178 protein-coding genes and 1 pseudogene are annotated in these 192,720 nt (G+C 62.9%); 126 read left to right on the top strand and 53 right to left on the bottom strand.

Going from position 1 to position 192,720, the window contains the following annotated elements:
* Positions 1–254, top strand: a 254-nt coding sequence (locus tag J4E58_RS12765) for a GIY-YIG nuclease family protein (protein ID WP_207255314.1), incomplete at its 5' end; no start/stop codon positions are given.
* A gap of 83 nt (positions 255–337) precedes the next feature.
* Positions 338–1,273 (top strand): glutathione S-transferase family protein, encoded by a 936-nt coding sequence (locus J4E58_RS12760; protein ID WP_087091325.1) that lies wholly within the window; start codon positions 338–340, stop codon positions 1,271–1,273.
* An 81-nt stretch (positions 1,274–1,354) separates the two neighbouring features.
* Here J4E58_RS12760 and J4E58_RS12755 read toward each other — a convergent pair whose 3' ends face one another.
* Together J4E58_RS12755 and yejK are read right to left on the bottom strand one after the other, a co-directional pair.
* Complete coding sequence (locus J4E58_RS12755) at positions 1,355–1,708, bottom strand: glutaredoxin family protein (RefSeq protein WP_007932134.1); 354 nt, start codon at positions 1,706–1,708, stop codon at positions 1,355–1,357.
* Entirely contained in the window at positions 1,708–2,712 is a 1,005-nt protein-coding gene (gene yejK, locus J4E58_RS12750) for a nucleoid-associated protein YejK (RefSeq protein WP_007932136.1), read from the bottom strand. The genes J4E58_RS12755 and yejK overlap by 1 nt, the downstream gene beginning before the upstream one ends.
* 395 nt (positions 2,713–3,107) lie before the next feature.
* Between yejK and J4E58_RS12745 the strand changes: the two genes are divergently transcribed.
* Positions 3,108–3,389, top strand: coding sequence for an HU family DNA-binding protein (locus J4E58_RS12745; RefSeq protein WP_007932138.1), 282 nt, complete (start codon positions 3,108–3,110; stop codon positions 3,387–3,389).
* Positions 3,390–3,491: 102 nt separating this feature from the next.
* Here J4E58_RS12745 and rlmF read toward each other — a convergent pair whose 3' ends face one another.
* The 5 genes from rlmF to J4E58_RS12720 form a co-directional block, all read right to left on the bottom strand.
* Positions 3,492–4,517, bottom strand: a complete 1,026-nt coding sequence (rlmF, locus tag J4E58_RS12740) for a 23S rRNA (adenine(1618)-N(6))-methyltransferase RlmF (RefSeq protein ID WP_087091326.1) — start codon at positions 4,515–4,517, stop codon at positions 3,492–3,494.
* A 230-nt stretch (positions 4,518–4,747) separates the two neighbouring features.
* Positions 4,748–7,594, bottom strand: coding sequence for a valine--tRNA ligase (locus tag J4E58_RS12735; protein ID WP_087091327.1), 2,847 nt, complete (start codon positions 7,592–7,594; stop codon positions 4,748–4,750).
* A gap of 124 nt (positions 7,595–7,718) precedes the next feature.
* Positions 7,719–8,189, bottom strand: coding sequence for a DNA polymerase III subunit chi (locus J4E58_RS12730; RefSeq protein ID WP_087091328.1), 471 nt, complete (start codon positions 8,187–8,189; stop codon positions 7,719–7,721).
* 7 nt (positions 8,190–8,196) lie between these two features.
* On the bottom strand, positions 8,197–8,625 hold the full coding sequence (locus tag J4E58_RS12725; RefSeq protein ID WP_087091329.1) for a DNA polymerase III subunit chi: 429 nt from the start codon (positions 8,623–8,625) through the stop codon (positions 8,197–8,199).
* Between the two features lie 57 nt (positions 8,626–8,682).
* The gene (locus J4E58_RS12720) at positions 8,683–10,173 is read right to left on the bottom strand and encodes a leucyl aminopeptidase (protein ID WP_053259736.1); all 1,491 of its coding nucleotides are present in this window, start codon (positions 10,171–10,173) and stop codon (positions 8,683–8,685) included.
* Positions 10,174–10,484: 311 nt separating this feature from the next.
* Here J4E58_RS12720 and lptF point away from each other — a divergent pair, with 311 nt between their 5' ends.
* From lptF to pdxJ, 8 genes are all read left to right on the top strand, one after another.
* Entirely contained in the window at positions 10,485–11,603 is a 1,119-nt protein-coding gene (gene lptF, locus J4E58_RS12715; RefSeq protein WP_007932149.1) for an LPS export ABC transporter permease LptF, read from the top strand.
* Positions 11,596–12,657: an LPS export ABC transporter permease LptG gene (gene lptG / locus J4E58_RS12710; RefSeq protein WP_087091330.1), complete on the top strand. Its 1,062-nt coding sequence runs from the start codon at positions 11,596–11,598 to the stop codon at positions 12,655–12,657. Before lptF ends, lptG begins: the two co-directional genes overlap by 8 nt.
* 168 nt (positions 12,658–12,825) lie before the next feature.
* On the top strand, positions 12,826–14,625 hold the full coding sequence (gene lepA / locus J4E58_RS12705) for a translation elongation factor 4 (RefSeq protein WP_007932152.1): 1,800 nt from the start codon (positions 12,826–12,828) through the stop codon (positions 14,623–14,625).
* A 5-nt stretch (positions 14,626–14,630) separates the two neighbouring features.
* On the top strand, positions 14,631–15,485 hold the full coding sequence (lepB, locus tag J4E58_RS12700) for a signal peptidase I (protein ID WP_007932153.1): 855 nt from the start codon (positions 14,631–14,633) through the stop codon (positions 15,483–15,485).
* Between the two features lie 213 nt (positions 15,486–15,698).
* Positions 15,699–16,388, top strand: coding sequence for a ribonuclease III (gene rnc / locus J4E58_RS12695; RefSeq protein WP_009042306.1), 690 nt, complete (start codon positions 15,699–15,701; stop codon positions 16,386–16,388).
* The gene (gene era / locus J4E58_RS12690) at positions 16,381–17,283 is read left to right on the top strand and encodes a GTPase Era (RefSeq protein WP_007932155.1); all 903 of its coding nucleotides are present in this window, start codon (positions 16,381–16,383) and stop codon (positions 17,281–17,283) included. The genes rnc and era overlap by 8 nt, the downstream gene beginning before the upstream one ends.
* A 123-nt stretch (positions 17,284–17,406) precedes the next feature.
* Positions 17,407–18,096 (top strand): DNA repair protein RecO, encoded by a 690-nt coding sequence (gene recO, locus J4E58_RS12685; RefSeq protein ID WP_007932161.1) that lies wholly within the window; start codon positions 17,407–17,409, stop codon positions 18,094–18,096.
* Positions 18,097–18,223: 127 nt separating this feature from the next.
* Positions 18,224–18,967, top strand: coding sequence for a pyridoxine 5'-phosphate synthase (gene pdxJ / locus J4E58_RS12680; RefSeq protein ID WP_007932164.1), 744 nt, complete (start codon positions 18,224–18,226; stop codon positions 18,965–18,967).
* A 121-nt stretch (positions 18,968–19,088) separates the two neighbouring features.
* Here the strand turns inward: pdxJ and mltF are convergent, their stop codons facing one another.
* Entirely contained in the window at positions 19,089–20,549 is a 1,461-nt protein-coding gene (mltF, locus tag J4E58_RS12675; protein ID WP_087091331.1) for a membrane-bound lytic murein transglycosylase MltF, read from the bottom strand.
* Between the two features lie 287 nt (positions 20,550–20,836).
* Here mltF and purL point away from each other — a divergent pair, with 287 nt between their 5' ends.
* Both purL and J4E58_RS12665 read left to right on the top strand, forming a co-directional pair.
* Positions 20,837–24,733: a phosphoribosylformylglycinamidine synthase gene (gene purL / locus J4E58_RS12670; RefSeq protein ID WP_009042309.1), complete on the top strand. Its 3,897-nt coding sequence runs from the start codon at positions 20,837–20,839 to the stop codon at positions 24,731–24,733.
* A 5-nt stretch (positions 24,734–24,738) separates the two neighbouring features.
* Entirely contained in the window at positions 24,739–25,050 is a 312-nt protein-coding gene (locus J4E58_RS12665) for a YqfO family protein (protein ID WP_087091332.1), read from the top strand.
* 78 nt (positions 25,051–25,128) lie between these two features.
* Here the strand turns inward: J4E58_RS12665 and nagE are convergent, their stop codons facing one another.
* The 7 genes from nagE to J4E58_RS12630 form a co-directional block, all read right to left on the bottom strand.
* Positions 25,129–26,847, bottom strand: coding sequence for an N-acetylglucosamine-specific PTS transporter subunit IIBC (nagE, locus tag J4E58_RS12660; RefSeq protein WP_087091333.1), 1,719 nt, complete (start codon positions 26,845–26,847; stop codon positions 25,129–25,131).
* 26 nt (positions 26,848–26,873) lie between these two features.
* Positions 26,874–29,396 (bottom strand): phosphoenolpyruvate--protein phosphotransferase, encoded by a 2,523-nt coding sequence (gene ptsP / locus J4E58_RS12655; RefSeq protein ID WP_087091334.1) that lies wholly within the window; start codon positions 29,394–29,396, stop codon positions 26,874–26,876.
* 30 nt (positions 29,397–29,426) lie between these two features.
* The gene (locus tag J4E58_RS12650) at positions 29,427–30,449 is read right to left on the bottom strand and encodes an SIS domain-containing protein (protein ID WP_087091335.1); all 1,023 of its coding nucleotides are present in this window, start codon (positions 30,447–30,449) and stop codon (positions 29,427–29,429) included.
* A complete protein-coding gene (nagA, locus tag J4E58_RS12645) occupies positions 30,430–31,536 on the bottom strand; it encodes an N-acetylglucosamine-6-phosphate deacetylase (RefSeq protein ID WP_087091336.1) in 1,107 nt (368 codons plus the stop codon). Before nagA ends, J4E58_RS12650 begins: the two co-directional genes overlap by 20 nt.
* A 44-nt stretch (positions 31,537–31,580) precedes the next feature.
* Complete coding sequence (locus tag J4E58_RS12640; RefSeq protein ID WP_087091337.1) at positions 31,581–32,312, bottom strand: GntR family transcriptional regulator; 732 nt, start codon at positions 32,310–32,312, stop codon at positions 31,581–31,583.
* Positions 32,313–32,607: 295 nt separating this feature from the next.
* Complete coding sequence (locus tag J4E58_RS12635) at positions 32,608–33,111, bottom strand: murein L,D-transpeptidase family protein (RefSeq protein ID WP_007927719.1); 504 nt, start codon at positions 33,109–33,111, stop codon at positions 32,608–32,610.
* Between the two features lie 47 nt (positions 33,112–33,158).
* On the bottom strand, positions 33,159–33,710 hold the full coding sequence (locus tag J4E58_RS12630; RefSeq protein WP_087091338.1) for an NUDIX hydrolase: 552 nt from the start codon (positions 33,708–33,710) through the stop codon (positions 33,159–33,161).
* A gap of 147 nt (positions 33,711–33,857) precedes the next feature.
* Between J4E58_RS12630 and J4E58_RS12625 the strand changes: the two genes are divergently transcribed.
* From J4E58_RS12625 to purT, 5 genes are all read left to right on the top strand, one after another.
* Positions 33,858–34,457 carry a CoA pyrophosphatase gene (locus tag J4E58_RS12625; protein WP_007927715.1) on the top strand — a complete coding sequence of 200 codons (600 nt, stop codon included), beginning with the start codon at positions 33,858–33,860 and terminating at the stop codon, positions 34,455–34,457.
* A 66-nt stretch (positions 34,458–34,523) separates the two neighbouring features.
* Positions 34,524–35,048: a gamma carbonic anhydrase family protein gene (locus J4E58_RS12620; RefSeq protein WP_007927713.1), complete on the top strand. Its 525-nt coding sequence runs from the start codon at positions 34,524–34,526 to the stop codon at positions 35,046–35,048.
* Positions 35,045–35,257 carry a DUF1289 domain-containing protein gene (locus J4E58_RS12615; RefSeq protein ID WP_007927703.1) on the top strand — a complete coding sequence of 71 codons (213 nt, stop codon included), beginning with the start codon at positions 35,045–35,047 and terminating at the stop codon, positions 35,255–35,257. Before J4E58_RS12620 ends, J4E58_RS12615 begins: the two co-directional genes overlap by 4 nt.
* Positions 35,258–35,343: 86 nt before the next feature.
* The gene (locus J4E58_RS12610) at positions 35,344–35,811 is read left to right on the top strand and encodes a VUT family protein (RefSeq protein WP_007927702.1); all 468 of its coding nucleotides are present in this window, start codon (positions 35,344–35,346) and stop codon (positions 35,809–35,811) included.
* Positions 35,812–35,914: 103 nt separating this feature from the next.
* Positions 35,915–37,096: a formate-dependent phosphoribosylglycinamide formyltransferase gene (gene purT, locus J4E58_RS12605; RefSeq protein ID WP_087091339.1), complete on the top strand. Its 1,182-nt coding sequence runs from the start codon at positions 35,915–35,917 to the stop codon at positions 37,094–37,096.
* 91 nt (positions 37,097–37,187) lie between these two features.
* On the opposite strand, the gene J4E58_RS12600 is transcribed toward purT, so the two are convergent.
* The 3 genes from J4E58_RS12600 to J4E58_RS12590 all read right to left on the bottom strand — a co-directional run bounded on the left by J4E58_RS12600 (position 37,188) and on the right by J4E58_RS12590 (position 40,962).
* Entirely contained in the window at positions 37,188–38,504 is a 1,317-nt protein-coding gene (locus J4E58_RS12600; protein WP_062823578.1) for an MFS transporter, read from the bottom strand.
* Between the two features lie 394 nt (positions 38,505–38,898).
* Positions 38,899–40,137, bottom strand: a complete 1,239-nt coding sequence (locus J4E58_RS12595; RefSeq protein ID WP_087091340.1) for a transporter associated domain-containing protein — start codon at positions 40,135–40,137, stop codon at positions 38,899–38,901.
* Positions 40,138–40,149: 12 nt separating this feature from the next.
* Complete coding sequence (locus J4E58_RS12590; RefSeq protein ID WP_007927682.1) at positions 40,150–40,962, bottom strand: inner membrane protein YpjD; 813 nt, start codon at positions 40,960–40,962, stop codon at positions 40,150–40,152.
* 198 nt (positions 40,963–41,160) lie between these two features.
* On the opposite strand from J4E58_RS12590, the gene ffh reads away from it, so the two are divergent.
* The 6 genes from ffh to J4E58_RS12560 all read left to right on the top strand — a co-directional run bounded on the left by ffh (position 41,161) and on the right by J4E58_RS12560 (position 45,235).
* Positions 41,161–42,537 carry a signal recognition particle protein gene (gene ffh / locus J4E58_RS12585; RefSeq protein WP_007927681.1) on the top strand — a complete coding sequence of 459 codons (1,377 nt, stop codon included), beginning with the start codon at positions 41,161–41,163 and terminating at the stop codon, positions 42,535–42,537.
* 248 nt (positions 42,538–42,785) lie between these two features.
* Positions 42,786–43,037, top strand: coding sequence for a 30S ribosomal protein S16 (rpsP, locus tag J4E58_RS12580; RefSeq protein ID WP_007927680.1), 252 nt, complete (start codon positions 42,786–42,788; stop codon positions 43,035–43,037).
* Positions 43,038–43,042: 5 nt separating this feature from the next.
* Positions 43,043–43,579 (top strand): ribosome maturation factor RimM, encoded by a 537-nt coding sequence (gene rimM, locus J4E58_RS12575; RefSeq protein ID WP_007927679.1) that lies wholly within the window; start codon positions 43,043–43,045, stop codon positions 43,577–43,579.
* Positions 43,580–43,581: 2 nt separating this feature from the next.
* The gene (trmD, locus tag J4E58_RS12570; RefSeq protein ID WP_007927678.1) at positions 43,582–44,334 is read left to right on the top strand and encodes a tRNA (guanosine(37)-N1)-methyltransferase TrmD; all 753 of its coding nucleotides are present in this window, start codon (positions 43,582–43,584) and stop codon (positions 44,332–44,334) included.
* A 45-nt stretch (positions 44,335–44,379) separates the two neighbouring features.
* Positions 44,380–44,730 carry a 50S ribosomal protein L19 gene (gene rplS, locus J4E58_RS12565; RefSeq protein WP_007927677.1) on the top strand — a complete coding sequence of 117 codons (351 nt, stop codon included), beginning with the start codon at positions 44,380–44,382 and terminating at the stop codon, positions 44,728–44,730.
* A gap of 91 nt (positions 44,731–44,821) precedes the next feature.
* Positions 44,822–45,235, top strand: a complete 414-nt coding sequence (locus J4E58_RS12560) for an acyl-CoA thioesterase (protein ID WP_007927676.1) — start codon at positions 44,822–44,824, stop codon at positions 45,233–45,235.
* Between the two features lie 59 nt (positions 45,236–45,294).
* Here the strand turns inward: J4E58_RS12560 and J4E58_RS12555 are convergent, their stop codons facing one another.
* Entirely contained in the window at positions 45,295–47,103 is a 1,809-nt protein-coding gene (locus J4E58_RS12555) for a sodium:proton antiporter (protein ID WP_087091341.1), read from the bottom strand.
* 107 nt (positions 47,104–47,210) lie between these two features.
* Between J4E58_RS12555 and xerD the strand changes: the two genes are divergently transcribed.
* The 6 genes from xerD to J4E58_RS12525 all read left to right on the top strand — a co-directional run bounded on the left by xerD (position 47,211) and on the right by J4E58_RS12525 (position 57,076).
* Entirely contained in the window at positions 47,211–48,107 is an 897-nt protein-coding gene (gene xerD, locus J4E58_RS12550) for a site-specific tyrosine recombinase XerD (protein ID WP_007927674.1), read from the top strand.
* Positions 48,108–48,314: 207 nt separating this feature from the next.
* Positions 48,315–49,046: a thioredoxin fold domain-containing protein gene (locus tag J4E58_RS12545; protein WP_007927673.1), complete on the top strand. Its 732-nt coding sequence runs from the start codon at positions 48,315–48,317 to the stop codon at positions 49,044–49,046.
* Between the two features lie 131 nt (positions 49,047–49,177).
* The gene (locus J4E58_RS12540) at positions 49,178–50,482 is read left to right on the top strand and encodes a homoserine dehydrogenase (protein WP_007927672.1); all 1,305 of its coding nucleotides are present in this window, start codon (positions 49,178–49,180) and stop codon (positions 50,480–50,482) included.
* Between the two features lie 104 nt (positions 50,483–50,586).
* The gene (thrC, locus tag J4E58_RS12535) at positions 50,587–51,996 is read left to right on the top strand and encodes a threonine synthase (protein WP_053259750.1); all 1,410 of its coding nucleotides are present in this window, start codon (positions 50,587–50,589) and stop codon (positions 51,994–51,996) included.
* Positions 51,997–52,165: 169 nt separating this feature from the next.
* Positions 52,166–55,741, top strand: coding sequence for an ATP-binding protein (locus J4E58_RS12530; protein ID WP_087091342.1), 3,576 nt, complete (start codon positions 52,166–52,168; stop codon positions 55,739–55,741).
* 90 nt (positions 55,742–55,831) lie between these two features.
* Positions 55,832–57,076, top strand: coding sequence for an EAL domain-containing protein (locus J4E58_RS12525; protein WP_087091343.1), 1,245 nt, complete (start codon positions 55,832–55,834; stop codon positions 57,074–57,076).
* A gap of 7 nt (positions 57,077–57,083) precedes the next feature.
* Here J4E58_RS12525 and J4E58_RS12520 read toward each other — a convergent pair whose 3' ends face one another.
* Positions 57,084–57,746, bottom strand: a complete 663-nt coding sequence (locus J4E58_RS12520; RefSeq protein ID WP_007923029.1) for a response regulator transcription factor — start codon at positions 57,744–57,746, stop codon at positions 57,084–57,086.
* Between the two features lie 475 nt (positions 57,747–58,221).
* Between J4E58_RS12520 and J4E58_RS12515 the strand changes: the two genes are divergently transcribed.
* Positions 58,222–58,506 carry a DUF3509 domain-containing protein gene (locus tag J4E58_RS12515; protein WP_053259753.1) on the top strand — a complete coding sequence of 95 codons (285 nt, stop codon included), beginning with the start codon at positions 58,222–58,224 and terminating at the stop codon, positions 58,504–58,506.
* A 166-nt stretch (positions 58,507–58,672) separates the two neighbouring features.
* Here the strand turns inward: J4E58_RS12515 and J4E58_RS12510 are convergent, their stop codons facing one another.
* Together J4E58_RS12510 and J4E58_RS12505 are read right to left on the bottom strand one after the other, a co-directional pair.
* Positions 58,673–59,542 carry a TIGR02285 family protein gene (locus J4E58_RS12510; protein ID WP_370686825.1) on the bottom strand — a complete coding sequence of 290 codons (870 nt, stop codon included), beginning with the start codon at positions 59,540–59,542 and terminating at the stop codon, positions 58,673–58,675.
* 66 nt (positions 59,543–59,608) lie between these two features.
* Complete coding sequence (locus J4E58_RS12505; RefSeq protein ID WP_087091344.1) at positions 59,609–60,808, bottom strand: CaiB/BaiF CoA-transferase family protein; 1,200 nt, start codon at positions 60,806–60,808, stop codon at positions 59,609–59,611.
* A gap of 149 nt (positions 60,809–60,957) precedes the next feature.
* Between J4E58_RS12505 and J4E58_RS12500 the strand changes: the two genes are divergently transcribed.
* From J4E58_RS12500 to J4E58_RS12490, 3 genes are all read left to right on the top strand, one after another.
* Positions 60,958–61,497 carry a YaeQ family protein gene (locus J4E58_RS12500; protein WP_007923023.1) on the top strand — a complete coding sequence of 180 codons (540 nt, stop codon included), beginning with the start codon at positions 60,958–60,960 and terminating at the stop codon, positions 61,495–61,497.
* Between the two features lie 61 nt (positions 61,498–61,558).
* Positions 61,559–63,268 carry a single-stranded-DNA-specific exonuclease RecJ gene (gene recJ / locus J4E58_RS12495; protein WP_087091345.1) on the top strand — a complete coding sequence of 570 codons (1,710 nt, stop codon included), beginning with the start codon at positions 61,559–61,561 and terminating at the stop codon, positions 63,266–63,268.
* 294 nt (positions 63,269–63,562) lie between these two features.
* Complete coding sequence (locus tag J4E58_RS12490; protein WP_087091346.1) at positions 63,563–64,669, top strand: NADH:flavin oxidoreductase/NADH oxidase; 1,107 nt, start codon at positions 63,563–63,565, stop codon at positions 64,667–64,669.
* Between the two features lie 216 nt (positions 64,670–64,885).
* On the opposite strand, the gene J4E58_RS12485 is transcribed toward J4E58_RS12490, so the two are convergent.
* Positions 64,886–66,505, bottom strand: a complete 1,620-nt coding sequence (locus J4E58_RS12485) for a glucan biosynthesis protein D (protein ID WP_087091347.1) — start codon at positions 66,503–66,505, stop codon at positions 64,886–64,888.
* A gap of 191 nt (positions 66,506–66,696) precedes the next feature.
* Between J4E58_RS12485 and J4E58_RS12480 the strand changes: the two genes are divergently transcribed.
* Complete coding sequence (locus tag J4E58_RS12480) at positions 66,697–67,230, top strand: GNAT family N-acetyltransferase (RefSeq protein ID WP_087091348.1); 534 nt, start codon at positions 66,697–66,699, stop codon at positions 67,228–67,230.
* A 62-nt stretch (positions 67,231–67,292) separates the two neighbouring features.
* On the opposite strand, the gene J4E58_RS12475 is transcribed toward J4E58_RS12480, so the two are convergent.
* Positions 67,293–67,589: a hypothetical protein gene (locus J4E58_RS12475; RefSeq protein WP_087091349.1), complete on the bottom strand. Its 297-nt coding sequence runs from the start codon at positions 67,587–67,589 to the stop codon at positions 67,293–67,295.
* 166 nt (positions 67,590–67,755) lie between these two features.
* Here J4E58_RS12475 and J4E58_RS12470 point away from each other — a divergent pair, with 166 nt between their 5' ends.
* Positions 67,756–68,184: a hypothetical protein gene (locus tag J4E58_RS12470; RefSeq protein ID WP_256583131.1), complete on the top strand. Its 429-nt coding sequence runs from the start codon at positions 67,756–67,758 to the stop codon at positions 68,182–68,184.
* Between the two features lie 128 nt (positions 68,185–68,312).
* Here J4E58_RS12470 and J4E58_RS12465 read toward each other — a convergent pair whose 3' ends face one another.
* The 7 genes from J4E58_RS12465 to J4E58_RS12435 form a co-directional block, all read right to left on the bottom strand.
* Complete coding sequence (locus J4E58_RS12465; protein ID WP_087091482.1) at positions 68,313–69,737, bottom strand: gamma-aminobutyraldehyde dehydrogenase; 1,425 nt, start codon at positions 69,735–69,737, stop codon at positions 68,313–68,315.
* Positions 69,738–69,897: 160 nt separating this feature from the next.
* Positions 69,898–70,725 (bottom strand): ABC transporter permease, encoded by an 828-nt coding sequence (locus J4E58_RS12460; RefSeq protein WP_087091351.1) that lies wholly within the window; start codon positions 70,723–70,725, stop codon positions 69,898–69,900.
* Complete coding sequence (locus J4E58_RS12455; RefSeq protein WP_009042342.1) at positions 70,715–71,662, bottom strand: ABC transporter permease; 948 nt, start codon at positions 71,660–71,662, stop codon at positions 70,715–70,717. Before J4E58_RS12455 ends, J4E58_RS12460 begins: the two co-directional genes overlap by 11 nt.
* A 1-nt stretch (position 71,663) precedes the next feature.
* On the bottom strand, positions 71,664–72,701 hold the full coding sequence (locus tag J4E58_RS12450; protein WP_087091352.1) for an ABC transporter ATP-binding protein: 1,038 nt from the start codon (positions 72,699–72,701) through the stop codon (positions 71,664–71,666).
* A 161-nt stretch (positions 72,702–72,862) separates the two neighbouring features.
* Positions 72,863–74,014 (bottom strand): putative ABC transporter substrate-binding protein YdcS, encoded by a 1,152-nt coding sequence (gene ydcS, locus J4E58_RS12445; protein ID WP_087091353.1) that lies wholly within the window; start codon positions 74,012–74,014, stop codon positions 72,863–72,865.
* 87 nt (positions 74,015–74,101) lie between these two features.
* Complete coding sequence (locus tag J4E58_RS12440; RefSeq protein ID WP_087091354.1) at positions 74,102–75,592, bottom strand: gamma-aminobutyraldehyde dehydrogenase; 1,491 nt, start codon at positions 75,590–75,592, stop codon at positions 74,102–74,104.
* A gap of 104 nt (positions 75,593–75,696) precedes the next feature.
* Positions 75,697–76,611, bottom strand: a complete 915-nt coding sequence (locus J4E58_RS12435; RefSeq protein WP_037035125.1) for a LysR family transcriptional regulator — start codon at positions 76,609–76,611, stop codon at positions 75,697–75,699.
* Positions 76,612–76,801: 190 nt separating this feature from the next.
* Between J4E58_RS12435 and J4E58_RS12430 the strand changes: the two genes are divergently transcribed.
* From J4E58_RS12430 to J4E58_RS12360, 15 genes are all read left to right on the top strand, one after another.
* On the top strand, positions 76,802–77,527 hold the full coding sequence (locus tag J4E58_RS12430) for a tellurite resistance TerB family protein (protein ID WP_087091355.1): 726 nt from the start codon (positions 76,802–76,804) through the stop codon (positions 77,525–77,527).
* A 232-nt stretch (positions 77,528–77,759) separates the two neighbouring features.
* The gene (locus J4E58_RS12425; protein ID WP_087091356.1) at positions 77,760–79,382 is read left to right on the top strand and encodes a methyl-accepting chemotaxis protein; all 1,623 of its coding nucleotides are present in this window, start codon (positions 77,760–77,762) and stop codon (positions 79,380–79,382) included.
* Complete coding sequence (locus J4E58_RS12420) at positions 79,382–79,918, top strand: chemotaxis protein CheW (RefSeq protein ID WP_007927986.1); 537 nt, start codon at positions 79,382–79,384, stop codon at positions 79,916–79,918. The genes J4E58_RS12425 and J4E58_RS12420 overlap by 1 nt, the downstream gene beginning before the upstream one ends.
* Positions 79,915–81,189, top strand: coding sequence for a protein-glutamate O-methyltransferase CheR (locus J4E58_RS12415; RefSeq protein WP_102673014.1), 1,275 nt, complete (start codon positions 79,915–79,917; stop codon positions 81,187–81,189). The genes J4E58_RS12420 and J4E58_RS12415 overlap by 4 nt, the downstream gene beginning before the upstream one ends.
* On the top strand, positions 81,186–81,866 hold the full coding sequence (locus J4E58_RS12410) for a chemotaxis protein CheW (protein ID WP_087091357.1): 681 nt from the start codon (positions 81,186–81,188) through the stop codon (positions 81,864–81,866). Before J4E58_RS12415 ends, J4E58_RS12410 begins: the two co-directional genes overlap by 4 nt.
* Positions 81,863–84,205 (top strand): hybrid sensor histidine kinase/response regulator, encoded by a 2,343-nt coding sequence (locus J4E58_RS12405; protein WP_087091358.1) that lies wholly within the window; start codon positions 81,863–81,865, stop codon positions 84,203–84,205. Before J4E58_RS12410 ends, J4E58_RS12405 begins: the two co-directional genes overlap by 4 nt.
* On the top strand, positions 84,202–85,215 hold the full coding sequence (locus J4E58_RS12400; RefSeq protein WP_087091359.1) for a chemotaxis response regulator protein-glutamate methylesterase: 1,014 nt from the start codon (positions 84,202–84,204) through the stop codon (positions 85,213–85,215). Before J4E58_RS12405 ends, J4E58_RS12400 begins: the two co-directional genes overlap by 4 nt.
* A 48-nt stretch (positions 85,216–85,263) precedes the next feature.
* Complete coding sequence (locus J4E58_RS12395) at positions 85,264–86,265, top strand: PleD family two-component system response regulator (protein WP_007927977.1); 1,002 nt, start codon at positions 85,264–85,266, stop codon at positions 86,263–86,265.
* A 108-nt stretch (positions 86,266–86,373) separates the two neighbouring features.
* Positions 86,374–87,469 (top strand): peptide chain release factor 2 gene (gene prfB / locus J4E58_RS12390; RefSeq protein WP_097136878.1). Its coding sequence is split into 2 segments (ribosomal slippage): positions 86,374–86,445 and positions 86,447–87,469, totalling 1,095 coding nucleotides; the frame shifts between segments, so codons are not numbered across the junction.
* A 110-nt stretch (positions 87,470–87,579) separates the two neighbouring features.
* Entirely contained in the window at positions 87,580–89,079 is a 1,500-nt protein-coding gene (gene lysS, locus J4E58_RS12385) for a lysine--tRNA ligase (protein ID WP_062823558.1), read from the top strand.
* 101 nt (positions 89,080–89,180) lie between these two features.
* Positions 89,181–89,897 (top strand): TetR/AcrR family transcriptional regulator, encoded by a 717-nt coding sequence (locus J4E58_RS12380; protein ID WP_007927974.1) that lies wholly within the window; start codon positions 89,181–89,183, stop codon positions 89,895–89,897.
* A 63-nt stretch (positions 89,898–89,960) separates the two neighbouring features.
* Complete coding sequence (locus J4E58_RS12375) at positions 89,961–90,506, top strand: hypothetical protein (RefSeq protein ID WP_087091360.1); 546 nt, start codon at positions 89,961–89,963, stop codon at positions 90,504–90,506.
* A gap of 33 nt (positions 90,507–90,539) precedes the next feature.
* Positions 90,540–91,817, top strand: a complete 1,278-nt coding sequence (locus J4E58_RS12370; RefSeq protein ID WP_087091361.1) for a flavohemoglobin expression-modulating QEGLA motif protein — start codon at positions 90,540–90,542, stop codon at positions 91,815–91,817.
* A gap of 117 nt (positions 91,818–91,934) precedes the next feature.
* Positions 91,935–92,852: an alpha/beta hydrolase gene (locus J4E58_RS12365; RefSeq protein ID WP_007927967.1), complete on the top strand. Its 918-nt coding sequence runs from the start codon at positions 91,935–91,937 to the stop codon at positions 92,850–92,852.
* Positions 92,849–93,175, top strand: a complete 327-nt coding sequence (locus tag J4E58_RS12360; RefSeq protein ID WP_009042358.1) for a hypothetical protein — start codon at positions 92,849–92,851, stop codon at positions 93,173–93,175. Before J4E58_RS12365 ends, J4E58_RS12360 begins: the two co-directional genes overlap by 4 nt.
* A 109-nt stretch (positions 93,176–93,284) precedes the next feature.
* On the opposite strand, the gene J4E58_RS12355 is transcribed toward J4E58_RS12360, so the two are convergent.
* From J4E58_RS12355 to J4E58_RS12345, 3 genes are all read right to left on the bottom strand, one after another.
* Positions 93,285–94,073: an OmpA family protein gene (locus tag J4E58_RS12355; RefSeq protein ID WP_087091362.1), complete on the bottom strand. Its 789-nt coding sequence runs from the start codon at positions 94,071–94,073 to the stop codon at positions 93,285–93,287.
* 53 nt (positions 94,074–94,126) lie between these two features.
* Positions 94,127–94,540, bottom strand: coding sequence for a DUF4398 domain-containing protein (locus tag J4E58_RS12350; RefSeq protein ID WP_007927961.1), 414 nt, complete (start codon positions 94,538–94,540; stop codon positions 94,127–94,129).
* A 285-nt stretch (positions 94,541–94,825) separates the two neighbouring features.
* Entirely contained in the window at positions 94,826–95,170 is a 345-nt protein-coding gene (locus tag J4E58_RS12345; protein ID WP_007927959.1) for a hypothetical protein, read from the bottom strand.
* A gap of 240 nt (positions 95,171–95,410) precedes the next feature.
* On the opposite strand from J4E58_RS12345, the gene ppc reads away from it, so the two are divergent.
* The 6 genes from ppc (at position 95,411) to J4E58_RS12315 (ending at position 101,959) form a co-directional block, all read left to right on the top strand.
* Complete coding sequence (gene ppc, locus J4E58_RS12340; RefSeq protein ID WP_087091363.1) at positions 95,411–98,041, top strand: phosphoenolpyruvate carboxylase; 2,631 nt, start codon at positions 95,411–95,413, stop codon at positions 98,039–98,041.
* Positions 98,042–98,330: 289 nt separating this feature from the next.
* Positions 98,331–98,978, top strand: a complete 648-nt coding sequence (gene adk, locus J4E58_RS12335) for an adenylate kinase (RefSeq protein ID WP_007927955.1) — start codon at positions 98,331–98,333, stop codon at positions 98,976–98,978.
* Positions 98,979–99,076: 98 nt separating this feature from the next.
* Positions 99,077–99,751 carry a tRNA (adenosine(37)-N6)-threonylcarbamoyltransferase complex dimerization subunit type 1 TsaB gene (tsaB, locus tag J4E58_RS12330; protein ID WP_087091364.1) on the top strand — a complete coding sequence of 225 codons (675 nt, stop codon included), beginning with the start codon at positions 99,077–99,079 and terminating at the stop codon, positions 99,749–99,751.
* A 185-nt stretch (positions 99,752–99,936) separates the two neighbouring features.
* Positions 99,937–100,239: a hypothetical protein gene (locus tag J4E58_RS12325; protein ID WP_009047187.1), complete on the top strand. Its 303-nt coding sequence runs from the start codon at positions 99,937–99,939 to the stop codon at positions 100,237–100,239.
* Complete coding sequence (locus J4E58_RS12320) at positions 100,239–101,099, top strand: DUF72 domain-containing protein (protein ID WP_009042363.1); 861 nt, start codon at positions 100,239–100,241, stop codon at positions 101,097–101,099. Before J4E58_RS12325 ends, J4E58_RS12320 begins: the two co-directional genes overlap by 1 nt.
* 32 nt (positions 101,100–101,131) lie before the next feature.
* Positions 101,132–101,959 carry an oxaloacetate decarboxylase gene (locus tag J4E58_RS12315; RefSeq protein WP_087091365.1) on the top strand — a complete coding sequence of 276 codons (828 nt, stop codon included), beginning with the start codon at positions 101,132–101,134 and terminating at the stop codon, positions 101,957–101,959.
* Between the two features lie 68 nt (positions 101,960–102,027).
* Here the strand turns inward: J4E58_RS12315 and J4E58_RS12310 are convergent, their stop codons facing one another.
* On the bottom strand, positions 102,028–102,648 hold the full coding sequence (locus J4E58_RS12310; protein WP_172963008.1) for an energy transducer TonB: 621 nt from the start codon (positions 102,646–102,648) through the stop codon (positions 102,028–102,030).
* A 94-nt stretch (positions 102,649–102,742) separates the two neighbouring features.
* Between J4E58_RS12310 and J4E58_RS12305 the strand changes: the two genes are divergently transcribed.
* Positions 102,743–103,525 (top strand): class I SAM-dependent methyltransferase, encoded by a 783-nt coding sequence (locus tag J4E58_RS12305; RefSeq protein ID WP_087091367.1) that lies wholly within the window; start codon positions 102,743–102,745, stop codon positions 103,523–103,525.
* Between the two features lie 81 nt (positions 103,526–103,606).
* Here J4E58_RS12305 and J4E58_RS12300 read toward each other — a convergent pair whose 3' ends face one another.
* A complete protein-coding gene (locus tag J4E58_RS12300; protein ID WP_087091368.1) occupies positions 103,607–104,242 on the bottom strand; it encodes a TetR/AcrR family transcriptional regulator in 636 nt (211 codons plus the stop codon).
* 93 nt (positions 104,243–104,335) lie between these two features.
* Between J4E58_RS12300 and J4E58_RS12295 the strand changes: the two genes are divergently transcribed.
* Together J4E58_RS12295 and J4E58_RS12290 are read left to right on the top strand one after the other, a co-directional pair.
* Positions 104,336–105,436, top strand: a complete 1,101-nt coding sequence (locus J4E58_RS12295) for an efflux RND transporter periplasmic adaptor subunit (protein WP_087091369.1) — start codon at positions 104,336–104,338, stop codon at positions 105,434–105,436.
* Between the two features lie 6 nt (positions 105,437–105,442).
* Positions 105,443–108,508 carry an efflux RND transporter permease subunit gene (locus J4E58_RS12290; RefSeq protein ID WP_087091370.1) on the top strand — a complete coding sequence of 1,022 codons (3,066 nt, stop codon included), beginning with the start codon at positions 105,443–105,445 and terminating at the stop codon, positions 108,506–108,508.
* A gap of 115 nt (positions 108,509–108,623) precedes the next feature.
* Here the strand turns inward: J4E58_RS12290 and J4E58_RS12285 are convergent, their stop codons facing one another.
* The 3 genes from J4E58_RS12285 to plsB are packed head-to-tail and all read right to left on the bottom strand — an operon-like array spanning position 108,624 to position 112,297.
* Positions 108,624–109,313 (bottom strand): DUF4197 domain-containing protein, encoded by a 690-nt coding sequence (locus J4E58_RS12285; protein WP_087091371.1) that lies wholly within the window; start codon positions 109,311–109,313, stop codon positions 108,624–108,626.
* 27 nt (positions 109,314–109,340) lie between these two features.
* On the bottom strand, positions 109,341–109,739 hold the full coding sequence (locus J4E58_RS12280) for a YbaY family lipoprotein (protein ID WP_087091372.1): 399 nt from the start codon (positions 109,737–109,739) through the stop codon (positions 109,341–109,343).
* 53 nt (positions 109,740–109,792) lie between these two features.
* The gene (plsB, locus tag J4E58_RS12275; protein ID WP_053259787.1) at positions 109,793–112,297 is read right to left on the bottom strand and encodes a glycerol-3-phosphate 1-O-acyltransferase PlsB; all 2,505 of its coding nucleotides are present in this window, start codon (positions 112,295–112,297) and stop codon (positions 109,793–109,795) included.
* A gap of 244 nt (positions 112,298–112,541) precedes the next feature.
* Here plsB and J4E58_RS12270 point away from each other — a divergent pair, with 244 nt between their 5' ends.
* On the top strand, positions 112,542–112,751 hold the full coding sequence (locus J4E58_RS12270) for a cold-shock protein (RefSeq protein ID WP_007927922.1): 210 nt from the start codon (positions 112,542–112,544) through the stop codon (positions 112,749–112,751).
* 108 nt (positions 112,752–112,859) lie between these two features.
* On the opposite strand, the gene J4E58_RS12265 is transcribed toward J4E58_RS12270, so the two are convergent.
* The 4 genes from J4E58_RS12265 to J4E58_RS12250 form a co-directional block, all read right to left on the bottom strand.
* Positions 112,860–113,237: a hypothetical protein gene (locus J4E58_RS12265; RefSeq protein ID WP_007927921.1), complete on the bottom strand. Its 378-nt coding sequence runs from the start codon at positions 113,235–113,237 to the stop codon at positions 112,860–112,862.
* 83 nt (positions 113,238–113,320) lie between these two features.
* A complete protein-coding gene (locus J4E58_RS12260) occupies positions 113,321–114,130 on the bottom strand; it encodes a putative RNA methyltransferase (RefSeq protein WP_087091373.1) in 810 nt (269 codons plus the stop codon).
* Positions 114,130–115,281, bottom strand: a complete 1,152-nt coding sequence (gene dapE, locus J4E58_RS12255) for a succinyl-diaminopimelate desuccinylase (RefSeq protein WP_087091374.1) — start codon at positions 115,279–115,281, stop codon at positions 114,130–114,132. Before dapE ends, J4E58_RS12260 begins: the two co-directional genes overlap by 1 nt.
* Before the next feature lie 199 nt (positions 115,282–115,480).
* Positions 115,481–118,075, bottom strand: coding sequence for a glycosyltransferase (locus J4E58_RS12250; RefSeq protein ID WP_087091375.1), 2,595 nt, complete (start codon positions 118,073–118,075; stop codon positions 115,481–115,483).
* Between the two features lie 263 nt (positions 118,076–118,338).
* Here J4E58_RS12250 and tcdA point away from each other — a divergent pair, with 263 nt between their 5' ends.
* On the top strand, positions 118,339–119,148 hold the full coding sequence (gene tcdA, locus J4E58_RS12245; RefSeq protein WP_009042375.1) for a tRNA cyclic N6-threonylcarbamoyladenosine(37) synthase TcdA: 810 nt from the start codon (positions 118,339–118,341) through the stop codon (positions 119,146–119,148).
* Between the two features lie 145 nt (positions 119,149–119,293).
* Here tcdA and J4E58_RS12240 read toward each other — a convergent pair whose 3' ends face one another.
* From J4E58_RS12240 to J4E58_RS12225, 4 genes are all read right to left on the bottom strand, one after another.
* Positions 119,294–119,704 (bottom strand): SufE family protein, encoded by a 411-nt coding sequence (locus J4E58_RS12240; protein ID WP_007924086.1) that lies wholly within the window; start codon positions 119,702–119,704, stop codon positions 119,294–119,296.
* A complete protein-coding gene (locus tag J4E58_RS12235; protein ID WP_087091376.1) occupies positions 119,701–120,906 on the bottom strand; it encodes an aminotransferase class V-fold PLP-dependent enzyme in 1,206 nt (401 codons plus the stop codon). The genes J4E58_RS12240 and J4E58_RS12235 overlap by 4 nt, the downstream gene beginning before the upstream one ends.
* Before the next feature lie 139 nt (positions 120,907–121,045).
* On the bottom strand, positions 121,046–122,080 hold the full coding sequence (gene dapD, locus J4E58_RS12230; RefSeq protein WP_007924084.1) for a 2,3,4,5-tetrahydropyridine-2,6-dicarboxylate N-succinyltransferase: 1,035 nt from the start codon (positions 122,078–122,080) through the stop codon (positions 121,046–121,048).
* Between the two features lie 34 nt (positions 122,081–122,114).
* Complete coding sequence (locus J4E58_RS12225) at positions 122,115–122,423, bottom strand: arsenate reductase (RefSeq protein WP_238437447.1); 309 nt, start codon at positions 122,421–122,423, stop codon at positions 122,115–122,117.
* Between the two features lie 280 nt (positions 122,424–122,703).
* Here J4E58_RS12225 and J4E58_RS12220 point away from each other — a divergent pair, with 280 nt between their 5' ends.
* Positions 122,704–124,350: a Na+/H+ antiporter gene (locus tag J4E58_RS12220; protein ID WP_087091377.1), complete on the top strand. Its 1,647-nt coding sequence runs from the start codon at positions 122,704–122,706 to the stop codon at positions 124,348–124,350.
* A 112-nt stretch (positions 124,351–124,462) separates the two neighbouring features.
* Here the strand turns inward: J4E58_RS12220 and dapC are convergent, their stop codons facing one another.
* The 3 genes from dapC to map are packed head-to-tail and all read right to left on the bottom strand — an operon-like array spanning position 124,463 to position 129,234.
* Positions 124,463–125,662: a succinyldiaminopimelate transaminase gene (gene dapC, locus J4E58_RS12215; RefSeq protein WP_087091378.1), complete on the bottom strand. Its 1,200-nt coding sequence runs from the start codon at positions 125,660–125,662 to the stop codon at positions 124,463–124,465.
* A gap of 39 nt (positions 125,663–125,701) precedes the next feature.
* Entirely contained in the window at positions 125,702–128,404 is a 2,703-nt protein-coding gene (locus J4E58_RS12210) for a [protein-PII] uridylyltransferase (RefSeq protein ID WP_087091379.1), read from the bottom strand.
* Positions 128,405–128,451: 47 nt separating this feature from the next.
* Entirely contained in the window at positions 128,452–129,234 is a 783-nt protein-coding gene (gene map / locus J4E58_RS12205; protein WP_009042382.1) for a type I methionyl aminopeptidase, read from the bottom strand.
* Positions 129,235–129,641: 407 nt separating this feature from the next.
* Between map and rpsB the strand changes: the two genes are divergently transcribed.
* The 23 genes from rpsB to ispD all read left to right on the top strand — a co-directional run bounded on the left by rpsB (position 129,642) and on the right by ispD (position 155,931).
* Positions 129,642–130,382 carry a 30S ribosomal protein S2 gene (gene rpsB, locus J4E58_RS12200; RefSeq protein WP_007924078.1) on the top strand — a complete coding sequence of 247 codons (741 nt, stop codon included), beginning with the start codon at positions 129,642–129,644 and terminating at the stop codon, positions 130,380–130,382.
* Between the two features lie 204 nt (positions 130,383–130,586).
* A complete protein-coding gene (tsf, locus tag J4E58_RS12195; protein ID WP_007924077.1) occupies positions 130,587–131,453 on the top strand; it encodes a translation elongation factor Ts in 867 nt (288 codons plus the stop codon).
* Positions 131,454–131,661: 208 nt separating this feature from the next.
* Entirely contained in the window at positions 131,662–132,405 is a 744-nt protein-coding gene (gene pyrH, locus J4E58_RS12190; protein WP_007924076.1) for a UMP kinase, read from the top strand.
* Positions 132,402–132,959 (top strand): ribosome recycling factor, encoded by a 558-nt coding sequence (gene frr / locus J4E58_RS12185; RefSeq protein WP_007924074.1) that lies wholly within the window; start codon positions 132,402–132,404, stop codon positions 132,957–132,959. The genes pyrH and frr overlap by 4 nt, the downstream gene beginning before the upstream one ends.
* Positions 132,960–132,973: 14 nt before the next feature.
* On the top strand, positions 132,974–133,729 hold the full coding sequence (gene uppS / locus J4E58_RS12180) for a polyprenyl diphosphate synthase (protein WP_007924072.1): 756 nt from the start codon (positions 132,974–132,976) through the stop codon (positions 133,727–133,729).
* Positions 133,729–134,535 (top strand): phosphatidate cytidylyltransferase, encoded by an 807-nt coding sequence (locus J4E58_RS12175; RefSeq protein ID WP_007924070.1) that lies wholly within the window; start codon positions 133,729–133,731, stop codon positions 134,533–134,535. The genes uppS and J4E58_RS12175 overlap by 1 nt, the downstream gene beginning before the upstream one ends.
* Positions 134,532–135,722 (top strand): 1-deoxy-D-xylulose-5-phosphate reductoisomerase, encoded by a 1,191-nt coding sequence (gene ispC / locus J4E58_RS12170; RefSeq protein ID WP_087091380.1) that lies wholly within the window; start codon positions 134,532–134,534, stop codon positions 135,720–135,722. The genes J4E58_RS12175 and ispC overlap by 4 nt, the downstream gene beginning before the upstream one ends.
* Before the next feature lie 54 nt (positions 135,723–135,776).
* On the top strand, positions 135,777–137,129 hold the full coding sequence (gene rseP / locus J4E58_RS12165) for a sigma E protease regulator RseP (protein WP_007924067.1): 1,353 nt from the start codon (positions 135,777–135,779) through the stop codon (positions 137,127–137,129).
* Between the two features lie 74 nt (positions 137,130–137,203).
* Positions 137,204–139,591: an outer membrane protein assembly factor BamA gene (gene bamA, locus J4E58_RS12160; protein WP_085529950.1), complete on the top strand. Its 2,388-nt coding sequence runs from the start codon at positions 137,204–137,206 to the stop codon at positions 139,589–139,591.
* A gap of 45 nt (positions 139,592–139,636) precedes the next feature.
* The gene (locus J4E58_RS12155) at positions 139,637–140,140 is read left to right on the top strand and encodes an OmpH family outer membrane protein (RefSeq protein WP_007924063.1); all 504 of its coding nucleotides are present in this window, start codon (positions 139,637–139,639) and stop codon (positions 140,138–140,140) included.
* Positions 140,141–140,143: 3 nt separating this feature from the next.
* Positions 140,144–141,199: a UDP-3-O-(3-hydroxymyristoyl)glucosamine N-acyltransferase gene (lpxD, locus tag J4E58_RS12150; RefSeq protein ID WP_087091381.1), complete on the top strand. Its 1,056-nt coding sequence runs from the start codon at positions 140,144–140,146 to the stop codon at positions 141,197–141,199.
* Positions 141,200–141,308: 109 nt separating this feature from the next.
* Positions 141,309–141,749: a 3-hydroxyacyl-ACP dehydratase FabZ gene (gene fabZ / locus J4E58_RS12145; RefSeq protein WP_007924058.1), complete on the top strand. Its 441-nt coding sequence runs from the start codon at positions 141,309–141,311 to the stop codon at positions 141,747–141,749.
* Positions 141,746–142,522, top strand: a complete 777-nt coding sequence (lpxA, locus tag J4E58_RS12140) for an acyl-ACP--UDP-N-acetylglucosamine O-acyltransferase (protein ID WP_007924057.1) — start codon at positions 141,746–141,748, stop codon at positions 142,520–142,522. The genes fabZ and lpxA overlap by 4 nt, the downstream gene beginning before the upstream one ends.
* Before the next feature lie 2 nt (positions 142,523–142,524).
* Entirely contained in the window at positions 142,525–143,655 is a 1,131-nt protein-coding gene (gene lpxB / locus J4E58_RS12135; protein ID WP_087091382.1) for a lipid-A-disaccharide synthase, read from the top strand.
* A gap of 11 nt (positions 143,656–143,666) precedes the next feature.
* A complete protein-coding gene (gene rnhB / locus J4E58_RS12130; RefSeq protein ID WP_007924054.1) occupies positions 143,667–144,299 on the top strand; it encodes a ribonuclease HII in 633 nt (210 codons plus the stop codon).
* 212 nt (positions 144,300–144,511) lie between these two features.
* Positions 144,512–148,036, top strand: coding sequence for a DNA polymerase III subunit alpha (gene dnaE / locus J4E58_RS12125; RefSeq protein WP_087091383.1), 3,525 nt, complete (start codon positions 144,512–144,514; stop codon positions 148,034–148,036).
* A 140-nt stretch (positions 148,037–148,176) separates the two neighbouring features.
* Positions 148,177–149,124 carry an acetyl-CoA carboxylase carboxyltransferase subunit alpha gene (locus J4E58_RS12120; protein WP_007924049.1) on the top strand — a complete coding sequence of 316 codons (948 nt, stop codon included), beginning with the start codon at positions 148,177–148,179 and terminating at the stop codon, positions 149,122–149,124.
* Between the two features lie 119 nt (positions 149,125–149,243).
* The gene (gene tilS, locus J4E58_RS12115; RefSeq protein WP_087091384.1) at positions 149,244–150,572 is read left to right on the top strand and encodes a tRNA lysidine(34) synthetase TilS; all 1,329 of its coding nucleotides are present in this window, start codon (positions 149,244–149,246) and stop codon (positions 150,570–150,572) included.
* Between the two features lie 274 nt (positions 150,573–150,846).
* On the top strand, positions 150,847–152,478 hold the full coding sequence (locus tag J4E58_RS12110; protein ID WP_087091385.1) for a CTP synthase: 1,632 nt from the start codon (positions 150,847–150,849) through the stop codon (positions 152,476–152,478).
* 5 nt (positions 152,479–152,483) lie between these two features.
* A complete protein-coding gene (gene kdsA / locus J4E58_RS12105; protein WP_087091386.1) occupies positions 152,484–153,329 on the top strand; it encodes a 3-deoxy-8-phosphooctulonate synthase in 846 nt (281 codons plus the stop codon).
* A gap of 157 nt (positions 153,330–153,486) precedes the next feature.
* On the top strand, positions 153,487–154,776 hold the full coding sequence (eno, locus tag J4E58_RS12100; protein ID WP_007924041.1) for a phosphopyruvate hydratase: 1,290 nt from the start codon (positions 153,487–153,489) through the stop codon (positions 154,774–154,776).
* Positions 154,777–154,948: 172 nt separating this feature from the next.
* Positions 154,949–155,227, top strand: coding sequence for a cell division protein FtsB (gene ftsB / locus J4E58_RS12095; RefSeq protein ID WP_007924039.1), 279 nt, complete (start codon positions 154,949–154,951; stop codon positions 155,225–155,227).
* Positions 155,224–155,931 (top strand): 2-C-methyl-D-erythritol 4-phosphate cytidylyltransferase, encoded by a 708-nt coding sequence (gene ispD, locus J4E58_RS12090; RefSeq protein ID WP_087091387.1) that lies wholly within the window; start codon positions 155,224–155,226, stop codon positions 155,929–155,931. The genes ftsB and ispD overlap by 4 nt, the downstream gene beginning before the upstream one ends.
* Positions 155,932–156,093: 162 nt before the next feature.
* Here ispD and J4E58_RS12085 read toward each other — a convergent pair whose 3' ends face one another.
* Positions 156,094–156,990, bottom strand: coding sequence for a LysR substrate-binding domain-containing protein (locus J4E58_RS12085; RefSeq protein WP_007924036.1), 897 nt, complete (start codon positions 156,988–156,990; stop codon positions 156,094–156,096).
* Between the two features lie 106 nt (positions 156,991–157,096).
* Between J4E58_RS12085 and J4E58_RS12080 the strand changes: the two genes are divergently transcribed.
* The 8 genes from J4E58_RS12080 (at position 157,097) to rpoS (ending at position 164,293) form a co-directional block, all read left to right on the top strand.
* Positions 157,097–158,209 carry an S-(hydroxymethyl)glutathione dehydrogenase/class III alcohol dehydrogenase gene (locus J4E58_RS12080; protein WP_007924035.1) on the top strand — a complete coding sequence of 371 codons (1,113 nt, stop codon included), beginning with the start codon at positions 157,097–157,099 and terminating at the stop codon, positions 158,207–158,209.
* An 83-nt stretch (positions 158,210–158,292) separates the two neighbouring features.
* Positions 158,293–159,144 carry an S-formylglutathione hydrolase gene (gene fghA, locus J4E58_RS12075; RefSeq protein ID WP_162094495.1) on the top strand — a complete coding sequence of 284 codons (852 nt, stop codon included), beginning with the start codon at positions 158,293–158,295 and terminating at the stop codon, positions 159,142–159,144.
* Between the two features lie 52 nt (positions 159,145–159,196).
* Entirely contained in the window at positions 159,197–159,670 is a 474-nt protein-coding gene (ispF, locus tag J4E58_RS12070; protein ID WP_087091388.1) for a 2-C-methyl-D-erythritol 2,4-cyclodiphosphate synthase, read from the top strand.
* Positions 159,667–160,725 (top strand): tRNA pseudouridine(13) synthase TruD, encoded by a 1,059-nt coding sequence (gene truD / locus J4E58_RS12065; RefSeq protein ID WP_087091389.1) that lies wholly within the window; start codon positions 159,667–159,669, stop codon positions 160,723–160,725. Before ispF ends, truD begins: the two co-directional genes overlap by 4 nt.
* Entirely contained in the window at positions 160,713–161,462 is a 750-nt protein-coding gene (surE, locus tag J4E58_RS12060) for a 5'/3'-nucleotidase SurE (RefSeq protein WP_007924030.1), read from the top strand. Before truD ends, surE begins: the two co-directional genes overlap by 13 nt.
* A 41-nt stretch (positions 161,463–161,503) precedes the next feature.
* On the top strand, positions 161,504–162,139 hold the full coding sequence (locus J4E58_RS12055; RefSeq protein ID WP_172963011.1) for a protein-L-isoaspartate(D-aspartate) O-methyltransferase: 636 nt from the start codon (positions 161,504–161,506) through the stop codon (positions 162,137–162,139).
* Positions 162,140–162,348: 209 nt separating this feature from the next.
* Positions 162,349–163,182 carry a peptidoglycan DD-metalloendopeptidase family protein gene (locus tag J4E58_RS12050; protein ID WP_007924027.1) on the top strand — a complete coding sequence of 278 codons (834 nt, stop codon included), beginning with the start codon at positions 162,349–162,351 and terminating at the stop codon, positions 163,180–163,182.
* A gap of 106 nt (positions 163,183–163,288) precedes the next feature.
* The gene (gene rpoS / locus J4E58_RS12045) at positions 163,289–164,293 is read left to right on the top strand and encodes an RNA polymerase sigma factor RpoS (protein WP_007924026.1); all 1,005 of its coding nucleotides are present in this window, start codon (positions 163,289–163,291) and stop codon (positions 164,291–164,293) included.
* A gap of 500 nt (positions 164,294–164,793) precedes the next feature.
* Here rpoS and fdxA read toward each other — a convergent pair whose 3' ends face one another.
* Both fdxA and mutS read right to left on the bottom strand, forming a co-directional pair.
* A complete protein-coding gene (gene fdxA / locus J4E58_RS12040) occupies positions 164,794–165,117 on the bottom strand; it encodes a ferredoxin FdxA (RefSeq protein ID WP_007924025.1) in 324 nt (107 codons plus the stop codon).
* A gap of 142 nt (positions 165,118–165,259) precedes the next feature.
* On the bottom strand, positions 165,260–167,839 hold the full coding sequence (gene mutS / locus J4E58_RS12035) for a DNA mismatch repair protein MutS (RefSeq protein WP_009042404.1): 2,580 nt from the start codon (positions 167,837–167,839) through the stop codon (positions 165,260–165,262).
* A gap of 187 nt (positions 167,840–168,026) precedes the next feature.
* Between mutS and J4E58_RS12030 the strand changes: the two genes are divergently transcribed.
* From J4E58_RS12030 to J4E58_RS11875, 32 genes and pseudogenes are all read left to right on the top strand, one after another.
* A complete protein-coding gene (locus tag J4E58_RS12030) occupies positions 168,027–168,761 on the top strand; it encodes an XRE family transcriptional regulator (protein WP_172963009.1) in 735 nt (244 codons plus the stop codon).
* Positions 168,762–169,312: 551 nt separating this feature from the next.
* Entirely contained in the window at positions 169,313–169,660 is a 348-nt protein-coding gene (locus tag J4E58_RS12025; RefSeq protein ID WP_087091390.1) for a phage holin family protein, read from the top strand.
* 167 nt (positions 169,661–169,827) lie between these two features.
* A complete protein-coding gene (locus J4E58_RS12020) occupies positions 169,828–170,592 on the top strand; it encodes an N-acetylmuramoyl-L-alanine amidase (RefSeq protein ID WP_087091391.1) in 765 nt (254 codons plus the stop codon).
* 214 nt (positions 170,593–170,806) lie between these two features.
* Entirely contained in the window at positions 170,807–171,331 is a 525-nt protein-coding gene (locus tag J4E58_RS12015; protein ID WP_087091392.1) for a hypothetical protein, read from the top strand.
* 3 nt (positions 171,332–171,334) lie between these two features.
* Positions 171,335–171,943, top strand: coding sequence for a phage baseplate assembly protein V (locus J4E58_RS12010; protein ID WP_007924013.1), 609 nt, complete (start codon positions 171,335–171,337; stop codon positions 171,941–171,943).
* Positions 171,944–171,957: 14 nt separating this feature from the next.
* A complete protein-coding gene (locus J4E58_RS12005) occupies positions 171,958–172,290 on the top strand; it encodes a phage baseplate protein (protein WP_007924012.1) in 333 nt (110 codons plus the stop codon).
* Positions 172,287–173,282: a baseplate J/gp47 family protein gene (locus J4E58_RS12000; protein ID WP_053259812.1), complete on the top strand. Its 996-nt coding sequence runs from the start codon at positions 172,287–172,289 to the stop codon at positions 173,280–173,282. The genes J4E58_RS12005 and J4E58_RS12000 overlap by 4 nt, the downstream gene beginning before the upstream one ends.
* Positions 173,279–174,013 carry a phage tail protein I gene (locus tag J4E58_RS11995; protein ID WP_087091393.1) on the top strand — a complete coding sequence of 245 codons (735 nt, stop codon included), beginning with the start codon at positions 173,279–173,281 and terminating at the stop codon, positions 174,011–174,013. Before J4E58_RS12000 ends, J4E58_RS11995 begins: the two co-directional genes overlap by 4 nt.
* Positions 174,010–174,540 (top strand): phage tail protein, encoded by a 531-nt coding sequence (locus J4E58_RS11990; protein WP_087091394.1) that lies wholly within the window; start codon positions 174,010–174,012, stop codon positions 174,538–174,540. Before J4E58_RS11995 ends, J4E58_RS11990 begins: the two co-directional genes overlap by 4 nt.
* 146 nt (positions 174,541–174,686) lie before the next feature.
* On the top strand, positions 174,687–175,304 hold the full coding sequence (locus J4E58_RS11985) for a hypothetical protein (protein WP_087091395.1): 618 nt from the start codon (positions 174,687–174,689) through the stop codon (positions 175,302–175,304).
* A complete protein-coding gene (locus tag J4E58_RS11980) occupies positions 175,305–175,562 on the top strand; it encodes a tail fiber assembly protein (RefSeq protein ID WP_087091396.1) in 258 nt (85 codons plus the stop codon).
* Positions 175,563–175,646: 84 nt separating this feature from the next.
* A complete protein-coding gene (locus J4E58_RS11975) occupies positions 175,647–175,868 on the top strand; it encodes a hypothetical protein (RefSeq protein ID WP_087091397.1) in 222 nt (73 codons plus the stop codon).
* A gap of 2 nt (positions 175,869–175,870) precedes the next feature.
* Complete coding sequence (locus J4E58_RS11970) at positions 175,871–177,037, top strand: phage tail protein (protein ID WP_087091398.1); 1,167 nt, start codon at positions 175,871–175,873, stop codon at positions 177,035–177,037.
* The gene (locus J4E58_RS11965; RefSeq protein WP_009042415.1) at positions 177,037–177,543 is read left to right on the top strand and encodes a phage major tail tube protein; all 507 of its coding nucleotides are present in this window, start codon (positions 177,037–177,039) and stop codon (positions 177,541–177,543) included. The genes J4E58_RS11970 and J4E58_RS11965 overlap by 1 nt, the downstream gene beginning before the upstream one ends.
* Before the next feature lie 149 nt (positions 177,544–177,692).
* The gene (locus tag J4E58_RS11960) at positions 177,693–178,304 is read left to right on the top strand and encodes a phage tail assembly protein (RefSeq protein ID WP_087091399.1); all 612 of its coding nucleotides are present in this window, start codon (positions 177,693–177,695) and stop codon (positions 178,302–178,304) included.
* Between the two features lie 128 nt (positions 178,305–178,432).
* Positions 178,433–180,622 (top strand): phage tail tape measure protein, encoded by a 2,190-nt coding sequence (locus J4E58_RS11955; RefSeq protein WP_087091400.1) that lies wholly within the window; start codon positions 178,433–178,435, stop codon positions 180,620–180,622.
* Complete coding sequence (locus J4E58_RS11950) at positions 180,622–181,005, top strand: phage tail protein (protein WP_016702001.1); 384 nt, start codon at positions 180,622–180,624, stop codon at positions 181,003–181,005. Before J4E58_RS11955 ends, J4E58_RS11950 begins: the two co-directional genes overlap by 1 nt.
* Positions 180,998–181,210: a tail protein X gene (locus tag J4E58_RS11945; protein WP_085529970.1), complete on the top strand. Its 213-nt coding sequence runs from the start codon at positions 180,998–181,000 to the stop codon at positions 181,208–181,210. The genes J4E58_RS11950 and J4E58_RS11945 overlap by 8 nt, the downstream gene beginning before the upstream one ends.
* Before the next feature lie 9 nt (positions 181,211–181,219).
* Positions 181,220–182,236 carry a phage tail protein gene (locus J4E58_RS11940; RefSeq protein WP_087091401.1) on the top strand — a complete coding sequence of 339 codons (1,017 nt, stop codon included), beginning with the start codon at positions 181,220–181,222 and terminating at the stop codon, positions 182,234–182,236.
* Between the two features lie 142 nt (positions 182,237–182,378).
* Positions 182,379–182,963 (top strand): hypothetical protein, encoded by a 585-nt coding sequence (locus tag J4E58_RS11935; RefSeq protein WP_062823513.1) that lies wholly within the window; start codon positions 182,379–182,381, stop codon positions 182,961–182,963.
* On the top strand, positions 182,960–183,142 hold the full coding sequence (locus J4E58_RS11930) for a DUF2635 domain-containing protein (RefSeq protein WP_087091402.1): 183 nt from the start codon (positions 182,960–182,962) through the stop codon (positions 183,140–183,142). The genes J4E58_RS11935 and J4E58_RS11930 overlap by 4 nt, the downstream gene beginning before the upstream one ends.
* Positions 183,142–184,638, top strand: a complete 1,497-nt coding sequence (locus tag J4E58_RS11925; RefSeq protein ID WP_087091403.1) for a phage tail sheath subtilisin-like domain-containing protein — start codon at positions 183,142–183,144, stop codon at positions 184,636–184,638. Before J4E58_RS11930 ends, J4E58_RS11925 begins: the two co-directional genes overlap by 1 nt.
* Before the next feature lie 66 nt (positions 184,639–184,704).
* Positions 184,705–185,052, top strand: a complete 348-nt coding sequence (locus J4E58_RS11920; protein ID WP_007923973.1) for a phage tail tube protein — start codon at positions 184,705–184,707, stop codon at positions 185,050–185,052.
* On the top strand, positions 185,049–185,345 hold the full coding sequence (locus J4E58_RS11915; RefSeq protein ID WP_007923972.1) for a phage tail assembly protein: 297 nt from the start codon (positions 185,049–185,051) through the stop codon (positions 185,343–185,345). The genes J4E58_RS11920 and J4E58_RS11915 overlap by 4 nt, the downstream gene beginning before the upstream one ends.
* Before the next feature lie 130 nt (positions 185,346–185,475).
* Complete coding sequence (locus J4E58_RS11910; protein ID WP_087091404.1) at positions 185,476–187,551, top strand: phage tail protein; 2,076 nt, start codon at positions 185,476–185,478, stop codon at positions 187,549–187,551.
* Complete coding sequence (locus J4E58_RS11905) at positions 187,538–188,776, top strand: DNA circularization protein (RefSeq protein ID WP_087091405.1); 1,239 nt, start codon at positions 187,538–187,540, stop codon at positions 188,774–188,776. The genes J4E58_RS11910 and J4E58_RS11905 overlap by 14 nt, the downstream gene beginning before the upstream one ends.
* A 3-nt stretch (positions 188,777–188,779) precedes the next feature.
* Entirely contained in the window at positions 188,780–189,820 is a 1,041-nt protein-coding gene (locus tag J4E58_RS11900) for a phage baseplate assembly protein (RefSeq protein WP_087091406.1), read from the top strand.
* A gap of 113 nt (positions 189,821–189,933) precedes the next feature.
* The gene (locus J4E58_RS11895; RefSeq protein ID WP_087091407.1) at positions 189,934–190,443 is read left to right on the top strand and encodes a phage baseplate assembly protein V; all 510 of its coding nucleotides are present in this window, start codon (positions 189,934–189,936) and stop codon (positions 190,441–190,443) included.
* Positions 190,443–190,841, top strand: coding sequence for a phage GP46 family protein (locus J4E58_RS11890; protein WP_009047315.1), 399 nt, complete (start codon positions 190,443–190,445; stop codon positions 190,839–190,841). The genes J4E58_RS11895 and J4E58_RS11890 overlap by 1 nt, the downstream gene beginning before the upstream one ends.
* Positions 190,831–191,871, top strand: coding sequence for a baseplate J/gp47 family protein (locus J4E58_RS11885; RefSeq protein ID WP_087091408.1), 1,041 nt, complete (start codon positions 190,831–190,833; stop codon positions 191,869–191,871). The genes J4E58_RS11890 and J4E58_RS11885 overlap by 11 nt, the downstream gene beginning before the upstream one ends.
* The gene (locus tag J4E58_RS11880) at positions 191,859–192,458 is read left to right on the top strand and encodes a YmfQ family protein (protein ID WP_087091409.1); all 600 of its coding nucleotides are present in this window, start codon (positions 191,859–191,861) and stop codon (positions 192,456–192,458) included. The genes J4E58_RS11885 and J4E58_RS11880 overlap by 13 nt, the downstream gene beginning before the upstream one ends.
* Positions 192,459–192,469: 11 nt before the next feature.
* A pseudogene (locus tag J4E58_RS11875) lies at positions 192,470–192,720 on the top strand (hypothetical protein); the annotation flags it as partial.

Here is a 192,720-nt window from a genome sequence, read left to right as displayed (position 1 = left end):
TCTACCTGGTGCGCGCCGCCAACGGCGCCCTGTATTGCGGCATCAGCGACGACCCGGTCAAGCGTTTCGCCAAGCACCAGAGCGGCAAGGGCGCACGCTTCTTCCTCTCCAGCCCGGCCGTCGCGCTGGTCTACACCGAAGCTTGTCGCGACAAGAGCGAAGCCCTGCGCCAGGAACGGCTGATCAAGAAACTTAGGAAAAGCGCCAAGGAGTGCCTGGTGGCCTCGGCCGTCGTGGCTTATCAAACTGACTGATACGTTGCCATCAGGCAGAGCGGTGGGCTGCCAGGCGTTTGCACGCTAAGCTGGTTCTTCCTACTTATCCGGTGGACCCCAGCATGTCAGAGTTGATTCTGCATCATTACCCGACCTCGCCTTTCGCGGAAAAAGCCCGCCTGTTGCTAGGCTTCAAGGGCTTGTCCTGGCGCTCGGTGAAGATCTCGCCGGTGATGCCCAAACCCGATCTCACCGCGCTGACGGGTGGTTATCGCAAGACCCCGGTGTTGCAGGTCGGTGCCGATATCTATTGCGACACGGCGCTGATCGCCCGGCGGCTGGAGCAGGAAAAGGCCTCGCCGGCACTGTTTCCCGAAGGCCGGGAAATGGTCAGCGCGACCTTCGCGGCCTGGGCCGATTCGGTGGTGTTCCAGCATACGGTGAGCCTGGTATTCCAGCCTGAGTCGGCGGCCGTGCGTTTCGGCCATTTGCCGCCGGAAGCGGTCAAGGCCTTCATGACCGACCGCGCCGGGCTGTTCAGCGGCGGCAGTTCTACCCGTGTGCCGCTGGAGTTGGCCAAGCATCAATGGCCGACGCTCATGGCGCGCCTGGAGCAGCAGTTGCAACGTGAGGAGGGCGACTTCCTGTTCGGTGAGCCGTCGATTGCCGACTTTGCCATGGCCCACCCCCTGTGGTTTCTCAAGGGCACGCCGGTGACTGCGCCGCTGGTGGACGCCTATCCGGCGGTGTCGGCGTGGCTGGCCCGGGTACTGGGGTTCGGTCATGGTGCTTCGAGTGCCATGACTTCCGAAGAGGCGCTGGAAGTGGCGCGCAGGGCTACACCGGCAGCCTTGCCGGATGAAGCCTTCATAGACCCGAACGGTTTCCAGGCTGGCCAGCAGGTGCGGATCGCGGCGACCGACTATGGCGTCGATCCGGTGGAAGGGGAGTTGCTGTTTGCCGGGCGCGAGGAGTTGATCCTGCGCCGCGAAGACCCACGCGGCGGATTGGTGCATGTGCACTTCCCGCGTTTCGGGTTCCGTATTGAGGCGCTGTAAGGCGGCAGGGCTATCGCGCGCAAGCTCGTTCCGACAGAGGGTGTTCGACCCCTTGTAGGAACGAGCTTGTTCGCGATGCGTTTAACGTTGCAACGCCGCCATGATCCCGTCGGGGTCATAGGTACGGATCAAGGTGCCATTGACATCCAGGATCGGAATTCCGGCGCCTCCCAGCTCGGTATAGGCCTTGCGTGCCTCGGCATCCTTCTCGATATCGAACTCGCGAAAGGCAATGCCCTTCTGATCGAGAAAGCGCCGGGTGGCCTTGCAGTAGCCGCACCAGTCGGTGGCGTAGAGCACCACCCGGGCATTGGCCCGGACCTGCTCCGAGGCGGCCTGCGAGGGGTTGAACAGGTGCTCGATCTTGCCCCAGTTCTGGTACGCCACGACCACCAGCAGGATCAGCAGGAATTTCTTCAGCACGCCCTGCAGCATCAGTTGCGGCGCTTGAGCTGATCGGTCAGTTGGGTCGGCAGGCCCTTGATGATCAGGGTCCCGGCTTCTTCGTCATACTCGATCTTCGAGCCCAGCAGGTGCGCCTCGAAGCTGATGGACAGGCCTTCGGCGCGGCCGGTGAAGCGGCGGAACTGGTTGAGGGTGCGTTTATCCGCCGGGATTTCCGGCGACAGGCCGTAGTCCTTGTTGCGGATGTGATCGTAGAACGCCTTGGGGCGGTCCTCGTCGATCAGCTCCGAGAGTTCTTCCAGGCCCACGGGTTCGCCGAGCTTGGCCTGGCTGCTGGCGTAGTCCACCAGGGCCTTGGTCTTTTCCCGGGCGGACTCTTCCGGCAGGTCTTCGCTTTCGACGAAGTCGCTGAACGCCTTGAGCAGGGTACGGGTCTCGCCCGGGCCGTCGACGCCTTCCTGGCAGCCGATGAAGTCGCGGAAGTACTCCGAGACTTTCTTGCCGTTCTTGCCCTTGATGAACGAGATGTACTGTTTCGACTGTTTGTTGTTCTGCCACTCGGAGACGTTGATCCGCGCGGCCAGGTGCAGTTGGCCCAGATCCAGGTGACGCGACGGGGTCACGTCCAGCTCGTCGGTCACCGCCACGCCTTCGCTGTGGTGCAGCAGGGCGATGGCCAGGTAGTCGGTCATGCCTTGCTGGTAGTGGGCGAACAGCACGTGGCCGCCGACCGACAGGTTGGATTCTTCCATCAGCTTTTGCAGGTGCTCGACCGCGACGCGGCTGAAGGCGGTGAAGTCCTGGCCGCCATCGAGGTATTCCTTCAGCCAGCCGCTGAAGGGAAACGCGCCGGACTCCGGGTGGAACAGACCCCAGGCTTTGCCCTGTTTGGCGTTATAGCTTTCGTTGAGATCGGCGAGCATGTTCTCGATGGCCGCGGATTCAGCCAGTTCGGAATCGCGGGCGTGCAGAACTGCGGGTGTGCCGTCGGGTTTTTTGTCGATCAGGTGGACGATGCAATGGCGGATCGGCATGGGCTTCTCGGCTGGTTGGCGGGAGAGGGCGTGACTCCCCGAAAAAGTGCCCAGTGTACCGCACCCGCTGGTTTTGGCGCTGTTTGAAGGGTGTGGAAGGCGGCCTGGGTCAAGCTTATGCATTTTTTTACGGATTTAGAGCAATAAAGCTGACCAAATGGCTAGGTAGAGGCGGATATTTCCCCGTCTCTGTGCTAGTTTTGCCCCGTCTTACGCGATGTCTCGGCGTTAAGCGTGCATTCAGCATTTGTCAGGTCGAACCAAACCCTGATTTCGGTATCTATAACCCCGATCTTTCGTGGTTGTGACCGGGGTGCCAGATCCACAAGATCTGGCTCGATGGCTGACACTGCACTCTGCAATCCAAATGAATTTGATAGGGAAGGAACACCACAATGGCTATTACTAAAGACCAACTGATCGCTGATATCGCTGAAGCTATCGACGCGCCGAAAACCACCGCGCGTAACGCTCTGGACCAACTGGCCCAGATCGTTGCTGATCAATTGGAAAATGGCGGCGAAATCACTCTGCCAGGTATCGGCAAACTGAAAGTGACCGAGCGTCCTGCCCGTACTGGCCGTAACCCATCGACTGGCGCTGCCATCGAAATCGCTGCCAAGAAAGTTATCAAGCTGGTTGTGGCTAAAGGCCTGACCGACTCGATCAACAAGTAAGACTGCAGTAAGACCGTGCCTCGGAACGCTTCCGGGCACGGTTTTCAGGCTCTAAGGCCGCAACGATTTACGCAAGGTAAATCGCCGTTTTGCCCCTCGTATCTATCCCTTTTGAACCCAACGCTCCTGGCGCCAGGCCTGTTGCTGTGCCTTGTCCTTGAAGGTCCAGGCGACGAAGCGGCTCTGTTTCTGTCCCTGTGACATTTCCACCACCTGGCTCTCCAGGGCTCCAGCTTTTTTCAGCGCGGCCTGAATCGCCGGCAGGTTCGAGGCTTTCGACACCAGGGTGCTGAACCACAGCACCTGTTGCGCCACCTGGGCGCTTTCGCCGATCAACTGGGTCACGAAGCGCGCTTCGCCACCTTCGCACCACAACTCCGCCGCCTGGCCGCCAAAGTTCAGTACCGGCAGCTTGCGCTTGGGATCGGCCTTGCCCAGTGCTCGCCATTTGCGCTGGCTACCGCGCGTGGCTTCTTCCAGGGAGGCATGGAAGGGCGGATTGCACAGGGTCAGGTCGAAGCGTTCGTCGTTCTCCAGCAGCCCCAGCAGGATCTGTTTGCGGTTGGTCTGCTGGCGCAGGCCGATGGCCTTGTTCAGGCCGTTGGCCTGGACGATCGCCTTGGCGGCGGCGAGGGCCGTGGTGTCGATGTCGGAACCGAGAAATTGCCAGCGGTAATCGCAGTGGCCGATCAGTGGGTAGATGCAGTTGGCGCCGACCCCGATGTCCAGCACCCGCACCGCTGCGCCGCGGGGAATTACGCCTTCGTTACGCTCGGCCAGCAGGTCGGCCAGGAAATGCACATAGTCGGCACGACCGGGGACCGGAGGGCAGAGGAAGTCGGTCGGAATATCCCAATGGGCGATGCCGTAGAACGCCTTGAGCAATGCCCGGTTGAACACCCGCACCGCCGCCGGGTTGGCGAAGTCGATGCTCTCCTTGCCATAAGGATTGATGATCACGAAAGCCCCCAGCTCCGGGGTGCTCTTGATCAACTGGGGAAAGTCATAGCGGCCTTGATGGCGATTGCGCGGGTGCAGGCTGGCCTTTTCCCGTGGCGCGACGGCCTTGGCCGGAGCTGCAGGTTGAGGCTTGGTGCGCGAAGCTTTGGGAGGGCGGGGGGCAGTCATGGGCGAAATCGGTTCGGGTATGGCTCAAGGTGGCGCGCATTGTCCCATATCTGCCCAAGCCGCGTGGCTTCTGTAGGAGCGAGGCTTGCCCGCGAAGCGTTATCCCAGGCACACCGCGTTTTCCTTTATCGCCAGCAAGCTGCGCTCCTACAGAAGTGCCAAGCCTGTCGGCCGGGCACAAAAAAGGGAGCCCCCTTGCAGAGCTCCCTTTTTTACCGCTCGGATCGCCGTTACAGGCTGGAAATCCGTGCGTGCTGCTCGGCCAGCTTGCCCAGGGCCTGTTCGGCCTCGGCCAGTTTGGCGCGTTCCTTGTCGATGACTTCGGCCGGGGCCTTGTCGACGAAGGCGGCGTTGGACAGCTTGCCGCCGACCCGCTGGACTTCGCCTTGCAGACGCTGGATTTCCTTGTCCAGGCGCGCCAGTTCGGCGCCCTTGTCGATCAGCCCGGCCATCGGCACCAGCACTTCCATCTCGCCGACCAGGGCGGTGGCGGACAGCGGTGCTTCGTCGCCGGCCTTCAGCACGGTGATCGATTCGAGTTTGGCCAACTTCTTCAGCAGGGTCTCGTTTTCGCTCAGGCGACGCTGGTCTTCGGCGTTGACGTTCTTCAGGAACAACGCCAGTGGCTTGCCCGGGCCGATGTTCATTTCGGCACGGATGTTACGGGTGCCGAGCATCAGGCCCTTGAGCCATTCGATGTCGTCTTCGGCGGCCTGGTCGATGCGTGCTTCATTGGCCACCGGCCAAGGCTGCAGCATGATGGTCTTGCCTTCGGCCCCGGCCAGCGGCGCCAGGCGCTGCCAGATTTCTTCGGTGATGAACGGCATGAACGGGTGGGCCAGGCGCAGCGCCACTTCCAGTACGCGCACCAGGGTGCGGCGGGTGCCGCGCTGGCGCTCGACCGGCGCGTTTTCGTCCCACAGTACCGGCTTGGACAATTCCAGGTACCAGTCGCAGTACTGGTTCCAGATGAACTCGTACAGCGCCTGGGCCGCCAGGTCGAAGCGGAACTGATCCAGTTGGCGGGTCACTTCGGCTTCGGTGCGCTGCAGTTGGGAGATGATCCAGCGATCGGCCAGCGACAGCTCGTAGGCTTCGCCGTTCTGACCGCAGTCTTCGCCCTTGTCCAGCACGTAGCGCGCGGCGTTCCAGATCTTGTTGCAGAAGTTGCGATAGCCTTCGACACGGCCCATGTCGAACTTGATGTCGCGGCCGGTGGACGCCAGCGAGCAGAAGGTGAAGCGCAGGGCGTCGGTGCCGTAGCTGGCGATGCCGTCGGCGAACTCCTGGCGGGTCTGCTTCTCGATCTTCTTCGCCAGTTGCGGCTGCATCATGCCGGTGGTGCGTTTCTGCACCAGGGCTTCGAGCTCGATGCCATCAATGATGTCCAGCGGGTCAAGGACGTTGCCCTTGGACTTGGACATCTTCTGGCCCTGGCCGTCGCGAACCAGGCCGTGGACGTACACGGTCTTGAACGGAACCTGCGGCGTGCCGTCTTCGTTCTTCACCAGGTGCATGGTGAGCATGATCATCCGGGCGACCCAGAAGAAAATGATGTCGAAACCGGTCACCAGCACGTCGGTCGGGTGGAAGGTCTTGAGGAATTCGGTCTGCTCCGGCCAGCCCAGGGTGGAGAAGGTCCACAGGCCCGAACTGAACCAGGTGTCGAGGACGTCGTTGTCCTGTTGCAGGGCGACATCAGGCCCGAGGCTGTGCTTGGCGCGCACCTCGGCTTCGTCGCGGCCTACATAGACCTTGCCCGACTCGTCGTACCAGGCCGGGATGCGGTGGCCCCACCACAACTGGCGGCTGATGCACCAGTCCTGGATATCGCGCATCCAGGAGAAGTACATGTTTTCGTACTGTTTTGGCACGAAGGCGATGCGGCCGTCTTCCACGGCGGCAATGGCCGGCTCGGCCAGCGGCTTGGTGGAGACGTACCACTGGTCGGTCAGCCACGGCTCGATGATGGTGCCGGAGCGGTCGCCTTTCGGCACTTTCAGGGCGTGGTCGTCGACGCTGACCAGCAGGCCGGCGGCGTCGAACGCAGCGACGATTTCCTTGCGCGCCTGGAAGCGGTTGAGACCGGCGAACTCGGCCGGGATCTTGCCGTCGATGCTTTCGTTCAGCGTGCCGTCCAGGTTGAACACCTGGGCGGCCGGCAGCACTTCGGCGTTCTTGTCGAAGATGTTCAGCAGCGGCAGGTTGTGGCGCTTGCCGACTTCATAGTCGTTGAAATCGTGGGCCGGGGTGATCTTCACGCAGCCGGTGCCGAATTCAGGGTCGCAGTAGTCGTCGCCGATGATCGGGATGCGACGACCCACCAGCGGCAGCTCGACGAATTTGCCGATCAGCGCCTTGTAGCGTTCATCGTTCGGGTTAACGGCCACGGCGGAGTCGCCGAGCATGGTTTCCGGACGGGTGGTGGCAACGATCAGGTAGTCCAGGCCTTCAGCGGTCTTGGCTCCGTCGGCCAGCGGGTAGCGCAGGTTCCACAGCGAGCCTTTCTCGTCGTGGTTTTCCACTTCGAGGTCGGAGATCGCGGTGTGCAGCTTGGTGTCCCAGTTGACCAGACGCTTGCCGCGGTAGATCAGGCCATCTTCGTGCAGGCGCACGAAGGCTTCTTTAACGGCTTCGGAAAGACCGTCGTCCATGGTGAAGCGCTCGCGGCTCCAGTCGACGGACGAGCCCAGGCGGCGGATCTGACGGCTGATGTTGCCGCCGGACTGATCCTTCCACTCCCAGACTTTCTCGAGGAATTTTTCCCGGCCCAGATCGTGGCGATTCTGGCCCTGGGCTTCGATCTGACGCTCCACCAGCATCTGGGTGGCGATACCGGCGTGGTCGGTACCCGGCTGCCACAGGGTGTTGCGGCCCTGCATGCGGCGGAAGCGGATCAAGGCATCCATGATCGCGTTGTTGAAGCCATGGCCCATGTGCAGGCTGCCAGTGACGTTCGGTGGCGGAATCATGATGGTGTACGAGTCGCCCGCGCCTTGCGGGGCGAAGTAATTCTCTGACTCCCAGGTCTGGTACCAGGAAGTTTCAATGGCGTGCGGCTGGTAGGTCTTATCCATGCGCGGCGGGACCCTATTGGCATTTATTCAGGAAAAGCCGGGAAGTATAGCGGAGGGGGGCAGTTGCAAGCTACAAGCCGCAAGCTGCAAGAGGTGGGCGTCCTTCCTGGCTTTTACTTGCCGCTTATAGCTTGCCGCTTGAAGCTGCGGCGAGCAGCCGTTCCAGCCGCGCATCGAGGCGGCGCTTGATCTCGGTTTCGATGTGCGGGGCGAAGTCGTCGATCACGTCTTGCATGATCAGTTGCGCGGCGGCGCGCAGTTCGCTGTCCAGGTGCAGCAGGGCGTCCTGGCTCTTGGGTGCTGGCGCGGGTTTCGGTGTCGGTGCCGGTGTATGGGCTGGCGCGGCAACTACGGGGGCAGGTTGCAGTTCGACCACCGGAGCGGAAGCCGGTTGTGGTTCTGCCGGCGCCTGTTCGTGGGTTTCGACGGCAGGCTTGCCGCCGACCATGTCGAACAGCAGCGGAATCTGCACTTCGCCGTCGACGGTCTCGGTCAGCAGCGGAGGTTGCAGGTCGTCATCGCCGAGCAGTTGGCGGATGGACTCGAGGTCATCCAACAGGTGCGCGGACTTTTGCAGCGGTTTGGGAGTGTCCATCGATGGCTCAGAGTCGCTGTAAACGGTGATCTTGCAGAGGATAGCCCTGTTCGCGGTAGAAACGGAAACTCTCGCGAGCGGCCTGGCGGATAGTCGGGTCTTCCACCACCACTTCGGCAATGCGGGCGAAACGCTGGGCAAATGCCGGGACTTTCAGGTCCAGGTTGACCAGCAGGTCATGGTGCTCGCCGGGGTCATCGCCCAGGCCGAGAATGATCAGGCCATCCGGTTCGCTTTCGGCGGGGCCGTGGGGCACGAAGGTTTCGCCCTTGAAGCGCCACAACCGGGCATCGAGCTCATCGCGCTGGGCCGCGTCGCTGCAATGCAGGTAGATGCGGTGCCCCATGCGCCAGGCCTTGTCGGTGAGCTTGCAGGCGAAATCCAAACGCGCCGAAGGATCCGCGCTGGGAAGGATATAGAAGTCGACTTTGGTCATTGCGGTTCCTGAACCCGGGAGTGCGCCGCGTGTGGGCGCACCCCGAGGTCATAGGTTTCAGGCTTTGGCGCGGTCCAGCAGGTACTGGGTCAGCAGAGGAACCGGACGGCCAGTGGCGCCCTTGTCCTTGCCGCCGCTGGTCCAGGCGGTACCGGCGATATCCAGGTGCGCCCAGTTGTACTGCTTGGTGAAGCGCGACAGGAAGCAGGCAGCGGTAATGGTCCCGGCTTTCGGTCCGCCGATGTTGGCGATGTCGGCGAACGGGCTGTCCAGCTGTTCCTGGTACTCGTCGAACAGCGGCAGTTGCCAGGCACGGTCGTCAGCCTGAACGCCAGCGCTCAGCAACTGGCCGATCAGTTCGTCGTTGTTGCCCAGGAGGCCCGAGGTGTGGGAACCGAGGGCGACCACGCAGGCGCCGGTCAGGGTGGCGATATCGATCACCGCCTGTGGCTTGAAGCGCTCGGCGTAGGTCAGGGCATCGCACAGCACCAGGCGGCCTTCGGCGTCGGTGTTGAGGATTTCCACGGTCTGGCCGCTCATGGTGGTGACGATGTCGCCCGGACGCGAAGCGGTGCCGCTCGGCATGTTCTCGGCGCAGGCCAGGATGCACACCAGGTTGATCGGCAGCTTGAGTTCCAGCACGGCGCGCAGGGTGCCGAACACGCTGGCGGCGCCACCCATGTCGTACTTCATTTCATCCATGCCGGCGCCAGGCTTGAGGCTGATGCCGCCGGTGTCGAAGGTGATGCCCTTGCCGACCAGGGTGTACGGCTTCTCGGACTTCTTGCCGCCGTTGTATTGCATGACGATCAGGCGCGGCGGCTGGGCGCTGCCCTGGCCCACGGCATAGAACGAACCCATGCCCAGTTCCTTGATCTTCTTCTCGTCGAGGACTTCGACTTTCAGGGCTTTGAATTCCTTGCCCAGGGCCTTGGCCTGTTCGCCGAGGAAGGTCGGGTGGCAGATGTTCGGCGGCAGGTTGCCCAGGTTGCGGGTGAATGCCATGCCGTTGGCGATGGCCTTGGCGTGGGCCACGGCGCGCTCGACTTCGGCCTGAGCGGCCTTGATGGTCAGCAGGGTGATTTTCTTCAGGGCGCGCGGTTCGGCTTTCTGGCTCTTGAACTGGTCGAAGCTGTATTCGCCGTCCACCAGGGTTTCCGCCAGCAGGCGGGTCTTGCCGTAGCTGTCGCGGCCCTTGACCACCACTTCGTCCAGCGCCAGTGCGGCATCGCTGCCACCCAGGCCCTTGAGGGTATTGAGGATGCCACTGACGATCTTGCGGAACGGGCGGTCGCCCAGTTCGGCGTCCTTGCCGGTGCCGACCAGCAGGACGCGTTCGGCCTTCAGGTTCGGCAGGGCGTGCAGCAGCAGGCTCTGGCCGACCTTGCCGTCCAGGTCGCCGCGCTTGAGTACCGCGCCGATGGCGCCGCCACTGAGCTCGTCGAGTTGTTTGGCAACGCTGCCGAGCTTGCGGCCTTCGCCGACGGCGACCACCAGGGTGGCGGTCTTCAACGTTTCCGGGCTAACGCTTTTTACAACCAGTTCCATGTCCGGGTCCCTGAATTAATGGTCAAAGAGCGCAGGGCCAATGCCGTGCGCCGGGCTTGTCATGTATGCAGCTTTTATAAGGAAGAGGCGTCGGCAGCGGCCAACGACAGGGCCGCCAGTTTGAACCCCGGCGGTCGAGGCTGACAACCCTCCCATGAGTGAACTTCGCCGCTTTAGAGGCCTGCGTGAGCATGCGCAGTGACAGGCGCATGCAATCACAGGATAATGCGCCATCTTTTTCGGCGGCTCGGCTTCACGGGCCGTGTTTGCTTGTTTGGCCGCCTTAGCCTGACAACCCTGGAGTGTCTGGTTTGATCGTCTTCCGTTATCTATCCCGCGAAGTGTTGCTGACCCTGAGCGCCGTGAGCGCTGTACTGCTGGTCATCATCATGAGCGGACGTTTCGTCAAATACCTCGCGCAAGCGGCCTCGGGCGCACTGGACCCGGGCTCGCTGTTCCTGATCATGGGGGTCCGCATGCCGGGCTTCCTGCAATTGATCCTGCCCCTGGGGCTGTTCCTCGGCATTCTGCTGGCCTATGGCCGGCTGTACCTCGAAAGCGAAATGACTGTGCTTTCGGCCACCGGCATGAGCCAGCAGCGCCTGCTGGGCATGACCATGATTCCGGCGACCCTGGTTGCCTTGATCGTGGCCTGGCTGAGCCTGAGCCTGGCGCCTCAGGGCGCCAACCAGTTCCAGCTGATCCTCAACAAGCAGGATGCGCTGACCGAGTTCGATACCCTGGTGCCAGGCCGTTTCCAGGCCCTCAACGACGGCACGCGGGTGACCTACACCGAGCAGTTGTCCGATGACCGGACCAACCTCGGTGGCGTGTTCATTTCGGAAAAACGCCTGAGCCAGGACAAGAAGGACCAGGGCATCTCGGTGCTGGTGGCGGAGAAGGGGCACCAGGACGTCCGTCCGGACGGCAACCGCTACCTGATTCTGGAAAACGGTTATCGCTACGACGGTAATCCGGGCCAGGCCGATTACCGGATCATCAAGTACGACACCTACGGCGTGTTGCTGGCCAAGCCGGATGTCAGTGAAGAAGTTACCGACCGTGACGCCATGCCGACCCGCGATCTGATCGGCAACCCGGACCTGCGCGCCCATGCCGAGCTGCAATGGCGTATTTCCCTGCCGCTTCTGGTGTTTGTCGTGACCCTGATGGCGGTGCCGCTGTCCCGGGTCAACCCGCGCCAGGGCCGTTTCCTCAAGCTGTTGCCGGCGATTCTTCTTTATATGGCTTACCTGACCATCCTGATCGCGGCCCGTGGCTCGCTGGAAAAAGGCAAGCTGCCGCAGGCGCTGGGCCTGTGGTGGGTACACGGACTGTTTCTATTGATTGGCCTCGGGTTGCTGTACTGGGAACCCTTGCGTCTGAAACTGGCGAGCCGCCGCAGCATGAAGGAGGTGGCTCGTGGTTAAGCTCGATCGCTACATCGGTAACAGTGTCCTGCTGGCCATCCTGGCGGTACTGGGGATCATTCTCGGCCTGGCGTCGCTGTTTGCCTTCATCGACGAGATGGGCAGCGTCAGCGATAGCTACACCGTGATGGATGTGCTGAGTTTTGTCGCGTTGACGGCGCCTCGCCGGCTTTATGAAATGCTGCCGATGGCGGCCCTGATCGGCTGCCTGATCGGCCTGGGCAGCCTGGCCAGCAATAGCGAACTGACCATCATGCGGGCCGCTGGCGTGTCCATCGGGCGGATCGTCTGGGCGGTGATGAAGCCGATGCTGTTCCTGATGGTGGCGGGTGTGCTGATCGGCGAGTACGTCGCTCCTGCCACGGAAAGCCAGGCGCAGGCCAGTCGCGCGCTGGCCCAGGGTTCGGGCGATGCGCAAAGTTCCAAGCATGGCCTGTGGCACCGCCAGGGTGAGGAGTTCATCCACATCAACGCTGTGCAGCCCAACGGCCTGCTGTATGGCGTGACCCGTTATCACTTCGATGATCAGCGGCACATGCTGTCCTCGAGCTTCGCTCGCCAGGCCCGCTTCGAAGAGAACTACTGGCAGCTGAGCGACGTCACCACCACCTATTTCCGCGAGGGCAGCACCGAAGTCATCAACGTCCCGCAGGAACGTTGGGACGTGGCCTTGAGCCCGCAATTGCTGAGTACTGTGGTGATGGCGCCGGAGTCGCTGTCGATCAGCGGTCTGTGGGGGTATATCCATTACCTGGCCGACCAGGGCCTGAACAACGGTCGCTACTGGCTGGCGTTCTGGGTCAAGGTGTTGCAACCGCTGGTCACCGCGGCCCTGGTATTGATGGCGATCTCGTTCATTTTCGGTCCGCTGCGTTCCGTGACGCTCGGCCAGCGGGTGTTCACCGGCGTGCTGGTGGGGTTCACCTTCCGCATCGCCCAGGACCTGCTGGGGCCGTCGAGCCTGGTATTCGGTTTCTCGCCGCTGTTCGCGGTGCTGGTTCCCGCCGGGATCTGTGCCCTGGCCGGGGTCTGGCTGTTGCGCCGGGCCGGCTGACCGGCGCCAATGACGCCACGCGCAAGAGAAACGCCCCTGTCGAAAGACCGGGGCGTTTTGCGTTTGCGCGCCCCTGACAGGCGAACGTGACGCTTGCGTCGTCTATCAGGTACAATTCCCGGCTATTTTTCGGCGGGCTATGCCTGCAGCCTTTTTGAGTGTTGATCCGTGAGTGATTTGAGTCATATCCGCAATTTCTCCATCATCGCCCACATTGACCATGGCAAGTCGACTCTGGCCGATCGCTTCATCCAGATGTGCGGCGGCCTGGCCGAGCGTGAAATGGAAGCCCAGGTCCTGGACTCCATGGACCTTGAGCGGGAACGCGGGATCACCATCAAGGCCCACAGCGTTACCCTCTATTACAAAGCCCGCGACGGCATCACCTACCAGCTGAACTTCATCGACACCCCTGGCCACGTGGACTTCACCTATGAAGTCAGCCGGTCGCTGGCCGCCTGTGAAGGCGCCTTGCTGGTGGTCGACGCCGGCCAGGGCGTGGAAGCGCAGTCGGTCGCCAACTGCTACACCGCCATCGAGCAGGGCCTGGAGGTCATGCCGGTGCTGAACAAGATCGACCTGCCACAGGCCGATCCGGACCGGGTCAAGGAAGAGATCGAGAAGATCATCGGTATCGATGCCACCGACGCCGTGACCTGCAGTGCCAAGACCGGCCTGGGTGTCGACGAGGTGCTGGAGCGCCTGGTCACCACCATTCCCGCGCCGACCGGCAACATCGAAGATCCGCTGCAAGCGTTGATCATCGACTCCTGGTTCGACAACTACCTGGGCGTCGTGTCCCTGGTTCGCGTGCGCCATGGCCGCGTGAAGAAGGGCGACAAGATCCTGGTGAAATCCACCGGCAAGATCCACCTGGTGGACAGCGTCGGTGTATTCAACCCGAAACACACCGCCACCACCGACCTGAAGGCCGGTGAAGTAGGCTTCATCATCGCCGGTATCAAGGACATTCACGGTGCGCCGGTAGGTGACACCCTGACCCTGAGCTCGACCCCCGACGTCGAAGTGCTGCCCGGCTTCAAGCGCATTCAGCCGCAGGTCTACGCCGGCCTGTTCCCGGTCAGCTCCGATGACTTCGAAGACTTCCGCGAAGCCCTGCAAAAGCTCACGCTGAACGACTCGTCGCTGCAATACACCCCGGAAAGCTCCGACGCACTGGGCTTCGGCTTCCGTTGTGGCTTCCTCGGCATGCTGCACATGGAAATCATCCAGGAGCGCCTGGAGCGCGAATACGACCTGGACCTGATCACCACGGCGCCGACGGTGATTTTCGAGCTGCAACTGAAGAATGGTGAGACGATCTACGTCGATAACCCATCGAAGTTGCCGGATCTGTCGTCCATCGAAGACATGCGCGAGCCGATTGTGCGGGCCAATATCCTGGTGCCGCAGGAGCACCTGGGTAACGTCATTACCCTGTGTATCGAGAAGCGCGGCATACAGCACGACATGCTGTTCCTCGGCAGCCAGGTCCAGGTGACCTACGACCTGCCGATGAACGAAGTGGTCCTGGACTTCTTCGACCGCCTCAAATCCACCAGTCGTGGCTATGCTTCGCTGGATTATCATTTCGATCGCTACCAATCGGCTAATCTGGTCAAGCTGGATGTGCTGATCAACGGTGAGAAGGTCGACGCCCTGGCATTGATCGTGCACCGTGACAACGCGCACTACAAAGGGCGTGCGTTGACCGAAAAGATGAAGGAACTGATTCCTCGGCAGATGTTCGACGTGGCAATCCAGGCCGCCATTGGTGGGCAGATTGTGGCGCGGACAACCGTCAAGGCGCTCAGAAAGAACGTACTGGCCAAATGCTACGGTGGTGACGTTAGCCGTAAGCGCAAGCTGTTGGAAAAGCAGAAGGCCGGTAAGAAACGCATGAAGCAAGTGGGTAACGTGGAGATTCCACAAGAAGCCTTCCTTGCTGTGCTCAGGTTGGATAGTTAGGTCCTATGTCGCTAAATTTCCCGCTGTTGCTGGTCATCGCCGTCGCCGTCTGCGGTCTGTTGGCGTTGCTCGATCTGGTCTTTCTGGCGCCGCGTCGGCGTGCCGCCATTACCAACTATCAGGGCAGCGTCAGCCAGCCGGATGGACTGGTCATCGAGAAACTGAACAAGGAGCCGATGCTGGTCGAGTACGGCAAATCGTTCTTTCCGGTGCTGTTCATCGTGCTGGTGCTGCGTTCGTTCCTTGTGGAACCGTTTCAGATTCCTTCGGGGTCGATGAAACCGACCCTGGATGTGGGCGACTTCATCCTGGTGAACAAGTTTTCTTACGGGATCCGCCTGCCGGTGATCGACAAGAAAATCATCGAGGTCGGTGATCCGCAGCGCGGCGATGTGATGGTGTTCCGCTACCCGAGCGATCCGAACGTCAACTACATCAAGCGTGTGGTCGGCCTGCCGGGCGACGAAGTGCGCTACACCAGCGACAAGCGCCTGCTGGTCAACGGCCAGTCGGTCGCCGAGCAGTTGGTCGGCTCCGAGCCGGGCACCCTGGGCAGCGCGGAGCTCTACAAGGAAAAACTCGGCGCCGCCGAGCACCTGATCCGCAAGGAAATGAGCCGCTACCGGGCCACCCCGGATCGTCAATGGACCGTGCCTGCCGGGCACTACTTCATGATGGGCGACAACCGCGACAACTCGAACGACAGCCGCTACTGGGATGACCCAAGCATTCCCAAGGACCTGCTGGGCATGGTTCCCGACAAGAATATCGTCGGCAAGGCCTTCGCAGTCTGGATGAGCTGGCCCGAACCGAAACTCAGCCACCTGCCGAATTTCTCGCGGGTTGGCCTGATCAAGTAATCAAACACGGCGCTGTTGAACACAGCGCCGAATGCTTTTCTGGATCTTGTAGAACACCGGCCCGCCAGGTTCGGCAGCCTCCCAGGCGTCACCAGAAGCAGCAGTCAACGATATTCAGGATGTGGATTTGAACACAGCGTTAATTGCCACAGGCACCTCGTGCCTTGTCTCCAAGGTGGTGAAATTCAACCACGAACTCAGCGTGGGTAAACCGTGAGCGTTTCTTTGAGCCGTCTCGAGCGTCAGCTCGGTTACACCTTCAAGGACCAGGAACTGATGGTCCTGGCCCTCACTCACCGCAGTTTTGCCGGGCGCAACAACGAGCGCCTGGAGTTCCTCGGTGATGCCATTCTCAACTTCGTCGCCGGCGAAGCGCTGTTCGAGCGTTTTCCCCAGGCTCGCGAAGGCCAGCTGTCGCGTCTGCGCGCGCGCCTGGTGAAGGGTGAAACCCTGGCCGTACTGGCCCGTGGTTTCGATCTGGGCGAATACCTGCGCCTGGGCTCCGGTGAGTTGAAAAGCGGCGGCTTCCGTCGTGAGTCGATCCTCGCCGATGCCCTGGAAGCGCTGATTGGTGCGATCTACCTGGATGCCGGCATGGAGGTCGCGCGCGAGCGCGTGCTGTCCTGGCTGACGTCCGAGTTCGACAGCCTGACGCTGGTCGACACCAACAAGGACCCCAAGACCCGCCTGCAGGAATTCCTGCAATCGCGTGCCTGTGAACTGCCCCGCTACGAAGTGGTGGATATCCAGGGTGAGCCCCATTGCCGGACGTTCTTCGTCGAATGTGAAATCACCCTACTGAACGAAAAAAGCCGAGGTCAGGGTGTGAGCCGTCGCATTGCCGAACAGGTAGCGGCCGCCGCAGCACTGATTGCCCTGGGCGTGGAGAATGGCCATGACTGATACAACCGCAACACGCTGTGGCTATGTCGCCATCGTCGGCCGTCCGAACGTGGGCAAGTCCACGCTGCTGAACCATATCCTGGGGCAGAAGCTGGCCATCACCTCGCGCAAGCCGCAGACCACTCGGCACAACATGCTCGGCATCAAGACCGAAGGCGCCATCCAGGCGATCTACGTCGACACCCCGGGCATGCACAAGAGCAACGAGAAGGCGCTGAACCGCTACATGAACAAGACCGCCTCGGCGGCCTTGAAAGACGTCGACGTGGTGATTTTCGTCGTTGACCGCACCAAGTGGACCGACGAAGACCAGCTGGTGCTGGAGCGTGTGCAGTACGTGCAGGGCCCGGTGATCCTGGCGATCAACAAGACCGACCGCATCGAGGACAAGGCCGAGCTGATGCCGCACCTGACCTGGTTGCAGGAGCAGTTGCCGAATGCCGAGATCGTCCCGGTATCGGCCCAGCAAGGCCACAACCTGGAAGCCCTGGAAGGCCTGATCGCCAAGCACCTGCCGGAAAACGATCACTTCTTCCCGGAAGACCAGATCACCGACCGCAGCAGCCGTTTCCTCGCCGCCGAACTGGTGCGCGAAAAGATCATGCGCCAGCTGGGTGCCGAGCTGCCGTACCAGATCACCGTGGAAATCGAAGAGTTCAAGCAGCAGGGCAAGACCCTGCACATTCATGCCTTGATTCTCGTCGAACGCGATGGCCAGAAGAAAATCATCATTGGCGACAAGGGTGAGCGCATCAAGCGCATCGGCATGGAAGCGCGCAAGGACATGGAGCTGCTGTTCGACTCCAAGGTCATGCTCAACCTGTGGGTCAAGGTCAAAGGCGGTTGGTCCGACGACGAGCGCGCCCTGCGTTCGCTGGGCTACGGCGACCTGTAATCCTGCCCCGTCGCCGGCGCCTCGTTCCTGTAACGTACAGGGGGCGAGCCGCTGGCGATAAAGGTTCAACGAACCTTCCCGTGGACCTGTCACTTTCTCAAGCCTTGAGATCCCCCGACACCTATGTCCAGTAACGCTCCCATCGGCCAGCCCGCTTATGTCCTGCACAGTCGCGCCTATCGCGAGAGCAGTGCATTGGTGGACTTCCTCACGCCCCAGGGGCGGCTGCGCGCGGTGTTGCGCGGCGCGCGGGGCAAGGCCGGGACCCTGGCGCGGCCGTTCGTGCCGCTGGAAGTCGAATTTCGTGGGCGCGGCGAGCTGAAAAACGTCGGGCGCATGGAAAGCGCGGGAACCTCCACCTGGCTCAACGGCGAGGCGCTGTTCAGCGGCCTCTACCTCAATGAGCTGCTGATCCGCCTGCTGCCCGCCGAAGACCCGCATCCGGCGATCTTCGAGCACTATGCGGCAACCTTGCTGGCTTTGGCCGAAGGCCGCGCCCTTGAGCCCTTGCTGCGCGCGTTCGAGTGGCGCCTGCTGGACGACCTGGGCTATGGCTTCGCCCTGGACATGGATATCCACGGCGCGCCGATTGAGGCGCAGGGCATGTACCGCCTGCAGGTGGATGCCGGCCTGGAGCAGGTTCACCTGTTGCAACCAGGCCTGTTCAACGGCACCGAGCTGCTGGCCATGGCGCAAGCCGACTGGAGCGCCCCCGGCGCGCTGGCGGCGGCCAAGCGCCTGATGCGCCAGGCACTGGCGGTGCACCTGGGCGGTCGGCCCTTGGTCAGTCGCGAATTGTTTCGCAAGCCCTAGTCGTCCCATTACGCCAATACGCTCGAATCCTGCCTGGCTTGCTCGTGCGACCGAAAGCCGGCAGTTATTTTCGCGAGCGGACACTATATGCTGTGCACCGAATCTCTAACTCCTCAGGAGCGCTTCCGTGACCACCAGCAATCGCATTCTTCTTGGCGTGAACATCGACCACGTAGCCACCCTGCGTCAGGCCCGGGGAACCCGTTACCCTGACCCGGTCAAGGCGGCGCTGGACGCGGAAGAGGCGGGGGCCGACGGCATCACCGTGCACCTGCGCGAGGACCGCCGGCATATCCAGGAGCGCGACGTGCTGCTGCTCAAGGACGTGCTGCAAACCCGCATGAACTTCGAGATGGGCGTCACCGAGGAAATGATGGCGTTCGCCGAGCGCATCCGTCCGGCGCACATCTGCCTGGTTCCGGAAACCCGCCAGGAGCTGACCACCGAAGGCGGTCTGGATGTCGCCGGGCAGGAAGCGCGGATCAAGGCGGCCGTAGAGCGGCTGTCGAAGATCGGCGCCGAAGTGTCGCTGTTCATCGACGCCGATGAGCGGCAGATCGCCGCCTCTCGCCGCGTGGGCGCGCCAGCCATCGAGCTGCACACCGGGCGTTATGCCGATGCCGAAACGCCGAGCGAGGTGGCCGAGGAACTGCGGCGCGTGGCCGACGGCGTGGCTTTCGGCCTGGGCCAGGGCCTGATCGTCAATGCCGGCCACGGCCTGCATTACCACAACGTCGAGGCGGTCGCGGCGATCAAGGGCATCAACGAGTTGAACATCGGCCATGCGCTGGTGGCCCATGCGCTGTTCGTCGGCTTCAAAGGCGCAGTGGCGGAGATGAAGGCGCTGATCCTGGCGGCGGCCAAGGCCTGACGGAGACTCTGTAGCCGCTGCCGCAGGCTGCGATCGACCGGAACGGTCGTGGCGATTTTATGGTTGTTCAGGTCCTGCGGACTTGTCGCAATCGTCGGCAGCGGCTTTCTACGCAGAGGGTTTAAAGCGGCGGGGTTTCCTGGGTCGGCTTGGTCTTGTCCACGCCCGGCACGTGCAGGTTGCCCTCGGCCACCTGGTCGCCTTCCAGCTGCGGCTGCGTAACCCAGGTCAGGATGTCGTAGTAGCGACGGATGTTGGCGACGAAATGCACCGGCTCGCCGCCCCGGGCGTAGCCATAGCGGGTCTTGCTGTACCACTGCTTCTGCGAGAGACGCGGCAGCATCTTCTTCACGTCCAGCCACTTGTTCGGGTTCAGCCCTTCCTTTTGCGCCAGCTTGCGGGCGTCGTCCAGGTGGCCGCTGCCGACGTTATAGGCGGCGAGGGCGAACCAGGTGCGGTCCGGCTCTTCGATCTTGTCGTCCAGCTGATCCTTCATGTACGCCAGGTACTTGGCGCCGCCCTGGATGCTTTGCTTGGCGTCCAGGCGGTTGGACACGCCCATGGCCTGGGCGGTGTTCTGGGTCAGCATCATCAGGCCGCGCACGCCGGTCTTGGAGGTGACGCTCGGTTGCCACAAGGATTCCTGGTAACCGATGGCCGCCAGCAGGCGCCAGTCGACCTTTTCTTCCTTGGCCGAGGCCTTGAAGTGCTTCTCGTATTTGGGCAGGCGCTGTTGCAGGTGCTGGGCAAAGGTGTAGGCGCCGACATAACCCAGGACGTCCACATGCCCGTAATAACGGTCCTTCAGGCGCTGCAGGGTGCCGTTCTTCTGCACCTTGTCGAGGAAGGCGTTGATTTCGTTGAGCAGGCTGTTGTCTTCGCCGGTGGCCACGGCCCAGCTCTGGTTGCTGGCATCGCCAAGGTCGAAGGCCACGCGGATATTGGCGAAATACACCTGGTTCATCGCCACTTCGTTGGAATCCACCAGGGTCAGGTCGATCTGCCCCTCGTCGACCATACGCAGCAGGTCGACCACTTCGACCTCGTCGGACTCTTCGTATTGAATGCCGGGATATTTCAGCTTGAGTGCGGCCAGTTGTTCGGCGTGGGTGCTGCCCTTGAGCACCATGATCTTCTTGCCGACCAGATCGCCCGCGTCAGTGGGGCGGGACTGGCCGTTGCGGTAGATGATCTGCGGGGTGACTTCCAGATAGGTGTGTGAAAACCGGACTTGCTGCTTGCGTTTCTCGCTGCTGACCAGACCGGCAGCAGCCAGCACCGGGCCGTTAGGTTTACCCAGCTGGTCGAAGAGGTCGTCGAGGTTGTCCGCGGTTTCGATCTTCAGCGTCACCCCCAGGTCGTCGGCGAAACGTTTCACCAGCTCGTATTCGAAGCCGGTTTCACCGTTGCGATCCTGAAAGTAGGTGGCCGGGCTGTTACGGGTGACCACCCGCAGCACGCCATCCTCCTTTACTCGCTCGAGCGTGCTGGGTTTCTCAACGCAGGCACTGAGCATCAGGAAGAGTCCGGTTGCGATGAGCCATCGGGCACAGCGCGGACGTAAAGCCATAGGGGAAAACATCTGCGCAGTATACGCAAAGGACAACAACCGCCATATCTCGACAGCGAAGGGCTTGTCTGCTAGAGGTTCCAGCCCCCGGCCAGAGCCCTCGGGAATGGGCCTTCGGGGCCTGTGGAGAGGGGTGAAATAACCCTGCTGAATGGTCCTGACGAGCCTTTGTCACAGGGTGCTGCGCGCGGGCCGACGTCTGGCCGCGCTCGGGCGTGCCGTTTCGGGTGCCGTCGCGGGCGGTTTACGCTAGAATGCACGGCCTCAAAGCACACCCCCTTCCCGAGGCTGTCCCGAAGATGTTGATCCTGCGCGGCGCTCCTGCCCTTTCTGCCTTTCGCCACAGCAAACTCCTTGAGCAACTGAGCCAGAAGGTTCCAGCTGTCAGTGGCCTGTATGCTGAATTCGCTCACTTCGCCGAAGTTACCGGCGTCCTGACCGGCGACGAACAGCAGGTGCTTGCGCGCCTTCTGAAGTACGGCCCAAGCGTACCGGTGCAAGAACCTACCGGTCGTCTGTTCCTGGTGCTGCCGCGTTTCGGCACCATCTCGCCATGGTCGAGCAAGGCCAGCGATATCGCCCGCAACTGTGGCCTGAGCAAGATCCAGCGCCTGGAGCGCGGCATTGCCTTCTATGTGGCCGGTGAATTCAGCGACGCGCAAGCGCAGTTGATCGCCGACACTCTGCACGACCGCATGACCCAGATTGTGCTGGGCAACCTGGAGCAGGCTGCCGGCCTGTTCAGCCATGCCACGCCGAAGCCGCTGACCGCCATCGATATCCTCGGTGGTGGCCGCGCCGCGCTGGAACAGGCCAACACCGAACTGGGCCTGGCCCTGGCCGAAGACGAAATCGATTACCTGGTCAACGCCTTCCAGGGCCTCAAGCGCAACCCGCATGACATCGAACTGATGATGTTCGCCCAGGCCAACTCCGAGCACTGCCGTCACAAGATCTTCAACGCCAGTTGGGACATCGACGGCCAGAGCCAGGAAAAAAGCCTGTTCGGCATGATCAAGAACACCTATCAGATGCACAACGAAGGTGTGCTGTCGGCTTACAAAGACAACGCCTCGGTGATCGTCGGCAATGTCGCCGGCCGTTTCTTCCCGAACCCTGAAACCCGCCAGTACGGCGCGGTGCAGGAGCCGGTGCACATCCTGATGAAGGTCGAGACTCACAACCACCCGACCGCCATCGCCCCGTTCCCGGGCGCATCCACCGGTTCCGGTGGCGAGATCCGCGATGAAGGTGCAACCGGGCGTGGCGCCAAGCCAAAGGCCGGCCTGACCGGTTTCACCGTATCCAACCTGCAGATCCCGGGCTTCGAACAGCCGTGGGAAGTGCCGTACGGCAAGCCTGAGCGCATTGTCACCGCGCTGGACATCATGATCGAAGGCCCGCTGGGCGGCGCCGCGTTCAACAACGAATTCGGTCGTCCGGCCCTGACCGGCTACTTCCGTACCTTCGAACAGTCGATCGCCACCCCGCACGGTGACGAGGTTCGTGGTTACCACAAGCCGATCATGCTGGCCGGCGGCATGGGCAACATTCGCGAAGAGCACGTCAAGAAAGGCGAGATCGTCGTCGGCTCCAAGCTGATCGTCCTCGGTGGCCCGGCGATGCTCATCGGCCTGGGTGGCGGCGCCGCTTCCTCCATGGCCACCGGCACCAGCTCGGCGGATCTGGACTTCGCTTCCGTTCAGCGTGAAAACCCGGAAATGGAGCGTCGTTGCCAGGAAGTCATCGACCGTTGCTGGCAACTGGGCGACAAGAACCCGATCAGCTTCATCCACGACGTTGGCGCGGGCGGTCTGTCCAACGCCTTCCCGGAACTGGTCAACGACGGCGACCGCGGTGGCCGTTTCGAACTGCGCAACATTCCAAACGACGAGCCGGGCATGGCCCCGCACGAAATCTGGAGCAACGAATCCCAGGAACGCTACGTTCTGGCCGTCGGCCCGGCCGACTTCGAGCGCTTCCAGGCCATCTGCGAACGTGAGCGTTGCCCGTTTGCCGTCGTCGGTGAAGCCACCGCCGAACCGCATCTGACTGTCACGGACAGCCACTTCGGCAACAGCCCGGTGGACATGCCACTGGAAGTGCTGCTGGGCAAGGCGCCGCGCATGCACCGTTCGGTGGTTCGCGAAGCCGAGCTGGGCGACGATTTCGACCCGTCGAACCTCGACATCGGCGAAAGCATCGAGCGCGTCCTGCATCACCCGGCCGTCGCGAGCAAAAGCTTCCTGATCACCATCGGCGACCGCACCATCACCGGCCTGGTGGCCCGTGACCAAATGGTCGGCCCATGGCAGGTTCCGGTGGCCGACGTGGCCGTCACCGCCACCAGTTTCGACGTCTACACCGGTGAAGCCATGGCCATGGGCGAGCGTACTCCGCTGGCGCTGCTGGACGCCCCGGCGTCGGGCCGCATGGCCATCGGCGAAACCCTGACCAACATTGCCGCGTCGCGCATCAACAAGATCTCCGACATCAAGCTGTCGGCGAACTGGATGTCCGCCGCCGGCCACCCGGGCGAAGACGCACGGCTGTACGACACCGTGAAAGCGGTCGGCATGGAGCTGTGCCCTGAGCTGGGCATCACCATTCCAGTGGGCAAGGACTCGATGTCCATGGCTACGCGCTGGAACGACAACGGCGAAGAAAAAACCGTGACCTCGCCGATGTCGCTGATCGTGACCGGTTTCGCGCCTGTGGCGGACATCCGCCAGACCCTGACCCCGCAACTGCGCATGGACAAGGGCACCACCGATCTGGTCCTGATCGACCTCGGTCGTGGCCAGAACCGCATGGGCGCCTCGATCCTCGCCCAGGTGCACGGCAAGCTCGGCAAGCAGGCCCCGGACGTCGATGACGCCGAAGACCTGAAAGCTTTCTTCGCGGTGATCCAGGGCCTCAACGCCGACGGTCACCTGCTGGCTTACCACGACCGTTCCGACGGTGGCCTGCTGACCAGCGTGGTGGAAATGGCCTTCGCCGGTCACTGCGGCCTGAACCTGAACCTCGACGCCCTGGCCGAGAGCTCGGCCGAGATCGCCGCCATCCTGTTCAACGAAGAACTGGGTGCGGTGATCCAGGTGCGCCAGGACGCAACCCCGGATGTGCTGGCGCAGTTCAGCGCCGCCGGCCTGGGCGACTGCGTGGCGGTGATCGGCCAGCCGGTCAACAACGGCCATATCAACATCACCTTCAACGGCGAGAATATCTTCGCCGGCGAGCGTCGCCTGTTGCAGCGCCAGTGGGCTGAAACCAGCTACCAGATCCAGCGCCTGCGGGACAACGCCGACTGCGCCGAGCAGGAGTTCGACGTCCTGCTGGAAGAGGACAACCCAGGCCTGAGCGTCAAGCTGAGCTTCGACGTCAACCAGGACATCGCCGCGCCTTACATCAAGAAAGGCGTGCGTCCCCAGGTTGCCGTGCTGCGCGAGCAGGGCGTCAACGGCCAGGTGGAAATGGCCGCGGCGTTCGACCGTGCCGGCTTCAACGCGATCGACGTGCACATGAGCGACATCCTCGCCGGTCGCGTCGACCTGAACGACTTCAAGGGCATGGTCGCCTGCGGCGGCTTCTCCTACGGCGACGTACTCGGCGCCGGCGAGGGCTGGGCCAAGTCGGCACTGTTCAACAGCCGTGCCCGCGACGCCTTCCAGGGCTTCTTCGAGCGCAACGACACCTTCACCCTCGGCGTGTGCAACGGTTGCCAGATGATGTCCAACCTGCACGAGCTGATCCCGGGCAGCGAGTTCTGGCCGCACTTCGTGCGCAACCGGTCCGAGCAGTTCGAGGCCCGTGTGGCGATGGTCCAGGTCCAGGAGTCGAACTCGATCTTCCTGCAGGGCATGGCCGGTTCGCGGATGCCGATCGCCATCGCCCACGGCGAAGGCCATGCGGAATTCGAAAGCGCAGAAGCGCTGCTTGAAGCCGACCTGTCCGGTTGCGTGGCCCTGCGTTTCGTCGACAACCACGGCAAGGTCACCGAAAGCTACCCGGCCAACCCGAACGGCTCGCCGCGCGGGATCACTGGCCTGACCAGCCGCGACGGCCGCGTCACCATCATGATGCCGCACCCTGAGCGGGTATTCCGCGCCGTGCAGAACTCCTGGCGTCCGGAAGAGTGGAACGAAGATGCGGCGTGGATGCGCATGTTCCGTAACGCTCGCGTGTGGGTGAACTAAGACCCGTGCACAAGCTCAGTTTTTTCGTCCCGCCCAGCCACGTGGATGTGGTCAAGAACGCCGTATTCGCCGCCGGTGGCGGACGGATCGGCGCTTACGACCAGTGTGCGTGGCAGGTGCTGGGCCAGGGCCAGTTTCGCCCGTTGGACGGCAGCCAGCCGTTTCTCGGGCAGACCGGCCTGGTCGAGCAGGTGCAGGAATGGAAAGTCGAGCTGGTGGTGGCCGACGAGTTGATCCGTAGCGTGGTGATGGCCCTCAAGCAGAGCCATCCCTACGAGACACCGGCTTATGAAGTCTGGCGTCTGGAAGACTTCTAAGGCCCCGCCCATGAAAAAGCCCGCTGAACCGGTAACGGTCAGCGGGCTTTTTTGTGCCTGCTCTCCGGCAGGAGAGGGTCAGACCTTGACGCTGACCTCGCTGCGGTTGATCAGGCTATCCAGGGCTTGGCTCAGGCTCGCAGCCTTTTCCCCGATCAGCAGGTGCCAGACGCCATCGTCGAGCTGGCTGGAACCCTGGCAGCCGAGGTTCTTCAGCTGGCATTCCGACAGCGCCTTGTTGTCGCCCAGTTGCACCCGCAGACGGGTCATGGCCACGCAGTCCAGTTGCAGCACATTGTCGCTGCCACCGAAGGCGTCCAGCCATTTCACGGCTTCCTGGGGCGCAATGCTCACCGCTGGCGGTGCTTCGAAGGCGGCGGCAGGGCCAGGCTGTTCCAGTGGCTTGCCGCCGCTGGGCATGGCCAGGCGGATTTCATCGGCGATGCTGTCGGCCAGCGGGCCGACCACCACCTGCAGGCTGCCGCCCTTGCCGGGACGCACCACGGCCATGGCGCCAAGGGCCTTGAGGTCGCTGTCCGATGCCTTGCTGCGGTCGGCCAGTTCCAGGCGCAGGCGGGTGGTGCAGGCACCGACGGTTATCAGGTTATCCGCGCCGCCCAGGGCCTGGATATAGGCACCGGCGCGCTGATTGTTGGTCATGGCGGTTTTTTCGGTGCCCGGGGTGTCTTCGCGGCCCGGGGTTTTCAGGTTGAAGCGTTTGATGCAGAAGTCGAACACCAAGTAGTAGATCACCGCGTACAGCAGGCCCACCGGGAATACCAGCCAGCCGTTGGTGGAGCGGCCCCAGCCGAGGGCCATGTCGATGGCGCCGCCGGAAAAGGTGAAGCCCAGGTGGATGTTCAGTAGGTTGGTCAGGGCCATGGACAGGCCGGTCAGCAGGGCATGCACCAGGTACAGCATGGGGGCGAGAAACATGAAGGCGAATTCGATCGGCTCGGTGACCCCAGTGAGGAACGAGGTCAGGGCCATCGACAGGAAAATCCCGCCCATCACCTTGCGCCGCTCCGGCAGTGCATTGCGGTACATGGCCAGGCACGCCGCCGGCAGGCCGAACAGCATCATCGGGAACATGCCGGTCATGAACTGGCCGCCCTTGGGGTCGCCGGCGAAGTAGCGGGTCAGGTCGCCGGTGACCACGGCACCGGTGGCCGGGTCGGTGAAGCTGCCGAAAATGAACCAGGCCATGTTGTTCAGGATGTGGTGCAGGCCGGTGATGATCAGCAGGCGGTTGAACACGCCGAAAACAAAGGCGCCGAGGCTGCCGCTTTCCATCAGCAACTGGCCGAAGCTGTTGATGCCGTGCTGGATCGGCGGCCAGATCAGGCCGAACACCACCCCCAGGCCGACGGCGCTGAAACCGGTGACGATCGGCACGAAGCGCCGCCCGCCAAAGAACGCCAGGTATTCCGGCAGCTTGATGTCCTTGAAGCGGTTGTACAGGGCACCGGCCAGCAGGCCGCTGATGATCCCGGCGAGCATGCCCATGTTGATGCTGGCATCGAGCACCTTGAGGGTCGCGACCATCACCAGGTAGCCGATGGCCCCGGCCAGGCCGGCGGTGCCGTTGTTGTCCTTGGCGAAGCCCACGGCGATGCCGATGGCGAAGATCAGCGCCAGGTTGGCGAAGATGGTCTGGCCGGCATCGTGGATGATCGCGATGTTCAGCAGGTCGGTGTCGCCCAGGCGCAGCAGCAGGCCGGCGATCGGCAGGATCGCGATCGGCAGCATCAGGGCGCGGCCCAGGCGCTGCAGGCCTTCGATGAATAATTGGTACATGGCGTGTCTCCCGGTGTTCTTGTTATTCAGCTCAGGGGCCAGTGTTGGTGGCAGGCATGACGCACCGCCGAGGCACTGCTCAGGTTCAGCAGCTCATGGCTGAGGCGTCGGCATTGCGCAGCGTCCAGTTGGCGGACCCGCTCCTTGATTTCGCCCACTTGCGGTGGGCTCACCGACAGCTCGCTGACCCCCAGGCCGATCAGCACCGGCGTCGCCAGCGGGTCGGAGGCCAGTGCGCCGCACACGCCGACCCAGCGCCCATGCCTGGCCGCGCCGGCGCAGGTCTGGGCGATCAGCCGCAACAACGCCGGGTGCAACGCATCGACCCGGGCGGCCAGGCCGGCATGGTCACGGTCCATGGCCAGGGTGTATTGCGACAGATCGTTGGTGCCGATGGAGAGGAAGTCGGCGTATTCGGCCAGTTGCTCGGCGAGCAGGGCGGCGGCCGGGACTTCGATCATCACCCCCAGCTCCGGGCGCTGGCTGATCCCCAGCTCGGCGCACAGGCAATCGATGCGTTCGCGGATATGCAGCAGTTCGTCGAGCTCGCTGACCATCGGCAGCAGGATGCGGCAGCGTTGCAGCGGGCTGACCTGCAGCAGGGCCCGCAGTTGCTGGTCGAGCAGTTCCGGGCGGGCCTGGGCCAGGCGAATGCCGCGCAGGCCCAGCACCGGGTTGGCTTCCACCGGCAGCGGCAGGTAGTCCAGTTGCTTGTCGCCGCCCACGTCTATGGTGCGGATGATCACCGACTTGTCGCCCATGGCGTCGAGCACGGCCTGATAAGCCAGGCGCTGCTCCTGTTCGTCGGGGGCGGTATGCCGGTCGACAAACAGAAACTCGGTACGCAGCAGGCCGACGCCATCGGCACCGTTGGCATGGGCGCCCTGGGCTTCCTGGCTGGAGGCGACATTGGCGGCGACCTCGATCGCCTGGCCGTCGAGGGTCCTGGCCGGCAGTTGGGCCTGTTGCTGTTGTTGCTCGCGGCGTTGCTGGCGGAGCAGATGGTTCTGCCGCACCTGTTCGATACGAGCGCTGTCCGGCGTCAGTTCCAGGCGCCCGTGGTCGGCATTCAGCACCACTTGCTGGCCTTGCGGCACATCGAGAAGCTCCGAGCCCAGGGCCACCAGGCAGGGCAGGCCCTTGCCGCGGGCCAGGATTGCCACGTGGGAGGTGGCGCCGCCGGCCGCCATGCACAGGCCGGCAGCGCCTTGCTCGCTCAGTTGCAGCAGGTCGGACGGGGTCAGTTCGTGGGCCGCGACTATGGCGCCGGCCGGCAACTGGTAATGCCAGGCCTCGCCGAGCAGGACGCGCAGGACCCGCTGTTGCAGGTCGCGCAGGTCGTTGGCGCGTTCGGCGAGCAGGGCATTGCCCAGTTGCAGCAGGACCTCGCACTGTTCGCCGATGGCGTCGCTCCAGGCGTGGGTGGCGGCGCGTCCCTGGCCGATGCTCTGGCGGGCGGCGTCCAGCAGCGCCGGGTCTTCGAGCAGGGCCAGATGGGCGGCGAAGATCGCTTCTTCCTGATTGTCCTTGCGTTGCCGGGCGTGCTCCAAGGTGCCGCGAATGTCGCTGCGAACCTTGTCCAGGGCCAGGTCCAGCGCCTGCAGTTGCTCCTGTGGCGGGTGACCGCCGCTGTCTTCCGGCAGGGTCATGGCGGTCAGGTGAAACAGTGGCCCGCAGACCAGCCCGGGGGCGGCGCAGACGCCCTGGATCACCCCGGCTTCGGCGGGGCGCTGGGGCGCGACGGCCTTCACCGCTGGCGCCGCGGCATGGGTGTCTTCGGCCAGCGGGGTGGCGAGGGCGTCCAGCAGCGCCAGCAGGGCGGCCTTGCAGTCCTTGCCCTGGCAACTGACCCGCACCTCGTCCTGCTCGCCGACCCCCAGCCCCATCAGGCTGACCAGGCTGTCGCAGGACGCCGACTTGCCGTTGAAATGCAGGTGCGCCTTGCTGCTGAAACCCTGGGCGGTCTGGCGGATCAGCGCGGCCGGCCGGGCATGCAGGCCGCCGCGATGATTGACCCGGGTCTGGCCTTCCACCTCGTCGGTCGAGGAGTCACCCGCTTCTGCCTGGGCCGTATTGGCCGCGCGTGGAACGATGTGCAGCAGCGGTTCGCCGACTTTCACCGATTTCAGGGTGATGGGCAGGGTCTGGAAGTGTTCGCCGTTGGTCAGGATCATCAGGCTGATCAGGCTTTTGCTATTGCGCGCGACCTGGTCGAGATCGAAGCGCAGCAGGGCCTGGCCGCTGCTGACCCGGGCGCCTTCCTGCACCAGCATGGAGAAACCCTCGCCTTGCAGCTGGACGGTGTCCAGGCCCAGGTGCAGCAGCAGTTCTGCGCCATTGTCGGCACGCAGGGTTACCGCGTGGCCGGTGCGGGCGGCATGCACCACCACGCCGGCGCAGGGGGCGTGCAGGGTGTTGTTCAGCGGGTCGATGGCGATCCCGTCGCCCATGGCGCCGCTGGAAAACACCAGGTCGGGCACCCTGGCGAGGGTGAGCACCGGGCCGCTCAAGGGAGCGCCGAGCGTCAGGTCTTTATTGTTGTTGTGCATGGCGCAGTACTCATCCGTTGAAGGAAAGGCTCAGTGGGTGCGGGTCACTTTGCTCAGGTGCCGTGGCTGGTCCGGGTCCATGCCCCGGGCCTCGGCAAGGCTTGCGGCCATGCCGTAGAAACTCTGGATCGCCAGGATCGGATCGAGGGCCGGGTGTTCGGCCCGGCCCAGGGTCAGGTCGCGTTCGACGATGTCGTCCGGCGCCGCCAGCAGCACCCGGGCGCCACGCTGGCGCATGTCGGCGGCGAGGCTGATCAGGCCGGCCTGCTCCGCTCCCCGTGGGGCGAACACCAGCAGCGGGTAGTTATCGCCGATCAGCGCCATCGGGCCGTGGCGAACCTCCGCGCTGCTGAAGGCTTCGGCCTGGATCGCCGAGGTTTCCTTGAGTTTCAGCGCCGCTTCCTGGGCGATGGCGAAACCGGCGCCACGGCCGATCACCATCAATCGTTGGCTATCGCGCAAGGCCTCGACGGCCGGGCTCCAGTCCTGGGTCGCGGCTTCGCGCAGGCCCTGGGGCAGGGCGAGGCCGGCTTCCAGCAACTGCGCGTCCTGTTTCCAGTGGGCGATCAGGCGGGCGCTGGCGCTGAGAGTGGCGATAAAGCTCTTGGTTGCCGCCACGCTGCGTTCGGCGCCGGCGTGCAGCGGCAGGCAGAACTCGCTGGCGGCTTCCAGCGGGGTGTCCTGGGCGTTGACCATGGCCACGCTCAAGGCCCCGCGTTTGCGCAGCAGGCGCATGCTGTTGACCAGGTCGGGGCTTTGCCCGGACTGGGAAAAGGCGAACGCCGCCTGGCCGCTGACCCGCAGCGGCGCCTGTTGCATGGTCACCACCGACATCGGCAGGGACGCGACCGGGAAACCCAGCTGCTGCATGGTCAGGTAGGCGAAATAGCTGGCGGCATGGTCAGAGCTGCCGCGGGCGACGGTCATCACCACTTGCGGCGGCTGGCGGTTCAGGCGCCCGGCGACTTCGATCAGTTGCGGGTCCAGGTGCTGCAACTGGCCTTCGACGGCCGCGGCGGCGGACAGCGCCTCTTCAAGCATTTTTGAAGTCAATGTCTTCTCCTTCGACCATCACGGCGGTCAGTGTGAGTGAGCGGTCCAGGCACACGCAGTCGGCCCAGCTGCCGACCTGCAAGCGCCCGCGTTCGGCCAGGCCGAGATAATCGGCGGGAAACTGTGACAAGCGTTGCGAAGCCTCGGCCAGGGGCAGGCCGATCTTCACCAGGTTGCGCAAGGCCTGGTCCATGGTCAGGGTGCTGCCGGCCAGGGTGCCGTCCGGCAGGCGCACGCCGCCCAGGCATTTGGTCACGGTGTGGCTGCCGAGCTTGTATTCGCCGTCCGGCATGCCGGCCGCCGCGGTGGAGTCGGTGACGCAGTACAGGCAGGGGATCGAGCGCAGGGCCACGCGCATGGCGCCGGGGTGCACGTGCAGCAGGTCGGGGATCAGTTCCGCGTACTGGGCGTGGGCCAGGGCGGCGCCGACTATGCCGGGCTCGCGGTGATGCAGCGGGCTCATGGCGTTGTACAGGTGGGTGAAGCTGGTGGCCCCGGCGTCGAGCGCGGCCACGCCTTCCTCATAGCTGCCCAGGGTGTGGCCGATCTGCATGCGGATGCCGCGGGCGCTGAGGGCACGGATCAGCGCGTCATGGCCGGCGATTTCCGGGGCGATGGTGATCACCCGGATCGGCGCCAGGCGCAGGTAGGCCTCGACTTCGGCCATCAGCGCGGTGTGGGCGAAATTGGGCTGGGCACCGAGCTTGCCCGGGTTGATGTACGGGCCCTCCAGGTGCACACCGAGTACCCGGGCGCTGCCGCTGGGGCGCTGTTCGCAGTATTCGCCCATGGCGCCCAGGACCCGGGTGATCTCCTCGGTCGGCGCGGTCATGGTGGTGGCCAGCAGCGAGGTGGTGCCAAAACGCACGTGGGTGCGGGTGATGGTCTCGAACGCCGGGGCGCCTTCCATGATGTCCTTGCCGCCGCCGCCGTGCACATGCAGGTCGATGAAGCCTGGCAGCAGGTAGGGCAGGTCGTTGTCCGCCGGGTCGCAGGGGCTGCCTTCGATGCCGGTGACCTTGCCGTCCCGGTGGTTCAGGCGGCCGCGAATCCAGCCTTGTGGGGTGAGGATGTTGTGTTCGGACATGGGCAGCTCTCTGGGACGGGTTCCTGGCGACTCGGCGGCCTGGCTCAGCGACGCAGCTCGGCGACGAAGTCGTAATAGTCGTTGCGGCAATAGGTGTCGGTGACTTCGATCGGGGTGTTGTCCTCGAGGTAGCCGACACGGGTCATCAGCAGCATCGCGGTGCCGGGGGTGATGCCCACCAGGGCGGCGAACTCGGCGCTGGCGTTGATCGCCTGGATGTGCTGCAGGGCACGGACCACCGGGCGGCCGATGCCATCGAGGTAGGCGTAGAGCGAGTCGCCCACGGCATCCGGCTGGGCAATGATCGTCGCCGGCAGGGTGCTCATTTCGATCGCCATCACCGTGTCGTCGGCTTTGCGCAGGCGCTTGAGGCGCGCCACCTTGTCGTTCGGCGACAGGCCGAGGCGGATCAGTTCTTCGTGGGTCGGCGTGGTGATTTCCCGCTCCAGCCATTGGGAACCGGGTACGAACCCCTTGAGGCGGAGCATTTCGCTGAAGCCCGACAGCCGCGACAGCGGTTGTTCCAGGCGCGGGGTAATGAAGGTGCCGGAGCCCTGGCTGCGGCGGATCAGGCCTTGTTCGAACAGCACTTCCAGGGCCTTGCGCGCGGTGACGCGGGAAATATTGAGCATCTCGCTCAGGTTGCGTTCCGAGGGCAGGGCCTGTTCGGCTTTCCACTGTCCGGCATGGATCGCGGCTTCAAGGTTGCGCGCCAGTTGCAGGTACAGCGGGGTCGGCTGGGTATCGTCAGGGCGCAGGGCCAGGATGTGGTTCATCTGTCGAGATTCCGATGCGTTATTGGTTTGTTGTCGCCCGGTAATGTGGCGAAAACTAATACCACTTAAATACCATGTTAACGCCAGTAGTGTGACGATGACGCACGAAAACAGGCGCTTTATGGGCGTTGGCGGGGATGGTTTGGGGAAGTGGTATTAGGGCGGTCTGGCCGTGAATGCGAAAATCGCAGGGGCGGCGGTTTTTCGAACGGGAATTGGTATTCACCTTTCGAAGCCGGCGCGGCCTGCGATTTTTTTTGTAACGGAGGTGTTTTAGCGGCGTTTCAGCGAGGAATCAGGGGCGGATTTCGATCATCGTGCCGTCCGGGACCAGGCCCCAGACTTCGCGCATGTCGACGTTGCGCATGGCGATGCAGCCGTCGGTCCAGTCCAGGGTATGGAAGTACTGCTCGGGGTAGTCTTCGCTGTCCGGAGTGCCGTGGATCATGATCATGCCGCCGGGCTCCACGCCCTCGCGGCGCGAGCGGGCGGAATCGCTGATGTTCGGGTAGGAGATATGCATGGCCAGGTTGAAGCGGTCGCTGGTCTTGCGCCAGTCCAGCCAGTAGAAGCCTTCCGGAGTGCGCTTGTCGCCTTCCATGAGCTTCGGCCCCTTGGGGCGTTTACCCAGGGAAATGCGGTAGGTCTTGATGGGTTTGCCGTCGTTGATCAGTTGCAACTGATGGGCCGACTTGAGGACCAGGACTTTTTCGATGACCTTGCCGTTCAGGGTATCCGTCGCGGAGGCGTGGGAGACCGCGATAACCGAGTAGCAGAAAAGAGCGAGCAACCAGCGCATGAAACGATATCCCTAAGAGTACACAGGTGCCGCGTACGTTTTGTTGTTTAAGTGAGGGCAGGCTGAGCCAGGGGCGGAATGGACTCGGAACGCACGGGGTAGTCCTCGTTCCGCCGGTCAGCGAAGAAACATTCTAAGGTACGCCCGACCGTGCGAAAAGCCAGCTCGGACCAGGGAATGTCGGCTTCTTCGAAAAGCCGGACTTCCAGGCTCTCTGAGCCAGCGGCGAAATCCAGGTCCGCCAGCTCGGCGCGGAAGAAGACATGCACCTGGCTGATGTGCGGGACGTCGATCAGGGTATAGATGCTCAGGTTGCGGACCCGGGCGCAGGCCTCCTCGAACGTCTCGCGAATCGCCGCCTGTTCGACGGTCTCGCCGTTCTCCATGAAACCGGCCGGCAGCGTCCAGTAGCCACGACGCGGCTCGATCGCGCGTCGGCACAGCAGCACCTGGGTACCCCAGGTAGGCAGGCAGCCGGCGACTATGTTCGGGTTCTGGTAATGGATGGTCTGGCAGTTGTCGCAGACAAAACGCAGGCGCGAATCGCCTTCGGGAATGCGCTGGGTGACCGGGTGACCGCACTGGCTGCAGAATTTCATGCTGGGTATCCGAAAAGGCTGCACCTATCTTGGCGTGCGCGGGGCTTTGTCGGCAAGTTGTCGTTACGCGACATGGCGTGGATCGGGGCTTGGGCGGTCGGTTTGTTTGGTGCATGATGCAAGGTAGTCGACAGATCGAGAAGACTCATGCTGGACGAGCTACTGCACCGGGTAAGCAACCATACGCCGCGACCGCTGGAGACGGATCGACGTTTCCCCGAGGCCGCCGTGCTGGTGCCCATTACCCGCAGTGACGAGCCTGAGCTGGTGCTGACCCTGCGTGCCAAAGGATTGTCCACCCACGGCGGCGAAGTGGCGTTCCCCGGCGGCCGCCGCGACCCGGAAGACCCCGACCTGGTTTTTACCGCCCTGCGCGAAGCCGAAGAGGAAATCGGCCTGCCCCCGGGGCTGGTGGAAGTGATCGGCCCCCTGAGCCCGCTGATTTCCCTGCACGGGATCAAGGTCACGCCCTATGTCGGGGTGATTCCCGATTACGTCGAATACCTGGCCAATGACGCCGAGATCGCCGCGGTGTTCAGCGTGCCGCTGGAGTTTTTCCGCCAGGACCCGCGCGAGCATACTCACCGCATCGATTATCAGGGCCGCAGCTGGTACGTGCCGAGCTACCGCTTCGGCGAGTACAAGATCTGGGGCCTGACGGCGATCATGATCGTCGAGCTGATCAACCTGCTGTATGACGCCCAGATCAGCCTGCACCAACCGCCCAAAAGCTTTATCAATATTTGAAGCCATCGCTCGTATGGCCTGACCCCCACTGTGTATATGAACCTGCCTGGCCTTGAGGACAACAATATGAAATACCGCCTGGGCGACGCCCGTGTCGAAACCCACCCGCAAAGCTGGGTCGCACCCAATGCCACGCTGGTGGGCAAGGTTAAGCTGGAGGAGGGGGCCAACGTCTGGTTCAACGCGGTGCTGCGTGGCGACAACGAGCTGATCCTGATCGGCAGGAACAGCAACGTGCAGGACGGCACGGTGATGCATACCGACATGGGCTTTCCGCTGACCATCGGCACCGGCGTGACCATTGGCCACAACGCCATGCTGCATGGCTGCACCGTCGGCGACTACAGCCTGATCGGCATCAATGCGGTGATTCTCAACGGCGCGAAGATCGGCAAGAACTGCATCATCGGCGCCAACTCGCTGATCGGCGAAGGCAAGGAGATCCCCGACGGTTCGCTGGTGATGGGCTCGCCGGGCAAGGTGGTCCGTGAACTGACCGAGCAGCAGAAGAAGATGCTCGAAGCCAGCGCCGCGCACTATGTGCATAATTCCCAGCGTTACGCCCGCGATCTGGCCGAGCAAGAACAATGACCGAACCCGAAAAACCCGTCCGTTCGCCCTGCGTGAGCATTTGCGCGCTGGACGATGACGATATCTGCACCGGTTGCCAGCGCACGGTGAGCGAGATCACCCGCTGGAGCCGCATGGACAACGCCGAGCGCCGTGAGGTGCTGGCGCTGTGTCATGAGCGCGCCAAGTCCAGCGGGGTGCTGTGGATGATCGGCACCCAGTCCGGCTAGACGGCTATCTCGGGCCAGCTCCCGTCTGGCCCATCCCATCCGCCTGAAGTACCCTGTGCGCCTTACTGACAGGTACTTTTCGCCCCATGCTCTTCCTGATCGCCTATATCGGCAGTGTCGTGCTGATCAACTACGCTTTTTCTACCGCTCCGCACCTGGACATCATCTGGTCGGCCTGGGGTGGGCTGGTGTTCGTCCTGCGGGACATGGTGCAAACCCGCTTCGGTCATGGCGCGCTCGTCGCCATGCTGGTGGCGCTGGTACTGTCCTACGTGACCTCCGAGCCGGCCATCGCCCTGGCCAGCGCCACGGCATTCGCGGTCTCCGAGTGCATCGACTGGCTGGTGTTCAGTATCACCAAGCGCCCACTGCACGACCGCCTGTGGATAAGTTCGGCGTTGAGCATTCCCCTGGACACCTTTATCTTTTTCGGCCTGATCGATGCGTTGACCCCGGGCGTGATCCTCACCGCGCTGGGGTCGAAGTTCGCCGGCGTGACCGTGGTCTGGCTGGCCATGGCCTGGCGTTTGCGCAAGGCGGCGTGCGCCAGCTGAGGCCAAAGCGCGCGGTTCATGTAAAATGCCGCGCTTTCTTCCCCATGGGCCGCCCGCCTGGTGCGCGACCCTCGATGATCCGCTCCTTTTTGAGGACCTTCAGATGACCCGTATCGGAACTCCATTGTCGCCAACCGCGACCCGCGTTTTGCTGTGTGGCTGTGGTGAGTTGGGCAAGGAAGTGGTGATCGAGCTGCAACGCCTGGGCGTTGAGGTGATTGCCGTGGATCGCTACGCCAATGCGCCGGCGATGCAGGTCGCCCATCGCAGCCATGTGATCAACATGCTCGACGGTGCCGCGCTGCGCGCAGTGATCGAGGCGGAGAAGCCGCACTTCATCGTGCCGGAGATCGAAGCCATCGCCACCTCCACCCTGGTGGAGCTGGAGTCCGAAGGGTTCACCGTGATCCCGACCGCCCGGGCCGCCCAGTTGACCATGAACCGTGAAGGCATCCGTCGCCTGGCCGCCGAAGAACTGGACCTGCCGACCTCGCCTTACCACTTCGCCGACACCTTCGAAGACTACCGCAAGGCGGTGGACGACCTGGGCTTCCCTTGCGTGGTCAAGCCGGTGATGAGTTCCTCGGGCAAGGGCCAGAGCCTGCTGCGCAGCGTCGACGACGTGCAGAAGGCCTGGGACTACGCCCAGGAAGGCGGGCGTGCCGGCAAGGGTCGGGTGATCATCGAAGGTTTCATCGATTTCGATTACGAAATCACTCTGCTGACCGTGCGCCACGTTGGCGGCACCACCTTCTGCGCGCCGGTCGGCCACCGTCAGGAGAAGGGCGATTATCAGGAGTCCTGGCAGCCCCAGGCCATGAGCCCGAAAGCCCTGGCCGAGTCCGAGCGCGTGGCCAAGGCCGTGACCGAGGCCCTGGGTGGCCGTGGCCTGTTCGGCGTCGAGCTGTTCATCAAGGGCGACCAGGTCTGGTTCAGCGAAGTGTCGCCGCGTCCCCATGACACCGGCCTGGTGACCCTGATTTCCCAGGACCTGTCGCAGTTCGCCCTGCATGCGCGGGCGATTCTCGGCCTGCCGATCCCGTTGATCCGTCAGTTCGGCCCGTCGGCTTCGGCGGTGATCCTGGTGGAAGGCCAGTCGACCCAGACCGCTTTCGCCAACCTGGGCGCGGCCCTGAGCGAGCCGGATACGGCCCTGCGCCTGTTCGGCAAACCTGAAGTCAACGGCCAGCGCCGCATGGGCGTGGCCCTGGCGCGCGACGAGTCGATCGAGGCCGCGCGGGCCAAGGCGACTCGCGCTTCCCAGGCGGTCGTTGTAGAGCTGTAAAAAACATCGCGGCAAGTCGGATCGCCGCCCGCTCGCTCCTACAAGGGTTGCGCTGAACCTGTAGGAGCGAGCTTGCTCGCGAAGCATTCTTTCAGGCGACCTGGTCCAGGTCGTTATTGCGCGTTTCCTTCAGGCACAGCACAGCGATCAGGCTGAGCACCGCTGCCGCCGACACATAGCCGCCAACCCAACTCAATCCCCCCATCGCCACCAGCTTCTGGGCGAAGAACGGTGCCGCCGAGGCGCCGACAATGCCGCCCAGGTTATAGGCCGCCGATGCGCCGGTATAACGCACGTGGGTCGGGAACAGCTCGGGCAGCAGGGCGCCCATCGGGGCGAAGGTCACGCCCATCAGGAACAGCTCGATGCACAGGAACAGCGCCACGCCCCAGGTCGAGCCCTGGGTCAGCAGCGGTTCCATGGTGAAGCCGGAGAGAATCGCCAGCAGGCCGCCGATGATCAGCACCGGCTTGCGTCCATAGCGGTCGCTGGCCCAGGCCGACAGCGGCGTGGCCGCGGCCATGAACAACACCGCGAAGCACAGCAGGCCGAGGAAGGTTTCGCGGCTGTAGCCGAGGGTCGCGACGCCGTAGCTCAGCGAGAACACCGTCGAGATGTAAAACAGCGCATAGCACACCACCATTGCCGCAGCGCCCAGCAGCACCGGCAGCCAGTACTGGCTGAACAGCTCGACCAGCGGCATCTTGACCCGCTCCTGGCGGGCGATGGCGTTGGCGAATACCGGGGTTTCATGCAGCTTCAGGCGCACATACAGGCCGACCAGCACTAGGGCGGCGCTGAGCAGGAACGGAATCCGCCAGCCCCAGGAGCGGAACTGTTCGTCGCTCAGGCTCATGGCCAGGGTCAGGAACAGGCCGTTGGCTGCCAGAAAGCCGATCGACGGTCCCAGCTGCGGGAACATGCCGAACCAGGCGCGTTTGCCTTTCGGCGCGTTTTCCGTGGCGAGCAGCGCGGCGCCGCCCCATTCGCCGCCCAGCCCCAGGCCCTGGCCGAAGCGCAGCAGGCACAGCAAGATCGGTGCCCAGGCGCCAATGCTGTCATAGCCGGGCAGCACGCCGATCAGCGTGGTGCACACGCCCATCAGCAGCAGCGATGCCACCAGGGTCGACTTACGGCCGATCCGGTCGCCGAAGTGGCCGAACAGCGCCGAGCCCAGGGGGCGGGCGAGAAAAGCGATGCCGAAGGTCAGGAAGGCCGAGAGCATCTGGGCGGTGCCAGACGTCTGCGGAAAGAATACCGGGCCGATCACCAGCGCGGCGGCAGTGGCGTACACGTAGAAGTCGTAGAACTCGATGGCGGTGCCGATAAAGCTGGCGGTGGCCACGCGGCTGGCGGAGTTGGTCGGCTGGGCAGGCACGGAGGCGCTGTAAGTGGTGCTGGTCGTCATGCGGTTATCCCTGACAGTCATGTGCTCCATGGGAGCGAATTATTATGGTCGAACACCCAGGGATGTGGGTTTGGCGCGGGCGCGGCTCGGGGTGGGAGCGAAGCCTGCCAGAAGCGGGCGGAGCAGGGCAGAAGCCGCTGGGTGCGGGTAGCACGCGGGTGCTGCGGGGCTTGGGTAAGCGGATCGATTATAGGAAGGCCCCTAACGATCAAACAAGCGCGACTTGCCGTAGCCCTGTAGCCGCTGGCGCAGCCTGCGTTCGACGGCGCAGCCGGCGCAAAGTCTGCCTGCGCGGTGTGTCAGGCAGAAGGTGGATGCAGGGTTTGCGACCGCTTCGCGGTCGATCGCAGCCTCGCGGGCTCGGCAGCGGCTACAGGGCTACAGGGCTACAGGGCTACAGGGTGGGCGCGGTGAGCGGCTTGGTGTGCCAGATCAGTACGCGACTGACCCGGTTGTCCTCGGTTTCGAGGATTTCCAGGCGGTAGCGGCCGATCTTCAGGCAAACGGCGCTGTCGGGAATGGTCTCCAGCGCTTCGGTGACCAGGCCGTTGAGGGTTTTCGGGCCGTCGCAGGGCAGGTGCCAGCCCAGGCTCTTGTTCAGTTCGCGAATCGAGGCCGCGCCTTCGATCACGAAACGTCCGTCGGCCTGGGGATGGATATGCGGGTTGTCGAGGCTGTGCTCGCTTTCGAATTCGCCGACGATTTCTTCGAGGATGTCTTCCAGGGTGACGATGCCCAGCACTTCGCCGTACTCGTCCACCACCATGCCCAAGCGGCGCTGCTGCTTGTGGAAGTTCAGCAGTTGCAACTGCAGCGGGGTGCTTTCCGGCACGAAGTAAGGCTCGTGGCAGGCCGCCAGCAGTGCTTCCTGGGTCAGGCTGGCATCCGGCAGCAGGTGACGGATCTGGCGGGTGTTGAGGACCGCCTCGACCTGGTTGATATCGCTGTGGAACACCGGCAGGCGGGTACGCTTGGACAGGCGCAGCTGTTCGATGATGTCGGCGATGGGGTCGTCGAGGTTGATCCCGTCGACCTCGCTGCGCGGCACCAGGATGTCATTGACGGTGATGTTGTCCAGGGCATGGATGCCCGACACCGGATGCGGCCGGCCGTTGGCATGTTCTTCGGCGTCGTCCGGGTCGACAGCCTGTTCGTCTTCGCTCTGCTTGACGGCGCCGGTCTTGCGGGTGAAGGGGCGCAGCAACAGCTGGCTGATGCTGTGGAGCAGCCAGGCCGCCGGGTAGATGATCTTCAGCGGCACGCCCAGCAGGGTATTGCCCAGGCTGAGGATCGCATCCGGATAACGGGTGGCCAGGGTGCGCGGGAGGTAGTCGGCGAGTACCAGCAGCACGCTGGTGGCGATCAGGCAGGCCAGCCAGGGGCCGTTTTCCGCCCACTGCAGGAGCGCCAGCAAGGTGCTGATGATGACCGCCAGCACCCGGCACAGGGTGTTGCAGAGAATCAGGCTGTCGCGCGGGAAGCTCAGGCGCGCCAGCGGTTTGTCGCCGGAGCGCGAAGCGGTGCGCAGGGTCAGCAGGTGTTGCTGGGCGGCTTCGATGGCGGTGAACAGCCCCGACCACAGTACCAGCAAGGCCAGGACCACGAGCATCGGCTCTATGGGCAGGTTGTCCATTATCGCCGCTCGTCAGATATGCAGGATGTATTCACGGACCAGCTTGCTGCCGAAGTACGCCAGCATCAGCAGGCAGAAGCCGGCCAGGGTCCAGCGAATCGCCTTGTGTCCGCGCCAGCCGAGGCGGTTGCGGCCCCACAGCAGCACGCTGAACACCACCCAGGCCAGGCAGGCCAGCAGGGTCTTGTGCACCAGGTGCTGGGCGAACAGGTTCTCGACGAACAGCCAGCCGGAGATCAGCGACAGCGAAAGCAGGGTCCAGCCGGCCCAGAGGAAGCCGAACAGCAGGCTTTCCATGGTCTGCAGCGGCGGAAAGTTCTTGATCAGCCCGGACGGGTGCTTGTGCTTGAGCTGGTGGTCCTGCACCAGCAGCAACAGGGCCTGGAACACGGCGATGGTGAACATGCCGTAGGCGAGGATCGACAGCAGGATATGGGCGAGGATGCCTGGCTCTTCGTCGATCACCGGCACCGTGCCGGTGGGCACGAACTGCGCCAGCAGCACGGTCAGCGCCCCCAGCGGAAACAGCAGGACCAGCAGGTTCTCCACCGGAATGCGCGAGCAGGCCAGCAGGGTCAGGGCAATCACCGCGGCGGCGATCAGGCTGGCGGCGCTGAAGAAGTCCAGGCCCAGGCCCACGGGCGTCATCAGGTGGGTCAGGAGGCTGGCGCTGTGGGCGAGCAGGGCAAGGATGCCGAGCGAGACCAGCAGGCGCTTGTTCGTCTTGGCGGCTTGAGCCAGACGAGTGCCTTGATAGAGGGTCGCAGCGGCATAGAGACAGGCGGCGGCGAGGGTGGTTAGCAAGCTGGGTGACAAGGGGAGCATAAATCCTGTTAGGCAAGCCCGAAAGTCGTTGAGTTTGGCATAGAACCGCCATCACACGAAAGACCGTGCAACCAGACGGCGGCTGTGCGTCGCACGCAGTCTTCGCTATAATCCGCGACCTGCCCACGGAGCACCTCTTTATATAGGGGCCCCGAGCCGCCATTACCTCGGTCTACTTAGGGCCTGAAAGGATCGCGCATGTTTGAAAACCTAACCGACCGTCTCTCGCAGACGCTGCGCCATGTCACCGGCAAGGCCAAGCTGACCGAGGACAACATTAAAGACACCCTGCGCGAAGTGCGCATGGCGTTGCTCGAAGCCGACGTCGCCCTGCCGGTGGTCAAGGACTTTGTCAACTCGGTGAAGGAACGTGCGGTCGGCACTGAAGTGTCGCGCAGCCTGACCCCGGGCCAGGCGTTCGTGAAGATCGTCCAGGCCGAACTCGAAAGCCTGATGGGCGCGGCCAACGAAGATTTGAACCTGAGCGCCGTGCCGCCTGCCGTCGTGCTGATGGCAGGTTTGCAGGGCGCCGGTAAGACCACCACCGCCGGCAAGCTCGCGCGCTTCCTTAAAGAGCGCAAGAAGAAGAGCGTGATGGTGGTATCCGCCGACGTTTACCGTCCGGCGGCGATCAAGCAGCTCGAGACCCTGGCCAACGACATTGGCGTGACCTTCTTCCCGTCCGACCTGAGCCAGAAGCCGGTCGCGATCGCCGAAGCGGCTATTAAAGAAGCCAAGCTCAAGTTCATCGACGTGGTCATCGTCGACACCGCCGGTCGTCTGCACATCGACGCCGACATGATGGATGAGATCCAGGCGTTGCACGCGGCGGTCAAGCCGGTGGAAACCCTGTTCGTGGTCGACGCCATGACCGGCCAGGACGCCGCCAACACGGCCAAGGCGTTTGGCGACGCACTGCCGCTGACCGGCGTGATCCTGACCAAGGTCGATGGCGATGCCCGTGGCGGTGCCGCACTGTCGGTGCGTGCGATCACCGGCAAGCCGATCAAGTTCATCGGTATGGGCGAGAAGAGCGAAGCGCTCGAGCCGTTCCACCCTGAGCGTATCGCTTCGCGCATCCTCGGCATGGGCGACGTGCTCAGCCTGATCGAGCAGGCCGAACAGACCCTCGACAAGGAAAAAGCCGACAAGCTGGCGAAAAAGCTGAAAAAAGGCAAAGGCTTCGACCTCGAAGACTTCCGCGACCAGCTGCAACAGATGAAGAACATGGGCGGCCTCGGTGGCCTGATGGACAAGCTGCCGAATATCGGTGGCGTGAACCTGGCGCAAATGGGCAATGCCCAGGGCGCGGCCGAGAAGCAATTCAAGCAGATGGAAGCCATCATCAACTCCATGACCCCGGCCGAGCGCCGCGACCCCGAGCTGATCAGCGGTTCGCGCAAGCGTCGGATCGCCATGGGTTCCGGCACCCAGGTGCAGGACATCGGTCGCTTGATCAAGCAGCACAAGCAGATGCAGAAGATGATGAAGAAATTCTCCGCCAAGGGCGGGATGGCGAAAATGATGCGCGGCATGGGTGGAATGTTGCCCGGCGGCGGCATGCCGAAGATCTGAAGAATCCACGCCGGCAGCCATGCCGGCGTTTCCCGCGGGGACGCGGGACCTCCAGCAAACCCGCGCTTGGCGGGAGCTGACTCGCCGTTGTTGCCAACGGCCCTATAGCAAATCTGGATGGCAGCCGGTAGGCGCCGGAAAAAGTCATTTGCAAAAGTCCGGATATTCCTTAGAATATGCGGCCTTTCGGGCACCCATGCCCGCTGTGCATTTAGATTTGCAGCACCGACTACAGGAACGATGTTCACATGCTAACAATCCGTCTTGCCCTTGGCGGCTCCAAAAAGCGCCCGTTTTACCACTTGACCGTGACCGACAGCCGTAACCCACGCGACGGTTCGCACAAAGAACAAGTTGGCTTCTTCAACCCGATCGCTCGTGGTCAAGAAGTCCGCCTGTCCGTGAACCAAGAGCGCGTAGCCTACTGGCTGAGCGTTGGTGCACAACCGTCTGAGCGCGTTGCTCAGCTGTTGAAGGAATCGGCTAAGGCTGCAGCCTGAACCCTATGAACGCGACGCCTGCTCCTGCTGATGATTTGATCGTTATCGGCAAAATCTACTCTGTTCACGGCGTTCGCGGCGAAGTGAAGGTTTATTCCTTTACTGATCCGATTAAAAACCTGTTGGATTACAAAACCTGGACGCTCAAGCGCGAAGGTAGCGTGAAACAGGTTGAGCTGGTCAGCGGACGCGGGAATGAAAAATTCCTGGTCGCAAAGCTCAAGGGTCTCGATGATCGTGAAGAAGCGCGTCTTCTGGCCGGTTATGAGATCTGCGTGCCGCGCAACCTGTTCCCTGAACTGACCGACGGCGAGTACTACTGGTATCAGCTGCAAGGTCTCAAGGTCATCGACACTCACGGACAACTGTTCGGGAAGATCGATCACCTGCTGGAGACCGGCTCGAACGATGTAATGGTGGTCAAGCCTTGCGCTGGCAGCCTGGATGATCGCGAACGCCTGTTGCCCTATACCGAGCAATGCGTGTTGGCCGTCGACCTGGCAGCGGGCGAGATGAAGGTGGATTGGGACGCGGACTTCTGAACGTGGCTAGCCTGCGCGTAGAAGTGATCAGTTTGTTTCCCGAGATGTTTTCCGCCATCAGCGACTACGGCATAACCAGCCGCGCGGTGAAACAGGGGCTCTTGCAGTTGACCTGTTGGAATCCGCGAGACTACACCACGGATCGACATCACACTGTGGACGATCGCCCATTTGGCGGTGGCCCGGGCATGGTGATGAAGATCAAGCCCCTGGAAGATGCTCTGGTTCAGGCCAGGCAGGCAGCCGGGGAGGGCGCGAAGGTGATTTACCTGTCGCCCCAAGGCCGCAAACTGACTCAGTCGGCGGTACGCGAGTTGGCGAATGAGGATGCATTGATCCTGATTGCCGGTCGTTATGAAGGCATTGACGAGCGTTTTATTGAAGCTCATGTCGATGAAGAGTGGTCGATTGGCGACTATGTACTCTCCGGTGGCGAGCTGCCGGCGATGGTCCTGATTGATGCGGTTACGCGACTGCTGCCCGGAGCTTTAGGGCATGCGGATTCCGCGGAGGAGGATTCCTTCACGGATGGTCTGCTGGATTGCCCGCACTACACCCGACCGGAGGTGTATGCGGATCAGCGTGTTCCCGACGTGTTGCTGAGTGGCAATCACGCACACATCCGGCGTTGGCGTTTACAGCAGTCCCTTGGTCGGACCTATGAACGACGCGCCGATCTTCTGGAAAGCCGCTCGCTTTCTGGAGAAGAGAAGAAGCTGCTCGAGGAATACATCCGCGAGCGGGACGATAGTTAACAACGTATCGATGGTAGATCCGACGATTTACCTTAGGAGCACAGCATGACCAACAAAATCATTCTTGCACTCGAAGCAGAGCAGATGACCAAAGAGATCCCAGCCTTTGCCCCGGGCGACACCATTGTCGTTCAGGTGAAAGTGAAGGAAGGCGATCGTTCCCGTCTGCAAGCGTTCGAAGGCGTTGTAATCGCCAAGCGTAACCGCGGCGTGAACAGTGCATTCACCGTTCGTAAAATCTCCAACGGTGTTGGCGTAGAGCGTACTTTCCAGACCTACAGCCCGCAAATCGACAGCATGGCTGTCAAGCGTCGCGGTGACGTACGTAAAGCCAAGCTGTACTACCTGCGCGACCTGTCGGGTAAAGCAGCTCGCATCAAGGAAAAACTGGTTTAAGTCCAGCTTCCGATGCAGAAAAAAGCAGCCTACGGGCTGCTTTTTTGTTGCCCGTCATTTATCCCCGAATTGTGTTTCAGGCAGTAGAACCATGAGCCCCCGCGAGCAAGAGATCCAACGCCGGACCGAGTTGTCGGTGACCCGCGTGACCAAGGCGGTATTCCCGTCGACCACCAACCACCACAACACCCTGTTCGGCGGCACGGCGCTGGCCTGGATGGACGAAGTGTCGTTCATCGCCGCGACCCGTTTCTGCCGGTTGCCGCTGGTCACCGTGTCCACCGACCGTATCGACTTCAATCACCCGATTGCCGCCGGCTCTATCGTCGAGTTGGTGGGACGGGTGGTGAAGGTCGGCAATACCAGCCTCAAGGTCGAGGTTGAGGTGTTCGTCGAGAGCATGAGCTGCGATGGGCGAGAGAAGGCCATCCATGGCCTGTTCAGCTTTGTCGCCATCGATGATGACAAGCGCCCGGTACCGGTGCTGCCGGGGTTTGTCGACTGATAGTGGATTGATCAAAAGCAAGCTCGCGGTTACGGGCGCGAGCTTGCCGGCGATGTGTTTCAGCCCGCCGTCGTATCCTTCTGAATCAACGCCACCAGGGTCCATCCCGCGGAGGGCTTGAGGGCGCTGCCTGGCGTCACCACATGCACCCAGCCGCTGTTGTCGCGAGCGAACAGCAGGGTCGCCCGCTCACCATGCAGCGCCTGGTAATCCTCCCAGCCAAAACCTTCGGTCAGGTTGGTGCTGTACAGCTCCGCACCCTGTCCCAGCAGGCTGGCCAGTTTGCTGTAGGACAGCGTCTCGTTACCCAGTAGGTGCCCGCGATGTTCATGGCTGGCCCGGTGCTTGTCGGTGCGCCGGCTTTCCTGGCTGTTGGCCAGGCCGAACAGGCGCTGATGGCCGAAGTCGTGGCGAAAACGCATGGAGGCCAGGGTGTTCAATTCGCCGGAGGGCGACAGCGCCAGCAGATGGCCAAGCCCCACCAGGTCCAGATGGGCATCGGCGTGTTGCGATGCCGGGTTGCCGAAGTAGGTCGGCAGGCCGTCCATGCGCGCGGCCCGGATGTTCTCCCAGCTCGAATCGGTCAGCAGCACGCGGCTGCCCAATTGTTGCAGGGCCTTGCCGATGGTCCGTGCCGGAGCGTTCGCCCCGACGATCAGGAAACCGCTCGGCGCTGGTTCCGCGACCTTCAATAGGCGGGCCAGCGGCCGCGCGGTGGCGCTCTGCAGCACCACGGTGCCGATGATCACGGCAAAGGTCAGCGGCACCAGCAGCAGCGCCCCTTCGTGACCGGCCTGGTCCAGGCGAATGGCGAAGATCGCCGAGACCGCCGCGGCAACGATGCCTCGGGGCGCGATCCAGGCCAGCAAGGCCCGTTCGCGCCAGTTCAGATTGGAGCCGGCGGTGGACAGCAGCACGTTCAAGGGCCGGGCGATGAACTGGATCACCAGCAGCAGAATCAACACCAGCGGCCCCAGGGCGATCAGGGCGTTGAGGTCCAGGCGCGCCGCCAGCAGGATGAACAGCCCGGAAATCAGCAGCACGCTGAGGTTTTCCTTGAAGTGCAGGATGTGCCGGACGTCGACGTCCTTCATGTTGGCCATCCACATGCCCATCAGGGTCACGGCCAGCAGGCCGGACTCATGCATCACCTGGTTGGCGCCGATGAAGATGCCCAGCACCGCCGCCAGCGTGGCCAGGTTGTGCAGGTATTCCGGCAGCCACTGGCGGCGCATGATGGTGCCCAGCACCCAGCCGCCGACGATGCCGAACAGGCTGCCGCAGAGGATTACCCCGCCGAAGGTCATCAGGCTGTGCTGCAGGCCCTGGCCCTCGGCGCTGGCGATGATGAAGCTGTAGACCACCACCGCCAGCAGGGCACCGATCGGGTCGATGACGATGCCTTCCCAGCGCAGGATGTTGGCGATCGACGCCTTGGGCCGCACCACCCGCAGCATGGGCACGATCACGGTGGGCCCGGTGACCAGGGTCAGGGTGCCGAACAGCAGCGCCAGCAGCCAGTCGAAGCCCAGCAGCCAGTGGGTGGCCAGGGTGATCACCGCCCAGGTCGAAAGGGCGCCGATGGTCACCAGCCGGTGCACCACCTTGCCGATCTCGCGCCACTCCGACAGGTGCAGGGTCAGGCTGCCTTCAAACAGGATCAAGGCCACCGCCAGCGACACCAGTGGCATCAGCAGCGGTCCGAACAGTTCCTGCGGGTCGAGCCAGCCCAGGACCGGGCCGGCGAGAATGCCGCTCAACAGCAGGAACAGAATGGCCGGCAGTTTCAGGCGCCAGGCCAGCCATTGGCAGCCCACTGCCGCCACGCCTATGCCGCCAAAGGCCAACAGAATCTGTTGTTCGTTCATTGAAGCTCCCTGTTCCTTGAAATAGCGGGCTATGAAAGACTAGCGACCCTCTGCACAGTTCACTATTTATTTGCGCCCGGCCTCAAGGCCGCGCCTTTCGAGTATTTATGCCTGCCATCGACCATCCCCTGATAGACCGTTTCCTCGATGCGCTATGGCTGGAAAAGGGTCTTTCGGACAACACCCGCGAGGCTTATCGCAGTGACCTGGCGTTGTTCAACGGCTGGCTACAGGAAAAGGGACTGGAGCTGGTAAATGCCGGTCGCGAGCTGATTCTCGACCACCTCGCCTGGCGGGTGGAGCAGGCCTACAAGCCACGCTCGACCGCGCGTTTTCTCTCCGGGGTGCGCGGCTTCTATCGTTACCTGCTGCGGGAAAAGCTGATTGCCGTGGATCCCACGCTGCAAGTTGACATGCCGCAGTTGGGGCGGCCGTTGCCCAAGTCTTTGTCGGAGGCCGATGTCGAGGCCCTGCTGGCCGCTCCCGACCTCAGCGAGGCCATCGGCCAGCGCGATCGCGCCATGCTTGAAGTCCTGTATGCCTGCGGCCTGCGGGTCACCGAGCTGATCAGCCTGACCCTGGAGCAGGTCAACCTGCGCCAGGGTGTGTTGCGGGTGATGGGCAAGGGCAGCAAGGAGCGCCTGGTGCCGATGGGCGAGGAAGCGATTGTCTGGGTCGAGCGCTACATGCGCGATGCCCGTGGCGAGCTGCTCGGCGGGCGGCCCAGCGATGTGCTGTTCCCCAGCCAGCGCGGCGAGCAGATGACCCGGCAGACCTTCTGGCACCGGATCAAGCATCAGGCCAAGGTCGCCGGGATCGGCAAGTCGCTGTCGCCGCACACCTTGCGACATGCCTTCGCCACCCATCTGCTCAACCACGGCGCCGACCTGCGGGTAGTGCAGATGCTGCTTGGCCACAGCGACCTGTCGACCACCCAGATCTACACCCATGTCGCCCGGGCCCGTTTGCAGGAGCTGCATGCCAAGCACCATCCTCGCGGTTGAGTGAGGTGTCGGTCGCCGCGAACACCGGCTGCGGCGACCCGGGAGCGGTTCTGCGCTGATCGGCAAATAACCGGCTTGGCTCAGCGGGAGCCCGCCAGGCGGGCCTTATGTGGTAGGCTTTGCCGGTTTACAAAGTGGGCCGTTATGACCCGGTGTTCCAGTACGGGCGTTCTGACCGTCCCATTTGTCCGCCTTCAGGAGTTCCCAATGCGCGTGACCCAGATAATCGCCGCCGCAGCCATTGCGTTGGCCAGTACCTTTGTTATGGCCGATGACGCCGCCGAAAAAGCGATTCGTAAAAGCCTCCAGGGCCTGCAACTCGAAGTCCCGGTAGAAAGCATCAGCGCCAGCCCGCTGCCCGGTGTCTATGAAGTCAAGCTCAAGGGCAGCCGCGTGCTGTACGCCAGCGCCGACGGCCAGTTCGTGATGCAGGGCTACCTGTTCCAGCTCAAGGACGGCAAGCCGGTCAACCTGACCGAAAAGACCGAGCGCCTGGGCGTGGCCAAGCTGATCAACGCCATTCCGGTCGCTGAAACCGTGGTCTACCCGGCCATCGGCGAAACCAAGACCCACATCACCGTCTTCACCGACACCACCTGCCCGTACTGCCACAAGCTGCACGCCGAAGTGCCTGAGCTGAACAAGATGGGCGTGGAAGTGCGTTATGTCGCCTTCCCGCGCCAGGGCCTGGGTTCGCCGGGCGACGAGCAGTTGCAGGCGGTCTGGTGCTCGGCCGACAAGAAAGCGGCCATGGACAAGATGGTCGATGGCAAGGAAATCAAGGCCGCCAAGTGCGCCAACCCGGTTTCCAAGCAATTCGCCCTGGGCCAGTCGATCGGGGTGAACGGCACGCCGGCCATCGTTTTGGCCGACGGCCAAGTGATTCCGGGCTACCAGCCTGCGCCACAAGTCGCCAAACTGGCGCTGGGCGCGAAATAATCCTGCGTCGTCGAGCCTTTGACGATCATGACGCGGCGGTTGTGGCCGACGCGTCATTAATAGAGAGCCGTGTGGTTTGCGGCTGTTTTCCACGGCCGACCTAGTGTCGGCCGTTTCATGGGGAGTTCAGAGTGAATCCGGTCAAAGTGGGCATCTGTGGGCTGGGTACCGTCGGTGGCGGTACCTTCAATGTACTTCAGCGTAACGCCGAGGAAATTGCTCGTCGTGCCGGGCGTGGAATCGAAGTGGCACAAATTGCCATGCGCACGCCAAAGCCTCAGTTCCAAACGACCGGTATTGCGATTACCAACGATGTGTTCGAAGTGGCCACGAACCCTGAGATCGACATCGTCATAGAGCTGATGGGCGGCTATACCGTTGCCCGCGAGCTGGTACTCAAGGCCATCGAGCATGGTAAACATGTGGTCACCGCCAACAAGGCGCTTATCGCCGTACACGGTAACGAAATTTTCGCCAAGGCCCGTGAGAAGGGTGTGATCGTGGCGTTCGAGGCCGCCGTGGCGGGTGGTATTCCAGTCATCAAGGCGATCCGCGAAGGCCTGTCGGCCAACCGTATCAACTGGGTGGCCGGGATCATCAACGGCACTGGCAACTTCATCCTCACCGAAATGCGCGAGAAGGGTCGCACCTTCGAAGACGTGCTGGTCGAGGCCCAGGCCCTGGGTTACGCCGAAGCCGACCCGACCTTCGACGTCGAAGGCATCGACGCCGCGCACAAGCTGACCATCCTGGCGTCCATCGCCTTTGGTATCCCGCTGCAGTTCGACAAGGCCTACACCGAAGGCATCACCAAGCTGACCACCGCCGACGTGAACTACGCCGAGGCCCTGGGCTATCGCATCAAGCACCTGGGCGTGGCCCGCCGCACCGATGCCGGTATCGAGCTGCGCGTGCACCCGACGCTGATCCCGGCCGATCGCCTGATCGCCAACGTCAATGGCGTGTTCAACGCGGTGATGGTCAACGGCGACGCCGTCGGCTCCACCCTGTACTACGGCGCCGGCGCCGGCATGGAGCCGACCGCTTCGTCGGTGATCGCCGACCTGGTGGACGTGGTTCGCGCCATGACCAGCGACCCGGAAAACCGCGTGCCGCACCTGGCCTTCCAGCCGGACTCGCTGTCGGCGCACCCGATCCTGCCGATCGAGGCCTGCGAAAGCGCCTACTATCTGCGGATCCAGGCCAAGGATCATCCGGGCGTACTGGCCCAGGTGGCGAGCATCCTGTCCGAGCGCGGCATCAATATCGAGTCGATCATGCAGAAAGAGGTCGAAGAACACGACGGCCTGGTGCCGATGATCCTGCTGACCCACCGTGTAGTGGAACAGCGCATCAACGATGCGATCACCGCGCTGGAAGCCCTGCAGGGCGTGGTCGGTCCGGTCGTGCGGATCCGCGTCGAACATCTGAATTAATTCAGCGGCAAGCGCCAAGCCGCAAGCTGCAAGTAAAAGCCGATTCGCTTTGACTTGTCGCCTGTCACTTGAAGCTTGCAGCTCCACACCAAAGGTTTGCTTATATGCGTTACATCAGCACCCGCGGCCAGGCACCGGCCCTGAATTTCGAAGACGTCCTGCTGGCCGGCCTGGCGAGCGACGGCGGTCTGTACGTACCGGAAAACCTGCCACGTTTCACCCAGGAGGAAATCGCTTCCTGGGCCGGCCTGCCGTATCACGAGCTGGCGTTCCGGGTGATGCGCCCGTTCGTCACCGGCAGCATTCCGGATGCCGACTTCAAGAAAATCCTTGAGGAAACCTACGGCGCTTTCTCCCACAACGCCATCGCCCCGCTGCGCCAGCTGAACGGCAACGAGTGGGTCCTGGAGCTGTTCCATGGCCCGACCCTGGCGTTCAAGGACTTCGCCCTGCAACTGCTGGGTCGCCTGCTGGACTACGTGCTGGAGAAGCGCGGCGAGCGCGTGGTGATCATCGGCGCCACTTCCGGTGATACCGGTTCGGCCGCCATCGAAGGCTGCAAGCGTTGCGACAACGTCGATATCTTCATCCTGCACCCGCACAACCGTGTGTCCGAAGTGCAGCGCCGGCAGATGACCACCATCTTCGGCGAGAACATCCACAACATCGCCATCGAAGGCAACTTCGACGACTGCCAGGAAATGGTCAAGGCCAGCTTCGCCGACCAGGGCTTCCTCAAGGGCACCCGCCTGGTGGCGGTGAACTCGATCAACTGGGCGCGGATCATGGCCCAGATCGTCTATTACTTCCACGCGGCCCTGCAGCTGGGCGGTCCGGCGCGTTCGGTGGCGTTCTCGGTGCCGACCGGCAACTTCGGCGATATCTTCGCCGGTTACCTGGCCCGCAACATGGGCCTGCCGATCAATCAGCTGATCGTCGCCACCAACCGCAACGACATCCTGCACCGCTTCATGAGTGGCAATCAGTACGTCAAGGAAACCCTGCACGCCACCCTGTCGCCGTCGATGGACATCATGGTCTCGTCGAACTTCGAGCGCCTGCTGTTCGACCTGCACGGTCGCAACGGTGCCGCGCTGGCCGGGCTGATGGACTCCTTCAAGCAGGGTGGCGGTTTCAGCGTCGAGCAGGAGCGCTGGACCGAAGCGCGCAAGCTGTTCGACTCCCTGGCCGTGGACGACGCCCAGACCTGCGAGACCATCGCCGAAGTCTTCGCCCAGACTGGAGAAGTGCTCGACCCGCACACCGCGATCGGCGTCAAGGCCGCCCGTGAGTGCCGTCGCAGCCTGGACATCCCGATGGTGGTGCTGGGCACCGCACATCCGGTGAAGTTCCCGGAAGCGGTGGAGCAGGCCGGGATCGGCAAGGCCCTGGAATTGCCGGCGCACCTGTCCGATCTGTTCGAGCGCGAAGAGCGTTGCACCGTCCTGGCCAACGACCTGAAGGCCGTCCAGGCCTTTGTCAGCCAGCACGGCAATCGCGGCAAACCGCTCTGATCGACTGACATCGATCGTCAACAAGGCCCGTCTCTGACGGGCTTTGTCTTTTTATACACAGGCTGTTTATCGCGGCGCGTCTTCCAAGGACAGAACTTAAGGCCAGAGCTCAAGGACAGAGCATCTAGAATAGGGCGGCGACGCGTCGAGGATCACCCACAGGATGCTTATGTTGCTGCGCCCGGTTTTGTGCACATTGATGGTTTTGGCGACGCTGGCCCTGGCCCCGTGCCTGATGGCGGCGCAGAACCTCCCCTTCAAGCTGGTGCCGGCCTTCGTCGAACTGGAGCCGCTCACCCTGGCCCCGGTCGAACGGCAATGGCTGGCGGGCCGTGGCACCTTGAAGGTGGGCATTTCGATCGATGACTACCAGCCGATCGACATCACGCGCGACCGCAATCGTTACCAGGGCATCAGCGCCGACTACCTGAGCCTGGTCGGCGAACGCCTGGGCATGCCCATGGAGGTGTTGGGGTTCTCCGAGCGCGAGCAAGCGGTCGAGGCGCTGCGCAATGGCACGATCGACATCCTCACCAGCGCCAACGGTTACGAGCGCGGGGTCACCGGGTTGCACTTTTCCAGCGACTACATGCCTGACCGGGCGGTGGTGGTCGTACGCCGGGACGAGGCCCAGATCCCCGAGGACCTGGCCGGCAAGAAAGTGGTGCTGCTAGAAGGGTATGCGGACGCGAAGGTCGCCCACGCGGCTTATCCCCACAGCCAGATCATTCTCTCGCCCAATCTGTACAGCGGCCTGGAAGCGCTGAATCAGGGGGATGTCGATGCCTTTATCGGCAATGAAGTGATCGTCCGTGCCTACAAGGCGCTGCGTCCTTACCTGGGGTTGCAGGTCCGCACCGGCAGCCGTCTGCCGCCGATCGGCTTTGCCTTCGCCACGCGCCAGAGCGACCCGCTGTTGAGCCGCCTGATCGAGCGAGCGCTGGAGAGCATCGACGATTCCACGGACCGGGAAATCCTGGCCCGCTGGACCACTGGGCTGGGCGCCAGCACCGGCGACGAGCGAATCAAGTTGAGCAAGGCGGAGCGCGCCTGGCTGCTCGAACATCAGCATGTGGTGGTGGCTTCCCAGCAGTACCCACCCTACGTGTTCAAGGACAAGGACGGCCAGTGGACCGGACTGAACATCGACCTGCTCAACCGCATCTCGAGAATGACCGGCCTGCAGTTCATCCAGGAGGAAAGCTTTTCCACGACCCATACCCTGGACCTGCTGCTCAAGGGCCGGGCCCAGATGAACACCACCTTGTCGGCCAATGACGAGCGCTGCGGCTTCCTCGACTTCACCCACCCCTTTGGCGGTTCGGCCTGGGTGTTCGTGGTCCGCGCCGAGGACATCCAGCTCAACACCTTCAGCCAGTTGGCGGGCCGGGTGCTGGCGCTGCCGGCCAAGCATGCGCTGGAGAGCTACGTCCGGCAAAACTACCCGAAGGTCCTCCTGCGTTCGGTCGCTACCTACCAGGAGGCGCGGGCCCTGGTGGCCAATGGCGAGGCCGACGCGACCATCCAGAATGAAGTCGAGGTGCAGGGGTATCCGGCGAACGGGCTGCGCATCGGCCGCAGTGTCGAAGGCAAGTGGTCGGCCGACGAGTTGTCGGTGCGCCGGGACCAGCCCGAGCTGCTGAGCATTCTGAACAAGGCCCTGGAAGCCTTCCCGGTGGCCGAGCTCAGCGCCATCCGCCTGAAATGGCTGGGGGTGACCCCGGTGCCGGTGCCCATGTGGCAGCGGGTGCCGGTGTGGATCTACTGGGTCACTTTCACCGCCATCCTGTTCGGCCTGCTGTCCCTGGCCTGGAACACCCGGCTCAAGGGGCAGATCCGCCAGCGCCTGCAAGCCGAGCAACGCCTCAACGACCAGGTGGCGTTCAAGCGCGCCTTGCTCGACGGTATCCCCAACCCGATCTTCGTCCGCGACCTGGCCGGGCGCCTGATCACCTGCAACAAAAGCTACGAAACCCAGACCGGCATGCGCCTGGAACAGATCAAGGGGCTGTGCCTGACCGAGCTGGATGTCTTGCCCGAGGCCACGGCCCGGCAGTTGCACCGCGAGTTCCTGGAGCAGCTGGAGTCCCAGGAGTCGGTGTTCGTCGACCGTCAGATCGAGTCCAGAAGGGGCCCGGTGCATGTCTATCAATGGACGGTGCCGTTCTACAGCGCCCAGGGTGAATTGCAGGGGTTGCTGGGGGGCTGGATCGATATCACCGAGCGCAAGCGCCTGGAGGAAGAGCTGCTGCAAGCGCGTCGCGCGGCGGATCAGGCGAACTACGCCAAGAGCGCCTTTCTCTCGACCATGAGCCACGAGATACGCACGCCGATGAACGCGATCATTGGTTTGCTGGAACTGGAAAAGGAACAGGCGCGCCTGCGCGGCATGCCGTTTTCCGATGCGCTGCGCGTGGCCTACCAATCGGCGCAGGAGCTGGTCGGCCTGATGGGCGATAACCTCGACCTGGCCAAGATCGAGGCCGGGCACATGCAGCTGGCGCCGCAGACCGTGGCCCTGCGAGGCTTCTTCGAAGACATACAGCAATTGTTCGAGGTCACCGCGCGCAACAAGGGGCTGCACCTGACGCTGGCCTTCGACAAGGCGGCGGACGGTTTCTACTGGCTCGACCCGCTGCGCCTGCGCCAGGTGCTGCACAACCTGCTGAGCAATGCCCTGAAGTTCACCCAGGCCGGTGAGGTGCGGGTGTCCGTGGAGCGCCAGGCCGATGAACATGGCGCCGACCGTTTGTGCATCAGCGTGGCCGACACCGGGTCGGGCATCAGCCCCGAGAAGCAGGCGAGCCTGTTCGATCCGTTCATCCAGGCCCATCTGCAGACGACGCCGGAGCAGGGCGGAACCGGCCTGGGCCTGAGTATCTGCAAGCAACTGGTGGAGCTGATGGGCGGGCGCATTCTGCTGCAAAGCCAACCTGGCGCGGGAACCACCGTGACCCTTGAGCTTTACCCGGAACAGGTGGTCGAGGATTTCAGCCAGTCGCCCCAGGTGACCCGCGAGCGCCCGCAGAGCCGTCGCATGTCGGTGCTGGTGGTCGACGACGTGCGCGCCAATCGCATGGTGCTCAGCCAGCAACTGATGTTCCTCGGGCACAAGGTGGTGGCGCTCGACAGCGCCGAGGCGGCTCTGGCGCGCTGGCAGGGCGAGGCGTTCGACCTGGTGATGACCGACTGCCACATGCCGGGCATGAGCGGTTATCAGCTGAGCGAAGCGATACGGCAGATCGAGGCCCGGGAAGGGCGTGACGCCTGCCCGCTGATCGGTTGCACGGCCAATGCCTTCGAGGATGAACAGCAGCGCTGCGAGCAGGCCGGCATGGATGAACTGCTGGTCAAGCCGGTGACCCTGGACCGGTTGGCGCAGATGCTTGCGCGCTTCTTGCCGCCGCCGTCCTTCGACATCCAGACCCTGCGCACCATGACCCAGGCGGACGAGCCGATCCTGCAACGCATGCTGCGCGAGCTGTGGAGCAACCTGGGGCAGGAGCAGGCGGCCCTGGAGTCGGCGGTGCTGGAGCAGGACTGGGCGCGTATCGGCGCGTCCACGCACCGCCTCAAAGGGGTGTGCTGCCTGATCGATGCGCTGCCGCTGGCCCAGGTCTGCATCGACCTGGAGGCCGTTGCCCGGGCCCGCTCGACGGCGGTGCTGGCGGAGCACTGGCTGCGCCTGAAGGAGGCCATCGGCTGCTTGCGCAGCGATATCGAGCCGCATCTGGGTAGCGATTAAGACTTGTCTTATGGGGCGGCCTGCCCGCTGCGATTAACGTACCGGCCCGCTGCGGATTCTCGCCGCTCTCGCCGTATCGGAGGTCGTTCCATGCACAGGTTGAAAGTGCTCGTTCTTGAAGACAATTCGTTCCAGTTGATGGCCCTGCACCAGATGCTCAACGCCAATGGCGTGTTCAACGTGTTGAATGCCGAAAGCGTTGCCGCCGCCCGGCAATCCCTGGACAGCAAGGGGCCGGTGGATATCGCCATCTGCGATCTGTACCTGGAGCAGGCCGATGGCCTGGAGCTGATTCGTTACCTGGCAGAGCAGCAACGGGCGAGGGCGCTGATCATTCTCAGCGACGCGCAAGCGGATGTCCGTGAAGGCGCCGCGGCCATGGCCCGGCAGCAGGGCCTGAATGTGCTGGGCTGTCTGCCCAAGCCGGCCTCGGTCACCCTGCTCAATGAACTGCTGGGCCTGTACCAGCAATGCTTCGAGCCTGGGCCGCAAGACTTGTCGCTGGCCCAGGTGCGCGAAACCCTGGCCCTGGATGTGTTCCAGCCGGAGGTGCCGACCGCCGAGGAAGGGCAGGCGGCGGTACAGCGCCATGGGGTCGCGCACTTCCAGCCGGTGGTCAGCCAGGACGGCGAGGTCCTGGGCGTCGAGGCGCTGGCGCGCTGGCAGCACCCGGAACACGGCTTGATGCTGCCTGCCGAGTTCCTGCCAGTGATCGAATTCGCCGGCCTGGAGGAAGCCTTCACCTGGCTCATGCTGGAGCAGGCCCTGCAATTGTCGGCCGGAGTGCGCCTGGTCATGGGCCGTTCGCTGGCGATCTCGGTGAATATCCCGGTGGGCATGCTGGAACTGCCGAACTTCGCGCGCCAGCTGGAAACCCTGCTACGGCGTTTTGAAGTGCCGGCACGCCTGCTGACCCTGGAAATCGTCGAGACCACCGAACTGGAAACCGATATCGCCCATGTGGAGGCCCTGCTGCGCCTGCGCATGATCGGCTGCAAGCTGTCGATTGGCGACTTCGGCACCGGCGGCACCAGCCTGCAGCGCCTGTTGGAATTGCCGTTCACCGAGCTGAAGATCCCGCCGGCCTTCGTCTGCGGGCTGGCTGACGATGAGCGCAAGGCGGCCGTGGTGGCCGGCGCTATGAGCATGGCCCGGCGCATGTCGCTGGGCGTGGTGCTGGCGGGTATCGAGAGCGCCGCCGACTATCAGGCGGCCAAGAAGCTGGGGCAGGCGCGCCTGCAAGGCTGTTTCATCGCCGAGCCCATGAGCGCCGTAGCCGTGCGCCAGTGGATCGCCCGGCGTTTGCATGACGACCTCGACGAGCAGGCCGGCTGAGCCGGGCTCAGGCGAGCCCGTGTTCCTGCACGTAGATGTACAGCGCCGCGGCGCTGGACAGGCCGAGCTTGCGCATGGCGCTGACCTTCTGGGTGCTGACGGTCTTTTTGCTGCGGCTGAGCTTCGCGGCGATTTCCCCGACCGTCAGCCCGGCCGCCAGCAGGCGGATGACTTCGAGCTCGCGGGGCGACAGCTGTTCCCCGGACAACAAGCGATCCGGCCCGACCTCGCCCGCCAGGCTGAGAAGTTGCTGGATGGCCTGGGCGACAAACACCTTGTCGCGGCGCACATGGCTGATCGCCGCCGGCAGCTCGTCGGCCAGGCTGGCCTTGCTCAGCAGCCCCGAGACGCCCAGGTCGAGAATCGAACGGAACAGCCCGGCATTGTTGAGCATGGTCACCACCACGATCGGCAGCTGGGGATGATGCCGGCGCAGTTGCTCGATCAGGCGCAGGCCATCGTTCTGCTGTTCGCCCGGCATCATGAAGTCGGTGACCAGTACGTCGCAGGGACAGCTTTGCAGCAGTTCGCCGAGGGCGGTCGGGGAGCTGGCTTCGCCGACGATCTCCAGGTTGTCGTCGCGCTCCAGGACGGCCCGCAGGCCGATGAGGAAAATCGGGTGATCGTCGGCCAGGACGATCCGCAGTTTTTTATTGGACGTTTGATTCAAGACTCGCTCCGGTGAGAAGGCAGCATTTCGGACAGGCCCTGCAACCGGGCAACCGTCATCGCTGCGCCGCCGGGCTTTGCCAACCGCTCGAGGAGAGGGCCCCCATGGCCACACCCCCACCTGCCAGAAAGACCTGCGCCAGGCCTGAAAATCCGCCTCGGGAGCAGGTCGCGATGCCGGTTCGGATCGACCCTCGGCGCTATTCCTGCCAGCAGGCGGTATTGCGCTACAAGAAGGTCGAGGCGCTGATCGATCAACCGGCACCGTCGCGTTCGTTTCTGGTTTGAGTGCCGATTCTAGTCTGATCCGGGCTGTTTTTTATCTGTCATGTTTTGCGGGCATGCTGGATCGACTCAGGTCGGCAACCGCCAGCGGTTGCGAACTTTCTTCTCTGGGCGATGGTCACTTGAATGCCAGAAAGCTACCGGCATTGGTGTATTCGAGCCTTAATTCCAGCTATTGAGTGGTGATCGAGATGGAAAGTATCAGCCTATTGTTGGGTGAAGCTTTGAGCCCGTATCAGGTAACTCTGACCCCACGCGCGCAGGGGGAATGCCTGGTGACCCTGAAGAATGCCTTGGGGGCCATCGTGGTCGAGCGCGAGTTCAGCCAGGCCCAGTTGACCGACAAGCGCCAGTTGACCGATGTCGTCGACGGTCTGCATCGCGACGTATTGATCGCCGAAGGCCGTCTGGAACCCTGTGTCATCGCGGCCTTGCGCAATGTGGCCCGGGAGAAGACGTTCGACAGCGCACGCTGACTGGAATTTTCGGGAACCTTCGCAGCAAGCCATCAGTCAGACCCTTGGCAACAGGATCGAGCATTGTGCTCCGGTGCTTGTCGCCTGTTGCGCGGGTCTGGTTTCAGGCCACGTTTAACCCCGAGTCGTCTCCCCACTGCTCGGGGTTTCTTTTTGCCCGGATTTTTTATCGCTGCGGCGTGTCGCGGAAAAACGCCAGGGCATCGCTGCGGTATTGCTCGCGCCGTGACGGTTCCAGCCACTGGGCATAAAGCTCCAGCAAGGTGTGCGGGCGCAGTTCGAGCAGCGCCCGGTTGATGCGCTCCACCGCCTGCCGGCCCTGCGCTGTGTTCGAGCAGCCGACGTTCACTGACTGGTACCTGGGCATGCCCTGGATCGGGTAGAACTCCAGCTCATCGGGATCGATCCCTTGCTGTTGCGCCTGGAAACGGATTTCTGTCTGGTAACCGATCAAGGCTTTCAGGCGCCCGTGGCGTTGCATCTGCAGCAGGTTACCGATGGCGCTGTTGCCGTAGTGGGCCATCAGCGCGCCGAGCGGAGCCTGTTTGAGCAGGCTGTCGATCGGTTCGCCATAACTGCGCTCGGCCACCACGCCCACATTGTGCAGGGGGCTGACCAGCAGTGCGCCCAGGTCGATCTGGCCGTCATGGATAAACGGCAGCAGGTCGGGACGGTCCTGGCGCCGTACCGCCAGGCCGTTGCTGAATATACGAAAAGTGGTGATGGAAAACGCCAGCCATTGTGCTCGCTGCGGGGTGAACAGCAGCGCCGGATCGCAGACGAAGGGCAGTTCCCGGAGCATCTGCATGGCCCGGGCGCGGTTGACGTGCACGAACTGATGGTCGTACTCCGGCAGGCTGGCCATCAGCACGGGCAGGGCCTGATCGATCACGCCCAGGCCTTTTTGCGGACCTTCGAAAATCGTCATCGGCGGCAGGTCGCGCAACACCCAGATCAGCGTGTCCCGGGCCTGGCTGGCCGGTGACCAGGCGCCGAGCGCCAGCAGCATCGACAACAGGCGTATGCCACGAATCATTCGCCTGCTACGGCATGGGGTCATCAGGCTGCTGATCCTTGTCGGTAAAAGGCATCGTTTTTCAAACTAGATCGCGCCGTTGTCACGCAGGCTTTTGATCTGCTGCTCGTCGTAGCCCAGGGCGCCCAGTACCTGGGCATTGTGTTCGCCGAGCGCGGGGCCGACCCATTCGGACGAGCCCGGGGTGTCCGAGAGTTTCGGCACGATGCCGGGCATCTTGAATGCCTTGCCGTCCGGCAGCTTGGCCTGGAGGAACATTTCCCGGGCGAGAAACTGCGGATCGCTGAACATGTCCTCGGCGCTGAAGATGCGGCTGGCAGGGACTTGTGCCTGGTTCAGCAATTCGAGCACATGCTCCAGCGGCAGCGAGTTGACCCAGCGATCGATGACTCCGTACAGCTCGTCGCGCCGGCTGTCGCGGCCGTCGTTGCTGGCCAGGGCCGGGTCGTTGGCCAGGTCGTCGCGGCCGATCAGCAGCATGAAGCGCTTGAAGATCGCATCGCCGTTGGCGCCGATCTGCACATGCTTGCCATCGGCGCTGGTGTGAATGGAGGAGGGCGTGATGCCGGGCATGATGTTGCCGGTGCGTTCGCGGATGAAGCCGAAGACATCGAACTCCGGGACCATGCTTTCCATCATGGCGAAGATCGCTTCGTACAACGCCACGTCCACCACCTGGCCCTGGCCGCCGTTGACCTCACGGTGCCGCAGGGCCATCAGAGCGCCGATCACGCCCCAGAGTGCGGCAATCGAGTCGCCGATGGAAATGCCGGTGCGCACCGGCGGACGGTCCTCGAAACCGGTGATGTAGCGCAGCCCGCCCATGGATTCGCCGACCGCGCCGAAACCGGGCTGGTCCTTCATCGGCCCGGTCTGGCCGAAGCCGGACAGGCGCACCATCACCAGCTTGGGATTGAGTGAGTGCAGGGTGTCCCAGCCCAGGCCGAGTTTTTCCAGGACCCCGGGGCGAAAGTTCTCGATCAGGATGTCGGCCTCGGCCAACAGCTTCTTCAGCACCTCCAGGCCGTCCGGGTGCTTGAGGTTCAGGGTCAGGGACTTTTTGTTGCGCGCCTGGACGAACCACCACAGGGATGTGCCTTCATACAGCTTGCGCCACTTGCGCAGCGGGTCGCCGCCGTCCGGCGATTCAACCTTGATCACCTCGGCGCCGAATTCGGCGCAGATGCGCGAGGCGAACGGGCCGGCGATCAGGGTGCCGAGTTCGACGACTTTCAGGCCGGCAAGGGGTTTGGCGGTAAGCGGCATGGAAGATCCTTGTAGGACAAAGATTGGACGGTAGAGCGTTTTAACATAGCCCGGCGCTCCCTCGCCAAAGGATGATGGTGCGCGATTCGTGGATTGGCGCGTGCATCGGTTAGACTTGCCGCCTTTCCTCGTATCAAGAAGCCCCGTCCATGGCCCAGCCGTCTACCACCTACAAGTTTGAATTGAACCTGACTGACCTCGATCGCGGGGTGTACGAAAGCGTCAAGCAAACCATCGCCCGCCATCCGTCGGAAACTGAAGAGCGTATGACCGTGCGTCTGCTGGCCTACGCCCTTTGGTACAACGAACACCTGTCGTTCGGTCGTGGCCTGTCGGAAGTGGATGAGCCGGCCCTGTGGGAAAAAAGCCTGGACGACCGCGTGCTGCACTGGATCGAAGTCGGCCAGCCGGACGCCGAGCGCCTGACCTGGTGTTCGCGCCGTACCGAGCGCACCAGCCTGCTGGCCTACGGCAGCCTGCGTGTGTGGCAGACCCGCGTAGTGGACGCGGTGAAGAACCTGAAGAACCTCAATATCGCCGGCGTGCCCCAGGACGTCCTGGAAGTCCTGGCCAAGGACATGCCGCGCGTTATCAAGTGGGACGTGATGATCAGCGAAGGCACGATCTTCGTCACCGACGATCGCGGCCAGCACGAAGTCCAGCTGGAATGGCTGCTGGGCGAACGCTGAGTTCGCCACGCCGCGTTGTTTCGCCGTATCCCCCGTATCGAAGAGAAGCTTCTGTCACCCCATGCGTATCGAACCTCGTGAGTTGCCCGCCACCCTGCCGTTTCTCGGTGATCTGCCGCCGTTGCTGACCCGCCTGTACGCCGCCCGTGGCGTGCAGTCCGAGGCCGAGCTGGACAAAAGCCTGGCGCGGCTGATCCCGTTCCAGCAGCTCAAGGGCATCGAGGCCGCGGTGGACCTGCTGGTGACGGCGCTGGAGCAGCGCGAACGCATCCTGATCGTCGGCGACTTCGACGCCGACGGTGCCACCGCCAGTACCGTGGGCATGCTCGGCCTGCGCCTGCTGGGCGCGGCCCATGTCGATTACCTGGTGCCGAACCGTTTCGAATATGGCTACGGCCTGACCCCGGAAATCGTCGCGGTGGCCCTGGAGCGCAAGCCCCAGCTGCTGATCACCGTGGACAACGGCATCTCCAGTGTCGAGGGCGTGGCGGCGGCCAAGGCGGCCGGGCTGAAAGTGCTGGTCACCGACCACCACTTGCCGGGCCACGAGTTGCCGGCGGCGGATGCCATCGTCAACCCGAACCAGCCTGGCTGCGAGTTCCCGAGCAAGGCGCTGGCCGGCGTCGGGGTGATCTTCTATGTGCTGATGGCGCTGCGCGCCCGCCTGCGCAGCCTTGGCTGGTACGAAGCCAAGCCGCAGCCGAATATCGGCGAGCTGCTGGACCTGGTGGCGTTGGGCAGTGTGGCCGACGTGGTGCCGCTGGACGCCAACAACCGCATCCTGGTGCACCAGGGGCTGGAGCGGATTCGCGCCGGGCGCGCGCGGCCGGGGATCAAGGCGATCCTCGAAGTGGCCAAGCGCGAGGCGTCGCGCATCACCTCCACCGACCTGGGCTTCATCCTCGGCCCACGGTTGAATGCCGCCGGTCGCCTGGACGATATGAGCCTGGGCATCGAATGCCTGCTCAGCCATGACATGGCCCTGGCGCGGGAAATGGCCAGCCAGCTGGACGAGTTGAACCAGGACCGCAAATCCATCGAACAGGGCATGCAGCGCGAAGCCCTGGCCCAGCTCAAGGACTTGCCGGTGGAGTCGATGCCGTTTGGTCTGTGCCTGTTCGAGCCCGACTGGCACCAGGGAGTGATCGGGATTCTCGCTTCGCGGCTGAAGGAGCGTTACCACCGGCCGACTATCGCCTTTGCCGACGCCGGCGAAGGCATGCTCAAGGGGTCGGCGCGTTCGGTGCCGGGCTTTCATATCCGCGATGCCCTGGACGCGGTGGCGGCCAAACATCCGGACCTGATCAGCAAGTTCGGCGGTCACGCCATGGCTGCCGGCCTGTCGCTGCCGGAGCAGAATTTCCCGGCCTTCGCCGAGGCCTTCGATGCCGAGGTGCGCCGCCAGCTGCGCGAGGAAGACCTGACCGGGCGCCTGTTGTCGGACGGCACCCTGGCGGTGGAAGAGTTCCACCTCGAACTGGCCCGCGCCCTGCGCCATGCCGGACCCTGGGGCCAGCACTTTCCCGAGCCGCTGTTCCATGGCATGTTCCAGCTGGTGGAGCAGCGCGTCGTCGGCGAGCGCCACCTCAAGGTGGTACTGCGCAGCGAATGCGGTTCGGTGAAACTCGACGGCATTGCCTTCGGCATCGACCGCGATATCTGGCCGAACCCGACCATCCGCTGGGTGGAGCTGGCCTACAAGCTGGACCTCAACGAGTTCCGCGGCCAGGAAACGGTGCAACTGATGATTGCCCATATCGAACCGCGCTGACCCGCGCGGACGCTTTCGCGGGCAAGCCTCGCTCCTACGAACGGTGGGCGCTGCTTCTGTAGGAGCCAGGCTTGCCGGCGAAGAGGACGCTGCGGTGTACCAGGCCGGGCACCGACAAAGTGCATCGGAACCCTGCTGGTCGCGCCGTTGTCGACTAGGCTCTAAACACTGCTTGATTGGCCTTGTGACGTTTTGTCCTTTTTCTCCCGCGGGGGCGGGCGCTGTTCCTTTCCAGTCACTCGTCGACTTTTCAAACAGAACCCTGGAGCCTGACCACTGATCGAGAGGTGCCCCATGAGTCTGCTGCTTGAGCCCTATACCCTTCGTCAACTGACCTTACTCAACCGCATCGCGGTATCGCCCATGTGCCAGTACTCCAGCGTAGATGGACTGGCCAATGACTGGCACCTGGTGCACCTCGGCAGTCGTGCCGTGGGCGGCGCCGGACTGATTTTCACCGAGGCCACGGCGGTCACCGCCGACGGGCGCATCACCGCCCAGGACCTCGGCCTGTGGAACGACGAACAGATCGCACTCTTGCAACGCATCACCCGGTTCATCACCGCCCAGGGCGCGGTCGCCGGCATCCAGCTGGCCCACGCCGGACGCAAGGCCAGCACCCATCGGCCATGGCTGGGCAAGCATGGCAGCGTCAAGCCCGAGGAGGGCGGCTGGGTCCCGGTTGGCCCTTCGCCGATTGCCTTCGACCCGCAACACACGCCGCCGACCCAGCTCGACGAAGGGCAGATCGCCGCGATCGTCCAGGCCTTCGTCGATTCGGCCAAACGCGCCCTGGTCGCCGGTTTCAAGGTGGTCGAAGTGCATGCCGCCCACGGCTACCTGCTGCATCAATTCCTCTCGCCCCTGAGCAATCAGCGCCGCGACCAGTACGGTGGCTCCTTCGATAACCGCATTCGCCTGGTCCTGCAGGTGTGTGAGGCGGTGCGGGCGGTCTGGCCGGAAGAGTTGCCGCTGTTCGTCCGGGTGTCGGCCACCGACTGGGTGGAGGATGGCTGGAATCCGGACGAAACCGTCGAGCTGGCCTGCCGCCTGAAAGCATTGGGGGTGGACCTGATCGATGTCTCGTCGGGCGGCACCGCGGTCAATGCCGAAATCCCCACTGGCCCGGGCTACCAGACCCGCTTCGCCGAACGGGTGCGCAAGGAGTCGGGGATCGCCACCGGTACCGTGGGCATGATCACCGAGCCGGCCCAGGCCGAGCATATTCTGCGCACCTGCCAGGCCGACATCATCTTCCTCGCCCGGGAGCTGCTGCGCGACCCGTACTGGCCGCTGCATGCCGACGACGACCTGAGCGGGCACAAGGCGATCTGGCCGGCGCAATACCAGCGCGCGACCCATCGCGACCAGCCGATTCACGAGTCGGATCTGCGCGAGTGAGCTGCGCGGAGGCATAAAAAAACCGGCCTGTGAGGGCCGGTTTTTTTGTGCCGTGTCGTGTAACCGCGAGCTGTAGCCGCTGCCGCAGGCTGCGATGGGCCGCGTAGCGGACCGCCTCTGGACACAACGGTCGATCGCTCCATCCGAGGCGCCCGTTTACGACCGGTTCCCGGTCGATCGCAGCCTGCGGCAGCGGCTACAGGCAATAGTGCTTGCTCAGCTGTACTTGCGCTTGTCCGGTGCCGGCGGGAAGTACTGGTACAGCCAGGTTTCGCTCAGGGTGCGATCGTTGCTGCGGATGAACAGCCGCAGTTCCACCGGATCGACGCTGTCGTTGGTCGGGTACCAGTCGAAGAGCACGCGATAACCCTGGATCTCGTCCAGCTTCAGCACGTGGAAATCCTTGACCTGACCATTCGACGCGGTGACCACCGGCTCGATGCCGGTGCCCTCCGGCAGCCGCTCCAGCCCGCCGCCGTTGAAGTCCACGGCGAAGCGCCGGGCCCAGACCGGCGGATAATGCTCGCCCGGCGCCCAGCCTTCGACGAAGCCGCCCATGCCCGAACGGGTGGCGTTGACCCGCGCCAGCGGCGTGCCCACCGGTGGCAGGGCGCTCCAGTACAGCTTGTAGCCGTAGTTCAGCGAATCCCCGGCGGCCAGCGGTGTTTTCGGGGTCCAGAAGGCCACGATATTGTCCAGGGTCTCGCCGGTGGTGGGGATCTCCAGCAGGTCGACCGAGCCTTCGCCCCAGGCGGTGGTCGGCTCGACCCACAGGCTCGGGCGCCGGCTGTACCAGTCCACGGTGTCCTGGTAGTTGGCGAACTCGTGGTCGGTCTGCACCAGGCCGAAACCCTTCGGGTCCTTGTCGGCGAAGGCGTTGAACTGCAGGGTCGCCGGGTTGTTCAGCGGACGGCAGATCCACTCGCCGTTGCCGCGCCACATGGCCAGGCGGTCCGAGTCGTGGATCTGCGGATGGATGGTGTCGCACATGCGCCGCTCATGGGGGCCGCAGCTGAACATGCTGGTCATCGGCGCGATGCCCAGTTGTTCGATGGCGGTGCGGGCATTGACGTGCGCATCGACGTCCATCACCACGCGCTCGGCCTGGCAGTCGATGTCAAAGCGGTAGGCGCCGGTGGCGCTGGGCGAATCGAGCAGTGCATAGACCACGAAACGGGTGCTGTCCTTGTCCGGGGTCTCGAACCAGAACTGGGTGAAGTCGGGGAATTCTTCGCGCTTCTTGGCGTAGGTGTCGATCGCCAGGCCACGGGCCGAGAGGCCGTACTGGCCGGTCTTGTCCACCGCGCGGAAATAGCTGGCGCCGAGGAAGGACACCACATCGTGCCTGTCCAGCTCCGGGGCCTTGAACAGCTTGAAGCCGGCAAAACCCAGGTCGCCCTTGAGCTGCGCGGTGTCGACGCTGGTGTTCTGGTAGTTGAACAGCGACGGGCGGAAATGCACTTCCCGCGCCTGCCGGGTCTTGGCGTCGACGCTGTGCATGCGCACCGGCTGCTTGAAGCCCATGCCGACGTGGAAGAACTGCACGTCCAGCTGGCCGTTCAGCTCCTTCCACAGCGAGTGGTTGCCGTCGTACCGGATCGCGTTGAAGTTCTGCGGGGTCATGGTCGCCAGGGTCGGCGGCAGCACCTGCTTGGTGTCCACGTAGGGTTTGCCGGCCAACTGCTTGGCCCGGGCCTTGAGAATCTCGAAATCGAAGGCCTGCGCCTCGCCGTCGGCGGCGCCCGCCCAGGCCCGGGTGGCCAGCAGACCCGTGGCTGACAGGCCGGTGTAGGCGGCCAGCGCCATGGATGCTTTCAGAAGATGCCTGCGATGCATAAGTGAACCTTGTCAGGAGATCCCGAGCCCTTCCTGGCTGCGCTGGATCGGAAATGGAGGTTCGGTCATGCCTTCGGCCAAACACAACGGACTTTTAACAGCGGGCGGATAGAATAATCGGTTCGCCCGAGGCAAAAAATGCCCCGCGTGTATCGATACGTAAAACCACGGACGGCTTCAGGAAAACCCACATGCTCAATGAACGCCTTTTGACCTCGCAAGACATCCCGCTGTTCAAACTGATTGACCGCGCGGAACTGATCGAAGAGTTCTACCGCCTGCAGGACGGGCAACTGCTGGGTTATCCCCAGCGCGAGGTGGTGACCGGCTGGCCGCCCGGCGAAGCCGAGCATGACGAGCGGGTCTTGCAGGCGTGTGAACAGCGCGGCGGCTGGCTGTATGGGGTGTTCGACGAACACCGGCTGGCCGCCGCCGCGGTGGTCGATTGCCTGGTGATCCACAACGCCGGCCTGCGGCTGCGGCAGTTGAAGTTCCTGCATGTCAGCCACGCGTATCGCGGGCGCGGCCTGGGCCAGCGCTTGTTCGGCCTGGCCGCCGAGCAGGCACGGCGCATGGGCGGCGAGGGGCTGTATGTCTCGGCCACGCCGTCGCGCAACACTGTGGATTTCTATCGCCGCCTGGGCTGCGAGCTGTTGGCGGCCCCCGATCCAGAGCTGTATCGCCTGGAGCCCGAGGACATCCATCTGTACCTCAGGTTGCCCTGATTTTCAGCGGGTTGGCACCAGGTCGGCCGGTTGGATGAACGGCATCAGTGATTCGTGGGCTCCTACTGACTCAAGGGCATGAGCCACGGCACGGCACACAGCACCAGCACGCAGCCCAGCCACAGGCCCAGCCAGCGATAGTGGGCCGGCATGCGGCAGGCGTGCCAGCCTTTGGCGGCGGCATACACCAGGCTGACCTGGATCAGCACCAGGGACAGGACCCCGGTGGGGATCGCCAGGGCCGAGATAAAAGGCGCGGCGCCGGCGCCGGTCAGTACCAGGCCGAGTTGCAGGGCGGCGAACGGCAGCACCAGCCAGACGGCCACTTGCAGCATCAGGCTGACGATTCGCGAGGGCATGGACGCATCCTGGCTGCCGGAGAGATTTCAGCGCCACGGGCTGCGGAGCCAGGCGCTGTGTGGCGGCGGATGGTGCCGCAACTTGATCGGCTTGGCCAGACCTCGTTCAATAGCCGCCTTTCAAGGAGATCGGGCAAATGAATTGCAGTTTTTCGGCGGGCGCGCGATGAAGTACAGGAAGACGCTGACGGTGCTGGTTTTACTGCTGTTCGCCTGCGCGCTGGTGTTCGTCTGCGCCTTGAACACCGTGCTTGAGCGCAAGCCCTATTCGAGCACCAGCCCCTCCGGCCGTTACCTGCTGCAGCATGCCTCGGCCGGTGGCCTGCTGGTGCCCTTCGGCGGCCTGGGCTACTTGCAAATCATCGACCTCAAGGAGCCGCAACGGGTCTATCGCACGCCCTTGATCGAAGACTGGTCGCTGGACCTGCGGATGTACGAGGACGACAACAGCATCAGCATCTTTGGCCTGGAGTTCATCAAGGCCAGCAAGACCTACATCATTCAGTGGCCGGACTGGGAGCACCACTGGCTCGATAGGTTCATCAGCAACACGCCCTACGAGTTCTGTGCTGAAACCGACGGTAATTGCTATTAGCCGGGCCGGCGGGGGCGCCGCCGGGCCTGGCCACATCGTTCTTTCATGCGTGTCGTGACCATCGTGGGCAAGCCTCGCTCTTACGAACCTGTACAACCCGTAGGAGCGAGGCTTGCCCGCGATGCCGGTCAGTGCTTGAACATCACATGGCGCACGACGGTGTAGTCCTCCAGCCCGTACAGGGACATGTCCTTGCCGTAGCCGGAGAGCTTCTGCCCGCCGTGGGGCATTTCGCTGACCAGCATGAAGTGGGTGTTGACCCAGGTGCAGCCGTATTGCAGGCGCGCCGAGAGGCGGTGGGCGCGGCCGACATCGGCGGTCCACACCGAGGAGGCCAGGCCGTACTCCGAGTCGTTGGCCCAGCCCAGGACCTGGGCCTCGTCGGCGAAGCGGGTGACCGAGACCACCGGCCCGAACACTTCGCGGCGGACGATTTCGTCGTCTTGCCGGGCGTCGGCCAGCACCGTCGGTTCGAAGAAGAAGCCGTTGCCGTCCACCGCCTTGCCGCCAGTGACCAGGCGGATGTGCGGCTGGGCGATGGCGCGCTCGACGAACCCGGCCACGCGGTCGCGGTGCTGGGCGCTGATCAGCGGGCCCAGTTCGGTGCCCGGGTCGCCCTGCAGGCCGTACTGGATGCTGGCGACCGCCGCGCCGAGCTTCTCGACGAAGCGCTCATAGATACCCTCCTGGGCATAGATGCGGCAGGCAGCGGTGCAATCCTGGCCGGCGTTGTAGAAACCGAAGGTGCGGATGCCTTCCACGGCGGCGTCGATGTCGGCGTCGTCGAAGATGATCACCGGTGCCTTGCCGCCCAGTTCCATGTGCAGGCGTTTGACGCTGTCGGCGGTGCTGGAAATGATGTTCGAGCCGGTGGCGATGGAGCCGGTGAGCGACACCATGCGCACCTTCGGATGGGTCACCAGCGGTTGGCCCACGGTGGCGCCGCGGCCGAACACCAGGTTCAGCACGCCGGCGGGAAAGATCGCCGCCGCCAGTTCGGCCAGGCGCAGGGCGGTCAGCGGGGTCTGCTCCGAGGGTTTGAGCACCACGGTATTGCCGGCGGCCAGGGCCGGGGCGATTTTCCAGGCGACCATCATCAGCGGGTAGTTCCACGGCGCGATGGAGGCGATCACCCCCACCGGGTCGCGACGGATCATCGAGGTGTGCCCCGGCAGGTATTCGCCGCCGGCCGAACCGCTGAGGCAGCGGCTGGCGCCGGCGAAGAAACGGAACACGTCGGCAATCGCCGGGATCTCGTCGTTCAAGGCCGCGCTCAGCGGCTTGCCGCAGTTGTCCGACTCCAGTCGGGCCAGTTCCTCGCCGTGGGCTTCGATGCTGTCGGCCAGCTTGAGCAACAGCAGCGAGCGTTCTTTCGGCACGGTTTGCGACCAGCTCTGGAACGCTGCGTCGGCGGCGCGCACCGCGGCATCGACCTGGGCTTCGCTGGCCTCGTTGATTTCCACCAGCACCTTGCCCAGCGCAGGGTTGAATACCGCCTGGGCAGGGCCTTCGCCGCTGACCAGTTGGCCGTTGATCAAGAGTTTGGTTTGCATGGTCATGTCCTCTTCGAATCTATTGTTTTTCTATGGAAACGAGCCTCCGTAGGAGCGAGGCTTGCCCGCGAATTCGTGGTGTCTGCCAACGTCAATGTTGAAGGTGACGGCCTCTTCGCGGGCAAGCCTCGCTCCTACAGACCCGGGTTCCAAGCCGGTTTTATTTGCCGCCGCTGCCCGCCACGCTTTCGCCGCCGCGGGTCAGGTAATAGGCGCCGAGGATCGGCAGCATGGTCACCAGCATCACCAGCATGGCGACGACGTTGGTCACCGGTACGTCCCGCGGCCGGCTGAGCTGGTTGAGCAGCCACAGCGGCAGGGTGCGTTCATGGCCGGCGGTGAAGGTGGTGACGATGATTTCGTCGAACGACAGGGCGAACGCCAGCATGCCGCCGGCCAGCAACGCCGAGCCGAGGTTCGGCAGGATGATGTAGCGGAAGGTCTGCCAGCCGTCGGCGCCCAGGTCCATCGAGGCTTCGATCAGGCTGTGGGAGGTGCGGCGCAGGCGGGCGATCACGTTGTTGTAGACAATCACCACGCAGAAGGTCGCGTGGCCAACGATGATGGTGAACATCCCCGGCTCGATCCCCAATGTCTTGAAGGTTGCCAGCAAGGCGATGCCGGTGATGATCCCGGGCAGGGCGATGGGCAGGATCAGCATCAGCGAAATGCCCTGTTTGCCGAAGAAGTCCCGCCGGTACAACGCCGCCGAGGCCAGGGTGCCGAGGACCATGGCGATCAGGGTGGCGATGGCGGCGATCTGCAACGACAGCTTGATGGCCTCGAGTACGTCGGGGCGGGCGAAGGCCACGCTGAACCACTTCAGGGTGAAGCCCTGGGGCGGAAAGCTGAAGGCCGCGTCTTCGGTATTGAAGGCGTAGAGGAAGATGATCAGGATCGGGAAATGCAGGAACAGCAGCCCGCCCCACGCGGCAAGGCGCAGGCCCAACGAGGCGTGTTCTCCGTGCTTGGCTGAGTCAGAGCGCATCGAAGGCCCCCAGGCGTTTGACGATGGACAGGTAAATGGCGATCAGCACGATCGGCACCAGGGTGAAGGCGGCGGCCATCGGCATGTTGCCGATTGCCCCTTGCTGGGCGTAGACCATGCTGCCGACGAAGTAGCCGGGCGGGCCCACCAGCTGCGGCACAATGAAGTCGCCCAGGGTCAGGGAGAAGGTGAAGATCGAGCCGGCGGCGATGCCCGGCACCGACAGCGGCAGGATCACCTGCATGAAGGTCTGGCGGGGCTTGGCGCCGAGGTCGGCGGAGGCTTGCAGCAAGGACGGCGGCAGGCGTTCCAGGGAGGCCTGGATCGGCAGGATCATGAACGGCAGCCAGATGTAGACGAACACCATGAAGCGCCCCAGGTGCGAGGTCGACAGGGTGCTGCCGCCGACCCCGGGAATCCCCAGGATGAACTGCAACAACGGCTCCAGCCCCAGGTGCTGGACGAACCACTGGGCCACGCCGCCCTTGGCCAGCAGCAGGGTCCAGGCGTAGGCCTTGACGATGTAGCTGGCCCACATCGGCAGCATCACCGCGATGTAGAAGAACGCCTTGGTCTTGCCGCTGGTGTAGCGCGCCATGTAGTAGGCGATGGGGAAGGCGACCACGGCGCTGGCGAGCGATACGGCGATGGCCATGCTCAGGGTGCGCAGGATGATGTCGAAGTTCGACGGCTGGAACAGCGCGGCGAAGTTGGCCAGGGTCAGGTCCGGGGTGACCGCCATGGTGAAGTCGTCGAAGGTGTAGAAGCCCTGCCAGAGCAGGATCAGCAAGGAGCCCAGGTAAATCGCGCCGAACCAGAGCAGCGGCGGCACCAGCAGCAGCGCCAGGTACAGGTTCGGCCGTCGGTACAGCAGGTTGGAAAAGCGCCGCAGCGGCGAGCCGCCGGGGCTTTGGGAAGTGATCGCCAGGGTGCTCATGTCACACCCCGCTCGCCAGGGTATCGGCCAGCGGGATCATCGCTGCGCGGGCCCAGCGCGCGCTGAGGCGTTGCCCGGTCTGGTGCTGGGCGCCGCTGTCCAGCCATTGGTCGTTGGCCCGGCTGATGCTGAGGGTCTGGCCGTTGTCCAGTTGCAGTTCGTAGCGGGTGGCGCTGCCCTGGTACTGGATATCGTGCAGCAGGCCGCTGACTTCGATCTCATGGCTGGGCAGCGGGCCTTCGGCGAAACGCACATGTTCCGGGCGGATCGAGAAGGGCCGCTGGCTGCCGCTCAGGCGTTCGGCCAGCTCGCCGCGAATCACGTTGGAGGTGCCGACGAACTCGGCGACGAAGGTGGTGGCCGGTTTCATGTACAGGTTGCGCGGGCTGTCGACCTGCTCGATGCGGCCCTTGTTGAACACCGCCACGCGGTCGGACATCGACAGGGCTTCGGTCTGGTCGTGGGTGACGAAGATGAAGGTGATGCCGAGCTGGCGCTGCAGCTTCTTCAGTTCGCCTTGCATCTGTTCGCGCAGTTTCAGGTCCAGCGCCCCCAGGGGTTCGTCCAGCAGCAGGACCCGCGGCCGATTGACCAGCGCCCGGGCCAGGGCCACGCGCTGGCGCTGGCCGCCGGACAGCTGCACCGGCTTGCGCTCGCCGTAGCCTTGCAGGGCGACCATGGCCAGGGCTTCTTCGGCGCGCTTGAGGCGCTCGGACTTGGCGACGCCTTTGACTTTCAGGCCGTAGGCCACGTTGTCGCGCACGTTCATATGGGGAAACAGCGCGTAATCCTGGAACACGGTGTTGACGTCGCGCTGATAGGGCGGCAACCCGGTGGCTTCGGCCCCGTGGATGTGGATCGAGCCGGCGCTCGGCTGTTCGAAACCGGCGATCAGGCGCAGGCAGGTGGTCTTGCCCGAGCCGGAAGGGCCGAGCATGGAAAAGAACTCGCCGTCCTGGATATCGATGGACACCCGGTCAACGGCCTTCACCTCGCCAAACTGCCGGGAAACGTTGGTGAACTGGACTGCAAGCGTCATGGTGCGGTGCTCCGGGAAAGCGCGGAATCAGGTTTGGCGAAGAGCGCAGGAACTTGTAGCCGCTGCCGAAGGCTGCGATCGACCCCGAAGGGGGCGCAGGATCTTGAGATCGCTGAAGGCCTTCGGCCTTATCGCAGCCTGCGGCAGCGGCTACAGGGAACTCACCTGCCGCCCATGATTGCGATGTAATCCTGGGTCCAGCGGCTGTACGGCACGAACTTGCCGCCCTCGGCCTGCGGGGTTTTCCAGAAGGCGATCTTGTCGAACTGGTCGAAGCCGTTGGTCTTGCAGCCCTCGGCGCCCAGCAGTTGGCTTTCCTTGCAGGCCGCCGGCACGGCTGGCAGCGAGCCGAACCAGGCAGCGACGTCGCCCTGGACCTTCGGCGTGAGCGACCAGTCCATCCATTTGTAGGCACAGTTGGGGTGCTTGGCCTCGCTGTGCAGCATGGTGGTGTCGGCCCAGCCGGTGGCCCCTTCCTTGGGAATGGTCGAGGCGATCGGCTGTTTCTCGTTGATCAGGCCGTTGACCTGATACGGCCAGGAGCTGGCGGCGACCACGCCTTCGTTCTTGAAGTCGCTCATCTGCACCGTGGTGTCGTGCCAGTAGCGGTGGATCAGCGGTTGCTGGGCGCGCAGCAGGTCGAGCACCGCCTTGTACTGGGCCTCGGTCAGTTCGTAGGGATTCTGGATCCCCAGTTCCGGTTTCGTGCTCTTGAGGTACAACGCGGCATCGGCGATGTAGATCGGCCCGTCATAGGCCTGCACGCGGCCCTTGTTGGGCTTGCCGTCCGGCAGGTTCTGCGCGTCGAACAGCACGCTCCAGCTGGTCGGTGCCTGCTTGAAGACCTTGGTGTTGTACATCAGCACGTTCGGGCCCCACTGGTAGGGCGTGCCGTAGGTCTGCTTGTCGACCACGTACCAGGGCGCGTCCTTGAGGCGCGGGTCGAGGTTTTTCCAGTTGGGAATCAGCGCGGTGTTGATCGGCTGCACGCGCTTGCCGACGATCAGCCGCAGGGAGGCGTCGCCGGACGCGGTGACCAGGTCGTAGCCGCCCTTGGCCATCAGGCTGACCATCTCGTCGGAGGTGCCCGCGGTCTTGACGTTGACCTTGCAACCGGTCTCCTTCTCGAAGCCGGTGACCCAGTCGTAGTTCTTGTCGCTCTCGCCACGTTCGATGTAGCCGGGCCAGGCCACGATATCCAGCTGGCCTTCGCCGGCACCGACGGCCTTGAGCGGTTCGGCGGCCTGGAGGCTGGCGCTGGCCAGCAGGGCGGTGGTGATTGCACTGAGCAGTGCGGTCTTGTGCACGAACATGGGGAAACCCTCTTCTTCAAATTATGGTCGGGGCAGTTGTGAACGTGGTGGAGCGCGCCCTAAGGGCTTGTTATTAGCTTAGTGCCGTTATTCCAGGTCATTGCCGTGGCGGGCCATGATGTGCCGCACCACGCTGTAATCCTGCAGCGAATCGCTGGACAGGTCCTTGCCGTAGCCGGAGCGTTTCAAGCCGCCGTGGGGCATTTCGCTGGCCAGCATGAAATGGCTGTTGATCCAGGTGCAGCCGTATTGCAGGCGGGCCGCCACCTGCATGGCCTTGTCCAGGTTCTGGGTCCAGACCGACGAGGCCAGGCCGTATTCCGAGTCATTGGCCCAGTCCACCGCCTGCGCCAGCTCGTCGAAGCGGGTGACGGTGACCACCGGGCCGAACACTTCGCGCTGGACGATTTCATCCTGCTGCCGACAGCCGGCCAGCAGGGTCGGCTGGTAATAGAAGCCGGCGCCCGAATGCACCGCCGCGCCGGTCACCCGTTCGATATGCGGTTGGCCCAGGGCGCGTTCGACGAAGCTGGCCACGCGGTCGCGCTGGCGAGTGCTGATCAGTGGGCCGATCTCGTTGTCGGCATCGCGCTTGCCGGCGAACCGCAGGCTGCTCACGGCGGCACCCAGTTTGGCCACCAGACGGTCATGGATCCCGCCCTGGGCATAGATCCGGCAGGCCGCGGTGCAGTCCTGCCCGGCGTTGTAATAGCCGTAGTTGCGCACGCCCTCGACCACGGCCTGTAGGTCGGCGTCGTTGCAGACGATCACCGGGGCCTTGCCGCCCAGTTCCAGGTGCGTGCGTTTCAGGGTTTTCGAGGCGGCCTGGAGGATTTTCTGCCCGGTGACGATATCGCCGGTCAGCGACACCATGCGCACCTTGGGGTGGCTGACCAGGTGGCTGCCCACGCCTTCGCCACCGCCACAGACAATGTTCAGCACGCCGCGCGGCAGCAGTTCGGCCAGGGTCGGCGCCAGGGCCAGGATCGACAGCGGGGTATGCTCCGACGGCTTGAACACCAGGGTATTGCCGGCGGCCAGGGCCGGGGCGATCTTCCAGGCGGCCATCATGATCGGGTAGTTCCACGGCGCGATCGACGCCACCACGCCGATAGGATCGCGCCGCACCATGCTGGTGTAGCCCGGCAGGTACTCGCCGGCGAGCTGGCCGGTCTGGCAGCGCACGGCGCCGGCGAAAAAACGGAACACGTCGACGGTGGCGCCCAGATCGTCCTGGCGCGCCAGGTGCAGCGGCTTGCCGCAGTTCAGCGATTCCAGGCGGGCCAGGTGGTCGGCCTGCTTTTCCACGGCATCGGCAATCGCCAGGAGGATGTTCGAGCGTTGCTGGGGCGTGGTGCGCGACCAGTCGGTAAAGGCGCGGTGGGCGGCGAGGATCGCGCCTTCCACCTGTTCGTTGCTAGCCTCGGCGATCCGGGTCAGCACTTCGCCGGTAGCCGGGTTGAGGATAGGTTCGACAAGCCCTTGGCCAGCGACCAATTCGCCATCGATCAACAATGCGGTGGACAACGGAGTCTGCGCGCCAGCCATTTTCCGGGTTCTCTTTTCTTGTATGGCCATGGTGCTCTCCAGTGACGGAGGCCCGGCCCTCTCTGGACGGATGATCAGAGACTAGTGGCGGGGCCAGTGCTCGACAAATACCAAATACTGAATGCAGCGTTCGATTAAATAGATGGCTTGCGCCCGCCGTGGGGCTGTTCACGAGCCACGGTCAGGAACGGGTCGACCAGCGCCGGGCGCGCCGTGCCCCGGCGCCAGGCCAGGCCGACATCGAGGGTCTGGCTGAGGTCGGCGATGGGCCGGGCCTCGATGATGTCGCCTTCCAGCGACCAGGGGCGATAGGTCATGTCCGGCTGGATCGACACCCCAAGCCCGGCCGCCACCAGGCTGCGCACCGCTTCGGTGGAGGCGGTGCGCAAGGTGATGCGCGGTTGCAGGCCGGCGCCGGACCACAGGCGCTGGGCATTGCGGTCCATTTCATCGACGTTGAGCTGGATCAGCGGCTCGCGAGCGACATCCGCCAGGCTGATGCTGTCGTGTTCCAGTAGCGGGTGCTGGGCGGGCAGCCACAGGCGGTGGGGGGAGTGGGTCAGCACTTCGGTCTGCAGGGCGTGGCGGTCTTCGAGATTGGAGAGGATCAACACCCCGACGTCGATTTCGCCGCTGACCAACAAGTGCTCGATGTAGGGGCGCTCATCCTCCATCACGCGGATTTCCACATTGGGGTAGGCGCGCTGGAAACGTGTGAGCAAGTCCGCCAGGTAGTAACCGGCGACCAGGCTGGTCACGCCGACGATCAACTGGCCGGCCACCTGGTCGGTGCTCTGTTGCAGGCTGCGCTTGGCATTGTCGACCGTGGCCAGGATCAGGTGCGCCTGGCGCAGGAACTGGTGGCCCTGGTGAGTCAGGGTCATGCCCTTGGCATGGCGGTTGAACAGGTTGACGCCGATTTCCTGTTCGAGCTGCTGGATCGCCAGGGTCAGAGTCGACTGGGAAATGAACACCGCCTGGGCGGCGGACGAGATCGAGCCGGTCTCGGCCACGGCGATGAAGTGACGGATCTGGCGCAAGGTCATCATGGGCAATCACCGGTCAGGCGGTTTTATCGATTTTTTCGAGTGTATATCTTTTTAATCGAAGGGCTGCCCAGGCGTATGGCCGGGCCCGGCGAAGCAACATCTGGAAGCACACTCGAGCCCAGGATCGGGGCACTTCGATCTAGGCTGGTGGCCTTATTGATTCGATCAACTCAAGTTGCTGGAGGTTTGGATGAACACCCGTGGATTGCTCGATCAATTGCTCAGGTCTGGCCAGGACCTGTTGCAGAACAAGGCCGGGGCGCGGCAGAACAAGGCATCCGCTGCCGACAAGGGCGCGCTGGGCGGGTTGCTCGGTGGCGGTTCCGGCGGGCTCGGCAGCCTGTTGTCCGGTGCTGGCGGCGGGGCGTTGGCGGCCGGCGCCATGGGCCTGCTGCTGGGCAATAAAAAAGCCCGCAAATTCGGCGGTAAGGCGCTGACCTATGGCGGCCTGGCTGCGCTGGGTGTGATCGCCTACAAGGCCTACGGCAACTGGCAGGCGCAGCAGGCCGGCGCGCCGAAAAGCGAGCCGCAGACCCTCGACCGCCTGCCCGCGCAGCAGGTCGAACAGCACAGCCAGGCGATCCTCAAGGCGCTGGTGGCCGCGGCCAAGGCCGATGGCCATATCGACGAACGCGAGCGCGCCCTGATCGAAGGTGAGTTCACCCGGCTGGACAACGATCAGGAGCTGCAGCACTGGCTGCACGCCGAACTCAACAAACCCCTGGACCCGGCGGATGTGGCGCGTGCCGCCGGCAGCCCGGAAATGGCCGCCGAAATGTACGTCGCCAGCGTGATGCTGGTGGACGAGGAAAACTTCATGGAAAAGGCCTATCTGGATGAGCTGGCGCGTCAACTCAAGCTGGAGCCGGGGTTGAAACTCGAACTGGAAAAACAGGTGCGCCAGGCCAATCTTTGACGCCAATCGGGCGTGCGCTGGAGAAAGCTTCGCACGCCCTCTTTGATGGCAGAAATGCCCTCTGCTTATGCCGGATCATCACTGGCGGCGCTCGAGTCATCTGGCGGAAAGTAGCCCTCCAGAGCGGACCCTGCCTTTCGCTCTGAGTGAGACGTGGTGCGCAATACGCTGATAAATGATGGCACGCCCTCGGCTATACTCCCCACCATTTGAATGGCCCCGAGGACTGACTGTGAAGAACTGGACGTTGCGCCAACGCATTTTGGCGAGCTTTGCGGTGATTATCACCATCATGCTGCTGATGGTCATAGCCTCGTACTCCCGTTTGTTGAAGATCGAGGCCGGCGAAGACCGCATGCGCTCCGATGCCATTCCCGGGGTCTATTTCAGTTCGATGATTCGCGGTTCGTGGGTCGACAGTTTCCTGCATACCCAGGAAATCATCGGCCTGAACGAAGGCAAGGGCGTCAGTGCCAAGGATGAGGCCGATTTCAAAAGCTTCGAGCAACGCCTGCAGAAATACATGGCCAGCTACAAGGACACGCTTCGCGGTGAGGCCGACCTGCAGGAGTTCAACGAGTTTGAAAAACACCATCAGGAATTTCTCAAGATCCAGGCCATGGTCCTGGATCTGCATCGGCGTAATCAGGAAGCCGAGGCTGTCCGTGTGTTCCATGACCAGTTGACGCCCACCTGGATCGCCGGTCGACTGAAACTCAACGACATCATCGACGAGAACAAGGGGGTCGCCGATTCGGCCGCCTCGCAGATCGATGATGCGGTGGCCGCGGCCAAAGTCACCATGGGCGTTTCCCTGCTGGTGGCGGTGCTGACGGCGGGCCTGTGCGGCCTGTTGCTGATGCGCGCGATCATGGCGCCGATGAACCGTATCGTGAAGATCCTCGACGTCATGCGCACGGGCGATCTGACCAGCCGCCTGAACCTGGAGCGCAAGGACGAATTCGGTGCCGTGGAAACCGGCTTCAACTACATGATGACCGAGCTCAACTCCCTGGTGTCCCAGGCGCAGCGTTCCTCGGTCCAGGTCACCACCTCGGTCACCGAGATTGCCGCCACCTCCAAGCAGCAACAGGCGACCGCCACCGAGACCGCGGCGACCACCACCGAAATCGGTGCGACCTCCCGGGAAATCGCGGCCACTTCTCGCGATCTGGTGCGCACCATGACCGAAGTCTCCACCGCCGCCGACCAGGCTTCGGTGCTGGCCGGCTCCGGCCAGCAGGGCCTGGCGCGGATGGAAGAAACCATGCATTCGGTGATGGGCGCGGCCGACCTGGTCAACGCCAAGCTGGCGATCCTCAATGAGAAGGCCGGCAACATCAACCAGGTGGTGGTGACCATCGTCAAGGTCGCCGACCAGACCAACCTGCTGTCGCTCAATGCCGCGATCGAAGCCGAGAAAGCCGGCGAGTACGGGCGCGGCTTTTCCGTGGTGGCCACTGAAGTGCGGCGCCTGGCGGACCAGACCGCGGTCGCCACCTACGATATCGAGCAAATGGTCCGGGAGATCCAGTCGGCGGTCTCGGCCGGGGTCATGGGCATGGACAAGTTCTCCGAAGAAGTACGCCGCGGCATGGCCGAGGTGCAGCAGGTCGGCGAGCAGCTGTCGCAGATCATCCACCAGGTCCAGGCCCTGGCGCCGCGGGTGTTGATGGTCAACGAGGGCATGCAGGCCCAGGCCACCGGTGCCGAGCAGATCAACCACGCCCTGGTGCAACTGGGCGATGCCAGCAGCCAGACCGTCGAGTCGCTGCGCCAGGCCAGTTTCGCCATCGATGAACTGAGCCAGGTGGCGGTGGGGCTGCGCAGCGGCGTCTCGCGTTTCAAAGTCTGATGAACGAGCTCGCAGCGAAAGGCGGCGCAGGGACGGCGACGAAAGACGCGCTGTTCCTGGTGTTCCGCATCGGCACCGAACGTTACGCCTTGCAGGCCATCGAGGTGGTCGAGGTATTGCCGCGCCTGCAACTCAAGCCGATTCCCCGGGCGCCGTCCTGGGTGGCCGGGGTCTTCGCCCATCGCGGCGCGGTGGTGCCGGTGCTCGACCTGAGTGCCCTGACCTTTGGCGAGCCGGCGCAGGAGCGCACCAGCACCCGCCTGGTGCTGGTGCATTACCGCCCGCAGACGGCACAGCCCGCGCAGTTGCTGGGGCTGATCCTCGAGCAGGCCACTGACACTCTGCGTTGCAACCCGCAGGACTTCAAGGCCTACGGCCTGGATAACCGCAATGCGCCGTACCTGGGCCCGGTCTACGAAGATGCCCAGGGCCTGCTGCAATGGGTGCGTGTCGACGATCTGCTGGATGCCGAGGTGCGTGCGCTGCTGTTTCCCTCGCCGCCGCTGGATCCGGCGTTGCTCGGGGAGTCGTCATGAGCAGCGACCAGCGATTTTTCGATTTTCTCAAGGAGCGCATCGGCCTTGATGTGGCCTCGGTGGGCCCGGCGATCATCGAGCGCGCGGTGCGCCAGCGCAGCATCGCCCAGCAGGCGCCCAGCGCCGACCATTACTGGCAGACCCTGCAAGGCTCGCGGGATGAACAGCAGGCCCTGATCGAAGCGGTGATCGTTCCGGAAACCTGGTTCTTCCGTTATCCGGAATCCTTTGCGACCCTGGCCAAACTCGCTCGCTCGCGGCTCGCCGAACTCAAGGGCATGCGCGCCTTGCGCATCCTCAGCCTGCCGTGTTCCACCGGCGAGGAGCCGTACTCGATTGCCATGGCCCTGTTCGATGCCGGGCTGGCCCCTCATCAGTTCAAGGTCGAGGGGTTCGATGTCAGCCCGCTGTCGGTCGAGCGGGCCAGGCAGGCGGTGTATGGCAAGAACTCCTTTCGCGGCCAGCACAGCGATTTTCGTGAACGGCATTTCACCGCCGAAGATGAGCGCTACAGCCTCAGCGAGCGGGTGCGCGAGCAGGTGCGCCTGCAGGTCGGCAACCTGCTGGACCCGACCTTGCTGGCCAATGAGCCGCCCTACGATTTTGTCTTCTGTCGCAACCTGCTGATCTATTTCGATCAGCCGACCCAGCGCCAGGTGTTCGAAGTGCTCAAGCGCCTGACGCATGTCGACGGCGTGCTGTTCATCGGCCCGGCCGAAGGCAGCCTGTTGGGCCGCCTGGGCATGCGCTCGATCGGCATTGCCCAGTCCTTTGCCTTCAGCCGGCATAACGAACCCGAGCCCGAACCCGCGCCGGCCTTTGTCCCAAGCGCATTGCCGGCGCGCCAGCCGGTGCGCAGCATCGCGCCTCCCGTGCGCAGCCGACCGTTCTCCAGTGCCGCTGTGGCGAGCCAACGCCCCGCGCCGACCAGGCCGGCCAGCGATGCCACGACGTTGCTGGCGAGCATCGCGGCCCTGGCCAACGAAGGCAAAAGCGCCGAGGCCCGGGTGGCTTGCGAGCATTACCTGGACACCCACGAGCCGGTGGCGCAGGTGTTCTATTGGCTGGGGCTGCTCAGCGACGTGGCGGGCAGCGCCCTGGAAGCCCAGGGTTTCTATCGCAAGGCCCTGTACCTGGATCCGCAGCACGCCGAAGCGCTGGCGCACCTGGCCGCCTTGCTGGCCTCCCAGGGAGACGTCGCCGGTGCCCGTCGATTGCAGGAGCGCGCGGCCCGCAGCGGCCGTACAGCAGACAGTGAGCGTAAATCATGAGCGGCTCTGTTTCGTTGAGCGTGACCCACGAAGATGCGCAGGCTATCGACGATTGCTGGAACCGCATCGGTATCCACGGCGACAAGAGTTGCCCGTTGCTGGCCGGGCATGTGCATTGCCGCAATTGCTCGGTGTATTCCGCCGCGGCCACCCGCCTGCTCGACCGCTATGCGTTGCAGCAGGAGCGCCATGAGCAAGCGGTCGAGGCCGATACGGATGTCGTCACCCGTTCGTTATTGATGTTCCGCCTGGGCGAGGAATGGCTGGGCATTGCCACCCGTTGCCTGGTGGAAGTGGCGCCGCTGCAGCCGATCCATTCCTTGCCGCACCAGCGCTCGCGAGCCTTGCTGGGCGTGGCGAATGTGCGTGGTGCGCTGGTGGCGTGCCTGTCGTTGGTGGAGCTGCTGGGGCTGGACTCCACCAGCACGGTCGTGTCGGGCGCGCGGGTGATTCCGCGGATGCTGATCATCGCCGCCCAGGGCGGCCCGGTGGTGGTGCCGGTGGACGAGGTGGAGGGCATCCATGCCATCGACGAGCGTACCCTGGACGCCGCCGCGGTTTCCGGCCAGCAGGCCAGTGCCAAGTACACCCGTGGCGTCCTGCAATGGAAGGGCCGCAGCCTGCGTTGGCTGGATGAAGAGCAGTTGCTGTCCGCCGTGACCCGGAGCCTGACATGACCCCCGATCAAATGCGCGACGCCTCGTTGCTCGAACTCTTCAGCCTGGAAGCCGAAGCCCAGACCCAGGTACTCAGTGCCGGCCTGCTGGCGCTGGAGCGCAATCCGACCCAGGCCGACCAGCTGGAAGCCTGCATGCGCGCCGCCCACTCGCTCAAGGGCGCGGCGCGGATCGTCGGGGTCGACGCCGGGGTCAGCGTGGCCCATGTGATGGAAGATTGCCTGGTCAGCGCCCAGGAAGGGCGGCTGTACCTGCGTCCCGAACATATCGATGCACTGCTGCAGGGCACCGATTTCCTGATGCGCATCGCCACGCCGGGCAGTCAGGTCAGTGAGCAGGATATTGCCGCCTACGTGGCGCTCATGGAGCAGTTGGTCGGCTCGCCGGACGCGGCGTCTGCGGGCGTTGTCCTGCCCCGGATCGAGCCGAACCTGCCGCCCATGGCCGAGCTGCAAATGCAGGCTCCGCGGGTCGAACCCGAACCACAGGTTCCGCCGTTCGAGATGCCGCAGGAGGTATTGCAGGAAACGCTGCAAGAGACAGCCGCGGCGATTACGCACAAGGGCAAGAAGCTCGCCGAAGGGGGCGAACGGGTGTTGCGGGTCACGGCCGAACGCCTGAACAGCCTGCTCGACCTGTCGAGCAAGTCGCTGGTGGAAACCCAGCGCCTGAAGCCCTACCTGGCGGCCCTGCAGCGCCTCAAGCGCCTGCAGAGCAACGGCCTGCGCGCTTTGGAAAACCTCAATGGGCATCTCAAGGAGCAGGAGCAGGTGCTGGGCCTGGAGGCCCTCGAAGCCCTGGAAGATGCGCGACGCCTGCTGGCGGAATCCCAGCAGGTGCTGACAGAGAAAACCGCCGAGCTGGATGAATTCGGCTGGCAGGCCAGCCAGCGCGCCCAGGTGCTCTACGACACCGCGCTGGCCTGTCGCATGCGGCCGTTCGCCGATGTGCTGGTGGGCCAGGTGCGGATGGTTCGCGACCTGGGGCGCAGCCTGGGCAAACAGGTTCGCCTGGAGGTCGAGGGCGAGAAGACCCAGGTCGATCGCGACGTGCTGGAAAAACTCGAGGCGCCGCTGACCCACCTGCTGCGCAACGCGGTCGATCATGGCATCGAAACGCCCGAACAGCGGCTGCTGGCGGGCAAGCCGGCCGAGGGCCTGATTCGCCTGCGCGCTTCCCACCAGGCAGGGCTGCTAGTGCTGGAGCTGAGCGATGACGGTAATGGCGTCGACCTGGAACGGGTGCGCCAGAGCATTGTCGAGCGCCAGCTGTCCCCGGCCGAGACCGCCGCCCAGCTGAGCGAAGAAGAACTGCTGACTTTCCTGTTCCTGCCGGGCTTCAGCCTGCGGGACAAGGTCACCGAGGTCTCCGGGCGCGGTGTCGGCCTGGATGCGGTGCAGCACATGGTGCGCCAGTTGCGCGGCGCGGTGCAGCTGGAGCAGGTGGCGGGGCAGGGCAGTCGTTTCCACCTCGAAGTGCCGCTGACCCTGTCGGTGGTGCGCAGCCTGGTGGTGGAGGTCGGCGAAGAGGCCTATGCCTTCCCGCTGGCGCATATCGAACGCATGTGCGATCTGGAGCCCGACGACATTGTCCAGCTGGAAGGACGCCAGCATTTCTGGCACGAAGGCCGCCACGTCGGCCTGGTCGCGGCCAGCCAGTTGCTGCAACGCCCGGCGGGGCAGAACAACGAATCCACGCTCAAGGTGGTGGTGATTCGCGAGCGCGACGCGGTCTATGGCGTGGCGGTCGAGCGTTTCATCGGCGAGCGGACCCTGGTGGTGCTGCCGCTGGACGACCGCCTGGGCAAGGTCCAGGACATTTCCGCCGGGGCCTTGCTCGATGACGGTTCCGTGGTGTTGATCGTCGACGTCGAGGACATGCTGCGTTCGGTGGACAAGCTGCTCAATACCGGCCGCCTGGAACGCATTGCCCGGCACAATCGCCATCAGGCCGAGACGGCGCGCAAGCGCATCCTGGTGGTCGACGACTCGCTCACCGTGCGTGAGCTGCAACGCAAGCTTTTGCTCAACCGTGGTTATGACGTAGCGGTCGCCGTCGACGGCATGGATGGCTGGAACGCCTTGCGTTCGGAAGACTTCGACCTGCTGATCACCGACATCGATATGCCCCGAATGGATGGGATTGAATTGGTCACACTCCTGCGCCGTGACAATCGCCTGCAGTCGTTGCCGGTGATGGTGGTTTCCTACAAGGATCGCGAAGAGGACCGGCGCCGTGGACTGGATGCCGGGGCCGACTATTATCTAGCCAAAGCCAGTTTCCATGATGACGCCCTGCTGGATGCGGTGGTGGAGCTGATTGGAGGAGCGCGGGCATGAAAATCGCGATCGTCAATGACATGCCCATGGCTGTGGAGGCCCTGCGCCGGGCCCTGGCCTTCGAGCCCGCGCACGAAGTGGTGTGGGTCGCGACCAATGGCGCCGAGGCAGTCGAGTACTGCGCGCAGCTGACGCCCGACCTGATCCTGATGGACCTGATCATGCCGGTGATGGACGGCGTAGAGGCGACCCGCCGGATCATGGCCGAAACCCCTTGCGCTATCGTGATCGTCACGGTGGACCGCCAGCAGAACGTGCATCGGGTGTTCGAGGCCATGGGACATGGCGCGCTGGACGTGGTCGATACACCGGCCCTGGGGGCCGGCAATGCGCAGGAAGCGGCGGCGCCTTTACTGCGCAAGATCCTCAATATCGGCTGGCTGATCGGCCAGCAGCGTGGCAGCCACGTGCGTTCGGCACCGGTGCCGATGCGCACCATGGCGCAACGCCAGGGCCTGGTGGCGATCGGCTCGTCCGCCGGTGGCCCGGCGGCGCTGGAAGTGTTGCTCAAGGGGCTGCCCGCCCATTTTCCGGCCGCCATCGTGCTGGTGCAGCACGTCGACCAGGTGTTTGCCGCAGGCATGGCCGAATGGCTGAGCAGCGCCTCCAGGCTCAAGGTGCGCCTGGCCCGCGAAGGCGAGCCACCGCAGAGCGGTACGGTACTGCTGGCCGGGACCAACCACCATATCCGGCTGTTGAAGAACGGCACCCTGGCCTACACCGCCGAGCCGGTAAACGAGATCTATCGGCCATCGATCGATGTGTTTTTTGAAAGTGTCGCCAGTTACTGGAATGGCGATGCGGTCGGCGTACTGCTGACCGGCATGGGCCGCGATGGCGCCCAGGGCCTGAAACTGATGCGCGACCAGGGTTATCTGACCATCGCCCAGGACCAGGAGAGTAGTGCGGTGTATGGCATGCCCAAGGCGGCCGCTGCCATCGACGCTGCCGTAGAGATTCGCCCACTGGACAAGATCGCTCCACGATTGCTGGAGATATTTGCCAAATGACCGACAAACGCAGCTGTCCTGGCCAGGTAGCAACTCAGGTGACAACCCATGAATGATTTACAGCTCGACGATTTTAAAACCGATGAAAATGCTGCGATGGTGCTGCTGGTCGACGACCAGGCAATGATCGGTGAGGCTGTGCGGCGTGGGTTGGCGAATGAAGAAAACATCGACTTCCACTTTTGTGCCGACCCGCACCAGGCCATTGCCCAGGCGATCCGCATCAAGCCGACGGTGATCCTGCAGGACCTGGTGATGCCGGGCCTGGACGGGCTGACGCTGGTGCGCGAGTACCGCAACCACCCGGCGACCCAGAATATTCCGATCATCGTGCTTTCGACCAAGGAAGACCCGCTGATCAAGAGTGCGGCCTTCGCCGCCGGGGCCAACGATTACCTGGTCAAGCTGCCGGACAATATCGAACTGGTGGCGCGCATCCGTTACCACTCGCGTTCCTACATGACCCTGTTGCAGCGGGACGCGGCCTATCGCGCGCTGCGGGTCAGCCAGCAGCAGCTGCTCGATACCAACCTGGTGCTGCAGCGCCTGATGAACTCCGATGGCCTGACCGGCCTGTCCAACCGCCGGCATTTCGACGAGTACCTGGAACTGGAGTGGCGCCGGGCAATGCGCGACCAGACCCAGTTGTCGTTGCTGATGATCGATGTCGATTACTTCAAGTCCTACAACGATAACTTCGGTCATCTGGAAGGCGATGAAGCCCTGCGCAAGGTGGCGACGGCAATCCGCGAAGCCAGCAGCCGACCGTCGGATTTACCGGCGCGTTACGGCGGGGAGGAGTTTGCCCTGGTGCTGCCGAACACCTCGCCCGGCGGGGCGCGGCTGGTGGCCGAGAAACTGCGCCAGACCGTGGCCGCGCTGAAGATTCCGCATATCGCGCCGACCGAAGGGGCGAGCCTGACCATCAGCATCGGTCTGTCCACCATGACGCCGCAGCCGAGCACCAGTTGCCGGCAATTGATCTCGGCCGCCGACAAAGGCCTGTATCTGGCCAAGCACAATGGTCGCAATCAGGTGGGGATCGAGTGAAAAAAACCGCCACCGCGGGGGCCTAAAGCCGCCAGGCGGGCTGCCGCACCAGCTTGATTACGTTATACTCGCCGGCTTTCAAAAGTTCGCCAACGAGTGCTGCCTGCCATGGAAATCAACCCGATCCTTAACACTATCAAGGACCTGTCCGAGCGCTCCGAAACTATTCGGGGGTATCTTTGACTACGATCAAAAGCATGAGCGTCTGACCGAGGTCAACCGCGAGCTTGAAGATCCGAACGTCTGGAACAAGCCTGAATACGCCCAGGAACTGGGCCGCGAGCGCTCCGCGCTGGCACAGATCGTCGAGACCCTGGACGAGTTGTCCGGTGGCCTGGCCGATTGCCGCGATCTGCTGGAGATGGCCGTCGAAGAGAACGACGAAGGCGCGGTAGGCGATGTGGTCGCCGAACTGACCCGTCTCGACGAGGCCCTGGCCAAGCTGGAATTCCGTCGCATGTTCAGCGGCGAAATGGACATGAACAACGCCTACCTGGACATCCAGGCCGGCTCCGGCGGCACTGAAGCCCAGGACTGGGCCAACATCCTGCTGCGCATGTACCTGCGCTGGGCCTCCAAGCGTGGCTTCGACGCCACCATTATGGAACTGTCCGAAGGCGAAGTCGCCGGGATCAAGGGCGCCACCGTGCACATCAAGGGCGAGTACGCCTTTGGCTGGCTGCGCACCGAGATCGGCGTGCACCGCCTGGTGCGCAAGAGCCCGTTCGACTCCGGCGCCCGGCGCCACACCTCGTTCTCGGCCGTATTCGTCTCGCCCGAGATCGACGACAAGGTGGAAATCGAGATCAACCCGGCGGACCTGCGCATCGACACCTATCGTTCCTCCGGTGCCGGTGGCCAGCACGTAAACACCACCGACTCGGCCGTGCGTATCACCCACGTACCGACCAACACCGTGGTCAGCTGCCAGAACGAACGTTCCCAGCACGCCAACAAGGACACCGCCATGAAGATGCTGCGGGCCAAGTTGTACGAGCAGGAAATGCAGAAGCGCAACGCCGCTTCCCAGGCGCTGGAAGACACCAAGTCCGACATCGGCTGGGGTCACCAGATCCGCTCCTACGTGCTCGATGCCTCGCGGATCAAGGATCTGCGTACCAACATCGAACGCAGTGACTGCGACAAGGTGCTCGACGGCGACATCGACGAATACCTGGTGGCCAGCCTGAAATCGGGGCTGTAAGCCGCGACACCCATGCCGCGGGCACGGCGCGCTTCTGTAGGAGCGAGGCTGGCCCGCGATCCCTTGCCACAGGCAAGGGGCAACGTACCTGTGATGGAAAATTTAAAGACATGAGCGACCTACAACTCGACCAGGCCCTGCAACAGGAAGAAAACACCCTGATCGCCCTGCGCAAGGAAAAGCTTGCTGCCGAGCGCGCCAAGGGCAATGCCTTCCCGAACGACTTCCGCCGCGACAACTACTGCAACGACCTGCAGAAGCAATACGCGGACAAGACCAAGGAAGAGCTGGCCGAGGCTGCAATCCCGGTCAAGGTTGCCGGTCGCATCATGCTCAACCGTGGCTCGTTCATGGTGATCCAGGACATGACCGGGCGGATCCAGGTCTACGTCAACCGCAAGACCCTGCCGGAAGAAACCCTGGACGCGGTCAAGACCTGGGACCTGGGCGACATCATCGCCGCCGAAGGCACCCTGGCTCGTTCCGGCAAGGGCGACCTGTACGTCGAGATGACCCAGGTACGCCTGCTGACCAAGTCGCTGCGTCCGCTGCCGGACAAGCACCACGGCCTGACCGACACCGAGCAGCGCTATCGCCAGCGCTACGTCGACCTGATCGTCAACGAAGACGTACGCGAAACCTTCCGCGTGCGTTCGCAAGTCATCGCCCATATCCGCAGCTTCCTGATGAAGCGTGACTTCCTGGAAGTGGAAACGCCGATGCTGCAGACCATTCCCGGCGGTGCGGCGGCCAAGCCGTTCGAGACCCACCACAACGCCCTGGACATGGAAATGTTCCTGCGTATCGCCCCGGAGCTGTACCTCAAGCGCCTGGTGGTCGGTGGCTTCGAGAAAGTGTTCGAGATCAACCGCAACTTCCGCAACGAAGGCGTTTCGACCCGGCACAACCCTGAATTCACCATGTTGGAGTTCTACCAGGCCTACGCCGACTACGAAGACAACATGGACCTGACCGAAGAACTGTTCCGCGAACTGGCGCAGCTGGTCCTGGGCAGCACCGACGTGCCATACGGCGACAAGGTGTTCCACTTCGGCGAGCCGTTCGCCCGCCTGTCGGTGTTCGACTCGATCCTCAAGTACAACCCCGAGCTGACCGCTGATGACCTGAACGACATCGACAAGGCTCGCGCTATCGCCAAGAAGGCCGGTGCCAAGGTGCTCGGCTTCGAAGGCCTGGGCAAGCTGCAGGTGATGATTTTCGAAGAACTGGTCGAGCACAAGCTGGAGCAGCCGCACTTCATTACCCAGTACCCGTTCGAAGTCTCGCCGCTGGCCCGTCGCAACGACGAGAACCCGAACGTGACCGATCGTTTCGAGCTGTTCATCGGTGGCCGCGAAATCGCCAACGCCTACTCCGAGTTGAACGACGCGGAAGACCAGGCCGAGCGTTTCATGGCCCAGGTGGCTGACAAGGACGCCGGGGACGACGAAGCCATGCACTACGATGCCGACTTCGTTCGCGCCCTGGAGTACGGCATGCCGCCGACCGCCGGTGAAGGTATCGGCATCGACCGCCTGGTGATGCTGCTGACCAACTCCCCGTCGATCCGCGACGTGATCCTGTTCCCGCACATGCGGCCGCAAGCGTAAATATGTTGAATAAAAAGCCGCCGCTAACAGGCGGCTTTTTATTGTCTGTGTGGCACTGACGTACTGCTTTTTTCATTTTTTATGTGAGAGGAATACCTGTCGTGAACCGTGCAATTGCTCAAGAAGGTGCAGCTGGCATCGCCACTGCGGTCGCTGAAAGTGTTCAGTACCAGGGCCGCAAGGCCAGCCGACAGGGCAGTGAGCAACGTCGCCAGGATATTCTCGACGCGGCCATGCGCATCGTCGTGCGCGATGGCGTGCGCGCCGTGCGTCATCGCGCGGTCGCCGCCGAAGCCGGTGTGCCGCTGTCGGCCACCACCTACTACTTCAAGGATATCGATGACCTGCTCACCGATACCTTCGCCCAATACGTCGAGCGCAGCGCCGCCTTCATGGCCAAGCTGTGGGCCAACAACGAGGGCTTGCTGCGGGAGATGGTCGCCTATGGCGACGGCAGCCCGCAGTCCCGCGCGCAACTGGCCGATGACATTGCGCGCCTGACCGCCGATTACGTGCAGCGCCAACTGCACAACCGCCGCGAGCATCTGATGGCCGAGCAGGCGTTTCGCCAGGAAGCGCTGCTCAACCCGCGCCTGGCGCTGCTGGTGCGTTCCCACCAGCAGATCCTGCTGCAGGGTACCTGCCAGTTTTTCCAGGTATTGGGTTCACGCGAGCCGCAACAGGATGCCAAAGTGTTGACGTCTATAATCGGACGGATGGAATATCAGGGCCTGCTCAACGGGGCAGAGCCTCTGGCCGACGAAGACATGCTGGGCATTCTGACCCGGTACATGCACCTGGTATTGGCCTCGGTGTGATCCGCCCGCCCGAACGCAGGCTGCGCTAGCGGCTACGGGTCGACTGCTGATAGGGAGTGTTGAATGAAAGCCTGGCGCGTTGTGATCGCCTTGTCGTTCCTGCTGCTCAGTGGCTGCCTGGTGTCCTTCAAGGAACCCTTGCCGGCCGATCAGGCGGCGCCCGCGGCGCTGCTCGGCAAATGGACCAGCAAGAATGCCTGGGGCGAACCGCTCACCCTGCAACTGAGCCGCATCGGCAACAACCGCTACAAGGCCGTCACTTCCGTCAAGGCCAAGCCGCAGCAGCACGATACTTACGAGTTCACCGTTTCCCGCCACGGCAGCCGCTGGTATCTCTCGGCGGCGGTGCCCCAGGCGCTCGGTGGGCACTTCACCATCGCCGGTTTCGAGTTGACCGACGAACACGAGCTGGTGCTCTACCAGCTCGATCTCGAGCAGATCAATCAGGCCCGCGGGCAGAATGCCCTGCGGGGCGAACCGTTCGACACCAAGGACGGCGAGGGCGTGCTGATCGACAGCGCGCTGCCACAGGTTTTCGCCTATCTGGACGATCCCGCCAACTCCGACGTGTTCGTCGAGGCGGCGCGCTTCCAGCGGGCAGGCAAGTAAACGCAGTACAGACGTTTTAACGGGAGTTTTGGGGTGGACGATTACCAGCAGACGATACGCACCTTGTCCGATCGCATTGTGCTGGCACAGACGCCGATCCGCGTACTGGATGCGGTGAAGTGGGATGACAACATCCGCAAAGGTTTCCTCAAGGCCAATGGCAAGGAAATGCCGGCGGTGGACCGCGCCTATTACGAAGGCCGGCCGCTGTCTTTCGACTCCAGCGCGGTGAAACTGGAGTTCCAGAACATCGAACGTGACATCACCCGCCAGTTGGGCCAGTTCAACCCGGTGGGGCAGATCATGCGGCGCATGTGCAAGGAGTACCGCATGGTGGTGCGGATGCTCGAGGCCCGTGGCACCGAGGACTTCGGGCTGATTTCCCAGGAACTCTACGGCGCGGCCTCCGACGCCTTTCATGCCGGCGACCCGACCCTGGCCGACCTGGGCCTGATGCTCTCGGATTACCTGAACAATATCGACGGCCGTGGCGATCTCAAGGACGAACCCAAGACCCTGAGCGCCAAGGAAGCGGTGAACCTGCTGCAAAGCCGGCTGAACAAGGTGTTCGGCGAGGCCGAGGAAACCATCCGGGTCTTCGAGTCCGATGGCATAGTCGCGGACGCGGCGGCCGGCGCCGACTACATCAAGATCCGCGCCGACGCGCTGTTCAACGATCGCGATGTGCGCGCCCTGGAAGTCCACGAAGGCCTGGTCCACGTGGGCACAACCCTCAACGGCCTGAACCAGCCGATCTGCACCTTCCTGTCCAAGGGCCCGCCCTCGTCGACCGTGACCCAGGAAGGCCTGGCGATCCTGATGGAGATCATTACCTTCGCCTCCTACCCGAGCCGTCTGCGCAAGCTGACCAACCGCACTCGCGCCATTCACATGGTGGAGGAGGGCGCGGACTTCATGCAGGTGTTCGAGTTCTTCCGCGAGCAGGGTTTCGAAATGGCCGAAAGTTATGGCAATGCCAGCCGGGTGTTCCGCGGTTCGGTGCCGACGGGCCTGCCATTCACCAAAGACTTGTCCTATCTCAAGGGCTTCATCATGGTTTACAACTACATTCAGTTGGCCGTGCGCAAGGGCAAGCTCGAGCAGATACCTTTGCTGTTCTGCGGCAAGACCACCCTGGAGGACATGCGGACCCTGCGCCAGTTGGTCGACGAAGGCCTGGTGGTGCCACCCAAGTACCTGCCGGACCAGTTCCGCGACATGAACGCGCTGTCGGCCTGGATGTGCTTCTCCAACTTCCTCAATCACCTGAGCCTGGACCGGATCGAGGCGGATTACTCGAACATCCTGTAACCCCCTCCGTGTAGGAGCGAGCTTGCTCGCGATGGCGATGTGCCTGACACCACGTATCGCGAGCAAGCTCGCTCCTACAGGGGGCGTTTTTCACTCTCGGCATAAGGCTTCAAACGGATGCGAGTCCTCAGCATTGTCTGCCTGCTGCTGACCCTGAGCGGTTGCAGCTCGCTGCTGTTCTATCCCGAGCGGGGCCTGCCGTTCACCCCGGACAAGGCCCGGCTCGACTACCGCGACGTCACCCTGACCGCCGCCGACGGTACGCGCTTGCACGGCTGGTGGCTGCCGGCCAAGGCCGGGGTGCCGGTCAAGGGCACGGTGCTGCACCTGCACGGCAATGGCGGCAACCTGTCCGGGCACCTCGGCGGCAGCTGGTGGTTGCCGGAGCAGGGCTATCAGGTTCTGCTGGTGGACTACCGTGGCTACGGGGTGTCGCAAGGCAAACCGAGCCTGCCGGCGATCTACCAGGACGTCGACGCGGCCTTCCAGTGGCTGGACCGGGCGCCCGAGGTCCAGGGCAAGCCGCTGATCGTCCTGGGCCAGAGCCTGGGCGGCGCCCTGGCCATCCACTATCTGGTGGAGCAGCATCCGGAACGCCAGCGCCAGCTCAAGGCCATTGTCTTCGACGGGGTACCGGCCAGTTACCGCGAGGTGGGCCGTTTTGCCCTGAGCACATCCTGGATGACCTGGCCGTTCCAGGTGCCGCTGTCGTGGCTGGTGCCCGATGGCGACAGTGCGATCAAGGCCATGGCGCGCCTGGATGGCGTGCCCAAGCTGATCTACCACAGTATCGACGATTCCCTCGTACCGCTTTCCAACGGCATCCGTCTGTATCAAGCTGCGCCCCCGCCCAGGGTGCTGCAACTGACCCGAGGCGGTCATGTGCAGACCTTCGCCGACCCGGTCTGGCGCCAGGTGATGTTGCGTTACCTTGAGGACCCGCAGCATTTCAACGGCCTGCGCCGCCTGGGCGAAATCCCCAATTACCCCACACCTTTGAATCCAGTCGTAGAACCTCCAGAGAGTCCGCAATGAGCGAAGAACGTAACGCCATCCCCCTGATCATCACCGGTATCTGCAGCATCCTCGGCACCGTGGCATGCCTGTGGTACTACGGCTACCTGCATTTCGCCAAGCCGGAGGATGCGCTGCTGCTCAACGATTTCACCATGCTCAAGACCGTGCCCGGCGAAGACTACAAGGTGTCCCTGGAGCCGGCGGCCGAGGTGGCGCAATGCATCGATGGCGTGCTGGTGCTGTTCGACACCGAGCAGAAGGGGCTGACGGGCGTGCTGATCAACAACAAGAAGCGCGCCGTGCGCTGCATGGGCCAGGAAACCCCGAAGCTGGAGCAGTGACCGGTCGGCATACCAGCGCGAGCCGCGATCCGGTTGCCGGATAAAAAAAGCCCCGCCGATCAAGGCGGGGCTTTTTATTGGGTGCGCGGTTTATCGCGCGGGGCCGGGCTTAGTTGGCGCTGATGGCCGAACGTGGCGCGACCGGCTGGTTGTCGTTGGAAATGGTCACTTCCACGCGACGGTTCATGGCGCGCCCGGAAACGCTGCCGTTGTCGGCAACCGGATATTCCTTGCCATAACCCTGGGCGACGATGCGTGCCGGATCGACACCCATCTTGATCAGGGCGACCTGTACCGAAGTGGCGCGACGCTCGGACAGCGACTGGTTGTAGGCCGCGCTGCCGGTGCTGTCGGTGTAGCCTTCGACTATCACTTTGCGGTCAGGGTTGTCGCGCAGGAACTGCGCCAGCTTGTTGATGTTGACCAGGCCGCTGGATTTCAGGTCGGCCTTGTTGGTGGCGAACAGTACGTCACCGAAGGTCACCAGCGTACCGCGGTCGGTCTGCTTGGCGTTGAGGCTCGATTGCAGTTGCTTGATCTGTGCGTCACGGGCATCCAGAAGCGCCTTGGCGCGCTGGTCGCCGGCGTCCTTGAGCTGGGTTTCCGCGGTGCGCAGGGCGATGGTCTGCTTGGCCACTTCAATCCGCTGGTTGGTCAGGTAGGCCAGTTGGTCGACCTTCTTTTCGTCCTCCTTGTTCAGGTAGGCCTTGTCGGCCTTGTCCAGCCATTCGCTGGCGTCCTTGGTTTCCAGGGCCGCCACCTTGGTGGCCTGCGGATTGGCCTGCAGGGCAGAGTAGTTGGTCCGGGCGTTTTCCAGGTTGGCGTTAGGCGGGGTGGAGCATGCCGCCAGTGCTACGCTCAGGGCCAACAGGGCAGGGATCATCAGTTGTTTACGCATAATGGTTTCGTCCTTTTATCGATTGCGAATACGTGGGAATCGGCGCCCGCGGCTCATTGCACGCTGCGCATGCCTTCCTGACGTAGTTCCTGAACGCCTTTCTGAGAGTCCTTCAATGCCTGTTCGGCCTTGGCTGCCTGAGCCTTGCGCTCGGCGACGCGGGCGTCCCATTCGGCCTGCTCGGCCAGACGCCGGGCTTCGTCGTAGTTCTTGTCGTGCATGGCGAGCTCGGCTTGCTTGAGCTTGTCCTGAGCCGATTTCATTTCCACCGCGGCAAATTCGGTACCGCCTGCGCTGACTGCGCTATTGACCGCAGATTGCGTCACCGCGTATTGCTCGCTTGGCGGATTACCGGCGCAACCGGCCAGGACCAGGCTGCTACCGAGAGCCAGCGCGGCCAGTTTCAGCCCGCGCAGAGAGGTTGACGAGGATTTGGCAGTGCTGATCTTCATGGTCTTCAACTCCATTGGATAACTCCTGAAAAACATCAAAATCCATCCCGGTTCCGACGCCGTAACGCTGAGTGACGACAAGGCTGGGGCATTGAAAATGAAACGGCCGTTCCAGGGATGGTTATTGGCTGTGACCCGAGGCTTTTTTGAATAGTTCAGAGAAGATGGCTTATTGCCCGGAAATTTCCTGACTGTGTGGACAAGGCTCTGAATAAGGAACTTTTGCCGTGCGCTGGGATACTCCTGACCCGATCCGGGGTCAGGAATAACGCTCTTATCGGTGAGAAATGCAGGCGTGGATCAGTGTTTCTGCTCGTCTGCCTGAGCCGACAGATCGTGCAGATAACGCCGCGACAGGGCGAGAAAACGCGGGGTAGGGCCGATGTCTTCGTAGAGTGGATCGCCTTCTTCGTCGGTGGCGACCACATGCTGGCCCTGGACATAAGGGAAGCTGGTCTCGAGTTCCTCCAGGGCGGCCCCGATCAGTTCGCCGAGCAGTTCCTCGGTCCGGCGTTTGGGGTACATCTCGGAAATTGCCGCCAGGCGTGCGGCGGCTTCGACATCCAGATAGATCGTGTAGCCGGTCTGGGTCAGGCGACCCTTGGCGTTTTCTTCCCAGTGTTGCGCGAGCTCACGGATTTTCATGGCAACCTCAATGAACACCTGCTTGTGGCAGGGCTTGGTGAGTGACCGGCCTGTGCCGGCGCTAAGCCGTTGTGCGGCTTACTCTTGAGACTAGCTCCATCGTGCAAGGTTTAAAGGCGCTTCGTCGTGCACCGGCGTTGCCCGCAGCTGTTCGCGTCAAGACCGCCCTTGCTAATAGCCATGTGCTGGCGGCACTCTTGGGGCTTACTAGGAGCCCCGAGTCCGCTGGAGAACAGGTAGATGACCGATATTGATGCGCGCTTGCGCGAAGATGTTCACCTGCTGGGTGAGCTGTTGGGCAACACCATTCGTGAACAGTATGGCGAGGGTTTTCTCGACAAGATCGAACAGATTCGCAAGGGTGCCAAGGCCGACCGACGCGGTTCGCTGGATGCCGAACTCAGCGCCAGCCTCAACCAGCTCAGCGAGGATGAACTGCTGCCGGTGGCGCGGGCGTTCAACCAGTTCCTCAACCTGGCCAACATCGCCGAGCAGTACCAGTTGATTCACCGTCGCGAGGAGTCGCAGCCGGCGCCGTTCGAGTCGCGGGTGCTGCCGGAACTGCTGGCGCGCCTGCGGGCCGAAGGCCATGGCGCCGAGGCGCTGGCCCGGCAGTTGGGGCGGCTGGAGATCGAGCTGGTGTTGACCGCCCACCCCACCGAAGTCGCCCGCCGCACGCTGATCCAGAAATACGATGCCATCGCCGCGCAGTTGGCTGCCCAGGACCATCGCGACCTGACCTCGGCCGAGCGCGCGCAGATCCAGACACGCTTGCAGCGGCTGATCGCCGAGGCCTGGCACACCGAAGAAATCCGCCGTACCCGGCCGACCCCGGTGGACGAAGCCAAGTGGGGCTTCGCGGTGATCGAGCATTCGCTGTGGCAGGCCATCCCCAACTATTTGCGCAAGGCCGACCAGGCTTTGCACGCGGCCACCGGCATGCATTTGCCGCTGGAGGCGGCGCCGATTCGCTTTGCTTCGTGGATGGGCGGCGACCGTGACGGCAACCCCAATGTCACCGCGGCGGTGACCCGCGAGGTGCTGTTGCTGGCGCGCTGGATGGCCGCCGACCTGTACCTGCGCGATGTCGATCAACTGGCTGCCGACCTGTCCATGCAGCAAGCCAACGCGACATTGCGGGCACTGGCCGGCGACAGCGCCGAGCCGTATCGCGCGGTGCTCAAGCAATTGCGCGAGCGCCTGCGGGCCACCCGCAACTGGGCCCAGGCCTCGTTGAGCGGTAGCGTGCCGGCGACTGCCCAGGTGCTGCAGAACAACCGCGAGCTGCTGGACCCGCTGGAGCTCTGCTACGAGTCCCTGCATGAATGCGGCATGGGCGTGATCGCCGACGGTCCGTTGCTCGATTGCCTGCGCCGCGCGGTGACCTTCGGCCTGTTCCTGGTGCGCCTGGACGTGCGTCAGGACTCCTCGCGGCACACCGCGGCCATGACCGAAATCACCGACTACCTGGGCCTGGGCCGCTACGGCGACTGGAGCGAGCAAGAGCGCATCGATTTCCTGATGCGCGAACTGGGCAGTCGTCGTCCGCTGCTGCCCGGTTATTTCAAGCCCTCGGCCGACACCGCCGAAGTGCTGGCGACCTGCCGGGAAGTCGCCGCAGCCCCGGCGGCTTCGCTGGGCTCCTATGTGATCTCCATGGCCGGCGCGGCATCCGATGTGCTCGCCGTGCAACTGCTGCTCAAGGAAGCGGGCGTGCTGCGGCCGATGCGCGTGGTGCCGCTGTTTGAAACCCTGGCCGACCTGGACAACGCCGGCCCGGTGATCGAGCAGTTGCTGCTTCTGCCAGGCTATCGTTCGCGCCTGCAGGGCCCGCAGGAAGTGATGATCGGTTATTCCGACTCGGCCAAGGATGCCGGCACCACTGCTGCCGCCTGGGCGCAGTACCGGGCCCAGGAAAAACTGGTGGATATCTGCCGCGAGCAGCAGGTCGAGCTGCTGCTGTTCCATGGTCGCGGTGGCACCGTGGGGCGTGGCGGCGGCCCGGCCCACGCGGCGATCCTGTCGCAGCCGCCGGGGTCGGTGGCGGGGCGCTTCCGTACCACCGAGCAAGGGGAAATGATTCGTTTCAAATTCGGCCTGCCGGACATCGCCGAGCAGAATCTCAATCTCTACCTGGCGGCGGTGCTGGAAGCGACCTTGCTGCCGCCGCCCCTGCCGCAGCCAGCCTGGCGCGACCTGATGGACGAACTGGCCGACGATGGGGTGAAGGCCTATCGCGCGGTGGTGCGGGAGAACCCGCAGTTCGTCGAGTATTTCCGCCAGTCCACGCCGGAGCAGGAACTGGGGCGCCTGCCACTGGGCAGCCGGCCGGCCAAGCGGCGCGCCGGCGGCATCGAAAGCCTGCGGGCCATCCCGTGGATTTTCGGCTGGACCCAGACCCGCCTGATGCTGCCGGCCTGGCTGGGCTGGGAAACCGCCTTGAGCAAGGCCCTGGAGCGCGGGGAGGGCGAGTTGCTGGGGCAGATGCGCGAACAGTGGCCGTTTTTCCGCACGCGCATCGACATGCTGGAGATGGTGTTGGCCAAGGCCGACGCGGATATCGCCCGTTCCTACGACGAACGATTGGTCGAACCGGCGCTGTTGCCATTGGGTGCGCATTTACGCGACTTATTGTCGCAGGCGTGTTCGGTGGTCTTGGGGTTGACCGGTCAGTCGCAGTTACTGGCACATAGCCCTGACACCCTGGAGTTCATTCGCCTGCGCAATACCTACCTGGACCCGCTGCATCTATTGCAGGCCGAACTGCTGGCCCGTTCGCGACGCCAGGACGGCGCCCAGGACAGCCCGGTGGAACAGGCGCTGCTGGTGTCTGTGGCGGGGATTGCCGCCGGTTTGCGCAATACCGGCTAAAGTAATTGCCGGGGTTTTCAGTGGCTTGGCACGGTACTTCGAGCGCTGGCCCGAGAGGGCTGGCGACCGTCGCCAGGCGACACTTTGTTATGGGGTTGCGACCAGCAATACCCTGTCGCCAGGGCATAAAGGCGGCGGGTTGCTCCGACTTTCGGCTGCTTGTGTGCGCTGTGTCGGCTGTGTATCTTGATCAGCCTTTGGCCGTTTGGGCGGCCACTATCCCATTTCCGAGATTGGCCCCACGAGGCGAATCCGAGCGTTTCTAAATAAAAAATTGAGGAGCACATCGATGCGCGTAATTCTGCTGGGAGCTCCCGGGGCCGGTAAAGGTACTCAGGCAAAGTTCATCACCGAAAAATTCGGCATTCCGCAAATCTCCACCGGCGACATGCTGCGCGCAGCGGTCAAGGCCGGCACCGAGCTGGGCCTGAAAGCCAAGAGCGTGATGGACGCCGGTGGTCTGGTCTCCGATGACCTGATCATCAACCTGGTCAAGGAACGCATCAGCCAGGCCGATTGCGCCAAGGGTTTCCTGTTCGACGGCTTCCCACGCACCATTCCTCAGGCCGAAGCGCTGGTCAAAGCCGGCGTCGAGCTGGACAACGTGGTCGAGATCGCCGTCGACGACGAAGAGATCGTCCAGCGTATCGCTGGCCGCCGTGTGCACGAAGCCTCGGGCCGCGTTTACCACACCGTCTACAATCCGCCGAAAATCGCCGGTAAAGACGACATCACCGGTGAAGACCTGGTCCAGCGTAAAGACGACACCGAAGAAACCGTGCGTCATCGCCTGTCGGTCTATCACTCCCAGACCAAGCCGCTGGTGGAGTTCTACCAGAGCCTGGCCGCCAGCCAGGGCAAGCCGAAGTACAGCCACATCGCGGGCGTCGGTTCGGTCGAGTCGATCACCGGCAAGGTGCTCGAAGCGCTGAGCTGATCAGTCGTACCAGCTTGATCTTCAACGGCCCGCTTGCGGGCCGTTGCTGTTTATAATGCGTCACTTTTTTCAACTCCCTCTGCCTTATGGAAACATCGATGAGCACCTTGCTGGCCCTGGACACCGCGACTGAAGCCTGCTCGGTTGCCTTGCTGCACGACGGCAAGGTGACGAGCCACTACGAGGTGATCCCGCGCCTGCATGCACAGAAGCTGCTGCCGATGATCCAGAAACTGCTGGCCGATGCCGGCACCAGCGTGCAGGCCGTCGATGCCATTGCCTTCGGTCGCGGGCCTGGGGCCTTTACCGGTGTGCGGATCGCCATCGGCGTGGTCCAGGGCCTGGCCTTCGCCCTGGAGCGCCCGGTGCTGCCGGTGTCGAACCTGGCGGTGCTGGCGCAGCGCGCATTGCGCGAACACGGCGCGACCCAGGTGGCCGCCGCCATCGATGCGCGAATGGATGAGGTCTACTGGGGCTGCTACCGCGAAGTGGCGGGCGAGATGCGCCTGGCAGGGGCCGAAGCGGTGCTGCCGCCGGAAGCCGCTGCGTTGCCGGTGGACGCCAGCGGCGACTGGTTCGGCGCGGGCACCGGCTGGGGCTACGCCGAGCGTATCGGGGTTAATCTCAGTGGCCAGGACGCGGGCATGCTGCCCCACGCCGAAGATTTGCTGACCCTGGCGCGCTTTGCCTGGGAGCGCGGCGAGGCGATCCCGGCGGATGAGGCGCAACCGGTGTACCTGCGGGACAAGGTGGCGACGCCAAAAGCGCGCTGACAGGCCGCTGCAGAGCTGTTCGCCATCACGAGCCCGCGTGGCGAGCGTGTCAATCGTCAGGTTTTCGTGCCAGTTTCCGGTGGCTTTTAAACCTTTTGCATTTTCTGTGTTCTAGTTATCACTCGGCATTTGCGTAGTCGGCGAGGTGCCGCTAAATTGCCATCATCGATATCGAGCATGTGATTATGCGCATAGACGGCATTTCCTCTCAGTCCTACCCCATCAAGCGCAAGCCTCGCAAAGGCAGCGTGCTGCTGGACGACTCCCTCGAGGACGCAGATGCCGTCGAAGTCCAACCCGAGACTCCTGCCCAGGCGCGCTCCCAGGCTTCCGCCGGGCGCACCAGCAACCTGCCCGCCCGTCCACAGGACATGATCTTCCAGCGCGCCATGAAAAGAAGCGTCGCCAACGCTCTGGCCAGCTACCTGACCACCGCCGGTTTCGTCGATTGGGATATGGAAGTGGTGGGTCTCGACCTGCACATCTGATGTTGCTGCCTTATTACCTCGGTTGTCCTTCCTGGAGCGAAAACGCCTGGCGTGAGTACCTGTACCCGGAAAGCGCGCGGCCGACGGATTTTCTCGGCCTGTATTGCCAGGTCTTCAATGCCGTGGAAGGCAATACCACCTTCTATGCGCGCCCCGCCGAGGCCACGGTGCAGCGCTGGGCGCAGACCATGCCCGAACATTTCCGCTTCACCGCCAAGTTTCCCGGCGACATCAGCCATGGCGGCGACCTGCGCGAACAATTGGGCGCGGCCGAGAGCTTCCTGCAGTTGCTCAGCCCGCTGGGCGAACGTGTTTCGCCGCTGTGGCTGCAACTGCCCGCAAGCTTCACACCGCAGCGCCTGGCGGAACTGGCGGGCTTTATCGACGGCCTGGAGCGGCCGTTGGCGGTGGAAGTCCGGCATCGGGATTTCTTCGCCAAGGGCGATGCCGAGCGCATGCTCAACCGCCTGCTGCTGGATCGTGGGGTAGAGCGCATCTGCCTCGACCCGCGCGCCTTGTTCAGTTGCACGTCCAGCGAGCCGTCGGTGCTCCATGCGCAATCGAAGAAACCCAAGGTACCGCCGCGCCCGGCCGCCTTCACCCAGTTTCCCCAGGTGCGCTTTATCGGTCATCCGGAGCTTGAGGCCAATGACCCGTTCCTGGTGCCCTGGATCGACAAGGTCGCCGGCTGGATCGAGGAAGGGCGAACCCCCTACATCTTCCTGCACACCGCTGATAACCGCCTGGCCGCCGAGCTGGCGCGGCGTTTTCACGCGCGCCTGATGGAGCGCCTGCCTGGATTGCCGGCCTTGCCTGAGCTATACAGAGAGCCCGCCGCGGAGCAACTCGGCTTGCTCTGAGCGGGATCATTTCCCTGCCCAGGAGTCCGCCAATGGATGCGCAAACCCTTCGTGCCCAAACCTTCAAGGCCCTGCATGAGCGTGATCGGGCTTTCGTGATTCCCAACCCTTGGGACGCGGGCTCCGCCAAGATGCTGGCCAGCCTCGGCTTCGAGGCCCTGGCGACCACCAGCGCCGGTTTCGCTTTTTCCCTGGGGCGCCCCGACGCCGAAGGTGCCTTGTCCCTGGAGGACACCCTGGGTAACGTTCGCGCCATAGTCGGCGCCAGCAGCCTGCCGGTGGCGGTGGACCTGGAGAACGGTTTTTCCGACAGCCCCGAAGGCTGTGCCCGGACCCTGCGCCAAGCGGCCACCTGCGGGGCGGTGGGCGGCTCCATCGAAGACGCCACGGGCCGGGCCGATGATCCGATCTATGACTTCAAACTGGCGGTCGAGCGTATCGAGGCGTCGGTCGCCGCAGTGCGGCAATTGCCTTTTCCCTTTGTGCTCACGGCACGGGCGGAAAACCTGCTGCATGGCCGGCAGGACCTGCCGGACACCCTTCGCCGCCTGCAAGCCTATGCCGAGGCCGGCGCCGATGTGCTGTATGCGCCTGGGTTGCGCTCGGCCGAGGAAATCATCGCTGTGGTCCGCGCGGTGGCGCCCAAACCGGTCAACGTGCTGATGTCGGGTGGCCTGAAATTGACCCTGGCGCAGTTGAGCAAGCTGGGGGTGAAGCGGATCAGCGTCGGTTCGGCCCTGGCGCGGGCCGCCTATGGCGCCTTCTATCAGGCAGCGCAGGAAATCCGCGACCACGGCAGCTTCGACTTTGCCGACCAGGCTTTGCCGTTCGGGCAGATCAATCGGTTGTTCAAGGGCTGAGCGGGGCGGGAAAGCGTCGTTGCTGGCTGCGCTCAGGCTAATGAGTGTCTGACGCGGCTGGTTGAAGGTCAGGCGGCGATCCGCAGGTTCTGCAGGATCAGCGGACGCGCCCAGCCGGTATCGAAATCGAACTGCTTCTGTTGCTCGATGAGCTCTTGCGGCGGGAAGGGCGGGAAGGGTTTATCCAGCAGGTCCAGTTCGAATTCGGCGATCGGCAGGTGCAACGGCCGCGGTTGCGGCGCCGGGCCCGGCTCGGGCAGGGGCTGGCCGGCATTGAGGACAATGGGGCGTACCCAGCCGCTTTCGAAGTCTTGCTGGTGTTGCTGGGCGGCGATTTCTTCCGGCGGGAACGGCGGAAACGGTTTGTCCAGCAGCTCGGTTTCGAACTCGGCGATCGGTAGGAACAACGGTTCCGGCGGGCGGATCTCGGTGTCCTGGACGTCGCAATGACGCTGGGTAACGATTTGCGCCAGCAGGTCGCTGCCGCCATGGGGTTCGGTCGGGCCGTCCACGGCCACCGGAGAATTGTCGTCAGTGACCTTCGTGCCATCGCCGCGTTGCTCGGCCAGCGCCTGGGCAAAAAAATCCTGCCACAGATGGCTGACGCCGCTCAGTGCTTGGGAATTTTTTAGGCCGTAATCGCCGTGGGGCGATATGACGCCAATGGATAGGCTTCGAATGTCTGACATTTCTCTCGGGTCGACGCTCAGCTCTGGCAAAATGCCGGATAGTTCTTTTATCGGCAGTTTTTGCCGATCATTAATTTTTTGAGCGTGTTTTCAGATGAGTGAGCAACCAGCGGCCTGCCGCATCAAAGTCGAGGCCTTGGCCGAGGCATTCCAGCCGCAGGCCGCGCATTGGGCCGAGCGACTGGAGCTGCCATTGCAGATCGACGAGGCGGAGTTCGCCCTGCAGGTCGGCGAGCAGGGCTTGCAGCTGCAGCAGCTCGGCGCCGACGCGCCAGGGCCGGTGCGGGTGGACTTTGTCGAGGGTGGCGCGGCGCACCGGCGGCTGTATGGCGGCGGTAGCGGGCAGATGATCGCCAAGGCGGTGGGCATTACCCAGGGCGTGCGCCCGCGGATCCTGGATGCCACGGCGGGGCTGGGCAAGGATGCGTTCGTCCTGGCCAGCCTCGGCTGCGAGATGAGCCTGATCGAGCGCCAGCCCTTGATCGGCGCCTTGCTCGAAGACGGCCTGGCCCGGGCGGGAGAGGATTTCGAAGTGGCGCCGATCGTGGCGCGCATGCGCCTGCTCAAGGGCAACTCGATCGAGGTGATGCGCAATTGGGAGGGCGAGCCGCCCCAGGTGATCTACCTGGACCCGATGTTCCCGCATCGGGAAAAGACCGCGCTGGTGAAAAAGGAAATGCGCCTGTTCCGCCCACTGGTCGGGGACGACCCGGACGCCCCGGCACTGCTGGAGGCCGCCCTGGCCCTGGCCAGCCACCGGGTGGTGGTCAAGCGCCCGCGCAAGGCGCCGTGCATCGCAGGCCCCAAGCCGAGCCATGCGCTGGATGGCAAATCCAGCCGTTACGATATCTATCCGAAGAAGGCGCTGAAGGCCTGATCTTCATCGGTTTTTTCGCCAGCAAGCTCGCTCCTACAGAGACTGCGCATGACCTGTAGGAGCTTGCTCGCGATAGGGCCTTCAGGCTCGATACGCGCGCATGAACAACCCCACCACTTCCCGTACATGCTCCTCGGCGGCTTCGTCACTCAGCAGTTCGCCGCAGCCGTAGAGCAGGCGAAAGTTCGCCGCGCCTTTGAGCAGGCAGAAGAAATGCTCGGCGGCATTGCGCGGTTTGTCGATGCGCAGGGCGCCGCTCTGGTCGATCCTCGTCAGCAGCCGCTCCATACCTTGCACCATGCGTTGTGGCCCGGCCTCGAAGAAGATCTGCGAGAGCTTCGGGTCCTGGCTGCCCAGGGCCATGATCAGGCGATGCAGGTTCAAGGATTCTTCGCTGTTGATCAGCAGGTGAAAGCCCCGGGCGATATTCAGCAGCACGTTTTCGATCGGCATGCCGGCCGGCAGCTCGAAGATCAGCGTCGGTAACTGCTCCTCGCACTTGGCCATTACCGCGGCGGAGAACAAGGTCTCCTTATCGTTGAAATGGCTGTACACCGTCAGCTTGGAAACACCGGCTTCGGCAGCTACCGCGTCCATGCTGGTGTTGGCGTAGCCGTTGCTCAGAAACAGCGTTTTCGCGGCTTCGAGAATGGCCTGGCGTTTTGCCAGGTCCTTGGGGCGGCCGGGGCCGTTTGAGGTAGAAAGATTGTCGGACATTCTTCGCTTTAATACTGGACTGGTGAGTTTGCTATTAATAACATACCCACCAGTATAATTATTCGAAGCACCCTTAGCGAAAGGTCCCCCGCCATGTTCCGCTATGCCTTATCCCTCGCGTTGCCAGTCAGCCTGGCCGTTCTGCTGTCCGCGTGCGGCCATGAAGAAACGGCGCAAACCACCGTCCGCCCGGCCATGGTGGTGCAGCCAGAGCCCGCGGCGCAGGCCATGGACAGCTACCCCGGCGAGGTCCGCGCGCGTTACGAACCGGACCTGGCGTTCCGGATTGGGGGTAAGGTCAGCCGACGACTGGTCGATGAGGGGCAGCGGGTGAAAGCCGACCAGCCATTGGCCGAGCTCGACCCGCAGGACGTGCGGCTGCAACTGGAAGCCACCCGGGCCCAGGTGGCGGCGGCCGAAGCCAACCTGAATCTGGTGCGCTCCGAGCGTGACCGCTACAAGACCTTGATGGACCGGCAACTGGTCAGCCGTTCCCAGTACGACAACGCCGAAAACCTGTATCGCTCCGGCCTGGCCCGGCTCAAGCAGATCAAGGCCGAGTTCGACGTGGCCAGCAACCAGGCCGGTTACGCCGTGCTGCGCGCGCCCCAGGATGGAGTCGTGGCCCGGCGCACGGTCGAGGTTGGCCAGGTGGTCGCCGCCGGCCAGACCGTCTTTACCCTGGCTACCGACGGCGAGCGGGAAGTGCTGATCAGCCTGCCGGAGCAGGGTTTCGGCCGCTTCCGCATCGGCCAGCCGGTGTCAGTGGAGCTGTGGAGCCAGCCCGACCAGCGTTTCGCCGGGCAGATCCGCGAGCTGTCGCCGGCCGCCGACCCACGCTCCCGTACCTTCGCCGCCCGCATCGCCTTTACCGCCGGCAAGGTCCCGGCCGAGCTGGGGCAGAGCGCCCGAGTGTTCATCCAGGCCGCGGCCAGTGTGCCGTTGTCGGTGCCGCTGTCGGCGGTGACTGCGGAGAACGGTGCCGCCTATGTCTGGCGGGTCGACGCCAACAACACCCTGAAAAAGACCCCGGTGCGTCTCGGCGCCTTTGGCGAAAAGAGCGTGCCGGTTCTCGAAGGCCTCGGCGTCAGCGACTGGGTGGTGGCGGCGGGTGTGCATGTGCTCCATGAGGGGCAGCAGGTGCGCCCGGTGGATCGCTCCAACCGCGTGGTCAATCTGGCGGCCAAGGAGTAATCCCCGATGGGTTTCAATCTTTCCGAATGGGCGTTGCGCAACCGCCAGATCGTGTTGTTCCTGATGCTGTTACTGGCCATTGTCGGGGCGTTGTCCTACACCAAGCTGGGCCAGAGCGAAGACCCGCCCTTCACCTTCAAGGCCATGGTGATCCGCACCAACTGGCCGGGCGCCACGGCCCAGGAGGTTTCCCGGCAGGTCACCGAACGCATCGAAAAGAAACTGATGGAAACCGGCGAATACGAGCGCATCGTCTCGTTTTCCCGCCCTGGCGAGTCCCAGGTGACCTTCATGGCGCGCGACTCGATGCACTCGAACCAGATCCCCGAGCTCTGGTATCAGGTACGCAAGAAGATCAGCGATATTCGCCATACCCTGCCGCCGGGTATCCAGGGCCCGTTCTTCAACGATGAGTTCGGCACCACCTTTGGCAATATCTATGCGCTGACCGGCGACGGTTTCGACTACGCGGTGCTCAAGGATTACGCCGACCGCATCCAGATCCAGCTGCAGCGGGTCAAGGACGTGGGCAAGGTCGACCTGCTGGGCTTGCAGGACGAGAAGGTCTGGATCGAGCTGTCGAACGTCAAGCTGGCGACCCTCGGCCTGCCGCTGGCGGCGGTGCAGCAGGCCCTGGAGGAGCAGAACGCGGTGTCCACCGCCGGCTTCTTCGAGACCAGCAGCGAGCGCCTGCAATTGCGGGTGTCCGGTAATTTCCAGAGCGTCGAGCAGATTAGCAACTTCCCGATCCGGGTGGCCGACCGCACCTTCCGTATCGGCGATGTGGCGGATGTGCGTCGCGGCTTCAACGATCCACCGGCGCCGCGCATGCGTTTCATGGGCCAGGACGCGATCGGCCTCGCCGTGGCGATGAAGGACGGCGGCGACATCCTGGTGTTGGGCAAGGCGCTGGAACTGGAGTTCGCCCGGATCCAGAAAAACCTCCCCGCCGGCATGGAACTGCGCAAGGTCTCCGACCAGCCGGCCGCGGTGAAGACCGGCGTCGGTGAGTTCGTCCAGGTGTTGGTGGAAGCCCTGGCGATCGTGCTGCTGGTGAGCTTCTTTTCCCTCGGCGTGCGCACCGGCATGGTGGTGGCCCTGGCGATTCCGCTGGTGCTGGCGATGACCTTCGCCACCATGTACTACCTAGGGATCGGCCTGCACAAGATCTCCCTAGGCGCGCTGGTGTTGGCGCTGGGCCTGCTGGTGGACGACGCGATCATCGCGGTGGAGATGATGGCGATCAAGATGGAGCAGGGCTACGACCGGCTCAAGGCCGCCAGCTACGCCTGGACCAGCACGGCGTTCCCGATGCTCACCGGTACCCTGATCACTGCCGCGGGTTTCCTGCCGATCGCCACGGCGCAGTCCGGCACCGGCGAATACACCCGTTCGATCTTCCAGGTGGTGACCATCGCCTTGCTGGCCTCATGGATCGCCGCGGTGGTGTTCGTGCCCTACCTGGGCGAGAAGCTGCTGCCGGACCTGGCCAAGCTGCATGCGGCCAAGCACGGCAGCGCCGACGGCCAGCCCGATCCGTACGGCACGCCGTTCTATCAGCGGGTGCGGCGGATGGTGGAATGGTGCGTGCGCCGGCGCAAGACCGTGATCGCCTTGACCGTGCTGCTGTTCATTGCCTCGGTGATGCTGTTCCGCTTCGTGCCGCAGCAGTTCTTCCCGGCTTCCGGGCGCCTGGAGCTGATGGTCGACCTGAAGCTGGCCGAGGGCGCGTCCCTGAGCAACACCGCCGATCAGGTCAAGCGCCTGGAGGCGATGCTCAAGGATCACGCCGGCATCGATAACTATGTGGCTTACGTCGGCACCGGTTCGCCGCGTTTCTACCTGCCCCTGGACCAGCAACTGCCGGCGGCGAGTTTTGCCCAGTTCGTGGTGCTGGCCAAGACCATCGAGGAGCGTGAAAGCCTGCGCAGCTGGCTGATCGAAACCCTCGACGAGCAGTTCCCGGCCCTGCGCTCGCGAGTCACCCGCCTGGAGAACGGCCCGCCCGTGGGCTATCCGGTGCAGTTCCGCGTCACCGGCGAGCACATCGAAGAGGTGCGGGCCCTGGCGCGCAAGGTGGCGGCCAAGGTCCGCGAGAACCCCCACGTGGTCAACGTGCACCTGGATTGGGAGGAGCCGAGCAAGGTGGTCTACCTCAATATCGATCAGGACCGTGCGCGGGCCCTGGGCGTGAGTACCGCCAACCTGGCGAAATTCCTGCAAAGCTCGCTGACCGGTTCCAGCGTCAGCCAGTACCGCGAAGACAACGAGTTGATCGAGATCCTGCTGCGCGGGACCTTGCATGAACGCACCGAGCTGTCGCTGCTGTCGAGCCTGGCGGTGCCCACCGACAACGGCAAGAGCGTGGCGCTGTCGCAGGTCGCGACCCTGGAATACGGCTTCGAGGAAGGCATCATCTGGCACCGTAACCGCCTGCCGAACGTCACCGTGCGGGCCGACATCTATGGCAAGGAACAGCCGGCGACCCTGGTGCAACAGATCCTGCCGACCCTGGAGCCGATCCGCGCCGAACTGCCGGACGGTTACCTGCTGGACGTCGGCGGCACCGTGGAAGACTCGGCCCGCGGGCAGAACTCGGTGAAGGCCGGCGTGCCGCTGTTCATCGTGGTGGTGCTGACCCTGCTGATGCTGCAACTACGCAGCTTCTCGCGCACGGCGATGGTGTTCCTCACCGCGCCGCTGGGGCTGATCGGCGTGACCCTGTTCCTGATGGTGTTCCGCCAGCCGTTCGGCTTCGTGGCGATGCTCGGGACCATCGCGCTGTCGGGGATGATCATGCGCAACTCGGTGATCCTGGTGGATCAGATCGAGCAGGACATCGCCGCCGGGCTCACGCCGTGGCAGGCGATCATCGAGGCGACGGTCAGGCGTTTCCGGCCGATCGTGCTGACCGCGCTGGCGGCGGTGCTGGCGATGATCCCGCTGTCACGCAGCGTGTTCTTCGGGCCGATGGCGGTGGCGATCATGGGCGGGCTGATTGTAGCGACGGCGCTGACCCTGCTGTTCTTGCCGGCGTTGTACGCGGCGTGGTTCCGGGTCAAAAAAACCTGATTCGCCTGTAGGAGCGAGGCTTGCCCGCGATCTAGACGCCGCGGTGTGTCAGGCACACCGCGGCGTCTAGATCGCGAGCAATCGAGCGTCGACCGGCCGCTCCTACAGGTAGGGGTTACAGGCTACCGAACACCTTCTTCGCCAGGCTGGTGGCCGCTGCCGCCGGGTTCTCGCGAATGGTCGCTTCCTGTTTGCCGATCATCTCGAACAGGCCGTTGAGCGCCTGTTCGGTCACGTAGCTTTCGATATTCGCGTTCTTCGCATCCAGCACGCCGAAGGTGGCGGCCTGGCCGGCGAAGGCGTTGTACTGCTTGGCCAGGCCCACCTGGTCGGTGGCCTGTTTGACGATCGGCAGGAACTTCACGCGGATCTGTTCGCGGCTGGTCTTGCTCAGGTATTGGGTGGCGGAATCCTTGCCACCGCTGAGAATGCCCTTGGCGTCCTCCACGCTCATCTTCTTCACGGCATCCACCAGCAGCGCCTGGGCCTGCGGCACGGCGGCCTCGGCGGCCTTGTTCATGCTGGTCTCGAGTTCCTCGACCTGGGCGCCCATGCCGAACTGCTTCATTTTCTTCGCCACTTTGCCGAGGCTGCCCGGCAGTTCGATGCGCACGTCCGGGTTGTTGCTGAAGCCGCCGGCGGTGCCCAGTTGTTTGACCGCGACCTGGGCTCCCTGGGTCAGGGCGTCCTTGAGGCCGCCGGTGGCGTCTTGCTGCGACAGATCGCCGAGGGACAGCGCCAGGGCACTGGCACAGATCAGCAGGCCGGCGCACAGGCTGGTGAAGCGAAGGGAAGAACGGAGCATGGCAGCTTCCTTGTTCGAGAGAAGGGATTAGCGAACCGCGTCGACGCGGATTTTCAGCGATTGCGGATCGCTGCCGTCGAGTTTCACCCCGTTGTGCTCGGTGGTGACGAACAGCAGTTTGCCAGCCACTTCGATCCGCGCGCTGACCGAATAACGGTGCCCGGGTTTGACCTGGGCCGGGTCGTAGCTGAGGTGGAAGGGCAGCGGCACCTGGCCTTTGACCGGGCCTTTCTGTTCGGCCAGCAGCACCGCGGGGGCGTCGGCCAGCGACACGTCCTGCAGGCTGACGCTCAGGGTGGCGGCTGGCGGCAGGGCGATGCGTTGCAGGTAGAAGACTTCGCCATCGAGGCTGGCTTTGCTGGCAGGTTGCATGCTGTTACAGGCCCCGAGCAGGGTGGCAAGGGCGAGCAGGGTGAACTTTTTCATGCTGGATCTCCGTATCGGGGGGGCGCCAGAAACCGCCTGGCGCCGATAAGAATCTAGTCGCTTTGCTGCGGTGCGGCGACCTGCTCGGCAGCATCTTCGCTGCGATGCAGGGCCACCTGGCGGATCGACAGGCGAATCTCCGCCGGCAGCACGCGCTTGGCCGCGCCCTCGGCCAGTTCGCCGAGCAGTTCGTGGTAGCTCAGCTTGCCAGCCTCGTCGCGGCGCAGCACGTCCTGTTCCAGCAAGGTCTGGATGAAGTGGCGGAACAGGCTCTTGTCGAAGAACTCCGGGGCATTCAGGCCATGCAGGATCGACAGGCGCTGGGCCATGACCGTGCACAGGTCTTCCAGCTCTTCGGCGCTGATGCTGCGCTGGCCGCTGTTGAGCAGCAGCGAGATGGCCATGTAGAAGCGCTGCAGGGTCTGGGCGATGCTCTTGGACAGCAGGGTCAGCAGCACGAAATGCCGCGAGCTTGGGGCCGGACGCAGGTACAGCTCCTTCTCGAAGCGCAGCAGGCCTTGCTCGACGAAGGCCTCCAGCCATTGGTCGATCACCCCGTCCAGTTCGTCCAGGGACCAACGGATGAACAGCTCCGACTGCAGGTAGGGGTACAGCGCCCGGGTGTAGCGCAGGATCTGTTCGCGGCTCATGCGCGACGAGCTCTGGAAGAAGCTCGCCAGCAACGCCGGCAGGGCGAAGATGTGCAGCACGTTGTTGCGGTAGTAGGTCATCAGGACGGCGTTCTGCTCGTCCAGGTAGAGGATCTTGCCCAGGGCATCGCTCTGCTCGGACAGCAGGTCCATGTCCTTCACATGCTCGATCAAGGCCCGGCCATCGCCTTCCGGCAGGGTGGTGTGGGGCGAGTAGGGGACCTTGCGCAGCAGCGCCAGGTACAGGTCCAGGACCCGGGCCATGGCGCGGTCGTCGAGGGCCAGGCGGCTGGTGGACAGCAGCGCCAGGGCCACCAGGTTGACCGGATTGATCGCCGCCGCCTCGTTCAAGTGCTGGGCGACTTTTTCACCCAGGCGGTTGGTGGTTTCGTTGAGCCAGGCCGGCTTGAACTGCGGACCCAGCTCCTGGGCGCGCCAGCCTGGCTGTTCCTGGTCGAGGAACTCGGCCAGCTTGATCGGCTCGCCGAAGTTCACCGCCACCTGGCCGAAACGCTGCTTGAGGGCGCCGATGACCTTGAAGATGTCGAAGATCGACTCTTTCTTCTTGCTCGCGCCGCGCAGCTCGCCCAGGTAGGTGCGGCCTTCCAGCACGCGCTCGTAGCCGATGTACACCGGGACGAAGACGATCGGCATGCGCGAGGAGCGCAGGAAGCTGCGCAGGGTGATGGCCAGCATCCCGGTTTTCGGTTGCAGCATGCGCCCGGTGCGCGAACGCCCGCCCTCGACGAAGTACTCCACCGGGAAACCCTTGGTGAACAGGGTATGCAGGTATTCGTTGAACACCGAGGTGTAGAGCGGGTTGCCCTTGAAGGTGCGGCGCATGAAGAACGCTCCACCCCTGCGTAGCAGGCTGCCGATCACTGGCATGTTCAGGTTGATCCCGGCGGCGATGTGCGGCGGGGTCAGGCCGTTGCGGAACAGCAGGTAGGACAGCAGCAGGTAGTCGATGTGGCTGCGGTGGCAGGGCACGTAGATCACTTCGTGGCCCGGGGCGACTTTCTGTACGCTTTCGATGTGGTTGACCTTGATCCCGTCGTAGATCTTGTTCCAGAACCAGCTCAGCACCACTTCGAGGAAGCGGATCGCGGTGAAGGTGTAGTCCGAGGCGATCTCGTTGCCATAACGCAAGGCCACGGCCTTGGCCTTTTCCGGGGAGATCTTTTCCCGTTCGGCTTCGTCGAGGATTGCCTGCTTGACCAGCGGCTGGTTCAGCAGGCCCTTGACCAGGTTGCGCCGGTGGGAAATGTCCGGGCCGATCACCGCGGCCTTCAGGTTGCGAAAGTGCACCCGCAGGATGCGCTGGGCCATGCGCACGGTGCGCTCGTGGCCCTTGTTGTGCTCGATCAGTTCGCGCAGGTGGATCGGTGCGGAGAATTGCACCCGGGTCTTGCGGCCCAGGATCATGATGCTCAGCAGCCGGCGCAGACGCCCGGTGACTGCCCAGCTATCGGCGAACAGCAGTTTCCACGGGCTCGATTCGCTGTCGGGCGACTGGCCCCAGAACACGCTGACCGGAATGATCTGCGCGTCTTCGGCGGCATTCTGGCTCAGGGCGCTGACCAGGCGGGTCAGGGTCGGTGGCGCGCCGCGCTTGTCCTGGCGGCCGAGCCAGTCCGGGGCCGGGGTCAGGTAGAAGAACGCGGCGGGTTCCAGCAGGTTACCCACCGAGACCGGCAGCACCGGGCGCGGCAACCCGGCCTTGGTGCACTCGGTATCGACCACGGCAAGGTCGGTGAGCGAAGGGTTTTGCAGGACGTAGAACACCGGACGACTGCGGTCGAGGTTGAGGGTGAAGGACGACTGGTTGATCGTCTCCGAGCGAACCCAGAGGTACAACAGTCGGCGCAAGGTGCCAAACACAAGACGGCGGAACGGGGAGCGGGTCATACGGCTTCTGCTTTAGTGGAAAAAACCGAGCAGTTGCTCGGGGCGGCTAGTGTGCCGGATTCACCGAAAATCGGCAAAAAAGCGGCAAACAAGATTGAGTTGAGAGTTTTTCTGCCTGTCATATACTCGCCCGACTGACGCCTGGGCATGCGGGGCCCATCAATAGAAACCCAGGTCCAGGCGAAAGTTCTCACGGCTTCGTTTCAGTAAGCCGACTGATAATAAAAAGACGGAGGATGGATTGATGGCAACTCGCGAGACCGGCAGCGTGAAGTGGTTCAACGACGCCAAGGGTTACGGCTTCATTCAGCGTGAAGGTGGTGCCGATGTATTTGTCCACTACCGTGCTATTCGTGGTGAAGGCCACCGCTCGCTGACCGAAGGGCAGCAGGTTGAATACGCCGTGGTAGAGGGGCAGAAGGGGTTGCAGGCTGAGGATGTAGTGGGCTTGTAAGCGCTGTGCCTTGTAGGAGCGAGGCTTGCTCGCGATAGCGTTGTGTCAGGTAAAGCGCTATCGCGGGCAAGTCGGATCGCCGCCCGCTCGCTCCTACTGTAATCAGAATCAGGCGGTGCGCCAGGTAATCTCTTCTTCCCCGTCGGCGCTGATGCGAATCCAGCGGTCGGCCGACTCCTCACCTTCTTCCTCGACCCAGCTGCCCGGTGCGCAGCGCACTTCGACGTTCAGCGCGGCGAAGGCGGCGCGGGCGCAGGCGATGTCGTCGTCCCACGGCGTCTGGTCGCTTTCCAGGTACAGGCTGTTCCATTTGCCCACGGCTTTCGGCAGCCAGGTCACTGGCACGCTGCCCGCCTTGCATTTGTAGGTCTGGCCTTTCTGCACCCAGTCGCTGCACGGGCCCAGGGCCGCGCCGAGCCAGGCGGCGATGGCCTTGTGGTCGACGTCGGCGTCTTTCAGGTAAATCTCGATATCCGGTTGGCGCATGGATGTCCTCACTGCGGGTCTGAAAAATCCATTCGCGGATTTATTCGGCCTCGAGTCGCTGCTTGAGGCCGTGGATTGATGGGTTATTGCAGCACGAAGTAATCGTAGCGCATCGACACGCTGACCTCGAAGGGCTCGGCCTGCTCGATCACGCTGGCCCGGCGTTCGGCACTGGCGCGCCAGCCGTGGGGCGTCATGGCCAGCAGGTTGGCGCGATCCTGCGGATTGCTCAGCGTCAGCTTGAAGTCCAGGGTTTCACTGTGTTGCAGCGCCATGCCTGCGGGCACCAGCGCCAGGTGTTTGTCGTCGGTGTATTCGCGGACCTCGTCGTACAGGCGCTCGCGCAATTCCATCAGGTGGCCGCTGGTCGGTCCGACCTTCATCAGTCTGCCGCCAGGGCTGAGCAGGCGCTTGGCTTCCTGCCAGTCCAGCGGGCTGAAGACACTGGCGAGGAACTGGCAACTGGCATCGGCCAGGGGCACCCGGGCCATGCTGGCGATCAACCAGGTTAGCTGCGGGGCACGGCGGCAGGCGCGCTTGACCGCTTCCCGGGAGATGTCCAGGGCATAACCGTCCGCCTGGGGCAGGGCTTCGGCGATCTGGGCGGTGTAGTAACCCTCGCCGCAACCGATATCGACCCAGCGCTGCGGGGCGCGCTCGGCGGCCAGTTCGGCCAGGCGCCTGGCCACCGGGGCGTAATGGCCGGCATTGAGAAAGTCGCGGCGGGCTTCGACCATGGCCTGGTTGTCGCCCGGGTCGCGGCTGTTCTTGTGCTGCACCGGCAGCAGGTTCAGGTAACCCTGGCGGGCGCGGTCGAAGCGGTGCCCGGCCGGGCACACGACACCGTTGTCGACGGCGCTCAGGGGCGCCGCGCAGATAGGGCAGGCAAGCATCAGGCGAGCAACTTGATCAGGGTCTGATAGTAGATTTCGGTCAGCACGTCGAGATCGCTAGCCAGCACGCGCTCGTTGACCTGGTGGATGGTGGCGTTGACCGGGCCCAGCTCGACCACCTGGGTGCCGAGGGTGGCGATGAAGCGCCCGTCGGAGGTGCCGCCGCTGGTGGAGGCCTTGGTCTCGCGGCCGGTGACGTCCTTGATGCTGGCCGACACCGCGTCGAGCAGGGCGCCCGGTTCGGTGAGGAACGGCAGGCCCGACAACGCCCACTCCACATGCCAGTCCAGGCCGTGCTTGTCGAGGATGGTGGCCACGCGCTGTTGCAGGCCTTCGACCGTGGATTCGGTGGAGAAGCGGAAGTTGAACACCGCCACCAGCTCGCCGGGGATCACGTTGGTCGCGCCGGTGCCGGAATTCAGGTTGGAAATCTGGAAGCTGGTGGGCGGGAAGAAGGCATTGCCGTCGTCCCAATGTTCCGCGGCCAGTTCGGCCAGGGCCGGGGCGGCCAGGTGGATCGGGTTCTTGGCCAGGTGCGGGTAGGCCACGTGGCCCTGCACGCCGCGCACCGTGAGCTTGGCGCCGAGGGAGCCGCGACGGCCGTTCTTGACCACGTCACCGACCAGGCTAGTGCTCGACGGCTCGCCGACGATGCACCAGTCCAGGCGCTCCTTGCGCGTCGCCAAGCGCTCGACCACCGCCTTGGTGCCGTGGTGGGCCGGGCCTTCTTCGTCGCTGGTGATCAGGAAGGCCACCGAGCCTTTGTGGTCCGGGTAGTCGGCGACAAAACGCTCGGCCGCCACCAGCATCGCCGCGAGGCTGCCTTTCATGTCCGCCGCGCCGCGCCCGCAGAGCATGCCGTGCTCGTCGATCAACGCGTCGAACGGGTCGTTCTGCCAGGCCTGGACCGGGCCGGTGGGCACCACATCGGTATGGCCGGCGAAACACAGCACCGGGCCTTCGTGCTTGCCGTGGCTGGCCCAGAAGTTATCCACATCCTCGATGCGCATCGGCTCCAGCTTGAAGCCCGCATCGCCCAGGCGCTGCATCATCAGCTTCTGGCAGTCGGCGTCGACCGGCGTCACCGACGGGCGGCGGATCAGGTCACAGGCGAGTTGCAGGGTCGGCGAAAGGTCGGCGTGGGCCGTCATGGGGAAACTCCGGTGCAAGGCGTTATGTGTAGGCGCGAGGCTTGCCCGCGATGGAAAACCTGAGGTGTCTCAGGCAAACCGCGTCGTGGCTATCGCGGGCAAGCCTCGCTCCTACGGTAATGGGGCAAGGCGCGCAAAATGGCGGATATCTTAAAGCAAAACGGCGGCCAGAGGCCGCCGTTTAGTGCTTTGCCGCGATTTATGCGGCCGTCACCGGTGCGCTTTCGGCAAGCGGTTTTGGCAGCGACGACAGGAAGGCCATGACCAGCGCCGCCACATACGGCAGCGACTGCACCAGCAGCATGGTCACCCAGAAGCGCATGTCGTTGCTCGGCAGGCCGCCCTGCACCAGGTAGATGCCCAGCGCCGCGCCCCACAACAGCAGCATGATGAACAGCTCTTCCCGGGCTTCCGAGATCGCCACCCAGAAGCCGTGGTTGTCGGCGTTCTTCGGCGTGCGGAAGAACGGAATGCTACTGGTGAAGAAGCCGTACAGCACCGCCTTGGCGATGGTGTGGGACAACGCCAGGCCCGCCACGGCCGCGCAGAACGCGTCCTTGAGGTTGACCCCGACCGCCCGGCGGTAGAGGAAGATGATCTTGCCGACCTTGAACACGAACAGCGCCAGGGGCGGGATCGCGAAGATCAGCAACGGCGGATCGACGCGCTGCGGCACGATGATCATCGCCGCCGACCAGAGCAGGGCGCCGAGGGTGAAGAAGATGTTCATGCCGTCCGCCACCCACGGCAGCCAGCCCGCGAGGAAGTGGTAGCGCTGGCCACGGGTCAGCTCGGTGTCCTTGCCGCGCAGCAGGCTGGCGGTGTGGCGCTTGATGATCTGGATCGCCCCATAGGCCCAGCGGAAACGCTGTTTCTTGAAGTCGATGAAGGTATCCGGCATCAGGCCCTTGCCGTAGCTGGTGTGGTAATACGCTGCCGACAGGCCTTTCTCGAACACCCGCAGGCCCAGCTCGGCGTCTTCGCAGATGCACCAGTCGGCCCAGCCCAGTTCTTCCAGGACCGAACGGCGGGTCATGGTCATGGTGCCGTGCTGGATGATCGCGTCACGGTCGTTGCGGGTGACCATGCCGATATGGAAGAAGCCTTTGTACTCCGCGTAGCAGAGCTTCTTGAAGGTGCTTTCGTTCTGGTCGCGGTAATCCTGCGGCGATTGCACCACGGCGATCTTCGGGTCGGCGAAGTGCGGCACCATATGCTTGAGCCAGTTGCGATCGACGCAGTAGTCCGAGTCGATCACCGCGATCACTTCGGCGTCCTTGGCGGTGTGCGGGATCAGGTAGTTCAGCGCGCCGCCCTTGAAACCGGCCAGGGGCGCGACGTGGAAGAACTTGAAGCGCGGGCCGAGGGTTTCGCAATAGGCCTGCACCGGCTCCCAGACCGCCGGGTCCTTGGTGTTGTTGTCGATGATCAGGACTTCGAAGTCCGGATAGTCGAGGTTGGCCAGGGCATTGAGGGTCTGTTTGACCATTTCCGGCGGCTCGTTGTAGCACGGCACATGGATCGAGACTTTCGGCCGGTAGTTGGAGTCGCCTTCGACCGGCAGGAACTCGCGCCGGCGCTTGTGCACCCAGACCGCCTCGGCCAGTTCATGGGCCTCGGTGAGCAACACGATGAACACCCCGAGCGCACCCAGGGCGAGCAGGAAGCCCACCGTCAGGCTGAACCAGGTGCTGTATTGCTGGCTATAGTCGTAGCCGATCCACACCAGCACCGAGCCGCAGAGGAAGGCGATGAAGGTCAGGAAGGTCCGCCCGCGCTGGCGCAGGGCCGAGCCGTCGATCATCAGCAGGGTCAGGGACAGCAGCGCCAGGACCACCGAGCCGATGGCCAGCACGCGCCATTGCGGGATCGCCACCACCGGGCCTTCGAAGTTGAATTTCTGCTGGCGCGCGGCGTTGAACACGCCCCAGTAGGCGCCTACCGAACCTTCGTCGCTGGCCTTCCACGGCTGGTCGAAGGCTTCGATCACGAAGTAGTTGTAGCCCTGGCGGTTGAGCTTGTTGACCAGGTTACGCAGGTAGATCGCCTGGTCCGCCGGGCTGGCGTCGGCGCCACCACGCATGCGGCCGTTGCTCGGCCAGCCCACCTCGGACAGCAGCAGCGGTTTTTTCGGGAACATTTGTTTCAGGTCGCGGGCGCGGTCGAGGACGAACTGCCCGGCCTTGTCCATCGGGATGAATTCCCAGTAGGGCAGGACGTGCGCGGCGATCAGGTCAACGTGCTGGGCCAGTTCCGGGTGTTCCTCCCAGACGTGCCACTGTTCGGAGGTGGTGACCGGCACCTTGACCGCGGCCCGTACGCGATCGAGCAGGACGCTCAACTGGTCGGCGGTGATTTCCTTGCGGAAGATCGCTTCGTTACCGACCACCACGCGCACCACACTGCGCGAGTTGTTGGCGATGTCGATGGCGCGGGTGATTTCACGCTCGTTGCGCTCCAGGTCCGGGCTGATCCAGATCCCGAGGGTCACGCGCAGGCCGAACTCTTCCGCCAGCTTGGGGATGTTCTCCAGCGTGCCGTCGACCGAGTAGGTCCGAATGTTGTCGGTCAGCTTGCTCATGATCTCCAGGTCGCGACGCATTTCGTCGTCGGTCGGGAACTGGTCTTTCTGCGGGAACTGGCCCAGCTGGAAAGGCGAGTAGGAAAAGCCGGAGATTTGTGCAGGCCAATTGGGGGCGGAAACCGGGCGGTTGACCAGTGCCCAGAAGCCGGTGAACAGGGCGGCGATTGCCAGAACCACCACCAGGTTGAGTCCAAATTTACGCGATGACATAGCTATTTCGGGTTCCAAAGGGTGTGGAACGGGGGAACGGTCGGCATGCGCCAAGCGGCGCGCATCCTACACTGGCCTTCGGCTGAGCGTACAGCGCACAGGGGAAAGCCGCAGGTTGGGCAATTCAACTTGATTTAAGTTCTCGGCGACGAAATTTTCAGATTGTTCCCTCATTAAAGCAGCCCCGACTGCCATTCATAGGGCAAAGATGCTCTTGACGGACATCGGCCCTATAATGCGCGCCGGTTTTTGGGGTAATGGTCATGAGTACAGAAGATCCGCGGTTTGCTGGCGTCGCCCGGTTGTATGGCATCGAGGGCCTGGAACGCTTGCGCGCCGCCCATGTGGCGATCGTCGGGGTCGGCGGGGTCGGCTCCTGGGCGGCGGAAGCCATTGCCCGTTGCGGAGTGGGCGAGATCTCGCTGTTCGACCTGGACGACGTCTGCGTCAGCAACAGCAATCGGCAGCTGCACGCCCTCGACAGCACGGTCGGCAAGGCCAAGGTCGAGGTCATGGCCGAGCGCCTGCGCGGGATCAATCCGGCCTGCACCGTGCATGCGGTGGCGGACTTCGTCACCCGCGAGACCATGGCCGAATACATCACGCCGAACATCGATTGCGTGATCGACTGCATCGACAGCGTCAACGCCAAGGCGGCGCTGATCGCCTGGTGCAAACGGCGCAAGATCCAGATCATCACCACCGGCGGCGCGGGCGGGCAGATCGACCCGACGCTGATCCAGGTCTGCGACCTGAACCGTACCTTCAACGACCCGCTGGCCTCGAAAGTGCGTTCGACCCTGCGGCGCGACTACGGGTTTTCCCGCACCGTGACCCGTCACTACAGCGTGCCTTGCGTGTTTTCCACCGAGCAGCTGCGCTACCCGAAACCGGACGGCAGCATCTGCCTGCAGAAGAGCTTTGTCGGCGATGGCGTGAAACTCGACTGCGCCGGCGGTTTTGGCGCGGTGATGATGGTCACCGCGACCTTCGGCATGGTCGCGGCGACCAAGGCGGTGGACAAGCTGGTGGCTGGCGTGCGGCGCCCGGCGGACAGAGTCAAACCCATCTGACGCAATAGATTCCTGTAGCCGCTGCCGCAGGCTGCGATAAGGCCCGAAGGGGCTTCCGGGGGCCTCAAGAGCACGTCTCCTGCGGAGCCGATCGCAGCCTGCGGCAGCGGCTACAGAGATTCGGGTCGGGTAGATCGCGATTGGATCAGTAGTTGCCAGCCAGCTCGCGCATCCGCTGCAATACCGCGTTCAGCCCATTGCTGCGCGACGGCGACAACTGGCGCGACAGGCCCAGTTGATTGAACCAGTCCGGCAAGTCCACCCGTTGCAGTTCCTCGGCGGACAAGCCGTTGACCCGCGCCAGCAGCAGGGCCACCAGGCCACGGATCAGGCGTGCATCGCTGCTGGCGGCGAACTGCCAGTGACCGTCCTGCAAGGTGCCCACCAGCCAGACCTGGCTTTCACAGCCATGCACCCGATTGGCCTCGACCTTGTCGGCGTCGCTCAGCGGTGCCAGGCGTTCGCCCCATTGCATCAGCAAGCGTGCGCGCTGTTCCCAACCGGGAGCGCCCTGAAAGCTGTCGAGGGCGGCCAGGGCCTCGGCGGGCAGGCTCATCGCAACAGCTCCAGCGCCTGATCGAGGGCCTCGAAGAAGCGTTCCAGGTCCTCGGAGTCGTTGTACAGCGCCAGGGATACGCGGGTCGCACCGGCCAGGCCGAAGCTTTTCAGCAGTGGCATGGCGCAGTGATGCCCGGCGCGCACGGCGATGCCCTGTTCGGTCAGCAGGTGAGCCAGGTCGGCGTTGTGCACGCCATCGACCACGAAGCTGACCAGCGCCAGCTGCGGCTTGCCCAGCAGGCGCAGGCCTTTGCGGGCCAGCAGGCCGTGCAGCAGGTAGTCGTGCAGCGCGGCTTCATGGGCGCTGACGGCGTCCTGGTCGAGGCCGCTGAGGTAATCCAGGGTCGCGCCCAGGCCAATCACGCTGGCGATCGGCGGCGTACCGGCTTCGAAACCCAGCGGGGCGGGGCGGAAGCTGGCGTGCTGGTATTCGGCCTGCTGGACCATCTCGCCACCAAACTGCCAGTGACGCAGGCCTTGCAGCGCCTCGGTGCGCCCGTACAGCACGCCGACGCCGTCCGGGCCGTAGAGCTTGTGGCTGGAGAACACATAGAAATCGCAGCCCAGCGCCTGCACATCGTGGCGGCCGTGGACCACGCCCTGGGCGCCGTCGACCACGGTCAGGGCGGCGTGCGCCTTGGCCAGGGCCAGCAACTGCGGCAGGGGCTGCCAGGCACCGAGCACGTTGGACAGCTGGCTGACGGCCAGCAGCCGGGTGCGCGGGCCGATCAGGCGTGCCGCGGCGTCGAGATCGATCAGGCCGTCGTTGTCCAGCGGCAGGACCACCAGGTTGAGGCCGCGACGGTGCGCCAGTTGCTGCCAGGGCAGCAGGTTGGCGTGATGCTCCAGGGCGCTGATGACGATTTCATCGCCCGGGTTGAATCGATGTTCCAGGCCATAGGCCAGGAGGTTCAGCGCGGAGGTCGCGCCGTGGGTAAAGATGATCTGCCCGCTGTCACCGCTGTTCAGCCACTGCGCCACCTTGTGGCGGCTGTTCTCGAACGCCTGGGTGGCGTGAGCGCCAGGCAGGTGCTGCGCGCGATGCACATTGGCCGCGCCATTGGCGTAGTAGTGCGCCAGGGCGTCCAGCAGGGCTTGGGGTTTTTGCGTGGTGGCGGCGTTGTCCAGGTAGGTCTGGTCCTGCCGTTGCAGGGCGGCGATGGCCGGGAAGTCGGCACGCCAGGGAGAAGGAATCATCATGCTATCGGGCCCTGGTGAACATGGGCGGGTATACGCCGGACCTGTAACCGGTAGGAGCGAGGCTGCCCGCCAAGGGGGACTCGAGGCAGCCCAAAGCTTTGCGGGCAGCCTCGCTCCTGCAGGTAGAGGTGCGTGACGCTTAGTTGTGAGCGTGCAGCGCTGCGTTCAGTTCGATGGCCGATTTGTGGGTCTTGCACTCCACGGCACCGGTCTCCGAATTGCGACGGAACAGCAGGTCAGGCTGGCCGGCCAGTTCGCGGGCCTTGACCACCTTGACCAGCTGGTTGTTCTCGTCCAGCAGCGCCACCTTGGTCCCGGCGGTCACGTACAGGCCCGACTCCACGGTATTGCGGTCGCCCAGCGGGATACCGATACCGGCGTTGGCGCCGATCAGGCAGCCTTCGCCGACCTTGATCACGATATTGCCGCCGCCCGACAGGGTGCCCATGGTCGAGCAACCGCCGCCCAGGTCCGAACCCTTGCCGACGAATACGCCAGCAGACACCCGGCCTTCGATCATGCCCGGGCCTTCGGTGCCGGCGTTGAAGTTGACGAAACCTTCGTGCATCACGGTGGTGCCTTCGCCCACGTAGGCGCCCAGGCGGATACGCGCGGCGTCAGCGATGCGCACGCCGGCCGGTACCACGTAGTCGGTCATTTTCGGGAACTTGTCCACCGAGAACACTTCCAGCAGCTCGCCACGCAGGCGGGCTTCCAGTTGGCGCTCGGCCAGTTCGCCGAGGTCCACCGCGCCCTGGTTGGTCCAGGCCACGTTCGGCAGCAGCGGGAAGATCCCGGCCAGGTTCAGGCCGTGCGGCTTGACCAGGCGGTGGGACAGCAGGTGCAGCTTCAGGTAGGCCTCCGGGGTGGAGGTCAACTGGGCGTCTTCGGCCAGCAGGGTGGCGACCAGCGGCTTGTGGCTCTCGGCCAGGCGGGTCAGCAGCGCGGCCTGGGTGGCGTCGATGCTTTTCAGGGCGTCGGCCAGCTCTGCGGCCTGGGTGGTGGTGAAGGTGATGGCCTGGTTGCCTTCGCTGTAACCCAGCACCGGGGCGATGGCGGCAACGATTTCCGCGGACGGCTTGAGCAGGGGCGCGGCGTAAAACACTTCCAGCCACGCGCCTTGACGGTTTTGAGTGCCGACACCAAAGGCCAGGCTGAACAGGGTAGTGGACATGCTGTTACCTCTTACAAAATTGAGCGGGCAGGCGTTATTTGATTTCTGCCGCGTAGATATCGGGCTTGAAGCCAATCAGGGTTCGGTCGCCGAGATCGAGCACCGGGCGCTTGATCATCGAGGGTTGCGCGAGCATCAGTTCGATCGCTTTCGCCTGGTCGAGATCGGCTTTGCGTTCGTCGTCGAGTTTGCGAAAGGTCGTGCCCGCACGGTTCAGCACCACCTGCCAGCCGTGCTCGTTGCACCACTGGGCCAGGTGTTCGCGGTCGATTCCGGCCGCTTTGTAGTCATGGAAGTCATAGCTGACAGCGTGTTCATCGAGCCAGGTGCGCGCCTTTTTCATGGTGTCGCAGGCTTTGATGCCGAAAAGGTGCAACGTTTTGCTTGAAGCGGTCAAGGAATTGCCCCCTTTTGAGATGCTGGAGTTAAAGGTCACGGATTATGCCATGCCCGCGGCGGTTCGGCGTCGGCGAAGGTCCGGCTTTGTAGCTTTGTGTGACAGCGGCATGGGCCGCTTGCGACTTTTGTGCAGCGGCGATGCCCCAGCTTAAGCGGCTAATATGGCACTTCGACGGTAACCTGTTGCCTGAAGTCCGCTGCTGATCGATTGGGAAAACCGCTTTATGCAAACCGCTTATACCGTCCTTATCCTGCTGATGCTGGTGAGTCTCTCGCGGCTGGTCGGACGGGTGATTCCGTTGCCGTTGCCGCTGCTGCAGATCGCCGCCGGGGCCTTGCTGGCCTGGCCCACTCTGGGGCTGCATGTGGCCCTGGACCCGGAATTGTTTCTGTTTCTGTTCCTGCCGCCGCTGCTGTTCTCCGATGGCTGGCGCATGCCCAAGCGCGAGCTGTGGCGCCTGCGCGGACCGATCCTGACCCTGGCCGTGGGCCTGGTGCTGTTCACCGTGGTGGGGGCCGGTTATTTCATTCACTGGTTGCTGCCGACCATTCCCTTGCCGGTGGCCTTCGCCCTCGCGGCTGTCTTGTCGCCGACCGACGCCGTGGCGGTCTCGGCGATTTCCCAGAACCGCCTGCCGACGCCCTTGATGCACATGCTGCAGGGCGAGGCACTGATGAACGACGCCTCCGGCCTGGTGACCTTCAAGTTCGCCCTGGCGGCGGCCGTGACCGGGGTGTTTTCCCTGGCCAATGCCAGCCTGACGTTTGTCCTGGTGGCCGTCGGCGGCCTGGCGGTTGGCGTGGCCCTGAGCTGGCTGGTGGGGCGCTTGCGAGCCTGGATGATCGCCCGCGGCTGGGACGACCCGGCGACCCATGTGGTGTTCATGCTGTTGCTGCCGTTCGCCGCCTACGTGCTGGCCGAGCGCCTGGGAGCCTCGGGCATCCTCTCGGCGGTGGCGGCGGGGATGATGCAGAGCTGGCTCGATCTGTTGCCCCGGCAGACCAGCACGCGCTTGCTCAACCGCAGCGTCTGGTCGTTGCTGGAGTTCGCCTTCAACGGCCTGATCTTTCTGCTGTTGGGCCTGCAACTGCCGGACATCATCAAGGCCGTGGTCAGCCACGAAACCACCTTGTGGCCGACCCTGTTCTATCGGTGCCTGGATGTGGGAGCGATCTTCCTGGTATTGCTGGTGCTGCGGTTCATCTGGGTGCAAAGCATCTGGCGCCTGTCCGGCCTGTTGCGCCGCTGGCGTGGCAAGGGCGAACTGACCCTGGTGCCGACCGCGCGTTCCTGCTGGTTGCTGACGGTGGGCGGGGTACGCGGGGCGGTGACCCTGGCGGGCGTCATGTCGGTGCCGCTGTTGCTGGGAGCGGGCGAGGCATTTCCCGAGCGCGACCTGCTGATCTTCATTGCCGCCGGGGTGATCCTGTTGTCGCTGGTGGCCGCCTGTATCGCCTTGCCGCTGTTGCTGCGGGGCATCCAGAAGAGTCCTGACGAGAAGCGGCATGCCGAAGTGCGTGACGCCTGGCGCAAAACCGCCGAGGCGGCGATCCATGCCCTGGAGGCCGAGGAAGTGGCCGATGGGGCCAGCTCGCCGGATGCGGCCCAGGCGGCGCTGGCCACCGAGCTCAAGGGGCGGCTGATGTCGGAGTATCGCCATCAGCTGGAGGTGTTCAACGATTCCGCCGAAGCCCAGGCGCTGGCGTTTCAGATGGATTTGCTGGAGCGCAAATTGCGTTTGAAGGCGCTGCGGGCGCAGCGGCTGGAGTTGTATCGGTTGAGCCGCCAGCACCAGATCGGCGACGACGTGTTGCGCGAGGTATTGGGCGAGTTGGACCTCAGCGAGGCCAATCTGGGGCAGGTGAAATAACGTTGGTCTTCTTGTAGGAGCGAAGCTTGCTCGCGATGAACGATAACGCGGTGTATCAGTTGTACGGCGTCGTTTCTATCGCGGGCAAGCCTCGCTCCTACGGGGGTGTGAGTTACTTACGGCGCTGAACGAAATCGCGGATCCGCTCGGCGGCTTCCACGCATTCGGCCAATGGCGCCACCAGGGCCATGCGCACTCGACCGGCTCCCGGGTTGCTGCCGTCGACGTCGCGTGACAGGTAGGAGCCCGGCACCACGGTCACATGTTCCTGTTCGTACAGGTCGCGGCAGAACGCCGTGTCGTCGCCCGCCACGTTCGGCCACAGGTAGAAGCTGCCGTCCGGGCGTTGCACGTCGAGTACCGGTGCCAGGATCTCCAGCACCGCATCGAACTTCTCGCGATACAGCGCGCGGTTGGCGCGCACATGCACTTCGTCGTTCCAGGCGGTGATGCTGGCCAGCTGGGTCTGAACCGGCATGGCGCAGCCATGGTAGGTGCGGTACAGCAGGAAGCCCTTGAGGATCTCTGCGTCGCCGGCGACGAAACCGGAGCGCAGGCCCGGCAGGTTGGAGCGCTTGGACAGGCTGTGGAACACCACGCAACGCTTGAAGTCCTGGCGTCCCAGCTCGGCGCAGGCGCTGAGCAGGCCGGGTGGCGGCGTTTGCTCGTCGAAGTACAGCTCGCTGTAGCACTCGTCGGCGGCGATCACGAAATCGTACTGGTCGGCCAGGGCGATGAGTTTCTTCAGGGTTTCGATCGGGATCAGTGCGCCGGTCGGGTTGCCCGGCGAGCACAGGAACAGGATCTGGCAACGCTGCCAGATCTCGGCCGGTACCGCGTCGAAGTCCGGATTGAAGCCGTTTTCATCGAGGCACGGCAGGTAGTGCGGCTTGGCGCCGGCGAGGAAGGCCGCGCCTTCGTAGATCTGATAGAAGGGGTTCGGGCTAACCACCAGCGCGTCGTCGCCACGGTTGACCACAGTCTGGGTGAAGGCGAACAGCGCCTCGCGGGTGCCGTTGACCGGCAGCACATTGCGCGCCGGGTCGATCCAGCCGTCGGGCACGCCAAAACGCCGTTCGCACCAGCTGGCGATGGCTTCGCGCAGGGCTGGAAGCCCCAGGGTCGTCGGATACACGGCCATCTGGTCGAGGTTATTGGCCAGGGCCTCGGCGACAAAGCTCGGCGAGCGGTGCTTGGGTTCGCCGATGGACAGCGCGATAGGGCGCTTGGCGGGGTTGGGCTGGACGCCGCCGAGCAGGGCGCGGAGTTTCTCGAACGGGTAGGGCTGCAGCTGGTTCAGAGCGTTGTTCATCGGTGCGGTGTCTCACTCAAAGCGGGTCGTGGCGCGTGGTCAGAAGCTCAGGCGCGTCAAGGCGGTAGGCGGTTCGTGGCTGACGCTCAGCTGTTCGACGATGGCGTCCTGCAGTCGGCTGCACAGCTGGGGATCGGACAGTTGCTGGTTGTGCGCGTCGGTAATGAAGAACACGTCTTCCACGCGCTCGCCCAGGGTGGCGATCTTGGCGTTTTGCAGCGACAGGTCGAACTCCAGGAAGATCTTGCCGATACGCGCCAGCAGGCCGGGGCGATCGGGAGCGCTCAGTTCGAGCACGGTGACCGGGCGCTGGGCATCGTTGTGGATAGTCACTTGCGGCGGGAAGGCGAAGTGCTTGAGCTGACGCGGTACTCGACGCTGGATGATGGTCGGGTAGTCGTCAGGGTTGCGCAGGGCCTCGGTAAGGCCGTCGCGGATCTGTTTGACGCGTTGCGGGTTGTTGCCGATCGAGCCGCCGTCATTGTCGAGCACGATATAGGTGTCGAGGGTGAACTGGCTGCTCGAGGTGATGATCCGGGCGTCATGGATGTTCAGGTTCAACTGGTCCATCGCGGCCACGGTCACGGCGAAGAAATCGTGCTGGTCCGGGGCGTAGATGAAGATCTGCGTGCCACCCTCGAATTCGCGCTGGGTGGTTTCCTTGATCAGCACCAGAGGGCCGCCGTCGGCCGGCTGCTGGAGGATCGCATCGCTGTGCCAGGCCACATCGCCGGCGGTGTGGCGCAGGAAGTAGTCGTCACCCAGTTGCGCCCAGAGCTGCTCGACGTCGTCCGGGTCGGTGCCGGCGCGGACCAGAATGTCCAGGGCCGCGCTTTGCGTCTGGCGGATCTGCTCTTCGCGGTCCACCGGGTTTTCCAGGCCGCGGCGCAGGGCGCGCTTGGTCTCGGTGTAGAGCTGGCGCAACAGGCTGGCGCGCCATGAGTTCCACAGCGTCGGGTTGGTCGCGTTGATGTCGGAAACCGTCAGCACGTAGAGATAGTCCAGGCGGGTCTGGTCGACCACGACCTGGGCGAAGTCATGGATTACTTGCGGGTCGGACAGGTCCTTGCGCTGGGCGGTGGTCGACATCACCAGATGGTTCTGCACCAGCCAGACGATCAGGCGGGTGTCCCACAGCGGCAACTGGTGGCGGATGCAGAAGGCTTCCGCGTCCACGGCGCCGATATCCGAGTGGTCACCGTGCCGGCCCTTGCCGATGTCATGGTAGAGCCCGGCCAGGTAGATCAGCTCGGGCTTGGGCAGCTTGGCCATGAGCTTGCTGGCCAGCGGGAATTTCTCCGAAACCTGGGTGTACTGCAGTTTGCGCAGGTGTTTGATCAGGTTCAGGGTGTGGGCGTCGACCGTATAGATGTGGAACAGGTCATGCTGCATCTGCCCGACGATATGGCCGAACTCCGGCAGATAACGCCCGAGAATGCCGTAGCGATTCATCCGCCGCAGGTTGCGGTGGATGCCGATCTCGCACTTGAACAGCTCGATGAACAGGCTGGTATTACGAATGTCGTGGCGGAAATCGTCGTCGATCAGGTGGCGATTTTCGCGCAGCAGGCGAATGGTGTCGGCGCGTACGCCCTTGATCTCCGGGTGCTGGGCCATGAGTACGAAGATTTCCAGCATGGCGAACGGCGTACGGCGGAACACGTTGGCGTTGATCGCCTCGATGTAGCCGTCGTGCAGCTGGAAGCGCGAGTTGATCGGCTGCGGCGGCGCTTCGTCTTCCGGGGCGAGGATGACTTCCTCGAAATGCTGGATGATCAGGTCGCTGAGCTGGGCGATGCTCATCACCACCCGGTAGTACTGCTGCATGAAGCTTTCGATGGCCTGCTTGGCATCGTTGCCCTCGAACCCCAGCAGCTTGGCGATCGAGCGCTGGTGATCGAACAGCAGGCGGTCTTCGGCACGCCCGGCGAGCATGTGCAGGGCGTAGCGGACTTTCCACAGGAACTCCTGGGACGACGCCAGCAGCGCGTTCTCGCTTTCCACCAGGAAACCTTCGCCGGCCAGGGCCCGCAGGTTCAGCGTGCCGTACTGGCGACGGGCGACCCAGAGGATGGTCTGGATGTCTCGCAGGCCGCCGGGCGAGCCTTTGACGTTGGGTTCCAGGTTGTATTCGGTGTCGTTGTACTTGTGGTGGCGGGCTTTCTGTTCGGCGCGCTTGGCCAGGAAGAAGTCCTTGCTCGGCCACATGTGCGCCGTGCTGGTGACGTCGAGCATGCGCTGGCGCAGGCGTTCGGGGCCGCAGATGGTGCGGCTTTCCATCAGGTTGGTAACCACAGTCAGGTCGGCGCGGGCCTCTTCGGCGCATTCCTCCACCGAGCGCACGCTTTGCCCGACTTCCAGGCCGATGTCCCAGAGCAGGGTCAGGAAGCGTTCGATGGAGTCGCGGAAAATCTCGTGGTCGGCGCTGTCCAGCAGGATCAGCAGGTCGATGTCGGAGTAGGGGTGCAGCTCGCCGCGACCGTAGCCGCCGACCGCCACCAGGGCAATGTCGGCGTCGTCGCTCCAGTCGAACTGGTCCCAGGCCTTTTGCAGGATGTTATCGACGAACCAGGCGCGGTCCTCGATGAGCCGGCGGATATCCCGTCCGCTGCGAAAGCGCTCGTCGAGCACTTCGCGTGCCTGGCGAATGGCTTTCTTGAAGGCAGCGATAGGGCTTGCCTTCAGGGCCAGTTCCGCCTGGAACTGGCCGCGGTCGAACAATTCGGGATCCACCTGCGGCATCGATTGGCTTTCCTTTCTATCTATAGGTCAGGGCGCAACTGCGTGGATCAGGCCGAGACGCGCGCGATGGTGTCATCGCTGCGCAGGGTGAAGATCTCGTAGCCGGTCTCGGTCACCAGCAGGGTGTGCTCCCACTGCGCGGAGAGCTTGCGGTCCTTGGTGATCGCGGTCCAGCCGTCGCCCAGCACCTTGGTGTCGGCCTTGCCCTGGTTGATCATCGGCTCGATGGTGAAGGTCATGCCGGCTTTCAGTTCCATGCCGGTGCCGGCGCGGCCGTAGTGCAGGATCTGCGGCTCTTCGTGGAACACCTTGCCGATACCGTGGCCGCAGAACTCACGCACCACCGAGAAACCGTTCTTTTCAGCGTGTTTCTGGATGACTTCGCCGATGTCGCCCAGGCGGCAGCCCGGCTTGACCAGTTCGATGGCCTTGTACATGCATTCCTGGGTGATCTGCGACAGGCGCTCGGCCCAGACCGGCACGGTGCCGACGTGGAACATGCGGCTGGTATCGCCGTGGTAGCCGTCCTTGATGACGGTGACGTCGATGTTCAGGGTGTCGCCATCCTTCAGCGGCTTCTCGTTCGGGATGCCGTGGCACACCACGTGGTTGATCGAGGTGCAGATGGACTTGGGGAAACCCTTGTAATTCAACGGCGCGGGAATCGCATGCTGCACATTGACGATGTAGTCGTGGCAGATGCGGTCCAGCTCTTCGGTGGTCACGCCGGGTTTGACATGCTCGGCAATCATTTCCAGCACTTCGGCGGCCAGTTTGCCGGCGACACGCATTTTTGCGATGTCCTCGGGAGTTTTGAGGGTGACGGTCATACAGGCTCTCTTGACGCTCAGTGGCGCGGATAAACACGGAATGGCTTGAAAGCGGTGTATCGAAGGCTGAACCCGCTGTGGGGTCGCCGCGCTTTCAAAAGCCTCAAAGGTGCGATTCTAACAGAGCCCCGGGGCAAATCTGAGGCTCTGTGCGTCGCTTCTTTCTATAACAGTGGAGCATTCTGGCCCGATTCCAAGGGGGGAGCAAAAAAGCCCTCCGGGGGAAATGAGAATCCGGGTTCCGTTTTTACCCTTCTTGTGGTATAAAATGCGCCGCTTTCCGGGGATGCCCTGAAAAGCCTAAACCCACACACGTGTCGACACGATGACCTGGGTGCCCTCAGCACAAGCTGTTGGTTGGTCATTGGGATACGTGGAGGCCTAACCCGACTTATTAAGGAACTATCATGTCCCAAGTCAACATGCGCGATATGCTGAAGGCCGGTGTGCACTTCGGTCACCAAACCCGTTACTGGAATCCGAAAATGGGCAAGTACATTTTCGGCGCGCGTAACAAGATTCACATCATCAACCTTGAAAAAACCCTGCCAATGTTCAACGAAGCTCTGACTTTCGTAGAGCGTCTGGCCCAGGGCAAAAACAAGATTCTGTTCGTCGGCACCAAGCGTTCCGCTGGCAAGATCGTTGCTGAAGAAGCAGCACGTTGCGGTTCGCCGTACGTCGATCACCGCTGGTTGGGCGGCATGCTGACCAACTACAAGACCATCCGTGCTTCCATCAAGCGTCTGCGTGACCTGGAAGTTCAGTCGGAAGACGGCACCTTCGCCAAGCTGACCAAGAAAGAGGCGCTGATGCGCACTCGCGATCTGGAAAAGCTGGATCGTAGCCTGGGTGGTATCAAGGACATGGGCGGTCTGCCTGACGCACTGTTCGTGATCGACGTTGACCACGAGCGCATCGCGATCACCGAAGCCAACAAGCTGGGCATCCCGGTCATCGGCGTTGTCGATACCAACAGCAGCCCGGAAGGTGTTGACTACATCATCCCAGGCAATGATGACGCCATTCGCGCCATCCAGCTGTACATGGGGTCGATGGCTGATGCCGTGATCCGTGGCCGCAACAACGTTGCTGGCGGCACCGAAGTATTCGCTGAAGACGCTCCAGCGCCGGCAGCTGAAGCCTGAGTAACTGACGCTTAGCGTTTACTCAGTACGCAAAAAGGGGGCTAGGCCCCCTTTTTGCCACCTCGGAAATCATTTGCCGATGGCGCCCCTGCAGTTCTTGTCATGTGTGGCGGCTATCAAGGGTTTTCGAGAGCGCAGCTCAAGAATTGATCGCCCGTTGAGTCGGGTGGAATGGTTGAAAACCTATCCAAGAGGAATTTGAAAATGGCAGAGATTACTGCAGCGTTGGTTAAAGAACTGCGCGAGCGTACCGGCGAAGGCATGATGGACTGCAAGAAAGCCTTGACCAAGGCTGGCGGCGACATCGAGAAAGCCATTGATGACATGCGCGCTTCGGGCGCCATCAAGGCTGCCAAGAAAGCAGGCAACATCGCTGCTGAAGGCGCCATTGCCATCAAGGACGACGGTAAAGCCGCCGTTCTGCTGGAAGTCAACTCGCAGACCGACTTCCTGGCTCTGCAGGACGACTTCAAGGCATTCGTTGCTGCCAGCGTCGAAAAAGCTTTCGCTGACAAGCTGACCGATGCCGCTCCGCTGATCGAGGCTCAAGAAGCCGATCGTCTGGTTCTGGTTGGCAAGACTGGCGAGAACGTCAACATCCGTCGTCTGGCTCGCGTTGAAGGTGACGTGGTCGGTACTTACCTGCACGGTAACAAGATCGGTGTTGCGGTTGTCCTGAAAGGCGGTTCCGTGGAACTGGCCAAGGACATCGCCATGCACGTGGCTGCAAGCAACCCTGAGTTCCTGCTGCCATCGCAAGTTTCCGCTGAAGCCATCGAGCGCGAAAAAGCTGTGTTCCTGCAGCTGAACGAAGACAAGATGAAAGGCAAGCCAGCCGAAATCGTTGAAAAAATGATCGGTGGCCGTATCAGCAAGTTCCTGGCCGAAGCCAGCCTGGTTGAGCAAGCTTTCGTCAAGGATCCAGAAGTCACCGTAGGTGCCCTGGCCAAGAAAGGCGGCGCAGAAATCGTTTCGTTCACCCGCTTCGCGGTAGGTGAAGGCATCGAGAAGAAAGAAGACAACTTCGCTGAAGAAGTTGCCGCACAACTGGCTGCTGCCAAGCAACAGTAAGACGGTTTTTCAACTGTCGCCCGAAAGAGGCTGCCCGCTCACGCGCGCAGCCTCTTTTCAAATGGGGTAACCAATTTATTGGGTTGCCTTCGGAACCGGTTTACAAAGTCGTGTTCTGATGGCGCTGTGACAGCGTCAAGCTAGAGTGAACGCAGGCTGCAAACAGCTTGCAGAGAATTTTTAAAATACGCCGCAGGAGAGATTCGCAATGGCTCAGCAGGGCAGTGGTTATCAAGCTCGCTATAAACGCATTCTACTCAAGCTTAGCGGCGAGGCCCTGATGGGCTCGGAAGAGTTCGGGATCGACCCTAAGGTGCTCGATCGCATGGCGCTGGAAGTCGGCCAGCTGGTGGGCATCGGTGTTCAGGTTGGCCTGGTCATCGGTGGTGGCAACCTGTTCCGTGGCGCGGCGCTCAGTGCGGCAGGCATGGATCGGGTAACAGGCGACCACATGGGCATGCTGGCCACTGTGATGAACGGCCTGGCCATGCGCGACGCGCTGGAACGTGCGAATATCTCGGCGATCGTCATGTCGGCCATTTCCATGGTGGGTGTGACCGATCACTATGACCGTCGCAAGGCGATGCGCCATCTGAACTCCAAGGAAGTGGTGATCTTCGCTGCCGGTACCGGCAACCCGTTCTTCACGACCGACTCCGCAGCATGCTTGCGGGCGATCGAGATCGATGCCGACGTAGTGCTCAAGGCAACCAAGGTTGACGGTGTGTACACCGCAGACCCATTCAAAGACCCGCATGCCGAGAAGTTCGATCATCTGACCTACGATGAAGTGCTGGATCGCAAGCTGGGTGTCATGGATCTGACGGCGATCTGCCTGTGCCGCGACCACAAGATGCCATTGCGCGTATTCAACATGAACAAGCCCGGCGCCCTGCTGAACATCGTGCATGGCGGCGCTGAAGGAACCCTGATCGAGGAAGGCGAACAATGATCAACGAAATCAAGAAAGACGCTCAAGAGCGCATGAAGAAGTCCCTGGAGTCGCTGGCTCACGCGTTTGGCCAGATCCGCACCGGCAAGGCACACCCGAGCATCCTGGGTAGCGTGATGGTGCCTTACTATGGCACTGACACCCCATTGAGCGGTGTGGCCAACGTTACCGTGAAAGACTCTCAGACCCTGCAGGTAGTGCCATTCGAGCGCAACATGCTTGGGGCAATCGACAAGGCCATCGGCAGTGCTGGCCTGAACCTCAATCCGACCAATCTTGGTGAGCTGCTGCTGATCAAAATGGCGCCGCTGACTGAGGAAACCCGCAAAGGCTTCACCAAGCAGGCGCGTGCTGCTGCTGAAGATGCCCGTGTTGCCGTGCGCAATATTCGTCGCGATGCCTTGGGCGATCTGAAGAAACTGTCCAAGGACAAGGAAATCAGTGAAGACGAAGAGCGTCGCGCCGGTGCTGAGATCGACAAGCTGATCAAAGAGTTCGAGGCTCAGATTGCTAAGGCAACTGACGAAAAAGAAAAGGACCTGATGGCCGTATAAGGGTCGGGCTTTAAATGGACAAGACCAAGCAGAGTGCGCCGTCCTCGGTGCCGCGCCATGTCGCGATCATCATGGATGGCAACAATCGCTGGGCAAAAAAACGCTTTATGCCCGGCGTCGCCGGGCACAAGGCGGGTGTCGATGCTGTTCGCGCGGTGATCGAGGTGTGCGCCGAGGCCAAGGTCGAGGTGCTGACCCTGTTTGCCTTCTCCAGTGAGAACTGGCAGCGGCCGGCCGATGAAGTCAGCGCCTTGATGGATCTGTTCTTCAAAGCATTGCGCCGCGAGGCCAAACGCCTCAATGAAAACAACATCAGCCTGCGCATCATTGGCGATCGTTCGCGTTTCCATCCTGAGTTGCAGGCTGCAATGCGCGAGGCGGAGGCGATGACTGCGGGTAGTGACCGCTTCATTCTGCAGATCGCTGCCAACTATGGCGGTCAGTGGGATATCGCCCAGGCCGCTCAGCGCCTGGCGCGGGAAGTTCAGGCGGGGCACCTGCGTCCTGAGGACATTACCCCTGAGTTGTTGCAAACCTGCCTGGCGACTGGCGACCTGCCATTGCCGGACCTGTGCATTCGTACGGGGGGCGAGCACCGCATCAGCAATTTCCTGCTCTGGCAGCTGGCTTATGCCGAGCTGTACTTCTCCGACCTGTTCTGGCCGGACTTCAAACACGATGCCATGCGCGCTGCGCTGGCCGATTACGCTTCTCGCCAGCGCCGCTTCGGTAAAACGAGCGAGCAGGTCGAAGCTGGAGCCCGGGTTTAATGCTCAAACAACGAATCATTACTGCGCTGATCCTGCTGCCGATCGCCTTGTGCGGTTTTTTCTTGCTCGAAGGTTCTGCCTTCGCCCTGTTTATTGGGCTGGTGGTGACCCTCGGGGCTTGGGAGTGGGCGCGCCTGGCGGGTTTCGAGGCTCAGTCGACCCGTATTGCCTATGCAGTAGTGGTCGCTGCGCTGTTGTTCCTGATGCAGCTGTTGCCAGGTATCGCGCCTTGGGTGCTGGGGGCTGCGGTGCTCTGGTGGGGGCTGGCGACTTTCCTGGTGCTCACCTATCCGCGTACCCGTGAGCATTGGGCTGGTGCCGCGGCCAAGCTGGTGATCGGTCTGCTGATTCTGCTGCCGGCCTGGCAAGGCCTGGTCTTCATCAAGCAGCAGCCTTTGGGCAACTGGTTGATCATGGCGGTGATGGTGCTGGTCTGGGGCGCTGATATCGGTGCCTACTTCTCCGGCAAGGCGTTCGGCAAGCGCAAGCTGGCGCCGCAGGTCAGCCCGGGCAAGAGCTGGGAGGGGGTGTACGGCGGCCTGCTGCTGAGTCTGGTGATCACTGCGGTGGTCGGTCTGGTTGCGGACTGGTCCGTTGGGCAGATCATTCTAGGCTTGCTCGGAGCGGCTATCGTGGTGTTCATCTCGGTGGTCGGCGACCTGACCGAAAGCATGTTCAAGCGCCAGGCCGGGATCAAGGACAGCAGTAACCTGCTGCCTGGGCATGGCGGCGTGCTCGATCGTATCGACAGCCTGACCGCAGCCATTCCGGTATTCGCCGTGCTGTTGTGGATGGCTGCATTGTGAGTCGCCCACAGCAGATTACGGTTCTCGGAGCCACCGGCTCTATCGGCCTCAGTACGCTGGATGTCATTGCCCGTCATCCCGAGCGTTATCAGGTCTTCGCCTTGAGCGGTTTCAGTCGTCTGGCTGAGTTGCTGACACTGTGCATCCGTCACGCTCCCCGTTTTGCCGTCGTCCCGCATATCGCTGCCGCGCGCAGCTTGCAGGAGGACTTGCGCAATGCCGGTTCGCGCACCCGTGTACTGGTGGGCGAAGAGGGGTTGTGTGAGGTGGCGTCCGACCCTGAAGTCGATGCGGTCATGGCGGCTATCGTCGGTGCTGCGGGCTTGCGTCCGACCCTGGCTGCCGTCGAGGCCGGCAAGAAAATTCTCCTGGCCAATAAAGAAGCACTGGTCATGTCCGGCGCGCTGTTTATGCAGGCGGTGGGCAAGAGCGGTTCGGTATTGCTGCCTATCGACAGTGAACACAACGCCATCTTCCAGTGCATGCCCGCGGACTTTTCCCGTGGGTTGAGCAATGTGGGAGTGCGGCGTATTTTGCTGACCGCATCCGGTGGCCCGTTCCGCCAAACTCCGCTGGCCGAACTGGAGCAGGTAACGCCCGAGCAGGCGTGTGCCCACCCCAACTGGTCCATGGGGCGCAAGATTTCCGTCGATTCGGCCAGCATGATGAACAAAGGCCTCGAGTTGATCGAGGCGTGCTGGTTGTTTGATGCCAAGCCTGCCCAGGTCGAGGTGGTGATTCATCCACAAAGCGTGATTCATTCGCTGGTCGACTACGTGGACGGTTCGGTGCTGGCCCAGTTGGGCAACCCGGATATGCGTACGCCGATCGCCAATGCCCTGGCTTGGCCGGAGCGGATTGACTCTGGCGTGCCGCCTCTGGATCTGTTCGCCGTGGCACGCCTGGATTTCCAGGCGCCTGATGAACAGCGGTTCCCTTGCTTGCGTTTGGCGCGCCAGGCCGCGGAAGCTGGCAACAGCGCTCCGGCCATGTTGAACGCGGCCAACGAGGTGGCTGTTGCCGCGTTTCTCGAACGGCGCATCCGCTACCCCGAGATCGCGAGTATCATCGAAGAAGTTTTAAGCCTCGAGCCGGTTGTTGCAGTCGATGAACTGAGCGCCGTGTTCGCGGCGGACGCCAAAGCCCGTGCCCTGGCTGAGCAGTGGCTGGGTCGCAACGGCCGGTAAGGATTGCGACAAGCCTGAGCGTATCGGCACTGGATAGGATTGCGGAGAAAGTAGATGAGCGCGCTCTATATGATTGTCGGCACCCTGATCGCCCTGGGTGTGCTGGTCACCTTCCATGAATTCGGTCACTTCTGGGTGGCGCGTCGTTGCGGCGTCAAGGTTCTGCGTTTCTCCGTGGGCTTCGGCATGCCGCTGCTGCGTTGGCATGACCGGCAGGGTACCGAGTTCGTGATTGCCGCCATCCCGCTGGGCGGCTACGTGAAGATGCTCGACGAGCGCGAAGGTGAAGTGCCTGTCGATCAGCTTGATCAGTCGTTCAATCGCAAGTCGGTGCGCCAGCGTATCGCCATCGTTGCCGCCGGTCCTGTCGCCAACTTCCTGCTGGCGCTGGTGTTCTTCTGGGGGCTGGCGATGCTCGGTAGCGAGCAGGTGCGTCCGGTCATCGGCAGCGTCGAGGCTGGAAGCATTGCCGCCAAGGCCGGCCTGAGTTCCGGTCAGGAAATTGTTGCAATCGATGGCGAACCCACCTTGGGGTGGTCGGCGGTCAACTTGCAGCTGGTTCGACGTCTGGGCGAAAGCGGCACCTTGCAGTTGTTGGTTCGCGAGCAGGGTTCGACTGCCGATTCGCCCCGCGAGCTGGTGCTCGACAATTGGCTCAAGGGGACCGATGAGCCGGATCCTATTCGTTCCCTGGGGATTCGCCCCTGGCGTCCGGAGCTCGCCCCCGTTCTGGCCGAGCTCGACCCGAAAGGCCCGGCCCAGGCAGCTGGCCTGAAAACCGGCGATCGTTTGCTGGCGCTGGATGGTCAGCCGCTGACCGATTGGCAACAGGTCGTCGACTGGGTGCGTGTACGTCCTGATACCAAGATTGTGCTGCGCGTCGAGCGTGATGGTGCTCAAATCGACGTCCCGGTGACCTTGGCCGCGCGCGGTAAAGAGAAAGTTGCCAGTGGTTATCTGGGTGCTGGGGTGAAGGCAGTCGATTGGCCGCCGGAAATGCTTCGCGAGGTCAGTTATGGCCCGCTGGCTGCGATTGGCGAAGGAGCCCGGCGTACTTGGACCATGAGCGTGCTGACCCTCGACTCACTGAAGAAAATGTTGTTCGGCGAGCTCTCGGTAAAAAACTTGAGTGGACCGATAACCATTGCTAAAGTGGCGGGCGCTTCTGCCCAGTCGGGCGTTGCTGATTTCTTGAATTTCCTTGCTTATCTGAGTATTAGCCTAGGGGTTCTGAACTTGCTGCCCATTCCTGTACTGGATGGGGGGCATCTGTTGTTTTATCTGATCGAGTGGGCGCGTGGTCGTCCCTTGTCGGATCGGGTGCAAGGTTGGGGGATACAGATCGGTATCAGCTTGGTGGTCGGGGTGATGTTGCTTGCCTTGGTCAACGATCTGGGTCGTCTGTAACGCTTCGCTGAATTGCGAATCTGCCGCATTTTGCGGCAGTTTCTTTATTGCCAGTTGGAATAAGAAAGGACTTCATGAAACGTCTGCTGCTAACTGCGGTTCTCTCCGTATTGATGATCGCCGAAGTTCACGCCGAGTCCTTCACTATCTCCGATATCCGCGTCAACGGCCTCCAGCGGGTCTCCGCGGGTAGCGTCTTTGGGGCCTTGCCGCTGAACGTCGGTGAGCAGGCGGATGATCGTCGCCTGGTGGAATCCACTCGTGCGCTGTTCAAAACCGGCTTCTTTCAAGATATCCAGCTGGGCCGAGATGGCAATGTCCTGGTCATCACGGTAGTCGAGCGTCCATCCGTCGCCAGTATCGAAATCGAAGGCAACAAGGCGATTTCCACTGAAGACTTGATGAAAGGCCTCAAGCAATCCGGTCTCGCGGAAGGAGAAATCTTCCAGCGTGCGACCCTTGAAGGTGTTCGTAACGAACTGCAGCGCCAATATGTAGCTCAGGGCCGCTACTCGGCCACCGTCGATACCGAAGTGGTGCCGCAGCCGCGCAACCGTGTGGCGTTGAAGGTCAACATCAACGAAGGCACCGTCGCTGCCATCCAGCACATCAACGTCGTGGGCAACACCGTGTTCCCGGACGAAGACCTGGTCGAACTGTTCGAACTCAAAACCACCAACTGGCTGTCGTTCTTCAAGAACGACGACAAGTATGCGCGTGAAAAACTCTCCGGTGACCTGGAGCGCCTGCGTTCCTATTACCTGGACCGTGGCTATATCAACATGGATATCGCTTCGACCCAGGTTTCGATCACCCCGGACAAGAAGCATGTCTACATCACTGTGAACGTCAACGAAGGCGAGAAGTACAGCGTTCGTGACGTGAAGCTCAGCGGTGACCTGAAAGTGCCTGAAGACCAGGTCAAGTCGCTGCTGCTGGTCGAGAAGGGCCAGGTGTTTTCGCGCAAGTTGATGACCACCACTTCCGAGCTGATCACCCGCCGCCTGGGCAACGAGGGTTATACCTTCGCTAACGTCAACGGTGTTCCGCAGCCTCACGACGAAGATCACACGGTCGATATCACGTTCGTGGTCGATCCGGGCAAGCGTGCCTATGTGAACCGCATCAACTTCCGCGGCAACACCAAGTCCGAGGACGAAGTGCTGCGTCGCGAAATGCGTCAAATGGAAGGTGGCTGGGCTTCGACTTACCTGATCGACCAGTCCAAGACCCGTCTGGAGCGTCTGGGCTTCTTCAAGGAAGTCAACGTCGAAACCCCGGCCGTGCCAGGTGTCGACGACCAGGTAGACGTCAACTACGCAGTAGAAGAGCAGGCTTCCGGTTCGATCACCGCCAGCGTCGGTTTCGCCCAGAGCGCCGGTCTGATCCTTGGTGGTTCGATCACCCAGAACAACTTCCTGGGTACCGGTAACAAGGTCAGCATCGGCCTGACTCGCAGCGAATACCAAAGCCGTTACAACTTCGGTTATGTCGACCCCTACTGGACCGCCGATGGTGTGAGCCTGGGTTATAACGCGTTCTATCGCACCACTGACTACGACGACCTTGATGTCGACGTGGCGAGCTATGCGGTAGACAGCCTGGGTGCCGGCGTCAGCGTTGGCTACCCGATCAGCGAGACTTCGCGTCTGACCTTCGGCCTGACCGCGCAACAAGACAAGATCAAGACCGGTCGTTATACCGTCGACGAAATCTTCGACTTCGTGAACCGTGAAGGCGATAACTACCTGAACTTCAAGGCTTCGGCCGGCTGGTCCGAGTCGACCCTGAACAAAGGTGTCCTGGCGACCCGTGGTCATTCCCAGAGCCTGGTGCTGGAAGCCACCACCCCAGGTAGCGACCTGTCGTTCTTCAAGCTCGACTACCGCGGCCAGTTGTTCCAGCCGCTGACCGACACCTACACCATGCGCCTGCACACCGAACTGGGTTATGGCGACGGTTATGGTTCGACCGACGGCTTGCCGTTCTATGAAAACTACTATGCTGGTGGTTTCAACTCGGTTCGTGGTTTCAAGGACAGCACCTTGGGTCCTCGCAGTACTCCGAGTCGTGGTGCGCTTGAGACCGGCAACTCTGGTACTTCGCGTGATCCCGATCAGGATCCGCTGCCATTCGGCGGCAACGTGCTGATTCAGGGCGGTGTCGAGGTGTTGTTCCCGATGCCGTTCGTCAAGGATCAGCGTTCGCTGCGGACTTCCGTGTTCTGGGACGTGGGTAATGTGTTCGACTCCAAATGCGAGCAGGTCAGAAACCCTAGTGGTTTGCGTTCCGATACACAGTGTAATGACGTCAGCCTGAGCAATCTGGCCAGTTCCGTGGGTGTCGGCGTGACGTGGGTAACCGCTCTGGGGCCGCTGAGTTTTGCTCTTGCAATGCCTGTCAAGAAACCTGACAACGCTGAAACCCAGGTGTTCCAATTCTCCCTCGGTCAGACTTTCTAAGAGTCCGACCCAAGATAACGACAATGGATTTTGTAGGAGTGCATCGTGCGTAAGTTGACTCAATTGGTTCTCCTGGCGACTGTCCTGGTAGCAGGCCCGGCCTTTGCCGACATGAAAATCGCCGTGCTGAACTATCAGATGGCACTGCTGGAATCCGATGCTGCGAAAAAATACGCAGTGGACGCCGAGAAGAAGTTCGGCCCGCAGTTGAACAAGCTGAAAACCCTGGAAAGCAGTGCCAAGGGCATTCAGGATCGTCTGGTTGCCGGTGGCGACAAGATGCAGCAAGGCGAGCGTGAGCGTCTGGAGCTCGAATTCAAGCAGAAAGCCCGTGACTTCCAGTTCCAGTCCAAGGAACTGAACGAAGCCAAGGCCGTTGCCGATCGTGAAATGCTCAAGCAACTGAAGCCGAAGCTCGACAGCGCCGTGGAAGAAGTCATCAAGAAAGGTGGTTTTGACCTGGTGTTCGAGCGTGGCGCAGTGATTGATGTCAAACCTCAGTACGACATCACTCGCCAGGTTATCGAGCGCATGAATCAGCTGAAGTAACCCATGACAGCGACTATAAAGCTCGGCCAGCTGGCCGAGTTCCTCGGAGCCATCCTGCGTGGCTCCGCAGAGAAAGAAATCACTGGGCTAGCCACCTTGCAGGAGGCTGGCCCAGCTCAGTTGAGCTTTTTGGCAAATCCCCAATACCGTAAGTATCTGGCTGACAGTCAGGCAGGCGCCGTGCTGCTGAAGGCGGCGGATGCCGAAGGTTATGCCGGTGATGCCCTGGTCGTGGCCGATCCCTACCTGTCGTACGCGCGGATTTCCCACCTGTTCGATCCCAAGCCCAAGGCGCCGGCCGGCATTCATCCGACTGCGGTCATTGCCGAGGATGCTGTAGTCGACGCAGCGGCCAGCGTTGGCGCGTTTGCGGTCGTCGAGAGCGGCGCGCAAATTGCTGCGGGCGTCACGATCGGTGCTCATTGTTTTATCGGTGCTCGTTGCCAGATCGGCGAGGGCGGCTGGCTGGCTCCACGCGTGACGCTTTATCACGATGTGCGTATCGGCAAGCGTGTGGTCATTCAGTCTGGTGCGGTACTGGGCGGCGAAGGTTTCGGTTTCGCCAACGAGAAGGGCATCTGGCAGAAGATCGCGCAGATTGGTGGTGTCACCATTGGCGATGATGTCGAGATTGGCGTGAATACCGCTATCGATCGCGGAGCGCTAGCCGATACCGTCATCGGCAATGGCGTGAAGCTGGATAACCAGATTCAGATTGCCCACAACGTCCAGGTCGGTGATCACACCGCCATGGCAGCCTGTGTCGGTATTTCCGGCAGCACCCGGATCGGTAAGCACTGCATGCTCGCCGGCGGTGTCGGGCTGGTTGGCCACATCGATATTTGCGACAACGTTTTCCTGACCGGGATGACCATGGTGACCCACTCGATTACCGAGCCGGGTGCCTACTCTTCCGGTACAGCCATGCAGCCTGCTGCCGAGTGGCGCAAAAGCGCGGCACGCATCCGTCAGCTCGATGATCTCGCGCGACGCCTGCGGCAACTGGAAAAGCGCGTTGGGGAAGTGACCCCCGACGGTAAAGCTTCATCAGATGGCTGATACCATTTCCATATCAAGTGTGCACAGCCGTTAGACTGCCTCCTTGATTTGCTAGAGGAGTGTGCGTTAGTCGCACGCTCCCAATCTTTACTACAGGCTTCCCCCCGAAATGATGGACATCAACGAGATTCGCGAATACCTGCCTCACCGTTACCCGTTCCTGTTGGTGGACCGGGTAGTGGATCTGGATGTTGAGGGCAAGTGCATTCGTGCCTACAAGAATGTCAGCATCAACGAACCTTTCTTTAATGGTCACTTCCCCGCGCATCCAATCATGCCGGGCGTGCTGATCATCGAAGCCATGGCTCAGGCTGCGGGCATTCTTGGTTTCAAGATGCTGGACGTGAAGCCGGCCGATGGCACCCTCTATTACTTCGTCGGTTCCGACAAGCTGCGCTTCCGCCAGCCGGTGCTGCCGGGTGACCAGTTGATCCTGGAAGCCAAGTTCATCAGTTGCAAGCGCCAGATCTGGAAATTCGAATGCCAGGCTTCGGTCGACGGCAAGCCAGTCTGCTCCGCTGAAATCATCTGTGCGGAACGCAAACTATGAGTTTGATTGACCCTCGCGCAATCATCGATCCGACGGCCATTCTGGCCGACGACGTTGAGGTTGGCCCGTGGTCGATCGTTGGCGCCGGTGTGGAAATCGGCGAGGGTACGGTGATCGGGCCTCATGTAGTTCTCAAAGGCCCGACCCGGATCGGTAAGCACAATCGTATCTACCAGTTCTCCTCGGTAGGCGAAGACACTCCCGATCTGAAGTACAAAGGCGAGGAAACCCGCCTGGTGATTGGTGACCACAACGTCATTCGTGAAGGCGTGACCATTCATCGCGGCACTGTCCAGGATCGTTCCGAGACTACTCTCGGCGATCACAATCTGGTCATGGCGTACGCCCATATCGGTCACGACAGCGTGATCGGCAACCATTGCATCCTGGTCAACAACACGGCGTTGGCCGGCCATGTGCATGTGGACGACTGGGCGATCCTGTCCGGCTTCACCCTGGTTCACCAGTACTGCCATATCGGCGCCCACAGCTTTTCCGGCATGGGTACGGCGATCGGCAAGGATGTTCCGGCCTTTGTCACAGTGTTCGGCAACCCGGCCGAGGCACGCAGCATGAACTTCGAGGGCATGCGTCGTCGTGGTTTCAGCGAAGACGCGATTCACGCCCTGCGTCGAGCCTATAAAGTGGTGTATCGCCAGGGCTTGACTGTCGATCAGGCGCTCGTCGAGTTGGCAGAAGCTGCTGCACAATTTCCCGAAGTCGCGGTATTTCGTGACTCGATCCAGTCTTCGACTCGCGGCATCACCCGTTAATCATGAGCAAACTGCGTATTGCGCTGGTGGCTGGCGAAGCTTCCGGCGACATTCTTGGCGCCGGTTTGATGCGCGCGCTCAAGGCCCAGCATCCTGCCGTTGAATTCATCGGTGTCGGTGGCCCGCTGATGCAGGCCGAAGGGCTGACCTCTTACTTCCCGATGGAGCGCCTGGCGGTCATGGGGCTGGTGGAAGTCCTGGGGCGCTTGCGCGAACTGCTGGCCCGGCGCAAGAAGCTGGTTCAGACCCTGATCGCCGAGAAGCCGGACGTGTTTATCGGCATCGATGCCCCCGACTTCAACCTCAACATCGAACTCCAGTTGCGTCAGGCCGGCATCAAGACCGTGCACTACGTCAGCCCCTCGGTCTGGGCCTGGCGGCAAAAACGCGTGCTGAAGATCCGCGAAGGTTGCGACCTGATGCTGACGCTGTTCCCGTTCGAAGCCAGATTCTATGAAGAGAAGGGCGTGCCGGTGCGGTTCGTCGGGCACTCCCTGGCTGACGCCATTCCGCTGGAGGCTGACCGGGCTGCGGCTCGCGCTGAACTGGGCTTGCCCGAGGGCCCGCTGGTGGCCCTGATGCCGGGCAGTCGTGGCGGCGAAGTCGGGCGCCTGGGAGCCTTGTTCCTCGACGCGGCACAGCGCCTGCGCGCCTTGCGTCCTGGGGTGCGTTTCGTCATGCCTTGCGCGAGCCCCGAGCGACGCACGCAGTTGGAAGAGCTGCTGGCCGGTCGCGACCTGCCGCTGACCCTGCTCAACGGCCAGTCGCATCAGGCGCTGGCGGCTTGCGACGCGGTATTGATCGCTTCTGGCACCGCGACCCTTGAGGCGCTGCTGTACAAGCGCCCGATGGTCGTTGCCTATCGCCTGGCGCCGCTGACCTTCTGGATTCTCAAGCGTATGGTCAAGAGCCCTTATATTTCCCTGCCGAACCTGCTGGCCCAGCGCCTGCTGGTTCCCGAGCTGCTGCAGGACGACGCCACTGCAGAGGCCCTGGCCCAGACCCTGTCGCCCTTGATCGAAGACGGCCAGGAGCAGACCCGCGGGTTTGACGAGATCCATCGTACCCTGCGCCGAGATGCCTCCAACCAGGCGGCTGAAGCGGTGTTGAACCTGATTGGCAAACCGGCATGAGTAACGAAAAGATGCAGATGGGACTGGATTTCTCGCTGGTGGCCGATGCCGAAGACCTGGTGGCCGGTGTCGACGAAGTAGGGCGCGGCCCCTTGTGCGGCGCAGTGGTCACGGCTGCCGTCATCCTCGATCCGAGTCGGCCGATTCTCGGCCTGAACGACTCGAAGAAACTCACCGAGGCCCGTCGCGAAAAGCTCTACGACGAGATTTGTGAGAAAGCCTTGAGCTGGTGCATTGCCCGCGCCGAAGTCGAGGAAATCGACGAGTTGAATATCCTGCATGCCACCATGTTGGCCATGCAGCGCGCGGTAGAAGGGCTGAGCGTGACCCCGAAACTGGCGATGATCGACGGTAACCGTTGCCCGAAACTGTCGATGCCTGCCGAAGCCGTGGTCCAGGGCGATAGCAAGGTGCCCGCGATCGCCGCGGCGTCGATTCTGGCCAAGGTCAGCCGGGATCGTGAGATGGCGGCGTTCGAGCTGATCTACCCCGGTTATGGCATCGGCGGACACAAGGGCTATCCGACGCCCGTTCATCTGGAAGCGCTGGCCCGCCTGGGGCCGACGCCGATTCACCGGCGCTCGTTCGCGCCGGTACGCCAAGCCTACGAAGCCCGTGAGAACGTGGGCGAGATTCAGTCCTGAGGCTGATGTTTTAGCGAAGGCCCGGTACAATCCGGCTGTTTTAGAGGGTGAAGAGCGAAGGTAAGACAAGGCGAACGGTGGCGATAAAGCGCAGTTGACGTTAGTCAATGAGCATTTTGAGCCGCTGTTCAACGCAGTATTACCGAGCTCGACCCCTTTAAATCGCCGGATTTCCGGGCCTTGTTGTTTTCGCGCTTTCTTACAGGATCACTATGCCGGCTTCATTCGTTCATCTACGCCTGCACACTGAATATTCCCTGGTTGACGGTCTGGTGCGGATCAAACCGCTGGTCAAGACGTTGGCCGGCATGGGCATGCCCGCCGTGGCGGTTACCGACCAGAACAACATGTGTTCCCTGGTCAAGTTCTACAAGGCGGCCATGGGCACCGGGATCAAGCCGATCTGTGGCGCCGACTTGTGGCTGTCGAACAAGGATCCCGAGAATCCACTGAGCCGCATCAGCCTGCTGGTGATGAATGCCGTGGGCTATCGCAACCTGACCGAGCTGATTTCCCGCGGCTTCATCGATGGCCAGCGTAATGGCCAGATCATCATCGAGCGCGAGTGGGTGGCCGAGGCCGCCGAAGGCCTGATCATGCTCTCGGCCGCGAAAGAGGGCGAGATCGGTATCGCCTTGCTCTCTGGCGATCTGCAAGAAGCGCAAACCCTGGCGCGCGAGTGGATGACGGTGTTCCCGGATCGTTTCTATCTGGAAGTGCAGCGTACCAACCGTCCCAACGACGAAGAGCAGTTGCACGCAGCTGTGGCCCTGGCGGACAAGATCGGCGCGCCGCTGGTGGCGACCAACGATGTGCGGTTTATCAAGCGCGAAGACTTCGAGGCCCATGAAACCCGGGTCTGCATCGGTGAAGGCCGTGCCCTCGACGACCCGCGCCGTTCGAAGAACTACAGCGACCAGCAGTACCTGAAAAGCGCCGAGGAAATGGCCGAGCTGTTCAGCGACCTACCCGAGGCCCTGGAAAACACGGTCGAGATCGCCAAGCGCTGCAATATCGAAGTGAAGCTGGGCAAGCACTTCTTGCCTGACTATCCGATTCCCGATGGCATGACCATCGATGAGTATTTCCGCAAGGTGTCGTTCGACGGGCTGGAAGAGCGCCTCAGCGTGCTGCTGCCCAAGGACACCACCGAAGACTATGAAGCCAAGCGCCAGGTGTATGTCGACCGGCTGAACTTCGAGCTGGATATCATCATCCAGATGGGGTTCCCCGGTTACTTCCTGATCGTTATGGACTTTATCCAGTGGGCCAAGAGCAACGGTGTGCCGGTGGGGCCAGGCCGGGGGTCGGGTGCCGGCTCCCTGGTGGCCTACGTGCAGAAGATCACCGACCTCGACCCGCTGGCCTACGACCTGCTGTTCGAACGTTTCCTCAACCCGGAACGGGTTTCCATGCCCGACTTCGACGTCGACTTCTGCATGGACGGTCGTGACCGGGTCATCGACTACGTGGCCGAGAAATACGGCCGCAACGCGGTAAGCCAGATCATCACCTTCGGTTCCATGGCCGCGAAGGCTGTGGTACGGGACGTGGCGCGGGTGCAGGGCAAGTCTTACGGCCTGGCTGACCGTTTGTCGAAGATGATTCCCTTCGAAGTCGGCATGACCCTGGAAAAAGCCTACGAGCAGGAAGAAATCCTGCGTGACTTCATCAAGGTCGATGAAGAAGCGGCGGAAATCTGGGAAATGGCGCGCAAGCTCGAGGGTGTGGTGCGTAACGTCGGCAAGCACGCCGGTGGTGTGGTTATCGCCCCGACCAAGCTGACCGACTTCTCGCCGATCTACTGCGACGAAGCCGGTGACGGCCTGGTAACCCAGTTCGACAAGGACGACGTCGAGGCCGCCGGCCTGGTGAAGTTCGACTTCCTCGGCCTGCGGACCCTGACCATCATCAAGTGGGCGATGGAGACCATCAACCGCGAGCAGGTCAAAAAGAACCTGCCCGATGTCAACATCGACTTCATCCCGCTGGACGACAAGAAGACTTACGAGCTGCTGCAGAAGGCCGAGACCACTGCGGTGTTCCAGCTCGAATCCCGCGGCATGAAAGAGCTGATCAAAAAGCTCAAGCCCGACTGTCTGGAAGACTTGATCGCACTGGTAGCGCTGTTCCGTCCTGGTCCGTTGCAATCGGGCATGGTGGACGACTTCATCAACCGTAAGCACGGTCGCGCCGAACTGGCCTATCCGCATCCGGATTACCAGTACGAGGGCCTGCGGCCGGTACTGGCGCCGACCTACGGCATCATCCTGTATCAGGAACAGGTGATGCAGATTGCCCAGGTGATGGCGGGCTACACCCTTGGCGGGGCCGACATGCTGCGTCGTGCCATGGGTAAGAAAAAACCCGAGGAGATGGCCAAGCAGCGCGGTGGCTTCATCGAAGGTTGCGCCAACAACAATATCGATGCCGACCTGGCGGGCAACATCTTCGACCTGGTGGAAAAGTTCGCCGGCTACGGTTTCAACAAGTCCCACTCGGCCGCCTACGGCCTGGTGTCTTACCAGACTGCATGGCTCAAGACGCATCACCCGGCGCCTTTCATGGCCGCGGTACTGTCCGCGGATATGCACAACACCGACAAGGTGGTGGTGCTGATCGAAGAAGTGCGCAGCATGAAGCTGCGCCTCGATGCTCCGGATGTGAACAGTTCCGACTTCAAGTTCACCGTTAATAACGACGGCCGCATCGTCTATGGCCTGGGAGCGATCAAGGGCGTGGGCGAGGGGCCGGTGGAGGCGATCGTCGAGGCCCGTGCCGAAGGTGGCCCATTCAAGGACCTGTTCGACTTCTGCAGCCGGGTCGACCTCAAGCGCATCAACAAGCGTACCCTCGATGCGTTGATCCGCAGTGGTGCCCTGGACCGCCTGGGGCCCTATTTTCACGACGAAATCAAGGCCTACCAGGCCAACATCGACCGCAACCGCGCGGTGCTGTTGTCGGCCCTGGAGGAAGCGGTCAAGGCGGCCGAGCAGACTGCGCGTACCGCCGACAGTGGCCACGCCGACCTGTTCGGCGGGGTCTTCGTCGAAGAAGATGCGGACGTCTACGCCAATCATCGCAAGGCCAAGGAACTGACCCTCAAGGAGCGCCTGAAAGGGGAGAAAGATACCCTCGGCCTGTACCTGACCGGGCACCCGATCGACGAATACGAAGGTGAGATCCGCCGTTTCGCCCGCCAGCGCATCGTCGACCTGAAGCCGGCGCGCGATACCCAGACCGTCGCGGGCATGATCATTGCCCTGCGGGTCATGAAGAACAAGAAGGGCGACAAGATGGGGTTCATTACCCTTGACGATCGTTCGGGGCGGATCGAGGCTTCGCTGTTCGCCGAGGCCTTCCATTCGGCCCAGTCCCTGCTGCAGACCGACGCGATGGTGGTGGTCGAGGGCGAAGTCAGCAACGACGACTTCTCCGGCGGCCTGCGCCTGCGGGTCAAGCGGGTGATGAGCATGGAAGATGCGCGCACCAACCTGGCGGAAAGCCTGCGCCTGAAGGTGCACACCGAAGCCCTCAAGGGCGATCAGCTACGCTGGCTGGGGGAGTTGTGCAAACGCCATCGCGGCGCTTGCCCGATCTCCATGGAATACACCAAGGAGGACGCCAAGGCCTTGCTGCAGTTCGGCGAAGCCTGGCGGATCGATCCGGCGGATGCCTTGATTCAAGCCCTGCGTGACCAGTTCGGGCGAGACAACGTCTTCCTCCAATACCGTTGATGGTCTGGCGCCATAAAAGTGCGCCGATCTCGACCCGAATTTTTAATCTCGACCTGAACGCGCCTCTCCCTTAAGGTAGGGCGCGAATAGACAACCGGCCGGCCCAAGCTCTCTTGGACGTCGACCCAAGACGGACGCCTATGAACCCGAATTTTCTTGATTTCGAACAGCCGATCGCCGACCTGCAAGCCAAGATCGAAGAGTTGCGCTTGGTCGGTAATGACAATTCGCTGAATATCGGCGATGAGATCTCCCGCCTGCAAGACAAGAGCAGCACCCTGACCGAGGACATCTTCGGCAAGCTGACCAGCTGGCAGATCGCACGCCTGGCGCGTCATCCGCGTCGTCCGTACACCCTGGACTACATCGAGCATATCTTCACCGAGTTCGACGAACTGCATGGCGATCGCCACTTCTCCGACGACGCCGCGATCGTCGGCGGCGTTGCCCGCCTGGACGACCAGCCGGTAATGATCATCGGTCACCAGAAAGGCCGTGAAGTGCGCGAGAAGGTCCGTCGCAACTTCGGTATGCCGCGTCCTGAAGGCTATCGCAAGGCCTGCCGCCTGATGGAAATGGCCGAGCGCTTCAAGATGCCGATCCTGACCTTTATCGACACCCCGGGCGCCTACCCGGGCATCGACGCCGAAGAGCGCAACCAGAGCGAGGCCATTGCCTGGAACCTGCGGGTCATGGCGCGCCTGAAAACCCCGATCATCGCCACTGTGATCGGTGAAGGTGGTTCTGGCGGTGCGCTGGCCATTGGTGTCTGCGATCAGCTGAATATGCTGCAGTACTCTACTTACGCGGTAATTTCGCCGGAAGGCTGCGCCTCGATCCTGTGGAAAACCGCCGAGAAAGCACCGGATGCCGCCGAAGCCATGGGCATCACCGCCGAGCGCCTGAAAGGCCTGGGCATTGTCGACAAGGTCATTGGCGAGCCGCTGGGTGGCGCGCACCGTGATCCGGCCGCCGCTGCCGCGCTGATCCGCACCGAGCTGACTTCCCAGCTGGCGATGCTCAAGAAGATGGATAACGACACACTGCTGGCGCGTCGTTACGATCGCCTGATGAGCTACGGTCTCTGATAGATCGACGCTCCTTGTAGGGGCGGGCTTGCTCGCGAAATGGGCGCCTCGGCCATTCAGGTCGAGGCTTTTCAGGCATTGCGAGCACGCTCGGTCTCTACTCAGGATCCGCTCCATTCATGAGCCCATTCGATACAGCCCTCACGCAAAAACTGTTGCAACGCCTCCTGCCCTGGCTGGATCGATCAGCCTGGCGCATCGCATTCTCTGGTGGCCTCGATTCCACCGTCCTGCTGCACCTGCTGGCCCAACTCAGGCAGCGACACAGTCTTCCCCCTTTGACTGCCATACACGTGCATCACGGCCTTCAGGCTGCGGCTGACGCCTGGCCGGAGCATTGCCGGGCCCAGTGCGAGGCTTTGGCTGTGCCGTTGCAGGTAGTGGCGGTGCAGGTGCAACCAGGAGCCAGTCTCGAGCGCGCGGCGCGGGAAGCGCGTTATGCCGTGTTCGAAGGGATAACCGGCAGCAATGAGTTGCTGCTGACGGCCCAGCACCGCGACGATCAGGCGGAAACCCTGTTGTTCCGACTGCTGCGTGGGGCCGGAGTCAGGGGGCTATCGGCCATGCCGGCGTCGCGTGCGTTGGGGCAGGGGCATTTGCTGCGGCCTTTGCTCGACGTCTCCCGCGACGAACTGGAGCGTTACGCTCGGGATCACCAGTTGCACTGGATCGACGACCCCTCCAACCAGGACCGGCAGTTCTCCCGCAATTACCTGCGCCATCAGGTATTCCCGTTGCTGACCGCCCGCTGGCCACAAGCTGCCAGCAGCATGGCGCGTAGCGCGGCGCATTTGCGCGAGACGCGGGAGTTGCTGGATGAGCTGGCCATTATCGATCTGCAAGAGGCGGTCAAGGGCGTTGAGTTCGAATGGCTGAGGTTGCCGTCCCTGGCGCTGGCGCCTTTGCTCGGCTTGTCGCAGGCGCGTCAACGCAATGCCCTGAGTCACTGGCTGAGCCGCTTCACGCCACTGCCGGACAGCGATCACTGGGCGGGCTGGCAGACGCTGCGCGATGCCGCGGGCGACAGCCGTCCGGTATGGCGGCTGGGGCAGGGCGAGTTGCAGCGGGCGGCAGGGCGCGTCTGGTGGTTGTCGGATAGCTGGCTGCAACCGGTACTGTCTGCACCGAGTTGGGTCGATACCGCTGCGCCTCTGTCGTTGCCGGGTAATGGTCAACTGCAACTCATCGGTGGCGCGCCGCAAGGACCTTTGCAAGTGCGTTACCGTCAGGGGGGCGAGGTGATGCAATTGCCAGGACGCGGCCACCGCGACCTCAAGCGCCTGCTCAACGAGGCAGGTCTGCCAGCCTTCGTCCGTGGCAGATTGCCGCTGCTGTATCGAGGCGAAGAATTGCTCGCGGTGGCGAACCTGCCAGGTCTTGACGCAAATGCCCATGAAGGTTGGCAATTGTATTGGCAGCCGCCTTCGAGCGATCAAGGTTTGAGCTGAAAGTCCCTTTCCGGTAGACTACGCTCCCTTCTTGATACAACTTCTGTGGATTCGCCTGAATTGCAGGAGTTGCCGATTACCAAGCAGTCTTTGCTGGGCGATTCCAAAAAATGTGTAGCGAGCAACGTACCGGTGTTTTCTCTTCCGGTCTGTCCCAACGCGGCGGTTTTTTTGAAAGGTGCACTGTGATTAATGCAGGTGATCGGGGGCTTCGGCCTTCCTTCGCTTTCCCCGGCGGCTCGGACCGCTTTAACGCAGACTTCTAGGGTTTTTCATGACGCGCTACATATTCGTCACGGGCGGTGTTGTTTCTTCATTGGGGAAAGGCATTGCCTCGGCTTCATTGGCGGCCATCCTGGAGGCGCGGGGACTTAAGGTCACCATGCTCAAGCTGGACCCGTACATCAACGTCGACCCGGGCACCATGAGCCCGTTCCAGCACGGTGAAGTGTTCGTCACCCACGACGGCGCCGAGACCGACCTGGACCTGGGCCACTACGAGCGGTTCATCCGCACGACCATGACCCAGAACAACAACTTCACCACCGGTCGCGTCTACGAGCACGTGCTGCGCAAAGAGCGCCGTGGTGACTACCTGGGCGCCACCATCCAGGTGATTCCGCACATCACCGACGAGATCAAGCGCCGCATCATCAAGGGCGCCGGCGATGCCGACGTGGCCCTGGTAGAAATCGGCGGCACCGTGGGCGACATCGAGTCGCAACCGTTCCTCGAGGCCATCCGCCAGCTGCGTGTCGAAGTCGGTTCCAAGCGCGCGATGCTGATGCACCTGACTCTGGTTCCGTACATCGCTACCGCTGGCGAGACCAAGACCAAGCCAACCCAGCACTCGGTGAAAGAGCTGCGTTCCATCGGCCTGCAGCCTGACGTGCTGATCTGCCGCTCCGACCATCCGGTGGATGTGTCCTCGCGTCGCAAGATCGCGCTGTTCACCAACGTTGAAGAGCGCGCGGTGATCTCCCTGGAAGACGTCGACACCATCTACAAGATCCCGGCCGTGCTGCACGCCCAGGGTCTGGACGATTTCGTCGTCGAGCGTTTCGGCCTGCAATGCAACGGTGCCGATCTGTCCGAGTGGGAAAAAGTGGTCGACGCCAAGCTCAACCCCGAGCACGAAGTCACCATCGCCATGGTCGGCAAGTACATGGAGCTGCTGGACGCCTACAAGTCGCTGATCGAAGCGATGAGTCACGCCGGCATCACCAACCGCACCAAGGTCAACCTGCGTTATATCGATTCTGAAGACATCGAGAACCAGGGCACCGCGCTGCTTGAAGGCGTCGATGCGATCCTGGTGCCAGGCGGCTTCGGTCTGCGTGGCGTGGAAGGCAAGATCACCGCCGTCCAGTACGCTCGCGAAAACAAAGTGCCGTACCTGGGTATCTGCCTGGGCATGCAAGTGGCCGTGATCGAGTTCGCTCGTAACGTCATGGGCTGGAAAGACGCCAACTCCACCGAGTTCGATCGCGCCAGCGGTCACCCGGTCGTCGGCCTGATCACCGAGTGGGCTGATGCCACCGGTGCCGTCGAAACCCGTACCGAAGCCTCCGACCTGGGCGGCACCATGCGTCTCGGCGCTCAGGAATGCCTGCTCGAAGCTGGCTCCAAGGTGCACGATTGCTACGCCAAGGACGTGATCGTCGAGCGTCACCGTCATCGCTACGAAGTGAACAACAACCTGCTGCCGCAGCTGATCGACGCCGGTCTGAAGGTTTCCGGTCGCTCCGGCGATGGCGCGCTGGTTGAAGTGGTCGAGGCGCAGGATCATCCATGGTTCGTCGCCTGCCAGTTCCACCCTGAGTTCACCTCGACCCCACGTGACGGCCATCCGCTGTTCAGTGGCTTCGTCAAGGCGGCTTTGGCTCAACACCAGAAGAAGGCGTAACCCCGATGGCACAGAAGATCATCCGCGTCGGCGACATCGAGATTGCCAACGACAAGCCCATGGTGCTGTTCGGCGGCATGAACGTGCTGGAAAGCCGTGACATGGCCATGCAGGTCTGCGAAGAGTACGTGAAGGTCACCGAAAAACTCGGTATCCCTTACGTGTTCAAGGCCAGTTTCGACAAGGCCAATCGGTCTTCTGTGACCTCTTATCGTGGTCCTGGCCTGGAAGAGGGCATGCGCATCTTCCAGGACATCAAGCAAGCCTTCGGTGTGCCGATCATCACCGATGTCCACGAGCCGTACCAGGCCGCGGTCGTCGCCGAGGTCTGCGACATCATCCAGCTGCCGGCCTTCCTGTCGCGCCAGACCGACCTGGTGGTCGCGATGGCCAAGACCGGTGCGGTGATCAACATCAAGAAAGCCCAGTTCCTCGCACCCCAGGAAATGAAACATATCCTGAGCAAATGCGAGGAAGCGGGTAACGATCAGCTGATCCTCTGCGAGCGTGGTTCGAGCTTCGGCTACAACAACCTGGTGGTGGACATGCTCGGCTTCGGCATCATGAAGCAGTTCGAATACCCGGTGTTCTTCGATGTGACCCACGCGCTGCAAATGCCCGGTGGTCGCGCCGATTCGGCTGGCGGTCGCCGTGCCCAGGTCACCGGCCTGGCCAAGGCCGGCATGAGCCAGTCCCTGGCCGGCCTGTTCCTGGAAGCCCACCCGGACCCGGACAACGCCAAATGCGACGGTCCATGCGCCCTGCGCCTGGACAAGCTCGAACCTTTCCTGGCCCAGCTCAAGGCCCTGGACGAACTGGTTAAGAGTTTTCCGACGGTAGAGACCGCGTAAAACCGATTTCTCCGGTAAAGTACCGCACGATTAATTGCTCAGGCCCGCGGGCCTGAGCCTTATCGTCCGCAAGTCTGCCTCCTGTTCCCTGCTTGCCGACGGTAAAGAGATTCCCTTCAGCTGCGTCGTTTTCGTCAACTTTGGAGTGTTTACAACAATGGCAAAAATCGTCGACATCAAAGGTCGTGAAGTTCTCGACTCCCGTGGCAACCCCACCGTCGAAGCGGACGTGCTTCTCGATAACGGCATCATCGGCAGCGCCTGCGCGCCGTCCGGTGCCTCCACCGGCTCGCGTGAAGCGCTGGAGCTGCGTGATGGCGACAAGAGCCGTTACCTGGGCAAGGGCGTACTGAAGGCCGTAGCCAACATCAATGGTCCGATCCGTGACCTGCTGCTGGGTAAAGACCCAAGCGACCAGAAATCCCTCGATCAGGCGATGATCAAGCTGGACGGTACCGACAACAAGGCCACCCTGGGCGCCAACGCGATCCTCGCCGTTTCCCTGGCCGCGGCCAAGGCAGCAGCACAGGACCAGGACCTGCCGCTGTATGCGCACATCGCCAACCTGAACGGCACACCGGGCGTCTACTCGATGCCGGTGCCGATGATGAACATCATCAACGGTGGCGAGCACGCCGATAACAACGTCGACATCCAGGAATTCATGGTGCAGCCGGTTGGCGCCAAGTCCTTCTCCGAAGGCCTGCGCATGGGCACCGAGATTTTCCATCACCTCAAGGCTGTGCTGAAAGCCCGTGGCCTGAGCACCGCCGTGGGTGATGAAGGTGGTTTCGCGCCGAACCTGGCTTCCAACGAAGACGCTCTGAAAGTGATCTCCGAAGCCGTGGCCAACGCCGGTTACAAGCTGGGCACCGACGTGACCCTGGCTCTGGACTGCGCAGCCAGCGAGTTCTTCGAAGACGGCAAGTACAACCTGTCCGGCGAAGGCCAGGTGTTCACCGCTGAAGGTTTCGCCGACTACCTGAAAGGCCTGACCGAGCGTTACCCGATCATCTCCATCGAAGACGGTCTGGACGAGTCCGACTGGGCTGGCTGGAAGATCCTCACCGACAAGATCGGCGAGAAGACCCAACTGGTGGGCGACGACCTGTTCGTGACCAACACCAAGATCCTGAAAGAAGGCATCGACAAGAAGATCGCCAACTCGATCCTGATCAAGTTCAACCAGATCGGCACCCTGACCGAAACCCTGGAAGCCATCCAGATGGCCAAGGCTGCCGGTTACACCGCAGTGATTTCGCACCGTTCCGGCGAAACCGAAGACTCGACCATTGCCGACCTGGCCGTGGGCACCTCGGCTGGCCAGATCAAGACCGGTTCGCTGTGCCGTTCCGACCGCGTGTCCAAGTACAACCAATTGCTGCGTATCGAAGAGCAATTGAATGGCAAAGCCAAGTACAACGGCCGCAGCGAGTTTCGCGGTTAAGCGGTAGATGGTACAAAGACACCGGATTGGGTCAGAAAAATCGCATCAGCGAGATTTTTGCCACTAATCTGATGCCTTAAGAGCACAAGCCTGGTTCTTCCAGGCTTCGTGCTGTCAGTAGGTTCGAAGTTGTTGGCATGGCTGTCTTTTTTCACTGGATACCCGATATTCGATGCGCAGTCCCAATTGGTTGTTCCTCGTCTTGCTCTTGCTGCTGGCTGGCCTGCAGTACCGCCTCTGGGTGGGGAATGGCAGCTTGGCGCAGGTAACCGACCTGACTCAGCAAATTGCCGATCAGCGCGCTGAAAACGAGCGCTTGCTGGAGCGCAATCGTGTACTCGACGCGGAAGTCATGGAATTGAAGAAAGGCATGGAGACCGTGGAAGAGCGGGCTCGTCATGAACTGGGCATGGTCAAGGAGGGCGAAACCCTCTACCAGTTGGCCCAATGATCCAGTCGTTACCGGCCTTCTGGGCCGTGATTCCTGCCGCGGGCGTCGGTGCCCGCATGGCCGCGGACCGTCCCAAGCAATACTTGCAACTGGGCGGGCGCACTATTCTCGAACACAGCCTCGGCTGTTTCCTCGACCATCCTTGCCTGAAGGGGCTGGTGGTCAGCCTGGCGCTTGACGATCCTTACTGGCCGACCCTGGCCTGTGCCCATGACCCAAGAATTCAGCGGGTCGAAGGCGGTGCGGAGCGTTCCGGATCGGTCCTCAATGCCTTGCTCCATCTGCATGCCCAGGGCGCTGCGGATGAAGACTGGGTGCTGGTTCACGATGCCGCACGGCCGAACCTGTCCCGTGATGACCTGGACAAGCTGCTGAGCGAACTGGCGGATGACCCGGTGGGCGGCCTGCTCGCGGTGCCGGCCCGTGACACCCTGAAGCGGATCGACAAGCACGGACGGGTGCTGGAAACCGTGGACCGCAGCCCGATCTGGCAAGCCTATACGCCGCAGATGTTCCGTCTTGGCGCCTTGCATCGCGCCTTGGCCGACAGCCTGGTGGCGGATGTGGCGATTACCGATGAAGCGTCGGCGATGGAATGGGCCGGCCAGGCGCCACGCCTGATCGAAGGGCGTTCGGACAACCTCAAGGTGACCCGTCCGGAAGACCTGGAGTGGCTGCGCCAGCGTTGGGCCAATCGCCGCTGAGCGTAGCTTTTCGCGGGCCCCTGTAGCCGCTGCCGCAGGCTGCGAACGGCCCGGAACGGGACGCGTTTTTTGTAGTCGTCATGTACTTCAAGCCGATCGACCGCGTTGTCCGCTATGACGGGTATTGCGTAGCCGATCGCAGCCTGCCGCAGCGGCTACGGATCAATCCTTGTACTCCGGCCGTTTGGCCAACCCCTCCTTGAGATAGTCCACCAGCTTGCGCACCTTGGGCGACAGATGCCGTTGTTGCGGATACAGCGCCCACACCGCGGTATTCGGCGGCTGATGCGCCTCGAGCAGGGAAATCAGGCTGCCCTGATGCAAATGCTCCAGCACGTAATAATCCGGTAGCTGGCAGAGGCCAACCCCCTGTAGCGCTGCATCCAGCACGGCCTGCCCGCTGTTGCAGCGCCAGTTGCCTTGCACCCGCTGGGAGAACTCGCGGCCGTCCTGCTCCAGCTGCCAGATGTCCGAGCTGCCGATCAGGCAGTTGTGGCGACTCAATTCCGACAGGCTGTGGGGGCGGCCGTAGCGTTCCAGGTAGGACGGCGAGGCGCAGAGGTACATGCGGCGTGGCGCCAGGCGGGTCGCCACCAGTCGTGAGTCCTGCAGGCGACCGAGGCGAATCGCCAGGTCCAGGCCCTCGTGCACCAGGTCCAGGGGCCGGTTACTCAGTTCGATATCCACCCGCAGTTGCGGATAAAGCCCCATGAAACTGGTGACCAGCGGCACGATAAACCGCTCGCCGTAAGCCACCGCACAGGTCATGCGCAGCATGCCCTTGGGCTCGCTGGTCAGGTCGCCGACGGCGCGCAATGCCTCTTCGCGCCCGTCCTGCAGGCGCTGGCAATGCTGCAAGAACGTCTGTCCGGCCTCGGTCAGGGTCACTCGGCGGGTACTGCGATACAGCAGGCGGGTCTGCAGCCGTTCTTCCAGGCGGACGATCTGCCGGCTGATATGGGAAGACGACACCCCGAGGCGCTCCGCGGCGGCGGTGAACTGGCTGCACTCGGCCACGGCGACGAATTCGTCGATGCCTTCCCAGCGGTTCTCGTTCATGGTGATTATCCCTGTACAGCAATAATGTTTTGCTTTTGTCCGGATTATTCATCGTCAGGCGCTGTTTTACACTCCCTGTCTCGTTTTTATTCGCTGGAGACCCTGGATGATCAAGTCGCGCGCTGCCGTTGCCTTCGAGGCCAAGAAACCCCTTGAGATCGTTGAAGTCGATGTCGCCATGCCCAAGGCTGGCGAGGTGTTGTTGCGGGTCGTCGCTTCCGGCGTGTGCCACACCGACGCCTACACCCTGTCCGGCGCCGATCCGGAAGGCATCTTCCCGTCGATCCTCGGTCACGAAGGCGGTGCCGTGGTCGAGGCCATCGGCGAGGGCGTGACCTCGGTGGCCGTGGGCGATCATGTGATCCCGCTGTACACCCCGGAATGCGGCAAGTGCAAATTCTGCCTGTCGGGCAAGACCAACCTGTGCCAGGCGATCCGCGCCACCCAGGGCAAGGGCCTGATGCCGGACGGCACCACCCGTTTCTCCTATAAAGGCCAGCCGATTTTCCACTACATGGGCACCTCGACCTTTTCCGAGTACACCGTGTTGCCGGAAATCTCGGTGGCCAAGATCCCTAAAGAAGCGCCTCTGGAAAAAGTCTGCCTGCTGGGTTGCGGCGTCACCACCGGGATCGGCGCGGTGATCAATACCGCCAAGGTCAAGGCCGGCGATACCGTGGCGATCTTCGGTCTGGGCGGCATCGGCCTGTCGGCGGTGATCGGTGCCGTGAAAGCCAAGGCTGGCCGGATTATCGCCATCGACATCAACCCGGCCAAGTTCGAGATCGCCAAGCAGCTGGGCGCCACCGATTGCGTGAACCCGAAAGACTTCGACCGGCCGATCCAGGAGGTCATCGTCGACATGACCGACGGCGGCGTGGACTTCTCCTTCGAGTGCATCGGCAACGTGCAGCTGATGCGTGCCGCACTGGAGTGCTGCCACAAGGGTTGGGGCGAGTCGGTGATCATCGGCGTGGCCGGTGCCGGCCAGGAAATCTCCACCCGTCCGTTCCAGCTGGTTACCGGGCGCGTCTGGCGCGGTTCGGCATTTGGTGGCGTGCGTGGCCGCTCCGAGTTGCCAAGCTATGTGGAAATGGCCCAGAGCGGCGAAATCCCGTTGGATACCTTCATCACCCACACCATGGGGCTGGAGGACATCAACAAGGCCTTCGACCTGATGCATGAAGGCAAGAGCATCCGTACCGTCATTCATTTCTAAGGAGCAGTGGCAAGCTGCAAGCCGGAAGCTGCAAGAGCGATCACCGCCAACTTGCAGCTTGAAGCTTGAAGCCTGCAGCTGAAATGCCCATGAGTCTGGAAAACCTGTCCTGCCAGAAAAGCTTCGGCGGCTGGCACAAACGCTACAAGCATCATTCCGAGGTGCTGGGCTGCGACATGGTGTTCGCCGTGTACCTGCCGCCGCAGGCGGAGCAGGGCGGCAAGCTGCCGGTGCTGTACTGGTTGTCCGGCCTGACCTGCACCGACGAGAACTTTATGCAAAAGGCCGGTGCCCAGCGTCTGGCTGCCGAGCTGGGATTGATCATTGTCGCGCCGGATACCAGCCCGCGTGGCCCTGGCGTGCCGGGCGACCCGGATGGCGCCTGGGACTTCGGTCTGGGGGCCGGGTTCTATCTGAATGCCACCCAGCAGCCCTGGGCCGAGCATTACCGCATGCATGACTATGTGGTGCAGGAGCTGCCGGCATTGGTCGAGGCGCATTTTCCGGCTTCGGACAAGCGCGGCATCAGTGGGCACTCCATGGGCGGCCACGGTGCTCTGGTCTGCGCGTTGCGCAATCCGGGGCGCTACCAGTCGGTGTCGGCCTTCGCACCGATCAGCAACCCGATGGATTGCCCGTGGGGGCAGAAAGCGTTTTCCCGTTACCTGGGCGAAGAGCGCTCCCGTTGGCGCGAATGGGATGCCAGCGTGCTGATCCAGGAAGCCAGCGAAAAGCTGCCGTTGCTGGTGGACCAGGGCGATCGTGACGATTTCCTGGCCAATCAGCTCAAGCCCGAAGTGCTGCAACAGGCGGCGAAAGCCGCCGGTCATCCGCTGACGTTGCGTCTGCAACCCGGCTACGACCACAGCTATTTCTTCATCGCCAGCTTCATCGGCGACCACCTGCAGCATCATGCGCGCGCTCTGAGCGGCTAATGTCCGCCAAAGCAGGTAGAATCACGCCCTGACTCAATCAGGGCGTTTTTTTATGCGTATTGGCCACGGCTACGATGTGCACCGTTTCGCTAAAGGCGATTTCATCACTCTGGGCGGCGTGCGTATTGCACACAGCTTCGGGCTGCTCGCCCACTCCGACGGCGACGTGCTGTTGCATGCTCTGAGCGATGCCTTGCTGGGTGCTGCCGCACTGGGCGACATCGGCAAACATTTCCCGGACACCGATCCGCAGTTCAAGGGCGCCGACAGCCGAGTGCTGTTGCGTCATGTCGTCGCACTGATCCATGCCAAGGGCTGGAAGGTCGGCAACGTCGATAACACCATCGTGGCCCAGGCGCCGAAGATGGCCCCCCATATTGAAACGATGCGCGCGCTGATTGCCGCGGATCTGCAAGTCGAGTTGGATCAAGTGAACGTCAAGGCCACCACCACCGAAAAGCTCGGTTTCGTCGGGCGCGAAGAAGGCATCGCCGTGCATTCCGTTGCCTTGTTGCTGCGCGCATGAACGAACTGCAACTGTTGGGCCCACGGGCCTATGGCGAAGCCCTGGGTAGCGCGGTACTGAAGGCCACCGCCGAAGACTTCCAGGTCGACGAAGTCCTGGACATTCCCCTGACCGGCGAAGGCGAACACCTGTGGTTGTGGGTGGAAAAGCGCGGCCTGAACACCGAAGAAGCGGCGCGGCGGATTGCCAAGGCCGCGGGTGTGCCGCTGCGCACCGTCAGCTATGCCGGCTTGAAGGATCGCCAGGCGCTGACCCGGCAGTGGTTCAGTGTGCAGTTGCCCGGCAAGGCGGATCCCGATCTGTCGGCGGCTGAAAACGACACGCTGAAGATCCTCAAGCTGATCCGCCACAAGCGCAAGCTGCAACGCGGCGCCCATGCGGCCAACGGCTTTACCCTGCGCCTGACTGAATTGAAGGCAGACAAGGCGGGGATCGAGGAGCGCCTGCAATCGATCGTCAAACACGGCATCCCCAATTATTTCGGCGCCCAGCGTTTTGGCCATAACGGCGGTAACCTGGTCGATGCCCGCGATTGGGCCGCCCGCAAGGCCTTGCCGGAGCAGCGCAATGTACGTTCGCGGCTGCTTTCCACCGCACGCAGCTATCTGTTCAACCGGGTACTGGCGGCGCGCGTGGCCGATGGCAGTTGGCAACGGGCCCAGGTCGGCGACCTGCTGGCCTTCACCGACAGCCGCAGTTTTTTCCCGGCCGGCGAAGCCGAATGCAGCGATCCGCGCCTGGCCATCCTCGACTTGCACCCGACCGGCCCGCAGTGGGGCGAAGGCGAATCGCCGGCCGCCGGGGCGACCCAGCTGCTGGAACAGCAGGTGGCTGCCGACGAAGCGGATCTGCGCGATTGGTTGATTAAAGCCGGAATGAGCCACGAACGTCGCATCCTGCGGCTGCCCATTGGCGGGTTGACGTGGCATTATCCCGAGCCTGACATTCTGCAACTGGAATTCGTCCTGCCGGCCGGATGCTTCGCCACCGTATTGGTGCGTGAACTCGTCGATCTGGTGCCGGTGGGGCAGACGGACAGCCCATGCGTATTCTGATTTCTAACGACGATGGTGTAACAGCACCCGGTCTCGCCGCGCTTCATGCTGCGCTGGCGGATTACGCCGAGTGCGTGGTGATCGCCCCGGACCAGGACAAAAGCGGCGCCAGCAGCTCGCTGACGCTGGACCGGCCGTTGCACCCGCACACCTTGAGTAACGGTTTCATCAGTATCAATGGCACCCCCACCGATTGCGTGCACCTGGGCCTCAACGGGCTGCTGGAACGCGATCCGGACATGGTCGTGTCCGGAATCAACCTCGGGGCTAACCTGGGTGACGACGTGCTGTATTCCGGCACCGTCGCCGCGGCCCTGGAAGGGCGTTTCCTGAACCTGCCGGCGTTTGCCTTTTCGTTCGTTTCGCGTCAGGTGGACAACCTGCCGACGGCTGCCTATTTCGCCCGCAAACTGGTCGAGGCCCACGGGCAGCTGGATCTGCCACCACGTACCGTGCTGAACGTGAACATTCCCAATCTGCCCCTTGATCATATTCGTGGCATTCAGTTGACTCGCCTGGGCCATCGCGCCCGGGCGGCGGCGCCGATGAAGACGGTCGACCCGCGCGGCAAGGCCGGTTATTGGATCGCGGCGGCGGGGGACGCCGAGGACGGCGGCCCGGGTACGGACTTCCACGCCATCATGCAGGGCTATGTGTCGATCACGCCGTTGCAGCTCGATCGCACCTTCAATGATGCCTTCAGAAGTCTTGATGGCTGGCTGGAGGGGCTGCGCTGATGGCTCGCGAGCAGGACGATTTGTTGCGTCGCGGTATCGGGATGACTTCCCAGCGTACCCGTGAGCGCTTGATCCAGCGTCTTTACGATGAAGGCCTGTCCAACGCCCAGGTACTGGAAGTCATTCGGCGTACACCGCGGCATCTGTTCGTCGACGAGGCCCTGGCGCATCGCGCCTATGAAGACACGGCCCTGCCGATCGGGCACAACCAGACGATCTCGCAGCCTTATATGGTGGCGCGCATGAGCGAGTTGCTGCTGGCGGCTGGCCCGTTGGACAAGGTGCTGGAGATCGGCACCGGGTCGGGTTACCAGACGGCGGTATTGTCACAACTGGTGGAGCGGGTGTTCTCGGTCGAGCGCATCAAGGTGTTGCAGGATCGGGCCAAGGAGCGTCTGGTCGAGCTGAACCTGCGCAACGTAGTATTCCGCTGGGGCGACGGCTGGGAAGGCTGGCCGGCGCTGGCGCCGTACAACGGGATCATCGTGACGGCGGTCGCCACCGACATCCCCCAGGCCCTGCTGGACCAATTGGCGCCCGGTGGCCGGATGGTGATTCCAGTCGGTGCCGGCGAAGTGCAGCAACTGATGCTGGTCATTCGTGAGGAGCAGGGGTTTTCACGGCAGGTTCTCGGCTCGGTTCGCTTCGTTCCCTTGCTCAACGGGCCATTGGCCTGAGCATTTGTTTGGAACGGGTGAATTCTGTTTGATCGGCTTGGTCTTACAGCTTGATCAATCGGTTAAGTAACCTTGAACCCTGATCGATATGCTGATGCCTGCCGATTTCGCTTTGCCGGGAATAAAGCGTGGGTGGCCGGTTATACTTGCGACATTTCATGCCTGAGCCAGGCACTAATTATCTTCAACCACCACAAAGGGAGCGGCGGGTGAGTCTCACAGTCATTGCGCAGCGTATGGGTACAACAAGCTTTCAGCGACTGGTGATTGGCCTTGTCTTGAGTTCTCTGTTGGTCGGCTGTTCGAGCAATAAGTCGAGCAGCGCCCGGGTCGTCGATCGCACCAGCGCGGTACCGCAGCGCCCGACGGTGACCACGGGGCAATACACGGTTCGTCGCGGCGACACCCTGTTCTCCATCGCCTTCCGTTATGGCTGGGACTACAAGGCCCTGGCCGCGCGCAACAATATTGCCGAGCCGTATACCATTCACCCGGGGCAGACCATCCGCTTCGACGGCCGCTCGGGTTCGGCCCCGACAGCCGTGGTTACAAAGTCGGCTTCCAGTGCATCTTCTTCAAGTAAAACCACGGTAATTCGTCGTCCGGCAGGGGCCGCGCCAACGATTGCGAGCCAGCCCGCGCCGGCTCCATTACCGCCTGCAGGCCCCGCGCCAAAGGGCTGGGGCTGGCCTGCGAACGGTATTCTGATTGGAAAATTCTCTTCAAACGGTAGTTTGAATAAAGGCATTGATATCGCCGGGGATTTGGGACAGCCTGTTTTAGCTGCGTCTGATGGGACGGTGGTTTACGCCGGGAGTGGCTTAAGGGGCTACGGCGAACTGGTCATCATCAAACACAGCGATACCTACGTCAGTGCTTACGGCCACAGCCGTAGGCTGTTGGTTCGGGAGGGGCAGCAGGTCAAAGTCGGACAGACAATTGCCGAAATGGGATCAACTGGTACAGACCGGGTGAAACTGCACTTTGAGATTCGCCGACAAGGTAAACCTGTAGATCCGCTGCAATTCCTGCCACGTCGTTGATCCGTTACCAAGCCTGTTCCGTCACGTAGAGGGAACAGGTTCCAGCGTTGCCAAGGATAAAGGCGTCGCTTGAGCCTGAGGTCGAACTCACCAAAGGACTATAACAATGGCTCTCAGTAAAGAAGTGCCGGAGTTTGACATCGACGATGAAGTTCTCCTTATGGAGACGGATATCGCCACTGATTCGATGTCGAATGAGGGATCTGCTGTACCTTCAGTTCGTGCCAAATCCAAACACTCCGCTTCATTGAAACAACACAAATACATTGATTACACGCGAGCGCTCGACGCGACGCAGCTGTATCTCAATGAAATCGGCTTTTCCCCATTGCTCTCTCCGGAAGAAGAAGTTCATTTTGCGCGTCTGTCGCAAAGTGGCGATCCGGCCGGGCGCAAGCGCATGATTGAAAGCAACCTGCGTCTGGTGGTGAAAATCGCCCGACGTTATGTCAATCGTGGGCTTTCGCTGCTGGACTTGATCGAAGAGGGCAACCTCGGTCTGATCCGGGCGGTGGAGAAGTTCGATCCAGAGCGCGGTTTCCGCTTCTCGACCTATGCCACCTGGTGGATCCGTCAAACCATCGAACGGGCAATCATGAACCAGACCCGGACTATCCGGCTGCCGATTCATGTGGTCAAAGAGCTCAACGTCTACCTGCGGGCAGCACGGGAGCTGACACAGAAACTCGACCATGAACCCTCCCCTGAAGAAATCGCCAACCTGCTGGAGAAACCGGTAGGTGAGGTCAAGCGCATGCTGGGCTTGAACGAGCGGGTTTCTTCAGTCGACGTCTCGCTGGGTCCGGATTCGGATAAAACCCTGCTGGACACCCTCACCGACGATCGTCCTACCGATCCGTGCGAGCTGCTGCAGGATGACGACCTGTCGCAAAGCATCGATCAGTGGCTTTCCGAATTGACCGACAAGCAGCGTGAAGTGGTGGTTCGCCGCTTCGGCTTGCGCGGCCACGAGAGCAGCACCCTGGAAGATGTGGGCCTGGAGATCGGGCTTACCCGAGAGCGGGTACGCCAGATCCAGGTCGAAGGTCTCAAGCGTCTGCGTGAGATCCTCGAGAAGAACGGCCTCTCCAGCGAGTCGCTGTTCCAGTAACGGCACGAGCGATCCTGCCGTGAAAAGCCCCGACACGTTCGGGGCTTTTTATTGGGTAATCGATAGGAGCCAGATGAAATAGGCAGGCGCGCGTTCAATAGCTGAAAGAGCATGTAAGTAAAGGCTGACTCTTTCGTAAGTGTTCGGTTTTTATGCGGTATGAAAGTTGTCCGTTTGATCTGAGGTTTTTAGTTATCTTATTGATTTATAACGACTTATTTTAATGTTTAGAACAATGTCCGACACGTTTTCTACCTGTCAGTGCCATTGCTCTGTCATGGAAACTCTCTAATATCAGCCCTGTGTCGACGGATAGACACAGCCATCAAGGATGATGGTCAGGACATCGCAGGACGCGATTCATCAGGACGATGAAAAGGAACACAGGGACTAGGGAAAAAAGGTGGGCGGGTCATACCGCCCCTTTTTTTGCCTGTGTAAAAGTGAATCCGGAACAGCAAAAAGGCCCGCAACGGGCCTTTTTGGGGAACGCGAGGTAATCAGCGTTCGAGATCCTTGATCTTGCCTTTGACGCCATCCCACTCTTCGGCATCGGGCAGGGAATCTTTCTTTTCAGTGATGTTGGGCCAGATCTCGGCCAGCTCAACGTTCAACTGAATGAACTCCTGCATCTCTTCTGGAACTTCGTCCTCGGAGAAGATCGCTACAGCGGGGCATTCAGGCTCGCACAGCGCGCAATCAATGCACTCATCCGGGTGAATCACCAGGAAGTTCGGGCCTTCGTAAAAGCAGTCCACCGGACAGACTTCTACGCAGTCGGTGTACTTGCACTTGATGCAGTTGTCGGTGACGACGAAGGTCATTTCTAATTCTCTCCTCAGGCGGCGGCAGCGGAGCCCCTTCAGGACGGGGTCGCCAGGTTCGGGAGCGATAGTCTGCGGACCAGGCTAATAGTCCGCAGCATCCCAAACCGCGCGAGATTCTAACAGCTTGAAAGCATCAGCGTTAGATGCGTGTCTTCAATGTATAGAGCATTTCCAGTGCCTTGCGCGGGGTCATGTCGTCCAGATCGAGCTTGGCCAGGTCATCGAGTACCGGGTGCGGCAGGCTGGCGAACATGTCGCTTTGCTGCGGGACTGAAGGCTTGCCCGCTACCGGAGACGGCGCTTCATGGGGCAGGCTGGTGGTCTCCAGGCGACTCAGGTGCTCGCGGGCACGGACGATCACATCGCTCGGAACCCCCGCCAGCTGGGCCACGGCCAGGCCATAGCTCTGGCTGGCAGGACCTGGCAGCACGTGGTGCAGGAACACGATGCGTTCGTTGTGCTCGGTGGCATTGAGGTGCACGTTGGCCACCAGCGGTTCATTTTCCGGCAGGACGGTGAGCTCGAAGTAGTGGGTGGCGAACAGGGTGTACGCCCGCAGCTGGGCGAGACGTTCTGCCGCAGCCCAGGCCAGGGACAGACCATCGAAGGTACTGGTGCCGCGACCCACTTCGTCCATCAGCACCAGGCTGCGCTCGGTAGCGTTATGCAGGATGTTGGCGGTTTCGCTCATTTCCACCATGAAGGTGGAACGACCGCCGGCCAGGTCGTCACTGGAGCCGATCCGGGTAAAGATCCGGTCCACCAGAGACAGCTCGCAGCTCGCTGCCGGCACGAAGCTGCCGATATGGGCCAGCAGCACGATCAGCGCGGTTTGCCGCATATAAGTGGATTTACCACCCATGTTCGGGCCAGTGATCACCAACATCCGGGTCTGATCGTCGAGGCTCAGGTCGTTGGCCACGAACGGCGTGGTCAGGACCTGCTCGACCACCGGGTGGCGACCCTGGGTGATGCGCATGCACGGCTCGCTGACGAAGCGCGGGCAATTGAGGTCGAGATTCAGCGCTCGCTCGGCCAGGTTGCTCAGCACGTCCAGCTCAGCCAACGCCCCCGCGGTGTCCTGCAGCGGCGGCAGGTGACCGATCAGGGTCTCCAGCAAGGCTTCGTAGAGCATCTTCTCGCGGGCCAGGGCGCGGCTCTTGGCGGATAGCGCCTTATCCTCGAAGGCCTTGAGCTCCGGAGTGATGAAGCGTTCGGCGCCCTTGAGGGTCTGGCGCCGGATGTAGTCCGCCGGGGCCTGTTCCGCCTGTTTGCTTGGCAATTCGATGAAGTAGCCGTGAATCCGGTTGTAGCCGACTTTCAGGTTGGCCAGGCCGGTACGGGCCTTTTCCCGGGCTTCCAGGTCGATGAGGAACTGGCCGGCGTTTTCGCTCAGCGATTGCAGCTCGTCCAGCTCGGCGTCGTAACCGGTCTTCAGCACGCCGCCATCGCGGATCACCGCTGGCGGGTTGTCGATGATGGCTTTCTCCAGCAGCGCGGCCAGTTCCGGGTAAGTGCTGGTGGTCACGGCCAGTTGGCTCAGGTGCTCGGCCTCGAGTTCGGTCATCGCCACTTGCAGTTCCGGCAGCGCCGCCAGGGCATCACGCAGGCGCGCCAGGTCGCGGGGGCGGGCGTTGCGCAGGCCGATACGGGCGAGGATCCGCTCGATGTCGCCGATTTCCTTGAGCTGCGGTTGCAGCCTTTCGAAACGGTAACCGTCCAGCAGGCAGCCAATCGAAGTTTGCCGCGCCTGCAGGACTTTCAAGTCGCGCAGCGGGCGGTTCAGCCAGCGGGTCAGCAGGCGGCTGCCCATGGCGGTCTGGCAACGGTCGACCACCGACTGCAGGGTATTGTCGCGGCCGCCGGCGAGGTTGGTGTCCAGCTCCAGGTTGCGCCGGCTGGCGCCGTCGAGCACCACAGTGTCGTCCAGGCGCTCGTGACGCAGGCTGCGCAGGTGGGGCAGGGCGGTGCGCTGGGTTTCCTTGGCATAACTCAGCAGGCAACCGGCGGCGCCGATGGCCAGGGTCAGGTTCTCGCAGCCGAAACCCTTGAGGTCCTGGGTGGAGAACTGCTGGCACAAGCTCTTGTGGGCCGAGTCGCGTTCGAAGTCCCAGGGCGCGCGACGGCGCACGCCACGGCGTTTTTCCGCCGGCAGGCCTTGCGGCCAGTCATCCGGGATCAACAGTTCCACCGGGTTGATGCGTTCCAGCTCGGCCAGCAGGTTTTCCCAGCCCTTGATTTCCAGGACCGTGAAATTGCCACTGGTGATGTCCAGCACCGCGAGACCGAATAAACGCTCGTCGCCCAGCACCGCCGCGATCAGGTTATCCCGGCGTTCGTCGAGCAGGGCCTCGTCGCTGACGGTCCCCGGGGTGATGATCCGCACCACCTGGCGCTCCACCGGGCCCTTGCTGGTGGCCGGGTCGCCGACCTGTTCGCAGATCACCACCGACTCGCCGAGCTTCACCAGCTTGGCCAGGTAACCTTCGGCGGCGTGATAAGGAATCCCGCACATCGGAATCGCCTGGCCAGCCGACTGCCCGCGCGCGGTCAGGGTGATGTCCAGCAACTTGGCGGCCTTCTTTGCGTCTTCATAGAAGATTTCGTAGAAGTCGCCCATGCGATAGAACATCAGCTGGTCAGGGTGCTGGTTCTTGAGGCGCCAGTACTGCTGCATCATCGGCGTGTGGGAGGACAGATCGGTGAGCGCTTTATTCATCGGGTCGTCAGGTTGATTCGTTGAAAGGGTGGGCAAAAGCAGAGGGCATGGGCCCGGCTTTTTCGCGATGGGCGCAAGGTTACCATGGGCGGTCCGACCTTCGCAGGGATGAACCCAGCAGGATTTCGGGTGTTTTATGCATGAATATGCATTTTAGCATTTGCCGTCGGCGAAAATAACCCGCAATATGCGCATTATGCAAAAGCGCAACGTTTCTACCGTCTTAAGAGAGCTGCTCGATCGCGATGGCATTTCCCCCACGGAACTCCATCGGCGTACCGGTGTGCCTCAATCCACCCTTTCGCGGATCCTCAGCGGCAAGATTGTCGATCCTTCGGACAAACACATCTCGCGGATCGCCGAGTACTTCCAGGTGAGCACCGATCAACTGCGCGGACGCGTGGCTGTCGCTCCTGCCCGGTCGGCCGATCCGCATTCGGAACTCAAGGACATAAGTCTGTGGGACGACGATACCCCCGTCGATGACGACGAGGTGTCGGTCCCCTTTCTTCGCGAGGTTGAATTGGCTGCGGGATCAGGAAGATTCGTCATCGAGGAAAGCGAGCGCTCCAGCCTGCGCTTCGGCAAGCGCAGCCTGCGGCACAATGGCGTGCAGTTCGACCAGGCCAAATGCGTGACGGTCCGCGGCAACAGCATGCTGCCGGTGCTGCGCGACGGCGCCACGGTGGGGGTCAATGCCGGCAAGTGCGGTATCGGCGACATCATCGACGGCGACCTGTATGCCATCAACCACAACGGCCAACTGCGGGTGAAGCAGCTCTATCGCCTGCCTTCCGGCATTCGCCTGCGTAGCTTCAACCGCGACGAACATCCGGATGAGGACTACAGCTTCCAGGAAATGCAGGAAGAGCAGATCGTCATCCTCGGTCACGTTTTCTGGTGGGGCATGTACGCCCGTTAACCGCAGCCCATAACGCCAAAGCCCGCCATCGAGCGGGCTTTTTTGTGCCCGCGGAAAACCCTCCACGCCTTTATTTATGCGGTGCTCATGCGCAGATGCATTTGTCGCGCATAAATAAATGCATTTGTGCATTGACTGTATATGCATCCATGCATATTATTCGTTCCAAGCCGCCCGACAGCGGTGAGCAACACCGCTCTTTAGTGGCAAAAGCAAAGGCAGCGATGAACCGGCCTCGACGGTTCAGAGGGTTGGCAACTGACCCGGGTGTGCAGCGTAAAGCACCGTGAACAGTTATCCGGCGGGCAGGGACCGCGGTCGGAGGAACAATTTGAATGGACTCGTACCGCGCCAGTAGCGCCGAAAAGTCAGTTTCCTTTTCGTTTAGCCACTTAAAGGAAAGCGAAGGACCGCATTACTGAAAAGCCCGGGCGACCGGGCTTTTTGGAATGCCTACCTACCGTGGGCCATGCCGGGATATGCACCGTTGATACACAAGCCAATTGATTACCGGGCCAGCGCATTGGCCTTTTCCACTCAGGAGGAGTGACATGACAAACGAGCAACAAGCGTTGCTGGACATGCCCATCTGGCTTGTCATCGTCCTTGCCCTGGTGGGTGGGGTGTCCGGCGAAATGTGGCGCGCCGACAAGGAGGGCGCCCGCGGCTGGTTGCTGCTGCGGCGCCTGGCCCTGCGCTCCGGGGCCTGCGTGATCTGCGGGGTCTCGACCATCATGCTGCTGTACGCCGCCGGCGTATCGATCTGGACCGCCGGCGCCTTCGGCTGCCTGACCTCCATGGCGGGCGCCGATGTGGCCATCGGGCTCTACGAGCGCTGGGCGGCCAAGCGGCTCGGTGTGTGTGAGGTGCCGCCCAAGGATTCCCGCTCGGACTCCTGAATAACGACCAAAACAGATCGTCGATTCATTGAGTCGACGCTGCCGTGATACCCGCCTGACGCAGAGCGCGTACTCGTATTGAACGAGCTCAATCGGTCCTCCCGGCAGGGAGGCGCCAGGTACGGCCCAGCGTCGTACTCCCATCCGTTTTAAACAGAGGCAAAACCATGATCCCAATCGACTACAACAGCTACCGCACCCTCGCGCCCTACAACAAGCGGGTGCGTTTCCTGGTGCTGCATTACACGGCCCTGAACTTCGAGGCGTCGGTCAAGGCGTTGACCACTGGCGCGGCGAGTGCCCATTACCTGATCCCGGCGCTGCAGGACCCGACGTATCAGGCCGCGGGTTTCCAGGAGCAACGAATTTTCAACCTGGTGGCCGAAGAAGACCGCGCCTGGCATGCCGGAGTCAGTGACTGGGCCGGTCGCAGCGGCTTGAACGACACCTCCATCGGTATCGAGATCGTCAACGAAGCCACCGACGTCAACGGTGTCTTCACCTTTCCGGATTACGAACGCTCCCAGGTCGAGGCGCTCAAGCAACTGGCCCTGAATATTCTCCAGCGTTATCCGGACATGTCGCCGAAAAACGTGGTGGGCCACTCCGATATCGCGGTGGGCCGCAAATCCGATCCGGGCCCCAAGCTGCCCTGGAAAGAGCTCTACAAAGCCGGCATTGGCGCCTGGTACGACGAGCCGACCAAGAAGAAATATGTCCAGCAATTCCGCGCTGCCGGGCTGCCCGCGCGTGCCGAAGTGCTCAAGGCTTTCGCCACCTACGGCTATGGCGTGCAGGCCCAGGCAACGGATGACTTCTTTCAGTCGCTGGTACGGGCGTTCCAGATGCACTTCAGGCCGAAGAACTACACCGGGAAACTGGACGTGGAAACCTGCGCGATTCTTTATGCGCTGAACGAGAAGTACGCCTGATTCGATCAAGGCGAATCGCTCGCAGGGCTGGGGCTCCATCGAAGGTGATGCCGGATCCATCCGTTGCATCACCCATCCCGTCCCTGACGTCGCTCGCCGACCTGGCGATCAAGAGTCCTGCCCAAATCGACATTCGCTGTTCCTCCACCTCGCGCGACATCCGCAGCGCTCCTGCGCAACTTCAACCCCTGCTATCTGAACAGGAGGCCTCTCTATGCCCGCAGTCATCGACAAGCCGTCGCAGCTGTTTTTCGCCATTGCCGAGACCCTGCGAGGGGCGGGCCTTGGCCTCAAGGTTGGCAGTCACCAGGACTTCGATGGTCTGCTCGACCAGGCCTGGGTGCTGATGGCGATCGAGCGCGATGCCCCGGGCATGCGCAGCCAGGAAGGGCGTATCGCCCATGTCCTGACAGTCTCGCTGCAAGCCGTGGCGGCTGTGGGGGCCGAGCGGTCCGGGTTCGAGGCCTGCGATCTGGCCAGCGTGCTGAAGGACCTGGCCACGGATAACCGCTGGGGCCTGCCGGCAGCGCAATGCGACCTGCCGATGAACCTCGAGGGCCTGCCCTCGACCCTGGTTCGCGGCGAGCAGCAATACGCCGCCTGGACGCTGTCGTTCACCCAGACGCTGTACCTCGGGCAGCCCTTGCTGGACGACCCGACCGGCATACCGAAGTTCGCCCGCACCTGGGAAGTCTCGAACATCGACGACCCCGACCAATACCAAGCACTGGAGGGCTGAGCCATGTTTGACGAGCTGCTGCGCATGCAGCTGGGCCCGATCATCGAGCGGCTGGCCGAGATGGAAACCGAACTCGATGACTTGCACCGGCGGGCGGAAAACCATTGCCGTATCGGTGTGTGCCAGGCGGTCGATGCGGCCAGCAATACCTGCCGGGTCAGCCACGGAGAGCTGCTGACCCCGGCGATCCGCTTCTTCAACCCCAGCGCCGGCGCGCAAAGCGAATCGCGCATTCCCTCCGTGGGCGAGCAGTGCCTGCTGTTCAACTACGGTGGCGGCGACGGCGGCGCGCAGTCGGTGGCGCTGTTCGGCCTCAACTGCGACCGCTTTCCTCCGGTGTCGACCCTGGCCGCGCTGACCCGCCGCCAATACGCCGATGGCACCCAAAGCAGTTATGACGATGCCGGCCATGTCTTGAGCTGGAGCAATGGCCCGACCGCGCTCACCGCCTCCCGCGAGGCGGTCGAGTTGAGCATCGGGCCCGCCCGGCTGGCGATGAGGCCCGAGGCGATCGAGCTGCGGCTGGGCGCGGTGGGCATCTTGCTCGACAGCGCCGGCATCCACTTCAGCGGCCCCTTGGTGGAACACCAGGGCCGCGTTATCAGCCCTTGATTAAGAGGCTTCCCATGATTGGAGTCGATAGAAACACCGGCGCCGCGGTCGATGACTGGCTGCAGTTCGTGCAGCGCGCGACCCGCGCCCTGACCACGCCGCTGGGCACGCGGCAGAAGCGCCCGTTGTACGGCTCGCTGATTCCCGACCTGCTGGGCCAGAACCTCGGCGATGACTTACTGATCCTCGCCCAGAGCCATGCCGCGCAGGCGTTCTACAACGAGCAGAACGGCATTGGCGATTTTGAGCCGCAGGTCATAGTCGCCAGCCGGCGCGGCGCCGGGTTGCTGTTGCGTTTCGCCGGCACCTGGAAAAACCGCCAACAGACGTTCGAGGTCGTGACATGAGCATGCTGATACCTGGCGAACACCAGTTGGCCGAGCCGGCCATTGTCACCGTCGAAGAATTCGAGCCACTGCTCGCCGAGTTCAAGACCTTCGTCGTCGATTACGTGGCCCAGCGTTCCCCCGCCAATGCGCAGAAGCTGCAGGCCAGTCTGGCCAACGAAAGCGAGCTGCTGACCCTGGCGCTGGAAGCCTTCTGCCTGCGCCTGCAAACCCATGAGCGTAAGTACAACGCCCGCATCAAGCAGATGCTGGCCTGGTGGGCCACCGGCAGCAATCTCGATGCACGCCTGGCGGACATGGGCCTGGAGCGGCAGTTGCTCGACCCGGGCGATCCGGCGGCCTTTCCGCCGGTCCCCGCGGTCTATGAAAGCGACCAGGATGCGCGCCTGCGCTACTACCTGGCGCCCCACGCGCCGGCCGCCGGTTCGCGCATGCAGTACCGCCGCGAAGTCTTCACCCTCGGCGAGCGGCCGACAGTGAAGGTGGACTCCACCGAGGCGGGAGTGGTGACCGTCACCTACACCTTCGACCCGGACGGTTTCGCCGCTCAGGTCAAGGATGGCAACGGGCGCCGTACCGCACCGGGCGAAGTCCAGGTCACCGTGCTCTCGCGGGAAGGCGACGGCACGCCGTCCGAGGACCTGCTCGAAGGCGTGCGCAAACACTTTGCGCGACCGGACGTGAAGCCGGAAACGGATCGGGTGACGGTGCAGGCGGCACAGATCAAACCCTACAAGATCCGCGTGGTGGCCAAGATCAACCCGGGGCCCGATTCCGGACTGACCCAGCTCGCCACGCAGCAGCAATTGCAGGCGTACGCCGACAGCTGCCATCGCCTGGAAGGGCGGGTGGATCCGAGCTGGATCGATTACACGCTGCATACGGCAGGAGCGGTACAGCTGGAGATTCTCGAGCCGGTGCAACCGATCGTGACCACGGCTTTCCAGGCGCCGTATTGCACGGAGGTTGAAGTGGAGGTGCGTACCCTATGAGTGACGACACTGTTCGCTTGAGCCTGCTGCCGGCCAACAGCTCAGCGCTGGAAAAGGCCCTCGATCTCGGTTTCGCCCGCTTGCTCGAACGTGTGGACCCGCCTTTTCCCCAACTGATGAGCCCTACCCAGACTCCTGTGGACTTCTTGCCTTATCTGGCGGCAGATCGCGGGGTCAGCGAATGGGATGCGGGAGCCAGTGAGGCCGAAAAGCGCCTCACCGTTTCGCTGTCCTGGCAGATCCAGCGACAGGCCGGGACTAACAAGGCATTGAGCCACGCCGTCGAGTCCCTGGGCTTCATGCCCAACATCGCGGCCTGGTACGAACAGCGACCGCAGGGGCATCCCTATACCTTCGATGTGCAGGCAATCATTGTCCGCGACTGGTCCAGCGGTGATCACAACCGCTTGATACGCCGCGTCAACGCCGCCAAGAGCGAGCGCGACGACGGCACCATCACCATCGTTCATCAGACCACAGGCGGGATACGGCTAGCGGCGGGGGCCGATCCCGGTTTGAGCATCGGCGACGACAGCCAGCCAGGGGCCTTGCCCGAGGTCAAGCTGCGCGGCTCGCTGACCATGAGCGGCGGCATGGATACAGCGCTGAGCGATGGCGAACTCTTTCTTGATGGAGTGCTGCCTGAATTCGAGCTCGGCGCTCGCCTTAACAGTGCCGGGGTTTCCCAGCACTACACCATTAACGACTACGACCTCAGGGCGCAGCTATGACAGAAGACATTACGCGCTTGGTTCGCTTCACTTCCGCCGGTCTGGATGAAGTGTTGGCGGCAAAGAACCAAGGCTTGAAAGGGGAGATCACCCACATCGGCGCCGGCACCGGCCGCTACAACCCGGACGGCACGGAAACAGCCCTGCGCGATGAGCGCCAGCGGGTGGCGATCGTGGACTACGAGGACCTGGGCTCGCGCCAGTTGCGGATGGCAGCTCTGTTCGAGGGGCCGGATGAGTACGAGATCGGCGAGTTTGGTTTCTACCTGGCCAGCGGCACCCTGCTGGCGGTGTATTCGGTGGCTGGAAAGTTGCTGACTTACAAGGCCGGTGCTGCCCGGGTGCTGCAAAAGTTCACGCTGGATATTTCGCCGTTGCCGGCAGACAGCGTGACGGTGGTGGTAGGGGCTGAAAACCTCAACGTGCTATTGACCGAGGAGTTTGCCACGGTCGCGACGGCCAATATCAATAATATGGCGAGACACTTGGGCGTCTTGTTTCGTGTTATGAAACTTGAAAGTAAGTGAATGACTTGCGGGTGACTCGGCATGTTGGTATTCAAAGTTTTGTCGTTGGCTGGCATCTTTCATAGGGGATGCCCGTCGGTATTTTAAAAGTTGGGTTCTGGTGTGCCGTGCCAGGACAAGTCGAATTGATAATTTAGGGGAATAACATGGGTATTGAGCAAAAGATTGGTGAGCTTGTCACGGCAGCAGATAGCCTGACAAAGGTTGTCGACGGGAAAATCGCGCAAATCGATGACAGGATGAATGTAGCGCGGGCCGAGTTCGATGAGTTCCGAAACAAAAAAGACATGGTCGGCGTGCTTGGTGAGCAGGGCACGGTTCTCATGAATGTGTTTCAAGGCGGTGTGTGGGGTACCGGTGGCCCTCAAAACGCAGGGGCGTCAGGAGGTTTTACCGAGGTTGATCTTGGAACCTCGGTAAATGTTTATATGCACTTAAAACTGCCTATGAATATCAATACACATGATCAAATGTTCTGGTTCAATATTCGCGGTTATTGCTATGGTAGCGCTACGATTGTCGATGAGACTATCGTAGGTTATTGCTATTCGCCTCAGAGGGCGGTTTTGAGTAAAGCAGTTTTCGGGAATATGTCGCCGGAAATTTATACCGATGCCAAAGGCAATGTGGTGATCCGTCTCAAATTTCCTAATATCTATGTAACGACGATTCGTATTGACACAATGCAAGTCGGTATCGGTTCCTTGATTCCTGTTGGTAGTATCAAGTCCAAGTTGTCTCTTACAGAAAAGGTGGATTTCTAATTGAGCGAAGTTAATGAAGTAAAGACCCAGTATAAAGTAAATCCTGAGTCTATTGCCCTGGCCGAGTGGGCTTCAATTCGCACGCGCCGCAATCAATTATTGGCCGTTACAGACTCGCTGCAGATTGTGGATAACCCTCTTAACGAGGCGCAGCGCCAGGAGGTAGCGATCTACCGGCAGGCTTTGCGTGACGTTCCACAAGATATCGGCGACCCGTTCGTGGTCGTATGGCCTGAACCGCCTGCTTTCCTGAAGTAACCCCACCGCGAAAGCGGTTTTTTTTCGCCCGCACAAAGCCCCGCAGAGGGGCTTTGGCGCTTTTGCGTCTGGAGAAATTCATACATGTCCATCCGCCAGCAATACACCGTCCTGGTGCCGTTCCCCACCGGCGGCGGCCACTGGTCGAAGGTCGACCAACAGCTCGACCTGCTCGACGTCGAGGCCAGCGCCTTGCGTGCCGCCGGCCGCCTGGAACTGACCAGCGTCCTTGCGGCGCGCCAACCGGCCGAACCGGCCACCCCATCCACCGCGGCCAAAAAGGCCGCTGCCAAGAAGGCTGAATAACCATGGCTGAGGTTCTGAACTTCGAGCACAACGGCATTACCGTCAATGCCACCGAATCCCCCGAGGCCATGGGTGGCCTGGGTGACAACGTCATCGGTCTGGTCGGCACCGCGCCGAAGGCCGACCCGCTGATTCCACGCAATGCGCCGTTCCGCATCAACAGCTTCACCACCCAGGCCCTGCTGGATCCGACCGGCGCTGAGTCGGGCACTCTGTTCCAGGCGGTGTACCAAATCCTCAAAGTGGTCAAGGTCCCGGTCTATGTGGTGATCGTCGAAGAGGGCGCGACCCCGGCCGACACCGTCAACAACGTGATCGGCGGCGTCGATGCCACCACCGGCCGCAAGCTCGGCCTGGCTGCCCTGGGCAGTGTCCCGGAAGACCTGACCATCATCGGCGCGCCGGGTTTCACCGGTACCAAGGCGGTGGCCGGTGAGTTCGCTGCCTTCGGCAAGCGCATCAAGGCCCGTGTGGTACTCGACGGCAAGGACGCCTCGGTCGCCGACCAGGTGACTTACAGCAAGGAACTGGGCGGCGCGGACCTGGGTTTCGACCGTTGCCTGGTGGTGCACAACATGCCGGCCGTGTACTCCAAGGCGGCGAAGAAGAACGTGTTCCTGGCGCCGTCGAGCCTGGCCATCGCCGCGCTGGCCAATGTCAAGCAGTGGGAGAGCCCGGGCAACCAGGTGACCTTCGCCGAAGACGTCTCGCGGACCGTGGAATACAACATCCTCGACACCTCGACCGAGGGCGACCTGCTCAACCGCTACGGCGTCAGCTACTACGCCCGCACCGTGCTCGGCGGCTTCTCGCTGCTGGGTAACCGCTCCATCACCGGCAAGTTCATCAGCTATGTCGGCCTGGAAGATGCGATCAGCCGCAAGCTGGTCAAGGCCGGGCAGAAAGCCATGGCCAAGAACCTGACCAAGTCCTTCATGGACCAGGAGGTCAAGCGCATCAACGACTGGCTGCAGACCCTGGTCGCCGACGAAACCATCCCGGGCGGCAGCGTGTACCTGCACCCCGAGTTGAACAGCGTCGAGAAGTACAAGAACGGTACCTGGTACGTGGTCATCGACTACGGCCGCTACGCGCCGAACGAGCACATGGTGTATCAGCTCAACGCCCGCGATGAAATCATCGAGCAGTTCCTGGAGGATGTTCTCTAATGTTTACCAACCGCGTAAGACAGGCCATCGCGGCCACCCTGCAAGGCCTGCCGTTGTCGGCGACCGTGGAAGAGTTCACCCCGCCGAAGATCGAATTCGAAATGGAAGCGATGACCGGTGGGCGCTTTATCGCCGAAGAAATGGCCAAGAGCGGCAAGGCACTCACCGCCACCCTCAAGCTGCAGGGCCTGGGGCCGGAAATCATGCTGGCGCTGGGCGTGAAGCTGGGCGACGACATCCTGCTCAATGTCCGCGAGGCGGGCCAGGACCAGGATGGCAAGACCTGGTTCACCTACCACACCGTGGGTGGCAAGCTGAAATCCCTGGCCGAAACGGCCATGAAGATGAATGAAAAACCCACCACCACCCTGGAACTCGCCTGCCGTACTTACAACCGCATCGAGAACGGCGTACCGGTGATCGACATCGACGTGCGGACCCAGAAGTTCGTGCTCAGCGGCGTCGACATCCTCGGCGACGCCCGTCGCGCGGTGCTGATGCCGTAACCCTCGCAACACCCTTTGCAATACCCCCTGCAACACTCTTGTAGGAGCGAGCTTGCTCGCGATGGCAATGCAACAACCACATCACAGTCGTCGCTCAATCCCCAATCGCGAGCAACTCTCTGCTACCCCCTTTATCAAGGAATTCATTCATGTCCTGGACGCCTCCGATCCATGTTCTGCTGTGCCCGATTACCGCTGACGACGAGTCGCAGATCGCGCAGATTCAGCTCAAGCCATTGTTCTACGCCGCGCAGAAAGAAGCGCTGGCCCGCGCCGGCGACGATGAGGACGATCAGTTCTTCGAGCTGGCGAAGCTGGCCACCGGGTTGTCGGCCAATGAGCTCGACCAGCTCAAGCGGCCGGACTACGTGAGCATCGCGCAGTACGTCCATGACATGTCGACACGCCCGGCTGCGTACTTCCTCCAGCAGGGCGCCGAGCCTGAAACGGCCAGCGACACCCCTGGCGATACCTCGGCGCAGGGCGACCTGGACCAGGTGAACCTGCTGTTGCCGCTCGATGTGGCGGGCCAGCGTCTGACGTCCCTGACCCTGGAAATGCCCGCGTTGCGAGCGACCAAGGTGATGAAGAGACTCAAGACCACCAAGGAGCGCGCCGAGTTCATCACCGCGCATTGTACCGGCCTGATGCTGCCCGACCTGGCGCTGCTCAGCGTGCCTGACTGGACGCAGCTGCAAGAGCGCATCGACGATTTTTTAAACAAACCGGCGGCCTTCTTTCGGAACGCGACATCGAAGTGATTCTCGATGTGGTGCCGCTCATTTACTCGGTAAGTGAGGCGGAAATCCTGGAGTGGGACGCTGGCAAGGCCTTGCGCCGCTACGACATCGCGATTACTCGCCTTGGCGTGAAAGAGGAGTAGAGCGAAATGGCGAACAATCAGTTTTCGCTCAAGAACGCCACCGTGCAACAGCACGGGCTGGCGCCCGTAGGCGTCATGCAGCCAGGCGCCCCCGGGGCGAGCCCGGCGGATGCCGGCCTGTCATCCAGCAGCTTCGTCCTGGCCCTGAATGCCGCCAGCGTGGACATTCGCTTGCTGATCACGGCCATCGACTCGTTGAAGTTGACGCTGTCGTCGCAACGTTCGTTGCCGCTGGCATTCGCCGGCAGCGCCAAGGCCGAGGCTAAAGCCCCCGACAAGGCCGCTGGTGGGCTTCAAGCGCCTGACCTGTTCAAGTCGGCGATGGCGATGGATGCGGCGCTGGCCGATCTGGGGAGAGTGGTTTCTCTCCCTGGCAATGAGCGTGAGGAACTTGCGCAAGACAACTTCCGCATGGCCAGTTATCCAGGCATCGCCGCGGGTGGAACCACGGCGGTTGATCTGGCGAAGCTTGAATACGCCGCGGCCAAGGCAGGGATCGAGAACGATAAAGGCGCGTCCCGACGGCAGACCCTGACGGCATTCGGCGGTGATGCCGCGCTCATGGCAACCGCGTTCAAGATGCCGGGCAAGGATGCCGGGGACATGCTGGCCGGTTGGCGCACCTCGATGAAGCTAGACCGCAACCAGGCCCTCGATCTGGCGGATGCGACCAACCACCTCGGCAAGCGTCCGGGAGACGCCGAGGCGGCCGATATCGGGGTGATCCTGCAACGGCATGGCGCTGCCGCCACGGCGGTGGGGCTGGCCCCGGAGCAGGCGGCGGCACTGACGGCGGCCTTGCTCAACACCGGCACACAAAAGGCCGATGCGGGAGCCGCACTGAAAGGCATCACTGCCGTGCTGGGCAAGGGCGAACCGAAGTCCCAGGCGCAGCAAGCGGCCTTGCAACGGTTGAATATCGACCCGTTGAAGCTGGAGGGGGCTGGCGCCCTGACCGACCTGCTCAAGGCGCTGCAAGCGCCCGGTTTGTCGAGCCAGGAGCGCTCCACGCTGGCCGGCGCGCTGTTCGGCAGCGCGGATGAAGCAGCGTTGCGCCTGGCGCAACAACTGCCTGAAGTTCAAAAGGCCTTGGCGCAGGTCGCCGACAAGCAGCAGTACGCCACCTCGGAGCTGGGCGACAAGGGCTCGGTACGCCAGTCCGCATCGGCCCAGGCGAATACCTTCGACGCCCGCTTGAACCGGATGAACACCGCGTTCGGTTCCGCCCTCGCGCCGGTGGCGGAAGGGGCGATGGTGCCTATCGGTGGGGTGGTCGATGGTTTGAGCAGCCTGGCTACGGAGTTTCCGAAGATTGCTGCCGGCCTGGCCTTGGCGGGTGCTGCCATCGCACCGGTGGTGGGCCGCCTGCTCAAGTCGGTGCTGGACGAAGTCTTTACCCAGGTGGCGAAAAAGCTGTTGAGCCTGGCGGCTCCGAGCCTGCCATCGAGTATTGGCAAGCTGTTCGGCGAGGGCGGGGCCTGCTGTGGTGGCCCTCCAGGCGGCGGTGGAACCCGCGGCCAGAACAGACAAGAGCGAAGGCGACAGGAGAGGCAAGCAAAGAAAGAGCAGCAAAAGAAACAAGCCTATGCGGCAAAACCCGCCCCCAAAAACACCTCTGCAACCGCGCCACGTGCCGGGCTGATGTCGCGCATTGGCCGTGGGTTGAGAGGCAGTTTCGCCGTCGTGCGTTCCGTGTCCGGCCGGGTGGCCAGTCGGCCGCTCAACCTGCTCAGGGCCGGCCTGAATGTGTTCAGGGGTGTGCGTAACCGCGACCCCGGGGCCATTGGTTCCGGCTTGGGCACCTTGGGTGGCTCCTGGGCCGGAGGTGCATCCGGCGCCGCGCTGGGCGCGGCCCTGGGCAGCGTCGTGCCGATCCTCGGCACGGCTGTCGGCGGGTTGGTCGGCGGCGCCATTGGCGGATGGCTGGGCGGCGAGGCGCTCGGCCGGCTCGGCGGCGAGGCGGGGAATCGCCTGAAGTCTCCGGATGAAGTGAGCAAGAACCTCGCAGCCAGCTCGGCTTCCAGCCAGCAGGTCACTTTCGCCCCGGTCGTCAATATCTATGGCCAGGATCAGGCCACCTCCAGGCAACTGGTGGACATGGTGATCCAGCAAATGCAGATGCAGGTCATGCCTCTGATGATGAGCAACCCGCTCGCGGTACGGCGCGGCGCGGCCCTGACCGATGGAGTGATGTGATGCGACAGCAGATGGCGTTGGGCAATTTCATTTTCGGCTTGTCCACCGGCTTCGCCTACGACCGGCTTGAACGCAAGACGGACGGTGGCTGGGCCAGTATCGACATCATCACCAGCAAGCCGAAATCGCAGCAGGCCGGGCAGAAGCTAGAAACGCTGCAGATCAGTGGCAAGTCGATGTACGCCACGGGCATGGCGCGCCTGGACCAGCTACGCGAGTTGCAGGCCGCCCGTGTGCCCTTGCCGCTGGTGGATGGTATCGGCCGCAACTGGGGGCGCTGGCGGGTCAACCTGGTGACGGAAGTGCAGACCTCCATCATCGATGACGGCACGGCGCTGGTGATCAACTGGACCATCAACCTCGAGGAGTTCGTCAATGCGTAGGGTTCGAAGTATTGCCGGCGATTCGGTCAACCTGCTGCTCTACCGCGAGGTGGGACGTTGCGACGATGCGGTCGAGGAAGCGCTCTGGCGCCTCAATCCGCTGCTGGCCGAGAAGGGCCCGGTGCTGCCGGCGGGTGTCTGGGTGATAGTGCCCGAGATCGAGTCGCGGCCGGTGGCTGCAATGCCCGTTTCGGCCTGGGACTAAGGAGGCGTCATGACCCTGGGATTCACCCCGAGCATTGAGCTCTACGGCGCCAATGCCGCACGCCTCAACGAACGGCTGATCAGCTGGACACACATCGACGCCGCGGGCATCGAGTCCGACCAGCTCTCGCTGACCCTCGATATCGAAGGCCTGGAAGGGCTCCCCGAGCTGGGCGGGAAGGTCGGCCTGCGGGTGGGCTATCTGGAGTCGGGGCTGGTGGATCGTGGCGAGTTCGTCATCACCCGCCGCACGCCCAACCTGTTCCCGCCGCGCCTGACCCTGGTGGCTACCGCAGCCCCCTTCAAGGTGGCGGATGCGACCGGCTTCAAGCAGCGCCGCTCCGCCAGCCATGGCCCCACGACCCTCGGCGCGCTGTTTCGCCAGCTGACCTCGCGCCACGGTTTTTCACCGCGGGTGGCGCCTGAACTGGACTCGATCCCGATCCCGCATGTCGATCAGTGCAACGAGACCGACATGGGCTTTCTGACGCGTATTGCCCGCCCGCACGATGCCGTCACCAAACCGTTCAACGAGATGTATGTACTGGCGCTGCGCGGGCAGGCGAAGTCGCTCTCCGGAAAGATCCTTTCGCCGGTGCGTTTGAGCGTGACCCGGGATAACCGCCCGGGGGATACGGCGTTCATCTCGGCCAGCATCGATGAAAACGGCCGGGCCAAGCACAAGGGCTGCAAGGCTACCTGGTGGGATTCGGCGGCCGGCAAGGAGCGTGTGGTCAGCCTGGGGCAGGCTCCTTTCCAGGTCCTGCGCCAGCGTTACCCGGCAGAGGGCGAGGCCCGCGGCGCAGCCCAGGGCGCCATGCGCCGCATCGAGCGCGAAGCGATCAAGTTGAAGATCGACTGTCCCGGTGATCCGGTGCTGTCGGCCGAGGGGCTGGTGTCGCTGGACAACAGCTGGCCGGGGTTCATGCAGGGCACCTGGTCGATCGACAAGGTGACTGCCAGCGGCAATCGCGAAAAAAATTATCGCTGCCTGATCGAGGCTACCTGCCTGGAGCAACAGCCCTAGTTACCGGGCCTTGCCCGGCCGTTCTGATCTTGCGCGCCGTTGTTTCCACGACTCCATCCTGTTGCCCGGGCGCCCGCTGCCTGGGCGATCGCTTGTGGCCGCGCCTGAAGGTTTCCCATTCACCCCGTTGTGGAGCTTCTTCATGAAGATCACTCCGATCCTCACGCAACTGCGCGATCACTGCCCCGGCCTGGCCAATCAGGTGGCCGTCGGCGTCGATCTCGCGCTGCTGCAAAGCAATACCGCGTTGCCCACCCCCAGTGCCCATGTGACGCCGATCGCCGATCTGGCCAGCCCGAGCACCGGGCAGAACGTTACCCGCCAGGCCATCCGCGACCGCTTGGTGATCACCCTGGTGCTGGACGCCAGCGACGGCCGGCAGGCCCTGGAGCAACTCGAAAGCCTGCGTGCCGAGTTGTGGCGGGCGCTGGTGGGGTTCAAGCCGGGCGCGGACTACAACCCGATCGAATACGACGGCGGCGAGCTGGTTTCGCTCAGCGCCACGCGGTTGTTCTATCAGCTGCGCTTTTTCGCCGAGTTCCAGCTGGGACGCAACCTGGCCAGTCAGCCGGCGGAAACCTGGCGCGAGCGTGAACTGGACGGCCTGCCGTCCTTTACCGGGGTCACGGTGCGGGTCGATGCCATCGATCCGGCGGACCCCAACCTGCAACACCCGGGGCCCGACGGGCGCCTGGAACTGACTTTCTCTGGAGACGTAACGCAATGAGCAAACGCATCACTGTGCTGCCGGCCGCGGGCCGCGCCGTGCCGGACCCCGAAGCCGGCGACCTGCTGCCGCTGGAAGGCCGTGAAGTCGACGACAACGCCTGGTGGCGCCGGCGTCTGGCCGATGGCGATATCACCCTTAAGGCCGTGAAGGCGGCCAAACCACAAGGAGCCAAATAATGGCGATCGGATTCAGCAATATTCCGGCGGACATTCGTGTGCCGCTGTTCTACGCCGAGATGGACAATTCGGCGGCCAATAGCGCGTCTTCGGCGATGCGCCGACTGATCGTGGCCCAGGTCAACGACAGCGTCGCGCCGGCCGAAACCGGCAAGCTGGTGCTGGTGTCCAGCGTCGCGCTGGCCAAGAGCATCGGCGGTCAGGGCTCGATGCTCGCCTCCATGTACGAGACCTGGCGCAAGACCGATCCGATTGGTGAAATCTGGTGCCTGCCGCTGCACAACGTCGAAGGCAGCGTGGCCAAGGCCGAGCTGAAGTTCACCGGCACCGCCAGCGCCAGCGGCGTGCTCAACCTGTATGTCGGTGGTGTGCGGGTTCAGGCCGCCATCGTCAATGCCGCCACCGCGGCCCAGGCCGCCAGCGCGCTGGCGCTGAAAATCAATGCCGCCGCCGACCTGCCGGTGAGCGCCGCCGCGGTCGAAGGCACCCTGACCCTGACCGCCAAATGGACCGGCGACAGCGCGAACGACATCAGCCTGCAGCTCAACCGCCTGGGCAAGAGCAATGGCGAAGAAACCCCGGCCGGCTTGAGCGTGACTGTCGGCAAAATGGCCGGCGGCGCCGGCGTGCCGGATCAGGTTGCCGCACTGGCGGCCCTGGGCGATGAACCTTTCGAGTTCATCTGCATGCCGTGGACCGACACCGCGACCCTCAACGCCTGGCAAGCCGTCATGGATGACAGCACCGGTCGCTGGTCCTGGGCCAAGCAACTGTTCGGTCACGTCTACAGCGCCAAGCGCGGCACCGTCGGCACCCTGGTGGCGGCAGGGCAAGCACGCAACGACCAGCACATCACCATCCAGGCCCTGGAGCCGGGCGTACCGCAGCCGTTCTGGGTGCAGGCCGCGGCACTGGCCGCGCGCACCTCGGTGTTCATCTCCGCCGACGCCAGCCGTCCGACCCAGAGCGGCAGCCTGCCGGGTGTCGATCCGGCGCCGGCCAGCGAGCGTTTCACCCTGACCGAGCGTCAATCGCTGCTCAGCTACGGCATCGCCACTGCCTACTACGAAGGCGGCTATGTGCGCATCCAGCGTTCGATCACCACCTACCAGAAGAACGCCTACGGGCAGGCCGACAACTCCTACCTGGACAGCGAAACCATGCACCAGTCGGCCTTTATCGTGCGCCGCCTGCAAAGCGTGATCACCAGCAAGTACGGGCGCCACAAACTGGCCGCCGACGGTACCCGCTTCGGCGCCGGCCAGCCGATCGTGACCCCGAGCACCATTCGCGGCGAGCTGATCGCCCAGTACGCCAAGCTCGAACTGGAAGGCCACGTGGAGAACGCCGAGCTGTTCGCCGAGCACCTGATCGTCGAGCGCGACAGCCAGGACCCGAGCCGGGTCAACGTGCTGTTCCCGCCGGACTACATCAACGGCCTGCGTGTGTTCGCGCTGCTCAACCAATTCCGTCTGCAGTACGACGCGGCGGCCTAAGCCGAGCCTCTTTCACTGCGCTTTTCCAGCCCGCCTGGTGCGGGCTCATTTTTTGGGAGAAACACCATGGGTCAACTGATTGCGGGCACCTGCTACGTCAAAGTGGACGGCGCTCAACTGACCATCAACGGTGGCTGCGAAGCGCCGCTGATGTCCGTGAAACGGGAAACCATCGTGCCGGGCTTCTACAAGGAAACCGACATTGCCCCGTCCTTCAAGGTCACGGCGCTGCACACCCCGGACTTCCCGCTCAAGCAGCTGGTGGCCGGTTCCGACATGACCGTCACCTGCGAGTTCAGCAACGGCAAGGTCTACGTCCTGGCCGGCGCCTACCTGGTGGAAGAACCGGTCTCCAAGGGTGACGACGCGAGCATCGAGCTGAAGTTCGAAGGTATCAAGGGGACCTGGCAATGAGCGATAGCGTAAAGCTGCGTGTGGCCATCGAAGCCCACGGCGAACCGCTGACCGAACTGACCCTGCGCCGCCCGACGGTGCAGGAGGTGCGGGCGATCAAGGCGCTGCCGTACAAGATCGACAAGAGCGAAGAAGTCAGCCTGGACATGGACGTCGCGGCCAAGTACATCGCGGTCTGTGCCGGCATTCCTCCGTCCTCGGTCAACCAGCTGGACCTGGCTGACCTCAACGCCCTGAGCTGGGCGGTCGCGAGTTTTTTCATGAGTGCGGCATCGGAGCCATCAGCGACCTGATCGCGGTTGCCTATGACCTGGCCTGGTTCTGGAAGGTTGACCCCGAACAGATGATGGCCAGGCCACTGGATGTGCTCCGGGAGTCCCTGGAGCACGCGCAACGGATCAATGCGATGCAGCAGGTGCAGTGATGGCGAACATCAATCAAAGCTTGAATCAGACGAGCATCAAACAGCGCCTGAGCGTGACCAATGTGCAGACCACGGTGAACATGCTGGTGGTCATGCAAGGCATGCAGAAACTGGACGCTGAACTGGGCGAGGTGCGTTCGAAAGTCAGCCGCTTCAAGAAAAGCATCGAAGACAGCGGCCTGGGCGGGCTGGATTTTTCCGGCCTGGTCAAGGGCGGTGGCCTGGCCGCGCCTTTCGTGGCGGGGGTCAATTCCGCCATCGAATTCGAGAACCAGGCGGCGCGAGCCAAGCTGGTGGCGCAGGGCATCGAACCGCCCAAGGATGTGCTGGGCGAGACGGGCACTAACCTGAAGGCGTTCAGCGACAGCGTCGACGACATCTCGCAAAAGTTCGGCAGCGCGCTGCTGCCGGCGGTCAACTCGGTAGTGACCGCCGTGCAACCGCTGCTGGGCTTTGTGGCCAAGGTCATTGAAAGCAACCCGCAGCTGGTCCAGGGCCTCGCCGCCGGCGCCTTGGCCTTCACCGCGATCCGCGGCGCCATGACCCTGGCCTCGTCCGCCGTGACCCTGTTCAGCAGCGGCCTGCTGGCCTCGCCTATCGGCCTGATCGCCCTGGGGATCGCGGTGGCGGCGGGCCTGATCGTGGCCAACTGGGAACCGCTGTCGGCGTTTTTTGTCACCCTCTGGGCGAGCATCAAGGACGCCGCCGTGCAACTGATGGCGGGGTTGAAGACTGTCTTCGGCTGGACCCCGCTAGGAATGGTGATCGCCAATTGGGGATCGATCACTGGCTTTTTTGCCGGCCTCTGGGAACAGCTCAAGACGATGGCCGCGTCCGTGGTCGACTTCTTCAAACAGGTGTTTTCCTGGACGCCGCTGGGGCTGGTGATTGAAAACTGGACGCCCCTGAGCGGCCTGTTTTCCGCGTTGTGGGAGTTGCTCAAGGCGTTGTCCGTTCCGGCGATGGACTTCCTCAAAGGCCTGTTCGCCTGGACGCCGTTGGGGATGGTGATCAACAACTGGGGCGCAATCAGCGCCTACTTCGCTTCGCTCTGGGCCGGCCTGCAAGGTCCGGCGCAGCGGGTCAAGGCCTTCTTCATCGGGCTGTTCGACAGCTCGCCGCTGGGGCTGGTGATCAATAACTGGGGCGCGATCAGCGCTTACTTCGCTTCGCTCTGGGCCGGCCTGCAAGGTCCGGCGCAGCGGGTCAAGGCCTTCTTCATCGGGCTGTTCGACAGCTCGCCACTGGGGCTGGTGATCAACAACTGGGGCGCGATCAGCGCTTACTTCGCTTCGCTCTGGGCCGGCCTGCAAGGTCCGGCGCAACAGGTGAAGGACTTCTTCGTCACGTTGTTCGATACCTCGCCACTGGGGATGGTGATCAATAACTGGGGCACGATCGGCACCTACTTCGACGCCATCTGGGCAACCCTGAAAAGCGCGGCGCAGGTCATCAAGGACTTTTTTGTCAGCCTGTTCGAGTGGTCGCCCGTGGGGCAGATCATTGCCAACTGGCAGCCCATCAGCGATGTGTTCGCGGCCCTCTGGGAGGTGTTGAAAGCCCTGGCGGCGCCGGCCATCGAGTTTATGCGCGGTATGTTCGAGTGGTCGCCCCTGGGGCAGATCATCAAGAACTGGGAGCCGATCACCGAATGGTTCAGCGGCCTGTGGCAACGGCTGCAGGCGGTGATCGCACCGATCAGGGAACTGTTCGACGGTGGTTTCGCCGGTTTCGTCGCCCGCGTCACCGGCAAGGTGGAAAACCTGACCGAGGCGCAGCGGCAAACCAATGCCGAAGGCAAAGGCGCGCTGGCGCCGGCGTTCTTCGGTGGTGGCCAGCCGGCGCCGGGTTCTTCGGCGCTTTCCGCCGGCCTGCCGCAAAGCTCCACCTCGCTGTTGCAGCAGAGCGCGGCCAACAACCGCACGCAATTGCAGGGCGGGCTGACGGTGAGCTTCGAAAACGCCCCGGCGGGCCTGCGTACCAGCGCGCCGCAAATCAACCAACCCGGCGTGGCGCTGTCGTCGCGTGTCGGCTACCGCTCACTTTCGCTAGGAGGTTCCAATGAGCTGGCGTGATCGTTTGTTGCCGGCGTCGTTTCGTGGCGTCGGGTTCTGGGTCGACCAGGCGAAAACCCCGGTCGGCCACAAGGGCCAATTGCACGAGTACCCGCAGCGTGACTTGCCGTTCTACGAGAGCCTGGGGCAGCAGGCGCGGACCCACGACCTGACGGCGTTCATCGTCGGCGCCGATTGCCTGGAGCAGCGCGACAAGCTGCTCAAGGCGCTGGAGGAGGGCCGCGGTGAACTGGTGCACCCGTGGCTGGGGCGCCTGCAGGTCAAGGTCGGCGAATGCGAGATGACCCAGAGCCGCCAGGACGGCGGCCTGGTGACCTTCACCCTGAAGTTCTACCCCGACCAGCCGTTGCAGTTCCCCAGCGCCACGGTCAACACCCGCCAGCTGTTGCTGGTGTCGGCCGACAGCCTTATAGGCTCGGCGGTACGCCGCTTCGAGGAGGCCATGACCCTGGTCAAGGCCGCACGCATCGGCATCGCCGACCTGCGCAACAGCCTCAAGGAGGTCTACCAGACCATCGAGCAGGAGCTCAAGCCGCTGATCGACACCTACCGCGATCTCAACCTGCTGGTGCGGGCGATCAAGGACCTGCCCAAGGAAGTGAGCGCCGAGTTCAAGGGCTTGCTGGGGGACATCAAGGACCTCAAGGACTATGCGCGCAACGGTTACCGCGGCGTGCTGGCCAACGTTTCGCAGCAGGTCGAGGCGGTGAAGAAGATCGACACGCCGAAACTCACCACCGGCAAGGACACCACCGCCGCGGCGCAAGCCATGGCGGACCTGGTGCAGGACGCCGTGCTGGTGCGGATCGCCCAGGCCGTGGCGTCGCTGCCGGTGGCGACCCCGGCGGTTAAGCTGAGCGGCACGCCATCGCTGGCCAAGCAGGCGATCCAGCCGGTGACCCGTGCGGAAGTGCCGGTGGCCGATGAGGTGCTGGCGCTGCGCAACGCGATCAACGAGGCGATCTGGCAGGCCGCGGAAAAAGCCGACGCCCTGCATTACGAGGTGCTCAACGGCCTGCGCCAGCTGGTCTACGGCCACCTCACCGCGGTGGCTTCGTCCGGCGTGCGGCTGGTGGTCAAGAACCCGATGCAGAGCCTGCCGACGGTGGTGCTCGCCTATCGGCTGTTTGGCGATGCCACCCGGGCGGCCGAAGTGCAGCAGCGCAACGGCGTGGCCCATCCCGGCTTCCTGCCGCCGACCAACGTCAAAGTCGCGGGGGAGTGAGCCATGGGCAACTTCGATAACCGGGTGCTGTTGACGGTGGACGGCCAGGATTACGGCGGCTGGAAAAGCGTCGAAATCAGCGCCGACCTGGAGCGGCAGTTTCGCACCTTCAAGCTCGACGTGACCTGGCAATGGCCGGGGCAGACCCTGGACCAGCGCATCCGTCCCGGCGCCAAGTGCCAGGTGCGCATCGGCGCCGACCTGTTGCTCAGCGGCCATGTGTTCAAGGCGCCGATCAGCTATGACGGTCGGCAGATCGGCTTGAGCATCGAGGGCAGTTCCCTGACCCAGGACCTGGTGGATTGCGCGGCGATCAACCAGCCCGGCCAATGGCGCGAGCAGAGCCTGCTGAAAATCGTCCAGGCCCTGGCCGCGTCCTACGGCGTCGGGGTGGTCAGCGAGATCGCGGAAACCACGCGGCTGAGCAGCCATAGCATCGTGCCTGGGGAAACCGTGTTCCAGTCCATCGACCGCCTGCTGACCTTGTTCCGGGTGTTCTCCACCGACGATGCCGAAGGCCGGGTGCTGTTGGCCCGGCCGGGCAGTGGCGGGCGCGCGGTAGATGTGCTGGAGCTGGGCAAGAACATCCTCTCGGCCAGCGCGCCGATGGACTTCAGCCAGGTGTTTTCCGAGTACCGGGTGATCGGCCAGCACAAGGGCAACGATCAGAAAAGCGGCGCCGCGGTCAGCGAAGTATCGGGCGTGGCCAGCGACGGCACGGCCAAGCGCAAGCGGGTCACGGTGATCAACGAACCGGCCCAGCTGACCCAGGAACTGGCCCAGCAACGGGCCGACTGGGAAAGCGCCATTCGCACCGGCAAGGCCCTGACCAGCACCTACAAGGTGCAGGGCTGGCGCCAGAGCAACGGCGAGCTGTGGCGCCACAACACCCTGGTCCGGGTGATCGACCCGGTGCTGGGTTTCGACCAGGATCTGCTGATTTCCAAGGTCACCTACTCGCTCTCCGAGCAGGGCTCGATCACCACCCTGCAGGTGGCGCCGCCCCATACCTTCGACGCCAGTCCGGTGCCACCGAAAGCCTAAAACCCCCCGGTAATGTAGGAGCGAGCTTGCTCGCGATGGGGGGCGACACGGTGTGCCTGTAAGGCCGCTATCGCGAGCAAGCTCGCTCCTGCACAAGGGGCAAGGAAAAAACCATGAGCCTACTGACACGCCTGTTGGCGCGCGGCACCGTCGTGCTCGCCAACTCGGCCAACAAACTGCAATCGCTGCAAATGCGCCTGACCGCCGGCGAAGTGAACGACGACATGGAGCACTTCGAACCCTACGGCTTCACCAGCAACCCGCTGGCCGGCGCCGAAGGCATCGCCACCTTTCTCGGCGGCGATCGCTCCCATGCCATCGTGCTGGTGGTCGCCGACCGCCGTTTTCGCCTCAAGGCCCTGGCCCCCGGCGAAGTGGCGATCTACACCGACGAGGGCGACAAGATTCATTTCAAGCGTGGGCGGATCATCGACATCGAGACCGCCACCCTCAATATCCGCGCCAGCAGCGCGGTGCATATCGACACCCCGACCCTGACCCAGACCGGCAAGATCGTCTCCCAGGGCGACCAGGTCGCTGGCGGCATCAGCCAGATCAAGCACCTGCATGGCGGCGTGCAGTCGGGTAGCGGGCAGACCGGCGCGCCGGCGGGAGGCCAATGATGTTTATCAGCCAAGACCTGCACCGCGCACTGACCCGTGCCGTGCTGATCAGCCTGTTCACCTGGCGTCGCGCGGCGGACGACGACCCGCTGGACGACGAAGAGCGCTTCGGCTGGTGGGGCGACAGCTTTCCCACCGTGGCCGACGACCGCATCGGCTCGCGGCTGTGGCTGCTGCGGCGGGTCAAGCTGACCCGCCAGACCCAGCTCGACGCCGAGTTCTATGCCCGCGAAGCCCTGCAATGGCTGATCGACGATGGCCATTGCAGCGCGGTCGAGATCATCAGCGAACGTCTCGACGACCAGCGCCTGAACCTGCGCACGACGCTGGTCCTGGCCAACGGTGAACGCCTGGACATCAACCCCGATAACAGTTGGCAGGTGACCTATGCCCTTTGATACCCCTTCGCTGCCGGTGCTGATCAAGCGCACCCAAAGCGACCTGGCCAGCGATGCGCTGCGCCAGTCCGATGCGCAAGTGCTGGCCCGCACCCTCGGTGGCGCCGCCTATGGCCTCTACGGCTACCTGGACTGGATCGCCGATCAGATCCTGCCGGACAAGGCCGACGAGTCGACCCTGGAACGCATCGCCGCGCTGCGCCTCAACCAGCCGCGCAAGGCCGCCCAGGCGGCGAGCGGTTCGGTGAGCTTCACGGCGGCGGCAGGCGCGGTGCTGGACGTCGATACCTTGCTGCAGGCCAGTGACGGCCGCACCTACAAAGTCACCGCCGCCCGCACCACCAGCGCCGGCAGCAACAGCACCACCGTCCAGGCCCTCGACGCCGGCACCCTGGGCAATGCCGAGGCCGGCCTGAGCCTGATCCCGGTGCAGCCGATCCAGGGCATCGGCAACAGCTTCACCGTGCTCGCCCCCGGCCTGAGCGGCGGCGTCGCCGCGGAAAGCCTGGAATCGCTGCGTGCCCGGGTGATCCGCTCCTACCGCATCATCCCCCACGGCGGCTCGGCCCAGGACTATGAGACCTGGGCGCTGGAGTGCCCGGGGATTACCCGGGCGTGGTGCCGTGGCAGCTACCTGGGGCCAGGCACCGTGGGTCTGTTCGTGATGCGCGACGACGATGCGCAACCGATCCCGAACGCCGAGCAACTGGCGGAGGTAAAGACCTACATCGAACCCTTGCGTCCGGTGACGGCCGAGTTGCATGTGCTGGCGCCGCAGCAGTCGCCCGTGACCTACAGCCTGCGCTTGTCTCCGGACACCAGCGCGGTACGCGCGGCGGTCGAGGCCCAGTTGCGCGACCTGCACAACCGCGAGGCCGGCCTGGGCGACACCTTGTTGATCAGCCATATCCGCGAGGCCATCAGCAGTGCCGCCGGCGAGAACGATCACCGGCTCAGCGTACCGGCCGCGGATGTTCCCGCCGCCAGTAACCAGTTGCTGACGTTCGGAGGTTGCATATGGCTGGAGTAAGAACCGCCGCGCAATACCAGAGCCAGCTGCGCAGCCTGCTGCCCAGCGGTCCGGCCTGGGACCCGGAGCGGGTGCCGGAACTCGAGGAGGTGCTCGAAGGCGTCTCCCAGGAACTGGCCCGCCTCGACGCCCGCGCTGCCGACCTGCTCAACGAAATGGACCCGGCGGGCGCCAGCGAGCTGGTGCCGGATTGGGAGCGGGTGATGAACCTGCCCGACCCCTGCCTGGGTGCGACCCCACTGTTCGACGACCGCCGCCTGGCCGTGCGCCGACGGCTGCTGGCTGTCGGCAGCCAGGCGCTCGCCTACTACGTCGAGATCGCCCGCAGCCAGGGTTATCCGAACGCCACCATCACCGAGCTCGAAGCCCCGCGCATGGGCCGCGCACGGTTTGGTGAAGCGCATTTCGGCACCTGGCAGGCGCAATTCATGTGGACGCTCAACACCGGTGGACGACTGCACCTGGGCCGCCGTTTCAACGCCAGCTACTGGGGCGAACGTTTCGGCATGAACCCAGGCTCGGCCCTGGAATGCCAGATCCACCGCAGCGCGCCGGCCCATACGCGGGTGCATATCAATTATGACTAGGGGATAGACCGATGGATTATCCGAAGAGTGTGCCCAGTGCCGGGTTGGTCAACGGCAGGTTCGTCGATGAGAACCCGCTGACCGGCACCCCGGGTTCGCTGATTCCGGCGGACTGGGGCAATGGGGTGACCCAGGAACTGCTGGCCGTGATCACGGCGGCCGACCTGACGCCCAGCGAGGCGAACCTGACGCAGCTGTTGAGCGCGATTCGCAGCATCAGCCGCAAGAGCGCAGGGCTCGGCATTCAGCGCTTCACCGCCAA

The organism is Pseudomonas sp. FW305-25, assembly GCF_017351415.1.
GTDB classification, from domain to species: Bacteria; Pseudomonadota; Gammaproteobacteria; order Pseudomonadales; family Pseudomonadaceae; genus Aquipseudomonas; species Aquipseudomonas chlororaphis.
Note: the sequence above shows the minus strand (reverse complement) of the source record. Positions and strands in the feature narration are given on the sequence as shown.

Bases quoted from the DNA above. Each gene is read 5' to 3' on its own strand.
- J4E58_RS12760 (WP_087091325.1), top strand. From the start codon at position 338: ATGTCAGAGTTGATTCTGCATCATTACCCGACCTCGCCTTTCGCGGAA.
- J4E58_RS12755 (WP_007932134.1), bottom strand. From the start codon at position 1,708: ATGCTGCAGGGCGTGCTGAAGAAATTCCTGCTGATCCTGCTGGTGGTC.
- yejK (WP_007932136.1), bottom strand. From the start codon at position 2,712: ATGCCGATCCGCCATTGCATCGTCCACCTGATCGACAAAAAACCCGAC.
- J4E58_RS12745 (WP_007932138.1), top strand. From the start codon at position 3,108: ATGGCTATTACTAAAGACCAACTGATCGCTGATATCGCTGAAGCTATC.
- rlmF (WP_087091326.1), bottom strand. From the start codon at position 4,517: ATGACTGCCCCCCGCCCTCCCAAAGCTTCGCGCACCAAGCCTCAACCT.
- J4E58_RS12735 (WP_087091327.1), bottom strand. From the start codon at position 7,594: ATGGATAAGACCTACCAGCCGCACGCCATTGAAACTTCCTGGTACCAG.
- J4E58_RS12730 (WP_087091328.1), bottom strand. From the start codon at position 8,189: ATGGACACTCCCAAACCGCTGCAAAAGTCCGCGCACCTGTTGGATGAC.
- J4E58_RS12725 (WP_087091329.1), bottom strand. From the start codon at position 8,625: ATGACCAAAGTCGACTTCTATATCCTTCCCAGCGCGGATCCTTCGGCG.
- J4E58_RS12720 (WP_053259736.1), bottom strand. From the start codon at position 10,173: ATGGAACTGGTTGTAAAAAGCGTTAGCCCGGAAACGTTGAAGACCGCC.
- lepB (WP_007932153.1), top strand. From the start codon at position 14,631: ATGTCGCTAAATTTCCCGCTGTTGCTGGTCATCGCCGTCGCCGTCTGC.
- era (WP_007932155.1), top strand. From the start codon at position 16,381: ATGACTGATACAACCGCAACACGCTGTGGCTATGTCGCCATCGTCGGC.
- recO (WP_007932161.1), top strand. From the start codon at position 17,407: ATGTCCAGTAACGCTCCCATCGGCCAGCCCGCTTATGTCCTGCACAGT.
- mltF (WP_087091331.1), bottom strand. From the start codon at position 20,549: ATGTTTTCCCCTATGGCTTTACGTCCGCGCTGTGCCCGATGGCTCATC.
- purL (WP_009042309.1), top strand. From the start codon at position 20,837: ATGTTGATCCTGCGCGGCGCTCCTGCCCTTTCTGCCTTTCGCCACAGC.
- nagE (WP_087091333.1), bottom strand. From the start codon at position 26,847: ATGTACCAATTATTCATCGAAGGCCTGCAGCGCCTGGGCCGCGCCCTG.
- ptsP (WP_087091334.1), bottom strand. From the start codon at position 29,396: ATGCACAACAACAATAAAGACCTGACGCTCGGCGCTCCCTTGAGCGGC.
- nagA (WP_087091336.1), bottom strand. From the start codon at position 31,536: ATGTCCGAACACAACATCCTCACCCCACAAGGCTGGATTCGCGGCCGC.
- J4E58_RS12640 (WP_087091337.1), bottom strand. From the start codon at position 32,312: ATGAACCACATCCTGGCCCTGCGCCCTGACGATACCCAGCCGACCCCG.
- J4E58_RS12635 (WP_007927719.1), bottom strand. From the start codon at position 33,111: ATGCGCTGGTTGCTCGCTCTTTTCTGCTACTCGGTTATCGCGGTCTCC.
- J4E58_RS12630 (WP_087091338.1), bottom strand. From the start codon at position 33,710: ATGAAATTCTGCAGCCAGTGCGGTCACCCGGTCACCCAGCGCATTCCC.
- J4E58_RS12625 (WP_007927715.1), top strand. From the start codon at position 33,858: ATGCTGGACGAGCTACTGCACCGGGTAAGCAACCATACGCCGCGACCG.
- J4E58_RS12620 (WP_007927713.1), top strand. From the start codon at position 34,524: ATGAAATACCGCCTGGGCGACGCCCGTGTCGAAACCCACCCGCAAAGC.
- J4E58_RS12615 (WP_007927703.1), top strand. From the start codon at position 35,045: ATGACCGAACCCGAAAAACCCGTCCGTTCGCCCTGCGTGAGCATTTGC.
- J4E58_RS12610 (WP_007927702.1), top strand. From the start codon at position 35,344: ATGCTCTTCCTGATCGCCTATATCGGCAGTGTCGTGCTGATCAACTAC.
- purT (WP_087091339.1), top strand. From the start codon at position 35,915: ATGACCCGTATCGGAACTCCATTGTCGCCAACCGCGACCCGCGTTTTG.
- J4E58_RS12600 (WP_062823578.1), bottom strand. From the start codon at position 38,504: ATGACGACCAGCACCACTTACAGCGCCTCCGTGCCTGCCCAGCCGACC.
- J4E58_RS12595 (WP_087091340.1), bottom strand. From the start codon at position 40,137: ATGGACAACCTGCCCATAGAGCCGATGCTCGTGGTCCTGGCCTTGCTG.
- J4E58_RS12590 (WP_007927682.1), bottom strand. From the start codon at position 40,962: ATGCTCCCCTTGTCACCCAGCTTGCTAACCACCCTCGCCGCCGCCTGT.
- ffh (WP_007927681.1), top strand. From the start codon at position 41,161: ATGTTTGAAAACCTAACCGACCGTCTCTCGCAGACGCTGCGCCATGTC.
- rpsP (WP_007927680.1), top strand. From the start codon at position 42,786: ATGCTAACAATCCGTCTTGCCCTTGGCGGCTCCAAAAAGCGCCCGTTT.
- rimM (WP_007927679.1), top strand. From the start codon at position 43,043: ATGAACGCGACGCCTGCTCCTGCTGATGATTTGATCGTTATCGGCAAA.
- rplS (WP_007927677.1), top strand. From the start codon at position 44,380: ATGACCAACAAAATCATTCTTGCACTCGAAGCAGAGCAGATGACCAAA.
- J4E58_RS12560 (WP_007927676.1), top strand. From the start codon at position 44,822: ATGAGCCCCCGCGAGCAAGAGATCCAACGCCGGACCGAGTTGTCGGTG.
- J4E58_RS12555 (WP_087091341.1), bottom strand. From the start codon at position 47,103: ATGAACGAACAACAGATTCTGTTGGCCTTTGGCGGCATAGGCGTGGCG.
- xerD (WP_007927674.1), top strand. From the start codon at position 47,211: ATGCCTGCCATCGACCATCCCCTGATAGACCGTTTCCTCGATGCGCTA.
- J4E58_RS12545 (WP_007927673.1), top strand. From the start codon at position 48,315: ATGCGCGTGACCCAGATAATCGCCGCCGCAGCCATTGCGTTGGCCAGT.
- thrC (WP_053259750.1), top strand. From the start codon at position 50,587: ATGCGTTACATCAGCACCCGCGGCCAGGCACCGGCCCTGAATTTCGAA.
- J4E58_RS12530 (WP_087091342.1), top strand. From the start codon at position 52,166: ATGTTGCTGCGCCCGGTTTTGTGCACATTGATGGTTTTGGCGACGCTG.
- J4E58_RS12525 (WP_087091343.1), top strand. From the start codon at position 55,832: ATGCACAGGTTGAAAGTGCTCGTTCTTGAAGACAATTCGTTCCAGTTG.
- J4E58_RS12515 (WP_053259753.1), top strand. From the start codon at position 58,222: ATGGAAAGTATCAGCCTATTGTTGGGTGAAGCTTTGAGCCCGTATCAG.
- J4E58_RS12510 (WP_370686825.1), bottom strand. From the start codon at position 59,542: ATGATTCGTGGCATACGCCTGTTGTCGATGCTGCTGGCGCTCGGCGCC.
- J4E58_RS12505 (WP_087091344.1), bottom strand. From the start codon at position 60,808: ATGCCGCTTACCGCCAAACCCCTTGCCGGCCTGAAAGTCGTCGAACTC.
- J4E58_RS12500 (WP_007923023.1), top strand. From the start codon at position 60,958: ATGGCCCAGCCGTCTACCACCTACAAGTTTGAATTGAACCTGACTGAC.
- recJ (WP_087091345.1), top strand. From the start codon at position 61,559: ATGCGTATCGAACCTCGTGAGTTGCCCGCCACCCTGCCGTTTCTCGGT.
- J4E58_RS12490 (WP_087091346.1), top strand. From the start codon at position 63,563: ATGAGTCTGCTGCTTGAGCCCTATACCCTTCGTCAACTGACCTTACTC.
- J4E58_RS12485 (WP_087091347.1), bottom strand. From the start codon at position 66,505: ATGCATCGCAGGCATCTTCTGAAAGCATCCATGGCGCTGGCCGCCTAC.
- J4E58_RS12480 (WP_087091348.1), top strand. From the start codon at position 66,697: ATGCTCAATGAACGCCTTTTGACCTCGCAAGACATCCCGCTGTTCAAA.
- J4E58_RS12475 (WP_087091349.1), bottom strand. From the start codon at position 67,589: ATGCCCTCGCGAATCGTCAGCCTGATGCTGCAAGTGGCCGTCTGGCTG.
- J4E58_RS12470 (WP_256583131.1), top strand. From the start codon at position 67,756: ATGAAGTACAGGAAGACGCTGACGGTGCTGGTTTTACTGCTGTTCGCC.
- J4E58_RS12465 (WP_087091482.1), bottom strand. From the start codon at position 69,737: ATGCAAACCAAACTCTTGATCAACGGCCAACTGGTCAGCGGCGAAGGC.
- J4E58_RS12460 (WP_087091351.1), bottom strand. From the start codon at position 70,725: ATGCGCTCTGACTCAGCCAAGCACGGAGAACACGCCTCGTTGGGCCTG.
- J4E58_RS12455 (WP_009042342.1), bottom strand. From the start codon at position 71,662: ATGAGCACCCTGGCGATCACTTCCCAAAGCCCCGGCGGCTCGCCGCTG.
- J4E58_RS12450 (WP_087091352.1), bottom strand. From the start codon at position 72,701: ATGACGCTTGCAGTCCAGTTCACCAACGTTTCCCGGCAGTTTGGCGAG.
- ydcS (WP_087091353.1), bottom strand. From the start codon at position 74,014: ATGTTCGTGCACAAGACCGCACTGCTCAGTGCAATCACCACCGCCCTG.
- J4E58_RS12440 (WP_087091354.1), bottom strand. From the start codon at position 75,592: ATGGCCATACAAGAAAAGAGAACCCGGAAAATGGCTGGCGCGCAGACT.
- J4E58_RS12435 (WP_037035125.1), bottom strand. From the start codon at position 76,611: ATGATGACCTTGCGCCAGATCCGTCACTTCATCGCCGTGGCCGAGACC.
- J4E58_RS12430 (WP_087091355.1), top strand. From the start codon at position 76,802: ATGAACACCCGTGGATTGCTCGATCAATTGCTCAGGTCTGGCCAGGAC.
- J4E58_RS12420 (WP_007927986.1), top strand. From the start codon at position 79,382: ATGAACGAGCTCGCAGCGAAAGGCGGCGCAGGGACGGCGACGAAAGAC.
- J4E58_RS12415 (WP_102673014.1), top strand. From the start codon at position 79,915: ATGAGCAGCGACCAGCGATTTTTCGATTTTCTCAAGGAGCGCATCGGC.
- J4E58_RS12410 (WP_087091357.1), top strand. From the start codon at position 81,186: ATGAGCGGCTCTGTTTCGTTGAGCGTGACCCACGAAGATGCGCAGGCT.
- J4E58_RS12405 (WP_087091358.1), top strand. From the start codon at position 81,863: ATGACCCCCGATCAAATGCGCGACGCCTCGTTGCTCGAACTCTTCAGC.
- J4E58_RS12400 (WP_087091359.1), top strand. From the start codon at position 84,202: ATGAAAATCGCGATCGTCAATGACATGCCCATGGCTGTGGAGGCCCTG.
- J4E58_RS12395 (WP_007927977.1), top strand. From the start codon at position 85,264: ATGAATGATTTACAGCTCGACGATTTTAAAACCGATGAAAATGCTGCG.
- lysS (WP_062823558.1), top strand. From the start codon at position 87,580: ATGAGCGACCTACAACTCGACCAGGCCCTGCAACAGGAAGAAAACACC.
- J4E58_RS12375 (WP_087091360.1), top strand. From the start codon at position 89,961: ATGAAAGCCTGGCGCGTTGTGATCGCCTTGTCGTTCCTGCTGCTCAGT.
- J4E58_RS12365 (WP_007927967.1), top strand. From the start codon at position 91,935: ATGCGAGTCCTCAGCATTGTCTGCCTGCTGCTGACCCTGAGCGGTTGC.
- J4E58_RS12360 (WP_009042358.1), top strand. From the start codon at position 92,849: ATGAGCGAAGAACGTAACGCCATCCCCCTGATCATCACCGGTATCTGC.
- J4E58_RS12355 (WP_087091362.1), bottom strand. From the start codon at position 94,073: ATGCGTAAACAACTGATGATCCCTGCCCTGTTGGCCCTGAGCGTAGCA.
- J4E58_RS12350 (WP_007927961.1), bottom strand. From the start codon at position 94,540: ATGGAGTTGAAGACCATGAAGATCAGCACTGCCAAATCCTCGTCAACC.
- J4E58_RS12345 (WP_007927959.1), bottom strand. From the start codon at position 95,170: ATGAAAATCCGTGAGCTCGCGCAACACTGGGAAGAAAACGCCAAGGGT.
- ppc (WP_087091363.1), top strand. From the start codon at position 95,411: ATGACCGATATTGATGCGCGCTTGCGCGAAGATGTTCACCTGCTGGGT.
- adk (WP_007927955.1), top strand. From the start codon at position 98,331: ATGCGCGTAATTCTGCTGGGAGCTCCCGGGGCCGGTAAAGGTACTCAG.
- tsaB (WP_087091364.1), top strand. From the start codon at position 99,077: ATGAGCACCTTGCTGGCCCTGGACACCGCGACTGAAGCCTGCTCGGTT.
- J4E58_RS12325 (WP_009047187.1), top strand. From the start codon at position 99,937: ATGCGCATAGACGGCATTTCCTCTCAGTCCTACCCCATCAAGCGCAAG.
- J4E58_RS12320 (WP_009042363.1), top strand. From the start codon at position 100,239: ATGTTGCTGCCTTATTACCTCGGTTGTCCTTCCTGGAGCGAAAACGCC.
- J4E58_RS12315 (WP_087091365.1), top strand. From the start codon at position 101,132: ATGGATGCGCAAACCCTTCGTGCCCAAACCTTCAAGGCCCTGCATGAG.
- J4E58_RS12310 (WP_172963008.1), bottom strand. From the start codon at position 102,648: ATGTCAGACATTCGAAGCCTATCCATTGGCGTCATATCGCCCCACGGC.
- J4E58_RS12305 (WP_087091367.1), top strand. From the start codon at position 102,743: ATGAGTGAGCAACCAGCGGCCTGCCGCATCAAAGTCGAGGCCTTGGCC.
- J4E58_RS12300 (WP_087091368.1), bottom strand. From the start codon at position 104,242: ATGTCCGACAATCTTTCTACCTCAAACGGCCCCGGCCGCCCCAAGGAC.
- J4E58_RS12295 (WP_087091369.1), top strand. From the start codon at position 104,336: ATGTTCCGCTATGCCTTATCCCTCGCGTTGCCAGTCAGCCTGGCCGTT.
- J4E58_RS12290 (WP_087091370.1), top strand. From the start codon at position 105,443: ATGGGTTTCAATCTTTCCGAATGGGCGTTGCGCAACCGCCAGATCGTG.
- J4E58_RS12285 (WP_087091371.1), bottom strand. From the start codon at position 109,313: ATGCTCCGTTCTTCCCTTCGCTTCACCAGCCTGTGCGCCGGCCTGCTG.
- J4E58_RS12280 (WP_087091372.1), bottom strand. From the start codon at position 109,739: ATGAAAAAGTTCACCCTGCTCGCCCTTGCCACCCTGCTCGGGGCCTGT.
- plsB (WP_053259787.1), bottom strand. From the start codon at position 112,297: ATGACCCGCTCCCCGTTCCGCCGTCTTGTGTTTGGCACCTTGCGCCGA.
- J4E58_RS12270 (WP_007927922.1), top strand. From the start codon at position 112,542: ATGGCAACTCGCGAGACCGGCAGCGTGAAGTGGTTCAACGACGCCAAG.
- J4E58_RS12265 (WP_007927921.1), bottom strand. From the start codon at position 113,237: ATGCGCCAACCGGATATCGAGATTTACCTGAAAGACGCCGACGTCGAC.
- J4E58_RS12260 (WP_087091373.1), bottom strand. From the start codon at position 114,130: ATGCTTGCCTGCCCTATCTGCGCGGCGCCCCTGAGCGCCGTCGACAAC.
- dapE (WP_087091374.1), bottom strand. From the start codon at position 115,281: ATGACGGCCCACGCCGACCTTTCGCCGACCCTGCAACTCGCCTGTGAC.
- J4E58_RS12250 (WP_087091375.1), bottom strand. From the start codon at position 118,075: ATGTCATCGCGTAAATTTGGACTCAACCTGGTGGTGGTTCTGGCAATC.
- tcdA (WP_009042375.1), top strand. From the start codon at position 118,339: ATGAGTACAGAAGATCCGCGGTTTGCTGGCGTCGCCCGGTTGTATGGC.
- J4E58_RS12240 (WP_007924086.1), bottom strand. From the start codon at position 119,704: ATGAGCCTGCCCGCCGAGGCCCTGGCCGCCCTCGACAGCTTTCAGGGC.
- J4E58_RS12235 (WP_087091376.1), bottom strand. From the start codon at position 120,906: ATGATGATTCCTTCTCCCTGGCGTGCCGACTTCCCGGCCATCGCCGCC.
- dapD (WP_007924084.1), bottom strand. From the start codon at position 122,080: ATGTCCACTACCCTGTTCAGCCTGGCCTTTGGTGTCGGCACTCAAAAC.
- J4E58_RS12225 (WP_238437447.1), bottom strand. From the start codon at position 122,423: ATGAAAAAGGCGCGCACCTGGCTCGATGAACACGCTGTCAGCTATGAC.
- J4E58_RS12220 (WP_087091377.1), top strand. From the start codon at position 122,704: ATGCAAACCGCTTATACCGTCCTTATCCTGCTGATGCTGGTGAGTCTC.
- dapC (WP_087091378.1), bottom strand. From the start codon at position 125,662: ATGAACAACGCTCTGAACCAGCTGCAGCCCTACCCGTTCGAGAAACTC.
- J4E58_RS12210 (WP_087091379.1), bottom strand. From the start codon at position 128,404: ATGCCGCAGGTGGATCCCGAATTGTTCGACCGCGGCCAGTTCCAGGCG.
- map (WP_009042382.1), bottom strand. From the start codon at position 129,234: ATGACCGTCACCCTCAAAACTCCCGAGGACATCGCAAAAATGCGTGTC.
- rpsB (WP_007924078.1), top strand. From the start codon at position 129,642: ATGTCCCAAGTCAACATGCGCGATATGCTGAAGGCCGGTGTGCACTTC.
- tsf (WP_007924077.1), top strand. From the start codon at position 130,587: ATGGCAGAGATTACTGCAGCGTTGGTTAAAGAACTGCGCGAGCGTACC.
- pyrH (WP_007924076.1), top strand. From the start codon at position 131,662: ATGGCTCAGCAGGGCAGTGGTTATCAAGCTCGCTATAAACGCATTCTA.
- frr (WP_007924074.1), top strand. From the start codon at position 132,402: ATGATCAACGAAATCAAGAAAGACGCTCAAGAGCGCATGAAGAAGTCC.
- uppS (WP_007924072.1), top strand. From the start codon at position 132,974: ATGGACAAGACCAAGCAGAGTGCGCCGTCCTCGGTGCCGCGCCATGTC.
- J4E58_RS12175 (WP_007924070.1), top strand. From the start codon at position 133,729: ATGCTCAAACAACGAATCATTACTGCGCTGATCCTGCTGCCGATCGCC.
- rseP (WP_007924067.1), top strand. From the start codon at position 135,777: ATGAGCGCGCTCTATATGATTGTCGGCACCCTGATCGCCCTGGGTGTG.
- bamA (WP_085529950.1), top strand. From the start codon at position 137,204: ATGAAACGTCTGCTGCTAACTGCGGTTCTCTCCGTATTGATGATCGCC.
- lpxD (WP_087091381.1), top strand. From the start codon at position 140,144: ATGACAGCGACTATAAAGCTCGGCCAGCTGGCCGAGTTCCTCGGAGCC.
- fabZ (WP_007924058.1), top strand. From the start codon at position 141,309: ATGATGGACATCAACGAGATTCGCGAATACCTGCCTCACCGTTACCCG.
- lpxA (WP_007924057.1), top strand. From the start codon at position 141,746: ATGAGTTTGATTGACCCTCGCGCAATCATCGATCCGACGGCCATTCTG.
- lpxB (WP_087091382.1), top strand. From the start codon at position 142,525: ATGAGCAAACTGCGTATTGCGCTGGTGGCTGGCGAAGCTTCCGGCGAC.
- rnhB (WP_007924054.1), top strand. From the start codon at position 143,667: ATGCAGATGGGACTGGATTTCTCGCTGGTGGCCGATGCCGAAGACCTG.
- dnaE (WP_087091383.1), top strand. From the start codon at position 144,512: ATGCCGGCTTCATTCGTTCATCTACGCCTGCACACTGAATATTCCCTG.
- J4E58_RS12120 (WP_007924049.1), top strand. From the start codon at position 148,177: ATGAACCCGAATTTTCTTGATTTCGAACAGCCGATCGCCGACCTGCAA.
- tilS (WP_087091384.1), top strand. From the start codon at position 149,244: ATGAGCCCATTCGATACAGCCCTCACGCAAAAACTGTTGCAACGCCTC.
- J4E58_RS12110 (WP_087091385.1), top strand. From the start codon at position 150,847: ATGACGCGCTACATATTCGTCACGGGCGGTGTTGTTTCTTCATTGGGG.
- kdsA (WP_087091386.1), top strand. From the start codon at position 152,484: ATGGCACAGAAGATCATCCGCGTCGGCGACATCGAGATTGCCAACGAC.
- eno (WP_007924041.1), top strand. From the start codon at position 153,487: ATGGCAAAAATCGTCGACATCAAAGGTCGTGAAGTTCTCGACTCCCGT.
- ftsB (WP_007924039.1), top strand. From the start codon at position 154,949: ATGCGCAGTCCCAATTGGTTGTTCCTCGTCTTGCTCTTGCTGCTGGCT.
- ispD (WP_087091387.1), top strand. From the start codon at position 155,224: ATGATCCAGTCGTTACCGGCCTTCTGGGCCGTGATTCCTGCCGCGGGC.
- J4E58_RS12085 (WP_007924036.1), bottom strand. From the start codon at position 156,990: ATGAACGAGAACCGCTGGGAAGGCATCGACGAATTCGTCGCCGTGGCC.
- J4E58_RS12080 (WP_007924035.1), top strand. From the start codon at position 157,097: ATGATCAAGTCGCGCGCTGCCGTTGCCTTCGAGGCCAAGAAACCCCTT.
- fghA (WP_162094495.1), top strand. From the start codon at position 158,293: ATGCCCATGAGTCTGGAAAACCTGTCCTGCCAGAAAAGCTTCGGCGGC.
- ispF (WP_087091388.1), top strand. From the start codon at position 159,197: ATGCGTATTGGCCACGGCTACGATGTGCACCGTTTCGCTAAAGGCGAT.
- truD (WP_087091389.1), top strand. From the start codon at position 159,667: ATGAACGAACTGCAACTGTTGGGCCCACGGGCCTATGGCGAAGCCCTG.
- surE (WP_007924030.1), top strand. From the start codon at position 160,713: ATGCGTATTCTGATTTCTAACGACGATGGTGTAACAGCACCCGGTCTC.
- J4E58_RS12055 (WP_172963011.1), top strand. From the start codon at position 161,504: ATGACTTCCCAGCGTACCCGTGAGCGCTTGATCCAGCGTCTTTACGAT.
- rpoS (WP_007924026.1), top strand. From the start codon at position 163,289: ATGGCTCTCAGTAAAGAAGTGCCGGAGTTTGACATCGACGATGAAGTT.
- fdxA (WP_007924025.1), bottom strand. From the start codon at position 165,117: ATGACCTTCGTCGTCACCGACAACTGCATCAAGTGCAAGTACACCGAC.
- mutS (WP_009042404.1), bottom strand. From the start codon at position 167,839: ATGAATAAAGCGCTCACCGATCTGTCCTCCCACACGCCGATGATGCAG.
- J4E58_RS12030 (WP_172963009.1), top strand. From the start codon at position 168,027: ATGCGCATTATGCAAAAGCGCAACGTTTCTACCGTCTTAAGAGAGCTG.
- J4E58_RS12025 (WP_087091390.1), top strand. From the start codon at position 169,313: ATGACAAACGAGCAACAAGCGTTGCTGGACATGCCCATCTGGCTTGTC.
- J4E58_RS12020 (WP_087091391.1), top strand. From the start codon at position 169,828: ATGATCCCAATCGACTACAACAGCTACCGCACCCTCGCGCCCTACAAC.
- J4E58_RS12015 (WP_087091392.1), top strand. From the start codon at position 170,807: ATGCCCGCAGTCATCGACAAGCCGTCGCAGCTGTTTTTCGCCATTGCC.
- J4E58_RS12010 (WP_007924013.1), top strand. From the start codon at position 171,335: ATGTTTGACGAGCTGCTGCGCATGCAGCTGGGCCCGATCATCGAGCGG.
- J4E58_RS12005 (WP_007924012.1), top strand. From the start codon at position 171,958: ATGATTGGAGTCGATAGAAACACCGGCGCCGCGGTCGATGACTGGCTG.
- J4E58_RS12000 (WP_053259812.1), top strand. From the start codon at position 172,287: ATGAGCATGCTGATACCTGGCGAACACCAGTTGGCCGAGCCGGCCATT.
- J4E58_RS11995 (WP_087091393.1), top strand. From the start codon at position 173,279: ATGAGTGACGACACTGTTCGCTTGAGCCTGCTGCCGGCCAACAGCTCA.
- J4E58_RS11990 (WP_087091394.1), top strand. From the start codon at position 174,010: ATGACAGAAGACATTACGCGCTTGGTTCGCTTCACTTCCGCCGGTCTG.
- J4E58_RS11985 (WP_087091395.1), top strand. From the start codon at position 174,687: ATGGGTATTGAGCAAAAGATTGGTGAGCTTGTCACGGCAGCAGATAGC.
- J4E58_RS11975 (WP_087091397.1), top strand. From the start codon at position 175,647: ATGTCCATCCGCCAGCAATACACCGTCCTGGTGCCGTTCCCCACCGGC.
- J4E58_RS11970 (WP_087091398.1), top strand. From the start codon at position 175,871: ATGGCTGAGGTTCTGAACTTCGAGCACAACGGCATTACCGTCAATGCC.
- J4E58_RS11965 (WP_009042415.1), top strand. From the start codon at position 177,037: ATGTTTACCAACCGCGTAAGACAGGCCATCGCGGCCACCCTGCAAGGC.
- J4E58_RS11960 (WP_087091399.1), top strand. From the start codon at position 177,693: ATGTCCTGGACGCCTCCGATCCATGTTCTGCTGTGCCCGATTACCGCT.
- J4E58_RS11955 (WP_087091400.1), top strand. From the start codon at position 178,433: ATGGCGAACAATCAGTTTTCGCTCAAGAACGCCACCGTGCAACAGCAC.
- J4E58_RS11950 (WP_016702001.1), top strand. From the start codon at position 180,622: ATGCGACAGCAGATGGCGTTGGGCAATTTCATTTTCGGCTTGTCCACC.
- J4E58_RS11945 (WP_085529970.1), top strand. From the start codon at position 180,998: ATGCGTAGGGTTCGAAGTATTGCCGGCGATTCGGTCAACCTGCTGCTC.
- J4E58_RS11940 (WP_087091401.1), top strand. From the start codon at position 181,220: ATGACCCTGGGATTCACCCCGAGCATTGAGCTCTACGGCGCCAATGCC.
- J4E58_RS11935 (WP_062823513.1), top strand. From the start codon at position 182,379: ATGAAGATCACTCCGATCCTCACGCAACTGCGCGATCACTGCCCCGGC.
- J4E58_RS11930 (WP_087091402.1), top strand. From the start codon at position 182,960: ATGAGCAAACGCATCACTGTGCTGCCGGCCGCGGGCCGCGCCGTGCCG.
- J4E58_RS11925 (WP_087091403.1), top strand. From the start codon at position 183,142: ATGGCGATCGGATTCAGCAATATTCCGGCGGACATTCGTGTGCCGCTG.
- J4E58_RS11920 (WP_007923973.1), top strand. From the start codon at position 184,705: ATGGGTCAACTGATTGCGGGCACCTGCTACGTCAAAGTGGACGGCGCT.
- J4E58_RS11915 (WP_007923972.1), top strand. From the start codon at position 185,049: ATGAGCGATAGCGTAAAGCTGCGTGTGGCCATCGAAGCCCACGGCGAA.
- J4E58_RS11910 (WP_087091404.1), top strand. From the start codon at position 185,476: ATGGCGAACATCAATCAAAGCTTGAATCAGACGAGCATCAAACAGCGC.
- J4E58_RS11905 (WP_087091405.1), top strand. From the start codon at position 187,538: ATGAGCTGGCGTGATCGTTTGTTGCCGGCGTCGTTTCGTGGCGTCGGG.
- J4E58_RS11900 (WP_087091406.1), top strand. From the start codon at position 188,780: ATGGGCAACTTCGATAACCGGGTGCTGTTGACGGTGGACGGCCAGGAT.
- J4E58_RS11895 (WP_087091407.1), top strand. From the start codon at position 189,934: ATGAGCCTACTGACACGCCTGTTGGCGCGCGGCACCGTCGTGCTCGCC.
- J4E58_RS11890 (WP_009047315.1), top strand. From the start codon at position 190,443: ATGTTTATCAGCCAAGACCTGCACCGCGCACTGACCCGTGCCGTGCTG.
- J4E58_RS11885 (WP_087091408.1), top strand. From the start codon at position 190,831: ATGCCCTTTGATACCCCTTCGCTGCCGGTGCTGATCAAGCGCACCCAA.
- J4E58_RS11880 (WP_087091409.1), top strand. From the start codon at position 191,859: ATGGCTGGAGTAAGAACCGCCGCGCAATACCAGAGCCAGCTGCGCAGC.